Source organism: Buttiauxella sp. BIGb0471 (assembly GCF_024807715.1).
Taxonomy (GTDB): Bacteria; Pseudomonadota; Gammaproteobacteria; order Enterobacterales; family Enterobacteriaceae; genus Buttiauxella; species Buttiauxella agrestis.
In genome coordinates, this window is record NZ_JANUEU010000006.1 from 57,672 (window position 1) to 282,152 (window position 224,481).

The window sequence follows — 224,481 nt, forward strand, 5'->3', positions numbered from 1 at the left end:
AGTGCAACACAATCCGAAGGGCATAAATCCGGTGATGGTAAAGGGGAGAATATCTGGGATTATGCCTCGCACCATTTTAATCAGCGATTTCATAATGGTGTAACTGCCGATGACACCTCGACCTTTTACCAGAATTATCGGGAAGATATTCAGCTTGCCAAAAATATCGGTCTGAACTCGTTTCGTACCTCTATTTCCTGGTCACGATTAATCCCTGATGGTGATGGGGAAATTAACCCGCAGGCAGTCGATTTTTACAATTCAGTCATCAACGAACTGCATGACCAGGGTATTGAACCGTTTATCAACCTGTATCATTTTGATATGCCGATGGTGCTTCAGGAAAAAGGCGGATTTGAAAACCGTGAAGTCGTGGATGCGTTCGCCCGATATGCGGAAATTTGCTTCGACCTATTTGGCGATCGCGTCCGTTATTGGTTCACGTTTAATGAGCCGCTTATCCCGGCAGAAGCCGGATATTTGCATCCGCGTCATTATCCGTATGTGACCAATTTCCGTCGTGCAGCTCAGGTGCTCCATCATATTGTACTGGCGCACTGCAAAGCCGTTGCGGCCTGGCGTCGTATGAATTTGCCGGGAAAAATCGGCATTATTATGGATGTTATTCCGGTCTATCCGCGCAGTGATTCACCGGAGGATTTACACGCCGCAGAAATGGCAGACTTGTTTTATACCCGCAGTATTAATGAACCTATTTTGCTGGGGCGATATCCTGACGAACTGATAGCGCTGCTGAAAGAACACGATCAGCTGCCGCAGAGTTTACCGGGTGACTGCGAGCTTATTGCCGGCACCAAAATTGATTTACTGGGAATAAATTACTACCGCCCTCGCCGCGTCAAAGCACGTGAAACTCTACTCGAAGAACCGCATGGTTTTGTGCCGGAACGTTTTTTTGAAGAATACATCATGCCGGGTCGCAGGATGAATACATCCCGTGGCATTGAGATTTATCCCGCAGCGCTTTATGACATTGCGATGGTGGTGAAAGAGCGTTACGGCAATTTACCGTGGTTTGTTTCTGAAAACGGAATCGGTATTTCTGATGAAGAACAGTTCATGGTTAACGGCCAGGTTCAGGATGATTATCGTATTGAATTCCTTCAGGAACATCTGAGCTATTTACATAAAGCAATGGCTGATGGCAGCAACTGCCTGGGCTATCAAATGTGGACGTTTATCGACTGCTGGTCATGGCAAAATGCCTATAAAAACCGCTACGGCTTTTATCGCCTGGATTTAGAAACTCAGCAACGCTCATTGAAAAAGTCAGGGCTTTGGTTCCGTTCGGTAATTGAAAATAATGGCTTCGAGAGGGCATAAGATGTCTTACTTTGAAAGACTGGCTGAAAAGATGCTCCCGGTGGCGAATGCCATCGGAAATCAGCGTCATATGCAGGCAATCCGCAACGGGCTGATTTCTATTTTGCCACTGACGATTGTGGGTTCATTTTTCGTTATTTTGCTCAATATTCCGATCAAAGGTTATATGGACTTTATCGCGCCATGGCGCGATATGCTGGATGTTCCCTTTCGCTTCACCGTCGGGTTGATGTCGCTGTATGCCGCTTTTACCATCGGTTCGTTCCTCGGGAAAAGTTACAAGCTCAATGATATTACCAGCGGGCTATTAGCGATGCTGGCGACGCTGCTGATGATTGTACCCGTCAACATTAAACAAGGGGTTACTGTTGCTGGAGATGTGGTGTCGGGGCGTTATATTCCAATCACATCGTTAAGTTCCCAGGGGTTATTTGGCGCAATTATTTCATCGTTAATCGCCATCGAGATTTATCGCTTTATAAAAGTCAGAAATATCGAAATTAAAATGCCGGAAGGAGTGCCACCGGTGGTAGCCAGCTCGTTCTCAGCGTTGTTCCCGACGCTCGCCGTGGTGCTGGTTTTCTGGATCCCGCGTCACTTCTTTAATATCGATATTAACGCCATTATCAGCTTCATTATTATGCCGCTCAAAGGGTTTATGACCGGCACGAATCTGTTTGGCGGTATTGTGACTCAATTCTTTATCGACCTGTTCTGGGTGTTTGGTATCCACGGTCATGCAGTGATGGGGCCACTGATTCGTCCACTTTGGGATCAGGCGATTGTGCAGAATATGGAGATGTTCCAGGCCGGAACCAGTGCTTATGAGCTGCCAAATATCTTCACCGAGCAATTCTTCCAGTGGTATGCGCAGATGGGCGGGACGGGCTCCACACTGGCGTTAGTGGTGCTGTTTATTCGTTCTAAAGCGATATATCTGAAACAGTTGGGGAAACTATCGTTTATTCCAGGGTTATTTAATATCAATGAGCCAATGATATTTGGTGCTCCGATAGTAATGAACCCGATTCTGGCGGTGCCGTTTATTCTGGCACCGATGGTGAATACGGTAGTGGTGTATCTGTTTACCATCACCGGGCTTATTCCGCGCATGATGGTGAAACCGCCGTTTACCATTCCAGCCCCGCTCGGCGCGTTGATTACCACCAACTGGAACCTGATTGCCTGCGGGCTGGTGTTTATCTGCTTCTTTATTTCTCTGGCGATTTATTACCCGTTCTTCAAGGTATACGAGAAAAAAATGCTGGAAACTCAACAGCAGCAACAAGAAGAAGAGAAAGCAAAGCAACTGGCTGATGCATAAAACTGACTCAGTGTGTTCACGCCTACATGGGAAGGAATTTTCCCGTCTCATGTAGGCGTGAGACGGTTGTATTCAAAAATAACAATTAAGATTCTAACGTAATAATTGAAATCCCAATCCTACATATGTAGTCCAAATAGATCATTCAAATATGATCGAAATCATTTTTTCCCATTATTCCTACAGGGTGTAAATATTTAAGAACACTTTGCCAGTGATGTTAAAATTTAATCTACGCCAGAATCATCTCTAAAAGTAATAATATTACGCGCTTCGCTGTTTCCTTTTCATACCAGGATGTTTTAACGCAATGAACGCGATAATCGTTGACGATCACCCATTGGCGCGCATAGCCATTCGCAATTTGCTGGACACCAATGGCATCACTGTCACCACCGAGCTGGACAGCGGTGAGCAGGTGGTGCAAACCGTAGAAAGACTCAAACCTGAACTGCTGATTATTGACGTCGATATCCCCGGTATTAGCGGTATCGAAGTGCTGGAGCAATTACGAAAGCGGCACTATCTCGGCATTATTATTATCATCTCTGCCAAGAATGAACTGTTCTACGGTAAGCGTAGCGCCGAATTTGGTGCCAATGGATTTGTGAGCAAAAAAGAGGGGATGAACAATATCCTCGCGGCTATCGAGGCGGCAAAAAATGGCTACAGTTATTTTCCTTTCTCTCTCGAACGCTTTAGCGGTTCGACCCTCACCGAACAGGATAAGCTGGATACCTTATCTACCCAGGAGATGAAGGTATTACGCTATATCCTCAATGGCATTGATTACACCACCATTGCCAGCAAAATGAATATCAGTAATAAAACCGTGAGCACCTATAAAAGCCGCTTAATGGAAAAGTTAGACTGTTCTTCATTAATGGAACTTTACGATTACGCGCAAAGAAATAAAATAGGGTAATACGATGCGATCTGGTTTATCTATTTATCTGGTAGCACTGTTTTGCTTAAGTATATTTTCGGTTCCGGCGGCGACGCATTCCATTGAGCTGAAAAGTAATTATCATCCGGCGCAACTGGATGTCCGTTTAAACGCTGAAGAAACGCGTTGGCTGGCGCATAAAAACACCTTAACGATCGGTACCTGGTTGCCGGAAGTCTCGCCTATTGATTACGAAAGCGGTGGCGAACTTTACCAGGGCGTGAATGCGGATTACCTCGCGTTGCTGCAAAAAAATATCAACACTAAAATCGCTATCAAACAATATGATAACGAAAAAGAAGCGTTGGCTGCGCTATCGCGAAATGAAGTCGATACTTTGCTGACTCAACTCTCCGACCGTGAAGAGGTTGGTAGCCATTTGCTGCGCACCTCCGCGCTGATTAAGACCTGGCCGACGCTGGTCACTTCGCTCAAAAACACGCTGCTGCCGCTCAAGAGTGACAAACAAGTTACGGTGGCTTGTGTGCGCGGTTGTTCGTTTCTCGATGTGATTAAAGTGGCTTTCCCGAAAGCTAAAATTACCTTTTACGATAGTGATTATCAGGCGCTGTCATCGGTCATGTCCGGGGTTAACCAATATTTTATTGGCAACAATGTCACCACCGGGAATTGCATCTCGAAATATTTCTCACAATCGCTGGTTATTACTCACTACTTTAATAAACAGGAGCAATATAACTATTTTGTTACCAGCCAGAATCAACCGCTATTGCGAAATATCCTTGAGCGTTTCATTACTTCTATCAGCAACGAAACGCATATGCGGGTGATGCAGAACTGGTTGAATCGCGGCAATCTCTCCTATCTTAATTCGCCGATCCCTTTTAGCCGTGAAGAGGAAGAGTGGCTTAAAAAGCACCCTAAAGTCCGGGTGTTGATTAACCCGAACTACCCGCCGTTTACGCTGGTCGATAGTGACGGTGAATTGCGCGGGATTATGGCGGATTTACTCAATATTATTCAGTTGCAAACCGGCCTTGAGTTTCAACCAGTCATCGTCAATTCCAACCGTGAAATGACGGAGAAAATGAAGCCGGGTCAATGGGATATGATTCCTGCTGCCACGCTCAGCAGTGAGCCGCAGCGCTTTATCTCGTTTAGCGACCCGCTGATGAATGTCTCGTTTGTGCTGGTGACTGCACACCGCGAAAACGCCAGTCTGCTGCTTGCAAAACCGCAGCGCATTGCCGTGGCCGCAGGGCAAATTTTGACGCGTGATTTAAGGCAACGCTTCCCGCATGCGACCTGGGTTGAAACGGACAATGTCAGCGTGGCGATGAAAATGGTTGAGGAGGGCGAAGTTGACGCCGCGATTACTACCGAGCTTTCCGCGCGTTATATGATTGACCATTACTACCCGCAGAATATGCACTACATGCGGTTGCCGGGCATGCCGAGTGCGTCGCTGAGTTTTGCGATGGCGCGTGACGAACCAGAACTCAAGTCTATTTTGGGTAAGGCGCTACAGGCGATTCCTCCGCGCGACATTCTCCAAATGACGGAGAAGTGGTCGAAAATATCCAGCGTGCAAATCGATACCTGGAGCCTGTACAGCAAGCAGTTTTATCAACTGGTGATTTTCGCGTTGGTGTTGATTGCCATCAGCCTCGCCTGGGGGCTGTCGCTGTCGCGAGAAGTGCGTAAAAGAAAACAATCCCAACGTGAACTTGAAGAACAGCTTTACCTCAAAGAGGCACTTTCTCACGAGTTAGAAGCGGAAAAAGATAAAGCCATTCAGGCGACTAAAGCGAAAAGCCGGTTCCTGGCGAGCATGAGCCATGAACTGCGCACGCCGGTGAGTTCAATAGTCGGTTTTTTAGAGTTGCTGTCCGGGTCAGATCTCAGTGCCAGCCAGCGTAAAGAAGCGATAGCCCTGGCGGGAGCAACGGCGCAATCATTGCTGGGGCTGATTGGTAAGATTCTGGATGTCGATAAAATTGAGTCCGGTAAATATCAAATTGCTCCGCAATGGACGGATTTATCGCAACTGATCGACTTACAGTGCCATTCGTTCGATGCGCTTGCCCGGCAAAAAGGGATTGCGCTGCGTTGCATCAGCCATCTGGCTGCCGACCAGCGGGTGTTGGTTGATCCGCAGGCATTGCGGCAAATACTCACGAATCTGGTGGGAAATGCGCTGAAATTTACCGAAAAAGGGCATATCCAGGTTTCGGTTAGCCTGATTCCTGAAGATGAAAAACACGGCATGCTGGTTGTCACGGTGAGTGATACCGGCTGCGGCATTAGCCCGGAAGAACAGGAGATGCTGTTCCACCGTTATGCGCAGGCGCGCCAGGGGCGCGAACAAACTGGCTCGGGCTTAGGGCTGGTTATCTGCAAAGAGCTGGTGACGCTGATGGGCGGCACCCTTGAGCTGACTAGCCGCCAGTCGCAGGGCACCACTTTTACGATAACGCTGGACGTTGAAACCGGGCGCCAAACGCTGACGCCGACGCGTGATACTCCCGCAGCGCTATCGCCTCTGCCGCGTTTGTCGATTCTGATTGCGGACGATAATCCGACCAACCGTCTGTTGCTCAAGCGCCAGTTGAACGCCATTGGTTATAACGTGGATGAAGCCTGTGACGGTGAAGAAGCGGAGGCGAAAATCCTCAATAAGCCGTACGACTTGTTGATAACGGACGTCAATATGCCGAAGAAAGATGGCCTGGAATTGACGGCATCTTTACGCCGCCAGAATCAGCGCCTGCAAATTTGGGGGCTGACCGCCAGCGCGCTTTCGCAATCGCGCGAGCAATGCCTGCAAAGCGGGATGGATGAGTGCCTGTTTAAACCGGTGTCGGTTCAAACGCTGACGCATGAGTTGAGCAAACTCGATACTGGCCGTTCGTCGCCTGGCGTCACCCGCCATTTAAAACTCAGTATTCTGACCGAGAATACCGGTGGTGACAGGAAGTTAATGAATGAAATTCTGGAAACTTTCCGCGAAGCCTCTGCCAATGATTTGCAGGCGGTCGTGCGCTCCATCGAACTCGATGAGCCGCAGAAATTTTTGCACGCGTTACACCGTTTGCATGGCTCGGCGCAAATACTGGAAATCACTGCTTTGCAGAAAGTTTGCGAACCATTTGAGTCACGCCGCCATGATGCGCTGCCGCTTGAGGAGCGACGAGAGGCGTTAGAGGAAATTGCGACAGTTATGCGTGAAATCGAGGTCGAGATTGACAGTTTGATGAGCCATTAAAAATAGGTGGATGACGCTTGCGCTTATCTACCCTACGAAACCGGAATCGAAATCGTAGGTAGGGTAAGCGCAAGCGTCATCCGGCATCCAGCACGATAATTTTAGTTGCTGGCAGCAAACATTTCGCTATCCACCACGATGCCGTCTTCGGCACTTTTCAGCACCAGATTCGCTTCATAGTATTTGCCATCAGCCAGCATTTTTTGCGCTGTCGCCACCGCTTTGCGGGTTTGGTTCAGCGGCATTAAATACTGATCTTCCATCACGCCAATGCCGGCCAGTCGCAGTGTATCAATCGCGCCTTTCTGGTCGCCTTTAGCCAGTTTTGAGTTGGCAGATTTGATGGCGCTCTCTTTTTCTGGTGTCGCGATATAGTCTTCAGACAGCGCAACGGTGGCGTTAATAATCACGTACTGGTCGTCAATCATCTTCGCTTTAGCGTTGGTTTTAACGAATTTCTTCCAGTCGGTACTGTCGTCTTTCAGAAGCGTTGCGGCGTCATCTGTCAGCTTTTTGGCGCTGGCTGGAACGCCATGGAACAGCGCGAGACGTGCAAGCTGAATATCGCGCATCGCATTTGCACCCTGAACGGCAATCTGCATCACATCAGTGGCTTCTTTTTGTATCTGAGCGGTTGCCGCAGTTTGCGCCGCAGTATTTGCCGTCGCCGCCATAACCGGTGCGGAACACATCATTGTTGCCATCATGCCTGCCAGAATTAATTTTTTCATTTTCTTCTCCTTAATAAACCAGGTGGTTATCACCGAACGCCATCAGAATAAAAAATAAAGGTCACGATGAAAATCAGAGCGCCGAATGAATAATGCAGGTGCAGTCTTACAAATGTCGGAAAGCGAATACAGACGTCAGATTTAGCGTATAACAATGACCCGTCACTCTTATTTACCCGCCTGGTTGCAAGCACTACCATTTCAATCATTAACTATACGGCGGAGATGTTATGTTTATATTTAACCAATATAGAATGAAAGCGTTGAGTGAAGTTTCTCGCCTTCATTATAAAAAGCATGCTTTGGTCATGGCGATATTACTGCTTATTTGTGGTGCCTGCTGCTTACTCTTTCCCTTTATGGCTGGCATGTATCTCGCTTATATGACCGGCATGATGTTTATGATTTGCGGGTTTTATACTCTTTATTGCCTGCTGGTGTTTCGCACCCAGCACTGGAAATCGAAATTGGTTAGCGCTGTCTTCGCGATAGCGTGGCTATTGTTGGGCTACAGTTTCATCGTTAACCCGCTGGTTGGCATCAACTCTTTGTCGATTGTTTTCTGCTGTTTGTTCATTATCGGCGGGGTTTCTCGCATCGTATCCGGCTTTACTATGCGTGGCCGGGCAGGCGCAATCTGGAACGTACTCATCGGTGTCTTCGACCTGTTGATTGCCGCCATCTGGCTTGGCCTCAACCCGAGTCAATCTTATTTATTCACCACCGCCTTTATTGGCCTGGAGATGATCTTTAGCGCCGGAGGCTTTATTTCTCTGCGTAAGAAACTCTCTCTCGCTCAGCCCAAAAAATTGGCGATGAAAGATTCACAATAATCACTGTGATTATTTAATTTATATTAAGGAATAATGATGACTATGCTCAATCAGCCCGTCGAAAATGATAATGACGACGTATATGCTTCCGTAGAATTATCCACTTCATTGCCAAAAACCGCATTTCCGGTGCAGGAAAGTAACCCGCGTAATGTGTTTCACGCCATCCACGATGAATTGATGCTCGATGGTAACTCCCGTCAAAACCTGGCGACGTTTTGCCAGACCTGGGTGGATGACGAAATTCGTCAGTTGATGGATTTGTCCATCGACAAAAATATGATTGATAAAGACGAGTATCCGCAAACCGCTGAAATTGAACAGCGCTGCGTGAACATGCTGGCCGACTTGTGGCACTCACCTGCCGCCACCGACACTTTGGGTTGCTCCACAATTGGTTCTTCCGAAGCGGCGATGCTGGGCGGCCTGGCGCTGAAATGGCGCTGGCGTAAACGTCGTGAACTGGAAGGTAAATCAACCGACAAGCCAAATATGGTGTGTGGCCCGGTGCAGATTTGCTGGCACAAATTCGCCCGCTATTTTGACGTTGAGCTGCGCGAAGTGCCGCTGGACGGCGATCGCCTGATGATGACCGCAGAAGAAGCGCTGAAATACATTGATGAAAACACCATCGGCGTGGTGCCGACTCTGGGCATTACCTTCACCTGCCAGTACGAGCCGGTGAAAGAGATTCATGATGCGTTGGATGATTTGTTTGAGCGCACCGGGCTGGATATTCCAATGCACGTTGATGCGGCGAGCGGTGGTTTCCTTGCTCCATTCTGCGCACCAGAAATCGACTGGGATTTCCGTCTGCCACGCGTGAAATCTATCAATGCATCCGGCCACAAATTCGGCCTGGCCCCGCTGGGTGCGGGTTGGGTGGTATGGCGTGAAAAACAGGATCTGCCAGAGGAACTTATCTTTAACGTGAATTACCTCGGCGGCAATATGCCGACCTTTGCGCTGAATTTCTCGCGTCCGGGTGGGCAAATTGTCGCGCAGTATTACAACTTTCTGCGTCTTGGTCGTGAAGGCTACCGCAAAATTCATATGGCTTGTTACGACACCGCGCAGTACCTGGCCCGCGAAATTGCCGCCATTGGTCCGTTTGAAATCATTTTTGATGGCAGCCACAAAAACGGTATTCCGGCACTGACCTGGGCGCTGAAACCGGAACATCAGCATTGCGGTTATACCCTTTATGATCTCGCCGATCGCTTGCGCAGCCGTGGCTGGCAGGTGCCTGCTTATTCTATGCCGACCCATCGCGAAGACTTAGTGGTGCAGCGCATCCTGGTTCGCCACGGCATGAGCACTGACCTGGCTGAGTTGCTGATTGCTGACCTGAAACGCACCCTCGACGCGCTGGAAAAAAATCCCGTCACCCATTCGTTGACCGCTGAAGAAGCGGGTGGTTTTAACCACGCATGATTCATGTCGGATGACGCTAAAGCTTATCCGACCTACACAAATCATCATCCGCGGGCCGCGCTGCCTGCGGATGCGGAGAGACATATGTCCACCACAACGATAAATCCCCCAGCCCGGCAACTCACTTTGCTCGGCTTTTTTGCTATTACCGCTTCGATGGTGATGGCGGTTTATGAATATCCGACTTTTGCGACCTCAGGCTTTAGCCTGATTTTCTTCCTGCTGATGGGCGGCCTATTTTGGTTTATTCCCGTTGGCCTGTGCGCGGCTGAAATGGCAACGGTTGAAGGCTGGGAAGAGGGCGGTTTGTTCGCCTGGGTTTCCAATACGCTAGGGGAACGCTGGGGTTTTGCGGCAATTTCCTTTAGCTATTTGCAAATCGCTATCGGCTTTATTCCGATGCTTTATTTTGTGCTCGGCGCGCTTTCCTACATTCTCAACTGGCCTGCGCTGAATACCGACCCGCTGGTCAGAACCGTAGCGGCAGTGCTGATTTTGTGGGGGCTGGCGCTCACCCAATTTAAAGGCACGCGTTACACCGCCCGCATCGCAAAACTCGGTTTCTTCTTCGGGATTTTATTCCCGGCTGTCGTGCTGGTCGCGCTGGCTGTTGCCTGGTTGTATAACGGCCAGCCGCTGGCGATTGAGATGTCGGCGCACACGTTCTTCCCTGATTTTTCGCAGATTGGCACTTTAGTGGTGCTTGTGGCGTTCGTGCTCAGTTACATGGGCGTTGAAGCCTCGGCGACTCACGTCAATGAAATGACCAACCCGGCGCGCGATTACCCGCTGGCGATGATCTTACTGGTGATTGCCGCCATCGTGCTCAGTTCCGTGGGCGGGCTCTCAGTTGCGGCGGTGATCCCAGAACACGAAATTAATCTTTCTGCCGGTGTGATGCAGGCATTCAGCACGCTGATTGGTTATTACGGTCCAGGGTTTGAATGGGCGATTCGTGTGGTTGCCGCACTGTTAATGTTGGGCGTGCTGGCAGAAATCGCTTCGTGGATTGTCGGCCCATCGCGCGGCATGTTGGTGACGGCGCAAAAAGGGCTGCTGCCTGCGCGTTTTGCCAAAGTGAATAAAAATGGCGTGCCGGTCGCGCTGGTTATTTCCCAGTTAATCATTACGACTATTGCGTTGATTGTTCTCACTAATACTGGAGGGGGTAGCAATATGTCGTTCCTGATTGCCTTGTCACTCACCGTGGTGATTTATCTGTGCAGTTACCTGATGTTGTTCCTGGGATACATTCAACTGGTGCGTAAACAACGCGATAAAAAACGCGCTTTCCAGATCCCTGGTGGTCAAAAAGTCAAACTGGTGGTGGCGTGTTCCGGCCTGGTGGTTTCGGTGTTGGCGTTTGTCGTTTCGTTTATTCCACCGAGTTCTTTGCCGGGCGCACATGCTCACGATGTTTACGGCGGCTTGCTGGTTGTCTGCTTTGTGCTGGTGTTTATCCTGCCGTTTAATGTTTATCTGTTCCGCGATAAAGCCAATAAAAAACATGCGCCTGAGATGGTCCATGTGAAAGTCGATAACGCACCTGACGGGCACTTTGCGGTGCATCCGAAAGCGCGTCCTTCGCACCTGCCAAAACCTTAAAAAGGCTGTCGTGCCATCCACCGCGCAAAGTGTGGATGGCACTCTCGCTATTTTTCTTTATTGAAGGATAATGGTCGATTCTGAAACGACAGTTTAATTTTGGTTAAGGGAAGAGGCGTGAGCAATAACGTTTCACGGTTTACTAATAAGAAAATCGCATGGATGGGGGCCGCTTTTTGTTGCCTGTTATGGGGTAGCGCTTACCCGGCAATTAAAAACGGCTATGAAATATTTCAGATAGCGACGGATGACCTGGCGGGGAAAATTGTCTTTGCCGGTTATCGGTTTGTGATAGCAGGCCTGCTGTTGCTGGCGTTTGCGTCTCTACAAGGCAAGTCTGTTGCGCGTTTATCACGCCTGCAGTTTTCGCAACTCGCGCTATTAGGCGTGACGCAAACCGCGATTCAATACATCTTCTTTTATATTGGCCTCGCCTATACCACCGGTGTGAAAGGTTCAATTATGAACGCCACCGGCACCTTCTTTAGCGTGTTACTCGCGCACTTTATTTATCAGAACGACAAGCTCAGCATCAATAAAGTGGTGGGCTGCGTACTCGGTTTTGCCGGTGTGATGGTGGTGAACTTCAACAGCCAGCTGATGGATTTTAGCTTTAGCCTGATGGGTGATGGTTTCGTGGTGCTGGCGGCATTTATTCTTTCTGCCGCGTCGCTGTATGGTAAACGGATTTCGCAGACCATGGACGCCACCATTATGACCGGCTGGCAACTGGCGATAGGCGGCCTGGTGCTGACCATTGGCGGGTATGCCAGTGGCGGCACACTGACGTTCCACGGCTGGGAGTCGGTGGCAATTCTTGGTTATTTAGCGCTGTTATCTTCCGTGGCGTTCGCGCTGTGGAGCCTGCTTTTGAAACACAATCGCGTGGGCATGATTGCGCCATTTAACTTCCTGATCCCGGTGTCGGGCGCAGTATTGTCGGCTATTTTCCTGCAAGAAAGCATTCTTGAATGGCGCTATGCGCTGGCGTTAGTGCTGGTGTGCTTCGGCATCTGGCGCGTGAACGTGGTGAAGTCTCGCTTAAATTAGACCAGGCAAAATCAGTAAATACAGGCCATTATTTATGGGGCGTTGGTGGATGACGCTTCGCTTATCCACCCTACAACGGCTTGCGTAGGTCGGATAAGCGAAGCGTCATCCGACATCAAACTGACCAATATGACGGGCCTGCAAATGACACGACTTACTGCGAAAGACTTCCCTCCTGAATTACTCGAATACTTCGATTTTTACGTTCATGGCAAAATCAGCAAGCGTGAGTTTCTCGATATCGCGGGCAAGTTTGTTGTCGGCGGGCTTTCGGCGGTGGCGCTTGGCACCTTATTAACGCCGAATTACGCTTTCGCCACGCAGGTGGAATTTACCGATCCGGATATTGTGGCGGAATATATCGAATACCCCAGCCCACAGGGACATGGGCAGGTGCGGGCTTATCTGGTTCGCCCGGCAAAAGTGGCGGGCAAAGTGCCTGGCGTGGTGGTCGTGCATGAAAACCGTGGCCTGAATCCATACATTGAAGATGTGGCGCGACGCGTTGCCAAAGCCGGATTTATTGCGCTGGCACCGGACGGTTTAAGCTCGGTGGGCGGTTATCCGGGTAATGACGAAAAAGGCCGCGAGCTGCAATCGCAGGTCGATCCCACCAAATTGATGAATGATTTCTTCGCCGCTATCGAATTTTTGATGCACCACGACGCGGTGACAGGCAAGGTCGGCATCACCGGTTTTTGTTACGGTGGCGGCGTGGCCAATGCTGCGGCGGTCGCTTACCCGGAACTCGCCGCTGCCGTGCCGTTCTATGGCCGTCAGCCGAAAACCGAAGATGTGCCACGCATCAAAGCGCCATTATTGCTGCATTTTGGCGAGCTGGATTCGCGCATCAACGAGGGCTGGCCCGCGTATGAAGCGGCGCTCAAAGCGAACAATAAAGTCTACGAAGGTTATATCTACCCCGGCGTGAATCACGGTTTTCATAACGATTCGACACCGCGTTATGACAAAGCCGCAGCGGAGCTGGCGTGGAAGCGCACTATTGATTGGTTTAATAAATATCTGGCTTAGCTTTGAATGAGAATTCTGGCCCCCAGCGCCACGCCATTTTTACCGGTGCGTTTAATCAGATACATCGATTCGTCGGCACGGATCACCGCATCGCTGAAATTGTCGCTGGCCCAGGATTCATTGACGCCAATCGAAGCGCCGACTTTTGCCGCACCGTTACCCAGTTCAAACGGAGTAATCGCGGCATCCAGGCAGCGAAGGGCGATACGCATAATTTCCTGATTATCCAGCGTCCACGGTAACAGCAGGATAAATTCATCGCCTCCGATGCGGCCAATGGTCACCTCAGCCGGGCAGGCATCACGCAGACGCTGGCTGAGTTGCAGCAGGACTTCGTCGCCGCTGCGGTGTCCCAACGTATCATTCACGTTTTTGAAATCATCAAGATCGATAAACGCCACGGATAGCGAACCGAGATTTTTGAGCAAATCGAACTGCGCATGCAGCGCATACCGGTTGGCAAGCCCGGTAAGCGGATCGTGATTAGCCAGCGTGGCAAGTTGCTGTTCGTACTGCTTTTCTTTGGTCATATCGATGTGGGTGCCGGTCACTTTCAGCGGTTTACCATCATCACTCCACTCCGTCACACGACCCCGATCAAGCACCCAGGAAATGGTGCCATTTTTGGCCTGCATCCGGTGCAGCGCTTCGTAGAATGGCGTCTTGCCCTCGAGATGGTTATAAAACGCAGACAGCACCATTTCTTTATCTTCAGGATGAAGATGCTCCCGCCACACGTCAAAATGAGCGCTAAGTTCTTTGGGCTGATAACCCAGCATGGAACCCCATCGGCGGTTAAAAATAATTAACTTTCCGCTCGCGATATCGAGCTGCCATAAGCACAAACCCGTCCCGTCAAGAGCCGCACTCAGCTTGTTACGCGAGTCGTGTGCAATTCTCTTAAGACGGGCGTTGTGCCTCTTGAGGTTCTGGATCTGCTGCCTGAGGATTTCTTCTGACATTGACCGTAGTTATGTTCAAATAATATCCATTCTTAACAGCTATTAATGTCTTGTAAATATGGCTGAGAAAAAATCGTTCTAATTTAAGTTAAGTTGCGATTCAGAGACGCGCTTTTTGCGTTGCACGTAAAGACACGCAAACATGATGACCGCGACGACCACGGCCAGCGCGCCTTTCCAGCTATCGCTCGTCGCATCGCGGAACGTTTCTTGCAGGAAAAATAGCAGCGATATCAATGCCAGCGACGCGCCTGCAAGCTGTAACAGGCTGGTCGGGGCATTGAGTACCACAATGGATACCAGAAGAATAGCCACCGGCATCGCGGCAAAAATAATCGCGACGGTGCTGAGATTGATGAACTGGCCGCCATAAATCACCAGCGTAAGAGGCAGGCAAAACCAGAACAAAAACCCGCAAAACCGGAAAAGCCGATGCTCCGTCGGGAATAACACTTTCGCTTGATGCATGGGAAGCCTCCTTCTGGCGTTAACTCAATGATCGATATAGAGATAATGCATCCAGCTTGTCATGCGTAGCAGGATTTTGCGGATAATAGAAACGTGTTTGAAATAGTCTGAATAAATCGCCACCTGGCCCATCGTCCCGGCGGGTAAGTTCTTCATATCAGCCATATTATTCAACTCGATTTCTGCATAAATACCGTCGAGTTTCGGGTCGAGACTTAAGCCTTGTAGATGGCCTTGCGCCTGGTAGCTGCTGCTGGCGACCACTGGCAGAATTTGCTTCACTTTCCCTTTAACCACGCTGCCTGGCAGGCCGTTAAACACCACTTCCGCTTCATCACCGGCGGTTAAACGCAGGGCTGAGTTTTGGCGGAAGACGGCAAACACGCTGTTTTTCTGCTCCGGAACGAACACCATCACCGGGCGCAGCGGGAGCGGGCGCACGAACATGCCAGGCTTCAGAAGAAGCTGTGTGGCGTAACCATCGCTCGGCGCGTAAACGACGGTTCTTGCCAGGAAATATTCCGCTTCTTTGAGTTTAGATTTAATCCGGTACACTGCCGCGTTTTCGCCGTTGATCATGGCATTTAACTGGGCCGCGGTTTCATCCCGTTTCGAGAGAACCGAGCGCCACTGGGCCTGCGCGGCGAGGTAATTTTGTTGCGCGCGAACCACTTCCTGGTCGGTAAACGGGCTTTTCATTTTGTCTTTGCTACCGTTCTGGTAGCGATTGGCATCTTTCAATGCTAAATCGCGAACGGCTTTTGCCTGGGCGATATCCGCATTTTCGGAAGCCAGGCGTGCTTTGAGCATTTCCACGTTTTGCTGGGCGGTTTCTACTTCACCTTTCAGGGCTTCGACTTTTGCCTCATAGGCCGTCGGGTCGATACGGAACAGGAAATCGCCTTTTTTCAGTTTCTGATTTGCGTGTGGGGTGACTTCAACCACCACGCCTTCTACTTCAGGAATGATAGGCAGCGTCACCGTGACCATCTGTGCTCGCTCAGAATACGGATGGTTATAATTCATTAATAACAATAGCGAACCAATCAGAACAATACCGCCCAACACTGCGGTAGGAACCGTCCATTTATTTAACGGGATTTTGAAAAATTTAAATATACCGAAACAGATCGCGGTATAAGTCAGAATAAGTAATAAGTCCACAATAAATCCTGATCGGTTATTCGGCCGTTGATGGCTTTGTTTGCGTTTTTTGATGCTGGGCTTCCAGTTGCGCTATTCTTTCTCGCAAGGCATCCATTTCGTTATTTTTAACCGTGAATCCCCAGCCCCGGTCTTCGCGATATAACATTGCCCAGATCCACAAAAATGGCCACAAAACATGGAGAGTGAATAAACTTACCCAGCCCGCAGCATGAATAGCATCCTGATGAGGATGATTCCGATGCACTGCTATTTCATAGGGAATATCGTGTACCACAATCACGCCATAAAATAGCGTCAGCCCAACAAAGATAAGTGCCACTAAGGCAACATAATCGAGAAACATACCTGGAGTCCCATGAAGAAATTTCAGCAGACACTAATGAGAAGGCGTGAATGGCACCACTTTTATTTTGTTTAAAAATAAATAATGAGTCATTTTTCAATTGCACAAAGCGCCAATATTGTGCAATAGGAAGAACGGAAAATTACACTTCTTTTCACCGCTGAAACAGTTGTGGGAAAATTGCTACAACTTGTTTAGGTTTTATTATGGACAGTTGAATCTATAAGTGAAACACCGCATGGTATGGCTCCCTGCCATATCGTTGGCATGGTATATACTTCAAGGAAAGATTAGGCATCTTAGGATTAAAAATGATTATACCCCCTCCCACGCGGCCAGAAGCTGCCATTCAGAATCTCATTACAGCCCTCGAACCCTATGGAACCCCCATGGAGGTTATTCCGCGTAAAAGGATAAACTGGGAATATAAAGAGATCCCTCAGTTCTATGTCTTTAAAAGTGGTGAGCTTTCTGTTCTGCGAGCCACAGACGGCCTGGTCATCACCACGGTCTACGACCAGAATTTGTTCGGCATTGCCGAGAGCATTCAGCCAATGCGCAGCCATATTCTGCGTGCAGAAACAGAATGTACCATGCTGCGTCTGGATGCCAGCCTCGGGCATGAACTCATCACCGAGAAAGGGTTATGGAAAGATATTGCTGTCATCCTGGCCTATTACACCACTCATCTTTTCTATCGTGATTCAGTCGTTGTGCAGCAGCGGACCTATTCGATCATTCGCGGTCATCTTCTTGAAATGAACCGCCTTTCAACAGAATTACGTTCAAGAGTTTCTATTCTTGACTATATTCAGGAACGAACGCATTTATCCCGGAGCAGTATTTTGAATGTGATGTTTGCCTTAAAGAGCGGTGGTTACATTGAAATAAAACGGGGTGGATATTTAATCGAGGTGATTAATTTACCCGAGAGGTTCTGAGATGACTTTATTGTGAATATTTAAACGGAGGTCATTTTCACCTTCCGCTGCCTGCCAACACATCGCCCTTAAAATTAATTCCACAGGTAATAGCTATCCTGCTAATCAAAATTATGAACTCAGGATGGCTTTGCTTCATTTGAAAGCCTTATGCCGATCTTCTTATAATAATCAGATAATTTTGCTCGCCTTTTTTAATGCAAAATTAAATGAAAATGAAATTCCTTCCGTCGTGTTCTCTGCATACCATCCGTCGCTGAAATAGTCATGCTACTGAGTAATCTCTCCGAGACCACTTCAAGGATTAATATGAAAAAGACTCTTATTGCGTTAATCGTCATCAATGCCTGCGCAGTAACCAATGCCAATGCCGCAGCGGATGCTAATACCTGGTACAGTGGTGCGAAATTAGGTTGGTCACATTACTCAGATATCAGTGGCAATAATAATTTTAATGGCAATCAGAATAACGCTGCTGAATTTGATACCGACAGTGACAATGTGGGTGGCGGCGTATTCTGGGGCTACCAAATTCTTCCCTGGTTGGCGGTAGAGAGCGGTTACGATTATCTCGGTAATATGCAGATTCAGGGCAATAACGGCGCTGCGAATGGCAAAATGAAGGCCCAGGGTCTGCAATTTTCGATGAAAGCCAGCTACTCATTCAACGAGAATTGGGATATCTACGGCCGCGCGGGGGCCATGGGGTATCGTGCGGAAACTGACCAGGCTGAACACAGTAATTTTGAAACCGGTGTGCGCCCATTGGCCGCCATTGGTACCGAATACGAATTTAATGATAACTGGGCTGGCCGCCTGGAATATCAGTGGGTGAGCAACGTCGGCAATTCTAACCAGATTGGCATGTCCGCTGATATCAACACCGTCACTGCAGGCGTGGTCTATCGCTTCGGGCAAAATTCAGCAGCGCCGGTTGCTGAAACCGCACCAGTGGTAGAAGGCCCGCCAGAGCCACAGCGCTTTAACCTCAAATCTGACGTGATGTTTGAATTCAACTCTGCGGTGCTTTCTGCACAGGGGGAATCGGCGGTACGTGATCTCTACAATCGCCCTGAAATTCAGGCCGCTAAAGAGAAAACCACGATGGTGATTGGCTTTAGCGATCGCCTCGGTTCGGCTGAATACAACCTCAACCTTTCGACAAAACGTGCCCAGGCCGTGGCCGATGAACTGGTGCGTTTAGGGATGCCCGCTCAAAACGTGCAGGCCGAAGGCCGTGGTTTAAGCGAGCCGGTGACCGGAACAACATGCGATGCGGTGCAAGAACGCAGCGAACTGATTAATTGCCTGGCACCTGACCGCCGCGTGGTGGTCGAAATCGCCGGTGTCGGCGAATAACCTTAATAATCCCAGTAGTCATAAAAAAGTAGTGATGTTCGTTTTGCCCGATGCATTTGTGCCAGTCGGGCTTTTTTTTGTCTGCTAACCCCACGAGTAAAAATAAGGAACGCGATGAAATTATTAAAAATGGTTTTACTGATTGGTGCGGTATGCGCCGCAAATTCGGCTCATGCCGTGTCGATTCATGGTGAAGCGGGTTCCAAATGGACCAATTTCGGCGTGAGCTTTGGCGCGAACGAACCGGGTTTTACGTTCAGTGGAAATTGGGCGCATAACGATAACGACGGCGATGTCGCCAGCCTGGGAATGGGTTGGAATATTCCGTTGGGTTCGGTACTCGTGACGCTCGGCGGCAAGACGCTTTATCTCAACCCGGATGATAACGATGAAGGTTATGCGGTGGCTGTCGGCGGCGGCGCGCAGTTACCCCTTGGCGATCACTTTTCTTTATATGGCGATGCCTATTTCTCGCCTGACTCGCTTTCAAGCGGCGTAAAACAATACGGTGAAGCGAACGCGGGTGTGCGCTGGAAAGTGAACCCAACCTTCTCTGTTGATGCCGGATACCGCTATTTGGGAATGGAAGGGAAAGATGGGCATAGTGATAATATCTTAGCGGACGGCGCTTATGCCGGGGTTAACTTCAATTTCTGATCTATTTATTTTTATACATTTATAGAATTGCTGGTTAATAAGTATCTGGTTAAAATTATTATGTTGATGCACTGAGTCTCATTGCTATTATCAACCTCGAGCAATCGATCCTTTAATATTGTTAGCGCATATATTTATGCCAATGCAGTATACCCGCCTGTCCGGCGGGTTTTTTTTATACCTTTCATACTTCAAACTGCCTCTTTGTTGGCTGCGTTAATTCACCCGAATCACTTAGTTTACTAAGCTCATCGGGATTCTTTCTCTTGCCGCCGCGATGCAGCTTGAATTATTTTGGGTATAAAGCGGGGAGTTTATTTTTAAACGAAAAGGTAATTGAATGTCAGCCTCGCTAGCCTTATTCTTAATTTATCCCATAAGGAAGTGGGATATGTAAGCAATCATCAAATAGTAAGTCGCAAATAGTAAGCAGCAAACGCCACACTATGGCAACATAGTGTGGCGTTCTGCGTTGCAATAAAAATGATTAAATACAATGGTCTGTTTTATCTAAAAATAAACCAATAATAGTTATCAATGGCATTAACGCTACAGCGATAATAATTATGTTCTGCTGATGTTAACATTTAAATTGTAAGGGATAGAATGAATAAAATATTTAAGCTTGTCGTGATGGCAACTGCGCTGTCATTTTGCGGTGTGGCTTTGGCTTCTCATTCTACTGACACGCTACCGCAAGACTCGCTGGTTAAACAATTACAGCTGACACCTGAACAAATTCAGCAGGTAAAATCACTGCGTAAGAACACGGAACAAGAAATTGGTAAAATTAACACCGATGCTTTAAAGCAGGATGCGATTATTGATATGTTCAGTTCCGGAATGTGGAACGATGCTGAGGCTAAAAATCAGCTCGACGCCATTGGTGATATTCAGAATCAGGTGCGGTTCCAGAGAGCGAAATATCTTTTTCAGGTCAGCCAGATACTGAGTCGAGAGCAAAAACAACATTTACAGCAAATATTGATTGAGAAACAACTCTATTAAATGAATTCTCTTTGTCGGTCGGATAGGCGGTCGCGTCATCCGACAGAACAGGCAAAATGGTGGATGACGCTTGCGCTTATCCACCTTCCAAAATCCGTTCATTGACCTTTGTCAGCAAACTCCTTTTTATTTTCATCATGATGCGGTATCCGTTACCGGTTTTAATATATTACTAATCTGAATCAGCCCGCTCTTATTCTCGTCGTGTAGATAGATATCATTGAGTTCATTAATTTCTTCCAGTTTGGTTAACGCCTGGAACACATTATCAATGCCATAACGATTATCAAAAACATCCACGCTTCTGAGGTCATCAACCCGCGCTGATTTAATGCCTGCGGTCAGGTTGGCAATGGTGTTTTTATTCAGAGTGTGCAGGTTTTTTAACTCTTCCGGATTCTTGCTTTCACTTGGGGTTGATGTAACCGGCTGGAAATTAATCGTATTCAATGCTTCTACGGTTTCATCTGCTGGTTCAGCACATCCGACAATAACTAAGGCGAGTAGTAATACGCAGTTCTTTAACACGGTAGTTCCTTGCAGTTTGCGGGCGGAATAATTCAGACGGCAAGTTACCTGCAACGGTCAGGCTGAAACTATAAAAAGTTTGTTTAATTTTAAATTTTATATATCCGTGATATTGCAAGTTGCAGTATCACGAACATATATGTGGAGGAATTACTTCTCTAATTTATCCTGAGTGCGTAACTCAAAGTCTGACGCATCATGGCGCTCATGCAATTGCTGTGACGGTTCGCCAAAGGTGCGATTCACAATACGCCCACGCTTCACCGCCGGGCGGCTTGCCACTTCATCGGCCCAGCGGACAAAGTTTTTGTACGAGGCAACATCGAGGAATTCCGCCGCGTCGTACAGCCCACCTTTTGCCAGCGCGCCGTACCACGGCCAAATCGCGATATCTGCAATGGTGTATTCGTCGCCGGCAATAAAACGATGCGTAGCCAGTTGCCTGTCGAGCACGTCCAACTGGCGCTTGGATTCCATGGCGAAGCGGTTAATCGCGTACTCAATTTTCATCGGTGCGTAATTGTAGAAATGGCCAAAACCACCGCCCAGATACGGCGCGGAACCTTGTAGCCAGAACAGCCAGTTCAGCGTTTCAGTACGTGCCGCAATCTCTTTTGGCATGAAGTGACCAAACTTCTCTGCCAGGTAAAGCAGGATGGCACCGGACTCAAACACCCGAATCGGTGGTGTCGCCGAATGGTCCATCAATGCCGGGATTTTCGAGTTCGGGTTCACGTCCACAAAGCCGCTTGAGAACTGATCTCCTTCACCGATGCGAATCAAATGCGCGTCGTATTCCGCCTCACTTACGCCCAGCGCCAGCAACTCCTCAAGCAGAATAGTGACCTTCTGCCCGTTTGGTGTGCCGAGGGAATAAAGCTGCAACGGGTGCTTGCCAATCGGCAGCGTGCGTTCATGAGTCGGGCCTGCAATGGGGCGGTTGATATTAGAGAAGGTGCCGCCTTCGCCTTTTATCCACGTCCAGACTTTTGGTGGCTGATAGTTGTTATCTGACATGTTGTGTTTGCCTTTAAGTTGCCAGGGAGTGACTGGGAAGTGTAACCCCACTTTGTTTTGTTCGGTAATCGCCCGCTATTTTTTTTAACTTCCGGGCGTGTGATCTGGGGTAACAATTAATTAACTATAAATTTGCAATATGAACCAAATGATACAACATTAACCGACTTGTCCCGACAGACCAGGAGCCATCATGCAGCGTTCAATTGCAACCGTATCTATCTCTGGCACGTTGCCTGAAAAACTGGCCGCAATTTCGGCTGCTGGTTTTGACGGTGTCGAAATCTTCGAAAATGATCTGCTTTATTACCCAGGCTCGCCCGCCGACGTGCGCAAAATGGCGGCGGATTTGGGACTGACCATCACGCTCTTCCAGCCGTTTCGCGATTTTGAAGGAGCATCGCGCCCTCAGTTTGCCAACAATCTGGAACGGGCGCGCCGAAAATTTGATCTGATGCATGAGCTGGGCTGCGACACCATGCTGCTGTGCAGCAATGTGGCCCCTGATTGCTCTGCCAACATTGATTTGCAGGTCAGCGATCTCGCCCATCTTGCTGAACTTGCACACCTTAATGAAATCACCGTCGGTTATGAAGCGTTAGCGTGGGGCACGCACGTGAATCGTTATCGCCAGGCGTGGGAGCGGGTAAAGCAGGTTAATAGCCCGGCGTTGGGGCTGGTGCTCGACAGCTTCCACGTGCTTTCGCTCGGCGATCAATTGATTAATCTCGACGATATTCCTGTCGAGAAGATCACCTTCCTGCAACTGGCCGATGCGCCACTGATGAAAATGGACGTGCTGGAGTGGAGCCGCCATTTCCGCTGTTTCCCAGGGCAGGGTGAGTTGCCGGTGGTGGAGTTCACACGTTTGCTGACTGAGAAAGGTTTCCGTGGACCCTGGTCGCTGGAGATTTTCAATGACAGTTTCCGCGCCACGCCGAACGCGCCAACGGCCAAAGATGGCTATCGCTCGCTGTTGTGGCTGGAGGAGCAAACCTGGCAGACTCACCCGCAAATTGACGCGCCACTTTTTCACAGTGCGCCGCAGGCCAGCTATCAGGGAATTGAGTTTTTAGAGTTTGCCACCGATGATAAAGATGCCGTGGCATTGGGCGAAGCCTTGCAACCGCTGGGTTTCGACCATGCCGGAGAGCACCGTTCCAAAGATGTTTCGCTGTGGCGCAACGGCGGCGCGAATATCATTATCAACCACCAGTCGCACAGTTGGGCGGATGAATTTCATCGCCGCCACGGTGTTTCGCTCTGCGCGATGGCGTGGCGGGTGAAAGGGGCTGCGAACGTTTTGCAGCGCGCGCAAGATTATGGCTACCCCGTCTGGCATGAAAAACACGGCCCGGATGAGCGTGCACTGGCCGCGGTTTGTGCGCCAGATGGTAGCTTGATTTACTTGATTGAAGCGCCTGAACAGGGCGAAAGCGACATTTATCAAACCGATTTCACGCTCTCACAAACTGCCGCCAAAGGCACGCTGCGCGGCATTGATCACCTGGCGCTTGGTCTGGTGGAAGGCAGTCGAGATAACTGGATTATGTTCTTCCGGGCGGTATTTGGTTTCGAGCTGGATACCGAACTGAGTGTGCCGGACCCGTATGGTCTGGTCAGGAGCCAGGTGATGCATAGCCCGTGTCAGTCGATTCGCCTGCCGCTGAATATGTCGCACAGTCTCGATACGCAAATCGCCCGGTCGGTGGCGAGTTATCAGGGAACCGGCCTGCAACATGCAGCATTTGCCTGTGATGATTTACCTTCGACGGTAGAAAGCCTGCAATCTAAGGGGCTGAAGTTACTTCCTGTTCCGGCGAATTATTACGGCGATTTATTGGCGCGCTACGGAGTCAATAACGCGTTATTACAAGGGCTTGAGCGTCTGAATATTCTATATGAGCGGGACGCGCAGCAGCATGAGTTTTTGCATGCCTACACACCGCCATTCCGTCCTGACCGTTTCTTCTTTGAACTGGTCGAACGGCGGGGTGATTATCAACAGTACGGCGCGACTAATGCGGCGGTTCGTCTGGCCGCAATGCAGATGTGGTAACTCGATTTAAAACAATAAATGAACCTTAAGGTTCAAAAAGGCACCTGTAACCTACGACATAAGAAGGAATTACTGATGGCAAGTTATGAACAGGGCGATATCGCCGCCCCGAAAACTGCTGTTGAAAAACGTTCGCGCACGCGAATGGTCATCCTGACGCTGCTGGCTATCGGGACCATGATTAACTACCTCGACCGGACGGTATTAGGTATTGCCGCGCCGCAACTGAGTGCCGATCTTGGAATCGGTGCCGCAACTATGGGCATCGTATTCTCGGCATTTGCGTGGACGTACGCCGCAATGCAAATTCCCGGCGGCATCTTCCTTGACCGCTTCGGCAATAAAATCACCTACGCGCTGGCGCTGTTTTTCTGGTCGGCATTTACCTTATTCCACGGCTTGACGATGGGCCTGAAAACCTTACTGCTGTGCCGCCTGGGATTGGGTATTAGTGAAGCGCCGTGTTTCCCGGTCAATAGCCGTGTCGTGGGAAAATGGTTCCCGCAACATGAACGCGCTCGCGCCACGGCGGTGTACACGGTCGGAGAATATGTCGGTCTTGCCGCGTTTGCGCCGCTGTTGTTCTTTATTATGGAAACCTTCGGCTGGCGCGCGCTGTTTATCTCCGTGGGCGTGGTCGGCATTTTATTTGTGCTGGTGTGGTGGCGTTATTACCACGAGCCGCATGAGTCTAAAACGGCTAACCAGCTCGAGCTTGAATACATCGGCCACGACCAGCAATCGGCTGAACCTGAACCGAAAATGAACTTTAGCTGGGCGAACGTCGGCAAGCTGGTGAAATGCCGTCAAATTCTCGGCGCGGGTATCGGGCAGTTTGCCGGAAACACGACGCTGGTGTTCTTCCTCACCTGGTTCCCGACGTATCTTGCGACGGAACGCCATATGCCGTGGCTGAAAGTGGGCTTCTTTGCGATCCTGCCGTTCCTCGCGGCGGCGGTGGGCGTGATGTTTGGCGGTTGGGTTTCAGACCAAATCCTGAAACGCACCGGGTCGGTGAATATTGCCCGTAAGCTGCCGATTATTTCTGGCCTGCTGATGGCGAGCCTGATTATCTCGGCGAACTGGATGCCAACCGACGCGCTGGTGATTACGGTGATGTCCGTCGCTTTCTTCGGGCAGGGCATGGTCGGACTTGGCTGGACGCTGATTTCCGATATGGCGCCGAAGAACCTGGCGGGACTGACCGGTGGCTTATTCAACTTCTGCTCTAACCTGGCTTCCATTATCACGCCGCTGATCGTCGGTTTTATCGTCGCGGCAACCGGCAACTTCTTCTACGCGCTGGTGTACATCGGCGGTGCTGCGCTGCTGGGCGTCTTCGCTTACGTCTTTATTCTTGGCGATATCAAACGTATTGAGATGGAAGATTAATCATGGAAATCAGTGGCAATACCCGTTTAATCGCGCACCTGGGCTATCCAACGACCACGTTTAAAGCGCCGATGATTTACAACCCGTGGTTTGAAAGCCAGGGCATTGATATCAAAGTGGTGCCGATGGGGGTCAGGGCTGATGATTACGCGCAACTGATTCCTTCTTTATTCCGTATGACCAACATTATTGGCGCGCTGGTGACGATGCCGCATAAAGTCTCGACCTGCGACTTAGTGCAAAGCCTCAGCCCGACGGCGCAAATTGCCGGAGCCTGTAACGCCATTCGCCTTGAGCCGGACGGTCATCTTCGCGGTGATATGTTCGATGGCGACGGCTTTGTGCGTGGCATGTTGCGCAAAGGGATTCAGGCGCAAGGAGCGCGTGCGTTGGTGGTCGGTAGCGGCGGGGTGGGGTCGGCGATTGCGGCCTCACTGGCGGCGGCAGGGGTTGAATCTCTGGCGCTTTATGATAGCCGCCCGTCAAGCAGCGAAGAGCTGGCAATCCGGCTGCGCAGACATTACCCGGCGCTGACGGTGCAAACCGGTTTGCGCAACCCTCAGGGGTTTTCGATAGTGGTGAACGCAACGCCGCTGGGCATGAATGCAGGGGATGAATTGCCCGTGGATATTCACGCGCTCACACCCGGAAGTTTCGTTGGCGAGGTGGTGATGAAGAGCGAAATCACGCCATTTCTGCGCGCTGCAATGAAAAGAGACTGCCAGATACAACCTGGAACAGATATGTTATTTGAGATGATTCCTGCATATATGGAGTTTTTTGGCCTGCCAGAAGTGACGCCAGAAGCCCTGCGGAAAGTCGCAAAAATAGATTATTAACAACGGATTAGAATATAGCGAAGCGGGTGTAACTTCGTAGGATTTACACCCTGTAAGCGAAGCGCTAAATGAGACGCAATTTAGGTTCAGAGCTGTGGACGGCTAAAATAATCCTTGTCATTCATCGCCTAAGCATGAGTTAATACGCCCATCGGTTTGACGTACAGACCTTTAAAGCAACCTAGTAAAGCAGTCCTTCAAGAGTCATCCCTGGATACCCTTTGTCGTGTGCTCCTCTACCGCTTCATAAAATCTGTAAAGCATACCAAATCGCCGTAAGGCACACTCAATTCAAAAGGTAATACACATGTCTAACAAAATGACTGGTCTGGTAAAATGGTTCAACGCTGATAAAGGTTTCGGCTTCATCACTCCAGACGACGGTTCTAAAGACCTGTTCGTTCACTTCTCTGCAATCCAGAACGACGGTTACAAATCTCTTGATGAAGGCCAGAAAGTTTCCTTCACCATCGAGAACGGCGCTAAAGGCCCAGCAGCTGGTAACGTAACTAGCCTGTAAGGTTAGCGTTAACTAAGCTCTAAAGAATTTAAAAACCCGCTTCGGCGGGTTTTTTCGTTTCTGTCCGATACCGCTCTGTATCGAGATCTCTTGTCAAAACAGGCTTTTGTAGAGTGGATAAGCGCTAGCGTCATCCACCGTTTACGCCTGTCATTGCTGGTGAAAGTGTCGGATGACGCTGCGCTTTTCCGACCTACGAAGCTGGGGGTTTTACGGTTTCGCGATTTCCGGAACACAGGATTTCGGGTCAAACACCGTTCTCCAGTCCTGCTTCATATCCACCACCGTCCAGCCTTTTTCCTTCGCCATACTTAGCCCTTCGACCAGTTTACCGCTGGCAGGCGGATGGCTATCGTAAGCATATTCACGCTCGGCATCGGTATGGTGAACCAGCAAACCGAAGGTTTTATAGTCCGGGTTGGCTGCGGTGTACTGCATCATCGCTAAATCGCCATCGCTGTTACCAAACGCCGCAACAGGGCGTTGGCCCATAAACAGATGGATAGCAACGGGCTTGGCGGCTGCATCGTCGTAGAAAGCCCCTTTCATGGTTTTGCGTAACTGTGTGCCGTTGTCGGTCAGGGAAAAGTCGCTAAGCGAGAATGAGCCGATCACCTGCTCGGGCGGAATGCCGTACATTTTCTCCGCGATCACGCGCATAAAATCAATGCCACCGCCGGACACAATCCACGTTTTGAAGCCGTTTTCACGCAGGTAATCGAGCAACTGGCGCATCGGCTGGTAGCCCATTTGATCGTACCGGCAGCCAAAGCGATTATCCCGGTGGCTGCCGACCCAATTGGCTACGCGCTGGTCGAACTCGTCGGTGGTGATGTTGCTGTGCGTCAGCTCTAAAAGCTGCATCAGCCCTTTTTCACCCGCGGCAGCAACGGTTTTTAAATCATTATTCAGCACCGCGCTCACAATGGGATCGTTTTTCCATTCCGGGTGCTCTGGCGCGAGGCGTTTTACTTCATCAATAGCGAACTGGAGCTGGAATGTTAGCGGTGCTTCGGGCCACAACGTGCCGTCGTTATCAAACACCACGTAGCGCTTTTGGGGTGGAATATAGGTTGAGCGGTCTTGATTGGTGGCATTTTGCACCCATTGTTCAATGGATTGTTTCGCCGCCGTATCTTTCCACGCAGACAGCGGGTCGGCGGCGTGAGCCGTACCCATTGCCCCCAGAATTAGCGTTGTGAGTAAGAGTTTATGTTTCATCGTTCACCCCTTTTGGTGGGAGTCAGTTTGGGCAATGGGACAGGGTTCCAGAAGCGCTGCCAGACACGGTGCAGATATCTCAAACTGCGCCGCAGCAGGCGGCGCGTAAACCAGAGAAGCAGCGCCATTAGTACGACGGCGCTAATCATCGTCGCGATGCGCCATTTTCCTTCATCGGTGGTGCCGCGCAGTGCCGATTCACTTCCTGCGGCGCGCGCTTCGGCAACTTGCAGGGTGGAGCCGGGCAATTGCGCCACTTGCCATTGCTGATTTGCCGTATCCCACCAGCGTAATTTCAGCGGCGGGATGGTGATGGCACCCGCTTGTGAAGGTAAATAACGCAGGGTTTCATCACGCTGTGCGCCTTCGATTTCGCCTCGTCCCGTTTTCAGCATCGTGTTCACTGGCGTCAGGCGCTGGGTTTCGGTGCCAGGAATGGCGTACAGCAATTGCGGGATTTGTGTGGCGACAATCCCGTTGGCCTTAACCGTGACGGTGCGCTCGATTACGTCACCAGCGTGGAGTTTGTCGTCTTTGCTTGCGTGATACTGGGTGATTTTCTGGGTGAGCGTTAAGTTGCTGGCGGGCAGGAAGCGATCCGGCTGCTCCACACCTTTCGGCCAGACCACCTCTTTTTTCAGCTCGGGTAATTGCACCGTGACGGGCGGTTGGTTGGGCGAAGTGAGCGTGATTTCCACCGCAGGCATCAGCAGCACGCCCTGATCCCACGCGGTGATTTGTCGCTCAAGGCGCACGCCGCTCCAGCTAATGCCATTTTTCTGGCGACTCAGCAGTTGGTTTTGCAGTGGCGTGGTGAGTAACGAGCCGTTCTCAATTTTAAAATCAGGCCATTGCGGAGGGGGATTAAACCAGCTATCGGTCCAGAAGGTGATAGCCACCCGCACGGGCTGACCTGGCGCGACATGGTCTGGTGCTTCAAGCTCACGCGTAATGTCCATCGCCGCTCGGGCAGGTAACACCGCCAGCAAAAGCACAATCAGCAAGGTTCTCATGGCGTCTCCTCCGTGTTGGCGCGGTAGAGATTTTCCAGCAGGCCGGAAGGGGAAACTTCAAGGTTTTCAAACCACTGATTAACCTGTGGGCTGCTGCTGGCAACGGGTTGGATATCCTTTTGATTGACGCCCTGATCTTTCTTTAAATCGTGTTTAATTTCGTCTGGCTTATAATCCTGTTCTTTGCCCTGAGCCGCCTGGCGATCGCGTTCTTTCTGGCGCAATTCCATAATGATTTTGGCGATGGCGGCGCGGTTTTTCTGGGCCATTGCCCAGTCCGGGCGCAGGCTTAAGGCGCGGTCATAGCTGTTAATGGCCTGCTGCCACTGCTTTTGCTGGGCGTAGCTGTTGCCCGTCCATAACAGCGATTCAGCGGTTTGCGGCGCCAGGCGAAATGCGGAGGTAGCCGCGACAAAATCTTCGGCGCGGTAGTAGGCGATGCCTTGCCACAGCGGGTCCTGAAAACGCCCTGCCGCTTTTTTGTATTCGCCTTTATTGAAGGCGAGTTGCCCCTGCATATCCGGGCTAATCCACGCATCCTGCCATGCGGCCTGGCTTTGCGGCAGATACAGCAGCGGCACCAGCACAATCAGCCAGCAAATCAGCTGACGCCGCCCGAGCAGCAGTAGCAAAAACATCGGGATCACCAGCAGATAGCCGCTGTTTTTCCAGTGCAAATCGCCGCGAGCGTTGTTTTGCGCGCTCACCGATTGCTGGATGTGGCTGGCGAGCACCGATAAATCGCTGTCGTCGCTGGTGACGAGTGTGACCGGAATGCCGCCGTCGCGAATTTGGCTAAAGCGTTCGACGTTCAGACGTGTATCAATCCCTCGCTGGGCGTAGCTTTCGGGTAATTCACCCCCGCGTGCGGTCCCCGGAACCCAGATTTGAATGGGCGCTTTTTGTTGGGCAAGCCAGGTTGCGTCTTGCGCCGAAACGGTGTCGGCAATCAGTAAAATATTGCGCGGCATATTCGGCGTTTCTGGCATGTTTTTCATCGCCAGGGCGATAGCCTGTTTTAGCCCCGAGCCTTCACCTTCTGGCAATAAATTTGGGCTTTGGGCATGCAAGAACAGCGAGTAAAACGTCGGGTCGGAAGTGAGTGGTGTGGTCAGATATGCATGAGCGTTGTAAACCACCAGGCCGAAATGCGTGCCTGTTGAACGGTTCATCAGGTCCATGATTTTGCTCTGCATACGCTGGTGGCGACTGGGTGCAAGATCCTGCGCGTACATCGCCGGATCTTGCTGTAACACCACCATCATGTTGCTTTGCTGCGTCAGTGCGGCCGGGAGTTCACGCTGCCAGGTCGGGCCTGCCAGGGCGATGACACCGAGTGCGCACAACCACGGTAAAATCTGGGTCAGGCGTTTTTGTCGCCCAATAATCAGCGCTTTGGCAAAGGGCTTATCCATAATCTGGTGCCAGGCGCTACGTTGGCTGCTGGCGACAAACCACAGCAGCGCACAAATCAGCAGGCCGAGCAGCCGCCAGGGGTAAACAAAATGGAAGTCACTCATGCTGTTTTCTCCCGCACGAATCGCGTGACCGCGAGCAAAATCAGCAACACAAGCGCCAGTAGCAGCGGCCACTGGAACAGCGGGATGTGCCACGACCAGCCGATGGATTTCACCTGCACGGGGGTGATGGCGTCGATTTCCTGCCATACGCTGTCGAGAGCCGCACCGGAACCGGCGGCAGTCCAGGATTTTCCACCGGTAATACGCGCGATATCCTGCATCAGCGGCAAATCTACTTTGTCATCGCCAGTGCTGTTCAGATCGCCAAAGGCGATGGTGTGTACCTGAACGTGGTGCGTTGCCGCCAGTTGTGCGGCGAGTGGTGGCGCTAATTGCGATGCGGTGTCGTTGCCGTCGGTGAGCAAAATCGCCAGTTTGCTGGCGTCTTTGTTAACGGTGGTATCGAGCAGTTTCACACCGATTCCCAGCGCGTCGCCAATCGCGGTTTGTTGACCAATCATGCCGGGCGCGAGTTGGTTAATGCGGGTTTGCAGCGCCTGTTTGTCTTCGCTAACCGGGGCGAATGGCCACGCCTGGCTTGCAAAAATCACCAGCCCGATGCGGTCGGTTTTACGCGCCGCCACGAATTTTCGCACCGATTCCTGAACGGCCTGTAAGCGCGTGATCCCACCCTGAACGTCGTTTTTGCCCATCGAACCGGAGACATCCAGAATCAGCACCACATCGCGCATCGGTTTTTGAATATGCTGCGGCGGTGTCAGGTATTCCGGGCGCGAGAGGGCGGCAACCAGCAGAATCCACGTCAGCCAAAAAATCAGGCTTGAGAGTTTGCTGGTGCGCACCGGCTGGCTGTTGAGTTTCAGCTCATCAATTAATTCCGGCAAGAACGGCACGCGAACGTGTTCTTTGACTTCACGGTCCTGCGGTAAAAAATAGCGGCCAAGCAACGGCAGGAAAATCAGTAACCACGCCCACGGCCAGGCGAAATCGAGGCGGCTCAGAAACTCAGACATAAGGCAGTTTCTCCAGCCAGTGTTTCAGTTGAGTTTGCAGACGTGCGTTTTGATTCGCCTCGAGCTGGTTATCCGGCTGGCAATATTTGGCGCTCAATTGCTGGCGCAAATCGGCGTCGATTTCGACATGCTGCAAGAGTTGTTCTGGCGAAAGCGTGTGGCTAATTTGGCTGCGCGGCTGGTGCATCAGCAGAATGCGTTTTATCAGTTCCAGCCAGCTATCGGCGCTGTGCGGCTGCTGCAATGCCGCCAGCGCTTCACGACGCCACACGTTGCGCCGCCATCTCGCCAGGCGGAATAACCCGAAGATAATCAGCGCGATAAGTAACACGCCGCCGAGCACAAACCAGCCGGGCGGCAAGGGAAACCAGGAGATACTTCGTGGAAGCGCCGGATTTAACAGCTCCGGCACGCTAAATCCTTTCTCCAGCATTCAGACTCCCTTTTGTAGCTGCTTGAGAAGATCGTCTGTGACGACTATCTGATTTACGCGGATGCCAAGCCGTGTCAGTCGGTTTTGCAGCCCGGAAAGTCGCGCCGTCACGCTTTGTTGAATCTCATCTTTTAGCCGTGGCGAAAGCGAAAATACGGCTTCATGACCCTGATAGCTGGCGGCCAGGTTTCCTTGCGCCGGGAGGGTGAGATGCAGGTTGTCGAGCGTGACAAATGCGCTAATCTCGCAGCGCCGCCGCAGAGCGGCCAGCAAGGCTTCACCGGACGCATCGAGATCGTGGAAATCACTGATGACGGCCACCCAGGATCCGGCGGGGATCAGATGCATGGCATGTTGCAGCACGCTGCCGAGCGTCACGGTTGCGGGCGTTTCATCAGGGTAGCGTTCGGGTAATTGTTGGTTGTATTGCAGCAGGTCATCAAGCACTGCGGGCAAATTAGTGCGTGGGGCGCGGCATTTTTGCAGGCTGTAATTCGCGTCGCTGAACACCGCGCTGCCGATGCGGTCGCCATCGTGCCAGCTTCGCCATGCGAGCAGGCCCGCAATTTTGGCGGCTGCGACAGATTTGGTTTGCCCGCGGGTGGCAAAAAACATATCCAGCCGCTGATCGACGATTAAGAACACCGGGCGCTCGCGCTCTTCGTTATACATGCGGATCCACGGCGATCGCAGGCGGGCGGTGGCTTGCCAGTCGATCAACCGCACGTCATCACCGGGTTGGTAGCGACGGAGACTATCAAAATTAAGCCCGCGCCCCTGCTGGCGTGAAACACGCTCACCCGCCAGCGCTCCCGGTGGGATCTGCCCAGGCGGGTTCGACAGCAAACGTGCTTCGCCTGCCAGCGCCATCAGGGTTTGGCGATCCACCTGTAACGCGCTATTCATTACGCCACCACTGCGTCGAGCAACATCCGGATTACGTCATCCGGCGAGGTGTTATCGGCGTTGGCCTGGTAACTGAGCATCAGGCGATGGCGTAACACTGCCGGGGCGACGAGCTTGATATCTTCTGGCAATACCGCGTCGCGGCCTTCGAGCCAGGCCAGTGCGCGGCCACAACGATCGAGTGCTAAGGTGCCGCGCGGGCTGACGCCAAACGTGATGTAACTGGCGAGCGTGTCGCTGATACCCTGCGGATGGCGGGTCATATCCACCAGATTGACGATGTAGTTTTCAATGGTTGGTGCGACGTAAACCGCCGAGATTTCCTGCCAGCAGGTGGCAATATCTTGCTGCGATAACATCAGGGTTTCAGGCAATTTTTCCGGCTGTTCCGTGGAGCTTGCGAGGTATTTTTGCTGCTGCTCGGAGCGCACCAGTTGCATCACTTTTTGCTCGTTCTCTTTGGACGGATAATCCACAAGAACTTTCATCAAAAAGCGGTCAAGCTGCGCTTCTGGCAATGGCCAGGTGCCTTCTTGATCCACCGGGTTTTGCGTCGCCAGCACCATGAAAATGCCCGGTAGCGGCCAGGTTTTCCCGGCTACCGTGACGTGGCGTTCTTCCATGGCTTCGAGCAATGCCGATTGCACACGCGCCGAGGCGCGGTTTATCTCATCGGCCAGAATAATATTGCCGAAGACCGGGCCTGGACGGAAACGGAACTGGTCTTCTTCACGGGTGGCATTTTGCTGGTAAATCTCGCTGCCGGTGATGTCTGACGGCAGAAGATCTGGCGTGAACTGTATGCGCCGGAATTCACCTTCCACGTGTTTAGCGAGTTCACGCACCGCACGGGTTTTTGCCAGACCTGGCAAGCCTTCGAGCAGTACGTGTCCGTCGCAAAGCAGCGCGACAATTAACATGCGTACCAGCGATTCCTGACCCAAAACCTGTTGATTCATACGCTGCTCAAGTTCGAGCAGTTTCTCTCTGTTTGTCATTTGCGCAATCCTGCAAAGTCACGTTTCAAAAGCGTGGCGAGGCCGACAAGAATCGGCTCGGCGTAATTGAAGAAAGCTTTGATGCCGGGGCAAAGATAATTAAGGCCTGGCTCGCCATCCGGCGTGCGCACAAGTCGGTTTTTCGGGCATTCCCCCCAGCATAATTTCAGGTACGGGCACTGTTTACAGTATTCCGGTAGGGTGTCTTTTTTCCCCATGCCAAAGGCTTTCTGGCGTTCGGAAAATGCCATGTGGGCGAGTTTGGTGTCTTCGATATTGCCAATCTGATATTCGGGGTAAACGTAGTGGTCGCAGGAATAGATATCGCCATTTTTTTCGATGGCCAGGCCTTTGCCACAAAACTCAGACGCGGTACAAATCTGCGCGGGCATGCCCATGGTTTGGGCGACGGCAGTTTCAAACAGGTTGACCTGCACGCGGCCTAAATCGTTGTTCACCCACTCTTCAAATACGGTTTTCAGGAAGGTGCCCCAGTCGTCGGGATCCACTGACCAGTCGGTGACGATAGAATCCAGGTCGCCCGGTTTTGCGCGGCGCGTTCCGGTAATTGGGATGGTTTCATCGCGCCAGAATTGCGGGGCGGTGACTTTGAAATCGACCGCTTCTACGCACGGGTTAAATTGCACGTAGGTTGCGCCCAGTTCGCGGGTGACAAAGCGGTACACTTCCAGCGGGAAACGAGCGTTGGTGCGGTTGACGGTGACGAGCGCGTTGAAAGGGACTTTGTATTTTTTGAGCGCTTCGACGCCTTTCATCACTTTGTCGAAAGTCGGTTTGCCGCTGCGCGTGACGCGATAGCGGTCGTGCAATTCTCGTGGGCCGTCAATCGACAAGCCAACCAGAAAACGGTGTTCTTTGAGGAATTCAGCCCATTTGTCGTTAATCAACACGCCATTGGTTTGTAAGTCGTTTTCGATGCGCTGGCCGGGCTTTTGGTACTGTTTCTGGAATTTGACGACTTTTTCGAAAAACTCCAGCCCCATCAATGTGGGTTCGCCGCCTTGCCAGGAGAAAACCACTTGCTCGCCATCCTGGCCGTCAATGTACTGACGAATGAAGTTTTCCAGCACTTCGTCGCTCATGCCGGTGTGGCGGTCTTGATGCAGCAGATCTTCTTTACTCAGGTAAAAACAGTAGGTGCAATCGAGATTACAGGTGGAGCCGGTAGGCTTCGCCATAACGTGAAAACGACGCTTATATTCAGGGCCTTTGCCATCATATTTCTCTGCTGACGGTAATGCTTTAACCGGCAATGTTGTGCTGTACTTCATAGCGAACCCCTGAGAGCACGACGAATTAACCGGGTGGTTGCCCACCCGGTTACAGGTCGTTAATTATTGATATTGGAGCCTTGTTCGATCATTGCTGCTGCATCGGAAACCGTGAATGAACCTGGTTTCTGACGTGGCGGGAACTCTTTGAAGGTTGCCAGCATTTCTTGAACGTATTTCTGCGCGCCGCCCATCAGGAACAGACGGTCGTAGAACCAGCTCTGGTAACCCATACCGTCGGAACCTTTCTCCAGCGGATCCACTTCCAGATCGAAGATCATCGGTGCACGCAGTTTGGTGAACGGATAACGCCACAGATCAAGGCCGGTGTGTTCCTGGATCATGAAGTGCGCTTTCCAGCGGCCGTAACGCATCGCCAGCAGGTCGCCGTCATCGCTCCAGTAGAAGAACTCTTTACGCGGGTCTTCACCTTTGCCCTGGATGAAATCGAGCTGGTTGTAACCGTCAAGATGCACTTTGTAGGTGATGGACGGGGTTTTGTAGCCCTTCAGCAACTGCTCTTTGATATCCGGAACACCTGCGGCGGCAACCAGGGTAGGGAACCAGTCGTTACTGCCGAAGATGTCGTTAATCAGCGTGCCCGGTTTGATATGGCCCGGCCATTTGATCATTGCAGGTACGCGGAATCCACCTTCCCAGCCGGTGTTTTTCTCACCGCGGAACGGCGTTATACCGCCATCAGGCCAGGTTGCCGTCATTGGGCCGTTATCGGTGGTGTAGAGAACGATGGTGTTGTCTTCGATACCGAGGTCTTTAATCTTTTGCAGCACTTCGCCGACCATTTTGTCGTGCTCAACCATGCCGTCTGCATAAGTCCCAAGCCCCGTCGCACCAATGCTGGCGTCTTTGAGGTGAGTTTTGTTGTGCATACGCGTGGTGTTAAACCAGGTGAAGAATGGCTTCCCGGCTTTGGACTGGCGTTCCATAAAGTCGTTGTTGGCGGCGAGGGTTTCTTCGTCAACCGTCCCCATACGTTTAATGGTAAGTGGGCCGGTATCTTCAATTTTGCCGTCGGCGGTGCTCTTAATCACGCCGCGTGGGCCAAACTGTTTACGGAATTCAGGATCTTTCGGGTAATCCGGGTTTTCAGGTTCTTCTTCGGCATTCAGATGGTACAGGTTGCCGAGGAATTCATCGAAACCGTGCGCGGTTGGCAGGAATTCGTCGCGGTCGCCGAGGTGGTTTTTACCAAACTGCCCGGTCGCGTAACCCAGCTGTTTGAGGATGTTGGCAATGGTTGGGTCTTCTTTTTGCAGGCCTTGCGGAGCACCTGGCATCCCCACTTTACTCATCCCGGTACGGAATGGCATTTGCCCGGTAATGAACGAAGAACGCCCTGCGGTCGAGCTTTGTTCAGCGTAATAGGATGTGAACTTCGCGCCTTCATTGGCAATGCTGTCAATGTTAGGCGTTTTGTAACCCATCATTCCCTGGTTATAGGTACTGAGGTTCCAGTAGCCAATATCATCACCAAAAATAACCACGATGTTAGGCTTTGAGGCGTCTTGTTTCGGTGCATTTTCGGGCGAGGCTGTTGCGGGAGCGGCATGAACAGCGGACACGGCGCCAGACATTAATGTCAGCATGCTGGCTATCATTGTCCTTTTGAAAGGGACGTTGTTAAGCATCTTTGGGACTCCGTTCATTTAAGGGACTCAGTGAGTATAGTAAAGGGCTGATATTTGCTATTACGTTTTGAAATCTCATGAAAATGAGCTAAATAAACGAACTGAGAATGTTCTTGAGTGTATAAATAGAGGGCGGTTATCTAACTCATTGAATAAAAAGAAATAGCGGCATATACAGTAACATTTTCACTAAAGAGGATTTTAAGTAACTCATTTAAAAATAAACGGAAAGAATCAAAATCAGATGCGAGTGCAAGATAATAGACAGGAATAACCGAGCAAAATAATTGTTTTGCCCGGCAATTTTATTCGTGAAATGGGATGGGAAGAGAAAAAATAAATGTAATTACTTCCTGGAATTATTTAAATTATCTTAATTAAATATTTTAGTAATTTACCCGATTTCTACCTTGTTCCTTGGCTTTATAAAGTTGCTGATCTGCCTTTTCAACCAGTGCTTCGAGCGTCATTCCTTCTTGCCATTGCGCTATGCCCTGGCTGATGGTGAGCACCGAGGAGATACGCGAACCTTTGTGGGCAATATGCGCATGAGCAATATTGTGCTGAATCCTGTGGCTGATAGCTTTTACCTGTGAGATGTCATCGCAGACGGTCAGCACCACGAACTCTTCACCGCCAAATCGAAACGCGCTGTCGCTGTCTTTACGCAAAGATTTTTCAATGCATTGCGAGACTTTAATCAGGCATTTGTCTCCGGCAACGTGACCATACATATCGTTGTATTGTTTGAAGAAATCGATATCCATTACAATCATGAACAGCTTCTTTTTGTTGCCAGCAAGCGCGCTGACACACTCTTCAAAGAAACTCGTCATGCTGAGTCGGTTAAACAATCCGGTCAACGCATCGTAATGCGCCTGCTGCACCAGCTTCTTAATCAGAATATTTTTCTCGTATTCGCTACGCTGAACGCGCTGGTACCACTCGAGCAGAATGTAGCGGGCAGAATAAATCACCATCAGCATGATCACGGCCCCGACCACCTGCGCCACGCTGAATTTATCCTGTAAGAAGAATTCGACATACAGCAAGCAGACAACCAGTGGCGCGGAGAATAGCAGCAGCAAACGCCCTGAAATGTAAAAGGTGATGGTCGCCGGTAATAATACCGAGACGGTCAACATCAGTGTGATAAGCGGGTTTTGATAATAAAGAGTGAAGTTCAAAAATAACACCGACCACAATAGCCCAAACGCCAGAACCACAAAGGGCAGCAGTTTGTGGTAGAAACCATCGTTAATGTTCTTCTTTATTTTTACCGTGATCAGCAGATTGATTAATGAAAGAGCAATGATGCACCCGCACAGTATTTGCAACATCAGCGGCAGGTCTTCAACGTCGCTCCGGTGCGTGCCACGTAATAATAACCAGGCGCAGAAGATAATATTCAAAGACAAAAACCACATATAGCCTTTGGTGCTGGTAATGACGCTTTCGCCCGTGCTGTGATTAATGTCCACTCATCCCGCTCCTTTATAAATTTAACAAATGATAACCTGCGTGCCCTTGAGATGCCACCAGGTGAAATGCGCGTCAGGCAACTCCTTAACATCTCTCAAGTTATCTTGAATATGCCTCACGCTGGTCTATGCTCAACGTAGTATAGAGACGGGTGCGATTAATCTCGTGTGATTGAATAATAAAACAAAATTCTGTCTTTTCCGGGTGATAAATATGATTAGGGCGCTGCTGATTTTTTTGGCATGGACCACTCTGTATACCTCTTGTGCATTGCATGCGGCTGAACCACGGCAACTTCCTTCTGAACAGGATAAAGCACGCACGGTTTATATTTTTCACCATCCGATTGTTATGTTGCAGGCCAAATTCGGCCTGACGACACCGGAAGAACGTGTGCTGCGCATCCGTCAGATGCTACGTTCGCTCAGTGAAGATGATATCCGCCATCCTGTGCAAATTACCCCGGTTCAGCGCTACAACCAGCAAGGACGGCTCTTCACCATTAACGGTAAAGTCGTGATGCTACTGGCGGAAGGTGACCTGGATGAAGGCGATGATTTAACCCTCGACCAGGCCGCACAGCGGGTATTAACGCGCATGGATGAACAGCGTGCTTCGTTAAAGGATCAGTATTCTTCGTCTTATCTCGCCATCGCGACGGTAAAAACGCTGGTCGGAACGGCCGCTTTAGGGTTGCTGTTCTATGGCGCGTTCAGATCCTGGCGCAGAGTGAAGCGCTACTTTGAGGCAAGAGTCAGCCAGAAAAAGGGGCTTATTCCGGCGAAATGGCGTGAATTGGTTGGTGCAATTGAAGGCTATCTTTACGGTTTACTGATGATTTTGCTGGGGATCGCCGCGTTTTATGTCTGGCTGAGTTGGATCTTCCGGCTTTTTCCGTGGACGCGAGTCTGGGGAGAATCACTCGGAGACTGGTCGATTAATGTGTTTCAGAAAATCGCGTTATCTATTGTTTCCGCGTTCCCCGGTTTGCTGATTGTTTTGATTATCTTTTTAATCACCGCCTTCATTCTGAAGTTGCTGAAAATCCTGCTGACACGTGTTGAGGGCGGCAAGATGATGGTGCCGGGCCTGCATCCTGAAACGGTCGGTGCCACGCGCAAACTCATTTCCGTCATGGTCTGGCTGTTTGCTCTTTCGGCGGCTTATCCGTTCCTGCCCGGTGCTAATTCGCTGGCCTTTAAGGGGATCAGCGTGTTCTTTGGTTTGATGTTAACGCTTGGCTCCGCGGGGGTGATGAACCACGCCATGAGCGGCCTGGTGCTGACTTATTCCCGCGCGCTGCGCAAAGGCGATGTGATTCGTATTGGCGATAACGAAGGGTTGGTCAATGAAGTCGGTATGCTGGCGACCAAAATTCTGACCCGCGAAAACTACATTGTTACGGTGCCAAATGCCGTGGTGGTCAGCGGCAAAATCACCAATCTCAGTGCGCAAAATCCGGGCGGTGGCGTCAATCTGACGACCAGCGTCACCATCGGCTACGACACGCCGTGGCGGCAGGTTCACGCGATGCTTGAACTGGCCGCTAAACGTACCAACGGCATTGAACAAAATACGCCGCCGCTGGTGCGCCAGCTTAATTTGATGGACTGGTATATCGCCTATGAATTGCAGGTCAAACTGCGCCCGGGTGAATCGTTGGCAGGGGTGAAGAGCGAATTGCACAGCCATATTCAGGATGTGTTTAACGAATTTAACGTGCAGATTATGTCGCCGAATTTCGTCAATCAGCCGGAAAATGCGGTGATGGTGACGCCAGAAAACTGGTTTGCACCCCCGGCCATACAGCCTGAAAAACCGTCATGAATAATTTCACGCGCGCCTTTGCAGCACTTCTTTGCGTCGGACTGTGGTTACCCGCAGATGCGCGTGCCAGCGGATTTATCGACGACTCCGACGGTATGCTGGACATGAGCCAGTATCTGAGTGAAAACCGCTACGGCTTTTTGCCGATTCCGGTGGTGATCACCGAACCGGCGATAGGCTACGGCGGCGGCTTGTTTGGTCTTTTCTTGCATGACACGGCTGATAGCGAAGCGTCAAAATCCCGCACTGACGGGCGAAAAATACCGCCAGCGATGTCGGCGTTTGGTGGCGGGGCGACGCAAAACGGCACCTGGTTTGTCGGCGGCGGGCATCGCCACACGTGGAACAATGACGGAATTCGCTATCTGGTGGCGCTCGGTTATGCCGATATTAATCTGGATATCTATTCTGGTGATATTGCAGGCTTTGACCGGGGAAAGGGCGTTAGCACTCAAACGAAAGGCTACGGCGGAATACAAAAACTGCTGTTTCGCGTGGCCGATTCGCCATTTTTTGTCGGTGCGTCGCAGTTTTATGCGAATATGGAAATCTCTGCTGATAACACCTTTATTAACCGTGGGTTACAACGTGTCCTGGGTGAGGAAAGCTCTACCTCTGGTGTCGGGTTACTGGCAGAATATGACACCACGGACAACTTTTTCTACCCGCGTAATGGGTTGTCCGTCACCGGGGAATACCAGTTCTATACCAACTTCCTCGGTGGCGATTATCGCTACGACACGCTGACGCTCGACGGGAAATATTTCCAACCGTTGAGCACTGATTTCACCCTGGCGCTGGCGGCAAATTATCAATCGCTGTCACGTCACGATAAACATTTGCCCCCGATGGCGCGGCCCTACATTAATTTGCGCGGGATCTCGCGCTATCGTTATCAAGGGGATTACGTCAGCACCGTGCAAGCGCAGCTCGAATGGCAGATGACACCGCGCTGGGTATTGCAGGGGTTTGTTGGCGCGGGGAGTGCCAGCAAAGAAGCGGATGAACTTTATGAGCAAACCGAAGTGGCCTATGGCGGCGGGTTCCGTTACCTGATTGCCCGCCAGTTTGGTTTACATACCGGAATTGATGTTGCGTTTAGCGACAATGAACAAGCGGTCTATTTCAACGTAGGGGCGGGGCTGTAAAAGGAATTTGCCGCCTGACTGACAACGCAGACATTAAAAGAGAACGTAATGAAAACAATGCTAAGGGGCGTGCAACAGTGTCAATTGATTGCACTGCCGTTACTGTTTTTATCCGGAGCGGCGTTTGGCGCGGCAACGGATACAGCGACAGAGAGCAGCACGTTTCCTATCTGGGGAGATGAAGCTCGTGCGCGGGGATACTCCATCCCACTGCCGTTTGGCGTGAATCTCAGCTACATGAATATGCGCCAGAATGTTGATGTCGATAGCATTACTTTCTCCGGGCTGAAACTGGGGGCGCACCCGATTCCCAGCGATATGTTTAATATTGACGTCGGCCATACACGCGAGCGCAGCAAATCGGAAAACTTGCGCCTCGATATGTGGGTGTTCCCGTTTTTGAATATCTATGGGATTGTGGGCTACACCAAAGGCTCGTCGGTTTCGAACGTTTCGGTTGATGCTGACCCGTCGTTATACACCGGTATTGACCGGATTATTGCCTCGTCGGTGCATCGCCTGAACCAAAGCGGTGATTTGCAGGATATTGATTTCACACTCGATTTCGAAGGCCGAACCTACGGCACCGGTTTTACGCTGGCGGGTGGCTATAAAAATTGGTTTACCCTGGTGGACACCAACTACACGCGCACGGATTTCGACATTCTCGACGGTAAAATTTCGGCGGTAACGATATCGCCACGCGTGGGTTATCGTTTTGATATGCCATCGATTTCCGGCCCGTCGCATTTAAGCGTCTGGGTGGGGGCGATGTATCAGGACGTTCAGCAGGAGTTCAAAGGCAGCCTTGCTGACCTGAAGATGCCTCCCCAACTTCAGCCGCTGATTAGCGCGGTGAATAAAGATAACGAAGGGCGCTTTGACGTTAAGCAGCACCTCACCTCACCGTGGAACACGCTTATCGGTGCGCAATACGAGCTCACACAAAACTTTAATGTGCTGACTGAGATTGGTTTTAACGAGCGTAATAGCTTCTTCATCGCAGGCGAATACCGATTCTAATGAACAACAGTGGCGCGCTATTTTTGAGTTTGTTAAGCCTCATGATGATACCGGCCACCACGGACGCAATGACGCGCGAAGAGATCGACGGTTTTCTGGGAAAGCTCGGTGCCGATAACCAGTATGATGCCAGCAAAGGTATTAACTGGAGCGTGCTGCCTGGGCCATTTTATACCCCGGAGCTGAAACTCGGTTTAGGAACGGCGATCGCCGGGATTTATCGTGTTGATCCGAACGATCGTGTGACCCAGAACTCTTCGGTATCGTTTACCGGGTTCGTCAGCAGCAGCGGCGCGTTGGGAATGGGTATGAAGAACTACACCTTCTTTAGCGGTGACGAATGGCGACTTTTTGTTGATGCTTCTCTGGCAAAAATCCCAACCGGGTTTTGGGGGATTGGCTACAACGCCGCACAAGGTAACGAACAAAAATATACTCAGCAGTCATTCAGTCTCCATCCGCAGATTATGCGTCAGGTGGTTGATAATCTTTATGCAGGCTTAGGCTGGGATTATTCAACTTACGACGCTGAAGATATTGATGAACCGCATCCTGACGATAACTTTTCCCGCTACGATGCGGGCGGTAACTCGAACAGTTCCGGTGTTACCGCTGCCATTAACTACGATTCGCGGGATGTGATCACCCGGCCCCAGCACGGGCAATTTTTCAGTGCTGAATACAGCCTTTTTGATCCTGCGGTTGGCTCAGATACCCACTTCACCATATTGCAACTGCAATATAATTATTACTATCCGCTCAACGATCAGGACGTTCTGGCGTTTGATCTTTGGGGACGTTTTGCACGGGGTGATGTGCCCTGGGATCGTTTGTCTGAGGCTGGCGATGACAACCGAATGCGCGGTTATTATCAGGGGCGCTATCGCGATAAAGACGTGGTGAGCACGCAACTGGAATACCGTAAAAAGCTCAACTGGCGACACGGCTACGTTTTATGGATTGGCGCAGGGGCGCTGGGCGACAGCCCGCAACATTTGTCAGATAACCCGCTGCTACCGACCGTGGGGGCAGGCTATCGTTTCGAGGTGAAGCCAGACATGAACATCCGCCTCGACTTAGGATTTGGAAAAGAAAGCGCTGGATTTTACTTTCAAGTGGCGGAGGCATTTTAATGCGGGTTTGGTTTTTGGCAGCGCTATTGGGCGTGGCATTTCAGAGTATTGGCGCATCACCGAAGCCCGCAGATATCTTGCCTTTCGAACAGGCGAGACGCGTGTGGCCGGTGGCGCAAGATCTTACCGCGCCCGAGTCGCTGCGCCCTTGTTGCGCGTTTGGCTACGATTTACAAGTCCGCGCGGTGGGCGTGCCGATTCCGGTCTATCAGATTGGTAATATTCTGACGCTCTCGACGCTCGGTCAGCATCGTTATAACGACAGCGCGCTGGGGGCGGTTAAAAATATCGTTGGTCTGAGCGAAGAGAAAAGCGGCCTGATTTACACCCACCGTGGGGGCTTTATTGATATCGCCCACGTCCGCGATACTGCCGATAACACCTTCTACCTTTTTACGCAGATTTATTCCCGACTCGGCCAGGACTGGCGTCTGTTTTATAGCGAAGAACTGGGCGTGCGACGTGTCCAGCTTCATGCCTTCACGCCGCCAGCCTCTATGGTTGAACGCTACACGATTGCGGCCTGGCTTGCGGGGCATCTCGCGTTTCAACTGGCACAATGGCATGAAATTGCCCAGTGGTATGGATTCCAGTCTGTCCCCGGCTTTTCTGAGGAAATATCCGCTTTCTCGCCAGAAGATCTGTACTCGAATTTGTTGGGTGCCAGGCTTGCGATAAACGTGATTCTGCATGGCCATGGCCGCTCGGTTGAGGCCTACAATGCCGCGATGGATAAAGCGTTGCACAAAGCGCTGGTGCAACTTGGTGCGGTGCGGAAAACAGAAACGGAGAGGAAATTTCGCGAAGTTGACGGTGACTGGTGGAACAGCAAACGCCGGGTGCCGGATAAATTTCTGGTGCTCAATCGTAACTACGATTTAAGCGAAAACCGCTTCCCGACGCCCGTGCCGTTTGAAAGGGCAAAACCTTACCGTCTGCTGATGCCGGCAACCGTCGCGGGTGTAACAATAAGCCAGCTTGGCGAGTTGCAAATCCATACCGGCAGTGACATGCGCGGCCTTAAAGTACCGGATAGTTTCTACCTTCCGGCACAGTTCCCGGCGCTGGCTGAACAAGCCAAATACGCCGACCAGATACAGCTCCAGCAAATGAAGAAGTGAGTCTATTTGTGCAAAATAAGAAATGACTGCTGGGTAGGGCTACTGTCTACCGGGCATCTGTAGGGTAATATATTCGTTGGACTCAATGTGAGGTATTAATTGTGAAAAATAAAAACACGTTTTTTAATATTTGTGCGTTAGCCGTGGCGGCGACTCTATTAACAGCTTGCGCGGGTTCATCAAAACAAGAAAGCACTGGTGGTTACATTGACGACAGCGTGATCACTACAAAAGTGAAATCTGCGTTACTTGCTGAAAAATCTATTAAATCCACAGCTATTGGCGTTGAAACCTTCAAAGGCCGCGTACAGCTCAGCGGTTTCGTCTCTTCTGCGGCAGAAGCCAATAAAACCGTTTCAGTCACCAAATCGGTTAAAGGCGTGAAGGCCGTTGAGAACGATCTGATCGTGAAGTAATAACAATATTGAACTTCAAATAAGCAGGAAAAGGGCGTTGTCATTTTCCTGCTTATGCTCATTTCAAAAAATGAGTTGTGATCGTATTTAAAAATCAGCGTCATAAGTAATCGTTATTGGACTGGCATGCGGTTGTTCGATTTGATGTTACAAGTATGTAACTAACAACCAGGAAGCCGAACATGTTCACCATCAAAACCGACGATCTTTCGCACCCGGCGGTGCAGGCATTAGTGGCCTATCATATTTCCGGCATGCTGGAGCAATCTCCGCCAGAAAGCAGCCATGCTTTAGATGTGCAAAAACTCCGTGACCCGACCGTGACATTTTGGTCGGCGTGGGAAGGGGAGCAATTAGCCGGAATTGGTGCGCTGAAAATGCTCGATGATGAGCACTGCGAGCTGAAATCCATGCGCACCGCGACGGAGTTTTTACGCCGTGGCGTGGCGAATCAGTTCTTGCTGCATATCCTGGACGTGGCGCGTGAACGGGGTTTTCAGCGCATCAGCCTTGAAACAGGTACTCAGCCAGGGTTTGCGGCCTGTCATCATCTGTATCTCAAGCATGGCTTTGTGGATTGCGAACCGTTCGCGGATTATCAACTCGACCCGAACAGCCGCTTTATGACGCTGGTGTTGTGAGTATTTCGTAGGTCGGGTAAGCGTAGCGTCACCCGACGCTTTCTGGGCAAGTTGGTGGATGACGCTGGCGCTTATCCACCCTACAAATTGAGATTTATTTAACGCAGAAAGCAAAAAACCCGCCATAGGCGGGTTCTTCTAAATGTGGTGCCCGGACTCGGAATCGAACCAAGGACACGGGGATTTTCAATCCCCTGCTCTACCGACTGAGCTATCCGGGCAACGGGGCGCATTAAACCGTAAAGGCCGTTGGGCGTCAACGGCTTTGTCATAAAAAACGGATTAAATGCGTTTAACTGCCTGCTTTTCATTCATATTGGCGAGAAAATCACTCATCAGGTTAATGCGCCACCTTGTCGGCATTGCGCAAAGCGCAGAATGTCTTCGGCAAGTTGACGAGCAGTCTCAATGTCTGCCTGACTGCGTTTGACCAACAAACGGCTCAGGCAACCTTCCAGCACCAGTTCCATTTGGTGAGCCACCATCGTTGGGTCGTCCACTTCCAGTTGCGTTAGCATTTCATGAGTGAATTCCCATGCGGCCTTTTTCTGCTGATCGGCCAACTGGTGAATCGGGTGCGACGCGTCCGGGTAAAACGTGCAGGCAGCGATAAACAGACAGCCCGGATAACGATGGTTGTTGACGCATTCGGTCAAGGCTTCGTAGCGTTTTAATAGCTTCTGCTCAAGCGATAGCTCTTCGTTAAGCACGAGCTGGCGACGCCAGATATCCACTTGCTGGCTCAAATAACGCAGGGCGTCGTACAGCAGAGCTTCGCCATTAGGCCAGAAGTTTCGAATCTCATTGACTGGATAGTCAGCCTCGGTTGCGACCATCTCAAGGGTGGTGCTGGCAATGCCTTCACGTTCAAGGACGTGTAGGGCGTGCTCAAGTACGTCTTCGCGTTGCACGGTTTTCTCCTCCGTCGTTCAACGGTTTATCCCACATTAGTGTTGTTTACTGCGCGTGTTTCTGCAAATGCGTACGGAAATCGTTGGCATCCATAAAACCGGTAACGCGTGCATCGGGCTGTTCCTGTCCAGTTGTATCAAAGAACAGGATGGTTGGCAGCCCTAAAACCTGTAAATGCTTTAACAGCGCGTTGTCTTGCGCATTGTTAGCGGTGACATCTGCCTGAAGTAAAACGGTATTGGCCAGTTGCTGCTGAACTTGCGGATTGCTAAAGGTGTATTTCTCGAACTCTTTACAAGCCACGCACCAGTCAGCGTACAAATCGAGCATTACCGGCTTACCTTTTGCCTCAGCAAGCGCTTTATCCAACTGTTCAATGTTGGCAATTTTAGTGAAATTAAGATGCGCCTGGCTGGTGGCGACGGGGGTACCAAACGCCCAGTCTTGCAGCGGTTTTGCCGACACTAACGCGGCACCCAGCAGGATTATCTGCACCACTCGCATCCAGGATTTGGTTGCCTGCAGGCTGGTGATAAATGCCCAACCGAAGAACGCCACGCCAAGCAAGCCCCATAACCGAACGCCCCACGGTTCTCCCAGTATGCGTTCCAACAGGAAAACAGGCAGTGCAAGGATCACAAAACCGAACGCGATTTTGACGGTTTCCATCCACGGGCCACTTTTTGGCAGCAGACGGTTGCCGAAAACGGTGATCAGCATCAGCGGTAAACCCATGCCTAACGCGTACAGATATAACGTGCCACCGCCGAGCCACATGTTTCCGCTCTGGGCGATATATAGCAGGATTGCACTCAGCGGCGCGGTGGTGCAGGGCGAGCAAATCAACCCGGCCAGTGCGCCCATGGCAAATACGCCGCCTGCGGAACCCCCTTGCTGACGGTTACTCATCAACGTAAGTCGAGTTTGCAGCGACGACGGCAACTGGAGTGTAAACAGGCCAAACATGGACGCGGCGAGCAGCACAAACAGCGCTGATAAACCAATCAGCACGTAAGGGTGTTGCAGCGCGGCCTGGAATTGCAGGCCAGCGGCAGCGACGACAAGGCCAAGCGCGGTGTAAGTCAGCGCCATGCCTTGCACATAGATGAAGGTCAGCAGCAGAGCGCGAGCGGTGGATAAACGCTGTTTGCCCCCCAGCACGATGCCGGAAATCAGCGGGTACATCGGCAGCACGCAGGGCGTGAAGGCGATGCCGATGCCAATTAAGAATGCCCAGAGTGCGGAGAACGGCAGTTGGGTGGGTTCAGTGTTGTCTGAATCCCTCACCCCGACCCTCTCCCCTGGAGAGAGGGAGGAAGGCGAGTCAGCCGATGCCACCACTTCACTCAGTGGCACCACGCGGGTCTCAGGCGGGTAACAGAATCCCGCTTCGGCGCAGCCCTGATACGTCACACTGACCGTCGCCCCTTTGGCCGCCGATTTCACTGTGACCGGCAAATTCAGCCGTTGGGTGTAAATCTCAGTTTTGCCGTAGAACTCGTCTTCATGCCAGGTGCCTTTCGGCAGGTCCAGCGGTGCGAGTTCGGCCTGGGCTGGGTTGAGTTTGATTTGCTGGCGATAAAGGTAGTAGCCCGGTTTTATCTGCCAGTTCAGGTTGAGCTGGTTTTCAGACTGCTGAAAATCAAAGGCAAAAGCCTGGTCGACGGGAACAAACTGAGATTTGCTCTGGTTGTCGAACAGACCGGCGAATGCATGTGAACTGAAGAGCGCAAAGATTAGCGCAAAGATGCGTAGAGCCATGAGAGGTATTCACTATCTCCGTGGGTAACTGGCAAAACCAGCAATTCAGGGGTTTGGTATGGGTGATGCGATTTCAGGCAAGCCAGCAGGGCTTCCTGATGCTCAATGTCACTTTTGAGCAGCATTTGCACCTCATACTCCTGTTCCATTTTCCCTTCCCAGTAATACAACGAGGTGGCACCGGGTAATAAGGTGACGCAAGCCGCCAGTTTTTCAGCCAGCACCAGCGCGGCAAGTTCCTGCGCGGTGGCTTCGTCCGGGGCAGTACAAAGGATGACAATAGCCTGGGTAGTCGGCATAGCTAACCTCGTATCTGGTGGGTCAGCGGTGACTATAGCATGGGGGAGCGAGGGGAGGTGTTAAACGGGCCGCAGGGCGACCCGTGTTTTAAAAGATTTACAGAATCAGCCCGCCGACGATGAAGCCGAGGATCACGCACAGCGAAATCGCAATCACGCCAGGGATCAGGAACGCGTGGTTAAACACGTACTTACCAATGCGGGTGGAACCGGTGTCGTCCATTTCTACCGCCGCCAACAAAGTTGGGTAGGTTGGCAATACGAACAACGCAGAAACCGCAGCAAAAGAGGCGATAGCGGTGAGCGGGCTAACACCGAGCATCAAAGCCGCTGGCATCAATGCTTTGGTGGTCGCTGCCTGGGAGTAGAGCAGAGTGGCCGCGAAGAACAGCACTACCGCCAACATCCACGGATAGCTTTGCAGTAAATCGCCCGCCACAGCCTGGATATCCTGAATATGGTTTTTGACGAAGGTATCGCCTAACCACGCCACACCCAGCACGCAAATACAGGCGCTCATGCCTGATTTGAAGGTGCTGGCATTGAGAATTTCACCGGTGTCGATTTTGCAGGTGATGCAAATCAGCGTGGCGATGGTCAGCATGAACACCACAATTGCTTCGTTACGCGGCAGAATTGGGTTTTGAATCAGGCCCACGGTGTCGCTGATGGCAGTGGCGTAGAACATCACCGCGACGATACCGATAAGGAACAGCAAAACGGAGCGTTTAGCGTGTGGTTTCAGCTCAAAGACGCTGCTGCCACGCAGTTTCACTTCACCTTTTGCGACGCGTTCCTGATAAACCGGGTCGTCTTTCAGCTCGCAGCCGAGGAAGTTACAGACGATAGCCGTCAGCATAACGGCAACCAGCGTGACGGGAATGCAGATAGACAGCAGGGTCAAATAGCTGACGCCTAACGGCTCCAGAATACCGGCGAAGAACACCACTGCCGCAGAAATCGGTGATGCAGTAATCGCGATTTGCGAGGCGACAACGGCAATAGACAGTGGACGAGATGGGCGAATGCCTTGCTCTTTTGCCACTTCGGTAATGACCGGCAGCGTGGAAAACGCCGTGTGGCCTGTTCCGGCCAGAATCGTCATAAACCAGGTCACCAACGGTGCCAGGAATGTGATGTATTTTGGATGACGACGCAGTAATTTTTCGGCGAGGCTGACGAGGTAGTCCATTCCCCCCGCCACCTGCATGGCAGCAATGGCGGCAATAACGGCCATGATGATTTCGATTACATCGAACGGGATAGCCCCGGGTTTAATCTGGAAAAACAGCGTTAAAACCAGCACACCAAAACCGCCAGCAAAGCCAATGCCTATGCCGCCGAGTCTGGCTCCCAGGTATATCGCTAGCAGCACGATAACAAGTTCAGCTCCAAACATGATTTCCTTCCTTGTGTTTGATTATTTGATAATTATATGTTGTGTTTTTGTTTAACGTAGAAATGAAAAAGGCACGTCCAATGGACGTGCCTTTTTTTAACTACCGGTTGGTCTACTGTTCATTTTCATCGGTATAACGCTTCGCTTTATAAACTGGATGCATCAGGTTGTTGATGGAGAAAATATCATCCAGCTCGGCTTCGGTAAGCAGGCCGCGTTCCAGCACAACTTCACGCACGCTCTTGCCGGTTTCAGCACAAATCTTGCCCACGATATCACCGTTGTGGTGACCAATGAACGGGTTCAGATAGGTGACGATACCAATCGAGTTGTAGACATAGCTTTCACATACTTCTTTATTCGCGGTGATGCCGTTAATGCATTTTTCCAGCAGGTTGTAGCACGCGTTGGTCAGGATGTGGATGGACTCAAACATCGCCTGGCCAATTACAGGTTCCATTACGTTCAGCTGCAGCTGGCCCGCTTCAGAAGCCATGGTGACGGTGATGTCATTCCCAATCACTTTGAAGCAAACCTGGTTAACCACTTCTGGAATTACCGGGTTTACTTTGGCTGGCATAATAGAAGAACCGGCTTGCAGTTCTGGGAGGTTGATTTCGTTCAGGCCGGAACGTGGGCCGGAAGAAAGCAGGCGAAGGTCATTACAGATCTTCGACATTTTCACCGCCAGGCGTTTGAGCGAGCTGTGAACCATGACGTATGCGCCACAGTCGGAGGTCGCTTCAATCAGGTCTTCGGCGGGTACGCATGGCAGGTTGCTGACTTCAGCCAGTTTCTGCACTGCCAGTTGTTGATAACCTTCTGGCGTGTTCAGGCGAGTACCGATTGCGGTCGCACCGAGGTTCACTTCCAGCAGCAGCTCTGCGGTGCGCAGCAGGTTGCGGGTTTCTTCATTCAACAAGACGTTGAAGGCATGGAATTCCTGGCCCAGCGTCATTGGCACGGCGTCTTGCAACTGAGTACGGCCCATTTTCAGAACGTTTTCAAACTCAACTGCTTTGCGTTGGAAGCCGTCGCCTAACTGATTAATGGCATCAATCAGTTTCACAATAGAAGCGTACACCGCGATACGGAAACCGGTTGGGTAGGCATCGTTGGTGGACTGGCATTTGTTGACGTGGTCGTTCGGATTCAGGTACTGGTACTCACCTTTCTGGTGGCCCATCAGCTCAAGCCCAATGTTGGCGAGCACTTCGTTGGTATTCATGTTGACGGAAGTACCGGCACCGCCCTGGTAAACGTCCACCGGGAATTGGTCCATGCACTTGCCGTTATTCAGCACTTCATCGCAGGCCTGGATAATGGTGTTTGCAATGCTTTTCGGAATGGTTTGCAACTCCTTGTTCGCCATTGCCGCTGCTTTCTTAACCATAACCATGCCGCGTACAAATTCAGGGATGTCACTGATTTTGCTGTTGCTTATGTAGAAGTTTTCAATCGCTCTCAGAGTATGAACACCATAATAGGCATCCGCTGGCACTTCCCTGGTACCCAACAAATCTTCTTCGATACGAATGTTATTTAACATGTGAACCTTCTTAATTAAAGCTGCCATTGATTGATCATTGCACACACAGGATCTCTGGTTGTGCGATGAATAGACCGACGATTATGTCCATATTCGGTCTGCGTGCCGTGATGATATGCTGATGATAGCGAAAAGCAGTAATCTGGATCACTTATTAAAGGTCATCTCACATAACAATTATTAATATGTGATGCCGATCAATTGTTGAAAATTTCCAAAAAAATAATGCGGCACGAAGATTGATTTTTGGCTAAGGCGTCGCCATCTCTTTGGCTATGCATAATCGCTAACCTATTTTCGCAAATGCCTGAAGGCGCTTGCCCAACTACAGGAGTGTACGGTGCGCTGGATACCGTTAATTGCCGTCTTTCTCTATGTATACATAGAGATTTCATTGTTTATTCAAGTCGCTCATGTGATGGGTGTCTTCCTGACACTGGTGCTGGTGATATTCACCTCAGTTATTGGTATGTCTCTGGTTCGCAATCAGGGCTTTAAAAATTTCATGCTGATGCAGCAAAAAATGGCAGCGGGTGAAAGCCCGGCCGCTGAAATGATTAAAAGCGTTTCGCTGATCATTTCTGGCCTGCTGTTGCTGTTACCGGGTTTCTTTACCGACTTCCTCGGTTTGTTGCTGCTACTGCCACCAGTGCAAAAGCATCTGACGCTGAAACTGATGCCGCATTTACGTTTCTCGCGCACGCCGGGCGGCGGTTTTAGCGCGGGTACTGGCGGTGGTTCAACGTTCGACGGTGAGTATCAACGTAAAGATGATGCGCCAAAGCAGCTAGACGGTCGCGATAACGACGATCGTCACAATCGTTAAAAATCGAAAATTTTTTTGCTTTCCCCCTTGAAGGGGGGAAGGCTCATCCCCATCTCTCAGGTCACCAGCCGATAACCCATTTTGGGCCGGCGTTACCTAAACAATTGATACTGACTTTCTCAAAGGAGAGCTATCACATGAGCATTCGTCCATTACATGACCGCGTTATCGTCAAGCGTAAAGAAGTTGAATCCAAATCTGCGGGCGGCATTGTTCTGACTGGCAGCGCAGCAGGCAAATCAACTCGTGGCGAAATCATCGCTGTCGGTAAAGGCCGCATCCTGGAAAACGGTAACGTGCAACCGCTGGACGTTAAAGTCGGCGATATCGTGATTTTCAACGATGGTTACGGTGTTAAGTCTGAGAAGATCGACAATGAAGAAGTGTTGATCATGGCAGAAAGCGACATCCTGGCAATTGTTGAAGCGTAATACGCGCACTAACTGAACGAACATAAACGAATTTAAGGAAAGTTAAGAATGGCAGCTAAAGACGTAAAATTCGGTAATGACGCTCGTGTGAAAATGCTGCGTGGCGTTAACGTACTGGCAGATGCAGTGAAAGTTACCCTCGGTCCTAAAGGCCGTAACGTTGTTCTGGATAAATCTTTCGGTGCACCGACTATCACTAAAGATGGTGTTTCTGTAGCGCGTGAAATCGAACTGGAAGACAAGTTCGAAAACATGGGTGCGCAGATGGTTAAAGAAGTTGCCTCTAAAGCGAACGACGCGGCAGGCGACGGTACTACCACTGCAACCGTGCTGGCTCAGTCCATCATCACTGAAGGCCTGAAAGCTGTTGCTGCAGGCATGAACCCAATGGACCTGAAGCGCGGTATCGATAAAGCTGTTATCGCCGCTGTTGAAGAGCTGAAAGCCCTGTCTGTTCCTTGCTCTGACTCTAAAGCAATTGCTCAGGTTGGTACTATCTCTGCTAACTCCGACGAGACCGTTGGCCAACTTATCGCTGAAGCGATGGAAAAAGTGGGCAAAGAAGGCGTTATTACCGTTGAAGAAGGCACTGGCCTGCAAGACGAGCTGGACGTTGTAGAAGGTATGCAGTTTGACCGTGGCTACCTGTCTCCGTACTTCATCAACAAACCAGAAACCGGTTCTATCGAACTGGACAGCCCGTTCATCCTGCTGGCTGACAAAAAAATCTCCAACATCCGCGAAATGCTGCCAGTTCTGGAAGCCGTTGCGAAAGCAGGTAAACCACTGCTGATCATCGCTGAAGATGTTGAAGGCGAAGCGCTGGCAACTCTGGTTGTTAACACCATGCGCGGTATCGTGAAAGTCGCTGCTGTTAAAGCACCAGGCTTTGGCGACCGTCGTAAAGCTATGCTGCAAGACATCGCTATCCTGACTGGCGGTACTGTTATCTCTGAAGAGATCGGTATGGAGCTGGAAAAAACGACTCTGGAAGATCTGGGTACGGCAAAACGTATCGTGATCAACAAAGACACCACCACCATCATCGATGGTAACGGTGAAGAACCTGCAATTGCAGGCCGTGTGTCTCAGATTCGTCAGCAAATCGAAGAAGCAACTTCTGATTACGACCGTGAAAAACTGCAAGAGCGCGTAGCTAAACTGGCTGGCGGCGTTGCAGTAATCAAAGTCGGTGCAGCTACCGAAGTTGAAATGAAAGAGAAGAAAGCACGCGTTGAAGATGCCCTGCACGCTACCCGTGCTGCGGTTGAAGAAGGCGTGGTTGCCGGTGGTGGTGTTGCGCTGATTCGCGTGGCTTCTAAACTGTCTGAACTGCGTGGCCAGAACGAAGACCAGAACGTGGGTATCAAAGTTGCGCTGCGCGCGATGGAAGCTCCACTGCGTCAAATCGTTCTGAACTGCGGCGAAGAGCCATCTGTTGTTGCTAACACCGTGAAAGCGGGCGACGGTAACTACGGTTACAACGCAGCAACTGAAGAATACGGCAACATGATCGACATGGGTATCCTGGATCCAACCAAAGTGACTCGTTCTGCTCTGCAGTACGCAGCATCCGTGGCTGGCCTGATGATCACCACCGAGTGCATGATTACCGATATGCCAAAATCTGACGGCCCTGACTTAGGCGGCGCAGGTATGGGCGGTATGGGTGGCATGGGCGGCATGATGTAATTTGCCCCAACACCTGGTGTGAAGTTACACCGTGTTAAGAAAACCCTCAGGCAGAAATGTCTGAGGGTTTTTTCTTTTTGGTCGCAGTCTGGTATAAGATCTCACCGGGCGAAGACGGCCCGCTACTTTTCAAGACAGCATTGATAACGGGGAACAACATGCGCATTAAAGTTTCAGCAGGAATGGCTGTAGCAGCGCTGCTGCTGGCAGGCTGTAGCACCAGCAATGATCTTTCTGCTGGTGGGCAGGGCGTCCGTTTTGTTGAGGATAAGCCAGGCACTGAATGCCAGCTATTAGGAAATGCAACCGGTGAGCAAAGTAACTGGTTTTCCGGGCAGCAGGGCAGTGAAGGCGGTTCTATGCGTGGCGCGGCAAATGCTCTGCGTAATAACGCTGCGGCAATGGGCGGTAACGTGCTGTACGGCGTGAGCAGCCCGAGTCAAAACTTGCTGTCGAGCTTCGCTCCGACTGCCAGCACCATGACTGGCCAGGTTTATAAGTGCCCGAATTGATTTTTGGGTGAAACCACCCTCACCCCGACCCTCTCCCTAAAAGGGCGAGGGAGAAAACCGTACATTTCCCTCTCCTGGGGGAGAGGGTTAGGGTGAGGGCGAAATTCTCGAAAACGTTCAGCTCTGCCGTAACTGCAAGTCTATCGGGGTCTTGCTCGGCTCACCGCCAATCTCACGGGCAAGTTTAGGCACCATATAGCCTGATACCATCGTCAGCAATTCACGCATAATCTTGCGTGCTTCATCGTCACTCACCATGAAATGCGCCGCGCCCTGCACTTTATCCAACACATGCAGGTAATACGGCATTACCCCTGCATCGAATAAAGCATTACTCAGTTGCGCGAGTGTTTGTGCATTGTCATTCACATCGCGCAGCAAAACGCTTTGGTTGAGTAACGTCACGCCAGCCAGGCGCAAATTCGTCATCGCTGCTCTGAACTCGTCACCAATCTCTTGCGCGTGATTAATATGATTAACCAGAATCACCTGCAAGCGTGAACGCGCAATGCGAGCCACCAGTGTTTCGGTGATACGAGCCGGGATGACAATAGGCAAGCGGCTGTGAATGCGTAACCGTTTAATATGCCCGATGGCTTCCAGTTCGCTAATCAACCAGTCCAGTTCACTATCTTTCGCCATCAGCGGATCACCGCCGGAGAAAATAATTTCGTCCAGTTCCGGATGTTCACTGATGTATGAGATAGCGGCCTGCCAGTTGCGCTTGTTTCCCTGGTTATCGGAATACGGGAAATGGCGGCGGAAGCAATAGCGGCAGTTAACCGCGCATCCGCCTTTAACCAGCAATAACGCGCGGTTGCGGTATTTGTGCAGCAGACCGGGCACCACGCTGTGCTGCTCTTCGAGAGGATCGGTACTAAAACCGGGCGCGGCGATAAACTCTTCTTTTGAGGTTAGGACCTGGCGTAAGAGTGGGTCGTTCGGATTGCCTTTTTCCATGCGCGCAACAAAAGCTCGCGGTACGCGCAAAGCAAAAAGTCGACGCGCATCACGTCCCGCCAACAGCACTTCGTCAGCGTTTAGCTCTAAAATATGCAGCAGTTCATCAGGATCGGTTATAACATCGGCAAGTTGCGTCAACCAATCTTCTCTGCGGGGGGGATTTAGGGTTACAATGTGTGCCATTTTTTGGCTAAGCTACCAATTAACAATTTCAGAGGGCCTTATGGCGACTTATTCTAGCAACGATTTCCGTGCCGGTCTTAAAATCATGTTCGAAGGCGAACCTTACGCGGTTGAATCCAGTGAGTTCGTGAAACCAGGTAAAGGCCAGGCCTTTGCTCGCGTTAAAATGCGCCGCCTGCTGACAGGCACCCGCGTAGAAAAAACCTTCAAATCTACTGACTCCGCTGAAGGCGCAGACGTTATCGATATGAACCTGACTTACCTGTACAACGACGGTGAGTTCTACCACTTCATGAATAACGAAACCTTCGAGCAGCTGGCAGCTGACGAGAAAGCCATTGGCGATAGCGCTAAATGGATGCTGGATCAGGCCGAATGTATCGTGACCCTGTGGAACGGCCGTCCAATCGCTGTTCAGCCACCAAACTTCGTAGAGCTGGAAATCGTGGAAACCGATCCAGGTCTGAAAGGTGATACTGCTGGTACTGGCGGTAAGCCTGCAACACTGTCTACTGGTGCTGTGGTTAAAGTACCTTTGTTCGTTCAGACTGGCGAAATCATCAAAGTTGATACTCGTTCTGGCGAATACGTTTCTCGCGTTAAGTAATACGTGAAGGTTGGCGGTGAAACTTGAGTGTTTCACCGCCGCTTGCATAAGGCAGGGAAGATGAGCCGTTTGATTAAACATTTACTTTTCATCACGTTGTTAACCACTGTTCTCACTGGCTGTAACGCCACCCGTGGCTTTGGCGAAGACCTGCAACACCTCGGCGGTGCCATCGAGCGCGCTGCAAACAAGTAATTACCAACACTCCTAAAAATCTGCTTTTTCCTTCAGCCTGCCAATTTTTGTCTATGCTTTAACTGCTATACACAAACAATATGGTCAAAAAAGGAAACGGTCATGATTAAGAAAACTATTGCAGCGTTCTTTTCTCTCATAGTGCTTTCGTCGTTACTTACTGCGTGTAATACCACCAAAGGTATGGGTGAAGATATTCAGGATGGTGGTCAGGCGATTTCCGGGGCCGCAACAAAAGCGCAGAATTAATGTATTAGCGGACGGTACGGTATCTTCGCCGTACCGTTGTTTATTTCATGATGACTGATACTGTTCGATAAATAATGAAAAGCGATTGCTAATGCCGAGCTTCATACGAATATTACGCTTATAGGTGTATACCGTCTTCGTGCTAATCCCCATCATGCTGGCAATAAAATCATTATTGGCTCTGTCGGTCCATAACTTTAATATGCGCTCCTCACGTAAGGTGAGTAATGGTGATGTGAATTGCCTGTCAGAATTAAAGGGTGGGCGCGCGCTCAGTTGTTTGTGAATGACTGCGTACAACTCAGGCAGTGGCACGGTTTTGTTATATATCGAGCGTGAGCCTTGTGCCAGGCAATACTCTTCAATCATTTCATGACGCATGCTGTTAAGTAGCATCAAACGAATCGATGTGCCGCAGGCGGAATAAATCGACGAAAGTTGTTGGATATTATGTAGCGAACTGGCAAAGCTTGTAAAATCGGCAATAACCAGATTAGGTCGCCACTGTATTATTTTTTCACGGGCTAAAAGTAAGTTATCAGTTTCAGAAATAGTAAATGCAGTATTTTGACTGAGCCAGTTCTTAAAACCCTGCCGGGTATAATGGCAGCGGTCAATTAACAATATCTTATGCATACTTACCGTTCGCGTAACTCACTGATACAGCCTTTTCTGAATTCTGAAGAGTGCACATAATATGAAAAAATACCAAAAGTGAATTGTGGATATACGGGTCGTTTTGCAGCCAATTCCTGGCTTAACAACTCACCATCTGATTGCTAGAATAGCGCCTTCACCCGCCTTATGGGACGACCCATAAGCGCGTCTTTATTCCGGGGACGGCCCCATTGACTGGAGCTGTATATGGCCTGGTTTGTTCTTGTTATCGCCGGTTTGCTAGAAGTCGTTTGGGCCGTTGGCCTGAAATATACCCACGGTTTTACCCGCTTGTGGCCAAGTGTCATCACGGTTGTGGCGATGATCGTCAGTGTCGCGCTGTTGTCATGGTCGATGAAAACGCTGCCGACGGGCACGGCTTACGCCGTCTGGACCGGGATTGGGGCCGTTGGCGCTGCAACCACTGGCATTATACTGTTAGGCGAATCAGCAAGCCTGGCCCGCATCGCGAGCCTGGCGTTGATTGTCATCGGTATTATTGGTCTGAAGCTCAGCACCCACTAACTGGCGGGCTGTTTAATCCACATAAGTTTATCGACTGAGAAGCCCTGCTGCGTAGCGATGTTCAGCATTTGCTGTTTCACGTCATTGCTGATGGTCGGCGTGCGGGACAAGATCCACAGATAATCTTTATCCGGCCCGCACACCAGTGCGTGCCGGTAATCTTTATCGATGGCTATTACGTTATATCCGCCATAAAACGGCCCAAAGAATGAAACCTTCAGGGCAGCCCGGCTTGGGTCGCCGGTGAAATAGGCCTTGCCAATACTTTGCTGCCACATTTGCCTGTCGGGGTTAAAACCTCGGTTGATGACCTGAATGCCACCGTCATCCCTGGTGCTGTAAGTTGCCGTGACTTGCTCCAGCCCACGTTCAAATTTATGGTCCATGCGGGCAATTTCGTACCATTTTCCCAGGTACCGTTTAGCCTCAAAATTATTCACTACTTTGGTGCCAGGTGGAGGAGTGGGTGAACTACAGGACACAACGAGAAACGCAACTGCAAGGGCGGTGATAATCGGCCAGATGCGCATAGCAAATTCCTTCTCGGTTTTTTGCTAAGTGTAGATTGTGGCAGGAATTAAGGTGGCTTTGAGAAGAAATAAAAAGGCGGGTAATCGATAACGTCACCCGCCACAAAATATGCTACTGCAATGCGTTTAAAATCGTATAGGCCGCTTTTACGCGCTCAGGGTTGGGATAGCTTTTATTCGCCAGCATCACGATGCCAAGTTGCTGCTCAGGAATAAACGCCACGTAGTTGCCAAAGCCACCCGTTGAACCCGTTTTATGTACCCACGAGGCTTTCACTGCGGCCACTGGTGGGTTTATTGCTGTGACGGGGGTCAGGGCAAGTGCGACCTTATTATCGCTCCCGTCAATCACCGTATTGGCTTGCAATGGCCAGTTCAGCATCTCCCAGCCTAAGCCTTGATACATGCTGCCAGCACGCCAGTAGCGCGATTGTGCAAGCTCGATTCCCTGGCGTAAGGTCTTATCGGCCACGAGTTCAGGAGAGATGTTGTATTGCACCCAGCTCGCCATATCTTCAATGCTTGATTTCACCCCATAGGCTTCGGCATCCAGCATTCCGGGCGACACGCGCACGGGCTTACCGTTGCGATAACCATGGGCGTATTGTTTTTCCTCAGACGCAGGGACTTTTATCCAGGTATGAGCCAGTTTCAGTGGCTGGAACACTCGCTGCTTCATCGCCTCTTCAAACGTTTCCCCTGACGGTTTAACCGCCAGCGCGCCGAACAGGCCAATACTGGCGTTGGAGTAAAGGCGCTTTTCCCCAGGTGCTGCCTGCGGCTGCCAGGTCTGGTAGAAATTCAGCAGCGCGGCCTGGTGGGTGACTTCATCCGGGACTTGCAGCGGCAGCCCACCCGCCGTGTAGGTCGCCAGATGCAGAAGAGTGATATCTTTCCATTGGCTGCCCGTAAGCGCAGGCCAGTATTTCGTTGCAGGTTCGCTTAATTTGATTTCGCCGCGCGCAATAGCATCGCCACCCAGAACGCCGGTAAAGGTTTTGCTGACAGAGCCAAGTTCAAACAGCGTCTGTTTTGTCACCGGGATATTTTGCTCAATATCCGCTTTACCGTAAGTGAAGTAGTACGGCTTGCCCTGATAAATCACCGCCACGGCCATGCCGGGAATGTCCTGCGCTTTGAGCAAGGGGGAAATCGTCTGCGCAACGGTTTTACCGATTTGTTGTTCGGTGAGAGCTTTCGGGGCAGCAAAAGTGGCACATGAAACGCTGAGTACCAGCGCACTGCAAAGGGTTCTTTTGATCATTGGCAATCCTCCATGAAAGTGACACTTTAGCCGTGAGCGCTACAAATAAAAAGGCCTGCGCAATTAATGGCAGGCCTTGTTTAAATCATCGGAGTGATTAAAGCGTGATGACGCCAATCAGTGTCACGACGCTCAGAATCGCAGCCAGACCATAGAACACCCACTTGCCAGATGGCAAGTGAATCTTCAGGTCATGCATCGCGTGGTGAATACGGTGCAGCCCGCACCACAGCGGCAGCACAATCATCAGGAAGATGAACAGGCGGCCAATCAAGCTCTGTGAAAATGCCAGCACACGGTCATAGCCCAATGCATCGCCTGGGAAAAGACCCAGCGGCAGCATGATGCCAACCAGCAGCACGATAACTGGCGCGATGATGGCGCCCCACATGCCGCCTGCGCCAAACAGACCCCAGAATACCGGCTCGTCGGAGCGTTTTGGATTTGGATTAATCATGACGTCCCCCTTACCAGAACAGTGCAATAAACAGAATGACGACCGTGGCGACAATCGTCACCGCCCACAAACCTTTAATCACCGGCTCCGGTCCCATTTTTTCATCTTTAATGATGATATTGGCGGCCTTTGGTGCCAGTTCAAACCAGGTTTTGGTATGCAGTAATGCGGCTGCCAGAGTGATGAGATTGAGGATAATCACAATCGGGTTTTGCAGGAATGCAACAAATCCCGCCCAGCTTTCCGGCCCACTTTTTAGCGAAAACAGACCACAGATCAGCAAAATGCTGAACCAGACCGTTGGCACTGAAGTGCCTTCGCGAATCATATAAAAACGGTAGAAACCGAGTTTTTGCCACCAGGTTGGCGTCATCGCCCGTACATAAGGCTTACGTTTCGTAGTCATTTTGCACTCCTTAGCGTGGTTTCAGGGTGGCAATCAAAAAGTCTTTCGAACTTTCGACTTTACCCTGCTGGATGGCAGCGGCGGGATCGACGTGTTTCGGGCACACTTCGGAGCAGAAGCCCACGAAAGTACAGCTCCAGACGCCATTCTTGCCGTTTAACTGCGCCATACGCTCTTTCTTGCCATGGTCGCGGTTATCCAGGTTGTAACGGTGAGCCAGCGTAATGGCCGCCGGGCCAATAAACTCAGGGTTCAGACCAAACTGTGGGCACGCTGAATAGCACAAGCCGCAGTTGATGCAGCCGGAGAACTGATGGTATTTCGCCATCTGTGCCGGAGTCTGGTTATTTGGCCCCTGATCTGGTGTGCGCGGGTTGCCAATGATGTATGGCTTTATCGCTTCCAGGCTTTCGATAAAGTGGGTCATATCGACCACCAAATCGCGCTCAATAGGGAAGTTCGCCAACGCTTCAACCTTCATGCCCTGTGTGTATTCGCGTAGGAAGGTTTTACACGCCAGTTTAGGTATGCGGTTGACCATCATGCCGCAAGAGCCGCAGATAGCCATACGGCATGACCAGCGGTAGGTCAGGTCTGGTGCCAGATTGTCCTTGATGTAACCCAGCGCATCCAGCAGCGAGGTTTGTTCATCGTAAGGCACTTCGTAGATTGCGCTGTGCGGCTCGTTGTCCGTTTCCGGGTTGTAGCGCACGATTTCAATCTTCAGGGTCTTCATCACATCAGCCATTCGACGTCTCCTTCTTCTTGTCGGCCGCTTCTGATTCCGCACCGTAGACGCGTTTAGCCGGTGGCAAAGTCGTGATTTTCACATCGCTGTATTCCAGACGCGTGGTTCCATTGGCGTCACGGAAAGCGAGAGTATGTTTCAGGAAGTTCACGTCATCACGCTCGGTGCAACCTTCGTCCAGGCGCTGGTGTGCGCCGCGTGATTCTTTACGTGCCATCGCTGAGTGCGCCATACATTCCGCAACGTTCAAGCCGTGGCCCAGTTCGATGGTGTACAGCAAATCCGTATTAAACACGCTGGAAGTGTCAGTAATGCGAATGCGTTTGAAGCGTTCTTGCAGCTCGGACAACTTATCGATGGTTTTTTGCATCAGTTCTGGCGTGCGATAAATCCCGCAACCTTCTTCCATCGACAGACCCATTTCATCGCGAATCTTCGACCAGTTCTCAGAGCCTTCCTGATTAACCAGTTTCTTGAGGCGAGTTTCTACGTCTGCGGCTTGTGCATTCAATGCAGCGTCATTGGCGGGCGATGCTTCGTTGGCACGACGCATCGCGCCTTCACCCGCCAGGCGACCAAACACCACTAGTTCAGCAAGAGAGTTCGAACCTAATCGGTTTGCGCCATGCAGACCAACAGACGAACATTCGCCGACTGCGAACAGACCTTTAATGCGGGATTCGCACTGGCTGTCGGTTTCGATACCGCCCATGGTGTAGTGCGCGGTAGGGCGAACGGGGATCGGCTCTTTTACAGGGTCGACGCCAACATACGCTTTTGCCAGTTCGCAGATAAACGGCAGACGCTCGAGAAGTTTTTTCTCGCCCAGATGACGCAGGTCGAGATAAACCACATCGCCACGTGGAGTCGGAACGGTGCGACCTGCACGCCATTCGTGCCAGAAGGCCTGAGAAACTTTGTCGCGTGGGCCGAGTTCCATATATTTGTTGCGCGGCTCGCCCAGCGGAGTTTCTGGACCCATGCCGTAATCTTGCAGGTAACGATAGCCGTCTTTGTTGACCAGAATACCGCCTTCACCACGGCAGCCTTCCGTCATCAGAATGCCGGAACCCGGCAGGCCGGTTGGGTGATATTGCACAAATTCCATATCACGCAGCGGTACGCCGTGGCTGAGTGCCATGCCCATACCATCACCGGTCACAATACCGCCGTTGGTGTTGTAGCGATAAACGCGACCCGCACCACCGGTTGCCATCACGACCGCATTAGCGCGGATTTGTACCAGTGAGCCTTCCATCATATTCATGGCAACTACGCCACGCGCAGCGCCGTCATCAACCAGAATGTCGAGCACGAAATGCTCGTCAAAACGCTGGATTTGCGGGAACTGTAATGAAGTCTGGAACAGGGTGTGAAGCATATGGAAGCCGGTTTTATCCGCGGCAAACCAGGTGCGTTCAATCTTCATGCCACCAAAGCGGCGCACGTTGACGGAACCGTCCGGGCGACGACTCCATGGGCAACCCCATTGCTCAAGCTGCGTCATTTCGGTCGGGCAGTTATGGACGAAATAGTCGACCACATCCTGCTCGCACAGCCAGTCGCCACCGGAAACTGTGTCGTTAAAATGATATTCGAAGCTGTCGTGATCCTGCGTAACGGCAGCAGAACCCCCTTCGGCGGCTACAGTGTGGCTACGCATTGGGTAGACTTTGGAGATCAGAGCGATTTTGGCTTGTGGATTGGCCTGGGCCGCCGCGATGGCTGCTCGTAAGCCCGCTCCGCCAGCGCCAATTATGGCAAGATCGGCTTGAAAGGTTTGCACGACATTCCTCCAGATTTTTAGTTATTTCGCATAGCTAATTTAACCAAAGGTAGTTCACCAATACGGCGGCAGCTATAGCGAAAGGGTTTTCCCTGCTCCTTTGTAGGTAGCGGATTATAGCCGCAGGCTTTTTAAGGAAATTTGACGTGTTCGATTTTTTTGCTGTTCAGTTCAGCAATTAATTAATACTCATGATGATTTATGTCACGAAATCAGGATTCGTCACGGCATACTGGCCCCAGCAACGTTGAAAATTTACTGCGCAAAATTTGTCTCGCCTATGCGTTGCGGGTAGACTTCTCGGCCTTGTATGAATACGGAGACTCCACCATGAGCGAAACGGCCACCTGGCAGCCGAGCGCATCCATCCCCAACCTGTTGAAACGCGCTGCGATCATGGCTGTTATTCGGCGCTTTTTTGCCGATCGCGGTGTACTGGAGGTGGAAACACCCTGCATGAGCCAGGCTACGGTAACGGATATCAATCTGTTCCCGTTTGAAACCCGTTTTGTTGGCCCAGGCCACGCTCAGGGCGTCAATCTGTACCTGATGACCAGCCCGGAATACCACATGAAACGCCTGTTGGCGGCGGGCATTGGCCCGGTATTCCAGCTGTGCCGCAGTTTCCGTAATGAAGAGATGGGCCGTCACCATAATCCAGAGTTCACTATGCTGGAGTGGTATCGCCCATGCTACGACATGTATCGTTTGATGAATGAAGTTGATGATTTGCTGCAACAGGTTCTGGAAACTGATGCGGCGGAAACGCTCTCTTATCAGCAGGCTTTCCAACGCCACCTGGAAATTGACCCGCTTTCTGCGGATAAAACTCAGTTACGTGAAGTTGCGAGAAAACTCGATTTAAGCAACATTGCCGATCAGGAAGAAGACCGCGATACCTTGCTGCAATTGCTTTTCAGCATGGGTGTCGAGCCGCATATCGGTAAAGAAAAGCCGACGTTTGTGTACCACTTCCCGGCAAGCCAGGCCGCCCTGGCGCAGATCAGCACCGAAGACCATCGGGTTGCCGAGCGCTTCGAGGTCTATTTCCGAGGTATTGAGCTGGCAAATGGTTTCCACGAATTAACCGATGCACGTGAGCAGCAGCAGCGTTTCGAGCAGGATAACCGTAAACGTGCCGCCCGCGGTTTGCCGCAGCAGCCGATTGACGTGAATTTGCTCGAAGCACTCAAAGCAGGGCTGCCTGATTGCTCTGGTGTCGCGCTAGGCGTGGATCGCTTGATTATGTTGGCGCTGAAGGCTGAAAGCCTGGCCGACGTGCTGGCGTTCCCGGTGGACCGGGCTTAGAGCCACCCTCAGCCTGGCAATTTTGTCCGGGTGAGATCTTTAAGCCTCGCTGATTTTCCGTTCACCCGTGCGTTCAGTTCTCTCTTTAATGCCAGCAAACGGTGAACGTGCCAGTGGGATAACGACATCCCCCTGGCGACCCCGTCGCCCGGTGATTAAATTGCCGCTGCGCGGTAAACCCCAGCTTATCCCCAACATCAGGGTCGTTCGCGACTCGTTCCCGACGATCGCTCTCTTTCGCTGCTCCCGGCAGCTCAACCCTGATTTATGGGGAACACTGGGGCAATTTATACCGGGAACAAGGTCAAAACCGGGGCTCGGTGTGGTCTTTCGGTTGTGACGTTGACCTCTGGTTCCGGCTTCAATCGCCTCCATTTTGACTCCAGGTGGCGACGGTGGCCACCCTAAGTCGTTCACTGGTTCAGTGGCTATATAAAACACTGAACACCGGGTGAACGGAACTGTCTCCCGACTCACAGAAATGTGACTAAGAGACAGCCCACCGGAGAGGGGGTTGTCCGGTTTTCTCCTTCTCCTGGGGGAGAAGGCCGGGATGAGGGCGACCAGGCTTACAAACTTCCCGGCGTTCTGCCCGCTTTCCCTGAAGATGTCAGCGTCTTGCTGCTACGTTGCCCGCCCAGACTATCCAGACGCATCTGGAATGGTGGGAACGGCAGTTCGATACCGTGTTCGCGGAAGCCCTGCAGAATCAGCTGGTGGATCTCATGGCGCAGCGGCATACGGTGGTTCATCTCTGCGGCATAAATTCGCAGCTCAAATATTTGAATGCCCGCCTGCAAGTCCACAAGGAACGCTTCTGGCGGTGGGTTATCAATTACCAACGAACAGCGCTCGGCTGCCTGCAACAACACCTTCGTGACTTCCTCGCTGTTTGCATCAGACGGGGCTGGAACAGTTAGTACCACACGCGTTACCGAATCCGACAGCGACCAGTTGATAAACTGCTCGGTGATAAACGCTTTATTCGGCACGATGATCTCTTTGCGGTCCCAGTCACTAATGGTGGTAGCTCGCGTATTAATTTTAGTGACGCTGCCGGTCAGATCGCGAATCGTCACGGTGTCGCCAATACGGATCGGTTTCTCGAACAGAATGATCAGGCCCGAGATAAAGTTGGCGAAAATCTCCTGCAAACCAAAACCTAAACCAACACCAAGGGCTGCGACCAGCCACTGCAATTTCGACCACTCAATGCCAATCATCGAGAAGCCGACCAATGTCCCCACCAGTAAAAGCAGATATTTGGTGACAGTCGTGATGGCGTAACCGGTACCAGGTGCTAAATCCAGGTGCTGGAGGAGTGCGAGTTCAAGTAGAGCAGGGAGATTACGCACCAGTTGCATGGTGATAATCAGCACCAGAATGGCAATTAACACTGAGCCCAGGGTTATCGGCTCGATGCTTTCCACGCCTTGTACCGTTGAGGTGACATCCCACAACGTGATGTTCTCAAGGAAGCCAAATGCAGAATGGATTTCCGACCACAACACGATGACCGATAGCAGCGCAATCAGCATCAGAATCGAACGCACCAGGCGCAGAGACTGCACGCTGATAGTATCCAGATCGATTTCTGGCTCTTCGATAGTTTCTGCCGAACCTTCAGTGCTGTGGCTGTGAGCGGGTTCTTCTTCGCCACGAGCACGTTGGGCGAGTATTTCCGCACGACGATGTTTGGCGCGATCGAATGCCAGGCGGCGGCGCTGAATGAGCATCCAGCGACGGAAGATATGATAAACCACCAGTAACAAGAACCAGATGGCGACCGAGGTTTCAAGCCTTGCCAGCAGAGCTTGCGCGGTTGCCAGATAACCTACCACGGCGGCCAAAATAGCCAGCAATGGAGCCGCCAGCAGCAGGTTCCATAATATCGTGTTGGCAATGTTTTCACTGTTACCCTGTTTATCCAGATACAGTGGAATTCCTGCCCGTTTCAGGCTTAACGTGACCAGTGCCATCGCACCGCAAATCAAAATAAAGCACAGCCGCCCAAGTGAACCGGAGAACTCCCGGTCACTGAGATTATCAAACATTATCAATGCCATAATTAGCGGCACGATAAGCCCGATACTCATCAGGTAATAACGCATAGCGCGGGCGACGCGTTGCTGGGGCCAGCCGAAATGCACAATGAACAAACCGTTAGGACGGGCGAATGTGGCACAAATCATCACCGCCCAAAGCAGAGGAACGGTGGCGGTCACGCCATCGCCAATCGCCACTGCGAGGGGATACGGCCAGGCCGCTTGTAACCCGAAACCAAGCGTTGCCCAAAGCACGGGCAACGGCAATGCCACCAGAATCGACCAGAACACGGTGCGCAGCGTTAAGCTGAAATGATCCTGCGTCACTTTCCCCACTTTGGCGCTGGAGCGCTCCAGGAAAGCCGTAAAGTGGCGGCGTGAACTGATACTGAAGCCTACCAGGATCAACGCGGCAAACAGCGGCAGCAGCGTCTCTTTGCTGGTCAGCATCATGACGGTGGCACTGCCAAGCTGGCTGAACGTGTCCATCGATACCAGTCGACGTAAATCTTGCACGATCTCAACCGGCCAACTGAAGCCTATCGGGCTGACGTCTGAGGTCCAGAACAGATAACGGTGCGTCGCTTCGTTCACCTCTTTGAGCGCATCTTCCAGTTGGCTGTTGGCCACTTTCAGTTTGGTTAGCTCGAGAATGAGGTTATCGCCCCCTTGCAGCAGGGAGTTGAGCAGCTCGCGTTGGGTACGTAACTGCGCTTCCAGAATGCGATTTTGCTCGGTGGTGAGCGGCTGACCATCGAGTTGACGAATCTGGCGCAGTTGCTGGTGTTTGCTTAGCAGATCTTCGTAATGCAACCGCTGGACACGCAACTGGCCCAGCTCGGTATCCACTTGCTGCGGCTTTGGCATCTCCGGCAAACGAGCCACCTGGGCACGTAATGCTTCTCCCAGCACGTTAGAGACCCCAAGCCATTGTGATTGTTCACGCAGCGTGTTGAGCGCCTGACGCACCTGTAACGTCTGGCTGCTCGCCTGGCGTTGCTGAGAGGCGACTAAATCCATGCGCTGAGCCTGTTGATTCAACGCCTGAGATAATTCACGGTTATTTTTAAACTGGTCAACGATACCAGATGGCAGGTTGGCGCTGCTTTCAGCCAGTAACTCTGTGCTTTCCAGGGCCTTTTCAGCTTCTCGCTGGCGCTGGTTATTCAACTGATTACGCAATGCCTGGAGATAAGCATCCAGCTGTTCGCTCTGTTTCTGGGCAAGTTCTGCGCGCAGGCGAGCAAGTTCCTGGCGGTTACTGGCCGACAATTGTGCCAGTTCCAGTTCATCGACCAGCGCTTTCAGGCGTGAAGATTCAGCCTGCAAAGAGAAGTTTTGTGCCTGTGTTAGCGGTGTGCTGGTGGCCGGAAGGGTACCCATCCGACGTTCAACCTCGTTTAACTGACGGCGGGCATCGGTTTGCTGCTGCGGCAGTTGGCTGAGTGAGTCGGTGATTTCCCGGGTGCGTTCCTGTTCTTGCTGCGCAAGGCGGCTTTTATCCAGCAACTGGCTACTGACTTGCAGGATTTCCTGGTTTAACGCATCGGTGCTCATGGTTTCTGGCACTTTTTGCGGTTCATCGCGCAGATTATTGATCTGCCGACGCAAGGTGTCAGAGAGATTGGGGAAGTTATCTATAACTTGCTGATATTGCGTCGCTCTTTCGAGAGATACTTTTCGTTCATCAAGTGCGTTGAGCGCTGCCTGAAGCGCTTCCACGGTTTCAGCACTGCCAGGTTTGTCTTTTGCAGACTTAGCTTGTTCGAGTTCCTGGGAGATTTGTTTGGCGTCGGGGGCGGTGGCGGCATAGGCCGGAAGACTTAGGCACCAGGCCATCAGAAAAGTGAGTATCAGGCGCACGTAAATACCTATCTTAGTTAACCCCTTCATCCTTCAAGCCGCAGCTGCGTTGGCTGCCTTTACTCACCCCAGTCACTTATTTATATAAGCTCCTGGGGGGGCGCTCAGTTGCCGTCTTGCTGCAACTTGAATGATTTTGGGTTGAGCTTTAAGCGTTAAACGTCGGGTTTGGTTTCCTGATCGGCAGCAACTTCTGCTTCAGTAATCTCACTGACAGGCACTTCCGGTTCGCCCATAGGTTCGGTAGATACAGCCAGTGGTTCACCAATCTTAGTCACAGACAGGCTTTGCAGCTGCTCGGCCAGGTTCACTTTGCCCGGTGCGAACAAGTTAATCACCGTTGAGCCCAGTTTAAAGCGACCCATTTCCTGGCCTTTTAACAGTGCAACAGAACCTTCGCTTTCACCGGCAGGCCACGTCCAGCGTTTGATCACGCCTTCACGCGGTGGCGTGATAGTGCCTGCCCAGACGGTTTCGATGCTGCCAACAATGGTCGCGCCAACCAGAATTTGCGCCATTGGGCCAAATTCAGTATCGAACAGGCAGATAACACGTTCGTTACGGGCAAACAGGTTCGGGACGTTTTGCGCCGTTAAATGGTTCACGGAGAACAAATCGCCCGGCACGTAAATCATTTCGCGCAAAATACCGTTACACGGCATGTGAACACGGTGGTAATCACGCGGCGACAGGTAAGTGGTTACGAAGCTGCCGTTACGGAACAGATCGGCCATTAAGTAGTTTCCGGCAAGCAGGGCTTCCAGGCTGTAGTTATGGCCTTTTGCTTGCAGGATTTTGTCTTCTTCGATTGGGCCTAACTGGCTCACTACGCCGTCGGCTGGCATAACCAGTACACTTGGGTCGGTGTTAACCGGGCGCACGTCGTCACGCAGTGGACGGACGAAGAATTCGTTGAAGGTGCGATAGCTGGCGGTGTCCGGCTTTTGTGCTTCCTTCATGTCGACTTTGTAGTATTTGACGAATAGGTCGATAACCAGTTTGGTCAACCAGCCAGCTCGTTTGCTTGCACCCCAGCCTGCCAGGCGGGTCAGCCATAGTTTAGGCAGGATGTACTGGAGCGAAAGTTTAAAGTTGTCTAACAAGATAGCCTCCTGGCTAAGTACCCATTTTAGCGGGCATACACAAAAAGGAGCGCGATTTTAGCGATGCCCAGCTTAATTGTCAGCGGTCAGTATCGGAAAAGGTTTTACGCGATTTTACCTCGGACATACTTTCCAGTATGCGATGGTAGTTGTCGAAACGCGTTTCAGCGATCTCCCCACGCTCAACGGCTTCACGCAGCGCGCAGCCTGGATCGTTGGTGTGGCTGCAGTCACGGTATTTGCAACGACCTAAATAGTCGTGGAATTCAGTAAACCCATTCGTGACTTGATCCGGCTCTAAGTGCCACAGACCAAATTCGCGCACGCCTGGGGAGTCGATAACATCGCCGCCGCCTGGGAAGTGGTAAAGACGCGAAGCGGTCGTCGTGTGCTGACCTAAACCTGAGTTATCAGAAACGTCATTAACCAGAATCTGGACTTCTTTAAAGCCGAGAAGGTTGTTCAGCAGGCTTGATTTGCCCACGCCTGATTGCCCGGCAAAAATACTGACGCGGCCAATCAATGCTTCTTCAAGCTCTTTCAGACCTTCAACTTTGTGGCTGGAAACAAACAGAACGCGATAACCAATCTTGCGGTAGATATCCATTTGTTCGTTGACGAACGCCAGGCCTGCTTCGTCCAGCAGGTCGGTTTTGTTCAATACCAGCAGTGGTTCGACGTCGAGGGTTTCGCACGCCACCAGATAACGGTCGATAATGTTAAGCGACAGCTCAGGCAAAATGGCGGAAACCACAATTATCTGGTCAATGTTAGCGGCAATGGGTTTTACGCCGTCATAGAAATCAGGGCGTGTCAGAACGGTGGTGCGCTCGTGTACTGCATCCACAATGCCTTTAATCGTGACACCTGCCGCCGCTTCTTTAGCCGGGCGCCAGACCACGTTGTCGCCTGTTACCAGCGAACGAATGGTACGACGGATATTGCAGCGGTGAATTTCACCACCGGGTGATTCGACATCGGCATGTTGGCCGAAACGGCTAATGACGCGACCATCGCGTGGTTCACCAAACTGAGAGTCGTCAGGATCGGCTTTCTCCACAGTCTGTTTAAGCCGACGCTGGTGATTTGCTGAAACCCGGCGCTGCTGTCCTTTGGAGAGTTTATTTTTGCTCAATCTTACTGGCTCCTAGTCGCCCGTGATGGGCAAAACCTCTATGATACACACTATTTTATACGAATTAACCCATCGACAACGGTGGGCTACGCACAAGAAGGGTGGAAAATAGCATGAGTGGAAATGAAAACAATCTGATTTGGATTGATTTAGAAATGACCGGCCTGGACCCCGAGCGGGATCGCATAATTGAAATTGCCACGCTGGTAACTGATGCCAATTTGAATATCCTTGCCGAAGGGCCAACGATTGCGGTTCATCAGTCTGATGAACAGTTGGCGCTGATGGATGACTGGAATGTGCGTACTCATACCGGTAGCGGCCTGGTTGAGCGTGTTAAAGCAAGTCAGCTGGACGATCGCGCGGCTGAACTGGCAACGCTTGAGTTTCTGAAACAATGGGTGCCAGCGAATAGCTCGCCAATCTGCGGTAATAGTATCGGCCAGGATCGCCGTTTCTTGTTTAAGTACATGCCAGAGCTGGAAGAGTACTTCCACTATCGTTATCTGGATGTCAGCACGCTGAAAGAGCTGGCGCGTCGTTGGAAACCTGAAATTCTCGCTGACTTCAAAAAGCAGGGCACGCACCAGGCAATGGATGATATTCGTGAGTCTGTGGCAGAGCTTGCGTTCTATCGTGAGAATTTTATTAAGCTTTGACAGGCGTTCGGGAGGAGCTAAACTCCTCCTTCGCTGGGAAATTAATCATTTTGACGTTTAAATCACCATTCAAACTAATTTTGTGAAAAAAACCTTTTGAAGGGCTTGCGACTAAAACGATTTCTCGTATAATGCGCCTCCCGTACCGATGCAGAATTTGCAGCGTTACACAGAGCGGGAATAGCTCAGTTGGTAGAGCACGACCTTGCCAAGGTCGGGGTCGCGAGTTCGAGTCTCGTTTCCCGCTCCAAATTTGATTACAGCAGTACCACCAAATTCGATGGCTTTTAAGCATCAGCTTGAAAGACGAAGAATATGCGGGAATAGCTCAGTTGGTAGAGCACGACCTTGCCAAGGTCGGGGTCGCGAGTTCGAGTCTCGTTTCCCGCTCCAAAATTTGATTTGGCTTTTAAAGCCAGCACCACCCAAGCGGGAATAGCTCAGTTGGTAGAGCACGACCTTGCCAAGGTCGGGGTCGCGAGTTCGAGTCTCGTTTCCCGCTCCAAATTCTAATCTTCAGTACAAATTATCCACAACGCTAAGTCGCGTCGGTGGTGGTTTTTACGTTCCTCAAAAACTCTTGTAAACAGACTTATCCACAGCTTACGTTTTTTCCCTTCGATCGCTAATTATTTATTAACTTTTACACCTTTAGTTTAACTATTTGATTTAATTGATTTTTATAATATTTAAAAATGTTAACTCGATCGCTTGCAGATTTTACATCGCTTGTGGGGCAAGGCTTTCAAATTTTTATTCACATCCTGTGGACATTTCACGCATCACGTTTCAACCCCTTTTCTATGACCCGAACCAGACGCTGCTTTTGCGGTAACTGAACCTCAGTTGCGTTAGCGCTTCGTTTGGTTAATTGTTGCGCAATCGCCCATTCAATATGCTCATCAAGAAGTGGGTGCTCACCTTTTCGTTGTTGCAATGCTTTCAGAATCACTTCTTCCCAGGGGGCGTTTCCTAATGCGACTGCAATATTTCGCAGCCAGCGTAAATGACCGATGCGGCGAATCGCTGAACCTTCAGTCACGCGCAGGAAATATTCTTCACTCCAGGCAAACAGTTCAACCAGCGGCGGAGCATGCAATGCGCGACGCGGGCTAAAGTCATCTTCCACGGTCAATTGTGAAAAGCGATTCCACGGGCAAATCAGCTGGCAGTCGTCGCAGCCGTAAATTCGGTTTCCGATTAGCGGTCTGAATTCTTCGGGGATTGCGCCTTCAAGCTCAATAGTGAGATAGGAAATGCAACGCCGCGCGTCGACCGTGTACGGTTCAACTATCGCGCCGGTCGGGCAAATCGTCATGCAGGCCACGCAGCGCCCGCATTTTTCCTCGACTGGTTTATCTATGGGTAATGGAATATCGACTAATAGCTCACCGAGGAAAAAGAACGATCCTGCTTCCTGATTCAGGATAAGTGAGTGCTTACCTGTCCATCCCAGGCCTGCTTTATCCGCTAATGGGCGCTCAAGAATCGGCGCTGAATCCACAAAAGGTCTAAAATTCAGCGTGGAACAATGGGATTGGATCATCTCACCCAGTTTTTTGAGTCGATTGCGCAGCAGTTTGTGGTAATCACGTCCGAGGGCGTAACGGCTGATGTAACCGATTTTGGGGTTCTTGAGCGTCGAGGCAAAGGCCGCGTTTGCCGGGAGATAGTTCATCCGTACGCTAATTACGCGCAACGTCCCCTGCAGCAATTCGTGTGGGCGGGCGCGCATCATGCCGTGACGGGCCATCCAATCCATCTCGCCGTGGTATTGTTTATCCAGCCACAACTGAAGCGCGGGTTCACTGGCGGAGAGATCGGTATCGGTAATCCCCACTTGCTGGAAGCCGAGTTCGATTCCCCACTGTTTGATATTTTGCGCTAACTGATTGAGATCGAGGGGCTGTGACATGACGGACCTGAGCCTAAAAATAACCGCCAAAAGTATACCACATTCAGTTTGGTCAGCAGACTGGTTGCGCACCGCTGAACAGCAGGCGGCGGATGAATTAGGGTTAACGCTCTATGAATTGATGCAGCGAGCGGGCGCTGCGGCATTTAACCTTGCCCGCGAACTTTATCCGCAAAGCCAGCACTGGCTGGTCGCATGTGGACATGGCAATAACGGCGGCGATGGTTATGTATTAGCACGCCTTGCTCAGGCTGCGGGTGTGCGCGTTACGCTTGTGGCGCTGGAAAGTGATAAGCCATTGCCACAGGAGTCTGCATACGCGCGTGATGCCTGGCTGGATGCGGCGGGTCTTATTCATGCGCCAGAGCATCCATGGCCTGATGATATCGACCTGGTGGTCGATGGTATTCTGGGAACCGGGCTTGCGCACGCGCCACGAGATAATGCCGCGCAGCTTATTGAAAAATGTAATCACCATTCTGCTCCTGTGATTGCCTTGGATATTCCTTCGGGCTTGCTCGCAGAAACGGGCGCCATTCCTGGTGCGGCAATCAACGCTTCACACACCATTACGTTTATTGCCCTTAAGCCTGGTCTTCTGACCGGAAAAGCGCGCGATGTGGTGGGTGAACTGCACTTTGATGCGCTTGGCCTTGAAACCTGGTTGAAGGGGCAGACTGCGCCGATAACTCGCGTGGATAGCGCACAGTTAGCGGGCTGGTTAACGCCACGCAAGCCCACCTCGCACAAAGGCGATAACGGGCGACTGGTGATAATAGGCGGCGACCACGGCACGGCGGGGGCGATTCGTATGACGGGCGAAGCGGCTTTGCGGGCTGGAGCGGGGTTGGTCAGGGTTTTGACTCGCTCAGAAAATATCGCACCGTTGCTGACCGCGCGGCCCGAGTTAATGGTTCAGGAACTGACTTCACAAACGCTTGATGAAAGTCTTGAGTGGGCCGATGTGATAGTGATTGGCCCAGGATTAGGGCAGCAAGAGTGGGGCAAAAAAGCCTTACAAAAAGTAGAGAACAGCCGTAAACCGATGCTGTGGGATGCAGATGCGCTGAACCTTCTGGCAATCAATCCCGATAAACGTCAGAATCGCGTGATTACACCACATCCTGGCGAGGCTGCGCGGTTGCTAAATTGCGCCGTGTCACAAATTGAGAGTGACCGCTTACTTGCCGCAGACCGCCTGGTAAAACGTTATGGCGGAATTGTGGTCTTAAAAGGTGCCGGTACGGTTGTTGCCAGCCAACGTGGCGAATGCGCCATTGTTGATGTTGGTAATGCAGGTATGGGCAGCGGCGGCATGGGGGATGTGCTATCCGGAATCATCGGAGCATTGCTGGCACAGAAGTTAACCCCGTATGATGCAGCCTGTGCCGGATGTGTGGCCCATGGCGCGGCCGCCGATGTGTTGGCTTACCGCTTTGGTACACGTGGCATGTTAGCGACCGATTTATTATCGACGTTGTACCCTTTTGTTAACCCGGATTTGAATAGCCAAAAAAATGATTAATCGAGTTATCGCATTACCTGATGAAGCCGCGACCTTAGAACTGGGCGCACGCCTGGCTGAAGCCTGCATCGGTGCCACCGTGATTCATCTGTATGGTGATCTTGGCGCGGGGAAAACGACTTTTAGCCGTGGTTTTGTGCAAGCGCTGGGTCATAAAGGGAACGTGAAAAGCCCAACTTATACGTTGGTAGAACCGTATGAACTCGGTGATTTGATGGTGTATCACTTTGATCTCTATCGTCTTGCCGATCCAGAAGAACTCGAGTTTATGGGAATTCGTGACTATTTCACCAATGACGCAATCAGTCTGGTGGAATGGCCGCAAAAAGGTCAGGGTGTGCTTCCAGAACCGGATGTCGAAATCCACCTAAGTTACCAGGCCGAAGGGCGCGAAGCGTGCCTGAAAGCAGTTTCCTCATCTGGTGAGTCGTTACTGGCGCGGTTGGCCAAATAACAAGGATGACGGGATGATCTATCGCGTGAAAAGTGTGTGGATGGCGTTGTGTTTATTGGTGCTGGCGGCACAAGCAAGCGCGGCCAGTTTAGCGGATATTCAGGTATCGAACGGCGATTCTCAGGCGCGGATCACGTTTAGTTTTATTGGCGATCCTGAATATGCTTTTTCTCAGGATGATAAGAAAAGCGTTGCTCTGGATATCAAACAAACGGGTGTGATCAGAGGTTTACCGCTGTTGTTCAGTGGCAATAACCTGGTGAAAAGCATTCGGTCAGGGCAACCAAAAGACAGCGATTCCTTACGCCTGGTGGTGGATCTCACTGAGCCTGGCAAAACTCGCGCTGTAAAACAGCAAAATGGTTCTAATTACACGGTAGTGTTTACGATCAACGCCGATGCTCCGCCTCCGCCACCACCTCCTCCGGTTGTGGCTAAACGTGTTGAAGCGCCACCCGTCACCCGTTCAACCGAACCTGCAAAAAATCCCTTTAATCCGCAGACCGTGACGGGAGCCATCAGCTCTAATACGGCGATGCATCCTGCACGAACTCAGCGCACCACGACTCAATCCGATACCGTTGTTGTGGCTATTGATGCGGGGCATGGCGGGCAGGATCCGGGGGCAATTGGCCCTGGTGGCACGAAAGAGAAAAACGTCACTATTTCGATTGCCCGTAAACTTCGTTCATTGCTGAATGACGACCCGATGTTTAAAGGCGTGCTGACCCGCGATGGTGATTATTTTATTTCGGTGATGGGGCGTTCAGACGTCGCACGTAAACAGAATGCCAATATTCTGGTGTCTATTCATGCTGATGCCGCGCCTAATCGCGATGCGACGGGAGCCTCCGTTTGGGTGCTGTCGAATCGTCGCGCGAACAGTGAAATGGCGGGCTGGCTCGAACAGCACGAGAAACAATCGGAGTTGTTGGGCGGGGCGGGTGATGTACTGGCCAATAGCCAGGCTGACCCTTATTTAAGCCAGGCGGTTCTGGATTTGCAGTTCGGCCATTCCCAGCGCGTCGGGTATGATGTGGCAACAAAAGTGCTGGCGCAAATGCAGCGCGTAGGCTCGTTGCACAAACGTCGCCCGGAACACGCAAGCCTTGGCGTATTGCGTTCGCCGGATATTCCTTCGGTGTTAGTGGAAACCGGGTTTATCAGCAACAACTCGGAAGAGCGCCTGCTCGATAGCGATGATTACCAGCAAAAAATTGCACAAGCTATTTATCAAGGGCTTAGGGATTATTTCCTGACGCATCCGTTGCAATCCGCGCCACCAACTGGTCAAACTGCACGCTCGCAAGGTGCGGGTATTGATCCCGTCGCGATGACTCAATAAGGAGATTTCATGCCGATTCAGGTTCTGCCGCCGCAACTTGCCAACCAGATTGCTGCTGGCGAAGTGGTAGAGCGCCCCGCATCGGTGGTGAAAGAACTGGTTGAGAACAGTCTTGATGCAGGCGCTACGCGTATTGATATTGATATTGAACGCGGTGGCGCCAAGCTCATTCGTATTCGTGATAACGGCTGCGGTATCAAAAAAGATGAGCTGGCATTAGCACTGGCTCGTCATGCGACCAGTAAAATCGCCACACTTGATGACCTTGAGGCCATTATTAGCCTCGGGTTTCGTGGTGAAGCGTTAGCGAGTATTAGCTCGGTTGCACGACTGACGTTAACCTCGCGCACCGCCGAGCAAAACGAAGCGTGGCAGGCCTATGCCGAAGGGCGTGAACAGGATGTGACGGTAAAACCGGCGGCACATCCAGTCGGAACCACGCTTGAGGTGTTGGATTTGTTCTACAACACCCCCGCACGTCGCAAATTCATGCGCACCGAAAAAACCGAATTCAATCATATTGATGAGATAGTCAGACGTATTGCGCTGGCGCGTTTTGATGTGTCGATAAATCTCACCCACAACGGCAAAGTGATTCGTCAGTACCGTGCGGTTGCAGAGGGTGCACCTCGCGAACGCCGCCTTGGCTCGATTTGCGGTACGGCTTTCCTCGAACAAGCGCTGGCCATTGAATGGCAGCATGGTGACCTGGCATTGCGCGGCTGGGTGGCTGAACCTACGGCGACGACTTCCGCTCTGGCAGAGATTCAATATTGCTATGTGAACGGTCGCATGATGCGCGACCGCCTGATCAATCACGCTATCCGCCAGGCCTGTGAAGACAAACTCGGTGCCGACCAGCAACCGGCGTTTGTGCTGTACCTGGAAATCGACCCGCATCAAGTGGATGTGAATGTGCATCCTGCCAAACATGAAGTGCGTTTTCATCAGTCGCGCCTGGTGCATGATTTTATCTACCAGGGCGTGTTGAGCGTGCTGCAACAGCAAAGTGAAAATCGCCTGCCGCTGGAAGAAACGGCGGAAGAACCACAACCGCGCTGGCAGCCGGAAAACCGCGTGGCATCCGGGCGTAACCAGTTTGCCACGCCTGCTGCTCCCACAGCTTCTCGCGAATCACCACCTCGTAATACGACCCCGGTTTCTGGTAGCTATAGTGAAGGAAGTGCGAGTAAAGGCAGTGCGCCTTTATGGCCGCATGCGGCACCAGGTTTTCAGAAGAAAGAAGGGGCGGTGTATCGTGAATTGTTGAATACACCGACACCCGCAGCCTCAAAAAATCGAGTTGCTGAACCTGAGTCTGAGCCTTACGAGGCTTTAGACGGTCACGCACAAAGTTTTGGGCGCGTGCTGACCGTCATCAATCCGGATATCGCGTTACTCGAGCGTGACGGCAAAATCATGCTGCTTTCCTTAAGCGTGGCTGAACGTTGGTTGAAAATGGCGCAGTTAGTGCCAGGCTCCGAAGGGGCACGTGCTCAACCGCTGCTGATCCCCATTCGTTTGAAAGTCACCAAAGAAGAACAGGACGTTCTGATTAAAAATCAGCCGCTTTTACTGGAAATGGGCATTGAATTCGCCATTGAGTCGCGTCAGATAACAATTCGCTCTGTACCTTTACCTTTGCGTAAACAAAATTTACAAATCTTGATTCACGAACTGCCAGGATACCTGGCGCGACAGACAGAGGTGAATGCAACACAGATTGCTCAATGGTTTGCTCGTCAAATGGACGGTAATCATGAACAATGGAATCAGGCGCAGGCGATTGCCCTGCTGGCTGATGTGGAGCGCCTTTGTCCGCAGCTGGTGAAATCACCACCTGGCGGTTTGTTACAACCTGTTGATTTACATATGGCGATGAACGCCCTGAAACATGACTGAAGTTAAGCAAAGCCTGCCACAGGCAATTTTTTTGATGGGGCCGACGGCCTCAGGTAAGACAGCGTTAGCCATTAATTTGCGTAAAACGTTGCCAGTAGAGTTGATAAGCGTCGATTCGGCCCTTATCTATCAAGGGATGGACATTGGTACCGCGAAGCCAACGGCTGAAGAATTAGCCCAGGCTCCGCACCGGTTGCTTGATATTCTCGACCCGGCACAAGCCTATTCCGCCGCTGATTTCCGGCGTGATGCGTTGGCTGAAATGGCTGAAATTACCGCGGCAGGGCGTATTCCCTTGTTAGTCGGGGGAACAATGCTCTACTTCAAGGCATTGTTAGAGGGTTTATCACCTTTACCATCCGCTGACCCGCAAGTACGGGAACGGATTGAAAAACAGGCTGCAGAGCAAGGATGGGAAGCGTTGCATCGTGAGTTAGCACAGGTTGATCCTGTCGCCGCTGCACGTATTCATCCAAATGATCCACAAAGGCTTTCCCGTGCACTGGAAGTTTTTTTCATTTCGGGTAAAACTTTAACGGAACTGACGGAAACGTCAGGAGAAGCTCTGCCTTACCAGGTGCATCAGTTCGCCATCGCCCCGGCGAGCCGTGAACTGCTCCATCAAAGAATTGAGCAGCGTTTTCATCAGATGTTAGCTTCTGGATTTGAAGCTGAAGTGCGGGCTCTTTTTGCCCGTGGTGATTTGCATACGGACATGCCTTCCATTCGTTGTGTGGGATACCGGCAGATGTGGTCTTATCTGGCAGGGGAAATTTCACATGATGAAATGGTTTATCGTGGTATTTGCGCGACGAGACAATTGGCTAAGCGCCAGATGACCTGGTTGCGAGGTTGGGAGGGTGTTCACTGGTTAGACAGTGAGAATCCGTCTCAATCTTACAACGATGTACTACAGGTTGTTAGTGCGAAGCACCAATGAATGTGTACAATTGAATCGTTATGGTGCGCAATATTTTACGCAGTTTTTCAGAGCCTCAGGGTTCTTGAGTTACAAACAACAAGCATATAAGGAAAAGATAGAATGGCTAAGGGGCAATCATTACAAGATCCGTTCTTGAACGCACTGCGTCGCGAACGTGTTCCAGTTTCTATTTATTTGGTGAATGGTATTAAGCTGCAAGGTCAGATTGAGTCTTTTGATCAGTTTGTAATCCTGTTGAAAAACACGGTTAGCCAGATGGTCTATAAGCACGCGATTTCTACTGTTGTTCCGTCTCGTCCGGTATCTCATCACAGCAATAACACCGGTACTAGCGGTTCTGGCAGCTACCACCATGGTGGAAGTGCGCAAGGTTCTGCGCCACAACAAGACAGCGAAGACGCTGAATAAGGCGTAACGTTGTTTTTCCAAGCCGGGGAACCAGGGATGCTGGGTTCCCCGCTGGTCTTTTTGAGAGGTTATACGCTTGTTTGACCGTTATGATGCCGGTGAGCAGGCGGTGCTGGTACACATCTATTTTACGCAAGACAAAGACAAGGAAGATCTAGAGGAGTTTGAATCTCTGGTCTCTTCAGCCGGTGTCGAAGCATTGCAGGTGGTTACTGGTAGCCGTAAAGCTCCTCACCCGAAGTATTTTGTTGGTGAAGGTAAGGCAATTGAAATTGCCGATGCAGTGAAAGCCACTGGGGCATCGGTCATTTTATTTGATCATGCGTTGTCTCCAGCCCAGGAGCGTAACCTCGAAGCGCTGTGTGAATGTCGCGTCGTCGACAGAACCGGCCTGATTTTAGATATTTTTGCTCAACGTGCGCGTACCCATGAAGGTAAGTTGCAGGTTGAACTGGCTCAGTTACGTCACATGGCAACTCGCCTTGTGCGCGGCTGGACCCACCTTGAGCGTCAGGGAGGGGGGATAGGTTCACGAGGCCCTGGGGAAACTCAGCTCGAAACCGACCGCCGTTTACTGCGCAACCGGATTATGCTGATCCTTAATCGCTTAGAACGAGTTGAAAAACAACGTGAGCAAGGTCGGCGATCGCGTGCCAAGGCTGATATCCCAACCGTTTCTCTGGTGGGCTACACCAACGCCGGTAAATCCACCCTGTTTAACCAAATAACAACGGCTGATGTTTATGCCGCAGATCAGTTGTTTGCCACACTGGATCCCACATTGCGCCGTATTAACGTCGCGGATGTCGGTGAAACAATATTGGCCGACACAGTAGGTTTTATTCGTCACTTGCCACACGATTTGGTGGCAGCGTTTAAAGCGACCTTGCAGGAAACACGTCAGGCAACACTGTTATTACATGTGATTGACGCAAGTGACCTGAGGATCGAGGAAAACATTGCCGCGGTTGATACCGTTCTCGAAGAGATTGAGGCTAATGAAATTCCTACGCTGATGGTAATGAATAAGATAGATATGTTGGATGACTTTGTTCCGCGTATCGACAGAGATGATGAAAATATGCCGATTCGGGTCTGGCTTTCTGCCCAGACCGGTGACGGTATTCCACTGCTTTTCCAGGCTTTGACAGAGCGTTTATCTGGTGAAATTGCACAGCATACGTTGTGCTTGCCCCCCCAGGCTGGGCGACTTCGGAGCCGGTTTTATCAGCTTCAGGCAATAGAAAAAGAGTGGATGGAGGAAGACGGCAGTGTTGGCTTACAAATTCGTATGCCTATTGTTGACTGGCGTCGCCTCTGTAAACAAGAACCGGCACTCGCTGACTATATTGTCTAGCCAGTCAAGGGAATGTCCTGAAGACTTTTTCCCCTTCGGGGGATATCACCGCACAACAAATATGGAGCATAAACATGGCGTGGAATCAGCCCGGTAATAACGGACAGGACCGCGACCCGTGGGGAAGCAGCAAACCTGGCGGCGACTCTGGGGGTAACAAAGGAGGGCGGGATCAGGGTCCACCTGATCTGGATGATATCTTCCGTAAATTAAGCAAAAAACTGGGTGGCCTGGGCGGCGGTAAAAGTGGTGGCAGTGGTTCCGGTGGCGGTTCTTCACAGCTTCCGCGTCCGCACATCGGTGGTCGTATGGTCGGTATCGTTGCCGCCGTCGCCGTCGTTATTTGGGCTGCAACCGGGTTCTATACCATCAAAGAAGCTGAACGTGGTGTGGTAACGCGTTTTGGTCAATTCAGCCATTTGGTTGAGCCGGGCCTGAACTGGAAACCGACATTCATTGATAGCGTCCGAGCGGTAAACGTTGAAGCGGTACGTGAACTGGCAGCTTCCGGTGTGATGCTGACTTCCGACGAGAACGTGGTTCGCGTTGAAATGAACGTGCAGTACCGTGTAACCGATCCGCGTCGTTATCTGTTTAGCGTAACCAGCGCAGACGATAGCCTGCGTCAGGCAACCGACAGCGCACTGCGTGGTGTTATTGGTAAATACACCATGGATAAAATCCTCACCGAGGGTCGTACCATTATTCGTAATGATACGCAGCGCGAACTGGAAGAAACCATTCGTCCGTACAACATGGGTATCACCTTGCTGGACGTCAACTTCCAGGCTGCTCGTCCGCCGGAAGAGGTGAAAGCTGCGTTTGATGACGCGATTTCCGCGCGTGAAAACGAACAGCAATACATCCGTGAAGCAGAAGCTTACACCAACGAAGTTCAGCCGCGTGCTAACGGTCAGGCGCAGCGTATTCTTGAAGAAGCTCGCGCTTATAAAACACAGACCGTGTTAGAAGCGCAGGGTGAAGTGGCTCGCTTCGCCAAAATGTTGCCGGAATACAAAGCTGCACCGGAAATTACCCGTGAGCGTCTGTATATCGAAACCATGGAAAAAGTGCTTAGCCATACCCGTAAAGTTCTGGTTAACGACAAAGGTGGCAACCTGATGGTTCTGCCTCTGGATCAGATGCTCAAAGGTGGCTCACAGCCAGCGGCAAAGACTGATAACACAGGGGCGAACAACTTGTTGCGTCTGCCACCTGCGTCAAGTTCAAGCAGCGGTAGCGCCAGCACACAGTCCTCGTCAAGCCGGGGCGATATCATGGATCAGCGCCGCGTGAACGCGCAGCGCACTGATAACCAGCGCGTAGGGAGTGAATAACGATGCGTAAGTCAGTCATTGCTTTAATTATCATCGTGCTGGTTGTGCTGTTTACCTCGGTCTTCGTGGTACAGGAAGGCGAGCGCGGGATTACCTTACGCTTCGGTAAAGTGTTGCGTGATGATGAAAACAAGCCGGTGGTCTACGAACCAGGTCTGCATTTCAAAGTACCGTTTATCGAGTCTGTTAAAACTCTTGATGCGCGTATTCAGACCATGGATAACCAGGCCGATCGCTTTGTGACCAAAGAGAAGAAAGACCTGATCGTTGATTCCTATATCAAATGGCGTATCAGTGATTTCAGCCGCTACTACCTGGCAACAGGCGGTGGTGACGTTTCTCAGGCAGAAGTGCTGTTAAAACGTAAATTCAGTGACCGTCTGCGTTCTGAAATTGGTCGTCTTGATGTGAAAGACATCGTGACCGATTCTCGTGGCCGTCTGACTCTGGATGTGCGTGATGCGCTGAACTCAGGTACCGCTGGTACTGACGATGAAGTGGCTACACCTGCTGCGGATGATGCAATTGCCTCTGCTGCTGCGCGTGTCACTGCGGAAACCAAAGGTAAAGTACCGGTGGTTAACCCGAACAGTATGGCGGCACTGGGTATCGAAGTGGTCGATGTGCGTATCAAGCAGATCAATCTGCCTGCTGAGGTTTCTGAAGCTATCTACAACCGTATGCGTGCCGAGCGTGAAGCTGTTGCTCGTCGTCACCGTTCACAAGGTCAGGAAGAAGCTGAGAAGCTGCGTGCTACCGCCGACTACGAAGTCACTCGTACTCTGGCAGAAGCCGAGCGTCAGGGCCGTATCAGCCGTGGTGAAGGTGATGCAGAAGCTGCCAAACTGTTTGCTGATGCATTCAGCCAGGATCCAGACTTCTACGCATTCATTCGTAGCCTGCGTGCTTATGAAGCAAGCTTCAGCAATGGTCAGGACGTGATGGTGTTAAGCCCGGATAGCGATTTCTTCCGCTACATGAAAACACCTGCGAATAGCGCACGTTAATACTCGCAATAAACTTATCAAGAGCCGGTCTGACCGGCTCTTTTTTTATTGGTGTTAGAGGGAATTATGAATTCGACTATCTGGATGGCATTAGCGCTGGTTTTGGTGCTCGAAGGACTCGGACCGATGCTTTATCCACGCATGTGGCGCCGAATGATCGCCGCGTTAACGCAACTTCCCGACAATACGCTTCGCCGTTTTGGTGGCGGACTAGTGGTTGCAGGTATCGTTATCTACTACATGTTGAGTCGAGCTGCTGGCTGAACCGCATTGAGGTGGACGATTACCATTTTGTATACTAAAAGGGCTGATCATCTAGGAAACCGATGGTAGAATCCTTTTTTAAGCAAACGGTGATTTTGAAAAATGGGTAACAACGTCGTCGTACTGGGCACCCAATGGGGTGACGAAGGTAAAGGAAAGATCGTAGATCTTCTGACTGAACGGGCTAAATATGTTGTGCGCTACCAGGGCGGTCACAACGCAGGCCATACTCTCGTAATCAACGGTGAAAAGACCGTTCTTCATCTTATTCCATCAGGTATTCTGCGTGATAACGTTACCAGCATCATCGGTAATGGCGTTGTGCTGTCTCCTGCTGCACTGATGAAAGAGATGAAAGAGCTGGAAGACCGTGGGATTCCGGTACGTGAGCGCTTGCTGTTATCTGAAGCTTGCCCGCTGATTCTTGATTATCACGTAGCGCTGGATGTCGCTCGTGAGAAAGCGCGCGGTGCGAAAGCTATCGGTACTACCGGTCGCGGCATCGGTCCAGCGTATGAAGACAAAGTGGCCCGTCGTGGCCTGCGCGTTGGCGATCTGTTCGACAAAGCCACCTTTGCCGACAAACTGAAAGAAGTTCTGGAATACCATAACTTCCAACTGGTTAACTTCTACAAAGTTGAAGCGGTTGATTACCAGAAAGTTCTGGACGATGTCATGGCAGTTGCTGACATTCTGACCAGCATGGTAGTTGATGTGTCCGATCTGCTGGATCAGGCACGTAAGCGCGGCGACTTCATCATGTTCGAAGGTGCTCAAGGCACGCTGCTGGACATCGATCACGGTACCTATCCGTACGTGACCTCTTCCAACACCACCGCGGGTGGCGTGGCAACAGGTTCCGGCATTGGTCCACGTTATGTTGATTACGTTCTGGGTATTATCAAAGCGTACTCTACTCGCGTTGGCGCAGGTCCGTTCCCAACTGAACTGTTTGATGATATCGGCGAGTTTCTGTGCAAACAAGGTAACGAGTTCGGTGCAACTACCGGTCGTCGTCGTCGTACAGGTTGGTTGGATATCGTTGCTGTGCGTCGTGCAGTGCAGATCAACTCCCTGTCAGGTTTCTGCCTGACCAAGCTGGACGTACTGGACGGTTTGAAAGAAGTTAAACTGTGCGTAGGCTACCGTCTGCCAGATGGCCGTGAAGTGACTACCACTCCAATGGCTGCTGACGATTGGGAAGGTATCGAGCCAATCTACGAAACCATGCCAGGCTGGTCAGAAACGACCTTCGGCGTGAAAGAGCGTAGTGGTTTGCCGCAAGCAGCGCTGGACTACATCAAGCGCATTGAAGAACTGACTGAAGTACCAGTAGACATTATTTCTACCGGTCCGGACCGTTCTGAAACCATGATTCTGCGCGATCCGTTCGACGCATAATGATGTGATGGGGTGTGCTTAGCACGCCCCAACTGCTTTATCCTGCCGTTTTATCTACCTTCCCCGTTAAATAAATTAGCTGGCAACCTTATGGCTGGTTTATCATCAATATATCGCCCTGATGGCGAAAAGCGTTTCCCCTCCCACCCAAGAGGTTGATGTGCAGTTAACGAGTTTTACTGATTACGGTTTACGTGCTTTGATTTACATGGCGTCTTTGCCAGAAGGCAAGATGACGAGCATTTCTGAAGTAACAGAAGTGTATGGCGTATCACGTAATCATATGGTGAAAATCATCAATCAACTCAGCCGTGCAGGCTATGTGACGGCAGTGCGCGGCAAAAACGGTGGCATTCGCCTCGGCAAACCGGCGGTATCTATCCGTGTCGGTGATGTGGTGCGCGAGCTGGAACCGCTTTCTTTGGTGAACTGTAGCAGTGAGTTTTGTCATATCACCCCCGCATGTCGCCTGAAACAGGCACTGGCCCAGGCGGTGCAAAGCTTTCTTACAGAGCTGGATAAGCACACCCTGGCCGATTTGGTGGACCAAAACCAACCGCTCTACAAATTATTGCTGGTGGAATAAATCACGATTTCCTCAGCAAATGACAACGGAGGAACCGCAATGTCAAAAGATCCTTTTCAGGAACGAGAAGCCGAAAAATACGAAAACCCGATCCCAAGCCGGGAATTTATACTCGCTCATCTCTCCAAACGTGAAAAACCAGCCAATCGTGACGAACTGGCTGAAGAACTGAATATTACTGGTGAAGAACAACTTGAAGCGCTGCGTCGCCGTTTGCGAGCCATGGAACGCGATGGACAGTTGGTCTTTACCCGCCGCCAGTGTTATGCCCTGCCAGAACGTCTCGATTTGCTAAAAGGCAAAGTCATTGGCCACCGCGATGGCTTCGGTTTCCTGCGTGTAGAAGGCCGTAAAGACGATCTCTACCTTTCATCTGAACAGATGAAAATGTGTATGCATGGCGATATCGTGCTGGCACAGCCACTGGGTGCCGACCGTAAAGGCCGTCGCGAAGCGCGTATTGTGCGCGTGCTGGAGCCAAGAACCGGGCAAATTGTTGGCCGCTACTTTACCGATGCTGGTATCAGTTTCGTGGTGCCAGACGACAGCCGTCTGAGCTTCGATATTCTTATCCCACCAGAAGGTGTGATGGGCGCTCGCATGGGCTTTGTGGTGGTGGTTGAGCTCACCCAACGCCCAACTCGCCGCACCAAAGCGGTGGGTAAAATCGTTGAAGTGCTGGGCGACAACATGGGTACAGGCATGGCCGTCGATATGGCGCTGCGCACCCATGAAATCCCGTATGTCTGGCCGCCAGAAGTGGAAGCTCAGGTTGCTTCGTTGAAGGAACAAGTGCCGGAAGAAGCCAAAATTGGCCGCGTGGATTTGCGTGATCTGCCGCTTGTCACCATCGATGGTGAAGATGCGCGTGACTTCGATGATGCCGTGTTCTGTGAGAAGAAACGTGGCGGCGGCTGGCGTTTATATGTCGCTATCGCCGACGTAAGCTATTACGTTCGCCCGCCAACCGCGCTGGATAAAGAAGCTCGCAACCGTGGCACGTCAGTTTACTTCCCATCGCAGGTTATCCCGATGCTGCCGGAAGTGCTGTCCAACGGTTTGTGCTCGCTGAACCCGCAGGTTGACCGTCTGTGTATGGTCTGTGAAATGACCATCTCTTCGACTGGCCGCCTGACCGGCTCTAAATTCTACGAAGCGGTAATGAGTTCCCATGCGCGTCTGACCTACACCAAAGTGTGGCATATGTTGCAGGGTGACCAGGAACTGCGCGAGCAATATGCGCCGCTGGTTAAGCACATCGAAGAGCTGCATAACCTCTACAAAGTGCTGGATGTTTCTCGTGCGCAGCGCGGGGGTATCTCGTTTGAAAGCGAAGAAGCGAAGTTTATCTTCAACGCCGAGCGCCGTATTGAACGCGTTGAGCAAACCGTTCGTAACGACGCGCATAAACTTATCGAAGAGTGCATGATCCTCGCGAATATCGCGGCGGCACGCTTCGTTGAGAAGAACAACGAGCCATCTTTGTTCCGCGATCACGATCGTCCAAGCAACGACGCCATTACCGCGTTCCGTTCTGTGCTGGCCGAGCTGGGTCTGGAATTGCCTGGCGGGCAGAAGCCTGAGCCGCGTGATTACGCAGAATTACTGAACTCGATTGCCGATCGTCCGGATCATGAAATGCTGCAAACGATGCTGCTGCGTTCCATGAAACAGGCAGTGTACGATCCAGAAAACCGTGGTCACTTTGGCCTGGCGCTGCAATCCTATGCACACTTTACCTCGCCGATTCGTCGTTACCCCGATTTGCTGTTACACCGTGCAATTAAATATTTGCTGGCGAAAGAGCAGGGCCATAAAGGCAACAGCACCGAGTCTGGCGGCTGGCACTACGACATGGAAGAGATGCTGCAATTGGGCCAGCATTGTTCTATGGCTGAACGCCGCGCAGATGAAGCAACACGCGATGTTGCCGACTGGCTGAAATGCGACTTTATGCAGGATCAGGTCGGTAATACCTTTACTGGGATTATCGCCAGCGTTACCGGTTTCGGCTTCTTTGTTCGCCTCACCGATCTGTTTATCGACGGCCTGGTGCACGTTTCTACTCTTGATAACGATTACTACCGTTTCGACCAAATCGGGCAGCGCCTGATTGGTGAGTCCGGTGGCCAGACTTATCGTTTGGGTGACCGTGTCGAAGTGCGCGTTGAAGCCGTCCATATGGACGAGCGCAAAATTGATTTTGCTCTGATCTCCAGCACTCGTGTTCCTCGCGGCGCGGGTAAAACTGAGAAAGACCGAGCGAAAAAAGGCGCAAACGGCAACGGGCCAAAACGTCGTCAGGGCGGTAAACGCACCAACTTCGAGCCAGACAGCACTTTCCGTAAAGAGAAAGGGCCAGCCAAGCCGAAGAAAGCGAAAGCCGAGAAAAGTGTCGACAAAAAAGCCGAGCCGAAGGCGAAGAAACCAAAAGCGCAGTCGGACAAAACTCGTAAAATAGCCGCCGCTACAAAAGCCAAACGCGCAGCGAAAAAGCAGCCGAGCTAAGTCTCCAATTGCTTTTCGTAGGTCGGATTAGCGTAAGCGACATCCGACCTTTACGAGCAAATTAACACTGGTGCATCAGCACCTGAAATGAGTAACAGTAATGAGTGAAATGATTTACGGCATCCACGCCGTCCAGGCACTGCTTGATAACGCCCCTCAGCGTTTTCGGGAAGTCTTTATTCTTAAAGGCCGTGAAGACAAACGTCTGATGCCTTTAATTCATGCGCTGGAAGCTCAGGGTGTGCCGGTTCAAATGGCAAACCGCCAATGGCTGGATGAAAAATCTGAAGGCGCGGTGCACCAGGGCATTATTGCTCGCGTGAAACCGGGTCGTCAGTATCAGGAAAATGATATTCCAGACCTGCTTGCTAGTATCGATACCCCGTTCCTGCTCATTCTGGATGGCGTTACCGATCCCCACAACCTCGGTGCCTGCCTGCGTAGCGCAGATGCTGCTGGCGTGCATGCGGTAATCGTACCAAAAGACAGATCTGCGCAACTGAACGCGACGGCCAAGAAAGTGGCCTGCGGCGCTGCAGAGCACGTTCCGCTGATCAGTGTGACTAACCTGGCTCGAACCATGCGTTTATTGCAGGAATCGAACGTCTGGATCGTCGGTACGGCGGGTGAAGCTGACCACACTTTATTCCAGAGCAAAATGACCGGCCCAATGGCGCTGGTGATGGGCGCTGAAGGTGAAGGTATGCGCCGCCTGACGCGTGAACATTGCGATGAGCTGATTAGCATCCCAATGGCGGGAACCGTTTCTTCCCTGAACGTTTCCGTTGCTACCGGTATTTGCCTGTTCGAAGCTGTGCGTCAACGCAGTTAATCTCCTGTGGGGTGCGCTCGCACCCCGCTTTGTGATCCTCCTCCATGCATAACTGCTGTCACCGTCCATACTAATGGCATTGCCATAAATGGAGGGAACACGATGCGCTGGCAAACTCATACCGTTTTTAACCAACCAATACCCCTCAATAACAGTAACCTTTTCCTTTCCGATATCTCATTAACTGAGGCCGTAGCCCGTGAAGGTGCTGGCTGGGATGCGGAACTTCTGGCGAGTATCGGCCAACAACTCGGCTCGGCTGAATCCCTGGAGCTCGGGCGACTGGCAAATGCAAATCCTCCTGAATTACTTCGTTATGATTCTAGTGGCGAGCGGCTTGATGATGTCCGCTTTTATCCCGCCTGGCATTTGTTGATGCAGGGATTGTGCGCCAACCGGGTGCATAACTTACCGTGGCAGGAAGATGCTCGTCATGGCTCATTTGTTGCTCGTGCCGCGCGATTTGTTCAGCACGCGCAGGTGGAAGCCGGCACGTTATGCCCGATAACCATGACATTCGGCGCAATTCCCCTCTTGCAAAAGCACTTGCCGAAAGAGTTTCAGTCATGGCTAAAACCATTACTGAGCGACCGTTATGATGCCCATCTCTCACCCGGTTCGCAAAAACGTGGCCTGCTGATTGGAATGGGAATGACCGAAAAGCAAGGTGGTTCCGATGTGTTAAGTAATACCACTCGCGCTGAACCGATTGAGAGACGTGGTCCTGGTGAAATGTATCGCTTAGTGGGCCACAAATGGTTTTTCTCGGTTCCGCAAAGTGATGCTCATTTGGTGCTGGCTCAGGCAAAAGGCGGGCTTTCTTGCTTCTTCTTGCCACGATTCTTAACCGACGGCCAACGTAACCAGGTTCGCTTTGAGCGTTTGAAAGACAAACTTGGCAACCGTTCCAACGCCAGCAGTGAAGTTGAATTTTGCGATGCCATCGCCTGGCTGATAGGTGAAGAGGGCGAGGGTGTGCGCTCGATATTAAAAATGGGCGGTTACACCCGTTTTGACTGTGCGCTGGGTAGCCATGGTTTGATGCGCCGTGCGCTGTCCGTTGCGTTGTATCATGCACATCAACGGCAGGCATTCGGCAAAAACCTCATTGATTTACCCCTTATGCGCCAGGTGCTTGGGCGTATGGCTTTGCAGCTTGAAGGGCAAACGGCATTTTTGTTCCGCCTGGCTCGGGCCTGGGAATCACCAGGCAATCCACATGAATTAGCCTACAGCCGCCTGTTTACACCGGCTGCCAAATTTAGCATTTGCAAAGCAGGCATCCCATTTGTAGCAGAAGCGATGGAAGTCCTTGGCGGAGTCGGTTACTGCGAAGACAGCGAACTGCCGCGTATCTATCGTGAAATGCCGGTGAACAGTATCTGGGAAGGCTCAGGCAATATTATGAGTCTGGATGTATTGCGAGTGCTGGCAAAACAGCCCGGTACAATGGAAATGCTGCATGCAGAATTTGATGAAGTGAAAGGGCAAAACCGACATTTCGATCGCAGCTGGCGGCAACTGCAACAGCGGCTGCATAAGCCACAAGAGGAATGGGGAAGGGATCTCACCCGATTGTTGGCTCTTCTGGCAACGGGTGCACAAGTTTTGCAGCATCTGTCTCCACCGTTAGGAGAAGCCTGGTGCCGCATGATGTTGGACTCGCGAGGAGAAAGTGTATTACCGAATCAGGTATTAATTGATGTATTGCTGCGGGCGACAGGACGCACGGGATAGGAAAATATAAACCAGCGCCATAGAGTTGAATGACATGGTCGCTGGTTTATTTATGCATAAATAATGGCTTGTACACGCCAGCCTTCAGCAAGCTGGTTTTCCTGCATTTTTACGATGCGATAATAAGATGCACCGTGTTCATCAGCCTTTAAGGCAATCACTTTTTCCACATCTTGCACGCTACCGGCAATACCGTTTACTGAAATCATGCCGATTTCATTCAAACCCGTCACACAATCTGCGGCAACATCTTCTGCCGATTGCGCCGATGTTGTGATGAGTCCCACGGACAGCAGTAGTGAGGTTAAGGCAAGCGATCGTTTCATAATTAACTCCTTTTTACTTACCCTAAATCAGCAGGGCATTCCTTCGCGTTGTCGAACCCCAGACCTGTCCGTTGGCTGAAGTTCATTGTGCATAACAAACGATCAATTGGTGCAAGGCTTTGTAAATCTGCATAAATAAGTCAGCGCTAATTACTTACGGTATAAAATCGCCTGGGCATACCACTGGCCTGGCACTACCGTCTCATCGTTTAACAAGATGACGTAGTAATCTGCTTTTGCAGCAACTGCCTTCTCTTTTAGCGCCGTCTCAGTATCCATGGGTGAGCCGTGCTCAAGTGCTGTTACCGTTCCTATCTTGGTTAAACCCTGCGTTTGATAACGCTGAATTTCCTGAGGCGTTCCGGTTGCTGGCGGTGCAGGCTGTGGCGTACCTTGTAACACGCTACAGGCACTGAGCGTCATCGCAATGAGCAAAGCTGATAACAGTCGCATGATCGTTTCTCGTCTCTTAATAGTCATAGTGTAGCTCCGGTTTTTTTCGAAGAAGAGGGAATGTTCCCATTCTGTTAGCTCCCCCGCGCTTTTTAATCACTTTCGAATGAAAATCGCTAAGCAGATCTCATAGTTAAGAATTCTCCCCTGGTGCCATGAGCTTGCCATCCCGTGGTTGCTGGCTTACAAAGGAAGTCTCACCCTGATACGGAACGAATCCCATGATAGAAATGTACACCGAACAGTTGGCTGGTATTGAAGTTCTGCATGCTGTACCTGCCGGGAAAAAAGAAAGCCAACTTCCTGTTGTGTTTTTCTATCATGGTTTTACATCATCGAAACTGGTCTACAGCTACTTTGCCGTGGCATTGGCTCAGTCTGGAATGCGGGTGATTATGCCCGATGCCCAGCAACACGGGGCGCGTTTTGATGGTGATGAAAGCGCCCGTCTGTACCAATTCTGGTCGATTCTTAAAAGCAACATTGAAGAATTTTCACCGCTTCAGCAGGCTTTATCTGCACGCTATCCAGTCGATGAGCAACGAGTTGCCGTGGGTGGTGCTTCAATGGGAGGAATGACTGCTCTGGGGATTATGGCGCGTTACCCGCAAGTGCGCTGCGTGGCATGCCTGATGGGGTCGGGATATTTCATGTCGCTTGGGAAGAATTTGTTCCCTCCGCAGGCGCTGGATCTCGAGTCCCTTAACAAACTTGCTGACTACGACATTAGCCATCAACTCGAAAAAGTTGGCAACCGCCCACTATTGCTGTGGCATGGTGAACAGGATGATGTCGTTCCGGCGACAGAAACATGGCGTCTGGAAAAAGCGCTGATTGAAAAAGGGTTGGATAAACACATGCTCTGTTTACGGGAGGCAGGCGTAAAGCATCGTATTACGCCTATGGCGCTTGAGGCGACCAGCCGATTTTTTAGCGAGCACCTGTAATGGGATGCATAAAAAAGCCCCCGCAAGCGGGGGCAACGTTGGCTTTCTATGTCGTTGTGGTATTCCTGGTGTTAACGCATTACTTCACTACTTCATTGCATTCAGTTAGCGGTAGATGTCGGCACTGACATGCATATTGCCGTTGCTACCGGGTTCTCTCATCAATATCGAGTGGTAGTACTTTGCTCCGTGTTGATCCGCGTCGTTTTCGATCGCGACTTCAGCCTCTTGCTCAGTAGCAAAATTATGGTTGATGTAAATCACGCCCAAACTCATTACATCATCCATATTTTTGGCCTGATGGTTGTCGATTTTGATAGCGGCTGTCGCATTCGAGCAAAGCAAGAGAACAGCGACAAAAGCTAAAGTAATCATTTTCATGGTCCGCTCCACTACAACTTAATGTGTCTACTGCGGTCGTCGTTCCTGTTAATAAAAAGTGGCGGCCTATGACAACAAGTGTAACCCCTCATGATTGAATAAATAGCGACCATTTCTGATGGTCTTGGTCAAAAATTTTAAGCGATTCAGCTCAAAGTTATAGATTTCACTGAGTTAGCCTGTTGTTGAAACTTTATCCTTCATGCAAAAGAATTAATTTCCATATCACCTTGAGTTAATTGGGCTGCGCTTGTATGATTACGCGTCAATTTTTCAGCCGCCTTTATAAACACGTTCCTTGCTTCCATGGGCCGCGGCTGACCCTGACAGGAGGCTGAATAATCCGTAAGGAGCAATTCGATGCGTCATTACGAAATCGTTTTTATGGTCCATCCTGACCAGAGCGAACAGGTTCCGGGTATGATCGAACGTTACACTGGTGCAATTACTGCAGCAGAAGGTACGATCCACCGTCTGGAAGACTGGGGCCGCCGTCAGCTGGCTTACCCGATCAACAAACTGCACAAAGCACACTACGTTCTGCTGAACGTTGAAGCTCCGCAGGAAGTGATCGATGAGCTGGAAACTAACTTCCGCTTCAACGACGCCGTTATCCGTAGCATGGTTATGCGTACTAAGCACGCTGTAACCGAAGCTTCACCAATGGTTAAAGCTAAAGACGAACGTCGTGATCGTCGCGATGACTTCGCTAGCGAAACTGCTGATGATGCGGATGCTGGGGATTCTGAAGAGTAATTTCCAATGACGGTCAACCGCCTGGTGTTGTCTGGCACAGTGTGCAAGACGCCCCTTCGCAAGGTTAGCCCGTCAGGAATTCCTCATTGCCAGTTCGTGCTTGAGCACCGTTCTGTGCAAAAGGAAGCCGGTTTAGATCGGCAGGCGTGGTGCCGTATGCCAGTTATTATTAGCGGGCACGCACACTCAGCCATTACTCAAAGTATAACGGTCGGCACGGTACTCACAGTTTCTGGTTTCATTAGTTGCCATCAGGCAAAAAATGGGCTGAACAAAGTGGTATTGCATGCCGAGCAGATTGAATTGATAGATTCTGGAGACTAGCCTAATGGCACGTTATTTCCGTCGTCGCAAGTTCTGCCGTTTCACAGCGGAAGGCGTTGTAGAGATTGATTATAAAGATATCGCTACACTGAAAAACTACATCACTGAAAGTGGTAAAATTGTCCCGAGCCGTATTACCGGTACTCGTGCAAAATACCAGCGTCAGTTGGCTCGCTGCATCAAGCGCGCTCGTTACCTTTCTTTGTTGCCATATACTGATCGTCATCAGTAATCGGCCACTGTCCATTAATGACTTTGAGAGGATAAGGTAATGCAAGTTATTCTGCTTGATAAAGTAGCAAACCTGGGTAGCCTGGGTGATCAGGTTAACGTTAAAGCGGGTTATGCTCGTAACTTCCTGGTACCACAGGGCAAAGCTGTTCCTGCTACCAAGAAAAACGTTGAATTCTTCGAAGCACGCCGTGCAGAACTGGAAGCTAAATTAGCTGACGTTCTGGCCGCTGCTGAAGCTCGCGCTGCGAAGATCAACGCACTCGAAACTGTTACTATCGCGTCTAAAGCTGGCGACGAAGGTAAACTGTTCGGTTCCATTGGTACTCGCGACATCGCTGACGCTGTAACTGCAGCTGGCGTTGAAGTGGCTAAGAGCGAAGTTCGTTTACCGAACGGCGTTCTGCGTACTACTGGTGAGCACGAAGTGGACTTCCAGGTTCACAGCGATGTATTCGCTAAACTGACTGTAAACGTGGTTGCTGAAGCGTAATTTACGCGGACGTATATACGTTAAGACGCCGGCCTTGTGCCGGCGTTTTGCATTTCTGAATCCAATAATAAATCTCTAAAAATTAGCGAGCGCGTATAAAGCTGCCATCTGGCTGGCGTGTAAACAGCACCTGCTGATCGTTACCAATATCAATCGTTAGCCCCGTCACTACGCCATTCGCATTCTGGCGAATCTGCACCATCTGCCCGGTTTGCAAAGTACTCAGCGGCTTATTGCTGCCTTCTACCTGCGCCATCGAATAGACATCTGCAGGCGGTAAATTATGATCGCGGAACAGCTGCGCCATCGTCTGCCCGGATTCCACACGATACGAACGCCATTGCTGCTCAATGTCATTATTAGCGTGTGGAACAGGTGCCTGGGTTTCTGCTTGCGGCTGTTCTTCAATGCGAGAAGGTTCGACAGGAGTCGCAGGCTCAGTATTGGCTGGCGGGTTGACTAAATGGGCACGAATTGGGGATTGCGATTCAATGGATAGCTGCGCGTCGCGTGCGACCGGGCGAGTGGTTTCATCTGGCGTAGGCCACAGGAAACCGAGTACCACCACGATCGCTGCAATAATAATTCCGCGTCGATGCATGACCGGAAGTGGGTCCATCAGGCGAAAATTATCGGGTGCATGCCAAATCCGCGCAAGCCAGGGTTTAATAGCGAATCGCATCGACATCACTCCTCATTTCCACACAATGTGCTCGGTTCATTTATCCACTCCATTATAGAACGCTAACTGTTTGATGCATTGAACAATCCGGCTTTACGTGACGCTCAACAGTAATTTAACGCTCAGTTAAACCATTGTTCCTGTTTCCTCTGCATTTGTCACCTTTGCCGCTTTTGCATTTTACCCGTCCGGATGACGCTGTTATGCTGCGGGCTTGCTTTTAAATACATTAAAGGAAATCCCATGACGACCCCTTCTTTTGACAGCGTCGAAGCGCAAGCAAGTTACGGTATTGGTTTACAGGTAGGTCAACAACTGAGCGAGTCTGGTCTGCAAGGTTTGCTGCCAGAAGCACTGGTAGCTGGTCTGCGTGATGCGCTGGAAGGGAATGCTCCGGCAGTTCCGGTTGACGTGGTTCATCGCGCACTGCGTGAAGTTCACGAGCGTGCCGATGCTGTTCGCCAGGAACGCCAGAAAGAACTGGCTGTTGAAGGCGTGAAATTCCTCGAAGAAAACCTTAAGAAAGACGGCGTGAACAGCACCGAAACGGGTCTGCAATTCCGCGTTCTGACTCAGGGTACTGGCCCAATCCCGGCACGCAAAGATCACGTCCGCGTCCACTACACCGGTAAACTGGTTGATGGCACCGTGTTCGACAGCTCAGTACAACGTGGCGAGCCAGCTGAATTCCCGGTAAGCGGTGTTATCGCAGGCTGGATTGAAGCACTGACTCTGATGCCGGTTGGCTCTAAGTGGGAACTGACTATCCCTCATAACCTGGCATACGGCGAGCGTGGCGCAGGCGCGTCCATTCCTCCGTACAGCACGCTGGTATTTGAAGTTGAACTGCTGGAAATTCTGTAAGCGTTCAAACGCCCCGCTGCGGCGGGGTTTTTATTTGGCTATTAACAAAACCAACGCGATTTTATCTGGTAAACACTTCCTTCATGAGTGTTTGTGTGAGGCTTGTCACTCTTTAGCCGTGATTTTGCACTCAAAACAAACACCAAATTAACAAATAATTTCATTCTTAGTATTCAATCCGCCAATTCTTCCCTACTATCATTGCGTTCCCTGGAACAACAACATCACATCCTCAAAATTTTAATAAAGGCCAGCAGAGCCTGAACACAACAGACAGGTACAGGATAAACACAACATGGTAGATCAGATAAAAGTTGCAGACGAAGCTGAGGCTCCGGCTGAGCAGTCGCTACGGCGTAATTTAACCAACCGTCACATTCAACTTATCGCGATTGGCGGAGCCATCGGAACAGGCCTGTTCATGGGCTCCGGTAAAACAATTAGCCTCGCAGGGCCATCCATCATTTTCGTCTACATGATCATCGGCTTTATGCTGTTCTTCGTGATGCGTGCGATGGGGGAACTGCTGCTTTCAAACCTCGAATACAAATCCTTCAGCGATTTCGCAGCCGACTTACTCGGCCCGTGGGCGGGGTATTTTACCGGCTGGACTTATTGGTTCTGCTGGGTCGTTACCGGCATGGCCGACGTGGTGGCGATAACGGCCTACGCGCAGTTCTGGTTCCCGGGGCTTTCAGATTGGGTCGCATCGCTTTCTGTTGTCGTCCTGCTGCTGACCTTAAACCTCGCCACCGTGAAAATGTTCGGCGAAATGGAATTCTGGTTTGCGATGATTAAAATCGTCGCCATTGTCGCGCTGATTGTGATTGGCCTGGTGATGATTCTGACCCATTTCCATTCACCGTCGGGTGTCGAAGCCTCTATCAATAACTTGTGGAATGACGGCGGCTGGTTCCCGAAAGGTATCAGTGGTTTCTTCGCGGGCTTCCAGATAGCGGTGTTTGCGTTTGTCGGCATTGAGCTGGTGGGCACGACTGCGGCTGAAACCAAAGACCCGGAAAAATCCCTGCCACGCGCCATCAACTCCATTCCGATTCGTATCATCATGTTCTACGTGTTCGCGCTGATTGTGATTATGTCAGTCACACCATGGCGTTCAGTCGTGCCGGATAAAAGCCCGTTTGTTGAACTGTTTGTGTTGGTGGGTCTGCCTGCCGCCGCGAGCATCATCAACTTCGTGGTGCTGACTTCTGCGGCCTCTTCGGCAAACAGCGGCGTGTTCTCGACCAGCCGTATGCTATTTGGCCTCGCACAAGACGGTATGGCACCGAAAGCGTTCGCCAAACTCTCTAAGCGCGCGGTTCCTGCGAAGGGTTTAACCTTCTCTTGTATCTGCCTGTTGGGTGGCGTGGTGATGCTGTACGTTAACCCGAACGTGATTGCTGCATTCACCATGATCACCACCGTATCGGCGATTTTGTTCATGTTCGTCTGGACGATTATCTTGTGTTCGTATCTGGTGTACCGCAAACAACGTCCACACCTGCATGAAAAATCCATCTATAAAATGCCGCTCGGCAAGTTTATGTGCTGGATGTGTATGGCATTCTTCGTGTTTGTGATTGTGCTGCTGACACTGGAAGCAGATACCCGCCAGGCGCTGATCGTGACGCCATTGTGGTTTGTGTTGTTGGGTGTGTGCTGGATGTTTATCGGCAAGAAACGCATCGCGACAATGCGTAAGTAATTTTTGCCCTCACCCTAACCCTCTCCCACAGGAGAGGGGACTGACCGATTTGCTTTCCCCCTCTCCCTCAGGGAGAGGGCCGGGGTGAGGGTGAACTATTCCCCAGCCAAAGCTCGCGGAAACAGCACGTTATTCTCAAGACTGATGTGATTCATCAGGTCGTCAATCAGCTCATTAATTCCGTTATACATCGCTTTCCATGTTGTGCAGGCTTCCGGCGGCGGCGTCACGTTATTGGTGGTGTGCTTAATCACTTCCAGCAATTCGCCTGCGTCGTCATGCTCACTTTCCATCACGCTAATCGGGCCGTTGGCCTGAGTTCCCATTCCCTGTTTAATCATCGGGAACAGAATTTGCTCTTCTTTCATCATGTGGCTGCTCAGTTCCTGATGCAGCATGGTGAGGTATTTCGCCAGCCCTTTCGGCACGTTCGGTTTATCGGCGTGTACGCGTTCAACTTTGGTCGCCTGAAGAATCAACTCCGGTATTTGTTCGCGGTGGCGATCGTGATAACGCACGATAATATGGTCGATGATTTCGGCCAGTGGCGCGCTTTGCCAGTCTTTTTCGACAGGTTCTTGAGCAAGCTTTGCAAGCTCGGTTTCGATGGCTTCCAGGTCCAACTCTTTACGCGTTGCGGCACGCTCAAGCGTCTGCTTCCCGCCGCAGCAAAAATCGAGATCCAATTTACGGAACAACGCAGAAGCGCGTGGAATAGTTAAAGCCAGTTCACCTAAAGCTTGATCGCGAAAAGCCATGAGCAGTTACCTCGTTGTCGATAATATAAGGTGCATATTAAATGCATCTTTAAGTCGGCGCTATGACTATTTCGAGGTAACGCGCTATTTATCCGTCGTGATGACCACTTCCGCGAGCGTGTTTTTCTGCGGTTTTGTCAGCACCGCCATCACCACGCCAACCACCAGGCAAATAATCCCGAGTAACGTCAGCAGCGGCGGCCAACTGTGGCGCAGCATAAAGGTGTAAGCCAGTCCCGCCAGCGTTTCAAAGACAATCAGTGGGCCGACGATCACCGTCGGCAATCGTTGGCTGGCAATGTTCCAGCACAATGCGCCAAGCCATGAACAAAACAGCGCAATCGCTAACATCAGCGTTAAAAACACTTCCGGACGTGGGCCAAAGGGCAGGGTGAAGTTGGTGTTAGTGCGAGACATCCACAGGCAAACGGCAATATAACCGAGCAGTGAAAATGGCAGGATCGCCAGGCCTTGCGCTGTCGCCCACATTAAGGGGTTTTTGTCCGGATTTTCGCGCAGCCAGCAAGCGTTACGCAGCGCATACCACGCCCAGCAGGCCACCGAGATAAACGCCAGGCCAATCCCGCTCACGTAGCGCCACCAGCTGAAATCGAGTTGCCCGCTGCGTAATTCGGCGGTATTCACCATCGCCAGCCCTAGCGCGATAATCACCAGCGCAGGCGCCAGCCGATGCCACGGCAATTTACCATCACGTTTGCTGTAAAGCAGATTGGCGAACACCGGGATCACCACCGGAAGCGTGCCGATAATCATGGTCGAAATCGGCGCACCGGTGCGCTGAATAGCGCTTGCGAGGCAGACGTAATAAATGAGATTGCCCACGGTCGAGAGTTTAAGCGCAGTAAACCAGTCTTCGCGTTTGAGCTGCCGTAAACGTTGGCGTCCAAACCAGGCCAAAGGCAGTGCAATAAATCCCAGAGCCAGATAGCGGCCGGTTGACTGCATGGCGGCGGGGTAATCAGGAACAATCAGCGGGCCGACAAAAATCAGTCCCCACATCAGCCCTGCCAGCAGGGCGTACAACACACCAGTTAACATTTTCTTTATCCATTTATTACTTTGGAATGAGTTTAGGTGGCGTGGGCAGGAAAATATTGTACCAGCTTGCGGTTTAGCGGCTTTAACTAGCGGGCGACCTGCTTCTGATAACGCACAGGCGTGATGCCATAGCGCTGCGAGAAGGCACGAGTCAAATGCGCCTGGTCGGTTAAACCGCAGGCTGCCGCCACGTGTACGGCGGGCATGCCGCTCGTCAGAAGCCGTTTAGCGTGCCACAGGCGAATCGCCATCAGCATCTGATGCGGAGTGACGTGATAGTGCGCTTTAAACATGCGCTGGAAATGATACGGACTCAGTGACACCACGGCCGCCAGTTCATCAAGCATTACCGGGTGCATATAATTATCGTGCAGATAATCGCGAATATGCTCGAAACGGTGCGCCGGGTCTTGCGCTCCCCCAGATTGATGTTGCGCGTAGGGCCGGAAAGTTTCGATGAGATTGAGTAATAAACCTTGCTGCGCCAGCAAATCATTCTCGCTCCACAACCGGTTGATCAGTTGGGAAATATCTCCTGCCCGTTGCGGATCGTGCTTCACGACCTCGCTAAACGACCAGTTTCGCGAGCCGGTCACTCTCTCAACAAGATCCGGTTCGAGATAAATCATGCGGTACTGCCAGCCGTCTTCGGTTGCTGCTTCGCCGGTATGAAGCTCGTCCGGGTTCATCAACACTAATGAATCCCGCGCAGCAACATGCTGAACACCACGATACCGGAAACGCTCAGCGCCTCGCGTCACAGTTCCAATGCCAAAGGCTTCGTGGGTGTGCGGTTCAAAGGCGTAGCGTGAAATATGGGCGTGATAAAGCTCAACGCCGGGCAATTGCGGTAAATGCCGGAATTGAGCGTTGTCTTTTTTATCGCTGAACTGTTCAGGTACGCCTTGCACACTAATCTCCGTATGGACACCCCATCAGTATAGGGATGTCCTGGTTTAACGGAAAGTTAACAATTACAGCGCGGCGCGAATGCTTTCGGCAAGCGGGATGGTCGGGCGGCCAATCAGGGCGCTTAGCTGGTGGCTATCATCAAACAGGCCACCTTTGGATGCGCCAATGTCAGAGTTTGCCAACATTGCTGCTAGCCCTTCTGGCAAGCCAGCACCGAGCAATGCTGCTTTAAAATCACCTTCCGGCAGGTTCTGATACACCACGGTCTTGCCGCTTTGTTTGGTCAGCTCCGCAGTCAATTCAGCCAGAGTCCAGCCGTGGTCGCCCGCCAGCTCGTAAACTTTGCCCGCCTGGTTGTTGAGGGTCATCACTTTTGCAGCTGCAGCCGCATAATCGGCACGCGTTGCGGAGGCGATTTTGCCTTCGCCAGTGCTACCAATAAATACGCCGTGTTGCAGAGCAGGCGGCACGCTGGCGAGATAGTTTTCGGTATACCAGCCGTTGCGCAGCAGTACGAATGGAATGCCGGATTGTTTTAGCATTGCTTCGGTGGCGATATGTTCATTGGCAAGGCCCAGTGGGGATGAATCAGCATGCAACAGGCTGGTGTAGGCAACCAGTTTCACGCCTGCTTCTTTGGCTGCATCAATCACATTGCGATGCTGAACTGCACGTTGTCCTACTTCACTTGAAGAAATCAGCAGTAGTTTTTCAACCCCCGTCAGTGCTTGCACGAGCGCCGCTTTATCTTCATAGCTGGCGGCACGTACCTGAACACCACGATCAGCAAGTGATTGAATTTTTGCCGGGTTACGCACGATGGCAACCAATTGGTTAGCCGCAACGGTATTCAGTAATTCTTCAACAACGAGTTGGCCCAGTTGGCCGGAAGCTCCGGTAATCGCGATCATGGTAAATCTCCTGTGGGTGTTCTGGTTAAGTTGTGCCACACTAGCACCGGCACTAACTTAAAGTAAGTACGCACAAAAAGGTAAGTATGAAATGAGTGAGATTGAAACCCGTCCGCTGTCGTTAACCGAGCAAATGCGTGATGGTAATTTATTTGCTGAGCAGTGCCCGTCGCGTGATGTGTTAAAACACGTCACCAGCCGCTGGGGTGTGTTGATTCTTGTGGCCTTGCAGGGTGGGACACATCGCTTTAGCGACCTGCGTCGTAAAATGGGTGGCGTGAGTGAAAAAATGCTCGCACAAACGCTGCAATGGCTGGAGGCCGACGGTTTTGTTAATCGAAAATCCTACCCGGTTGTGCCACCGCATGTGGAATACAGTTTGACGCCGTTGGGCTGTGAAGTTGCCGAGAAAGTGTCGGGGCTGGCTGACTGGATTGAATTGAATTTGCCGCGAGTGTTAGCGTCCCGCGAAGAAATCTAACACTCGCCGGTGGATGACGCTTGCGCTTATCCACCCTACAAAATCATGCACTTGTAGGTCGGATAAGCGCAGCGTCATCCGACGCGTGGTTAAACCTACTTACTCAAATCCAACTGATACAACGCAAAGCCGATTTCATCCGTTCCCACATTCTTCATCGGATACTGGCCTTTCTCTTTGATGAAGGCCGCCGCTTTGTCGCCCGGTGAGGTTTCAAAGCGAATATCTAATTTCTGATTGCTGTGAATCGGTGCCAGGCGCCAGTTGTTATCCGCCGCCGGGTGAATCTCTTTGCTTGCGGTAATCCAGTTTGCCAGCACCGAGCGGTTTTCATCAGGCGATGCGAAAGCTATATGGCTGTCGCCGGTTCCGGCAAACTTGCCGCCGTAAGCGCGATAGTTATTGGTCGCCACCAGGAATGTCGCGTTCGGGTCAATTGGCTTGCCCTTGAACGTCAGCCCTTTAATGCGCTCGGCTTTCGGGTTCACCATCTGGCATTCGCCGTCATAACGCGCCGGTTGCGACACGTCAATCTGGTAATCCACGCCGTCGATAACATCAAAGTTATAGGTGCGGAAACCGTCCCAATTAATCAGTGACTGCGGTTTCGTGCTGTTCACATCAATCTGATTAAACTGCCCGGCAGAACATTCCAGCCACTCTTTGACCTCTTTCCCGGACGCTTTCACCACAACAAGCGTGTTCGGGTAGAGATACAAATCGGCGGCGTTACGGAAGGTTAGCTGGCCTTTTTCTACTTCGACAAAACTGGCCGGATCGTTTTTACGCCCGCCGACTTTAAACGGTGCAGCAGCCGACAACACCGGCAGATGCGCCAGATCCGGGTCACCCTGAATGTATTTTTCAACGTAGGCAGTTTGCGCGTTATTCACCACCTGCACGGTAGGATCGTCCTGCACCAGCGCCAGATAGCTATACATATTGTCGGAAGATTTGCCGATAGGTTTGCTGACGAACTCGCGCGTTGCGTCATGGTCATGCTTGAGCACATCAACCAATTTGGCATCTTCTGCCGCCAGCGATTTCTTTGCCACGCTGTCATAAATCGGGCGTGCTTCCGCTTTGCTGCTGACCACTTTCCATGCGCCGCTATCGTTGTTCAACACTAAATCAACCACGCCCAGATGATCGCCCCACATGCCCGGCATCACCGCTGGAATGCCGTTCAGCGTACCTTTTTCGAGATCAACACCTTTGATATTGGCGAAGTCTTTGCCTGGGAAGACTGCGTGAGCGTGACCGAACAGGATGGTATCCACGCCCGGAACTTTGCTGAGGTAATAAACCGAGTTTTCAGCCATCGCATGATACGGGTCGCTGGACAGGCCGGAGTGGGCGATAACCACCACTAAATCAGCACCTTGCTTACGCATCTCAGGCACATACTGGCGAGCGGTTTCGGTGATATCTTTCACCGTCACTTTGCCTTCCAGATTCGTTTTATCCCACGTCATAATTTGTGGCGGCACAAAACCGATATAACCGATACGCAGCGTCTGCTCTTTGCCGTCTTTATCCTTAACCACGGTTTCTTTAATCACATACGGCGTGAACAGCGGTTTATTGGTTTTGGCATCGATAATATTGGCATTCACATAGGGGAATTTTGCCCCAGACAGCGCCATATGCAGGTAGTCGAGTCCGTAGTTAAACTCGTGATTACCTAGGTTCCCCACGGCGTAATCCAGCGTATTCAGTGCCTTATAAACTGGATGAATATCGCCTTTCTTCAGCCCTTTTGCCGCCATGTAATCACCCAGCGGGCTGCCCTGAATCAGGTCACCGTTATCAACCAGAACGCTGTTGACGGTCTCACCACGGGCGGCATTGATTAAACTCGCTGTACGCACCAACCCGAATTTCTCCGTCGGCGTGTCTTTGTAGTAATCGAAATCCATCATGTTGCTGTGAAGATCGCTGGTTTCCAGGATACGCAGGTCAACGGTCGCCGCGTTAACGCTGGTTGCAATCAGCGTGGCAAGGATCGTTGCGCTAAACTTGATCATGATTAAGGTCCTTTTTCGAGGTAGTCCACACAAGGCTATGTATATAAACGTTGTTGCTTACATTTTTGTGAAGTGTGCCAGAAATAAGAATCATTAAACCGGAATCGCTTCACATATAGCGCAACCTGATGCGATGAGATATAAGTAAAACAATAGGTTATTTGCATGACACAACATGAGGTGGAGAATGTTAGATAAAATTTGCCAACTGGCTCGGGAGGCTGGAGCTGCCATCATGCAGGTGTATGAAGGGCAAAAGCCGCTGGAGGCGACCCAAAAATCCGATGATTCACCTGTGACGGCAGCGGACATCGCAGCTCACACCATTATCCTGAAAGGATTGCAAACATTGACGCCGGAAATACCGGTGCTTTCAGAAGAAGATCCTCAGAGTTGGGAAACTCGCCAAAGTTGGGATCGCTACTGGCTGGTGGACCCGCTCGACGGCACCAAAGAGTTCCTGAAACGTAACGGCGAATTTACCGTCAATATCGCGCTTATCGAAAAGGGCAAAGCGGTGTTAGGCGTGGTGTATGCGCCAGTGCTGAACGTGATGTACAGCGCGGCAGAAGGTAAAGCCTGGAAAGAAGAAAACGGCACGCGCAATCAGATTCAGGTGCGCGATGCTCGCCCGCCGTTGGTGGTCATCAGCCGTTCTCACAGTGATGACGAACTGAAAGAATATCTTCATCAATTGGGTGAACACCAGACAACATCTATCGGTTCGTCGCTTAAATTTTGCCTGGTGGCAGAGGGGCAAGCGCAGCTTTACCCACGCTTTGGGCCAACCAATATCTGGGATACCGCAGCAGGCCATGCGGTTGCTGCCGCTGCTGGCGCACATGTTCATGACTGGCAGGGTAAGCCACTCGACTACACCCCGCGTGAGTCATTCTTAAACCCTGGCTTCCGGGTTTCTATTTACTAAGCAATCCGCGCAGCAGGCTAATCACCTGCTGCACTTCTTCCTGTGTAAGTGAGCCATCTTTGGCAAACTGCACACGGCCTTCCTTATCCAGCACCACAATCGCTGAACTGCCGGTTTCGAGTTGCCAGGATTTCTGCGCAACGCCATTACTATCGACAATAAACTGCGACCATGGATACTGCGTTTTATTGCTCTCAAGACTGCTACGCACAAACATTCCGGTGCCTACAATCGCATCATCGGTATTGACGATAGTGGTGGTTTGATAGCGATCATGAGGGAATTTCGCGGCTTTAATCGCTTCGATTAAACCAGCATTCTTCTCTTTGGCACTGGTGCGACCGGCAATATGCTGCACCACTCGCACTTTTCCCACGAGCTGCGCACTATTCCAGTTTTTATAGCTAAACTTATCATTGTCGAGCATCAACTCGCCTTTATCCGTAATGCCAATAGGCGAGACTCGCTGATTTTTCTCAAAGTTATGTGCCGATGCCGCAAGAGGCAGTAGCAGCAGGGCAAGCGCAAGGGTTTTGCGTAGAGACATGAGGACTCCTTATCTTATTATTTGTGAAAAGTTTGCAGGTGCTCCGACCACTTCGTCGTGACGTTTTAAGCATATGTGCTGAATAGGTTTCTGTCCCGCAACAACAATGCCAGTTTGCGGGTGACCGCACATATCCCTGTTTTTTGAAGGCTTAAACTAAGTTTTGTTTACAATTGAAAAGAATATTCTGAGAAATTGTAATCATACGGTAAATAAGATTGTGCAAACTAGGTGTCGGTTTGTATATGGACTATAGTTTCCAGGCACCAAATTTTTCGCCTCGTTTTGTCGGACCAAATGTGGAACCGCAGGGGCGTTAACACTGCAGGAGAGAAGAAGAATGAAAATTTTCCAACGGTACAACCCGCTTCAGGTGGCGAAGTACGTGAAAATCCTGTTCCGTGGACGGTTGTACATCAAGGACGTTGGCGCTTTTGAATTTGATAAGGGCAAGATTCTTATCCCAAAAGTGAAAGATAAGCAGCATCTATCTGTTATGTCTGAAGTAAACCGCCAGGTTATACGCATGCAGGCGGAAATGGCATAAAGCCATAAGTCATACCAAAAACGGCACCCGAGGGTGCCGTTAGTGTTTCTAAGTATTGATAATTACGCCGCGTTCTGCTCTTCGCCATCTGGCAGTTTTGGCGTCAACGGCGTCGGCTTATTGTCGATTCGCGTCACCAGCAGCTGGTCAATTCGATAGTTATCAATATCCACGACTTCGAACTTATACCCGGAGAACTTCACCGAATCGGTGCGTTTCGGGATTTTTCGCAGCATAAACATCATAAATCCGCCGATGGTTTCGTAGTTCCCGGACTGCGGGAACTCGTCGATATCCAGCACGCGCATGACGTCGTCAATTGGCGTACCGCCCTCAACCAGCCACGAGTTTTCATCGCGAGCCACGATTTGCTCTTCCATGCCCTGGCCGACCAGGTCACCCATCAGCGTGGTCATCACATCATTGAGAGTGATGATTCCCACCACCAATGCGTATTCGTTCATGATAACCGCGAAGTCTTCACCGGCAGTTTTGAAGCTTTCCAGCGCTTCGGAAAGCGTCAGGGTATCCGGCACAATCAGCGTATTACGCAGATGCACGCCGCTGTTGAGCGCCATGCTCTGGTTGCCCAGCACGCGGTTAAGCAGCTCTTTGGAATCCACATAACCAACGATATGGTCGATATCGCCATTACACACCAGGAACTTCGAGTGTGGATGTTCGGCGATTTTGTTCTTCAGGCTTTGCTCATCTTCATGCAAATCAAACCAGATGACGTTTTCGCGCGAGGTCATCGACGACGGTACGGTACGCGATTCCAGTTCAAACACGTTTTCAATCAGCTCATGTTCTTGCTTACGCAACACGCCAGCCAACGCGCCAGCTTCAAACACGGCGTAAACATCATCAGAAGTGATGTCGTCATTACGCACCATCGGCAGTTTGAAAATGCGGAAAATGACGTTCGCCAGGCCGTTAAAGAACCACACCAGTGGGCGGAAGATAAACAGACAGAAGCGCATCGGGTTGATGATTCGCAAAGCAACCGATTCAGGCGAAATCATACCGATGCGTTTCGGAGTGAGGTCTGCAAACAGAATGAACAGGCTAGTGACGAGCGTAAAGGAGATGATAAAGCTCAGTTGGTCAGCCATTTCTGGGGAGAAGAAACGCTCCAGAAGCACTTTAAAGGCCGGAGAAAACGCTGCATCGCCGACAATACCACCGAGAATTGCGACCGCGTTCAGGCCAATCTGCACCACGGTAAAGAACATGCCAGGGCTTTCCTGCATTTTCAGCACACGCTGCGCGTTCAGGTTGCCCTCATCAGCCAACAGCTTGAGTTTTATCTTGCGGGAAGCCGCCAGCGAGATCTCGGAAATTGAGAAAAACGCACTGACAGAGATAAGAAGAAGTATTAATAAAATACTGTTTAACATAGTTTATCCGGCTTAGAGCCAGAGCCTCGGAAGGAAAGTTGAAAATCTAAGGGTTGATACGTTTTGACTGCCAGTCCGTGGAGGTTGGGCCAGCAATTTCAACGGGTAGTATAGCGTAAGGGTGTGTGGGGCTGCCAGAGGGTATAATTTGGCCGCAGACGGCCTTTCGTAGGGCGGGTAAGCGCAGCGCCCCCGCCAGCATGGGTGAAAACGGCGGATGACGCTTCGCTTATCCGTCCTACAACTGCTATTTCCATCACCCGCTCAACTTTTCTTCAAACCGTAATATACGCCCGGCATTCCCCAGCACCAGCAGCGTGCTCAGGTTATGCAAAATGGCGGCAATCACCGCGCCAGATGCGCCGAGCCAGCCAAATGCAGCGGCGGCGACAATCACCAGCGTCCAGCCGAGGCCAATCATCACGTTGACTTGCAGCGTGCGGCGGCAGCGGCGGCTTAAGCGCACGCAGGTGCCGAGGCGGCGTAAATCCCCGCCAATCAACACGATATCGGCGGATGCCATAGCGATATCCGAGCCGCCTGCGCCCATCGCGACGCCGACCACACCTGCTTTGATGGCCAGGGAATCGTTGATGCCATCGCCGACCACCATCGGTCGGAAGCCGTTGTCGATTTGCACGCTGACCTGGTGCAGTTTATCGGCGGGCAGTGCGCCTGCGATAACGTTGTTTATGCCGACTTTTTTGGCGATGCGTTGCGCCACAGCTTCACGGTCGCCGGTCAGTAATAATTGCTGATTCAGCCCGAGATCGCGCAGTTCGGTCATTGCCTCTGCCGCTTCGTCGCGCAGGCTGTCGGCCAGTAAAATCCAGCCACGGAAACGACCCGCCAGCACCAGGCCGACAATTGGCCCATCGTGTGGCGGTTCTTCTGGTAAATCAGCAACCTGAGTTTTTAACAATTCATGTCGGCCAAGATACGCCTCGCCTGTCGCTGTGGTGGCAGAAATACCCAAACCTTGATGTTCATGCACATTTTCAAGCGCTGGCCACCCACTTTGCGGGGCGATATTGACCAGCGCCCGGCTGACCGGGTGGTTACTGGTCGCGCCGAGACTCGCCGCCAGAGCGGCCAGCGCTTGCGGTGATTCACCGGGTTCAGCAAGCAATTCATGCAATTGCAGTTTGCCGTGTGTGAGCGTACCGGTTTTGTCGATAATCACCGCATTGAGTTCGGCAAGTTCTTCGAGGAAAGCCGCACCGCGAATCAAAATCCCGTGACGCGCGGCGACGGTTAGCCCGGCAATAGACGTTGCTGGTGCGGAAAGCACCAGCGCACACGGGCAGGCGGCAACCAGCACGGCTAACATCGCCTGGTTATTCTGCGTCAAAAACCACGTGCTGGCGGCAATCAGTAAAACCAGCAGCAAGTAGCGTGCGGCGTGGCGTTCCAGCAAGCGGGTAATCGGCGGGCTGGCCTGTTCGGCACTTTGCATCAGCGCGATAACGCGGCCAAGCGTTGAGGTTTCACCGGTGCGCGTGACTTCAATACGCAGCCGTCCGTCGAGATTAATCGCGCCACCATAAACGTTCATGCCGGGTTTCACTTCCAGCGGAACGGACTCTCCGGTAATTGGCGCGGTGTCGAGGCTCGCCTGGCCCTCCAGCACGCGTCCGTCAGCGGGTAAACGGTCGCCCGCCCGCACTTCCACGATGTCGCCTGCCACCAGTTCGTGGTTGTCGATATCGTGCAGATTGCCGTCGGCATCAAAACGTCGCGCCCGGCTGCGGGTGAGCTTGCCGAGCGCTTCAATCGCCTCTTGCGAGCCAATCACGCTGCGTTCTTCAAGAATGTGGCCAACGGTCATGATCAACGGAAGCAACGCGGCGGTGAGCAAATCGCCCGTCGCCCAGGAGCCAATCAGCGCCAGCGCTACCAGTTGATCGGTAATGCCGTGCAGGCTTGGGTAGCGCAGGCTGTAAAAGGCGTGGCGCAGCACCGGAATGCCGACCATCAGCGAGGCCGCACCCAGCAGAATATCCGCCACGGCGACTTGTTCCGGTGCCAGGCCGCGCCACAGCAGACCGAGAATTAACGTGCCGCTGGCGACCAGCGCCAGAATCAGTTGGCGGGTAATCTGGCGCTGTTCCTGATGGCTTAACGCGCCGCCAGGATTGATAGAATCGGTACTCATTTTTGAGAAGGTTCCTTTTGCCCGGCGGCTTGCAGAATCAGATTCGCATCATCCTGCGGTGAAACGGTAATCACCGATTCGGCCTGCGCCAGAATCGCCGCAATGCGTTCGCGGTAAACGCGTGGCAGCAGGTCTGGATCGTGTGGAGTGTTGGCTAATCGAGCGACCATCGCGGTATCGGACTGGGCTTTTGCAACTTTTTCTTGGGCTTGTGCCTGGGCTGTCTGGCGCGTCCGGTCGGCAAGCTGGGTCGATTTTTGCCGGATTAAAGAAGCATCGGTATTCGCGGTGGCGATGGCCTGTGAAGCCTTCTGGCTGGCGGTGAGCACGGCGTTAAAAGCGGTGACGGTCGAGGCCGGCAGAGTCGACTGGACGGTGACACGCTCAAGGGTAATGCCCAGCGAGCTGCCCGATTGCGCCAGGCGTTGCAGATTCTGCTCGACGTTATGCTGCACATCCGCACGCAGGCGTTCGCGCAGCTTAGCGACGTTCATATCATTGCCGATCATTTCCGGGCGGGCGACCAGAATCGTGTCGAGATCGCGTGCGGCACACACCGCAACGGCGGCACGTTCAACCAGGCGATCGAGCGCGGGAATAACGTGTTCACCCTGCAACACATAATCCATCGGGCTGTTGACGCGATAAAACACGCTGATATCCAGCTGCACCACGCCCGCATCACCGGTCAGCAAGTAGCCGGACCCCGCCAGCGCGTCGCTGCTGTTATCGTCGCGCATGTCCGCATTCAGCGCGTTGGGCGAGCGTAAAAGTGCGCTCACGCGATGTTCGATAACGCGGTCTGGTGCAGGCACCATCACCACGTCATCAATCGGCTTTGGCCAGCTCAGTAATAAACCGGGTTCGGCAATGCGTTGCTGGGCGCCAAAATGAAGCACCACGGCGCGGCTGTCAGCGGGGATCTGGCGGATGTTGGAGAACAGCCAGCTTGCGGCGGCCAGCAGCGTCAGCCCGAGCAGCGCGTAAAAGGCGAGGCGTATGGATTGCGTCCACGGGCCTGCGGATGATTTCGGCTGATGCTCACTCATGAGTTTTATCCAGCTTCGGCCCTTCTACCAACAGGCGGAATGGTGCGGCATCGGTGCGCAACACCAGGCGAGTGCTGGAATTCACCACGCCGCTAAGGGCATCAAGCTGGCGTAACAGGCTATAAAGCTGTGGCGAACTGGCGTAAGCCTTGCCATAAATTTCCGCCGCCTGCACCTGGGATTGCGCTTCGATATCGGCGGCCTGAACCTGCGCCTGCGCTTCGACAATACGAGCGTCGCGCTCAGCCGCCGAGCGGATTTCTGCGGCAGCACGTTTGCCTTCGGCGGTGCGTTCTGTGGCAATGGTTTCACGTTCGGCCCGCATCCTGTCGACCGTGGCGTTGAGCGTGACCGCAGGGAGCGTCAGACGTTCGGTTCCCACCTGCACCAGACGAATGCCGTAACTTTCCAACAGCGGCTGGCTGATTTGCGCCTGTAAATGCGATTCAAACTGACCGAGCTGTACCTGTTTGCTGTCGGTATTCACCAGCTGCGAGAGGGTAAAACCACTGGTGGTGGTTTCCAGCGCTGAACCCAAATAAGCCCGGATCTGCCGTGCGGCTTCGTCAGGCTGATTTTGTACCGCACGCATAAAACGCTGCACATGTTCCGGTGTGTTATCGACCTGCCACACCGCATAAGACTGGACGATGATGCGCAGCCCATCGCGCGTGCCAACATCCTGTAAGCCGCTTGATGTGGTGCGCATCCGCAAATCCACAGTGGTAGCCGTTTCAAAAGGTGCAGGCAGCCGCCACGCAAGCCCTGGATTGAGCAGCACGCGCACCGGGTTGCCAAAGCGGGTAATGATCAGCGATTCGCCGGAGCGAACCTGAACCAGACTGGCGGCAGCGACGAGGATCAGCACGAGTAAACCTGCGCCTGCAATACGCTTCCAGACTCCGGATTTAGGCGCTTCAGAGTGATGGTTGTGGTGGCAACCGTGACTGCAACCATGTTGATGTGAATGGCTCAACGGGAAGACTCCTGTGTCGGTTTAGAAGGCGCGTCACGCCGTGCTGCTTCGTTCAAAGAGGGAAATTCACGCAGATCGATGGTGGGTGGCGAGCCTGCGCCAATACTACTGTCGATAATCATCAATGGGCTATGGCCTAAGGTTTGATGCAACTGGCTGAACCACAACTCATCAACAAAAACCTGGCCGGATTGCGCGACCGCCTGTTTTTGCGCGGCAAAACGCACGGCAGTTGCCTGTGCTTTGCTGGTGACATCGGTGGCGTTCATTTGTGCCTGGTTCTGGCGGGTTGTCGCCGTGGTTTGCGCGCTGGCAGCGAGTTCCGCCGCGTGCCCACGCTCGCGCGATACCAGTGCCTGAGCTGAAATTTGCGCGGCCTGCACGCCATGAAATGCATCGGCGGCCCCGGCTGGTGGGTGAATGGCTTCGACCACCGTTGAAAGCAACTCCACGCCGCTGTGTAACTCGTCGAGCCTTTGTTGCACTGCCCGGTTAATCTGGCTGGCTAAGGCATTGCGCTGCTCGCCGAGTAACTGTTCAAGCGTGAGCGAGGAAAACTGATGCACCAGCACTTGATTGGCGGTGCTGCGGATAAGCTCTGGCAGATTATTGCTGCGGTAAGTCGCCGCCAGCGCGGCGTTATCGGTTAAGCCAATGCGCCACATAAAACGCACATCGCTGTTAATGATTTGCAGGCTTTGCTGGTCGCCACTTTGGCTGGCGATAATCTGTGCTTTATCAAAGCTATGAACGGCATCCCACAGGCGGTCCGCACTTTGCGGCGCGTTACCTTCCGCACTTGCCAACGGTTCGGATGCGGCATCCGGCTCTTCTCCGGCAGCCAGTTCATGCACCTGGCCGTTCTCAGTCAACATCACTTGGCCAAAAGGCCACGGCAGCCCGTAATGCAGACCGGCAGGTAAGACCGCAACAGGTTTACCAAAACGTTCGTAAATGCCGCGCTGGGTGGTGGAAACTTGCTGGATACCCGTCAGCAACCAGCCGCAAAGTATCATCACCGCAACAACCGGCACAAAAGCACGCTTCAGGACGGTAAACGCCCAAAGCTGGCGCAAATCAATGCCAAAGTGCTGATGGATTTCATGCTGGAGAAATAGCAGCGGGCGCGGCGGCCAGACGAGCTGTGCCGCCAGTTGGCTTTTCGCCAGATATTCCGGTTCTGCGTCTTCCGCTTTAGGCGGCATAAACAGCGAAAAAAGACCGCGCAGCAGGAACTCAATCGCCACCAGTAACACCAGAATCGCGGGCAGGTTAACCAGCAGTGATAGCGTGACAGACGGGAAAACCAAAGGCGGTAAAGAGAGGAATTGCACCGCAAGCGTTAAGCGCAATATCGGCGCAATGAATTTCGCTTCCGGCCAGGCTTCGCTGGCAGTCGCCGCCAGATGACGTTCGGCAACCAGAGTGGCAAACATCGCCGCCGCAATTACGCCGACTGCCGCCCAGCGCAGTGTGCCTTCGTCCAGCCCGACGTAATTAGCGTCCCAACCCGAAAGCGTGACAAACAGCACGAGTGCCGCCATCAAGGCAAGGCTAATCCCATCGCTTTTGAGCGCCGCGTTGATGCGTTTGACGTTAACGGGAATGAGTGCGCCAAGCCGCTGATAAATGGTCGGCGAGGTTTCAGCTTCCGTGAGAGCTTCTTCACTTTTCAACGGTGGAGCGAAGATATCAGCTCGCCACTGGCAAATTCGTTGTGCGTTATAAAACGCGACGGCTAACAACATCAGCACGGCGGCATTGCTGGTTAACAGCGCTGCCCAGCGGGAAGATGACTCGAAAATATGAGTGATCAGCGCCACAACCAGCATAAGGAAAATCGTCGCACCTAGCCCGAAAACGACTCTTGCGGCCAGCATGGTCTGCGAAGACGCCAAAGAATATCGAGCCTGAGCGACTAACGGCGAATGCTCCGTCGGTTCAGATAATGGGGAGGGCTGCATGGAATGATTACTTTCAGGCGCAAGGTGTCTGCGACATTGAGGTTAATTGTTATCATATAACATATCACGGAGATGAATTATCCGTAAATGGAGTACGGGTAACGGTTTGTACAAATGGAGGGGAACGTGGTTTTGTAGGGTGGATAAGCGCAAGCGTCATCCACCGTTTATGCGAATTTTGTCGGATGTCACTGCCGCTAATCCGACCTGTGATTTAGCCTTGTGGCGGCAAACAAACACCAATGCCACCGATGCCGCAGTAACCATACGGGTTTTTATGCAGATACTGCTGGTGGTCATCTTCGGCGTAATAGAACGGCCCGGCGTTAGCGATTTCGGTGGTGATTTTTCGATCATCCCCGGATTGCGTCATTGCCTGCTGGAAGCGCTCAAAACTGGCGCGAGCCGCCGCATCTTGTTCTGGTGTGAGCGGGTAGATTGCGGAACGATATTGCGTGCCTGTGTCGCCGCCCTGACGCATGCCCTGAGCGGGATCGTGGTTTTCCCAGAACACGTGCAGCAGTTGTTCGTAACTCACCACGTTGGGATCGTAAACCACGCGCACGGCTTCGGTGTGCCCGGTCATACCGCTACAAACTTCATGGTAAGTGGGATTCGGGGTAAAACCTCCGGCATACCCGGCGGCGGTACTGTAAACCCCCGGTAATCTCCAGAATAAACGCTCAACGCCCCAGAAACAGCCCATCGCAAAATAAGCGATTTCCATGCCATCTGGTACATTTGTCATGGAATGCTCGTTAACCGCATGCAAAGTGGCGATAGGCATCGGGGTATTGCGACCAGGCAGCGCTTCCGACTGGGTGACGCGATGGGTTTTCTCAAATAATTTCATCAGTCGTGATCTCCCGATATTGACTAAATTTAACAACAACCTGCGTGCGGTTGTAACGAAGTGCGTAATTGCGGACAATAACCACGCTTTATGAGACTACAGTACATATAAGAATTATTTGGGTTATTGTGCGATTTTCAACCCCAATTGTTGGGGTTTTGTTAAGCCAAAGACTGGCGATGACGTTTCCTTCCAGGGGTGGGAACAAGGATATTCAGGAGAAAACGTGCCAAAGATCCATATTATTTGCTCGGCCTGTTTGTGCCTGGTAAGCACGTGGGCCGGAGCTGCTAACGTGCGTTTGCAGGTTGATGGGTTAAGCGGCGAACTACAAAAAAACGTTCGCGCACAGCTTTCTACCATCCAGAGTGATGAAGTGACGCCGGACCGGCGTTTCCGTGCCCGTGTGGACGATGCTATTCGTAATGGCCTGAAAGCGCTCGGCTATTACGAACCGACTATTGATTTCGACCTGCGCCCACCGCCAGCCAAAGGACGCCAGGTTTTGATTGCCAAAGTCGATCCCGGCCCGCCGGTATTAATTGGCGGCACCGATGTGATCCTGCGTGGTGGCGCGCGCGACGATAAAGATTATATTGCGCTGCTGGGCGAACGCCCAAAGATTGGCACCGTTCTGAATCATCATGATTACGACAGTTTTAAAAAAGATCTCTCGAATATTGCGGTGCGCAAAGGTTATTTCGACAGCGAGTTCACCAAAAGCCAGCTCGGTGTGTCGCTCGAGCGCCGTCAGGCGTTCTGGGATATCGATTACAACAGCGGCGAGCGTTACCGTTTTGGTGCCGTCACCTTTGAAGGTTCACAGATTCGCGAAGAATATCTGCAAAACCTGGTGCCCTTTAAACAGGGTGATTATTACCAGTCGAAAGACCTGGCTGAACTGAACCGCCGTTTGTCTGCCACGGGTTGGTTTAATTCCGTGGTGGTTGCGCCAGAATTTGACGAAGCGCGCAAAACCAAAATATTGCCGCTGCACGGTGTGGTTTCGCCGCGTACTGAAAACACCATCGAAACCGGTGTGGGTTATTCCACCGACGTTGGGCCGCGCGTTAAAGCCTCGTGGAAAAAGCCGTGGATGAACTCTTACGGCCACAGCCTGACCAGCAGCATCAGCCTCTCAGCGCCCGAGCAGATTTTCGATTTCAGCTACAAAATGCCGCTGCTGAAAAACCCGCTCGAGCAATATTATCTGGTGCAGGGCGGCTTTAAAGCCACCGACCTGAACGATACCAAGTCAGATTCCACCACGCTTGCCGTCTCGCGATACTGGGATTTATCCAGTGGCTGGCAACATGCTATCAACCTGCGCTGGAGTCTCGACCACTTTACACAGGCAGACGTCACCAATACCACGATGCTGCTTTATCCGGGCGTGAGCCTTAACCGCACCCGTTCTCGCGGCGGTTTAATGCCGACCTGGGGCGACTCACAGCGCTATTCGATAGACGTTTCTGACACCATGTGGGGTTCCGATGTGGACTTCGCCGTCGCGCAGGCGCAGCAGGTCTGGATCCGTACTTTGCAGGAAAAGCACCGCTTTGTGGTGCGCGGCAACGTGGGCTGGATTGAAACCAATAACTTCGACAAAGTGCCGCCAGACTTGCGCTTCTTTGCCGGTGGCGACCGCAGTATTCGCGGCTATTCCTACAAATCTATCTCACCTGAAAACGAGAAAGGCGAACTGACCGGGGCATCCAAACTGCTCACCGGCTCGCTGGAATATCAATACAACGTGACCGGGAAATGGTGGGGCGCGGTGTTCGTCGATTCAGGCGAAGCGGTGAACGATATTAAACAGAGCAACTTTAAAACTGGCGCAGGCGTTGGCGTGCGCTGGCAGTCACCCGTTGGGCCAATCAAGCTCGATTTCGCCGTTCCGGTGGCGGATAAAGATGAGCATGGCGTACAGTTTTACATCGGTCTGGGGCCTGAACTATGAGTCGCTGGAAGAAGATAAGCCTCGCGGTGTTGGTGTTTGTGGTGCTGCTGATTGGCACCGTGGGTTTCCTGGTGGGGACAACCACCGGGCTACACGTATTATTTAATGCCGCTAACCGCTGGGTGCCGGGTTTAGATATCGCCAGTGTTACAGGTGGCTGGCGTAATCTGACCATCAAAGGGCTGCGCTACCAACAGCCAGGCGTGGATGTGACGGCGGGTGAGGTTAACCTCGCGGTTAAACTCGGCTGTCTGCGTGACAGCAGCCTGTGCGTGAATAATCTCTCGCTCAAAGATATCGACGTGGTTGTCGATACCAAAAAAATGCCGCCGTCGGCCCCGGTTCAGGAAGAAGACACCGGCCCGCTCAATCTCACCACGCCGTATCCCATTACGTTAAGCCGTGTGGCGCTAAATAACGTCAATATCAAAATTGATAATACTACCGTTTCGGTGATGGAATTTACCTCGGGCCTTAACTGGCAGGAGCGTAATCTGACGGTTACGCCGACCAACCTCGAAGGCTTATTGATTGCCTTGCCAAAGGTCGCCAAAGTCGCTCAGGAACAGGTGGTCGAACCGAAAATTCAGAACCCGCAACCGGAAGAGTTGCCGCTGGGCGAAACACTCAAGCAACTGTTTGAAAAGCCTGTTTTGCCAGAAATGACCGATGTGCATTTGCCGCTGAACCTGAATATTCAGGAGTTCCGTGGCTCGCAACTGCGCCTGACGGGCGACACCGATTTGCTGGTCAGCAGCCTGTTGCTGAAAGTCAGCAGCATCGACGGTTCCCTGAAGCTTGATGCGCTGGATGTCGACTCCTCACAAGGTATCGTCAATGCCACCGGCAGCGCGGAACTGCGCGACAAATGGCCGGTCGATTTGACACTTAATACCACGCTGAATATCGACCCGATTAAAGGCGAAAAGGTGAAGATGAAAATTGGCGGGGAGCTGCGGGATGTGCTGAAAGTCGGCATGAATCTCTCAGGCCCGGTCGATATGGAACTCACCGCGCATACGCAACTTGCCGAAGCCGGTTTGCCGCTTAATCTCGAAGTGGTGAGCAAGCAGCTTTACTGGCCGTTTACCGGCAAAAAGGAGTATCAGGCCGATAACCTTAAGCTGAAATTCAGCGGCAAAATGACTGACTATGCGCTGTCATTCCGCACCGATGTGAAAGGCGAGCAAATCCCGCCAGCCACCATCACGCTTGACGGCAAAGGCAACGAACAGCAGCTTAATCTCGACAAACTGCGCGTGGCGGCTTTGCAGGGCAACACCGACCTGAAAGCGGTGCTCGACTGGAGCAAAGCCATTAGCTGGCGCGGCGAGCTGAAACTCGACGGCATCAACACGGCGAAGCAATTCCCCGACTGGCCTGCCAAACTCGATGGCCTGGTGAAAACCAGCGGCAGTTTGTACGGCGGGAGTTGGCAGGTGGATGTGTCTGACCTGAAACTCGCCGGTAACGTCAAAAATAACAAAGTGAATGTCGCCGGGAAGCTCAACGGCAACAGCTACATGCAGTGGAAGATCCCTGGCCTGCACATTGAACTGGGGCGCAATAGCGCGGATGTCAAAGGTGAACTGGGCCAGAAAGATTTGGCACTGGATGCCACCATTGATGCGCCTAATCTCGACAACGCGCTGCCAGGTCTGGGCGGCACGGCGAAAGGCACGATTAAAGTGCGCGGCGATGTGAAAGCACCGCAGTTGCTGGCGGATGTCACGGCGAATAATTTGCGCTGGCAGGAGCTTTCGATTGCACGTGTTCTGCTGAAAGGGGACGTGAAGTCCACCGATCAAATTGCGGGCACTCTGGATTTACGCGTTGAGCGAATTTCCCAGCCGGGCGTTGATCTTAGCCTTGTGACGCTTACCGCAAAAGGTTCTGAAAAACAGCACCAGCTGCAAGTGCGAATTCAGGGGGAGCCGGTTTCCGGTCAACTGGATTTGAGTGGCAGCTTCTCTCGCGAAGAAGAACGCTGGCGCGGCAATCTCAGCAACACGCGTTTTGAAACGCCGGTTGGCCCGTGGTCTTTGAACCGTTCTCTGGCGCTCGATTACCGCAACAAAGAGCAGAAAATCAATATTGGCGCGCATTGCTGGACGAACCCGAATGCTGAACTTTGCGTGCCGCAGCCAATTGATGCCGGTGCGAAAGGGCGGGCGTTGGTCAATCTGAACCGCTTTGATTTGGCGATGCTCAAACCGTTTATGCCAGCCGATACGCAGGCGGTAGGCACGTTCAGTGGCCGGGCGGATGTCAGTTGGGATGCGGAATCTGAAGGCTTGCCGCAGGGTTCTGTCACGCTCGCGGGCAACGGCGTGAAAGTCACACAGATGGTGAACGACAGCCCGCTGCTGGTGGCGTTCGACACGCTTAATTTGAATGCGGAACTCAAAAACAACCAGGCGAAGCTGGGCTGGTTGATTCGTGTTGCTCAAAACGGCCAGTTCGACGGCCAGGTTCAAATTAGCGATCCGCAGAACCGCCGTAATCTCGCCGGTAATGTGAATATGCGCAACTTTGATTTGGCCATCGCCAACGCGGTGTTCGCGCGCGGGGAAAAAGCCGCCGGGAAGCTAAACGCCAATTTACGCCTCGCGGGCAATGCCGAGCGACCACAAATCTTCGGCCAGTTGCAGCTGAATGGTGTGGACGTCGATGGCAACTTTATGCCGTTCGATATGCAGCCAAGCCAGCTTGCCATGAACTTTAATGGCATGAACTCGACGCTTGCCGGAACGGTGCGCACCAAACAGGGCGATATTGCTCTGAGCGGCGATGCGGACTGGACGCAAATCGACAACTGGCGAGCGCGGGTGGCGGCGAAAGGCAATAAGGTGCGCATTACGGTGCCGCCAATGGTACGACTCGATGTTTCACCGGATGTTGAGTTTGTCGCTACGCCAAGTCTGTTTACGCTTGATGGCAGCGTCGATATTCCATGGGCGCGAATTGTGGTGCATGACGTTCCGGAAAGCTCGGTGGGGGTTTCCAGCGATGAAGTGATGCTGGATAAAGATCTGAAGCCGGTTAAACCGCAAACGGCGGGGATCCCGATCAACAGCAATCTGGTGATCCACGTCGGCAACAATGTGCGTCTGGATGCATTTGGCCTGAAAGCGCGCTTAAGCGGCGATTTGAAAATGGTGCAGGATCGCCAGGGCTTAGGTTTGAACGGGCAGATCAATATTCCAGAAGGCCGCTTCCACGCTTACGGGCAGGATCTGATTGTGCGCAAAGGCGAGCTGTTATTCTCAGGCCCGCCGGACCAACCTTTGCTAAATATCGAAGCAATTCGTAACCCGGAATCCACGGAAAACGACGTTATTGCTGGTGTTCGTGTCACAGGATCGGCTGATGAGCCAAAAGCTGAAATATTTTCTGATCCTGCCATGTCACAGCAAGAAGCCTTGTCCTACCTGCTTCGCGGGCAAGGTTTAGACAGTTCTGGCGACGATGGCAACGCCATGACGTCAATGCTTGTGGGTCTGGGGGTTGCACAAAGTGGGCAGGTTGTGGGTAAAATCGGCGAGACGTTTGGCGTAAGCAATCTGGCGCTTGATACCGCAGGGGTGGGGGATTCCTCACAAGTGGTGGTCAGTGGCTATGTACTGCCAGGTCTCCAGGTGAAATATGGAGTGGGTATTTTTGACTCATTGGCGACACTAACACTGCGTTATCGCCTGATGCCTAAGCTGTATCTGGAAGCGGTGTCTGGTATCGATCAGGCACTTGATCTGCTTTATCAGTTTGAGTTTTAGCAATGCGAATATTTGTTTACGGCAGTTTAAGACGCAAGCAAGGTAACAGCCACTGGATGACAAACGCCCAGTGGCTTGGGGAGCATCATGTCGAAAACTACGCTTTGTACAGCCTCGGGCATTATCCGGGCGTCGTCCCGGGTGAAGGTTCCGTGATGGGGGAAGTGTATCGAATTGATGCGTCCACGCTCTCTGAGCTGGATGCTCTGCGCACCAAAGGCGGAGAGTACAAACGCCAGCTCATTCAGACCCCATACGGCAGTGCATGGATGTACGTTTACCAAAGGCCGGTGGATGGCCTTACCCGCATCGAAAGCGGTGACTGGCTGGATAAAGATAAGTATTAGTGACTTCTTAGGTCGGATTAGCGAAAGCGACATTCGACATAAGCTGCATAAAAAAACACCGCCATTTGGCGGTGTTTTCACAAGCATTCAGCGAGGCGCGAATTACTTCTTAGCGCGCTCGAAGGAAGCAACGATTTCAGCTTTAGCCGCTTCTGCATTGTCCCAACCTTCAACTTTAACCCATTTGCCTTTTTCGAGAGCTTTGTACTGCTCGAAGAAGTGGGAGATCTGCGCTTTCAGCAGTTCTGGCAGGTCGTTCACATCTTTAATGTGATCGTATTCTTTGCTCAGTTTGGTGTGCGGAACGGCAACCAGCTTGGCATCTTCGCCCGCTTCGTCAGTCATTTTCAGCACGCCAACTGGACGGCAACGAATCACAGAACCTGGTTGCAGTGGGTATGGCGTTGGAACCAGAACGTCAACCGGGTCACCGTCTAAAGACAGTGTATGGTTGATGTAGCCGTAGTTGCACGGATAGAACATCGCGGTGGACATGAAACGGTCAACAAACAGCGCGCCGGTGTCTTTATCAATTTCATATTTGATAGGATCAGCGTTCGCTGGGATTTCGATAACAACGTAGATGTCTTCCGGCATATCTTTGCCCGCAGGGACGTTGAGTAAGCTCATGTCTTTTTCCTTTAAACTGATGTCATTCAAGTGCCGCGTATTATAGCTAACTCGATTTAAATGTCTTCGCCTCTTTTTGCCTTCACTTCTTAGCCGCAACCGTTTCCAGAACCTTCCGACAACGGGAAAATCCATAAACATAGCCATATTCTTTATAAAATTGTGTAAGCGGTTACAGCCATGCGCATGACTTGTTTGAAGTGTGATGTAACTCATTCTGTTAGCCACTATGTCGTCTATAGTTTTCTCGAAGGTCAGGTATTAACCAACAATAACCCTACGAGGATGTACCTATGTGGAAGCGCTTACTTTTGGTCTCTGCTGTCTCCGCAGCTATGTCGTCTATGGCGATAGCTGCTCCGTTAACGGTCGGATTTTCACAGGTAGGTTCTGAATCCGGTTGGCGCGCGGCAGAAACGTCGGTTGCAAAGAGCGAAGCTCAGAAACGTGGCATCACGCTGAAAATCGCTGATGGACAACAAAAACAAGAAAACCAGATTAAAGCAGTGCGTTCATTCATTGCCCAGGGCGTTGACGCTATCTTCATCGCGCCAATCGTCGCCACGGGCTGGGAGCCAGTACTACAAGAAGCAAAAGAGGCAAAAATCCCGGTATTCCTGCTCGACCGTAATATCGATGTAAAAGACAAATCGCTGTATATGACGGTAGTGACCGCCAACAACGTGCTGGAAGGCCAGTTGATCGGCGAGTGGCTGCTCAAAGAGCTTAATGGCAAACAATGTAACGTAGTAGAACTGCAAGGCACCGTGGGCGCGAGCGTGGCAATCGACCGTAAGAAAGGTTTTGCCGACGCCATTTCTAAAGCGTCTAACGTGAAAATCATTCGTTCCCAGTCTGGCGACTTTACCCGCAGCAAAGGTAAAGAAGTCATGGAAAGCTTCATCAAAGCCGAGAACAACGGCAAAAACATCTGCATGGTTTACGCGCATAACGATGACATGGTGATCGGTGCGATCCAGGCCATTAAAGAAGCGGGCCTGAAACCAGGCAAAGACATTCTGACTGGTTCAATCGATGGCGTGCCGGATATCTACAAAGCGATGATCGATGGCGAAGCTAACGCCAGCGTAGAGCTGACGCCAAACATGGCAGGCCCGGCGTTTGACGCGCTCGAGAAGTTCAAAAAAGACGGCACCATGCCGGAAAAAGTGACCATCACCAAGTCTACTTTGTATCTCCCGGATACCGCGAAAGAAGAGCTTGAGAAGAAAAAATCGATGGGCTACTAAGCTGCTTTACCCCTCACCCTAACCCTCTCCTTGGGGAGAGGGGCGGGGTGAGGGCGTCCGGACTTGTAGCGTGCAGAGGACAATAATGAACACCAACAACAATCAGGAAATTCTGCGCACGGAAGGCTTATCGAAACATTTCCCAGGGGTTAAGGCACTAGACAAAGTGGACTTCAGCCTCAATCGCGGCGAAATCATGGCGTTGCTGGGCGAAAACGGAGCAGGGAAATCAACGCTAATCAAAGCGTTAACCGGTGTTTATCAGCGCGATAGCGGCAATATCTACCTCGAAGGTGAGCTTATCTCACCAAAGAATACTGCCCATGCCCAACAGCTTGGCATCGGCACGGTGTATCAGGAAGTGAACCTGCTGCCGAATATGTCGGTGGCGGATAACCTGTTTATTGGCCGCGAGCCGCGTCGCTTTGGGTTTATACAACGCAAAGAGATGGAAAAGCGCGCCACCCGGCTGATGGAATCCTACGGGTTTTCGCTTGATGTCGCTGAGCCACTGAACCGCTATTCCGTGGCGATGCAGCAAATCGTCGCGATTTGCCGGGCCATCGATCTGTCTGCCAAAGTGCTGATCCTCGATGAACCTACCGCCAGTCTCGACACCAAAGAAGTCGAAATGCTGTTCACCCTGATGCGCCAGCTGCGCGATCAGGGCGTCAGCCTGATCTTCGTCACCCACTTCCTCGATCAAGTTTATGAAGTCACCGATCGCATCACCGTGCTGCGTAACGGATCATTTGTTGGCACGCGTAATACCCGGGATCTGCCGCAGATCGAACTGGTGAAAATGATGCTGGGGCGTGAACTGGAAACTAACGCACTGAACCGTGCGGGCCGTACATTACTGAGCGATAAACCGGTCGCCGCGTTTAAAGATTTCGGCAAGAAAGGGGTGATCAACCCATTCGATCTGGAAGTCCGTCCAGGGGAGATTGTCGGCCTGGCGGGATTATTAGGATCCGGCCGCACCGAAACCGCTGAAGTGATATTTGGGATCAAGCCTGCAGACAGCGGTAACGCGTGGATCAAAGGCAAGCAACAATCGCTGCGATCGCCGCATAAAGCCTCGTCGCTCGGCATTGGTTTTTGCCCGGAAGACAGGAAAACCGACGGTATTATTGCCGCCGCCTCGGTACGTGAAAACATCATTCTGGCATTGCAGGCCCAGCGCGGCTGGCTGCGCCCAATCCCTAAACGTGAGCAGTATCAGATAGCCGAACGGTTTATCCGCCAGCTGGGAATCCGCACGCCAGGCCCGGATCAACCGATTGAATTTCTCTCTGGCGGCAATCAGCAAAAAGTCCTGCTGTCGCGGTGGCTGCTAACCAAACCGCAATTCCTGATCCTCGATGAACCGACGCGTGGGATCGACGTTGGAGCACACGCCGAAATTATCCGTCTGATCGAAACCTTATGTGCCGATGGTCTGGCGCTGCTGGTTATTTCTTCCGAACTCGAAGAGCTGGTGGGTTACGCGGATCGCGTGATCATCATGCGTGACAGGCAGCAAGTGGCTGAGATCCCGCTCGCTGAGCTTTCCGTATCGGCAATTATGAATGCCATTGCGGCATAAGGAGTAACACGTGATGCCTCGTTCATTGCCGCAAACGGATGCTGAAAAGCCAAAGCGAAATTTCCGCTGGCCGCCGGGTATTCCGCAGTTAGTCGCGCTGGTGCTGGTGCTATTGGTTGATAGCCTGGTCGCCAACCATTTCTTTGATATCGTGGTGCAAAACGGACGCCTGTTCGGCAGCCCGATAGACATTCTCAACCGTGCGGCACCGGTCGCATTATTGGCGATTGGCATGACGCTGGTGATCGCCACCGGCGGTATTGATCTTTCCGTTGGTGCGGTGATGGCGATTGCGGGTGCGACTGCCGCGACGTTATCCGTCGACGGACACAGCCTGGCGGTGGTGATCCTGGCGTCACTGGGCGTCGGCATTCTGGCCGGATTGTGGAACGGTATTCTGGTCGCCATCCTCAAGATCCAGCCGTTTGTCGCCACCCTGATTCTGATGGTCGCCGGGCGCGGTGTGGCGCAACTTATCACCGCCGGGCAAATCGTCACGTTCAACTCGCCCAACCTTTCATACCTTGGCAGCGGTGCGCTGTTCTTCTTCCCGACGCCGGTGATTATCGTGCTGGCAACGTTGCTTGTGTTCTGGCTGTTTACCCGTAAAACGGCGCTGGGCCTGTTTATTGAATCTGTCGGGATTAACATTCGTGCGGCGAAGAACGCCGGGGTGAATACGCGCCTCGTCGTGATGCTGACTTACGTGCTGAGTGGCCTGTGCGCCGCTATCGCCGGGATTATCGTGACCGCCGATATTCGTGGTGCCGATGCCAACAACGCCGGATTGTGGCTGGAACTGGACGCCATTCTGGCGGTGGTTATCGGTGGCGGTTCGCTGATGGGCGGGCGCTTTAACATCGCGCTCTCGGTGATTGGGGCGCTGATTATTCAGGGGATGAACACCGGCATTCTGCTTTCTGGTTTCCCGCCTGAGCTTAACCAGGTGGTGAAAGCGGTGGTGGTGATGTGCGTGCTGATTGTTCAGTCACCACGTTTTATTGCTTTGCTCAAAGGACTCCGTCGCCATGATCAAACGTAACTTGCCGTTGATGATTACCCTGGCGGTGTTTGTGCTGGGGTATCTGTACTGCCTGACGCAATTCCCCGGTTTTGCCTCAACGCGGGTAATTTGCAACATTCTGACTGATAACGCTTTTCTGGGGATTATTGCCGTTGGCATGACGTTTGTGATCCTCTCCGGCGGCATCGATCTGTCCGTCGGTTCGGTGATCGCCTTTACTGGCGTATTCCTCGCCAAAGCGATTGGCTTCTGGGGATTATCGCCGCTGGTCGCTTTCCCGCTGGTGCTGCTGATGGGCTGCGCATTCGGCGCGTTTATGGGGCTGCTCATTGATGCGCTGAAAATCCCGGCGTTTATTATTACGCTTGCCGGGATGTTCTTCCTGCGCGGGGTCAGTTACCTGGTGTCCGAAGAGTCGATTCCGATTGATCACCCGATTTACGACACGCTGTCAAACCTTGCCTGGCGCATTCCCGGCGGTGGGCGTTTGAGTGCCATGGGCCTGCTGATGCTGGCCGTGGTAGTGATTGGTATTTTCCTTGCGCACCGCACCCGTTTTGGCAACCAGGTTTATGCGATTGGCGGCAACGCCACGTCGGCCAACCTGATGGGGATTTCCACCCGCAGCACCACGATTCGCATTTATATGCTTTCAACCGGGCTTGCCACGCTCGCTGGAATTGTGTTTTCGCTCTATACCTCAGCGGGTTATGCGCTGGCGGGAATGGGCGTGGAGCTGGACGCGATTGCCTCGGTGGTTATCGGCGGCACGTTGTTAAGCGGCGGCGTGGGAACCGTGCTCGGCACGCTGTTTGGCGTGGCGATTCAGGGGCTGATTCAGACCTATATTAACTTCGATGGCACGCTCAGTTCCTGGTGGACGAAAATCGCCATCGGCATTTTGCTGTTTATTTTCATTGCCCTACAGCGCGGCCTGACGGTGCTGTGGGAAAGCCGCCAAAGCTCGCCAGTGAAGCGCATTAACGTGACGCCTGGTCAAAGTTAAATCGCTTTGCCTAAGGTTTCCCCGGTGATGGTCGATAACACTTCAATCGTTTCTATCGTTCTGTCACCGGGAAAAGAGCATGTTGAAAAATTTGTCTATTCGCACGGGGCTGCTGACGTTGTTAGCAGTTATGACCTTCCTGTTGTTATTTGTCAGCGGCATGGGCATTTACGCTCTGCAACAAAGCTCCACTTCACTACAGAAAATCAACAGCTTACAAGGCGAGCAGATGGTGCGCTTGTCTGATGGCTATGTCTCTTTGCTGCGCGCGCGTAATGGTGCCGGGCAGGCGGTTCGACAGATGGAAATCGGGTTGCTGGATGATGCGACAAAATCTACCGATTACGTCGCAAGTGACGTCACTGCGGCGCAGCAGAAGCTGAAAGAGTTTATCGATAGCGGTGTTGGAGACGAAGAGGGCAATCGCCTGATTCAAAACTTATCGCAAAGTTATGCGGACTATCTCGCAAAAGGCATTAATCCGATGCTGGCTGCACTCACCAAACAAAGCCCCGATGATTACTACGACCTGCTGGAAAAAACGCTGATCCCGCTGTCGCAAAAATTTGATACCGACGTGGAGATTTTCCAGCAGTGGGGCGAACAGCGCGGCAATAGCGAAGTGGAAGCCGTACAACTGCACAAAACCATCGTCCTGACGCTTATCATCATTGCGGCCTTACTCACCGCCGGGATTATCGTGCTGGTGTGGCTGGCACTGCGTCATTTGCTGCTCAAACCGCTTAATCAGTCAATTGAGCAACTGGAGTTTGTTGCCAAAGGTGATTTAACTCAGCAACTGCCCACGGCGGGGAATAATGAATTTGGTCGCCTCGCGACGGCGATTACGGTAATGCGTGATTCGCTGATGGAATCGGTCAGCCGCGTGCGCGATGCCAGTTCGCAAATTGACACCGGCAGCCGCGAACTGGCGGCAGGTAATCAGAACCTGGCTCAACGGACTGAATCCACCGCGACGTCACTTGAGCAAACCGCCGCCAGCATGGAGCAGATCACCGCGACCGTGAAACAGAACGCTGATAACGCGGAGCAGGCACACAAACTGGCGAAAGACGTCTCTGATACCGCCGATCGTGGCAGCGAAATGGTGTGCTATGTGATTGAGAAAATGCGTGATATCTCCAGCAGTTCCGATCGTATTGCCGACATCCTCAGCGTTATCGACGGTATCGCCTTCCAGACCAATATTCTGGCGCTTAACGCCTCGGTAGAAGCAGCGCGTGCAGGTGAACAAGGGCGCGGGTTTGCGGTGGTGGCGGGCGAAGTACGTACCCTGGCAAGCCGAAGTGCTGATGCAGCAAAAGAGATCCGCACCTTGATTTCTGACTCGCAAAACCACGTTGGCGAAGGTCGTGAACTGGCGCAACAAGCCGGGGAAACCATGGATGAAATCGCCGAAGAAGTGATGCGTATGACCCGGCTGGTCAGTGAAATCGCCAATGCATCGAACGAACAAAGTTATGGTATCGAGCAGGTGAATATCGCGGTCAGCCAGATGGATGAAGCAGCGCAGCAAAATGCGGCGCTGGTTCAGGAATCAACAGCGGCTACGCGTTCGCTTGAAGAGCAGTCACAGCATTTGGTGGCGGCAATGGCGACGTTTAGGTGTTGATTCACGCGCCCTCACCCTAACCCTCTCCCCCGGGAGAGGGGATTGCTCGGTATTCTCCCTCTCCTGGGGGAGAGGGCCGGGGTGAGGGGGTAAATTAAAACGAATTAAGCATCCGGATACTCACGAATAAAACGTTCTACATCATCAACCATGTGTTCGTTGCCCACGAAGAACGGGCGGCGCTGATGCAGGGTTTCCGGGATGATATCCAGAATACGTTCTTTACCGTCGCTGGCTTTGCCGCCGGCTTGTTCCGCAAGGAATGCCATTGGGTTGCCTTCATACAGCAAACGCAGTTTCCCTTGCGGGTGACTGGCGGTGCTTGGGTAGAGATAAATTCCGCCTTTCAGCAGGTTACGGTGGAAATCTGCTACCAGTGAACCGATGTAGCGTGAGGTGTACGGGCGCTGAGTATTTGAATCTTCTTCCTGGCAGAACTTAATGTACTTTTTCACACCCTGTGGGAAACGGATGTAGTTCCCTTCGTTGATGGAATAGGTGCTGCCAATTTCCGGGAAGCGCATGCGCTCCTGGCACAGGCAGAAAACGCCAAGGGAAGGATCGTAGGTGAAGGCGTGAACGCCACAACCGGTGGTGTAAACCAGCATGGTTGAGGAACCGTAAACCACATAACCGGCGGCGACCTGGCGGTTGCCTGGCTGAAGGAAATCAGCTTCAGTGACTGGTGTGCCGACCGGCGTAATACGGCGATAGATAGAGAATATTGTTCCTACTGACACGTTCACATCGATGTTTGATGAGCCGTCGAGCGGGTCCATCAATACAACATACTTGGCATGTTCCGCGCCTTCGAAAACAACGATGTCATCTTCTTCTTCGGAAGCCACACCCGCCACAATCCCTCGGGCTTTAAGTGCGGCTTTCAGTTTTTCGTTCGCGAACAGGTCGAGTTTTTGCTGCACTTCGCCCTGAACGTTTTCAGCTCCGCTGGCACCCAGAATATCAACCAGACCCGCTTTGTTGATGTCGCGGTGGATGATCTTTGCGCCGAGCTTTATCGCCGACAGCAAGGCAGTCAGTTCACCGGTTGCGTGGGAGAACTCGTGCTGCTTTTCGACAATAAATTCACCTAACGTTTTCATAACACTTTCCCTGCATCAGTCAGTTAAATAAAACGATTGCAACAATCCTAACAAAGATTCAAATAGTAGCGTACAGGTGAATCGCGCCAGCAAAATACGGAATTAACTTAAATGCGATTTGCCACCACCTCACATACGGTTAGAATGTGCGCCAAATAATGAAAGGATGGTTTTTATGCGCATTCATATTTTGGGTATTTGCGGCACGTTTATGGGCGGCCTGGCTATGCTGGCACGCTCACTCGGCCATGAGGTGACTGGCTCGGACGCCAACGTCTACCCACCAATGAGCACTTTGCTTGAAGAGCAAGGTATTGAATTAATTCAGGGTTATGATCCGAGCCAGCTCGAACCACAACCGGACCTGGTTATTATCGGTAACGCAATGACGCGTGGAAATCCATGTGTTGAAGCCGTTCTCGAGAAAAGCATTCCTTATATGTCTGGCCCGCAATGGCTACACGATTTCGTACTACGTGACCGTTGGGTGATTGCCGTTGCGGGAACGCACGGTAAAACCACTACTGCGGGTATGGCGACATGGATTCTGGAAGCCTGTGGCTACAAACCTGGTTTTGTGATTGGCGGCGTACCGGGCAACTTCGATGTTTCTGCACGTCTGGGTGATAGCCCGTTCTTCGTGATTGAAGCCGATGAATACGATTGTGCGTTCTTCGACAAGCGTTCCAAATTCGTGCATTACTGCCCGCGCACATTGATCCTCAATAACCTTGAGTTTGACCATGCGGACATTTTTGACGACCTGAAAGCGATTCAGAAACAGTTCCACCATCTGGTGCGTATCGTGCCGGGTCAGGGGAAAATCATCTGGCCAGAAAGCGATACTAACATTAAGCAAACGCTGGCGATGGGTTGCTGGAGCGAGCAAGAGCTGGTGGGCGAACAAGGTCACTGGCAGGCGAAGAAACTGAATCCGGACGCGTCTAACTGGGAAGTGTATCTGGATGGCGAACGTGTCGGTGAAGTGCACTGGCAGTTGGTGGGCGAACATAACATGCATAATGGTTTGATGGCGATTGCCGCCGCGCGCCATGTGGGTGTGACGCCAGCTGACGCGGCTAAAGCACTGGATAGTTTTGTGAATGCGCGTCGTCGCCTTGAATTGCGTGGCGAAGAAAATGGCGTGACGGTGTATGACGATTTTGCGCATCACCCAACGGCGATTCTGGCAACGCTTGCGGCATTACGCGGCAAAGTGGGCGGCACGGCGCGTATTCTGGCGGTGCTTGAGCCACGTTCCAACACCATGAAAATGGGTCTGAGTAAAGATGACCTTGCGCCATCGCTGGGCCGTGCAGACGAAGTGTTCTTGCTCCAGCCGCCACATATTCCGTGGCAAGTGGTGGAAGTCGCAGAAGCCTGTATTCAGCCTGCGCACTGGAGTGCAGATGTCGATACGCTGGTGGATATGGTGGTGAAAACTGCCCAGCCAGGCGACCACATTCTGGTGATGAGCAACGGCGGTTTCGGCGGGATTCATCAGAAATTGCTGGATGCGCTGGCGAAGAAAGCTGAAAAACAGTAATAAAAAAACCCGCAAATGCGGGTTTTTTTTATGGGTGGCAAAATTCATTCAGCCACTTTAGTTTCTTAGCCCTGGCTTTCGGCCAGTTCGCGCAGATAAGAGAAAATCTGGCGGTAAGATTTTGGCGGCTTATTGGCTGCCTTTTCTTTTTGAGCGTTACGGATCAGTACGCGCAGTTGCTGACGGTCAGCTTCCGGGTAAAGTCTTAACACTTCGGTCATCGCATCATCACCTTCTTCAACCAGGCGGTCACGCAATGCTTCCAGTTTATGGAACAGCGCAACTTGCTGGTTGTGACGGTTTTTCAGCTTGTCCAGCGCCACACGGATCGGGTCCATATCGCGCGAACGCATCATTTTGCCAATCAACTGAACCTGGCGGCGACGGCCTTCTTTTTTGATTTTCTGAGCAAGATCAATCGCGGCACGCAAATCTTCATCCAGAGGGATTTTGTCGAGCGCGTTCTTGCCCAACTCCATCAGCTCCATACCTAAGCGTTTTAATTCCTCGGCATCACGCTTAATTTCGCTTTTACTGACCCAGATAATCTCATCATCTTCGTCTTCATTTTCGTCATCTGGGACGTCGTCGAGCCAGTCATCGGGCTGCTTAGTCATATTAGGCTCCTTAAAAAAAGTGGCTAATTCTACCAGTAAAGCCTGTTCACTGCGAAATTGTTCTGTTCTGGGTTAGACTTAATTCACTCACCTTACATTATGGCAGTAGCGATGAAAGTAAACACGCAAGTAGCACAACAACGTCAGGTTCTGGAACAAGCGGTATCTCAGGCGCTGGAATTGGCTTCCGCTCAGTCCGACGGCGCAGAAGTCGCCGTCAGTAAAACCACTGGTATCAGCGTAAGCACCCGATACGGTGAGGTGGAAAACGTCGAATTCAACAGCGATGGTGCGCTTGGCATCACCGTTTATCATCAAAACCGTAAAGGCAGCGCGTCCACAACCGATCTTAGCCCGGATGCCGTAGCGCGTACCGTGCAGGCAGCACTGGATATCGCCCGTTATACTTCCCCGGACGAATTCGCCGGTGTGGCAGAAAAAGAGTTACTGGCTTTCGAAGCGCCAGATCTGGACTTGTTCCACCCGACCGAAATGGACGCCGACCGCGCCATTGAACTGGCAGCGCGTGCGGAAAACGCATCGCTGAACGTCGATAAGCGCATCAACAACACCGAAGGCGGCAGCTTTAACAGCCACTACGGCATCAAAGTTTTCGGCAATAGCCACGGCATGCTGCAAAGCTATTGTTCAACGCGCCATTCGCTTTCTAGCTGTGTTATCGCAGAAGTTAACGGTGAGATGGAGCGTGATTACGCCTATACCATTGGTCGTGCGATGGAAGACCTCGACAGCCCGGAATCTGTGGGTGCTGAGTGCGCACGCCGCACGCTGGCGCGTCTTTCTCCGCGTAAGCTTTCCACCATGAAAGCACCGGTTATCTTTGCCGCCGAAGCCGCAACTGGCCTGTTCGGGCATTTAGTGGGAGCGATTGCCGGTGGCTCGGTTTACCGTAAATCCACCTTCTTGCTGGACTCGCTGGGCAAACAAATTTTGCCGGAATGGCTGACCATTGAAGAACATCCGCATTTGCTTAAAGGGCTGGCTTCCACGCCGTTCGATAGCGAAGGTGTACGCACAGAACGCCGTGACATCATCAAAGACGGCATCCTGCAACAGTGGCTGCTGACCAACTATTCTGCACGCAAACTCGGCCTGAAAAGCACCGGCCACGCGGGCGGCATCCATAACTGGCGCATCGAAGGGCGCGGCCTGGATTTCGACGGTATGCTGAAAGAAATGGGCACAGGGCTGGTCGTGACTGAGCTGATGGGTCAGGGCGTGAGTGGCATTACTGGCGACTATTCTCGTGGTGCGTCTGGTTTCTGGGTCGAGAACGGCGAGATTCAATATCCGGTGAGCGAAATCACTATTGCCGGAAATCTTAAAGATATGTGGCGAGAAATTGTTACAGTAGGTAGCGATATTGAGAAGCGCAGTAATATTCAATGTGGTTCAGTGCTGTTGCCGGAGATGAAAATCGCCGGCCAATAGAAACCGTAAGAGGCGCGTCCTGCCGCGCCTTTCTAATAAAAAAGGGTGAGTCAATGCGTAAGCAATTAATTGCAATGTTGGCAGTATCGTCCGTGTTATTTACTGGCGCTGTAATGGCGAAAGATGTTGGCGATGATATGGATACCATCGCTGAAAACTACAAAACCGTGTTGAAGACCGATAATGCGGCGGAGTTAAAAACCTCGCTTAACAATATGCGCGCGGCAGCATTAGACGCGCAAAAAGGCACCCCACCTAAACTTGAAAACAAAGCCCCAGACAGCGCGGAGATGAAAGATTATCGCCACGGTCTGGATCTGCTGGTCGGCCAAATTGACGGCGCGCTGAAACTGGCAAACGAAGGCAAAGTTAAGGAAGCGCAGGCGGCTGCCGAAGAATTTAAAACCACTCGCAATGCCTACCACAAGAAATACCGCTAAGCTCATACTGGCCTTGCCTATCGGGCCAAAAATAATCGCTTATTTTATAAGGACATCTGATTTATGAAACCGATTCAAACCTTTATCAAAGGTGCTGCTACTGTTTCGCTGCTGGCTTTCAGCGTTTTTTCCGCTAATGCTACAGTCCTGCCGGTTGCGGGCGATTTCCAGGCCGATCATTTCTCCGCGAAAATTGTATCAGTCGATCAAAAAAATCATGTTGTGGTGCTTGAGGGTGAGCAAGGGAACAAGGTTTCCCTTAATGTTCCTGAAGAAGCCGGTACGCTGGCCAATTTGAAAGCGGGCGACACCGTCGATACCACCGTGACGCGTTCTGTTGCTATCGCTTTTGATACCAATGTTGATAAAGCCGCACCTACGGCTTCAACCACCAAAGGCATGGAAAAAGCGACTAGCGGTTCACCTGAGCACGAAGCCTTCCGCCAGGTTAACGTTCAGCTGAAAATTAAACACATCGATCTGAAAAAGAATGAAATCACCTTCGTAGGACCAAAAGGTCAGGAAAAAACAGTAACCGTTGAAGACCCTAAAGTTCAGGCGAAATTGAAAGATCTGAAAGTGAACCAAAGCGTGCGCGTGACTTATACCGATTCAATTAAAATCACCGCTCGTCCAGCTAAATCCTAATAGCTGTGCGCTAAACCCCTCTTTCTGTTTGTGGGAAGAGGGGGAACAATAATAACCATTCATTCAAACAGCTCGGCATGAGTGCCTAAATCTGAAAAGACAATAGTTCTGGTGGTTTCATCTACGTAATACACCAGTAAATAATCCACCCCCAATATGTAGTTCTCTGTACCCGCCATATTCCCCCGTTAACGCGTGGTCGAGGTAATAAGCCGGTAAAGGATTACGTGAGGCGATAAGCCACATTGCGACGGAAACCGTGTTCATGTCATGGCGACCAGCTTTGTTGTAACGCTCCCAGGCTTTACTAAATGATTTTGTGTGTTTTGTCTGAAACGGCAGCTTTGCTCGATTGTTGTTCGCCATTATTGAGGACATCCATTTGCTCGTTTATATCGGAAAATCCACTTTTTCCGCTTTGAAGGATCTCTTGCGTTTCACGCATTGCCTGGATCAAACGAGGGCTGGGTTTGCGATTAATATCGAATGGTAGACCTTCATTAATCACCACTTGCTCGACAAAAAGCCTCAGCGCGGTGCTCATTGTCAGTCCACAGCTTTCGAGGATTTCAGTCGCTTTTTGTTTTGTCTGGCTGTCGATACGAGTACGAATTACAGAGTCCATAGTTTACTCCTTTGTCTGTGAAGCTCCATTGTAGCTACAGTTGTGTTTTTTTCAACCACAGCAAAGCCAGCGCGACAGACAACACATCTCGTCCCTCTCACGGATTCTACGAGTTTCTGGCCGCTTACAAAGCGGCAAAGTAGTGAATTGCGGCATGTCTCGTAATTATGATTTTTGGTGGTCAGCTAGCCTAGATTCCCTATCCCCGCCTTCCACCTTCGTCACAAAACAGAATATCCATTATTACTCTAAGGCTAATGATTGACCCCTGAGCTTAATTGATGGTCGAACCAGTGAGGCGCACAATTTAACCAGACTAAAGCAAATCAAAATGATTGGCTGAATCAGGAGGTTAAATATGTTGTCCGGGCAAACCCCAGCACGAGTCTGGAACACACGCCGCACTGAGAAGCAGCGTCGTATGGCTACCACCAACGTGCAGGGCAAGGTGCTTCCAACCGAAGGCCTTGTCGATATGCTGGAAAAACTGATCGCTCCAGGCGATCGTGTGGTGCTTGAAGGGAACAACCAAAAACAGGCGGATTTCCTTTCCCGCATGTTGGCCGAAGTAAACCCATCAAAAGTTCACAACCTGCATATGATTATGCCGAGCGTCGGGCGCAGCGAACACCTTGATATTTTTGAAAAAGGTATTGCTCGCAAGCTCGATTTCTCCTTCTCTGGCACCCAGAGCCTGCGTATTTCGCAATTGCTTGAAGACGGTCAGCTAGAGATTGGCGCAATTCATACTTATATCGAACTCTATTCCCGCTTATATGTCGATCTTGCGCCGAACGTCGCGCTGATTGCTGGCTTTAAAGCTGACCGCAAAGGCAACTTGTATACCGGTGCCAGCACTGAAGACACGCCAGCACTGGTCGAAGCGGCAGCCTTCCACGATGGCATTGTTATCGCCCAGGTTAACGAACTGGTGGACGACGAATGCGATCTGCCGCGTGTGGATATTCCGGGTTCGTGGATTGACTACGTAGTAGTGGCGGACAAACCGTTCTTTATCGAACCGCTGTTTACCCGCGACCCACGCCTGATTAAGCAAGAACACATCCTGATGGCGATGATGGCGATTAAAGGCATCTACGCCGAGCACAACGTGCAATCGCTTAACCACGGCATCGGCTTTAACACTGCTGCCATCGAACTGCTGCTGCCAACTTACGGCGAACAGCTCGGCCTGAAAGGCAAAATCTGTAAACACTGGACGCTGAACCCGCACCCAACGCTTATCCCTGCTATTGAAAGCGGCTGGGTTGAAACCGTGCACTGTTTCGGCGGTGAGTTGGGAATGGAAGAGTACGTGCGTGCTCGCCCGGATGTGTTCTTTACCGGTGCCGACGGTTCCATGCGTTCCAACCGTGCTTTCTGCCAGTTAGCAGGCCAGTACGCGGTAGATATGTTCATCGGTTCTACTTTGCAGGTTGATGGCTATGCCAACTCCTCAACCGTGACGCGCGGTCGCTTGTCCGGTTTCGGCGGTGCGCCAAACATGGGCCATGATCCACACGGTCGTCGCCATGCAACTGACGCCTGGCTTGCGATGCAGGCCCAGCCAGACCTGATGCAGCGCGGCCGTAAGCTCGTCGTGCAGATGGTTGAAACCTTCCAGGCTGGCGTTAAGCCGACATTCGTGGAAAAACTCGACGCGGTTGAAGTCGCAAAATCCTCCGGTATGCCACTGGCTCCGGTCATGATTTATGGCGACGACGTCACTCACGTTTTGACCGAAGAAGGTATCGCGTATCTGTATCGCGCTGAAAGCCTTGAAGAACGCCGTGCGATGGTCGCCTCCGTTGCGGGTATCACCGACATTGGCCTGGGCGTGGACGCTAAACGCGTTGCTGCACTGCGCCAGAGCGGCAAAGTGGTCTTCCCGGAAGATATGGGCATTCGACGCACCGACGCAACTCGTTCTCTGCTGGCAGCCAGCAGCGTGGCGGATTTAGTCGAGTGGTCCGGCGGCCTGTATAACCCACCTGCGAAATTCCGGAGCTGGTAATGAAACTACAGCCACAAATCGGGGCAGAAGGCAGCGCGCAATGGCTTGCACGGGTTGCCACCCAAAGCCTGATCGATGAAGTGCGTTTAAGCCCGAAACCCGGACTTGTGGATAGCCGGGGAAATGGCGCTCATCACGATCTGAATCTGGATTTGATGGAGCGCTCGGCGCACAGCCTTTCTCCGACGTTTCATGCTCTGGCATTACAAAGCTGGCAGCGTCCGGCCGATATCGCTCTGCGCCAACTCGTCGGCCGTTTAGGTCGTGAAGGCGAGGCGCAGATGATGGCGGCTACAGGCGGAGTGAATACTCACCGGGGCGCTATCTGGGCACTCGGTTTGCTGGTCGCCGCGGCGGCAATGCACGGCTGCGAAGGCAGCAGTTCTGAGATTTCGGCAAGTGCCGCAAAACTTGCCAGCCTGCCCGACAGCTGCGCACCAAAAGTCTTTAGTAAGGGGTTACTCGCCACGCGGCGTTATCGCGTTCCCGGTGCTCGCGAAGAAGCACAGCTTGGCTTCCCGCACATCATGCGTCTGGCGTTGCCGCAACTGCGCCGCAGCCGTTCGAACGGTGCAACGGAGCAGCAGGCACGGCTTGATGCGCTGATGGCCATCATGACGACGCTTAGCGATACCTGCGTACTTTCTCGCGCCGGGCTTGAAGGGCTTGAAGCCATGCAAAACGGTGCGCGTAGCGTGCTGGTGGCAGGTGGGACGGCGACGGTTGAAGGGCGAACGGCTCTGGCCTGGCTTGATAAAGAGATGCTCACACTGAATGCGTCTCCGGGCGGAGCCGCAGATTTGCTGGCCGCTACCTTGCTGATTGACCGCATCACCTGCGATGACGCGACGATTACCCCATTACCGCAACATTCACACTTTTAAGAGGGTGTTATGGAACACATTACGTTGTCATTTCCGGCAACTCGCACCGTTAGCGGCAAAGCGCTGGCGGGTGTAGTTGGCTCCGGTGATATGGAAGTTCTGTTTACCGCGACTCAGGGCGATACCCTGACAATCGCCATCACCACGTCTGTTGATAACAGCGAGCAGCGCTGGCAGGCACTGTTTGAGCGCCTTGGCGCATTGACCAGCATTCCTGCGGGGCAGATGCAAATCCACGATTTTGGCGCAACGCCAGGCGTGGCGCGCATTCGTATCGAACAAGTTTTTGAAGAGGTGAGCCATGCGTAACGACAGCAGCTTTATCGAACTCAAAGCGCGTGAACGTGCTCGCCTGCTGCTGGATGACGGCAGCTTCCGCGAATTACTCGACCCGTTCGAAGGCATTGTTTCACCCTGGCTGGAAGCGCAGGGCATCGTGGTGCAGTCTGACGACGGCATGGTCGTTGCCAAAGGCACCATTAATGGCGGCCCGGCAGTAGTGATTGCGATTGAAGGCGCTTTCCAGGGCGGCAGCATGGGCGAAGTATCCGGCGCGAAAATGGCCGCAGCCCTTGAACTGGCTGCAGAAGATAACCGTAACGGCATCCCAACTCAGGCGGTTTTATGCCTCGAAACCGGCGGCGTGCGCTTACAGGAAGCAAACCTCGGCCTGGCGGCGATTGCTGATATTCACGCCGCCATCGTGGATCTGCGCCGTTATACGCCGGTCATCGGCGTGGTGGCAGGCACTGTAGGTTGTTTCGGTGGGATGTCTATCGCGGCAGCATTATGCAGCCACTTAATTGTGACTCGCGAAGCACGTCTTGGCCTGAACGGTCCGCAGGTTATCGAGCAGGAAGCGGGGATCGACGAATACGACTCCCGTAACCGTCCGTTTATCTGGAGCATGACCGGCGGCGAAGTTCGCTATGAGAGCGGCCTGGTAGAAACGCTGGTGGGTGATGGTGTCAACGCGGTTAAGCAAGCGGTGAACGACGCTCTCGCAAAAGGGGTTCCGGCACAACATCGCACTGATAATTATGCGTGGTATCTCGAACGCCTGAGCAATTTCGACACCACGAAACAGGCTGATTCCGAACAGATTAAACAGCTTTTTGGGGAGAAACGCGCATGAGCCAGAAACTGAATCGCGCCGCCATTTGGTTGGACAAACTTACCGCTAACGCACCGCGTATGGCTGGCCTGTGTGCATCAGTACAAGTGGCTGACGGCACCGTTGACGGCAAAGCCGCCCGCTTCATCGCGGTTGTGCCAGATGAAAATAACCATTACCCGCGTGCTAAAGGCGGCGAAGTGGGCCTGCTCGAAGGCTGGACGCTGGCAAAAGTGGTTAGCGAAACTATCGCTGAAGATGCAGATAGTGCAGAAAAACGCGCCATTGTGGCGGTTATCGACGTGCCGAGTCAGGCTTATGGCCGTCGCGAAGAAGCGTTTGGTATCCACCAGGCGTTGGCTGGCGCAGCAGCAGCTTATGCCAATGCGCGTCTGTCCGGGCACCCGGTTGTTGGCCTGATTGTGGGCAAAGCGATGTCCGGTGCGTTTTTGGCACATGGCTACCAGGCGAACCGCCTGATTGCTTTCAACGACTCCGGTGTGATGATCCACGCGATGGGTAAAGAGTCCGCAGCACGTATCACGCTGCGTACCGTGGAAGCGCTGGAAAAACTGGCGGCATCCATTCCGCCAATGGCTTATGACATCAGCAACTACGAAACTCTCGGCCTGTTATCTGCGCTGTTAGATATTGCGAGTCCAGAAGCACCAGAAAGTGCCGATATGGACAAAGTGAATGCCGCGCTGGTCACGGCTGTTCGTGAAGCTCGCACCGACAACACCCTGAAAAACAGACTGAATGCGCACAATCGCCGCAGTTCAGCGCTGGTTCGCGAGCGTATGCGCGCAGCCTGGTAACTTTCTAAGCACCATAGACAAACCTGCCAGACGGTAATAATGGGCACCGTTAGAGTGCCCAATAACCATTAACCGTCTGAAAAATAATAATCATCGCACCGGTGCTGGAATTCTTTTTTTAACTACAGGTGAAGTTATGACTTACGTAATTGTTCATGCGCTTGCGCCCATTTTTGTCATCATGCTGCTCGGCTTTTTCGCTGGCAAAGCAAAGATGGTCGATAACAAAAATGTTTCCCTGCTCAATATCTTTGTAATGGATTTCGCCCTGCCAGCCGCGCTGTTTAGCGCAACGGTTCAAACTCCGTGGGCAGGTATCGTTAAGCAGTCACCGATGAGTGTGGTGCTGGTTCTGGCGATGTGGATTACCTACGCTGCGATTTATTTCCTGGCGACCAAAGTATTCAAAAAATCTCCGCAGGATGCGGCTGTACTGACATTGACTGTTGCGTTACCAAACTATGCGGCTCTTGGCCTGCCGATTCTGGGCAGCGTTCTGGGCGAAGGTTCTGCGACTTCACTTTCGGTTGCGGTATCAATCGCCTGTGGTTCTGTGTTGATGACACCGTTCTGCCTGATGATTCTGGAACGTGAAAAAGCGCGTGCGGCGGGCGAATCTGTCGGTTCTACCCTCGCAATGTTGCCTGTTCTGATGTGGCGTTCGCTGAAAAAACCTATCGTCTGGGGCCCGCTGCTGGGGGTGATTTTGTCAGCGATCGGCATTCGTATGCCAGACCTGCTGCTGTCGTCAATCAAGCCGCTGGGCATGTCTGCGACCGCTGCGGCTCTGTTCCTGACCGGCGTTATCCTGTCGGCTCGTAAGCTGAAAATTAACACCGTAGTGTGCGTGGCGACTGTGACCAAACTGCTGATTCAGCCATTCATCGCCTGGGGTATCGTGCTGGCGCTGGGTCTGACTGGGCCGGTTGCGATTACTGCAATCCTGATGATTGCGCTGTCTGCGGGCTTCTTCGGCGTGGTATTCGGTAACCGTTTCGGCGTACAGTCGCCGGATGCAGAAGCCGTCTTGCTGCTTAGCTCCGTGCTCTCTATCCTGTCGTTACCGCTGTTTATCTCTCTGACTTCAGGAATGTAAATCATGAACACACCACGCCCACACGACTTACTCTGGCTAACCGATAGCGACGCGCTTGAAGATGTGAGTGAAGAGTGGGTAGCAAGCCAATGGCGGCCAGCTCTGCCAGTGGTGGTGCGGCGTGATGTGAGTCGTAATGCGCGCATTCCGGTAGGTGTTCGTGGAATGCGCCGCGACCAGCGGGCGGGCGGCTGGGTAAATGCGGCAAAAGTTAAACGCATCGTTTCCCCGGAAGAACTGGCCTCCCGCGATTTATTAGTAAAATCCCCGTTTGTTTCAATGCCGCCTGTTCAGGGCGCAATTCAACTCGCCCTGCGTGAATGGCCATGGAGTTGGGGTATTACCGGAAGCTGCGGCTACGCACTGGCGACGGAAGTCCCGGTGCTACATGCCGACAGCGATCTCGATTTGCTGATTCGCTGCCCGCAGCGCGTTGAGCGCGAATCTCTGCTCGAATGGCAGGAGGTTATCGGCCAGTTGTTATGCCGTGCCGATACGCAAATTGAAACGCCGCAGGGGGCTTTTGCCCTGGCAGAATGGCTACGTGACGGGCGTGTGTTGCTGAAAACCAACAGCGGGCCAGAAATCGTCACTGACCCATGGGCATTAAAGGGATAAGCATGAAAATTCTCTTCACTTTTCCCGGACAGGGAACGCAACGCGTCGGTATGTTGCAGAAATTACCGCAAGATAGCGACATTATGGCGCGAGTTCGTGCAGTTTTAGGTGATGAAGCCGACGCGCTCGATACGATTGATGCGCTGAAACATACCCGTGCTGTTCAACTTTGCCTGTTAATTGCAGGCGTGGCCTGTGCGCAGGAACTTGAGCGCAATGGTGTGGTGCCCGATATGGTGTGTGGTTTGTCCATCGGCGCGTTTCCGGCTGCCGTGGTGGCGGGCGCGTTAAGCTTTGAAGATGCGTTACGTTTAGTGGCTCTGCGCGGTGATTTAATGGAGCAGGCGTATCCGCAAGGTTATGGTTTGACGGCGATTACCGGCTTGCAACTCAGTCAGGTCGAAACACTGGTGGAAGGCAGCGGAACGTACATCGCTAATATCAACGCCGAGCAGCAAATTGTGATTGCCGGGCGTGAAGAAGACATGGCGAAAGTGGCCCAGCGTGCGCTGAAATTTGGGGCGCAGAAAGCTAAACAACTGGCAGTCAGTGTGCCATCGCACTGCGAATTACTGGCTGAACCCGCGTTAAAACTACAACAGGCGTTTGCCGATGTGACGCTAACCCGTCCACGCTGTACCTATCTCAGCGGCAGTACCGCTCGCGTGGCCTGGCAGCCGGAGAAAATTGCCGAAGATTTAGCGCTGAATATGTCGCGTACCGTGCGCTGGCGTGATGCGATGATTGCCGCTAACGAACGCGATGTGCGCCTGGCCATCGAAATGCCGCCAGGTAGCGTGCTGACCGGACTCACGCGCCAGGCGTTCCGTGAAGGTGAAATGGTTTGCGCGGAAAATAACAGCGTCGCGCTGATAAAACGCCTCGCCGAGCGCGTTAAAGAGGCGCGTTAGGCGTATCAATAAACGAACGGGCGTACATGCGCCCTTCGGCAGCCAGAGCCAGCAGATTAGGATCGTGTTCACGGTTGCGGGCAAAGACAATCGCGATGGATTGCTGCATCTGATAAGGGTCGGCAAGTTTCAGCAGTTGTACCGAATTTTCATACACTTTCTTCATGCGCCCCGGCATTAAAGCCAATCCCACACCCGCCTGCACCAGACTTATCATCGAGAAAATATCGTTCACACGCGTGACAATTTCTGGTTCAAATCCAGCGATATGAAACGCTTCCTGGAAGCCGTTGTAGGTCGCAAAGCCTTCGGCTAACGAAACAAACTTCTCGTTATGGTAATCACGAAGATCGGCTAGCTTGCTGGTATCGAGCGGAAACGTGCTGGATGCGGCGAGGAAAATGTCATCCTGGAACAAAGGCAACACTTCGAGTCTATTTCTGTCGATTTCGCTTTCTGAAATCGAAATCAGGATCGCATCCAGGACGCCGTCTTCGAGCATATTGAGCAGCATTTGGTTGGAACCCATGGTGAGATCCATTTCCAATTCCGGGCGGCGTAATTTCATGCCCATAATCAGGCGTGGCACGGTTTCGAGCGTGAGAGAATACAGCGTGCCGATGCGTAAACGTCCTTGCCCGACACCTGCGGTCTGGCGAGTTTCTGCTATACCGCGCACCATCAGTGCCACCGCTTCTTTGCTGTGTTCAAGCAGCGTGTTTGCCGCAGGCAACGGTACCAGGTTGCGGCCTTTATGAATAAACAGCGGGCAGCGAACGCCTTCTTCAAGGGTGTGCAGGGCGCGATGAACGCTCACGCCACTGATGCCCAGAGCCTCTGCGGTTCGGGCAATATTCCCCTTTTCCATAAACACCATGAATATCTCGAGTTTTCGGAAAGTGATTTCTGCGTCTATTTTCATGGATTTTCTGGATCTGTCGCCCCGGTAAGTTCGCCATAAAGTACCTTAAAACCGCTTGAGCTTCACGGGCTGAAATCTTTTCAGACCCGTCAACTGCGCCTGAACCGTAAAGAAAAGTCAGTTTTAAGCCCTTTTTTGAGTGTGGCTTTGAGATCTAAATTACAAAATGAATCAAAACTCAGATTTATGTGAAATATCGTTTCATTTTTAATTCATTCAATGCGTAAATGCTTTCGAAACGGAATAGTTCCACAAAGAAATCATGGATAAGGGAATCTCAGGATGCTGCATTTGAAACATGTTTTGCCAAAAATTTCGCTGGTTGCTACCGCTGTTGCGGCAACGATTTTGGTGAGCGGATGTGGCGATGACGCTGCTCCAACAGGCACCGTTACTCTAAAAACCGCGTTTAACCAATCTGAAAATAACCCACAATACAAAGCGTTAGTTTCCTTCAGCGATAAGCTGGAAGCGGCGACCAATGGTCGTTATAAATTAGAAATCCACCCAAATGAACTATTGGGTGACCAGCGGGCTTCGCTTGAACTGGTTCAGTCTGGTGCGATTCAGATGGCGGTTGTGGCTAACCCGCTGGTGGAAAACTTCAATAAAAACTTCTCGGTTCTGGCTATGCCGTACGTGTACGACAACCCGGAACACCAGCGCAAAGTGTTTACGTCTGGCGTGCTCGATAATTTGTTTGCTTCCACCAAAGGCACCGGTTTTGAAGTTATTACCGCGTATACAGCAGGCGCTCGCAGTGTTTACACCAAAGGTGCCGCCGTCATCACCCCGGCTGATATGCAGGGTAAAAAGATCCGCGTAATGCAGTCCGATACCATGATCAAAATGTTGTCTTGCATGGGCGGAACCGGCGTGCCGATGGGCCAGGGTGAAGTGTATTCAGCAATTCAGCAGGGCGTGCTGGATGGTGCTGAAAACAATGAAATCACTTATGCCGACCTCAAACAGTACGAAGTGGCTCCGTATTTCTCAGCAACGCGCCACGTGATGGTGGCCGACCTGCTCGTCGCTAACGAAAGTTTCCTCGCCAAAATGGATGAAGGCGATCGCGATCTGTTCCGCAAATTAGCCAAAGAGAGCACCCAGACTCAGTTTGAACTGTGGGATAAAGCGCTCGATGGCGCACGTCAAATCGCGAAAGACAACGGCGCGACCTTCACTGAAGTGGATATCAAGCCATTCCAGGAACGTTGCAAACCGCTGCAATCTGCCATGTTGACTACGCCGGAACAAAAAGCGTTGTACGAAAAAATTCGTGAGTTGGCCGAGTAATACGGCTTAGTAACCAGGGGGCTTTCTGGCCCCCTGTGGAGAATATGATGAAAGTGACGCAAACCGCCCCCTCCGCCGCCGTATCTAAATCTGATTTTTATTCGCATATCACCCGAGTGAAACAGGCCGTTGATAAAGTGGCGTCATATGTATGTATTTTAATTGTGGGATTAATGACACTGCTGGTGACCTGGCAGGTTGCTTCCCGTTATTTATTGAATAGTCCAAGTGCGGTCAGCGAAGTGCTGGCACGTTATTTATTTATCTGGCTGGTACTGATTGGTGGGGCCTATGTTTTCGGTCTGCGCGAGCATATGGCTATCACTTTTATGCGCGATAAAATGCCGCGTAAATTGCGTCTTTCACTGGAAATTATTGGTGAATTAGCCACCTCAGTATTTGCATTACTGGTGCTGACTATCGGGGGCTATATCGGGATGAGCCGCCAGATGGCACAGCTTGATTCCGCATTACAAATTCCTATCGGCATCATCTACATTGCGATTCCACTGAGTGGTGCAATGACGCTGTTCTATTGTCTGTATAACCAATATGGGTTGTTCAGAAAGTTTTCTTCGAAACAAGATTGATTGGGTGTCGATATGGATATTGCAATTATTGTTGCTCTGGTAATGTTTAGCGGTGTGTTTATTTTACTGCTGGCGGGCACGCCAATTAGTATCAGCATCGGGATTTCTTCTTTTGCCGCAATGTTACTTATCTTACCTTTCGATGGGGCGATATTAACGTCGGCACAGCGCGTCTTTGTTGGCCTCGACTCCTTTGCCTTATTAGCCATTCCCTTCTTTATACTGGCGGGGAATTTAATGAATAATGGCGGGATCGCCATTCGTTTAATTAACTGCGCCAAAATGGTCAGTAATTTCTTGCCCGGCCCACTGGCGCAAACCAACGTTGTCGCCAATATGCTGTTTGGATCGATCAGCGGTTCTGGGGTGGCGTCGGCCGCCGCTGTCGGTGGCATCATGTCGCCGATTCAGAAAAAAGAGCAGTACGATCCGGCGTTCAGTGCCGCGGTGAACATTGCTTCTGCACCAACGGGTATGCTGATTCCGCCAAGCAACTCTTTGATTGTTTACGCAACGGTGGCGGGTAGCGTGTCTATTTCCGCGCTGTTTATGGCTGGTTATGTGCCGGGTATTCTGTGGGGTTTAGGTGTGATGCTGGTTGCGGGTTTCATTGCGAAACGCCGTGGCTATGTGGCCGACCGTTCGGCAAATAAAGGCCAGACGCTGCGTATTTTATTTGATGCTATTCCAAGCCTGATGATGATTGTCGTTGTTATCGGAGGCATTCTTGGCGGCGTATTTACGGCGACGGAAGCATCGGCGATTGCGGTCGTTTATTCGCTGGTTCTCGGCATAATCTATCGCAACATTAAAATTGACGACTTGCCGAAGATATTCCTCGCCACGGCGAAAATGACCGCGATTGTTATCTTCATGCTGGCGGCATCATCGATTATGTCGTGGGTCATGGCCTTCACCAAAATACCGGCACTGATTGCCTCCGGTTTACTTTCTGCTACCGATAGCTTTATTGTTATTTTGCTGATTATGAACCTGGTATTGCTGGTGGTCGGCACCTTTATGGACCCAACGCCTGCGGTATTAATCTTCACCCCAATCTTCCTGCCAATCTGCATGCAGTTTGGAATGGACCCGGTGCATTTCGGTATCATGATGGTGTTTAACTTATCGCTCGGCACGATTACGCCACCAGTAGGGCCAATCTTATTTACCGGCTGTAAAGTCGGGGATATTAAGATTGAGCGCGTGATTAAGCCATTGCTGCCATTCTTTGCGGTGATAGCAATAGTTTTGATGATGGTGACGTATTTACCGGCAATCACCATGGCGCTGCCACAGAGTATGGGACTGGTAAAATAAAAGTAGACTTTACACATTCTGGCGGGGGTTCCTCCGCCACTTTACTCTTCCCCTTCAAATTCATAATCCATTGCCGCTATGACTTAAATTATTCCATAAGCCTATGATTATGTGATTATTTTAATCCGTGGTTATATAAGTGACATTCACCATCAGTAATGTGTTTTCAATAAAATAAAAACGCCCATAAATATGACAATAATATTTTGGCTCAAGGTTTAACTCAATAAACTTGTAGATCCAAATTTGGATCTGCCTTGTGTGAGATTTAAAATATTTTATCGTATGTATCATACGATTGTATGGCTGAGGGTGCTTTATCCATCTGAAATAGCGGTGCTCGACCACTGCATGTTGCTGGAGCTTATTGGGCAGAATGGTCTATGGGAGATCTTTGCTATGCATCTCCAGGCAGTGAGCAATGCCCTCTTTACGCATACCTTGCAGTTATCGACATCCAACTCGTTTGAGATAATTCGCAATCAGTTAATTGAACCCATGAATGAGCCTAAGCTTTTGCGCGATAGTTTACATGCTGAAAAGTATATACGTAGCAAAACTGGAAAATCACGCAGCGGAACTATGCACATTCTCTCTGAAATGAAAATGAGAGGATTTATCACTATGGAAAATGAGATGCTTAAATCTATTAATTGCACTTATGGCATTAAATGAAAATTTATTTTAATTAGGCTCTGGCATTATTTTTCCCCTTCTTGACTAAGTCTCTGGGCCTTGTTGTTGGGAAGTACTTTGTTAACTATAACGAAAATAATTTACTAGTCACTGCCTGTCCAAATTCGGATCATTTCACGAGTGTAAAATATTAGCTTGTGTTGTAGAGTAATTACGAAAATAAAATCACGAAGCGCAATAGTCATAAGCCCCTTAGTTAATACCTCTAAGCTATATAAAGTTTCATTAAAATGGATAGGTAAATCTCAAACTCTATTAGCATGATGCTGATAAGGTTTGATATTTATTTTATAAAAAAAAGGGACATGAAATGAATCATACATTTTTCAAAAAAGTGACGCTTGCATCTTTAGTTGCAGCAAGCGCTCTTGTTGGCTCTATGGCACATGCAGCAGATGACTCAAGCCTCCTGAACCTTGCAGTTTCAGGCTCTATTAGTGCTCCTGCTTGTAAAGTAGCTCTGAGCAATAGTGCACTGGAACTGGGTTCACCTTTAATGGCTGACCTGAAAACTTCAGATCAAGAACCAACTCAGACTTCCGTACGTACTTTGCAAGTTGCTATCACTGACTGTGAAAGTATTAACGCGGAAGTCTCTGTTCTTGGTAACGCTGATGCCACAGACAGCACAATTCTTGCCAATGGCGCTGCTACAGATGCAGCGACTAATGTGGGTATTGCTATGTGGAATCACGATGACTCCACCCAATACAAACTCGGCGGCGATCCAATTAAAACAACCGTCGCAATGGTTGGCCTGGATTTCGGATTAGTAAAATCTGACGCAACTAGCACCGTTACTCCGGGCGACGTATCTACTTCAGCTCAAATTAAAGTGACTTTCCTCTAATTGCTATTTGCTAATCGGTTTAAAAATAAGGGATTTATTATGAACAAGAAGATTTTAGTTCTTTCTTTGGCTATGGCATTTTCTAGCCTGTCAGGTGTAAGCCACGCAACGCAGGAAGCAATTGTTAGCGACATTACGCTGACTGGCCATGTTACCGATTACTCTGCTTGTGAAGTGAGTGCTCCTGACTCAGTAACCTTTGATGACATCAGCATTTACGATATCGGTACCGTAGAATCAGGCAAGCCTTATAAAAATAACCCAGGTGCGGTATACGATATTACCCTGACCAAATGCCCTGCAGGACAAACTGTTTCTGTCAGCATTCTGGGTACCGCAGATACCGAAAACAGCAGCTTGATCGCACTGGATGATGTACCTGGTAGCGCGCAGCACGTAGCGGTTAGCTTCTGGGACGAGGTTCTGCTTACCCAGGAACATGTATTGATTAAAGCTAATAGTGGTAGCTCACTGGTTCATAACACCGAATCCTCCGGTGGTGCGCATATCCCTCTGTACGTTGCTCCAACTCAAACAGTATCTACCCAAACAGTTATTTCTGGCACCATCAGCGCTACGACTAACGTTAAAGTTAACTTCCTTTAATTAGCTATTAGTCATCTCATGGCTGGCATTTTTGCCAGCCATTTTTATCTATGGAATACATCATGAAATTACGTCCATTCGTCGCAGCAGCAATTTTTGCGCTGACAAGCCTGAGTTTCTCTTCCTCTGCAACTGTTCAACTTTCGGCAAACCGTGTTTATTATCATGCCAAAGATCCTGATATCAATATCTCGGTTAAAAATTCGGAAGATCGTGAATATTTAGTCCAGTCGTGGATTGATGCGCAGGGAAATCCTGGGCTTGAAAAGAATGCCAAACTACCTTTCTTTGTTTCGCCACCTTTATTCCATATGGCAAATAAAAGTGAAGCGATTGTTCAGGTAATGTATTCCGGTGAGGGTTTACCAACCGATCGTGAAAGCCTGGTTTGGTTAGATGTTAAAGCTATTCCGGCAATGACAGATGGCGAGAAGTTGGTTAAAACCAAAGTCATGGTTGCGGTACTGACTCGGATTAAAGTTTTCTATCGCCCTGAAAATCTCCCCGGTAACCTGGAAGACGCAATCGCGGCTCTTTCGTGGAAAAGGTTGAGTAATGATACGGTTACCGTGACAAATAACTCACCTTATTATGTTGTTATGAATAAAGTTTTAATTAATAACGAAGCGTTAAAAATCTCCATTGAAGATAACAACACAGTAGTCGCCCCTCATGGTGAACAGACCTATAAAGTGAAATCTGCACCTGCTGGGGCAAAAGTTGTCTGGACCGCAATGAATGAATTTTCTGTCACTTCGCCTGAGAAAACAGCGACGCTCTAATTCAAGATAAAACTGAAGCTTGCCATGTCATTAATCATTCGTCGTGCCCTCGTGAAACCTGTTGTCATTCGCAGTTCATTGTTTTTAACTATTTTGTCGTCTATATCTTTGGCGCAAGGGCAGGCTTATTTTGACCCAGGCATGATGCAGTCTGTGGGCGGCGCCCCCGCTATTACCGATCTCAATTCGGTATTAGCAAACCAGGTTAAAGAGGGGACTTATCACGTTTATATTGAAGTGAATGGTAAAAAATTTGCGAAGGAAGATATTCAATTCTCAATGCAGAAAGAAGCACTTATCCCGTGTATTCCGGTTGAAATGTACGCAAAAATCGGCGTTGATTCATCTTCACACGATGTGAATATCAATCTGGACAAAGAAGATCGTAGTTGTGTATTACTAAACGAAGCTGTGCCGGTTGCCACGTCTTCGTTTGATTATCTCACTAAAAAACTGTCGCTCTCTTTCCCGCAAACTACGCTACGTACCTTGCTTAAAGATGAAATTCCCCCAGAGCTTTGGGATGACGGCATTCCCGCATTGCTCATCGGTTACCAGGCGTCTGGTTCACAAACCATTGAAAATAAGCAAGATAGTTCTGCTGGTGCTGAAAACTATGTCAATTTCAAAAATGGGCTGAATCTTGGCCCATGGCGTTTACGTAATTTATCGACCCTCTCGCAAAGCAGCGGTTCCGGTACGGAAGTGGAAAGCCTCAGCACTTTCGTTGAGCGCGCAATTCCTTCGTTAAAAAGTGAACTGGTGATGGGCGATGCCTACACTACTGGCGATCTGTTCGACAGTATTCGCATTAAAGGCCTGCAACTCACTTCTGATACCGAAATGATCCCGGATAGCATTAATGGTTTTTCTCCGGTTATCCGTGGTGTTGCGAATAGCAATGCAAAAGTCATAGTTCGGCAAAACAATAATATAATTTATCAGACCAATGTTGCGCCCGGCCCGTTTGCTATTTCTGATATGGCTCCCGTTTCGTCCGGTGGAATATTAGATATCACCATTCAAGAGGCTGATGGCAGCGAAAAACATCTTAGCCAGTCATTTTCTTCAATGTCTATTTTGCAGCGCCAGGGCTCGTTGAAATATGGGCTATCTGTCGGGAAGTATTCAGAGGCAACAATAAAGTCTGAGGAACCTGATGTATTCCAGGCTACAGCGGCTTACGGTTTACCCTATGATGTGACTTTATTAAGCGGTATACAGAATACCAACGATTACCGAAGCTACGACCTTGGTGTGGGGCTAGACTTAGGGTTTCTTGGTGCATTCTCCATTGATGTGGCAAAAGAAAACTCCACGCTTGCGGAAAGTCATGAGAACCGCAGTGGAACTGCGATGCATCTTGCTTACGCTAACCATATGGAAACAACCCGTAGCGATATTAACTTTAATTACACCCAATACAGCGACCATTATGTTTCATTTGCCGATAACTATGGTACGGCAGACGAAAGTAAAGCGCGCGAAAAGCAGTTCACGTTATCAATTAACCAGGCTGTGAGTGACACTCAAACTATATTTGTTTCTATGAACCAAACTGATTATAGAGACAGCACCAGCTCGAAAATGTACCAGCTTGGGTTTAATTCCCCGATCGGGCCAGTAAGTACGTCACTCACCCTAAGCCTTAACCAGGATTTTGATGAAGAAGGGAACGTCACTAATGACAAACAGGTGATGGTCAACTTCACGCTGCCATTATCCGTATTCGACAAAGAAGCAAAAAATTCGGCCTCGTTAATGATGACCAATGACACCGAAGGGAATAGTAATCAAACGTTGGGCTTGCATGGCAATATCATGGATTCCGAAGTGTTCACCTATAACACGCAATTGGGTTACAACGTCAATAAGGGTGAAGAAGATGGCAGAAATGCCAGTATAACTACCGACTATAAAGGGAGTTATGGTGAGATTCAGATGGGTTATAACCAGGATGAAAACCAAAAGCAGTTTACCTATGGGCTAAACGGGCAACTTATTATCCATCGCCATGGAGCGACAATTGGTCAGTATTCCGATGGCGCGTTAGCGTTGGTGAGTGCACCGGGCGCGAGCCATGTTGGTGTGAAAAATAACCTCGGCGTTTATACCGACTGGCGCGGTTACACCATCGTGCCTGAATTATCTGCATACGATAATAACTCGATTCAAATTGATGCTGACAGCGTGGGCGCTAATATTTCCTTTGAAAATATCTCAACCAACGTTATTCCCACTAAAGATGCGGTCGTCCTTGCTAATTTCCCAGCGAATATTGGCCGTAAGGTGCTCTTTACCGTGAGCCAGAGAGGCAAAGTTATTCCCTTTGGTTCGCAAGCAAGCCTGATAGATAGCGACAGAATGTTCTTTGTAGGTGACGGTGGGCAACTCTTTATTACTGGTGCACCGGATGAAGGGGATCTCAGTATTAGTTTAGACGATAACCAGGCTTGCAAAGCACACTATAAATTGCCTGTCGCGAGCGGGAAATTACCGATAACAATGATGAAACTAACCTGTGGGAATAGCTAAGATGCGTGGTTCCTTAAAAATATTACTGCTGTCTGGATTGATTTCGCTATTCCCCACGCTCGCTTCAGCCTGCAATGTGCAAAGCCAATCCCGGCTTTCAATTGTGCTTAACGGATCGCTTCAAAAAGATCCTCTGCAAGCCAATGTGGGTGACACGCTGTATGTGAAACGCGCTTCGCTTTCTAGTCTTGCACATCAACGCAAGGATATTAGCTGCGCCTCTTCGCAGTCGCAGGATCAGTTATCGATCACCGGGATCATGAATGGAAGCATGACGGGTGATAATGTTTATCCGACTTCGGTCGCAGGTATTGGTATTCGCCTTTCTTTGCTTATTCGTCAGAAAGGAAACCACACGCCGCTTAGCACACTGCCGGTTAACGAACAGTTTACGCTGGATGATAAAAGCGATTTAACCAGTGACGATGTTTTTATTAAAACCGAACTGGTCAAGACCGGCTCAATTGAGTCATTAGGGCACATCAGCTATCAAAGTCCTTCCATATTGACTCTGACTCGTTCGGCACTACAGCAGTCAGTCAGCGTGGATTATTCTTTTAGTGCCACACCACCTGCGGGGTATTGCCACTTCTTAGCGGCGAATGCAGCATTCAGCCTGGTTCCTGTTGATGTTGCGACACTACAAGCGCAGAAGACTGCCGCATCCACTCAGTTTGATATCACTTATGTGTGTACCGGCTCCCCGGAACACATCGAAATGACGTTGTATGGTGTGGCAGCAGACCCGGAAAAGGGGATTTTGAAAAATACTCTGACTGCGGATAACGCGACGGGTGTGGGTGTGCAGCTCCTCTATCGCAATTTGCCTTTGGCTTTTGGCTCGCCCGTGTCGCTCGATGATTTACCGATGGTGCATAACCAGAGTTCGATACCGCTGGCGGCACGTTATATCGCAATCTCGCCAGAAGTGAAGGCCGGGAAAATTGATACCATTGCGACCATTAAACTTAACTTCCTCTAATTTAAAGCAATTCCCACTATTTAAAAAAACGGTTGGGTAAAACTCAACCGTTCTGGCACCGCAGGAAGTTTTCTTTACCGGAAAATGTGCCATAAGCCTTTCCAATATTTCCCCCAAAACCCCCCCCTGGCTCACAAATTTACTCAAAAACTCTCACTGAGAACTCTCACTTAAGCATTGTTAATGCGTGACTGTAATCACACTAAACCAGCCAATCATCACGATTCAGCCCTTTTATGTGGCGCAAATCACTATTGAAGCCGCGATTTCCACTTCGAAGTGGAAAACAACTCGCTACAAACCTTTAACCCTGCCCGATACCTTAAAAGCCTGACAGCGAAGAGGTACGTAGTGTGAATGACGGAGCGGTAATGGTTAATGAAGCCGGGTGTACCGAGGAAACGCTTCTCACGGAACGAGTGTTGGCGTTTATCAATACGCTGCTTATGAACAGAAACATCACGCCGAACGCGGTGCAGGAACAGATGCTGACATCCCACGTTCGTGCCATGGCTCATCGGTCATTGACTGGCGAACCGCTGCCAGAAGTTGAAGAGAGTCTGTTTGAGGAAATCTCTGATGACTCGCTGGTGATGGCGAAAGAAGTGGTGGAACAGTTTGGCAATCTCCCCGTTGAAGAGGCGTGGTTGTTGTCGGTGCATTTTGAAGTCGCGAAAGACAATCTTTGAATAATCAGGAGAAACACATGGAACAAATTACCGTAGTGATTGGCGATCGTCTGGGCAAAGGCCAGAAAGTGGCGGCAGGGATTGAGAAAGCGGGCGGTCGTGCCGTGGTGATTCCTGGTGTTGCCGCTGATATGAAACTGGGCGATGTAATGAAAGCAGAAAATGCCACGTTTGGTATCTCTTTCTGCGGTAGCGGCGGCGCAGGTGCTATCACCGCGCAAACCAAACACGGTTACAAAGCCAAATACGGCATGCGTTCAGTGGATGAAGGCGTGACCGCAATTAACGAAGGCAATAATGTTCTGGGCTTTGGTTTTATGGATAAAGAAGAGCTGGGCGAGCGTCTGGTGCAGGCCTGGGCCAAGAAGTACGGTCAGTGAGTATGAAAGAACACTTCTCAGAAACGGTGAGAGTGAAAGGGCGCGGCGATACCAAAGCCAAAGCCTTTGCTGACGCCCTGAATCATGTTCAGGGCTCGGTGATGAAATCTTCTCCCCACATTTTACTGCGCATTGAGCCACAGGATGTGCAAGTTATTCAGGCGCGAGTCCAGGTTAAGAAGGAAGCGTTTTTGTTCTTCTTCCTGAAGCGTGAAAAACAAATGTTCAGCGTCGAGCTGGATGTTTCAGTCAATGTTACTGCAATCAACATGGACAGAGTCGATTTCATTCCCCAATAAAATCACACAGAAAGGACAGACAGATGTTCTTAATTATATTAATAAAATCGCTAATCATCGGCGGTCTGGTGGGTGTTGGAGTTGGCGCCGGGGCTGCACGTATGTTTCACGCGCCTACCACTCAAGGGATGGGCGCTTTTCGTACTCTCGGTGAGCTAAATTCCTGCGAAGGCGATCCGGCTTCACACTTCTCATTTGGACTGGGCTTCTTCTTTAACGCATGGGCGTCCTCGGTTGCAGCAGGAGCGTTCACACAAGATGTTGACCACCGCATTATCCCAAACTGGGGTGCTGCCGCGTTGATGGTGAAAAACCGTAACGTCGCGCAAACCCTGCATGACCCGAAAAAGATGGCTATCGCCTGCGGTGTCATCGGCATGATTGTCGTCGCTTTCCTTAACACCACGGCTTCTGCGGTTCCGGCTGCATTGCAGGTCACGGCGGTAAAAGTTCTGGTGCCTGCCGCTAACCTGCTGGTGAACACCGTGATGCCGGTTATTTTCTGGCTGGCAGCGATTGACGCCGGTAAGAAATCGGGCTTCTGGGCGACGATTTTCGGCGGCTGCGCACAGCTGATTATGGGTAACGCCGTACCGGGTCTGGTGCTGGGCATCCTGATTGGTAAAGGTGTGGAAGAGAGCGGTTGGAACCACGTCACCAAAGTGATGATGGTCGCGATTATCGCGCTGTTTGTCCTGAGTGGTTTCTTCCGTGGTTTCGACATGAAGATGATCGAATCCTTCCATCTGACCGTGCCGAACTGGCTGGATCTGATTCATAACTCGCTGAGCGGAAAATAAGGGAGCCAATGATGGAAGAGAATAAAGGTTTTTGGTACGCCGACTGGTCTTTCCCGATTTTTGTTGGCCTGCTTTCATCCGGCGTGTTCGCCGGGACACACATGTACTACCTCTACGGAATCGGCGCATTTAACGAAGTAGCGTTTGTTTCCATGCTGCGTGCCGGAATCGACACCGGCGTGTATGGCGCAGTCGCAGCATTTGGTGCCAGCTTCCTGTTTGCCCGCATCATTGAAGGTTCGCTGGTCGGGATTCTGGACATCGGCGGGGCGATTCAAACCGGTGTCGGGCTTGGCGTTCCTGCGCTGTTGTTGGGTGCCGGGATTATCTTCCCGGTCGCTAACTTCGCCGCTTCTTTAGCAACCGGTTTGGTGATTGGCCTGGCGATTGGTTATCTGATCATTCTTGCGCGTAAATTCACCATCAACCAAAGCAACTCTACTTACGGTGCTGACGTGATGATGGGCGCGGGTAACGCATCCGGCCGCTTCCTTGGCCCGTTAATTATCCTCAGCGCAATGGCAGCCTCGATTCCAATTGGTATCGGATCCTTGATTGGTTCGCTGCTGTTTTACCTGTGGAACAAACCGATTACCGGCGGCGCAATTCTTGGCGCGATGCTTTTTGGCGCTTTCTTCCCGATTGCTTTGTAGAACTTTTTTGGCGGATGGCGCGTCCCATCCGCCAATAAGGAAAAAACCATGTACGACTTAATCCTGCGCAACGCCCGCCTGGTGGACGATACGGTTATCGACATCGCGATTAAAGATGGAAAAATTGCGGCACTGGGCGGAGTCACGGGCGAAACACGCGAAGAACGCCAGCTTAACGGCGAGTATTACGTCAGCGCTGGTTGGATTGATTCCCACGTTCACTGCTACCAAAAATCCCCGATTTATCACGATGACCCCGACAGTATCGGTATTCGGACGGGCGTGACGACGGTGGTGGATGCCGGAAGCACCGGTGCGGATGACATCGACGAGTTTTACGAGCTGACTCGCAGTGCGCGGACCGACGTTTACGCTCTGCTAAATATCTCGAAGGTCGGGCTGATTGCGCAAAACGAACTCTCTGATATGGCGAATATCGACAAAGTGGCGGTGCGCGATGCCGTCATGCGCCACCCGGGTTTTATCGTCGGCATCAAAGCGCGTATGAGCAGCAGCGTGGTGGGTGCTAACGGCATTAAACCGCTTGAAATCGCCAAACAAATCCAGCGTGAAAACGGCGAGCTGCCGCTGATGGTGCACATTGGTAACAATCCGCCGGACCTCGATGAAATCACCGATTTATTGACCAGCGGCGACATCATCACCCACTGCTACAACGGCAAACCGAACCGCATTCTGACGCCTGCGGGTGAATTACGTGCCTCGGTTTCCAGCGCGATACAGCGCGGCGTGCGCCTTGATGTCGGTCACGGCACGGCCAGTTTGAGCTTTGAAGTGGCGAAAATCGCCATCAGCAAAGGGATTTTGCCGCACACCATCAGCTCCGATATTTACTGCCGCAACCGCATTAACGGCCCGGTGCATAGCCTCGGCGTGGTGATGTCCAAATTCCTCTCCATCGGCATGTCGCTGCCACAAGTCATTGATTGTGTGACGGCACATGCAGCCGACGGCCTGCGCCTGGTGAATAAAGGCCGTTTGTCGATTGGCCTTGACGGCGACCTGACTATTTTTGCCAAACGCCGCCAGCCGACGGTATTTACCGACTCAGAAAATCAGACACTCCAGGGGGAACAACTGCTGGTGGCACTTGCCGCAGTTCGCGCTGGAAAATGGTTTACGACCGAACCAGGGAAGCAAGAACATGTCTTCAATTTATGAAAAATACAATTTAAAACAAGTCATTAACGCATCGGGCCGCATGACGGCACTCGGTGTTTCTACTCCGCGCCCGGAAGTGGTGGACGCCGTGACGAACGGCATGAATCACTACTTTGAAATGAAAGACCTGGTGAACAAAACTGGGGAATACATCGCAAAACTGCTGGATGTGGAAGCGGCGACGGTGGTGTCCTGTGCTTCCGCCGGTATCGCGCAATCGGTGGCGGCAGTGCTGGTGAAAGACAACGCGTGGCTGATTGAAAACCTGCATGGCACCCCGCTTGAGAATAACGAAATCGTGTTACCAAAAGGCCACAACGTGAACTTCGGCGCGCCGGTAGGCACCATGGTTTATCTCGGTGGCGGCAAAGTGGTTGAAGCCGGTTACGCCAACGAATGTTCGGCCGATCAACTGGCTGCGGCGATTTCCCCGCGCACGGCGGCCATTCTGTATATCAAATCTCACCACTCGGTGCAGAAAAGCATGCTTAGCGTTGAGCAGGCGGCGGTCGTGGCCCGCAAGCATAACCTGCCATTAATTGTTGATGCTGCGGCTGAAGAAGATTTGCAGTGTTACTACCGCGCCGGTGCTGATCTGGTGATTTACAGCGGCGCAAAAGCGATTGAAGGGCCAACCAGTGGTCTGGTGATCGGCAAAGCGCAGTACATCGAGTGGGTGAAACTGCAAACCGGCGGCATTGGACGCGCCATGAAAGTCGGTAAAGAAGGCATTCTTGGCCTGACCTGCGCTATCGAACATTATCTGAGTGCGGAAAAAGAGAGCGGTGCGCAGATGGTGGAAAAAATGACGCCGTTTATCGCTAATCTCAATACGATTGAGGGTATCAGCGCCCGCGTCGTGTGGGATGCCGCCAGCCGTGATATTGCGCGTACTGAAATTAAATTCGATGAAGCGGTGATTGGCACCAGCACCGTAGAGTTAGTCAGCGCGCTGAAACAAGGCGAATATGCGATTTTCTTCCGTGGCTACAAAGCTAACGAAGGGATTATCGAAGCCGACGTGCGCAGCGTAAACCCGCAGCAGCTAGAGATTATTTATCACAGCATTAAGGCTTTGGTCAGCAAGGAGAAACAGGCATGAAATTGACCCCGAACTTTTACCGCGATCGTGTTTGCCTGAACGTGCTGGCTGGCTCCAAAGAGAATGCTAAAGCCATTTACGACGCTGCCGAAGGGCATGTGCTGGTGGGCGTGCTTTCCAAAAATTACCCGGATGTCGCCTGTGCTGTTGCAGATATGCGCGAATATGCGGCGTTGATCGAAAATGCGCTCTCTGTTGGCCTTGGTGCAGGCGACCCGAATCAATCGGCAATGGTGAGTGAGATCTCCCGCCAGGTGCAACCGCAGCATGTAAACCAGGTATTTACCGGCGTGGGAACCAGCCGTGCGCTGCTTGGGCAAAATGAAAGCGTGGTCAACGGCCTGATTTCCCCAACCGGCACGGTCGGCATGGTGAAAATTTCCACCGGCCCGTTGAGTTCTGGCGCGCCAGACGGCATCGTACCTGTCGAAACCGCAATTAAGCTGCTCAAAGACATGGGCGGAAGCTCAGTCAAATATTTCCCAATGGGCGGCCTGCAATGCCGTGATGAATATGAAGCGGTAGCGAAAGCTTGCGCAAAATATGATTTCTGGCTGGAGCCCACCGGTGGTATTGACCTTGAGAACTACGAAGAAATTCTGAAAATCGCACTGGATGCGGGCGTAAGCAAAGTGATTCCGCATATTTACAGTTCAATTATTGATAAAGCGAGCGGCAATACGCGTCCGCAAGATGTGCGCACTTTGCTGGAAATGACCAAGAAGTTGGTCGGCTAAACCCACCCTCACCCCGGCCCTCTCCCTGAGGGAGAGGGGGAAACTGGGCAGTTCCCTCTCCTGGGGGAGAGGGTTAGGGTGAGGGCGACCAATCTCATACATAACAAGGATCTCTGATGCCTGCAACACAGCCGCAGTATGCCTGGATCGGCACTTACCATCCCAACGGAGAAGGCGTGTACCGCTTCCTGGTAGATGCCGAAACCGGTGCACTGACCCACAAAACGTTAGTTTGCGAATTGCCCAATGCGGCGCAGCTAACCGCCGCTAAAAATGGCAAAACGTTGTATGTGGCAAGCGAAGCAGAACAAGGCATTGTTGCAGCGTTGCGCGTGGGGGATGACGGTAATCTTACCGAGCTGAATCAGGTTTCATCGGGCGGTGCGGGGGCGGTGTTTCTCGCACTCACGCCGGATGGGCGCTATCTGTTGGTGGCAAATTACGGCAGCGGTTCCGTTGCCGTATTGCCCGTGAGAGCCGACGGCAGCCTCGGTGATGCCACTGATGTTCAACAAGATTCAGGGCCAGCGGGAGCCAAAAAGCCGGAAGCCGCCGCAGAAGGTAGTTTTGCTGCCAGCGGTCACAGCAGTGCGCACGCTCATATGATCGCCGCCGATCCCACGGGCAAATACGTCTTTACTACCGATCTGGGTCTGGATCGAATCTATCAATATCGTTTCGACGAAGCCCGCGGCAAGCTCGTGCCTAACGATCCTCCTTATATTGATGCTTCTTCAAAAGGTGCCGGGCCTCGTCATTTTGTGTTTATGCCTGGCGGTGAGGGTTTGTGGCTGATCAACGAAGAGGCTTCCACGCTGACGTATTACCAGGTTGATGAAAACCTGGGAACACTGACCGAAGGCGAAAGTCTGTCTTCGCTGCCCGAAGGTTTCAAAGGCACCAGTTATGCTTCGGGTTTACTGCTGAGTAAAGACGGAAAACAGCTGTATATCGCTAACCGTTTACACAACAGCATCGGTCATTTTACCGTCACCGCGAACGGCAAACTGGTGCTTCAGGAACATGTCTGGACGCGGGGAGATTACCCACGCACGCTCACCCTCGACCATAATGAAAAGTATCTGTACGTCATGAATCAGCGCAGTGACAACATCACTCGTTTTAGTGTGGCGCACGGCAATGGAAAACTGACTTTTGTTGAGGATTACATTGCGGTGGGAAGCCCATCACAGATGGTGATGACAGGCATCACGCCCGATTAAAGAAAGGAAACGGCAGTGAGATTCCCAAACCAACGTCTGGCCCAGTTGTTTGAAATGCTGCAAAACGAAACGCTGCCCCAGGATGAACTGGCGCGGCGCTTATCGGTTTCTACCCGCACGGTGCGCGCGGATATTACTGCTCTAAACGCATTGATGGCCGGGCATGGTGCGCAGTTTGTGCTCAGTCGTGGTGCGGGGTATCAGCTCAATATTGCCGACAGCTCGCTTTATCAGGAGCTGGTGCAGCAGCCTTCGCGCCAGTTGCGGATCCCGCGTAATTCCCCGGAGCGCGTCCATTATTTAGTGGTACGTTTTCTGACATCTGCCTTCTCATTAAAACTCGAAGATCTGGCGGAAGAGTGGTTTGTCAGCCGCGCTACCTTGCAAAGTGATATGGCAGAAGTGCGTGAATGGCTGGCGCGTTACAACCTGACGATTGAAACCCGCCCGCGTCACGGCATGAAATTGTTTGGCAGCGAAATGTCGGTGCGTGCCTGTCTGACGGAATTACTTTGGCAACTGACTCAGGAAGATAGCGATAACCCGCTGCTGACTGAAGAAGCGCTGAACGCTGGCGTGCCAGAGCAACTGGCGGCGGAATTACATAACTGTTTTACGCGCTGCCGAATTCGTTTGACGGACGAGGGCGAGCAGTTTATCCGTTTGTATTGCGCCGTGGCTGTGCGCCGTATCAGCGAAGGTTATCCGCTGCCGGAGTTTAGTGCCGACAATGTGGACGAAGCCGTACGGGAAGCCGCCCGTGAAATTACGGTGTTGATTCAGAAACTTGCCGATAAGCCGCTTTCGGAAGCGGAAGAACAATGGCTGCAAGTGCATATCGCCTCGCGCCAGATTCAGGATGTGGCCCCGAGCGTCATCAGTGCTGACGACGACGAAGCGCTGGTGAATTACATTCTGAGCTTTATCAACAGCAACTATAACTACAACTTATTGGCCGATAAGCAGTTGCACGCTGATTTGCTTACCCATATCAAAACCATGATCACCCGGGTGCGGTATCAGATAAACATTCCGAACCCGCTGCTCGACAACATTAAACAGCACTATCCGATGGCCTATGACATGACGCTGGCGGCGGTGTCGAGCTGGGGGAAATACACTCCTTATGTCATCAGCGAAAACGAAATTGGTTTTCTGGTGCTGCATATTGGCGTGGGGCTGGAGCGGCATTACAACATTGGTTATCAGCGCCATCCGCGCGTGCTACTGGTATGTGACACCGGCAATTCCACGGTGCGTATGATTCAGGCGATGTTGCTGCGTAAATACCCGCAAATTGAAGTGACGCGGATTATCTCGTTGCGAGATTACGAACAGCTCGCCTGCGTGGAAGAAGATTTTGTGATTTCCACGGCGCGCGTAACGGATAAACAAAAACCGACGGTGGTCGTTGCCCCGTTCCCAACGGAGTATCAGCTCGAACAGCTTGGCAAGCTGGTGCTGGTGGACAGAACCCGCCCGTACATGCTGGAAAAATTCTTTGATGCCAGCCACTTCCGAGTAATTGATGAGCCTGTCACACAGCAGGAGTTGTTCAGTTCGTTGTGCCAGCAACTTGAGCAGGAAGGGTTTGTCGGTGCAGACTTTTATCCGTCAGTCGTTGAGCGCGAGGCGATTGTCAGTACGGTGTTGGGCGAGGGGATTGCGCTTCCGCACTCATTGGGACTAATGGCCAACAAAACCGTGGTTTATACCGTTCTTGCCCCGCAGGGAATTGGCTGGGGTGACGAAACGGCGCACGTCATCTTCCTGCTCGCTATCAGCAAAAGTGAGTACGAAGAGGCGATGGCAATTTACGATTTGTTTGTGACTTTTCTGCGTGAACGGGCGATGCCGCGCTTGCGGGACAGCCGGAGTTTTGACGAGTTTAAAGCGGTGGCAATGGATTGTTTGAGTCGGTTTTAAGGGGAAGCCACCCTCATCCCAACCTTCTCCCTGAGGGAGAGGGTTAGGGTGAGGGGAAAAGTTACTTCAGAAGAGTAAACGCGGTGGTCACATGCTTCACGCCACTGACCCGGCTGGCAATATCAGCCGCGGCTTTGGCTTCTCTGTCAGTCAGCAAACCTAACAGGAACACTTCGCCATTTTCGGTCGTGACTTTCACATTCGTCGATTTCACCTGATCGCTTGTCAGCAACTGCGAACGCACTTTGGTCGTGATCCAGGTGTCATTTGACGCCGTACCCAGGCCAATTGGTGCCATGTTACGGATTTCGTTATACACCTCAGTGGTGCCATCAACGCCCAACGCAATTTGTTTGGCACGCGATGAGAGTTCTGAGTTCGGCGACTGCCCAACCAGCAGCACTTTGCCCTGGTATGCACTGACGTTGATACGTGTTTCTTTCTTAATTTGTTCGTCTTTAGCCAATGCGCTGTTTACGCGCAATTCCAGCGTACCATCGTCAACCTGAGTACCGACTGAGCGCGGATCTGTCGCCGTTTTCGTGGCAACTGCGGCGGTACCCACTACTGCGGCAGCAACACAACCTTGTAGCAGTAACGCAGTAATAAGGACTGCAAGTGGCTTATATGCCTTCATCTGTACTCCTTAATCGTCCTGGTGAGGGAATAACGTATTATCAATCAGATCGCATAAGCAGTTTACCGTCAGCATATGCATTTCCTGAATGCGTGCGCTGCGGTGAGAAGGGATGCGAATTTCAACATCCTGCGGACCTAACAGTCCTGCCAGTTCCCCGCCATCGTAGCCTGTGAGCGCAACGATAGTCATGTCACGTGTCACTGCGGCTTCTACCGCTTTGACAATATCACGGCTGTTGCCGCGGGTCGAAATGGCGAGCAAAACATCACCGGCATGGCCTAGCGCACGTACTTGTTTGGCATACACTTCTTCGTGTAAACGATCGTTTGCGATCGCGGTTAAGACCACATTATCAGCATTAAGTGCAATGGCAGGTAAACTCGGGCGCTCAGTTTCAAAGCGGTTGATCATGCTGGCGGCAAAATGCTGCGCATTCGCCGCAGATGTGCCGTTACCACAGCACAAGATTTTATTGCCGTTGAGCAGTGACTGAACCAGCGTCATGGCTGCACGGGAGATAGCATCTGGCAGAGCTTCCGCTGCGGCAATCTGGGTTTGAATACTTTCCGTGAAGCAGACTTTGATTCTTTCGAGCACGTTTATTTACCTGGTTTCTTTAAACATCTGCGGTGAACGCGTTGGTTAACCACTCTATTTCATTGCCGGTGAAGGCTAACACATCGAAACGGCAATCCACAGTATCAAAACTTCCTGATGTGCGGGCTAGCCAGTACGAAGCGGCATGTAACAATTTTTGTTGCTTGCGGTGTGTGACGCTGGCGGCGGCATCACCAAAGTGATTTGAGCGGCGGTATCGCACTTCAACAAACACGATAACGCTGCCATGTCGCATAATAAGGTCGATTTCGCCACCGCGGGAATGCACGTTGGCGGCGATAAAACGCAGTCCTTTGCGTTCAAGAAAACGGCGCGCGGCTAACTCGTAGTGCGCGCCAGTTTGTTGACGGGTCAGGATGCCGGAACGATTTGCCCCTGACGGAATTGCAGCCAATTTAACTTCCTGTTAATGACGCAGTCCTGATTTGCAGACAGCGTGCCGGTATTGCCATTCACCTGATAACCCGGTACCTGGCGCATTTGAGAGAAGTGGTTTGCCAGTGACCAGGCATCAACGCCCATCGCGTACAGTCGCGCTAACGAGTAATCGTTATGCACATTGCTGAGTGCTTGCTGCATCAGTGACGGATTGTTGCCCGCGAGCATTGGGATCTCACTAAATTGCAAACCTTCCATTTCCAGGCGGAAATCCGGACCGTTCACACCCTGAGAACTGCGTGAGCTGGCATACAGTTGCGCCGGGCTGCGGCTGCCGGTACGCATGGCAATCATCGGTTTGATCAGTGCGACTTCATCGGGAGTCGCCACAATGTAGGCTGCATCTACGCCGCCGGAAGTGGCACCTGTAATTTGCGCATCCGTTGGCGGTGGTGGAATTGTCAGCCCGCCAATGGTCACGCCTGCGGGTTGAGCGCTGGCTGGTGTGACAGGCGTGCCGCTTAACGCGATGCCTGAACCACTGTTAATGCCTTGCTTGAGTTCAGCCGTTGAACCGAACTTCTGCTGTAGGACTGTACCGCCGCCAAGCTTCACCCATTCTTCGGCAAAGGCTTTGGTCACTCGGTCGCCCAAGGCGTTACGCGGCACCAGTAGCAGTGGCGCACGGTGGCCTTGCTGCCAGATATGATCTGCAGCATCACGGGCTTCATCTTCTGGCGACAGCGCGAAATAGCAGATATTGGCGCGATTCTGAACGGATTCCGGTTGGTTGAGTGCCAGGATATTCAGTGGCGAGGTGCTGGTGGCCAGTTCATCCACGTTGTTTTTAAGCAGCGGGCCGACGACCAGCGTTGCGCCATCTTGCTGTGCCTGCGCCAGCAACTGAGCGAGCGGTTGCGAGGTGGTATCGTAGACTTTCACTTCCGCTGAAGGATTCGCCGGAGCGGCTGGCGCTGGCGCCGTTTGTGTTGCCGTTTGTGGAGCCTGAACCGGAGCCGCCGTTGTTTCTGCTGGCTGCTGCGTTAAATCATCAACGGATGCCGCCGAAGGTGCTGCCACCATATTAGGATCGGTTGGCTGCGGTAATGCAGCCTGGGTGGTATCAACAGGCTGCGCGTTAGCATCTGGCATTTGCGCAGGTGCAGTCGTTTGTGCAACCGGGGCAGAACCCATATTTTTTGCAGCTTCAAAACCTTGCTGGATGGTGCGACCAAATACTGCCGCCTGGCCACTCAACGGCAGCAGAAGGGCGATTTTCTCGGTCGATGCCGCTTTGTAATTCTGCATATTGCTTAGCTGAGTTGGCAGCGTTTTAGCACCCGGATTTTGCGGGTAACGCGTTTGCCAGTCTTTGATCCCGGCTTTCAACATTTCTGGATCGTTGCGGTTATCGTTCCATACTCGTTGCAGATCCAGCCAGCCTTGCAGCGCGTTTTCGTCGGCATTAATGACCAGCGCATTCATCTGTTCTGGCGTCATCTGAGATAATGCCTGCCAGGTACCGTCGATATTTTTCTGATGCGCAGGGCCGGTCAACATAGGCTCCTGGGCAATATAAGCACGCAGCAGCTCCAGCGACGGGCGATTCTGGCTGGCGTCGATAAAGGACTGGTAATAGCGGGCCTGCTGGTTTTTGTTCAACTCGGCCAGATTGATTTTTGCCAGCGCGGCATTCGCGGCGGCGTAATCTTTCTGCGCGACTTTGATTTCAGGCACCAACAGCTGTTGTTCACGGCGTTGTTCGTCATTCATCTCTTTTGGCAGCTGATTGTAGAGATCAACGGCTTGCTGAGTTTTGCCTTCTTTCACCAGCGCATGAATGGCGAGTAATTGCCAGGTGGTCTTGCTATCATCACCGCTTTGCTGCATCTGTTGCAGATAATAGGCGGAATCCGCTGTGGCTTCGCCCTGCATATGCGCGGTTGCCTGGTCTGGTGCTTTTGTCGTGGTACAGCCAGCGAATATTAGCGCGGCCAGTACAACCGGCAGACAGCGCCCGGCTTTAGAACGAATAATTTTAGACGGTACCATTCTGTATCCAGTGTAATTTTTATCTCAGTGTTCAATATTAAATCGGCAATACGGATGAAACAATGAAACAACTCGAAACGGCGGCTATTTCTGCCAGCACGCTCTACATCGTTCCGACACCCATCGGTAACCTCGGCGATATCACACAGCGGGCGTTATCCGTGTTGCAAAGCGTTGACCTGATTGCTGCCGAAGATACTCGCCATACCGGTTTGCTGCTGCAACATTTTGCGATAAATGCGCGGATGTTCGCATTGCACGATCATAACGAGCAGCAAAAATCCGAAACTTTGCTGGCTAAACTGCAAGAAGGGCAGAGCATCGCGTTAGTTTCTGATGCAGGAACGCCGTTAATTAACGATCCTGGCTACCATTTAGTGCGTACTTGCCGTGAAGCGGGTATCCGCGTGGTGCCGTTGCCGGGTCCATGCGCCGCGATTGCTGCATTAAGCGCAGCCGGTTTGCCTTCAGACCGTTTCTGCTACGAAGGCTTTTTGCCTGCAAAATCCAAAGGCCGCCGCGACGCGCTTAAAGCGATTGAGCAAGAACCCCGCACGCTCATCTTCTACGAGTCTACGCATCGCCTGCTCGATAGTTTAGACGATATATGCGCTGTGCTGGGGGAATCGCGTTATGTGGTGCTGGCGCGCGAGCTGACGAAAACCTGGGAATCAATCCATGGTGCGCCGATTGGCGAATTGGCGGCGTGGGTGAAAGAAGACGAAAACCGCCGTAAAGGTGAGATGGTGCTGATTGTTGAAGGCTTCAAAGCACCCGCCGATGACGCGCTTCCGGCCGATGCACTGCGTACTCTTGCACTGCTGCAAACAGAACTGCCCCTCAAAAAAGCGGCTGCGCTGGCTGCTGAAATCCACGGCGTTAAGAAAAATGCGCTGTACAAATATGCTTTAGAAAACAGCGAGAAATAGCGATTTTCGAGAAGCCTCGCACTCTGTCGTTACAGGTATCACTATTGTTAGTATGGTTTTAATAAGCGATGGTAGTTTGCTCATACTTTAGTCTGTTCAGGATGAGCAAATTATGCCGGTGTTGTATCAGGGAGATTCAAATATGATTCTTTACCCTATCAGCTATAGCCCTTCAGCTCTGGAACGTGCATTTGATGTGACAGGGACTACCGATATTCTCGGCGTGCCAGCATGGATTGTATTGCGAAAGGATAAAACAGCTGCGGCTATTGTTTATGCAGAACCTTCGTTGGATGAGAGAGGCGAGCTTCGTCATCTCGTTGCAGCAAAACTGGATTTGATTCCACGCAAAAGCGCTGAGCAGAGAGAGTCCATCCTGGTCGTTAAACGCTACTGGGAGTCTGCTGCTGTTTCACAAGTTGAGGGTGTTGTGGTTGACAAGCCACTACGGGATACAAGAGTCGCAACGACGCTTTATGAGCATTTGATCGTTGAGCACGGCCTGATCTTGATGAGCGATCATGAGCAATATGCTGGTGGTCAGAACATCTGGAAGCGTATCGCAAGAGTGTCTAACAAAATCAATGTATTCATTCTGGATACAGAAAGTGGGCACTTCTATCCTTATGACGGCGATCGCATTCGCTACGAATGTGACAGCATTCCTGAGTCAGAAATTTGGAGCCTCTCACCTGATGAGACCCGAAAAGGTATTGTGCTGGTAGCAGAAAGAGCCGCTGATTAAGACCCAAATTAGAAAACCCGCTTTCGCGGGTTTTTTGTGTTAAGCACAATCACTACAGGCTATTTCTTCCCTGCCACTGGCATGGCTTCTATCACCAGTGTTTCCAGCGGTTTCAGCGTCACAATAACCGGTTTGCTGTAATTACTCGGCAGAGTGGTATTTGCCCCATAGACGGGTTTGAGTGCGAATTGTGTCGCTTCGCCATCAGGAATTTCAAAGCTCTTCGTCAAATCGAGATAGTAGCTTTGTTCTTTATCAGACGGATTACGCAAACCAAGGATAGCTTTATCTTTGCTCCACGATGCCCAGCCATATACTTCCAGCGCCGTCGGGTCGCCACCAATCCAGTGGGTATCAACTAACACTGCACTATTTGCTCGCGACCATTTCGCAGCGTCGGCCAGGGTGTCCCATTTTGCGCTGTTGAGCATGGATGGGGTGATATACAACTCTTGTAGCTGAGTTCCGGTAGCAAAGTAGCTCCAGACCTGGTCGGCAAAATCACTGTCAGTTTGTACTTTTTCAAGCCCGAAGTAGGCATTTTCAGCACTCACAATTCCGTGATACATCAGCGAGTTGATTGGGAACAGCGGGCCTTTACGCACAATAGAACGGTAAGTTTCAGCATCGCGGTAGGTCATCCATTGTTGAACCGGCGATCCTTTGCCATATACGTTGATATCATCGCCCTGGCGCCAGATAGAGTCGGCATAAAATAGCCACGAAGGGCTGGCGTCTGTACCGGTGGTCAGGTTAATAAACAGGTCTTTATTCGCTGCCCGCATGTTTTTAATCAGCTCAATTGAGGCATCAAAATCTGAAGCGAACTGGCTACCTTGAATCCAGTTATTGGCATTACCCATGCCATCTAATTTGAACGAGGTAATATGTTCGTTCTTAATGAGCTTAATAATCTGTTCGTTAAAGTTGCGGAAGTAATTGGGTCCGGAAAGGGCAAATTTACCGTCTACGGTTTCAAATCCATTTTCTTTGGCGTGAGAAACGCGGATATCACGCGGTTTGTTATAACCTCCCCATGGCGATAACCATAAACCGACGGAGGTATTTAAGCTGTCAGCCTTTTCTTTTACAACGCCAAATCCATTGCTGAACGCCGGGCCAAATAGCCATTTTCCCGTGCGGTCATCCCAGCCGTCATCGAGTAAAAATCCGTCCAGTTTCACGCCACGTTTTTTTATTAATTCATTGGCGTAGGCATCCATCCGGTTAAGGACATCTTGTTCGGTATACGTCGTAAAGAAGCCGATATCCATCCAGCTGTTGTAGTGCAAATACGGCTGATACGGGCGCGGGCGCATCGCGTTAATGAATTCATTAAAGTTGCGGCGTAGCTGATTTGTCGCCTCGAAGGTGCCGAAATAGGTGGTGTAGGTCACTGGTGCATCGGTTTTAATGGGGGTTTTCAGGCCGACATTCAGATTGGTTGTGGTTTCGTACGCGTAGGTATTAACGATAGGTTTTTCCGGCAGAATAAAGAAGCTGTCGGCAATAATCGGTGAGCTATTAATCGCGCCATCAACATAAGGTGCTTGCGATTGCCCTTTGGTCGGGAAGAAGGTGATTTTCGCGACATCCTGCGCTTTGCCTTTTGCTTTAATCGTGTAGTCGATGCTGGCGTATTTTCCTTTCAGAATATTCAAAACGACAGTAACTGCAAAATCTTTGTGGTCGTAATCAATATGAATAGCGTCATCTTTTTGGCTAACGTTTTTGATTTTAAAATCGGCAGCGTGGATAACATCTTCGTTCGGGAGCGTTAAAAAGAACAACTCTTTAGGCGCGAGTTTGCTCTGGGAAAGTTTGTCCTTAATTAAGACCGCAGAATTGGTATCGTCAAATGAGATGGAGATATTGTTGTTATTGAGCAGATATTCGGACGCCAATGCGCCATTGCTGACCAGTAAAAGTAATAACGAGCTTTTAATCATTCTATTCATCTGAGTTTCCTGTCAGGGTATTTTCAAACGTAGGGTATTACCCGCATTCGCAGGCAATACCCTGAAGGGAAAGGATTTAAAGCGTTGTTTCTGTTTCGAGAATTAATTTATTGGCAGAACCACAAACGGTGACTTTACTGCGTACCACTTCTTTCATTGCGTCCATTCCAACGCGCATGTAGTAGCGTGGATCGTTGCCTTCCGGGTTATCGGTGAACCACTTTTTCACCGCCGCGGCAAAGGCGATTTTTAATTCGGTTGCCACGTTCACTTTGCACACGCCAAGTTCAATGGCGCGTCTGACGTATTCATCTGGCACATCGCTCGCACCGTGCAGAACCAGCGGAATATCCACCACTTCGCGAATTTCGCCCAGGCGCTGGAAGTCAATTTTCGGGCGTTTAGTATAAAGCCCATGAGCGGTGCCGATGGCTACCGCCAGGCTGTCGATACCGGTGAGCTCGACAAAGCGGCGTGCTTCTTGCGGATCGGTGAGGAAAGCGCTTTCTTCATCTACATCCATATCGTCTTCCACCCCGCCGAGACGGCCTAATTCGGCTTCGACACTGCAATCATTACGGTGGCAAAAATCGACCACTGATTTCACCAGGCGCACGTTTTCTGCCAGCGGGAAGTGGCTGCCGTCAATCATCGCGCTGCGCACGCCTGCATTCACCTTGCGGCTGATATCGGCCAGCGATTCATGATGGTCCAGATGCAGCGCCAGTGGCATGTCATAGCTTTCGGAGTAGGCTTCGCACAACGCGTAGATCTCTTCAAACGCGATATGTTTAAAGGTACCGGGCGTGCCCGCAAGAATGACCGGAGACTGCATCTCTTTGCAGACTTCCAGAATCGCCTGGATAGTTTCTGCGTTGTGAATATTAAACGCAGGTACGGCGTAGCCTCGGGCCTGCGCATCTTGCAGAAGATATTTAGTGGAAATAATACTCATGTTGTAATCCTCTCAGCCTTTCCACGGATGAATAATCACACCTTTCACAACACGGTTAACCGTGCCGGTGGCAGATGGCGTGTCAGGGGTAATGCCTGCTTTGATTGATTCGGTCAGTGCGAAAATCTGGGCATACATCAGGAAGCAGAAAGCCTGCTCGACGTCGATGAACTCTCGAGAAGGGGGCAGCCAGATATGTGGCCCTGTTTCTACTTCCGGGCAAGGTGACGAGCAGATAGCGACTACGCGCAAGGCCTGATGGTCACGGCGTAGCTCAGCCAGCAAATCCAGGTCGTACTGGCGTGTGTAAGGGTGGCTTGAGATAAAGACCACGACTAACGTTTCGTTATTGACCAGCGATTTTGGACCGTGGCGGAAACCCGTAGGGGAGTCATAAAACGCGGCTAATTTTCCTGCTGTTAGCTCCAGAACTTTCAGCGCGGATTCACGCGCAACACCCTGTAAACCGCCACTGCCGAGGTAGACGACACGTTTGAAAGGAAGGTCGCCAAACACGCTTTCGCTGAGGTCACATTGCGAGGCAATAATTTCTTCGCAGCGTTCGGCGACATCCTGGAAAGTAGCGCTATTGATGACGTCGGGCGCAAACACCGCAAGGCAGCTCGCCATCATGGTGGTAATACTGCTGGTCATCGCGAAACCGCGATCGTGGGTTTCTGGCGGCATTAACAATGCCAGCGAATTGCCACTGGTCGCGGCGTTTTGATACAGGCTACCGGCTTCGTTACAGGTAATTATCAGGTGGTAGCAGTCCTTCACGACCTGGTTGACTAAATCGACCGCCGCCACACTTTCCGGGCTGTTGCCTGAGCGTGCAAACGAAACCAGTAGCGTCGGCTCTTGCTCGGTTAAATAGTCCATTGGATTGGTCACGAGGTCCGTGGTCGGCACGGCAGCAAAGTTTTTCCCGGTGTGGCGCGAAAGCCATGGCGTAATAATGTCGCCAATAAATGCGGAGGTTCCTGCACCCGTCAGGATGATTTTTAATGAGGTGTTTTGTAGCAAAGGCGCCAGGAACGCGTCGATGTTGCTACGTTGATGGCCAATATTTTTTAGTGACTGGATCCAGCTTGCCGGTTGTTGGCGGATCTCTTTTTCAGTCCAGGTTGATGTGCCGGAAAGACAGGCAGATTGGGTTTCGCTCATAACTCAGTCCTTAGCAGTGCAAGATCATCGGAAGTAGCACAAAGCAGTACAGGACAATCTTTCGTTTTGTTTCATTTACTCAACTTCATGCTTAAATAAAATCTATAGAAAAGAAAACGAAAGGTCAATGTAAGAAAAACAATAAAACGAAAAATGTGATCTCTAAATCGATCGAATTTAATTAATTATTTGATTTAAATAGTAATGTATAAAAAAATAATAGTGCTCGCGGATTTAATCGAAAGGAAAAGAAAGGTCTGCCACGGGGTGGTTAGCAGACCAAAACGGAGCACAATGAAAGAGCTACAGGAGGACAGCCTGGCCGTTAATCCAGATGTTTTGCAGTAAAAGCTGCGGGTTAAGCGCATTCAGATTGGCGCGTTTTCCCACCGCCAGGGAGCCAAGAGAGTTATCCAGGCCGAGCATTTTTGCAGGGTGCAGCGAAGCCATGTGAATGGCATCCTCAACGGCTACGCCAGCGCTGTTGACCAGATTACGCACCGCTGCATCAAGCGAGAGCGTGCTTCCGGCAAGCCCGCCGCTTTCAGTTTTCACAATGCTATTTTGCATGGTCACCGGATGCCCGCAAATCGAATAGTCGCCATCTGGCATTCCGGCGGCACTCATGGCATCGGTGATAAGCACGATTTGCGATTTCGCGCAGTGGCAACAAATATTCATTACAGCAGGGTGAACATGGTGCCCATCGGCAATGAGTTCCAGCCACGCACGTTTATCGCTTAAACCCGCGCCCACCATGCCTGGACTACGATGGTGCAGGCCCGTCATGCCGTTAAAGCAATGCACCAGCCCGTCGGCTCCGGCATCAAACGCCATTATGGTTTCTTCATAACTGGCGGCACTGTGGCCAAGCATCACGCGCACATCACGACTTTTCAGATGCTTGATGGTTTCCAGCGCTGCGGGTTTTTCCGGTGCCAGCGCAACTACGCGCAAGGTGTTTTGCGACACCTCTATCAACCTGTCCAGCTCGGCAGTATCTAACTCGCGGAACAATTCTGGCGGATGAGCGCCTTTGTTCTGCGGTGTAAAATACGGCCCTTCAAGATAGCTGCCCAGTACACTGGCTCCCGGCCCGCCGCGATAATAGCGCTGTGCAATTCGCTGCAATGCCCGCTCGATATCCGCAAGCGGGGCGGTAACGGTAGTGGGCAGCCAGCCACCCACACCTTCACGCGCTTTGTGTATTGCCAGCCGCTCGAGGACGCCGGGGTCGTCATCCATCACATCAACCCCATCACCACCGTGAACATGAATGTCGATGTAAGCCGGGCAAAGCAGCTCAGCCTCACGCACCAGGGTGCCCGCAGTAATCGGCTCTATGGCGACAATCGTTTCGTTTTCAATGCGTAACTGATGATCGTCCAGCCAGCCTTGTTCGGTCAGAACACGCCTGGCGCGCAGCAGCGTGGTCATATTCCTTCCTCAACCGCCTGTTCTTCACGGTAACGCCCCATTTCATCGACCAGGCTGGTTAACCCACGATGGCCGCATTCCAGCGCCTGAAGACGGAACTCTTTGCTGCTCAGGCCATCACGCTCCAGCACCATTTCCAGCAGCAGTTGCAGGTTGATGCCGGTAATGACTTCACGCCCTGGCTTCTCTAGCGCCATGGTTGAAGCCACGCGGAACGGTGTGCCGCCGAGTAAATCGGTTAAAAATACCAGGCCTTCGCTTTCATCTAATGCGCCGATCGCTTCTTCAAACTGTGCCGTCAGGAGTGCTGTTGAAGAGGTTTCAGGGAAATCAATGGCGATAAATTGTTCCTGTTCACCGAGGATCTGCTTCATCGCTTTTTCCAGCCCGGTGGCAAAGCCACCGTGACCGCTGAGAATAATACTTAACATATTGTTTTATCTCGCTTACAGGGACTCATTTACAGGAAGTGGGCAAACTTCCCGACAACACCCAGAACGACAGTGATACCGATAAGGCGCAGTGGACTCCAGCCGCGGCGCACCAGCGCATACATGCACAGGGTGTAAACCAGTGGCAAAAATGCCGGCATCAGTTTGTCGATAACATCAGTTTGCAGTTTTACCACCGCATCGCCGGCGGTGATTTCAAGGGTGGTAGAGAGGCGAACGTAAGTGGCTACCAGTGCGCCAATCACCGTCATCCCCACAATAGATGCAGCATGGCCGACTTTGCGAGTGTTGGCTTTGATCAATGGGATGGCGGCCACACCCATGCGGTAGGCGTAATGTGCCAGGCCAAAACGCAGGCCGAGATGCACGACGTTAAACAGTACGATGAAGATAACTGCGCCAAGTATCGAACCTTGTAATGCCAGGCTTGCCCCGATACCGCCGCAAATAGGCAGCAGGGTCAGCCAGAACATGGCGTCGCCAATCCCGCCCAGCGGTGCACCGACGGCAATTTTCGTGCTCTGGATGCTATTCACATCCTGCTTTGAGCGCTCCATCGCCAGGATAATGCCGATAACAAAGGTCACGAGGAATGGGTGAGTATTGAAGAATCCCATGTGACCTTTCATAGCGCGAGCCAGGTCGTTTTTGTTGGTATGGATTTTTTTCAGCGCGGGCAACAAACCGTAAAGCCAGCCGGATGCCTGCATACGTTCATAGTTAAACGACGCCTGTAACAGCATGGAACGCCATGCCACACGGTTAATATCCTGTTTAGTCAGTTCCGCACCAATACGCTGATCTTCATAGACATTATCATTTTTATCGACCTCGGCGGTGTCAGCGACGTTAACGCCTGGCAGAGTCTGTTCGTTAGATCCCATCTTCAAATTCCTCTTGCTTCACGTGTGTAGGTTGCTGCGGTGCCGGGTCTTTGCGTAAGAAATCAATCAGCGCCATGGCTAATGCGGCGGCGGCAATGGCCAGCACTGGCAGTTTCAGCCAGGCGGCAGCCACAAAGCCGAGAATGAAATAAGGAATGTAGACATTCTTCATCATGATTTTCAGCAACACGGCAAAACCGATGGCTGGCATGATGCCGCCCGCCACACCGAGGCCGTCAATCAGGCGAGCAGGCAGCAAGTCGATAGCGGTTTTGGCGTGTTCCGCGCCGAAATAAATGGGCAGGAAGGCGCACAAGAAATAGAAGATACCGAGTGCGAGTAATGCCAGGTAATTCACGCGTTCAATGCCGTCGGTGTCGGCGTTGGCTGCCATGCGATCGCAGCGGGCCATCACGCCGGACATAATTGAGAACAGGAAGGTAATCCCCATTTGCACGGCCACGGCGAACGGCACCGCAACACCCACTGCGACTTCAGGTTTGACACCCGTTGTGATGGCAAATGTGGTGCCAACAATGGTGCCGATAATCACGTTAGGTGGCTGTGCGCCTGCCAATGGTGCAAGGCCCATCCACACCAGTTCCAGCGTACCGCCACATAAAATACCGGTATGAAGATCGCCAAGAATCAAGCCAACCAGCGGCCCCAGGACGACAGGGCGGTGCATGTGCGTCAGGCCGTTGAACATATCCAGACCCGCAATAAAGGCCAGAATACCCAACGCTAACGCCTGTAATAAGCTAATTTCCATAGAAAATCCCTCAGAGGAGTTTGTAGAGATCCTGCGCGGATTCCGTCGGCACACCCTGAACAAAACATTCCACTCCAGCCTTTTGTAGGCCATCAAAAGCGGCAATATCCTGGTCATCTATAGAGACGGTTTTCGCGATTTGTTTTTTGCCTTCTGCGTAGTGCATGTTGCCGACGTTGATCCGCGAAACAGGCACATCACCTTTTACTAACGTCAGAAAATCATTAGGGTTTTTGCATACCAAAAGGATCTTCTGGCGGTCGGCTGCGCGGTGAATATTGTCGATAACTTTTTGCAGCGACCAGAAACGCACGGCAATTCCTTCCGCCAGAACCATCTCCATCAAATTTTGCTGTACCGTATCTTCGGCAACTTCGTCGTTAGCCACGAGGACGAGGTTTGCTCCGGAAAATCCGACCCATTGAACGCCTACCTGGCCGTGAATCAGTCGCTCATCAATGCGGCTTAATACAATGTTTGGCATGTTTTTTTCCTCTTATTATCATTGTGTTAATCGAGATTTTTGTGTGCCCAGACAGGCACAATGGTACTGGTGCAACACGTCCTGGATATGGTCGATAATCAGCTCATGCGGCGTGGCCGCGATTTTTCCTTCACGGACCTTAGCGTATTGAAGTGGCAGATACTGACTGATGAGCGGCAAAGGAATAGATTCACCGGCCAGATTAGTAACAAGGTTTGAATATGCTTCGTCAATCTCACGATCCGGCCAGTAATAGCGGACGCGGTCAGAGAAGCTGTAGCCACGTGCCAGACGGCAGTCGCTGGTATTCCCGTGATAATGGTGTTTCCAGTATTCAGGTTGCTCGAGCATGACGTTTTCCAGCACTTCCCGCAGCCCTGAGCATTTGTGTGCCGGGCGTAGTTCATGCTCGATAGCGGCCAGTGAAAATAGTGCTTCACGGAGTGCAAAGGTCAGTGCCGGGCCGACTTTCAGAATCGCAAAGTGGTTCTGAACGAGCTGCTGCAATGCCTGCGGGGTCTGGTAATCGGTGGAATGCGCTTCAAACACAAGGGTGTCGAACGCTTCAATCATCTGGCTCAGGAAAAGTGATTTTTCCGGCTGATAATCGATAACTTGCGTGTGGTCGAATTCAACGCCTGGCTGAACGACCAGGCCAATAATCCGCGGCCAGATCTCGCTTAAACCTTGTAATTCAAAAGCGTGGCGGTGAGCTTCCAGTGTGGCTTTTGCGGCCTGCGGTGTCGTCACCGCGAGTTCCGCCAGCGTTTCGTGCGCGCCGCCGGGAACCGGAACTTCAGTGCCGATAACGTAAACTAAATCGGACTCGCCGAATTTCTCAGCACAGGTTTGTTCGGCAATTTTCGCCAGTCTTGCGGCACGCATCGCAACAATAGTATCCGTCAACGGCACCGGGTCATCAGCGCAGGACATACTGCAATCGAGATGGATCTTTTTAAAACCTGCGGCGACATAGCAACGAATCAACTCATCTGCATTGCGCATGGCTTCTTCTGCGTTCAGTCCCTGCCAGCGGTTTGGGCCAAGGTGATCGCCGCCCAGAATCAGGTTTTCGCGTGGGAAGTGATATTGGTCTGCCATTGACTCAACAAACTCGCGGAAGTGTTGCGGCGTCATTCCGGTGTAACCGCCATGCTGATCGACCTGGTTGGACGTCGCTTCAATCAATAAGAGAGATTTTGCTTCTCTTGCATGGCGCATTGCCGCTTCTAGAACCATTGGGTGAGCGGAACAGACGGCAAAAATGCCACATCGTGAGTCCTGTTTATGGTCGGCCACAAACGCGGTTAAATGTTTCACTTTCCTCTCCGTATGAGTTGGGGAACTATTTGTCTTTCGATTTGTTTCATTTAATAGTGATGTATCGTGCGATAAAAACAAAACGAAAGATAATAGAATTGCGATCTGTTTCGCAAAAGAAACATAATGAAAGCCTATTTGACATGATGACAGTGAATGCAGCAGGCGATGTAAGGCTTGCTTTCCGCGAAAAGAAAGGTGTTAATAGGCGAAGTGAAATGAAACGAAAGGTTTTATGAAAGGATCTATTATGAGCAATACCGACGCAGCAACGGACAAGCGTGTAACAGGTACAAGTGAAAGGCGCGAACAAATCATCCAGCGTCTTCGCCAGCAGGGAAGTGTGCAGGTTAATGATCTCTCTTCATTTTTTGGTGTTTCGACGGTGACGATCCGTAACGATCTGGCTTTCCTTGAAAAGCAGGGCGTGGCGGTGCGTGCTTACGGCGGGGCGCTGGTCTGCGATTCAGGGACGGCGGCGGTTGAACCGACGGTTGAAGATAAAAGCTCTCTGAATACCTCGCTGAAACGCAGCATCGCGCGCGCGGCGGCGGATCTTATTAAACCGGGCCACCGCGTTATTCTTGACTCCGGCACCACGACTTATGAAATTGCTCGCCACCTGCGCAACCATAAAGAAGTCATCGCCATGACTAACGGTTTAAACGTGGCAAATGCATTGCTTGAAGCAGAAGGCGTGGAATTGCTGATGACCGGTGGGCATTTGCGCCGCCAGTCGCTGTCATTCTATGGGGATCAGGCCGATCAATCGCTGCAAAACTATCACTTCGACATGCTATTCCTCGGCGTTGATGCCATCGATCTTGAACGCGGTGTCAGCACGCATAACGAAGATGAAGCGCGCCTTAACCGCCGTATGTGCGAAGTGGCTGAACGCGTAATTGTAGTCACGGACTCTACGAAATTTAACCGCTCCAGCCTGCATAAGATCATTGATACCCAACGGATCCATATGGTGATCACCGACGCGGGTATTCCTGAAGAGAGCCTGAAGGGGCTGCGTAAAGGCGGCATTGAAGTAGTTTTGGTGGGCGAAGAGAAATTGTAATGTCCTTTTCATGCAGGAGGCCGCCTTATGGCTGTTTACCAACCACCTTTTAGTATCACTCCATCGATTATTAATCGAGTGGTCGAGATTGGTGAATTGTTAGGTCGCTGGGCCGCCCATGCTGAACAAGCATCACCAATGCTACGGAAAGAAAATCGTATTCGTACCATCCAGGCGTCGCTTGCAATTGAACATAACAGCCTCTCAACTGAGCAGGTTTCTGCTCTTATGGATGGCAAACGGGTGCTGGCTCCGGCGAAAGATATTCAGGAAGTCCGCAACGCCATTCTTGCTTATGAGACGATGTTTTTCTGGAAAAGTGGGAGCGTGCAGGACTTGCTCGCGGCGCAACAGGTTTTAATGGCTGGCCTGGTCGATGCTCCTGGACAATTCAGAACCGGAAATGTAGGGGTCTACAGGAACAAACAGTTAATCCATATGGCCCCTCCAGCCAATCAGGTTTCACGCTTAATGGCTGATTTGCTTGGCTGGTTGCACCAGACAGACGTTCATCCACTGATCGCCAGTTCAATTTTTCATTATGAATTTGAATTTATTCATCCTTTCGCTGACGGAAATGGGCGAATGGGGCGGCTATGGCAAACGCTTATTCTGAGTGAGTGGCGTGAAGAGCTGGCATGGCTGCCCGTGGAAACCATCATTCATAATAAACAGAAAAGCTATTACCAGGTATTAGGTGAATGTGATCGGGCGAGTGATTGCACTCTCTTTATCGATTTCATGCTTGAGAAATTAATCGAGGGTTTGAGTGAAGGCATTGCCACGCAGCAGAGCAGAACCGCCAAAGTGGCGGGAGAAGTGGCGGGAGAAGTGGCGGGAGAAATAAATGCTGGCGAATACCAACTTCTTAAGGTGTTAGCCAATAAACCTCATGCAACCGTTGCCGAACTGGTCGAAGTGCTTGGCAGAAGTCGCAGGACGATTGAAAGGAATATCAAATCACTTCAGGAGAAAGGAAAACTCCAGCGAAAGGGAGCGACAAAAAAAGGCTCATGGCTGGTGATGTAAAGAGGTGTGGCACAAACCACACCAGCCTGGACTCATCTCACCCCGCCGCTAATTTATATCCCCGCAAACGACTCACGCTTAGCGCAATGGCTAACACCGTCGCGATAACCGCCAGCCAAAGGCTGATATGTATGGCGCTGCTTTGCGCATAAATCGACATAAACACGCCAACAAAGGCAGCACCCAGGCACTGGCCGAAGGTGCGCATAATCGCCAGCACGCCTGAAGCGTAACCGCTGTTTTCGCGTGAGGCATTGGACAGCATTTCTCTGTTGTTCGGGCTTTGGAAACAGCCAAAACCGATTCCGCATAACAGGCTACGCAGGCAGATATCCCACGCCTGAGCGTGTTCCGGGAGCATCGCCAGCAATGCCAGGCCAACCGCAAAAATACTCAAGCCAATGGTGGAAATGATCGCCGCTGAATAGCGGTCGGCAAGACGCCCGGCATGGGGTGCGGCCAGAATGATACCGATGGGCCACGGTGTGAAAAGCAGTGCTGAAACCAGCGCGCTGTAACCGTAAACGCTCTGAAACAGGAAGGGTAGCGCGATAAAGGTTATCCCCTGGCTGACAAAAGATGCCAAAGAAGTGAGCGCGGCCAGCGAAAATCGTGAAGAGGCAAAAATGTTGAGCGGGAGCAGCGGCTTTGTTGCGCGGCGTTGAACCCAGACGAACGCCATTCCAGTGAATATTGCGATGCCACCATAAATCAATGCGGTTATCAGGTCGCTATTTCCCTGATGTGTAAAAGCATCGGCGGCCATCACCAGGGCGCCTAACGCAACGGCGGAAAGCACGGCCCCTGCGTAATCAAACGGTTCACGCTTTAACGCCGGATTATGCGGCACCACACGCAAGGCGAGTAGCATCGCGATAATGCCCAGCGGAATGTTAATCGCAAACAGCCATTGCCAGCTCAATGTCGAGAGTATGGTTCCCCCGAGAATGGGCGCGATAGCGGTGCTGGTGCCTATCAGTAAGGCATTGAGACCAAGGACGCGCCCTAACAGGCGGTTAGGGAAAACCGAGCGCAGAATTGCCGGGCCAATACTTAACGTGGCAGCCCCGCCAATCCCTTGTAAGACGCGCATGGCGATTAGCATATCCAGTGATGTCGATAACGCGCAACCCACAGAGGCTAGCGTGAAAACGCTCAGGCCAAAAGTGAAAACGGAGCGGAACCCGAGGCGGCTGGAAAGTGCGGCGAAGATCGCAAGCGTCATTGCCGCCGATAGCAGGTAGCCGTTCGCCACCCAGACGGTAGCGCCAACGGAGGCGTTAAGTGACCGGGCGATTTGCGGCAGCGCGATGTTAATCATCGAGCCGTCGAACACCACCATTGCCGCCATTGTCATGACGGCAGCCATCGCTAAACCACGCTCGAAGCCGGGTAAACCTTCATCGCCGGGTAGACTGGAAAATAACGCCATTTGTGGGAACTCTATTTTACGGGTTGATAGCGGAAATATAGCGGTGTATTAGATATGGCGGAAGGCGCAGCATTTGCACTTTAAAGATGCATGAAACGCCATCTCTCATTTTCAACGACGAGTGACCATCCTGAATATGAATGAACCCGATTTGAACTTACTCATTGCGCTTGATGTGCTTCTTGCTGAAGGAAGTGTGGCGGGTGCTGCGCGTCGTTTGGGACTCAGCGCGTCGGCTATGAGTCGCACGTTGAGCCGCCTGCGCGATACCACGGGCGATCCTTTGCTGGTGCGCGCCGGGCGCAATATGGTGCTCACACCTTACGCAGAAGAGATTCGGCCGCGTACGCAAAACGCAGTGTTTGCGGCCCGTGCGATTCTGCGTCCGGCAAATGCCGCGCTCAATCTTGCTACGCTTGAGCGCCGTTTCACCCTGCGCACCAATGCGGGATTCATCGAGATTTTTGGTGCCGCGCTGATTGCGGCGGTCGCCACTGTCGCACCTTTCGTGCAACTGCGTTTTATGCCTAAACCGGAGAAAACGGCGAAGTATTTACGCGAGGGGCAGATTGATTTTGAAGTCGGCGTACTCGGGGAAATGGGGCCAGAGATACGTATTACGGCGTTATATCGTGACAAGTTTGTCGGCGTGGTCAGAAAGGATCATCCGCTTGAGCAAGAAAGTGAAATTACCCCTGCGAGGTATGCTGCGTTGGGACATGTGGTGGTGTCGCGCCACGATCGCGGAATCGGCCCGGTTGATACGCTGCTTGCAGAGCTGAATTTAGAACGCAAGATTGCCGCGTTGGTGCCGGGTTTTCCTGCTGCGTTAGCAGTGGCTCAGGCGTCTGATTTAGTGGCTTTAGTGCCAGCGACTTTCTTGCTCAATCAGCCGGGGTTATATGGCAATTCCGGGGAAGCGCGGCTTCATGTTTTTGAGCTGCCGGTGAAAACCAATGAGATTACGGTATCGTTGATGTGGCACCCGCGTTCAGAAGCAGACCCGGCGCATCGCTGGCTGCGGCAGTTGGTGTTGAAGGTTTGCCGCGAGAAAGTACCGGGGTAAGGCTGATGGCGGATGACGCTTCGTCATCCGCCGTTTTTAAATGAATCAGGTCACAGGTGCCGGGTTGAAAACGGCTAATGCGTTGTGAAGCCCCCACTGATCCGAGAAGGTTTTCTTACGTCCGCTCGCCACATCCAGAATAAATTCAAACAACTCCCAGCCCACATCCTCAATGGTTGCTTCACCGGTGGCGATGGTGCCTGCGTTGATATCCATTAAATCGTACCAACGGTTTGCCAGTGCGGTGCGGGTGGCCATTTTAATCACCGGGACTGCCAGCAAGCCGTATGGCGTTCCACGACCGGTAGTGAACACTTGCACTGTAATGCCGGAAGCCACCTGCTGTGTGCCACAAACGAAATCACTGGCTGGTGTGGCGGCGTAAATTAGGCCGCGTTTGGTTGGGCGTTGACCCGGCGAAAGCACTTCGACAATCGCGCTCTGGCCAGATTTAGCAATGGAGCCGAGGGCTTTTTCCACCACATTTGCCAGGCCGCCTTTTTTGTTACCTGGAGAGGGGTTGGCGCTACGGTCGGTTTTGCCCATGTCCAGATAGTTGTCATACCATTCCATCTCTTCGAGCAGACGCTTGCCGACTTCTTCGTTGATGGCGCGTGGCGTTAACAGGTGGATGGCATCGCGCACTTCGGTGACTTCCGAGAACATCACCGTTGCGCCGCAGCGTACTAATAAATCGGATGCGTAACCGACAGCCGGGTTAGCGGTCACGCCGGAAAACGCATCGCTGCCGCCACATTGCATACCAACTACCAGTTCAGAAGCCGGGCAGGTTTCGCGCTGGCGTTTGTTCAGATTAGCGAGATGGCGCTCGGCGACGTTAAGAATATCTTCGACCATCGATTTAAAGCCGACGTGGTGTTCGTCTTGCAGGCGCACGATGCTGGCGTCGCCAACATTAATCGACTGCACGTCATCGGTGCCTTCCAGCAGGCGCTCCGGCTGCAACTTCTCGCAGCCGAGGCCAATGACCATAATTTCGCCGCCAAAGTTTGGATTCAGGGCGATATTATGAATGGTGCGAATGGGAATGACTGCCGCAGGTGCGTTGATCGCCACGCCACAGCCGTACAGGTGATTCAGGCCGACCACGCCGTCCACATTGGGGTATTTCGGCAGTAAATCACGTTCAATAATTTTGATGACATAATCCACCACGCCTGCGACGCAATGCACGCTGGTGGTGATGCCAAGCAGGTTTTTCGTGCCGACGCTGCCATCCGCGTTGCGATAGCCTTCAAAGGTGTAGCCTTCCAGGGGGGGCAATGGCTCAGGCACTTTGGTCGCTAATGGCAGGGTGTGAAGCGGTGGGGCTTTTGGCAATTCCACCAATGATTCGTCAATCCAGCTACCGCGTGGAATATCCCTTACTGCGTAGCCGATCACTTCCCCATAACGAATGATTTCACCGTGGGCAGGAATATCGACCAGAGCGGCTTTGTGACCTTGCGGGATATGTTCGATGAGTTCCAAACCATCCGGGAAACGCGTACCCGCTTTCAGGCCATTGTCATTAACAATAATAGCGACATTGTCTGTCTCATGAACTTTTATATAAAACGACCCAGGGGGTTGTTGTTTAATTTCTATATTTGACATTGTCGCTATTCTCCAGAATCAACCTGAATGTTAATTAAATAATTTTCTAATCGTGATTGTCTCACAAGCTAAATAAAGAATGTCAGGACACAGGAAATAAAAATGTGACGGTGATCACTTAATATCATGACGCCATATTGCATAGGGGGAGCAATCTATAAAATTGTGCAATACACCCCACAAACATGTGCATAGGTTTAACTATTAGATGTTTTTAATGTTATCTATTGTGCATATGCCTAATGTCCATTTGTTCTGTGCTGGCTATACTGTGTTGCGAATGACAAACACCAGGTAAATTTCCAGAGCGGTATTATCCGAACAAATATTCGTGAGATAACGCTTTATATAAATAAAAAATCCTTGAATTAAGTACCCGCAACAGAGGATGTAGAAAATGATTTTAGATACAGCTGTGGAAGCAAAAAAAGGGAAGCACACCCGCTACTTAATATTATTAATTATATTTATTGTGACGACGATTAACTATGCCGATCGCGCCACTCTTTCTATTGCGGGTACTGAAGTTGCTAAAGAATTACAGCTCAGTGCAATCTCAATGGGCTATATTTTCTCAGCTTTCGGCTGGGCTTACCTGCTGATGCAAATCCCTGGCGGATGGTTACTTGACCGCTACGGTTCGAAGAAAGTGTATACCTACAGTCTGTTCTTCTGGTCGCTGTTTACGTTCATGCAAGGTTTTGTGGATATGGTGCCGCTGGCGTATGCGGGCATTTCCATGTTCATCATGCGCTTTATGCTTGGTTTCTCTGAAGCGCCATCATTCCCGGCTAACGCGCGTATTGTGGCGGCCTGGTTCCCGACCAAAGAACGCGGTACCGCTTCTGCGATTTTTAACTCCGCACAGTATTTCTCCCTGGCATTGTTCTCTCCATTACTCGGCTGGCTGACCTTCGCATGGGGCTGGGAGCATGTCTTTACCGTGATGGGCGGAATCGGTTTTGTGCTGACTTTCCTGTGGGTGAAGTTTATTCACAACCCAACTGACCACCCTCGTATGTCTAAAGAAGAACTGGACTACATCACGAAAGGTGGCGCAGTGGTTGATATGGACCACAAAAAACCAGGTGCAGTGGTTGAAGGGCCAAAACTTCATTACATCAAGCAGTTGCTGACTAACCGCATGATGCTGGGCGTGTTCTTCGGTCAGTACTTTATCAATACCATCACCTGGTTCTTCCTGACATGGTTCCCGATTTACCTGGTGCAAGATAAAGGTATGTCGATTCTGAAAGTAGGCATGGTTGCTTCCATCCCGGCGCTGTGTGGTTTCGCCGGTGGCGTGTTGGGCGGCGTGTTCTCTGATTCGTTAATCAAACGCGGTTACTCACTGACCGTAGCTCGTAAGATACCGATTGTGCTCGGGATGCTACTCGCTTCCACCATTATTCTGTGTAACTACACCGATAGCACGGCACTGGTTGTCACGCTGATGGCATTCGCTTTCTTCGGTAAAGGTTTCGGTGCGCTGGGTTGGCCGGTTATCGCGGATACGGCACCAAAAGAGATGGTTGGCCTGTGCGGTGCAGTATTCAACGTGTTTGGTAACGTAGCCTCTATCGTGACTCCACTGGTGATTGGTTACCTGGTTTCTGAACTTCACTCCTTCAATGCGGCGCTGATCTTTGTTGGCTGTTCGGCGCTGATGGCAATGGTTTGTTATCTGTTCGTAGTGGGTGACATTAAACGTATGGAATTGCAGAAGTAATTCACTCAACGGATAACTGAATAAATAAGGGCAACAGATGAATACCAACGTTTTCCCCAATAAATTCAAAGCAGCACTGGCAGCACACCAGACGCAAATTGGTTGCTGGTCAGCGCTCGCAAACCCTATCAGCACCGAAGTGCTGGGCCTGGCCGGGTTCGACTGGATTGTGCTGGATGGCGAACATGCGCCAAACGATATCACCACTTTTATTCCACAACTGATGGCGTTAAAAGGCAGCGAAAGTGCGGCAGTGGTTCGTGCGCCAACCAACGACCCGGTGGTCATCAAGCGCCTGCTGGATATCGGTTTCTACAACTTCCTGATTCCTTTTGTTGAAACTCAGGAAGAGGCAGCGCTGGCAGTGTCTTCAACCCGCTATCCGCCAGAAGGCATTCGCGGCGTATCCGTTTCTCACCGCGCCAATATGTTTGGCACCGTGCCGGATTATTTTGTGCAGTCGAATAAGAACATCACGATTCTGGTGCAAATCGAGAGCCAGCAGGGCGTGGATAACGTTGATGCTATCGCGACCACTGACGGCGTGGACGGGATTTTCGTTGGCCCAAGCGACCTGGCGGCGGCATTAGGACATTTAGGAAATGCCTCGCATCCGGAAGTGCAGCAATGCATCAAACACATCTTTGCCCGTGCTAAAGCTCACGGTAAACCGGCTGGCATTCTGGCTCCGGTTGAAGCCGACGCGCGTCGTTATATGGAATGGGGCGCCACCTTTGTGGCTGTAGGCAGTGATTTAGGCTGCTTCCGTTCAGCAACCCAGAAATTGGCTGATTCCTTTAAAAAATAACCACCACCTGAAAAGAGAGACTGAATTATGACACTGAAAGTTGGGTTTATTGGCCTGGGCATCATGGGCAAACCAATGAGTAAAAACCTCATCAAAGCCGGTTATTCACTGGTGGTTGCCGACCGTAACCCCGAGGTGATTGCTGAAATCATTGCCGCAGGTGCAGAAACTGCTGCAACACCTAAAGATATCGCCGAGCAGTGTGATGTGATTATCACCATGCTGCCAAACTCCCCGCACGTGAAAGAAGTGGCGCTGGGCGAAAACGGCATTATCGAAGGGGCAAAACCGGGCACCGTGGTTATCGACATGAGTTCGATCGCACCGCTGGCGAGCCGCGAAATTAGCGAAGCGCTGAAAGCCAAAGGCATCGACATGCTGGATGCGCCCGTGAGCGGCGGCGAGCCAAAAGCGATTGAAGGCACGCTATCTGTAATGGTTGGCGGTGACAAAGCGATTTTCGACAAGTATTACGACCTGCTGAAATCCATGGCCGGTTCCGTGGTACACACCGGTGATATCGGCGCAGGCAACGTCACCAAACTGGCAAACCAGGTGATTGTGGCGCTGAACATTGCGGCGATGTCTGAAGCACTGGTACTGGCAACCAAAGCGGGTGTAAACCCAGAATTAGTCTTCCAGGCGATTCGTGGCGGCCTTGCGGGCAGCACCGTTCTGGAAGCGAAAGCGCCGATGGTTCTGGATCGTAACTTTAAGCCAGGTTTCCGCATCGACCTGCACATTAAAGATTTGGCAAACGCACTGGATACTTCCCACGGTGTGGGCGCGCAACTGCCACTGACGGCGGCAGTCATGGAAATGATGCAGGCGCTGCGTGCAGACGGCCACGGTAACGATGACCACAGCGCAATCGCGTGCTACTACGAAAAACTGGCGAAAGTAGAAGTCAGCAAATAAAGAGATGGGCACCTCTGGTGCCCGATTTTCTCGGCACTTTTTTGGCATGGACACACTATGAAAATCGTAATCGCACCCGACTCTTATAAAGAAAGCCTCTGCGCGGTTGATGTGGCTAAAGCCATTGAAAAAGGTTTCCGCGAAATATTTCCTGATGCGGAATATATATCGGTCCCGGTTGCAGATGGCGGGGAAGGTACGGTCGATGCCATGATCAGTGCCACGCAGGGCAGGAAAATCACCACGACAGTGACGGGCCCATTGGGTGAGCCGGTGAGTGCTTATTGGGGAATGTCCGGTGACGGTAAAACCGCGTTTATCGAAATGGCAGAAGCCAGTGGTTTAGCGCTGGTGCCGATTGAGGAACGCAACCCTCTGATTACCACGTCGCATGGAACCGGAGAGCTGATTTTACGTGCTCTGGATAACGGTGCACGCAACATTATTATCGGCATCGGCGGCAGTGCGACCAATGATGGTGGTGCGGGCATGGTGCAGGCGCTGGGGGCGAAACTGTGCGACGCGACAGGCAAAGAGATTAGCCACGGCGGCGGCAGTTTAATGAGTTTAAACAGCATTGATGTGTCAGGTCTCGACGGTCGGCTGGCGGATTGCGTGATCAACGTGGCCTGTGATGTCACCAATCCACTCATTGGCGACAATGGTGCTTCGCGCGTTTTCGGGCCGCAAAAAGGGGCCAGTGAAGCGATGATTGTTGAGCTGGACGCCAATCTTGCTCACTTTGCTGATGTGATTAAAAAAGACTTACATGTAGATGTGAAAAATGCAGAAGGTGCCGGAGCCGCAGGCGGCATGGGCGCTGCATTAATGGCATTCCTCGGCGCAGATTTACGCAGCGGCGTAGAGATCGTGACCGAAGCACTACATCTTGAAGAGCATATTCACGACTGTTCGCTGGTGGTGACGGGCGAAGGGCGCATGGACAGCCAAAGCATTCGTGGCAAAGTCCCGGTAGGCGTGGCTGCGGTCGCCAAAAAGTACCACAAACCGGTGATTGGGATTGCCGGTTCGCTGACCAGTGATGTCGCTATTGTTCATCAGTACGGCATTGATGCCGTGTTTAGCGTGCTCAATAGTATCGGCACATTGGAAGACGCGCTGAAAAATGCGTTCGATAATATTTACCGTGCCTCGCGTGATATTGCAGCAACCGTTGAGATTGGGATGAACATCACTCGTTAAGCATGCGTGACATGGGGGGGCAAACCCTCTATAATCCGCGCCGAAGCTGACCAGACAGTCGCCGCTTCGTCGTCGTCCTCCTTCGGGGGGAGACGGGCGGAGGGGAGGAAAGTCCGGGCTCCATAGGGCAGGGTGCCAGGTAACGCCTGGGGGGGAAACCCACGACCAGTGCAACAGAGAGCAAACCGCCGATGGCCCGCGCAAGTGGGATCAGGTAAGGGTGAAAGGGTGCGGTAAGAGCGCACCGCGCGACTGGTAACAGTTCGTGGCACGGTAAACTCCACCCGGAGCAAGGCCAAATAGGGGTTCACAAGGTACGGCCCGTACTGAACCCGGGTAGGCTGCTTGAGCCAGTGAGCGATTGCTGGCCTAGATGAATGACTGTCCACGACAGAACCCGGCTTATCGGTCAGCTTCAACCATTCAACAAAAACCCCGCTTCGGCGGGGTTTTTGTTTATACCCGTCATACTTCGCGCTGCCTCTTTGTTGGCTACGCTCACTCGCCCAAATCGCTTACTGGAGTAAGCTCATCGGGACTTGTTCTCTTGCCGCCGCGATGCACCTCGAATTATTTAGGGTATATATAGAACAATTGCCATAATACGACTCCCGCCATCACCGGATTCCACACCGCCATGATCAAGTCCCTGTACATCGACAACTACCGCTCAGTGCGCAAACTCTCCATCGTTCTCGGTCGCCTGAACGTCGTTTTCGGCCCGAATGGCTGCGGAAAATCCAACATTTATAAGGCGATTCACCTGATTCACGGTGCTGCAACCGGGCAGCTTTCACACTGGTTGTCAGATGAGGGTGGGATCCAGAAGGTTATGTGGGCAGGCGATCGCGCCAAAGGCTATGCCAGCGCGCCTCGGCGGATGACGCTTGCGGTAGATACCGACGATTTCGAGTACGAATTGCAGGTCGGATTCCCAGATAAACTGCCGTACCCGACCATGTTCGATCTCGATCCTATCGTGAAAGAGGAGCAAATCTGGCTGAGTGGTTTTCGTCGCCGCCCTTCGTCATCCATTATGCATCGCCGTAACCAGGCGGTTTTTCTCAACGATGTCAACGGCGAGAAAGTGACGCATGCAGCGACGCTTTACGAAAATGAATCGTTATTTGGTCAATTGGGCGAACCGCATCTTTATCCGGAAGTCTCCAGCGCTCGAGAAACGTTACGCAACTGGCGCTTTTATCATGAATTCGACATTACTAAAGGGGCTGGGCTGCGTTTGCCGCAGGTGGGTTATCGCTCGCCCGTTTTGTCAGGAGACGGTTTGAATCTGGCCGCGGCCTTCCAGACCATCGTTGAGATTGGCGATAGCGAATTGCTGTTCGAGGTGTTGGCTGAGGCGTTTCCAGAATGTCTGTTTTTCTGCGATAACAGCAATGGGCGTTTCCAGATGATGATGCACCGGCAGGGTATTAATCGCCCTCTGGAGTCAGATGAGTTTTCTGACGGCACGCTGCGCTTTCTCTGCCTGACCGTGGCATTGCTCAGTCCGCGTCCACCACGTTTTATTGCCCTGAATGAGCCGGAAAACAGCCTGCATCCGCAGATGCTGCCTGCGCTGGCTCGCCTGATTGCCGAGGCGAGCCGTTACACGCAAATCTGGCTCACCAGCCATTCGCCTGAACTGGCGACACTTATCGAAAAACACACACCGTTTACGCTCTACCAACTGGGGATTGAGAACGGGGAAACTTGCGTTAACCGTCTCTCGTGATCGTTAACTGTATGGAAATGTCTTAATAGCAGTGAAAAAATCTCAACCTTAACCTTATTGAAACAATAATCAGAGGTTCGTGCTAAAGCTCTGCCAGAGTGTGAAGTGCATCAAAATACATTTGGTCTAATGTCACAGGCTATTAACCTCGCTTGTTGCGTCAGCTCACATTGCCTTGTTGAGACTCAATTCCGCTTTAGGGAAACAATTGAAAGAAAGCACTTTAAAAACAATGGATTAAGATCTTCCTTAAGTTGCATTGATAATTATTTCCTACTCAAAATACAAAATGTGAATCAAAACTGAAGATATTTCTCTGAATGGAGAATTATTTACTCTTTTACCCCGAATGCGCAGAGTGAGTAGCAAATTTTTTCTCCTCCGCTCGCGCTATTCTTTTTACATTCGAATAAGACCAGAAAACACATCTCAGGTTTTTAATGGTCTGGAAAATCACTCTGTAATTAACACTCACAATTAAAACCTACACATTAAAGCGAGCATTTTTATGGAAACAGGAAGCATTACTGCCGTTAATATTCCGGCATCGAATCGCGCAGGAATGACGGAAAGTGAATGGCAAGCCGCCACCAAATTTGACAGCACTGATGTCGGCTGGATCATTATGAGTATCGGCATGGCAATCGGGGCGGGAATAGTTTTCTTACCCGTTCAGGTTGGATTAATGGGATTATGGGTTTTCCTTCTTTCCTCGATAGTCGGCTATCCAGCCATGTATCTGTTTCAGCGTTTATTTATTAATACGCTGGCGGAATCCCCGGAGTGTAAAGATTACCCGAGTGTAATAAGCGGTTATTTGGGTAAAAACTGGGGGATATTATTGGGTTTACTCTACTTCATTATGCTGGTTATCTGGATGTTTGTTTACTCCACGGCCATCACTAATGACAGTGCCTCTTATTTACATACCTTTGGCGTCACGGAAGGGTTGTTATCGGATAACCCTTTCTATGGCCTGGCGCTGATTTGTATTCTGGTCGCTATCTCATCGCGCGGTGAAAAACTTTTATTTAAAGTCTCAAGATACATGGTGCTAACCAAGCTTTTAGTGGTCGCCGCGCTGGGTGTCTCAATGGTCGGCATGTGGCATTTGTATAACGCAGGCACACTGCCGCCAATGGGCTTGCTGCTGAAGAATGCGATTATTACGCTGCCCTTTACGCTGACGTCTATTCTGTTTATCCAGACGCTTAGCCCGATGGTTATCTCGTACCGTTCTAAAGAAAAATCACGCGAAGTGGCTCGTTTTAAAGCGCTGCGCGCGATGAATATCGCATTCGGTATTCTGTTTGTGACCGTGTTCTTTTATGCCGTCTCATTCACTCTGGCGATGGGGCATGACGAAGCGGTAAAAGCGTATGAACAAAATATTTCAGCGTTGGCTATTGCCGCCCAGTTTATTAACGGAAATGCCGGCGCATGGGTCACAGTGGTCAGCGTGATATTAAATATCTTCGCTGTTATGACCGCCTTCTTTGGGGTTTATCTCGGGTTCCGTGAAGCAACGCAAGGTATCGTGATTAATATTCTGCGTCGCAAAATGCCTGCGGAAAGAATTAATGAGAAGTGGGTGCAGCGCGGAATTATGGTATTCGCCATCTTACTGGCGTGGAGTGCGATTGTTCTGAATGCTCCGGTATTAAGTTTTACCTCAATCTGTAGCCCAATATTTGGCATGGTAGGGTGCTTAATTCCAGCGTGGCTGGTCTATAAAGTCCCGGCATTGCATAAATATAAAGGTGTCTCACTGGTCATTATTGTTATCACTGGCCTCTTATTGTGTATTTCTCCATTCCTTGCATTCTCCTGATTGCAGGCGTGTGTTTTCTGGATATAAGCGTTAAGGCTAAAAAATGGCAAATTCTGCAATTAACCCGGCATGGGCTGAACTCATCCTTGCTGTGAAACAAAATGTGAAGCCCGCAGTCGGCTGCACAGAACCTATTTCGCTGGCGCTGGCAAGCGCATTGGCCGCCTCGCATCTCGCGGGGCCAGTGACACGCATCGAGGCTCGCGTTTCACCGAATCTAATGAAAAATGGTATGGGCGTTACCGTTCCGGGAACCGGGATGGTCGGCCTGCCTATCGCTGCCGCGGTGGGTGCGCTCGGGGGCGACCCACTTGCGGGACTGGAAGTGCTCAAAGGCGCGCCGGTTGAGGCGATTGCCGCCGCGAAGTTACTGCTGGCGCGTGGCGATGTGAAGGTCAGCATTCAACAACCGTGCGATGAGATTTTATATACCTGTGTGACGGTATTTACCGCCCATGAGTCGGCAACGGTAGTCATCGCGGGCGAACACACGCGAGTCATCAGAATCGAGAAAGACGGTGATGTGCTGTTTGATGCCGCTGAAAATTGCCAGGTGGAAGGGAAGGCGCAAACCTGCTCTATGGAAAAGGTAAGCCTTGAGCAGATTGTTGAGTTTGCGCAGTGCGTCCCCTTTGATGATATTGGTTTTATTCTCGACGCGGCCTTGTTGAATAACGAGCTTTCCCGTGAAGGTTTGCGGGCGCAGTACGGTTTGCATATCGGTTCGACGTTACAGCGTCAGCTGGATCGTGGCCTGATGGCAAAGGATCTGTTGAGCGATATTATGATTCGCACTGCCGCCGCTTCTGATGCCCGTATGGGAGGCGCGTGTCTTCCGGCAATGAGCAACTCAGGTTCAGGTAATCAGGGCATCGCGGCGACAATGCCGGTGGTTGTCGTGGCTGAACATCTCGCCTGTGACAGTGAAAAACTGGCGCGGGCGCTGATACTGTCGCATCTGACGGCGATTTATATTCACCATCAGTTGCCGTCACTCTCTGCGTTATGCGCGGCAACCACCGCAGCAATGGGGGCGGCGGCAGGGATCACCTGGTTAATCGACGGCAGCTACAAGAGTATCTCAATGGCTATCAGCAATATGATTGGTGATGTTAGCGGGATGATTTGTGATGGGGCTTCAAACAGTTGTGCGATGAAAGTGTCTACCAGCGCCGCTTCGGCATGGAAAGCGGTGCTGATGGCGCTCGATAATACGTCGGTCAGCGGAAATGAAGGGATCGTTGCTCACGATGTGGAGCAGTCGATCCGTAATCTTTGTGCCCTGGCAAGCCAGGCGATGCAGCATACCGATCGTCAGATCATTGCGATAATGGCGAATAAGGTCGCGTAATTCAGAGGCTGGCTTCTTCTTCCGCCAGCCGTACATCTGCTTCGACAACAATCGCTTCCAGTTCGTTGAGCATCTCGTCGTAACTCAGCTCGATATCAGCGGTTGTTGTCGCAACCACAACCGCTGACACTGCTTTTTTGGCCGTTTTCTTCGTCGATGATTTCTTGCTCACGGATAACTCCTGTTGGTCCATTCCTGATACTGGTCAGACCGGTAAATCTATCAGTAATGCTCGCAATGGGGTATCCGCAACTAGCGTAATGTTAGCCTCGTCACGGATAAAAGCGCCATCGCCACAGGTCAGCCCTTCTTTTTCCTCGGTGGCGGTGACCGCGTGAACGGTTCCGTGAATCGACTGTAAATAAGCGCGTGGCCCATGTAACTGGAAGCTTAACTGCTGGCCTTTTTCCAGTTCAATCTGGTGAATCCACACTTGCTGGCGCAGTTGCAGGCTCTCATTGCGTCCATCTGGTGAGGCCAGTAATTGCTGCGGCCCATCTGAAAGTGTGAGTTTTTGCACCAGCGGATTCTCGCGCTCCGGGCAGGCATCTAACCACAGCTGCATGCGCGTGAGAGAGTGCTCTTTGCTGAGGTTATGCTCGCTGTAACTCAGCCCCGGTTGAGTCGAAAGCAGTAAGGCTTCACCCGCTTTGGCCTGAGCGTGGTTGCCTTCGCTGTCGCGATATTCCGCTTCACCTTCGAGTATCAGATTAAGAATATCGACCTTTGGATAGGTACGCGGCTGGAACGATGCGCCGGGCGCTAACACTTCCTGGTTGAGAACGCGCAATGAAGCATAGCCCAGCAATTTCGGGTCGAAATAGTGACCGAAGGAAAACGTATAGCGGGCTTGCAGCCATCCATAGTCCGCTTTCCCACATTGTTTGGCAGTTCTTGGCGTAATCATAATTTTTTGACCTCTTTTTACACTATGACCATGGTAAAACTCTGGACGCTTCATTGTTAGCCAGTTAATCTGCTTGGTATGTTCAAATTTCCTGAATGAGAACGAGATGGCTAAAGAGAGAGCATTGACGCTGGAAGCATTGCGGGTCATGGATGCCATTGACCGACGCGGAAGTTTTGCCGCAGCCGCTGATGAGCTGGGGCGCGTGCCGTCGGCACTGAGTTACACCATGCAGAAACTGGAAGAAGAGCTGGATGTCGTACTGTTTGACCGTTCAGGCCATCGCACCAAATTTACTAATGTCGGGCGCATGCTGCTCGAACGCGGGCGAGTTTTGCTCGAAGCTGCTGAAAAACTCACAACCGATGCGGAAGCGTTGGCAAGAGGCTGGGAAACGCATCTCACCATTGTGACCGAGGCGCTGGTGCCTACGGCGAAACTTTATCCGTTAGTAGAAAAGCTAGCCGACAAAGCCGACACGCAGCTTTCGATTATTACAGAAGTGCTGGCAGGTTCGTGGGAGCGTTTAGAGCAAGGACGTGCGGATATCGTGATTGCGCCGGATATGCATTTTCGTTCGTCGTCAGAAATTAACTCGCGCAAGTTGTACAAAATATTGAGCGTGTATATCGCGGCACCTGATCACCCGATCCATAACGAGCCGGAGCCACTTTCGGAAGTCACTCGTGTGAAATATCGCGGTATTGCGGTCGCGGATACCGCGCGTGAACGCCCGGTAATCACGGTGCAGTTGCTGGATAAACAGCCGCGCCTGACGGTGAGCAGCATGGAAGATAAACGCCAGGCGCTGCTGGCAGGTTTGGGTGTGGCGACGATGCCTTATCCCCTGGTGGAGCAGGATATAGCCGAGGGACGTTTGCGCGTGGTGAGTCCTGAATATACCAATGAAATTGACATTATTATGGCGTGGCGACGCGATAGTATGGGTGAGGCGAAAGCCTGGTGCTTGCGTGAAATTCCAAAATTATTGAAGTAGTTGTTATGCCCTAACCCTCTCCTGAGGGAGAGGGTTAGGGCGAGGGGGCAAAGCATTATTCGCTGACTAATCTAGCATCCATCGCTTTTGGATCTGAACCGAATTTATTCTCACCCGGCGTGCCGTTCTGGCAGTTAAACGCCAGAATAATCAGCCAGCCGACAATCGGGATTAACAGCAACAACAGCCACCACGCTGAACGATCGGTATCGTGCAGGCGGCGGAACTGCACGGCCCAGTAAGGCAGGAATATCAGCACACCATAAATGGTCGTGAGCAGACCTTCATCTTTCGCAATCCGTAGCCCTAACATTTTGTCCAGAATGCTCAATACGCCAGTCAGCACAAGGTTGACGAGGATGAACATCCAGAACTCTTTACGGCGCGCACGTCCACTGAAGCCAACATAATTTCTTAATACTTTGAAATACCAATCCATTTTTAGCCTGCCTTAAAAGTAATCAATTACTTGATCTGTAAGCGATCTAATTCAAGAATAGCCGTGAATGGATTTTACGTAAATCATAGCTTGGGTGAATTTTATCAACCCTGGTTAAACCGCTCGTCGCGCCCGTGTGGCTCATTTAAATCCTGAGCTGGCCCGACAGAAATAATGCCGGTTGGGTTAATGGTTTTGTGGCTGCGATAATAATGGTTACGGATATGTGCGAAATCGACGGTCTCCGCAATGCCCGGCATCTGATAAATATCGCGCAGGAACCCGTAGATATTCAGGTAATCGCTGATGCGGTGTTTGTCGCATTTAAAATGTGTGACATAGACCGGGTCGAAACGCACCAGTGTTGTCCACAGGCGAATATCGGCCTCTGTGAGCTGGTTGCCCGTTAAATAACGATGCTGACCGAGGATTTGCTCGACGCGCGCCAGGGATTCAAACACTTTGGTCACGGCTTCATCGTAGGCTTCTTGCGAGGTGGCAAAGCCTGCTTTATACACGCCGTTATTGATGGTGTCGTAAATCCAGCCATTCAGCTCGTCAATCTTGCCGCGTAATGCCGTTGGGTAGTAATCCCCGGCGCGAGCGCCTTTGGCATCAAATGCAGTATTTAGCATACGGATGATTTCAGCCGATTCGTTGCTGACAATCGTCTGCGTTTTCTTATCCCATAAAACGGGAACGGTTACGCGCCCGGTGTAATCGGGGTCGGCTTGCAGATAAAGCTGATAAAGATATTCGTGCTGATACAAGCCATCGCCGGTGGCATTCGGGAAATCGTCGTCAAACGTCCAGCCATCTTGCAACATCAGCGGGTTAACCACGGATACAGAAATGAAAGACTCGAGGCCTTTAAGGGCGCGCATGATTAACGTGCGGTGCGCCCAGGGGCAGGCGAGGGAAACATACAGATGGTAGCGGTCTTTCTCAGCGGCGAAACCACCTTTACCGCTCGGGCCCGGCTCACCATCTGCGGTCAGCCAGTTACGAAATGCTGACTCCGAACGTTTGAAGCTGCCACCGGTCGATTTGGTGTCATACCAGACATCGTGCCAGACGCCGTCAATTAGCTGTCCCATGTTTTCATTCCTCTTCGTAGACTTTAAAAACAAAAAAGCGAAGGGATTAACCTTCGCTTTTAGTGAAACTAAGTATAGAGCCTTACCAGTTTTTCTTCAGCAGGCGGTCGATGCTGTATGCGCCCGGTCCGAAGATAGCCAGCAACAGATAACCACCGGCGATGGTGAAGTTCTTCATAAACATGGTTGAGTTCATGCCCTGGCTGAAATCACCGTGGAACAAGAATGCAGTCAGAATCGTGAACACCGCGGTAATAATCGCTGTGGTACGAGTAAAGAAACCGAACAGAATCGCCAGGCCGCCGCCGAACTCAAGCAAAATGGTCAGTGGCAGCAAGAACCCTGGGACGCCCATCGCTTCCATATATTGTTGGGTGCCGGCATAACCGTTGATTTTGCCCCAGCCTGCCACGATGAACAGAATTGGCATCAAAATACGAGCTAACAGTACACCAGCATCATCTAATTTTTTCATTTTACTCTCCAGCGAATCTCTTGTGGGTGCTATCAGCCCAGGGATGTTTGTTTTTGCAATTTCCGGTAGTTACCGGTGACTGCGGTTGATGTGGGGAATAATAAGCGGGGCGTTAAGGGATTGTTAGCAAGGAATTCTGTCGATGTTCTTCAATATTACTGATTAATAAAAACGCCGCCTGAATAAGGCGGCGTTGCGAGTTAATGAGTTTGCTGTTGGATGGTGTTGCGAATCAGGCGCCAGGCGCTCCACGCGCCAAAACCTCGTCTGGCCCAGCGCATCAGGAAACTGGGATGCCTCACCGTCCAGACAGCCATTACGCTGCTGGCGATTAATGCATAACTGCGTAAGCTCAGTAACGTGTTCCAGCCGCGATCGTACGCGACAGTCGCCTCTAGCCAGTCGCGTTTACCCGCACTTAAATCCAGCCGTTGTTGTTGAATTTGGCTGAGTAAAAATGCTTTGCGCCTTTCAAGCTTACGGTCACTCATGGCTTGTCATCTTCCAGTAGCGCACGGTCGTTTTCTAGCTCGCGTCGGGTATGGCGTAGGAGGGTGGACTGGCGCGATTTATGGAGCGTCCAGATCCCGCCAATAAAGGCTAATGCCAGCAATACGACGGTTGTCGCAATCATGGCATTCAGACGATATTGCGGTTCGACCGCCCAGAAAACCAACACCACCAGACTCATTAAGCCAAATGCGGCAAATAGCATGGTTAACCCAAGCATTAGCAGCAACTGGACGAGATGCGCTTTCTCCTCTTCCAGTTCGACAACGGCAAGTCGCACGCGCGTCTCCACCATCCCAACGATGATGGTGACGAGGCGCTGACCGATTCCGAGGACACCTTTTCCCGGCCCTTGAGGTTGATGGGATTCAGGCATAATTAACGGCGAGTCAGTAGGACACCGAGCACGACGCCAATCGCCGCCCCAATACCAACGCCAGTCCATGGATTTTCACGAACGTAATCGTCAGCTTTTGCCGCCGCTTCTCGGGTTTGTTTGGCAATCACATCACCAGTATCACCCAGGCGCACACGGCTTTCTTTCAGGGCTTTTTCCGCTTTGCCACGCAATTTTTCGAGTTCGGACTTCGACTTATCCGTTGAGGCACTCAGCACCTCTTCAAGGGTATCTGCCAGGGATTTCAGCTCAGCGCGCAAATGTTCTGAAGTAGTATCTTTAGACATAGTTCTCTCCTGGGTTTTTATTAGGTTTTCTCAGTGGGAATGCTTAATAATCACGGGACTGCAATGTCTTCAGCTCATGTTCAGCTTCGGCCAGTTTTTGCTCCCGCTTAGCAATTTTATCCGCGTCGCCTTTGGCGCGCGCTTCTTCCAGGTCGGCCTTACGCTCGGTGATTTCGGCTTTTTGTTCGTTGATTTTCTTCTGATGTGCTGCGCGTAAGCTGCTGTCGGTGCAATTAGCGCGAACTTCTTTCAACGCTTTATTAAGCCCATCGACACGACTCTGGTTCTGGTGTTTCTCCGCATAGCCAATTTCTCGCTGGATATCTTGTTCTTTTTCACTGCACAGCGAGCTAGCTTGTGCGGCAGATGTCAGAGATAACAAGGCGATAGCCAATACGGTACGAGTGTTCATGATAAAAAACCTTCCATTGTGAATGTACGTTTAGCCGCAAGGTAAAGCACACAAAGATCCAGAAATCAGACGAAAATGATGATTTGTAGCGATTTAAGTCAAAACAAGCATAGTCAGAAACTGAGTAAAAACCCAATCCCTGTTAACAAATTAGGATTTCAGGAAAGGGCTAACCAATGCGGATATTTTCATTAAGGACGCGAGTAAGCCAGGTGCTGGCACTGTCAGCTTCTTCTTGTTGAGCAATGACATAGCCATGCGGCAGTGTTTTGTACAACACGGCTTTGGCGGCTTCACTTTGCGCGCTTGAATCAAATTTGATCAATAAAGAATTGTTTTCAGGGGTAATGCTTTTAAAGCGAATACCGTTGGCATCCAGGTGATGCCAGACAAAAAAGCCATCAGGCATGCTGATACCTTGCTGGCTTGAGCGTATTTCAAGTGTAGATTCAGAGCGTTGCATGCCAGACCAGATAAGCAAGGCCCCCAGCGCAATGGCACTGACTAACATCGTGGCCCGAAAGCCACGAAAAAAGCGTGTATTCATCGTCATCCCTCTCTAACTGCGGTTACCGTATTTTTTACGCCAGAGCACAATCAACGAACCGAACAGGCCAATGACCAGTAACACCACTGGCAACAGCATCAGGCAGGACATCAATGCATCTTCATATTTCAGGAATACCGGCGTCTTTCCGAGCAGATATCCCAGCGTGGTGAGGATCAGTACCCATAACAGGCCACTCATCCAGTTAAAGAACTGGAAGCGCGCATTATTCAGACCCGATAAACCCGCAATAGTCGGTAACAGGGTGCGAACAAATGCAATGAAACGACCAATCAGTAATGCAGACAGGCCATGTTTATGGAACAGGTTGTGTGCACGCTGGTGATAGTGAGCGGGGAGGTGCGAAAGCCAGTTTTGTACGATTCGCGTATTCCCAAGCCAGCGCCCTTGAATATAACTGAGCCAGCAACCGAGACTCGCTGCGGTTGTTAACAGTAAAACAGTTTCCGGAAAACCCATTGCTCCTTTGGCAATCAGCACGCCAACCAGGACCAGTAAGCTATCACCAGGCAGGAAAGCTGCCGGTAACAGGCCGTTTTCAAGGAATAAAATCATGAATAAAACGAAGTAAAGCATGCCAATCATTCCTGGATTGGCGAGCGTTTCAAAATCCTGGCTCCACAGAGCGTTCAATAGTTGCGTCAAAAGTTCCATTCAGTGTTCCTGGCACATCGGTTGAGACCGCTGATCAAAGTCAGCCTGGCTGAACTCGGCTTTTTTGTTGTGTTTCTTGTGTAGTTGCCGATATGCATTCCATTTTTAATCGCCTGCTCGTGGCACCACTCCGTGTGAATACGACCAGACTGGTGAAAGGCAAAGCTTACACCGACAATGAAATTGCATCTAATTGTAACAAAGCTCTGGCTCATGCGTCACAGTATTTGTGCTTTGTTGAGGATTGATTTTGATGACTCGCAGAGGGGCTGGCGAGGGTATTTACAAACGCTGACACTATTGGTTGGTTTGCTTACCCTCGCGCGGGAAAATGACTATTTTTGACCGTTTGCTGCCGTATCGAGATGAATGACAGGATTATCTGCAAATAAATAGCGGTCCGCATTGAATTCGAAATCGTCGCTGGTTGCGTCAAACAGCATCTGTTTGGTGTTTTCAAGGTGCTGCCACATCGCCAGTTTAGCGGCATGAGGGTCTTTACGAATCAGCGCTTTAAGAATTTGGTCATGATCGTCACACCAGTTATCTGCGGTGCGCTTATCAATGTGCTCGTGAAGTTTTTTCCAGTACGGGTTATGAATTCGCTGGCTCCACATTTTCTCAACGATAGCTGCCAGGGCGCTATTTTGCGACGCTAAAGCGACTTGTGTGTGGAAATGAAGGTCCCACTCTGAATCCTGGAAATTGTGCTCATTACGAGCCATTTCCTGAATTTCCATGAGCTTCACGATATCTTGTTTCGTGACCTGGGTGGCGGCAAATTCTGCGATATTGCTTTCGATTAACTGACGCGCTTGCAGCAGCTCAAAAGGCCCAAAGCTTGCGAATTCAAACTGTTCATCAGGAAGGTTGGTGTATTTAGCCTGGTTTGACATCACGTGAATGCCAGAGCCTTTGCGGACTTCGACGTAACCTTCTACTTCCAGCATGATAATCGCTTCACGAACCACAGTGCGGCTCACGTTCTTCTCTTCAGCAATAAAACGCTCTGCCGGGAGTTTTTCCCCAACGAGATAAACACCGTTTTCGATGCGTTGTTTAAGTTCAGCGGCCAATTGCTGATAAAGACGACGTGGTTCCATAACTTCCATCTGTAGCTCCGGGAAAAGTCCTGCGGGTAACCCTATTTGTTATACCACTTTTCAAAGTTAGGCTCTACATTGCGCAGACAGAAAAGCCGCCAGAGCGGCGGCTTTTGTATATAAATTGCGAGTCCGATTACGCTAACGCTTGTTTCGGCTTCTGCGAGTCGTTCAACTCGCTGATTGGTTTGTTTTGCAGAACGGTCCAGATAACGATAGCACCGAGGATATCGAACACGGCCAGCGCGGCAAACAGTGGGCTGAAGCCAAGGGTATCAGCCAGTGCGCCAACAACCAGTGCAAACAGGGTGCTCGCAGTCCAGGCCGCCATGCCGGTCAGACCGTTTGCGGTTGCCACTTCGTTACGACCAAACACGTCAGAAGACAGAGTGATCAGTGCGCCAGACAGTGACTGGTGAGCAAAGCCACCCACACACAGCAGGGCAATTGCAACGTACGGGCTGGTGAACAGGCCGATAGTCCCTGGAGCAATCATCAGAATCGCGCCCATGGTCACAACCAGTTTACGGGACACAATCAGGTTTACGCCGAACACACGCTGGAACAGCGGTGGCAGATAGCCGCCTACGATACAACCCAGGTCAGCAAACAGCATTGGCATCCAGGCAAACATCGCAATGTGTTTCAGGTCGAAGCCGTAAGCTTTAAACATGAACAATGGGATCCAGGCGTTGAAAGTCCCCCACGCTGGTTCTGCCAGGAAACGTGGCAGGGCGATACCCCAGAACTGACGGTTCTGCAGGATTTTCCATGCGCTCATTTTTTTGCTGTTGTTGGTCTGGTGATGAGCTTCCTGACCGCCAATGATGTATTCACGTTCTTCTTCGGAAAGACGTTTCTGGTCGCGTGGGTGTTTATAGAAAATCAACCAGCACATTGCCCATGCAAAGCTCAGGACACCAGAGATGATGAATGCCATCTGCCAGCTGTGCATCACAATCGCCCAGACCACTAATGGTGGAGCAATCATACCGCCGATAGACGAACCGACGTTAAAATAACCTACGGCGATAGAACGCTCTTTAGCCGGGAACCATTCGCTACTGGCTTTCAGGCCTGCAGGGATCATGGCTGCTTCAGCAGCACCGACGGCACCACGAGCGATGGCCAAGCCACCCCAGCTCCCTGCCAGCGCAGTTGCACCGCAGAAAATTGCCCAGGCGACAGCGAAGAAGGCGTAACCGACTTTTGTACCCAACACATCAAGCGCATAACCCGCAACAGGCTGCATGATGGTGTAGCAAGCTGAATAGGCGGCGATAATGTAGGAATATTGCTGTGTGGAAATATGCAACTCTTGCATCAGCGTAGGTGCTGCCGCTGCAATTGTGTTACGAGTCAGATAACCCAGTATGGTACCCATGGTTACCAGAGCTATCATGTACCAACGCAAGCCTTTAATCTTTCCCATTTGGAATCTCATCCCGTCTTTGTAATCAACCACATAACATGTGGTAAACGTCCAGCATTGCTGCCAGGTCGTCTGTTCTTTAGAAGGGGTTCATTACCGGGGGTATTACCCAGTACGACCCGTACCTTGCCATATAAAAAACTATCCAGTGGCAAATTCGGTTTCCGTACCGTGATGCGCTGTTATTGATATCAGCGTCTGAAGTAAATCCATTACGTCTGTTTTGCGACGGCAGGAAAGATAACTTGTCATACAGCTTCAAAAGTTGAGTGATATCACAAAAGTGTCGATCTGCTCACTCTAAGGGGGTAGGGGCTTTCAGGCCAGAACTGGCGCGGGATAAGGGTTCTTTTTAAACACTATATTAACAATAAAAGTATGGTTTTTGTGACGCAGACCTCAAAAATCCGCTCGGTCTCAAGAAATTGGTGTGATAACTTTATTTGCATTATGCGCAAGCATCGAACTGCTATGAACAGAGGAACCTACAATGGCCCAGTTTATGACTGAAGATTTTCTTCTTGATACCGAATTCGCCCGCCGTTTGTACCATGAGTTTGCAGCCGATCAGCCAATCTTTGACTATCACTGCCACTTGCCACCACAGCAGGTTGCTGAAGATTATCGTTTTAAAAACCTGTATGACATCTGGTTAAAAGGCGATCACTACAAGTGGCGCGGCATGCGTGCAAACGGCGTGGAAGAGCGTCTGTGTACTGGCGATGCGTCTGACCGTGAGAAATTCGATGCCTGGGCTGCGACTGTTCCGCACACTATCGGTAACCCGCTCTACCATTGGACTCACCTCGAACTGCGTCGTCCTTTCGGCATCACGGGCAAACTGCTTTCCCCAACTACTGCTGACGAAATCTGGAACGAATGTAACGAGTTGCTGACTCAGGACAGCTTCTCTGCGCGTGGCATCATGAAGCAGATGAACGTGAAGATGGTCGGCACAACGGATGACCCAATCGACGATCTGCGTTTCCATCGCCAAATCGCGCTCGACGCGTTTGAAACCAAAGTGCTGCCAAGCTGGCGCCCGGACAAAGCGTTCAACATCGAGCAAGGCACTTTCGTTGAATACATGGGCAAACTGGCTGAAGTTTCTGATACCGACATCCGTCGTTTCAGCGACCTGCAAACTGCACTGAGCAAGCGTCTGGACCACTTTGCAGCACACGGCTGTAAAGTATCCGACCACGCATTAGACGTTGTTTTGTTTGCAGAAGCAGACGAAGCGACTCTGGATGGTATCCTGGCGCGTCGTCTTTCCGGTGCGACTCCAACTGACCACGAAACTGCACAGTTCAAAACTGCGGTTCTGGTTTGGCTGGCGGCTGAATACACCCGTCGCGGCTGGGTTCAGCAGTACCACATCGGTGCGCTGCGTAACAACAACCTGCGTCAGTTCAAACTGCTGGGGCCTGATGTGGGCTTTGACTCCATCAACGACCGTCCAATGGCTGAAGAACTTTCTCGCCTGCTCAGCAAGCAAAATGAAAACAACGAACTGCCAAAAACAATTCTGTATTGCCTGAACCCACGCGATAACGAAGTGTTGGGCACCATGATCGGCAACTTCCAGGGCGAAGGTATGCCAGGAAAAATGCAGTTTGGTTCCGGTTGGTGGTTCAACGACCAGAAAGACGGCATGGAGCGTCAAATGACGCAGCTCGCGCAATTGGGTCTGTTAAGCCGCTTTGTGGGCATGCTGACTGACAGCCGTAGCTTCCTGTCATACACCCGTCACGAATACTTCCGTCGCATTCTGTGCCAGATGATTGGCCGTTGGGTGGAAGCCGGCGAAGCGCCAGCAGACATCAAACTGCTGGGCAGCATGGTAGAAAACATCTGCTTTAACAACGCCCGAGACTACTTTGGCATTGAACTGAACTAATCAGGCTTTGAGGTTGATATGCAATACATCAAGATCCATACGCAAGATAACGTCGCTGTTGCGTTAGTGGACCTGGCCGAAAGTGAAGTCGTTACCGTAGAAGGTGCAGAGGTAACTCTGCGCCAGCCGGTGCTTCGCGGCCATAAATTTGCGCTGGTTACCATTGCGCAAGGTGAGAACGTTGTTAAATACGGTTTACCGATTGGCCATGCTTTGGCGAAGATCGAAGCCGGGGAGCACATTCACTCACACAACGCGCGTACTAATCTGAACGATTTGGATGAGTATAGCTATCAACCTGATTTCCAGTCTCTTGCAAGCCAGGCGGCAGACCGCGAAGTGAGCGTTTACCGTCGTGAAAACGGCAATGTGGGTGTGCGTAACGAGTTGTGGATCCTGCCGACCGTAGGCTGTGTTAACGGTATCGCGCGTCAGATCCAGAACCGTTTCCTGAAACAGAACAATGATGCCGAAGATATCGACGGTGTGTTCCTGTTCAGTCATCCGTTTGGTTGTTCACAGCTGGGTGAAGATCACATTAACACCCGCACCATGCTGCAAAACATGGTGCATCACCCGAATGCGGGTGCGGTGCTGGTGATTGGCCTGGGTTGTGAAAACAACCAGGTGAGCGCCTTCCGTGAAACGCTGGGTGAATTTGATGAGTCCCGCGTGAAGTTTATGGTTTGCCAGCAGCAGGATGACGAAGTTGAAGCCGGGCTTGAGCAACTGCAAGCCCTGTACGAAGTCATGCGTCACGACAAGCGTGAACCAGGCAAAATCAGCGAGCTGAAGTTCGGCCTGGAATGCGGCGGTTCAGACGGTTTGTCCGGCATTACGGCGAACCCAATGCTTGGCCGTTTCTCCGACTACATGGTGGCGAATGGCGGCACGACTGTGCTGACAGAAGTCCCGGAAATGTTTGGCGCAGAACGCATTCTGATGAGCCATTGCCGCGATGAAGCGACGTTTGAAAAAACCGTCACCATGGTGAACGACTTCAAACAATACTTCATCGAACACAACCAGCCGATCTACGAGAACCCATCACCAGGGAACAAAGCTGGCGGTATCACGACGCTCGAAGAAAAATCCCTCGGCTGTACGCAAAAAGCCGGTGAGAGCGAAGTGGTTGATGTCCTGCGTTATGGCGAGCGCCTGAAAACGCCTGGTCTGAACTTGTTAAGTGCACCTGGTAACGATGCGGTTGCCACCAGTGCGCTGGCTGGCGCAGGTTGCCACATGGTGCTGTTCAGTACCGGGCGCGGTACACCGTACGGCGGTTTTGTGCCAACGGTTAAAATCGCAACCAACAGTGAACTGGCCACTAAAAAGCCACACTGGATCGATTTTGACGCAGGCAAACTGTTGCACGGCAGCGACATGAACACACTGCTGACAGAGTTTATCGACACCATTGTTGATATCGCTAACGGTAAGAAAACCTGTAACGAACGTAATGATTTCCGCGAGTTGGCTATCTTTAAGAGCGGCGTCACGTTGTAAAGCGTTGAGCAGGTGCTAACATGAAACGGCATTTTGATATTCGGAATGCCGTTTTTTTTCGCCTCATGTTTACTCACAAGGATTTGTCATGACCGCGTATTGGGTTGCCCAGGGCGTCGGGGTTCTCGCCTTTGTGGTTGGTATTACCACGTTCGTTAACCGTGATGAACGGCGCTTCAAGTTACAGCTGGCGGGTTACAGCGCCATTATCGGTGTTCACTTCTTCTTGATGGGCGCAAGCCCGGCGGGCATGAGCGCGGAACTTAACGCAATCCGAACCGTCATTTCCCTGCGCACTCGCAGTCTGTGGGTGATGGGGATTTTTATCGCACTGACGCTTGGGTTGGGACTATCTAAATTTAACCACGCCATGGAATTGCTGCCGATATTCGGCACCGTCGCCAGTACCTGGGCATTATTCCGTTGCAAAGGGCTGACCACACGCTGCGTGATGTGGTGCTCTACCGCTTGCTGGGTAACACATAACTTCTGGCTTGGCTCGATTGGCGGAACGCTCATTGAAGGGAGTTTTCTGGTGATGAACGGCCTGAATATCATTCGTTTCTGGCGTATGCAGAGGCGAGGAATTGATCCGTTTAAAGTCGAAAAAGAAGTGCAGCAACAAGAAGGATAACTCCCTGCCTCGCAAGACAGGGAGCTTTGAGCATTAACCGCGTAACGGATTGTTGTCCGCCAGGCGTGCATCTTCAGCCTGGCAAGCCGCTGCGGTAAACAGCACGTCGGTGGAGGAGTTCAGCGCGGTTTCGCAAGAGTCCTGCAACACGCCGATGATAAAGCCGACGGCAACCACCTGCATGGCAATCTCATTCGGAATACCGAACATACCGCACGCCAGTGGGATCAGCAGTAAAGAACCACCCGCCACACCAGACGCTCCGCAAGCACACAATGAAGCCACAACGCTCAGCAGAAGTGCGGTTGGTAAATCAACCGGCACGCCCAGAGTATTCACCGCAGCCAGAGTCAGAACGGTAATGGTGATTGCTGCGCCCGCCATGTTGATGGTTGCGCCTAACGGGATGGATACAGAATAGGTATCACGGTCCAGATTCAGCTTCTCGCACAGCGCCATGTTCACGGGAATGTTGGCCGCAGAACTACGTGTGAAGAAGGCGGTTACGCCACTCTCACGCAGGCAAGCGAACACCAGTGGGTACGGGTTGCGGCGAATTTTGATGAACACCAGCAGTGGGTTGATGATCAGCGCCACGCCGAACATACAGCCAACCAGCACCAGCAGCAGTTGCGCATAACTCCACAGCGTTTCGAAGCCTGTCGTTGCCAGTGTTGATGCCACCAGGCCGAAGATACCGATTGGGGCAAAGCGAATCACCACTCTCACGATGAACGTCACCGCGTCGGAAACATCGTTAATCAGGTTTTTGGTGCTTTCATTGCCGTGGCGCAGAGCAAAGCCCAGGCCCACAGCCCAAACCAGAATCCCAATATAGTTTGCATTCAGCAGTGCATGAATTGGGTTAGCAACCATGCTCAACAGCAAGTCGCGCAGAACTTCCACAATGCCTGACGGTGGCGTGATATCTGTCGCGCCAGTCACCAGATGCAGCGATGACGGGAACAGGAAGCTGACCACTACAGCGGTTAGCGCGGCGGTGAATGTTCCCAGAAGATAGAGCACCAGAATCGGACGGATGCTGGTTTTCTGGCCGTGTTTATGGTTGGCGATTGACGCCATCACCAGCATCAGAACCAGCACCGGTGCGACAGCCTTCAATGCGCCAACGAACAGGGTTCCGAGTAACCCGACGGCAATGGCCGCAGGTTTTGAAATTGCCGCCAGTGCGATACCCAGCACCAGACCGACGAGAATCTGCTTTACCAGACTGCCTTGTGCCAGGCGTTTAAGAATACCCGGAGATTGTGTAGCCATGAATAACCTTCCTGTGTTGTATGTCGTCCCATCCTGTGTCGGTACTCTGAGGTACTTTTTTGACCGGATGTAAAGAAATGTGTTTGCCTGGTCGAGTATAAGGAAATGTCGCGGGGTAGTAAGTAGTAATCACTGATTATTTCGACGCAGGCTAGGTTTTATAACTAATAATTAACAAATTCGTGACATTAGCAACATTTCTCACCGCGGATGCTATAAAAAGAAAAACCCCGCCACCAGGGCAGGGTCATGAAGCTTTTCGTAGGTCGGATAAGCGATAGTGTCATCCGACAAAAAAATATTACTTTGCGAGTCTCTTCTGATCGTTACGGTAGTTCACGATAGCGTTAATAATTAACGTCAACGCCAGAATACCGCCCACCACGCCAAGCGAAATCGCGATTGGGATGTGGTAGAAATCGACAATCATCATCTTCACGCCGATGAACACCAGGATAATCGACAGGCCGTACTTGAGCATGGAGAAGCGTTCAGCCACGCCAGCCAACAAGAAGTACATCGCGCGCAAGCCGAGGATGGCAAACAGGTTCGACGTCAGCACGATGAACGGATCAGTCGTTACCGCGAAGATTGCCGGGATACTGTCGACCGCGAAAATCACGTCGCTCAGTTCAACCAGAATCAGCACCAGCAGCAATGGTGTTGCGAACAAAATACCGTTCTTACGAATAAAGAAGTGCTCGCCTTCAATTTTATCCGTCATGCGCAGGTGGCTACGAATCCAGCGCACCAGCGGTTTATCGCCAATGCCGCCTTCATCTTCTTTCGCCAGCGCCATTTTGATACCGGTGAACAGCAAGAATGCGCCGAACACGTACAGCAGCCATTCGAACTGGGAAATCAACCAGCTGCCCGCGAATATCATAATGGTACGCAGCACAATCGCACCCAGCACGCCGTAAACCAGCACGCGGCGCTGCAATGCAGCAGGAACAGCAAAGTAGCTGAACAGCATCAGCCAGACGAAGACGTTATCCACCGCCAGCGCTTTTTCAATCAGATAACCGGTGAGGAAGGCGAGGGCTTGTGTATCCGCCACTTCACGGCCAGATGTCCCGGTGAGATACCACCAGAATGCTGCGTTAAACAGCAGCGAAAGCGAAACCCAGACCAGGGACCAGACGGCCGCCTGCTTCATGGACATGGTGTGCGAGCCTTTACGTCCCTGAAGAAGGAGGTCGATAGCCAGCATGATGACGACCACGACGGCAAAACCGCCCCACAGTAATGGAGTGCCGACACTATTCATAAAATTATTCCTATAAAAACAAAAACGGCCAACGTCGGAAGACGCCAGCCGCTAATGCTTGCAACAGGGATCTCGCCTTCCGGCAAGGTCTCACTTACAACGTTTTGAACGTTGCTCGGTAACCGGGTGCTTTCACACCGTAATGACGATTAACCGACAATGAAGTTACTCCCCTTTGCGGGTAACAAAATATTACGAATGCTACAATTCGTCAACATGCTGCTACCCCGCTTTTACACACCTTTACGCCGGTAGCTGTACAGAGACATCATCCGCCGGGAATTTCACGCCGGTTTGTGCGCGGATCTCGGTACTCAAGGCCGCAGTAGAACGCGATGTCACCAGACCTGGATGATTCACTTCGTTGTCATTGACCAGACGAGCAAAGACTTCGGCTTCATAAAGCATAGTATTAATATGCTGTGGCAGCGTCAGATCCTGCGGTTTGCCGCCGCGTGGAATAAAGGTGATGCGTTGGCATTCAGAGATTTTCTCAATCACCAGCGAACCGCCTTCGCCTTGAATTTCGCTTGGGATAGTTGAGTCGCTCACTTTTGAGTGCAGCAGATTCACATCGAAATCGCCGTAATTCATCTGCACCGAACCGTGCGCATCGACACCGCTTTCCAGCAGGCTGGCGGTCGCGTGAACCGAATACGGCTCGCCCCACAGCGCAACCGCCGAGGCCAGCGTATAAAAACCGATATCCATAATCGAGCCGTTGGAAAACGCTGGATTAAAAGTATTAGGGTTTTCGCCATCAAGATAACGCTGATAGCGCGAAGAATACTGGCAATAGTTGAGCAGCACTTTGCGGATTTTGCCCACTTTCGGCAACGCCTGTTGCAGGGCGATAAAGTTCGGCAGGCTGGCCGTTTTAAACGCTTCGAACAAAACCACCTGGTTTTCACGCGCGCAGGCAATAGCCGCTTCCACTTCACGCAAATTAGACGCCAGTGGCTTCTCGCAAATCACATGCTTTTTGTGGCTGAGAAACAACAACGTTTGCGGGGAGTGCAGAGAATTTGGGCTGGCGATGTATACCGCATCAATGGCGTCGCTCTTCGCCATCGCATTCAGATCGGTAAATAGGTGTTCTACCGGATAGTCGCTGGCAAAACTTTGCGCCTGTTCCAGCGAGCGGGAGTAGACCGCGGTAAGTTTATATTTGCCACTTTCGTGGGCAGCATCGACGAACTGACGGGTGATCCAGTTAGTTCCAATAACAGCGAGGCGTATCATAAACGGGTGCTATCTCCGAAGGCGGGGTGTGTTTGAAAGACTATCACGATGTATGGGGAAAACCAGTGGTGGGCACCGCAGATTTTGTTGGCTTTTGGTGCCGTGATTTGGCTTCCGCACAGGCTTAAGAGTACAACCAACTGATGATGCGCTGGTTTTTTCAGCACTTAGCACGTAATCGGTAGAATGGGGCTTGCAAGGTTAAGCACGACAGGTATAATCCCCAACGTTTTCCGCATACCTCTTCGTGCCGAAGTGGCGAAATCGGTAGACGCAGTTGATTCAAAATCAACCGTTGAAAGACGTGCCGGTTCGAGTCCGGCCTTCGGCACCAAAAAGTACAAAATCGACGTCTACTGACGTCTTTTTTTGTCTCTAAAATCCAGCAGTTACGCTGTTTATCCCCTTATCTTTGTCTCCTGACGTCTACTCATATCTATCAACATCTACCCACTATTGATGGTATAACCGTTGGTATTCTCGATTCGATAACATTTGATACCAACAGTTGGGGGTTAGCCAATGGCACTCACTGATATCAAGGTAAGAACGGTAAAGCCGTTAGATAAACCCTTCAAACTCACTGATGGTGAGGGGATGCACCTTCTCATAAATCCAAATGGGTCAAAATACTGGCGTCTGCAATATCGCTTTGGTGGTAAGCAAAAGATGTTGGCTTTAGGAGTCTACCCAACCGTCACTCTTGCTGATGCTCGTAAGCGACGTGAAATAGCGAAAAAGTTGATATCTGATGGTATCGATCCAGCTGAAAAGAAAAAAGAGGACAAGATTGAACAAAACGGTTCGACTACCTTCGAATCGGTAGCCAGAGATTGGCATGCCTCTTGTAGTAAAAAATGGTCTTCTTCTCATAGTGAACGTGTATTGAAGAGTTTGGCTGATAATCTTTTCCCCTCCATTGGCAAAAGCAAAATTTCTGATCTCAAAACAAGAGATTTGCTCACCCCTATCAAAGTTGTTGAAGCATCCAAGCGTTATGAAGTTGCTGCTCGTCTACAGCAGCGAACGACAGCAATAATGCGTTATGCCGTCCAAAGTGGGTTAATTGAATACAATCCTGCACAAGAAATGGCGGGAGCAATAGCTGTCGCGAAGCGTGAGCATCGGCCTGCTTTAGATTTTGAACGCATACCTGAGCTTTTAGACCGTATCGAAAGCTTTAAAGGTAGAAAGTTAACCAAACTAGCCGTCAAGTTGACCTTGATGGTATTTATACGATCAAGTGAGCTTCGTTTTGCTCGATGGTCAGAAATTGATTTCGAACGTGCTATGTGGACCATTCCTGCAGAACGTGAACTGCTGGAAGGAGTAAAACACTCTCATCGTGGTTCAAAAATGCGCACACCTCATCTTGTTCCGTTAAGCCGACAGGCACTGGTAGTTTTGAAAGAGATTCAAGCTATCAGCGGAGATCATAATCTGATTTTCATTGGTGATCACAATCCTGAAAAACCAATGAGTGAAAACACTGTGAATACAGCTCTCCGGGGGATGGGGTATGACACTAAAATCGAGGTATGCGGTCATGGTTTTAGAGCAATGGCTTGCAGTGCTTTGATAGAGTGCGGATTGTGGTCAAAGGATGCTGTGGAGCGCCAGATGAGCCATCAAGAACGTAATTCTGTGCGTGCCGCTTACATTCATAAAGCTGAACATCTGGATGAACGTCGTTTGATGGTTCAGTGGTGGGCTGATTATCTTCAAGAGAATAGATTGAAGTCTGTTCAACCATTTAGATTCAAAAAATAAATGAAAATAAGCCTCGATAAAATATAGTATATTGTGTCGAGGTCAATGGTGAATGTATTTCGAGCATTTAGCTCTATAATGTTGTTAAGGATTTTTTTGTGGAAGTTAATAAAATCAAAGTATTAGATACTTTTGCGGGTGCAGGTGGTTTCAGTTTGGGGTTTCACTTGGCTGGAGCTGAGATCATTGGCGCAATTGAAATTGATAGTTGGGCTACAGAGACTTTCTCATATAACCACCCAGAATCTTTAGTGATTAAACGAGATATATCATTATTTTCTGATGAAGAAATATTATCAACTTTTGAAAAAAATAAGCCAGATATCATTTTAGGTGGTCCTCCATGTCAAGGATTCTCTATTGCTAATAAGAAAAATGGTGATTTGAAAGATCCTAGAAACTCTTTATTTGAAGAGTTTTTAAGATTGGGTCGTCTCCTTTCGCCTGCTGTCATGATAATGGAAAATGTTCCTAATATATCTAAAGCTAAAACGGCAGAAGGAAATTTAGTAGTAGATATAATTAAAGATGAACTTTCTTCGCTTGGATACTATGTTTACCATGATATTTTAGAAGCAACAGATTATGGCGTTCCACAAATTCGTAAGCGCCTGTTCATCATTGCGTCAAAAAAAGAGTTAGTTTGCCCGTTCCCTAAGCCTACACATAATAAAGATGGTAATTATGGGCTTTTGAGAACCCCAACCCTTTGGGAGGCGATATCTGATCTTCCTAAGATTAACGCCCGCGAAGGTGCAGAAGAAATGAAATATAGTCTTCCCGCCGCAACAGAATATCAGAGATTACTAAGGGATAAAACCGATAAAGTTTTCAACCACAAAGCAATGAATCATTCTAAAAGGCTTGTTGAAAGGTTTTCAACAATGACTTGGGGACAATCAACCTCTGATGTTCCCGAGCACCTGAAACCATATAAAAGAAACAGTAAAGAAATTTCTGAAAAAGTATATGATCAAAATAACCGTCGTATGCATCCGCATAAACCTTGCCACACTATAGCTGCATCATTTTATGCAAATTTTGTTCATCCATACGTTAATAGAAATTTTACAGCTCGTGAAGGAGCAAGAATACAGTCCTTTCCAGATTGGTATGTATTTAAAGGGAAGCCAACAGTGGTGAGCCATAAGCTATTACAAAGGGAAGGGCGCATGGATGAAAAGTACTTATGCCAGTATAACCAGATCGGGAATGCCGTTCCTCCTTTGATGGCTAAAGCACTTGCAGAAAATATCTTGACAGAGGCTTTTGAGAAAGATGATAAAAAATAATGTTTTCGTTCATGGGAATAACATCAGTCAAAAACTGAATGGAAAAGTTAAGTATATTGATGCTCAATCAATTGAGTTTTTGAATGAAATAAATGAAAAATATCAGGACTGGAAAAATGAAAATTTAGCTTTGATTGGACCTGAATGTAAAATAGATCTTGAAAAAGATATTGAGACAATAAAGAAACGAGTCTGTATCCTTAATGAATATAAGGATTTCCTTGATCAACAAAAATATGCTGAACACTTTGATTCAAGGTCAAATTTACATTCCTCCGTTCTTGAAGAGTTCATGTTCTATTTATTTAAGGATGTAGTGGCTGAAATTAATCCTAATGCATTGATAGGGAAATCTCATTCGTTTAAGGATATATTTTTCCGATCTAGTTCATATGGGAAGATGGTTGAGCGACCATATGCGATAATCGAAAAAAAAGATCATGATTTTTCGATTGGGATAAGTGTATCTGCTAATATGAAATGCAATGGTTCAATTGTTGATGAAAATCATATCTGGGATATTCCTGCAGTAGCCATTGAATGTAAAACGTATCTTGACAAAACCATGCTGCAAGATGTTTCCACTGCAGCGGAAGAAATCAAGCTAAAAAATCCTAATGCAATGTATATTGTGGTTGCTGAATGGTTAAAACTTACAGAAAGTATTAACTTAAAAAAATATAAAGTTGATCAAATATATGTTTTAAGAAAACAAAAGAATACTGATAGAGAATTTCGTTATTTAGATGACTATATAAAAAATCCAATTTATGATGATGTTGTTTTTCATCTTTTTAATACAGTTAGAGAGTTTTTAATAAGTGATTGGGAAAGTGGTGTTAATTATGGCTTACATAACGGGTATTTGCTTTAAATATAGTTATGATTTCCGTGTTGACCTAATTAAATAACTATATTACATTATGCAATACCAGATATAATCTTAACTGAGGGTCATAAGATCCTTGGTTAATATCCTATGTAAAATATCTGTTAGTTATGATAACAACACTCCTAGCTCGATATTTTTCAGCATGAAAATTATTCATTTTTAAAGTATCTGGATTTCTTGTAAAGACAATATAAAGCACGTGGTTATTGGTGAGGTCTTTTAATGAGGAATTTCATATGAGTGTGTTGATCAGCACCAGCATCTTCTGAGGCTTGTTCAACAGCTCACCGACCTAAAAGCAAGTTTTAGGTCGATTCACCGTTTGGATGTGAAAAAGAAATTTACTGCGTTGGCCTGTTTATAACAGTATCGATATAGGCTTGACCCTGTGCTCGACATAATTGAATATCACTTTCATCAAGCTTAGGTAGCTCCAGCAAAATCCCATAGATTAGAGCCTTATCTACTACACTAATATCACAACCTAAGGCTTTGGCAACCTCTGCCCCAAAAATAATTTTTTGTCGGGTGTTTTCTTTTTTAGTTTGTTGTTTCTTTTTAGCTTCCAAGAAATATAAACGTTCCTGAGCTGAAGCAATTTGTTGCTTGATGTTTTTTACTGTCATAACTTTTCTCCCTAGTATTTATTTCTTTTAGAATAAGGGATGTCAGTATAATCATAATCACTGCTCAGTTTTTTCTTTATCGACTTAACACGAAATTTAAACTGTTGCATAATCTGGGATTGCTTTGCTTGTTCCCTAATTTGGCTTACTATTTTTTTTGCTGCTAAATAGGCTTGTTCTGTATCAGTGTAGATTCCATCATCGAGAAGTCTTTTCACTTCCCAGTCGATAGCTTCATCATTATTTTTATACATAGCACCTCCTTTTTATTATAAACAATTATTAATTAACATATTTTTGGATATTATCAATAGATATTAGTTTATATTTTCTAATTCACAAACTCATTAACCAAAGATTCATACCCCATATTATACCCCCATAAAGGCAGACGCTAAAAACAAAATATAACAACACCTCATAATATCAACCACAAGCCATTATATCTAACACTCTCCGTGTTACTTATTTTTGTATATTTGTTATTTTAATTTCACCCATTTACTTTGTTCTGAAAAAATTCAAATCTGTGAATTGTGCAACTGAGAACACTATCGAAAAATACACGTGATTATTATTTTATTGTCATCCCGTCTAATGGCGACATAAATTAACGCTTTTATTTCCCTTCGGACTCCACTAAAAAAGTATATGTATCATATTTCGTTAATAATTCGCCCCTTCATCCAGATAGCGCCTCTTAATTAGGCGTTTTGTTCTTTCATCGTTTTACAGTCATTAATATATTTTGTATTAATTAAGTAAGCGGTATTTACATTGTTATAAAAAACAATGCCCACCTATACACTCACTTCGTGAGCGTGTGGGGTCTACCGACGGTTGCATGCCGCAGGCTAAAAGAAAGGTCAACGTCAACATCAGAGTTTTTCTTACGAAAAACTAACAGCAGCATAGTTATATTTGAGGTTTGTATTTTATGGCGATTTTTCATCTGGATTTTAAAATTGTAAAACGTTCCGAGGGCATGTCTTCCTGTAGTAAGGCTGCTTATCATAACAGATCAAGAATCACAGATGATCGCACGGGAAATACATACGATTTTAGCCACAGAACAGATTTATCCCACCATCAGATATTAGCCCCTGCTTCTGCGCCATCTCATATTATTGAAAGCTCAACAACCTTATGGAATGAAGTTGAAAGAGTTGAGCGCCAAAAGGATGGGCAAACAGCCCGTTATTTTGATGTTGCTATTCCCTGTGAGCTTAACAATGCTGACAAGATAAAATTAGTTGTCGAATACTGCCAGAAAAATTTCGTTGATAAGGGAATGATTGCTGATATCGCTTTCCACGACCTCGACAGTAAAAATCCACACGCTCACGTTATGTTGACTTTAAAACCAATCACGGCTGAGGGCTTTACTAAAAAAGAAAGAAACTGGAACCAAAAGAAAAATGTATTACTCTGGCGTGAAGCATGGTCTGCACTCACTAACAGCTACCTTGAATCTTCAGGAGCGTCAGAACGTATTGATCACCGTTCCATCGATGCTCAACACACTGAAGCAATCGAAAGCGCAGCAATTACCTTGGATATTGAAGAAAAAGCGTTATGGCTGGCCAAGGCGACGTTAACCAGCCGTCCACCCATGCAGCGTATTCATCGTGCTAAGTGGAACAGTGCGGAGGCTCAGGAACAACGAGCTGCTGAACAGGCTGCTCGTGATGAGATAAAACAGGAAGCACTGACCACATACTATGCTTTCAAAGATTTGGATCTTCAGATCGTTGTTGACCTCAGGAGCTTCACAGTATCGGAGCTTCCTGAACCTATTGAAATAATATTGCCTAATACGGATTCTCAGTCAGGTTCATCGGAATACCAAACGCCTGTTCTGGTTGTCCCTGCACCTCATACACGCACTCAATTGAAAACCCCATCCTCTGTAAAAGCCGGAGCGATTAAACGCGCTCCACTCAAAAGTAAGAGGAAGCAAGTTAAACCCCGCCATGATGGTATCTTTAGACGTTTTACAGCATTAGTCATAGATTTTTTCAAAGAAAAATTTATCTGGGTCAAGAAGAAACCGGTTGTGGTTCGTAATGATACTGAACACGATAAACGCATTGCTGAAAACTACGTGTTTGATGAAGTGCAGAGTATCTATGTGCCACGTGCTGAGTTTGAGAGACGTGCCAGATTTAACGCTGATGACTACAAACCAACAAAAGAGGATATCACTCGTTTTCCAAGCCGTCCTAAACCGGAGCCACATGATGCTAATAAAAGTATAGTTATTGACCCATCCATATACCCAAGATATAAAAATACGAACAGGTTTCCGAAAATGAGGCCGCCAAGATTAGACGATGACGGTTGATTAATTTTGATGTGGCGAATATATGTCCATTAATAATCATGGAACTAAAACGAGGATATTCAAATATGAACAATGATGATATGTATGAAAAAAAATACCAAATATTGCGCCAGCAAAATCTTGATGCATGGACAGGTGAAGGATACGCAAGAGCGTGGGAGCAACTGAATCATATTTTTGATATGCTCAACAAAGAAAATCTTTTGCCGGCACCACCTGCAAAATTTCTTGAACTTGGTTGTGGCAATGCAGCGATGTCTTCGCAATTGATGGCGCAACAAGGCTACGATGTTTATGGCGTTGATATATCACCAACAGCAATAAAATGGGCTAATGAACGTTTTTTGTCATTAAACCTGAAAGGTCATTTTCATGTCGATAATATTTCCAACATTTCTCATTTTACCTCTGAAAGCTTCGATATTGTTTTTGACGGAAGTTGCTTGCATTGTATCAATGGCGAAGGCAGATTAAATTGCTTCGCAGAAATAAAACGTCTGATTAAACCAGATGGGAGTTTAATAATATCCACTATGTGTGGTCTGCCTAAGCAGCAAGAAGATATTAACAACTATAACTATGAGAACTATCAACTGTATCAAAACAATCAGCCATGGCGTACGCTAAAGCCATTAGATTTTCTCAAAGAAGAAATAATCACCTCAGGGTTTTCAATTCTGTATACTCATGTAAATGAAAACCCTTGGTGGGATCATGCTACTATTGTTTGTGTAAAACAAATAATAACTTAAAAATCAATAATAATTTTACTCTATGATATTTCTTATAATATAAAATAAACCACGAGTGTAGTTTAAATACAATAACGTGGTTTATTTATTACTTATAGCTACATTCTTCGCCTAAAAACAACATTATCAGAGAAAATTGCCTTACCAGCTGCAAACCCTACAGCAGCTATTATTGGTAAACTAATAGTTGCCCCTGCCATTCCCGATCCCATACCAATCATAGCTGACAGGCCGAAGGACAGGAATATAACTATAAAAGCATACCAGCCCGGAAATGTGCCATACAGCACTGAAGCTTGGCATCCCGTGCAAACGTGAACGCCACTCTGGCTTTCCTTAAAGCAGTATGGGCATTTAATCGTATTGTTTTCCATTTCTTAATCCTTAATTAATGGCTGATGGTGCCGTCTTTGAGGACAACGAGACGAACTGGCATATCGGCATTGTTTACTGTAGTGAAACCACGAACTTCGAAATTGTTGATAGTCCCGGTAATGCTTACCTTCTGGCTTTTCTTGTAGGTAAGCACAGCATCATCAAGGCCTGAGTAATACTTGATCCACACCATACCGCCGCAGTAGCTGGTATCTGATGTTTTGAAGAGCAGGTAATAATTTGCATGAGCTGCTTTTTCCATACCTGTCATCATATCGCTGGCACTCCTGCCTTTAGTGACTTCAAGAACAGTGGCATTAGCAATTGAGATCCGTTTACCCGTCCAGCTCTTCTCTGCTGCCATTGCATTTTCTTCATAGTCTTTGCAGACAGGACCAAGACCCGCAACTGAGGATGCCGGGCCAGAGCTTTGAGTTGAACCTGAAACACCCAGTGTTTTATCGACTGCACTGTTCAATGACGACAATGAAGAGTTAATCGCACCGTTAACACTATTCACGCCATCGTTAAGCTGTTGGCATCCAGACAGAACAGCAGCAGATAAAAGCAGCGGTATCATCTTCCTTACTTTCATACCTATCCCCATAAAGTAAAAGTTGCGTCAAAGACAGCCCTACCCGCGAGTGACCTTCACAGGGCTGTATAAGCTGTTTAATCAATTGATAGCATTCAATTATTTTTGCTGTTCGTCATATCGTTTGTAACGCTCAAAAACAAATCAATGATAGTTTTTACCTATCACAAGCACAAAATCGATCGATTAAATCAATTATAAAACCGATCAATAATTCATTTTCAATCGTTAAAAGCTATCAATATCAATTTATCGATCTGTTAAATCGATCAATTTAGCAGGTGAAATACAAGGGATAATGGGCATATAACGTTGAAGTAAATGGGTAGGTAGGGGCTAAACATTGTCGCTGCTATTACTAGCAAAATCAGGCATCATCGAAGGCTTTCGGAGCTGGCGTGATAAATCTTTGCGGATGCTTTTGTTTTGTCAGAGACCAATAATGGTCGTGTCGGCTTATCGGTGTAGGAAATATTTCGCTCATACAATTTAGCTCATAACATCAATGTTCTTATCGTTTCCTCATCCATTTGACTTATTTCTGTAATTAACTTTCTGTAAATATTAACTATTCGCTCTTCATCGCAAGCACTTACTGACTCAGACAAGAAATAAAAACCATAATCTTTAACCATGATATTACTGTCATTATCAAAGATGAGATTTATTCCAGTTTCATTTTCTTCTATATCTTTTATCAGGCAGGTCATAAATGAAGTTTTTTCATTAGTATGAAAAAGCGTAATAACCTTAATGTTGTTCATTTTATTTTCCCTTTTTTCTCTTTCTTTTTAATAAACTATTTCCACCCTGAAAATAAAATTTAACTTGTGCGTAAAAAATAACACTCCTGATGTTTTTATATTATTTTGAAAGGATATTTATCCTATGAGCTAAAGCTCATTGTGCTGGCGCACGGCTCCGCCCTTTTTCTGATCATCAACTTATTTACGCAATGGAAAAGTTCACTTCTTTATCAGGATGAAGATAAATCCAACCAAAAAAACAAATAATCCTGTTTGTATGTAATATTTATGTATTAATCTTTGCATTGATAATGTGTTTACACCGGGTTAGAAAACCGAACTGCAGGCAGCACATCGTGATTGTTGGCGACAATCACTCTGCTGAACAGGACTTGTTCCTGTTAATGATGGATTTATCCATAAAAATAGCGGCGAAGCCGCCAATAACGTAAGAGGAAAACAGGTAAGTATTCCATGCAGCACTTCGTGATTGTATAAAACAATCACCTGCTGTAATACACAGACAGGTAAATGATCCAGATAGTGTAGGAAGGTGCCATTGTGATAAGGCACTAATAACACATTCAGGAAAATTCTTCTCACCTGAGAAATTAAAATCGATCATGCATGTTAAATTATCGCTCGATTTCAAGACCAGAAATCTCAAACCACAATCAAAAAAATAGGTGCCTTTCAATCGGCACACTCTCCCTTTTACTATATTATACTTATTACTATATTACGGATGTTATTTTACATATAAAACAATGCATTACAGAAAAAAGGTTATGGTTTCCTATAACTATGGTTATCGATATCTATAACTCAGGTTATCGAAAAATATAACCAGCGTTATCAAAAACTATAACCTTTATTTCATGCTGAAACTATCATTTAAAACTGGCGGGTATTCCAGCCTGATTAAACTTATTTCAGTGTTTTAATATTTATCCATGTTCACTTACTCTGTGCTATGGACAGCGTTCCACTATATCAAAACTTTATCCATTTATTTTTGACTTTGTTATTGACGATAGTGTTTAATCTGTTATGTATATTAATAACAACAATAATAAAAGGAAAATACAATGACAACAATAGATTATACAGCCATTAATGATTTATCCCCTTTCGAGTTAAAGTTATATATCGATGACCACGATTTCAACAACGAGCAAAAAGTGCAGGTTTTTGAGTATTATTACAGCACACATAGAGACACAACGAATATCTATACTCGAAAGGAAAATATTAAATCTATAAAAAAAGATATCGACTACGTTCATATGTTTACCAGAAACTTTCAACAACTTGCTGACTTAGATATTTCAAAAAACGAACTAAAGGTTATTGCCAGAATCCTGAACATCATGGAGTTCGGAAACTGCTTTCATATCTCTCAGGCAAAACTCTGTCGTGAGTTAGATATCAAAAAATCCAATATGTCTCTTGTTTTTAAAAAACTCAAATCTAAAGGTATTATTATTGACAGAGGCGGCGATCTTTTTATGAACTCAAACATATTCCTGAAGGGACAAGCACATTCTATCAACGCAAAACAACGCCCTAATGTCAGGAAAGCACAGAAGTTTAATGTGAACGAAAATGTGGTATTTGAAAATGTCTATACTTTCCACACTGAAACCAGCATCAATGATGGTAAGAATAACAATCCCTCTGTTTTGACACCTCCTGAAATATTATTTTTCGAAGAGAATTAAACAGAATGAACGTGGATCGCAAATCAATATATCGCTTCCTTCGTTTGACACATTCCGTATAACTCTTAATATATAAATACCCACTATTAATTAACGAGGTATTTATGAAGCACTGGCCCGAACGCTTATCCGTGAGAAAAGTGATAATGAGATTGTCTCACTGGTGATTAAGCTACGTACAGAGGCTGCGCTGGAGCTTCAATGTGCTGTTGAACTCAGTCTTGAACAACGGTCAGAGTTTGCTTCTACTACTTATGAGCGTCAACAAGCGCCACGCCGTAAAATATCATCTTAAGATAATGGTTATCAGCCCCGTATCAGGGGCTAATACTGTTGACGCCATTATAACGACTCAGCTAAAACTTCATAATGTGTTTTGAACAGTGCTTGTTTGACTTCTCTGAAATCGACTTCTGCCAGTTTTTCTTCTGCATTTTCTTTCCAGACGGAATCACGAAAACATTTTTCAGCCATGATGATTGCCAGCCCGATAAAACTGTTGACAAATTCAGGGTCCATTACCTTAGTATAAATCACACGTTGCGTATCTTCATCTGCTAAGTTAAACATATCTGAATAGACTTGCAATGACATACCAAAGAACATACCTGTTGTTTCATTTTTAAAACTGATCATATTTTATCTCTCTTTTATTAAAGTTTATTGTTAACGTCATCTTTTATTAATGGCATTATAAATCTAAGGCATGCATCACCCTCATTGATAAATGATGGTTGATACTTGTTGTATTTACTTATTCGTCAGAACTTATGGTTTTTATTGGGAAAACATTTTTACAGATATACCTGTACGTAAAAGCCAAATGTTTTAAATGCTTTTTAGCCCTATCCGCATTAATATTTTTAAACAGGCCATATGCAGTATGTTCATTATGCCCCTCATAAAATAAGGCTTTCGTCATATCGATAATGATATTACAGAATCTGTTCATTTCATTTTTGTCTTTCATTAGTATATTATAATACACAGGCATTTCCTTCCTTAGCCTATGAATATTCTCGTTGAATAGCCTCTCTGCTACTTCATTAAACTGTGCTGTCGTTTTTATTTCTAATATCATAAATCACCTCATTATCGGGAGAAGTTGTTTTCTGTATAACCATTACGTGTGTTCTGGATTATATTTTCAATCCATACGTCGATTTCACTTTCAATAAATGCCACAGATCTTGCACCTGTTTTTACCTGAGAAGGGAAGTTTCCTTCTTTGATAAGATGATAGATCCAAGCCTTACAGAAGCCCGTTCGGGTTAACACTTCAGGTAGTCGAATGAGCCTTGCCTTTACTGAGTTTTGTTTGTTCATCGTTATCTCCGTTGTTGTTTCGATGGAGACAATTATCGCGATATTGCCTGTGATGTTCGAGGGATGTTCAGAACATTGATCTTTGGAGGAAACTGGGAGGTATTGAGTTCAGATGACGTTCACCCAGAGTGAACATCACCTGTTTTGAGAATCAGTCTTCAAATACGAGGTGATCTCTTATCTTTGCATCCTTCAGGTAGTCATTTTTAATGATGTAATCCTGAAAAGACTTAATGTAGGTAGGGGTTGTCAGGAAGTCTAAAGCTAACGGATAGTCAGTTGCTTTAATCAACTCTGCTGCACGGTAATCATCACTTTCACCGTAAAGCAATTCTTCGAGTTTTGAAAACGGGATTTTTGTGTCTTTGAGTTCTTCCCAGAAAATGAGATCCATCAGGGGGATCAATCTATAGTTGAGAACCTTTTTAAGGGTGCTGATACCAAAGCGATAATCCCTGACTTCCGGTTCTGGCGTTTTCAGTTGCTTCTTCCATTTGGGAATAAGCCCTTTGAGGTGTTCAATGAGTTCATCGCTCGATGCTTCCATAAGATTTATCGTGACAACAATACTGCCTTTGCTGTTTACGCCCATTTCGCTGAAGTATTGAGAAACATACTCAGAACCTTCACCATGTCCCTTGGTTTCACTGGCCATCTCCGCCAACTTCAGGGAAGCCACACAGTATGGGATTTCCCTGCGTTGAAGAGGGACAATCGCATAGCTGGATGCCAGTATGTTTTCTGGTGTATTTGTCTCACCACCAAACAGAACATCGCCACAAATGATTTTATCGCAATGGATAAATAATTGAGTTCTGCCAATGTCATCCAGCTCCGTGCATCGTTTCAACATGTTATAGCCAATAATGCGGCGATCAATCTCTACCCAGAACTCCTCCAGAGTGAGATCCCAAATGACGTCATAGTTATCGTATTTGAACCACGATAACGCATTCTTAAGTTCGCTTCTTTTCATCCTCTATCCTTTTTACTTGTAAAAAAACATAGTAACAATGGAAAAACAGCACGTTAAAAACGCTAACGCATTGAGGAAAGGAAGGAAAGTTTTATTGAGGCTATGTTGTTAAAGCTTTGTTCGAGCGCAACCTTTACTAAAAACTTCTCGGTGGGACAATTATCTGGAGTGCAATTTTTAGGCTTGCTAACCAGTGGGGACACGTTTTAAGCTGAGGGAATATTAATGAGTTATCACGCCGTTCGATTATCACCAAACGGGACAGTTGGTATCTTTGTTGGTATTTATTATTAATGTTTAAGTTTTATTGTTAACTAACAAAAGGTTAAATGCGATGTTCGAGTCCGGCCTTCGCACCAAATGAATGTTCTAGAACGTCTGTAACATTCAGTAACTTACTAAAAATAAAGCCGAAAGGATTTTTTGGTCCCAGTTCGTTCGAACAGATCCATTGCAATCCGGACATTGGTGGGGACGTAATTGGGAGCATCTTCACTTCGATTGAAAATAAGCCCCCAAAATGAAGCTCAACGCCCGCCAAGTCGAAACAGCCAAACTAAAAGAGAAAACCTACAAAATGGCCGAAGGTGGCGATTTGTATCTTGAGGTGACGAGTAAAGGATCTTAATACTGGCGCATGAAGTACCTGTGGCCAGTGGATAAGAAAGAAGACCTATTAGCTTTCGGTGTATGGCCGGTTGATCTTACCCAACATTCATGGACACGTTGCTAAGTGAGTTCCCCCCCCTTCAGCTATGATCTCGCCTTTCTAATTAAACTCGCTCGATCAAACGGTTTCCCATCCTCCCCAAAATACCTTTCCGGCCAAATCTCTGACGAATGCATCCCAAGTACCTTAGCAATCAAGAATTCACCTTTTGGCCAAGGTCGCGTTAAAGCTTTGGCCAGCGTAGATGAACTCAAACCAGCTGCTCGTGAAAGTGCTGCCAGCGATGTACCTTTCTTACGTTAACCCGCGATGACATCTGCCTGATGCCAATCGTTTGTCATGATTCCCTCCATTTATGCCTGTAACGGTGTTTATTAGATCGAGGGTTAATTTAGAAGGAACGAAAAGGTCTGGATACTACGAAGATCGTAGCCGCTCAAAGATGGAGTAAAAGAATTATGAAAAGCTAAATCACACGCAACAACCGAGCCGGGTTCCCCGCGTAAATCCCCAGCTTAACGATTTCCCTCTTTATTACGCTCCCGGCACCAATCACTGCGCTCCTACAGATTAGCGTACTCCGCACCCATAATCAGGTGGTGCCAATAATGCAGAGTCTTTTAATCTTCACGAACGGGCCGCCAAACTTCTTACGCCCTGCATATATAAAAGGAATAATAGGAGATGGCATGTTTAAGGTAGATCTCGCGGTTAAGAACGCCAACCTCGGCTTCGTGGAGGATATAAATGAGCGGTGAGCTAGAAAAATGTGTCTTCATGGGGCGCTTCTGGTGTTGCTGATATCAGTTATTACTGACTTTGAGGTGAGTTTATTAAGGGGAGGCGATCAGTTTTGTGGATAACATTGTGCACAACTGCGTATAAGGCGGGGTTTTGCTGTGGAATGCAGCAGTCAGTCAAATTACTGCATATTTAGGGTTGCAGCCTCAGAAGAACTCCCTATAATGCGCCTCCATCGACACGGAACATGTGAACAACATCACAGAGTCACGGCGGCGATGAGAGTCAAATATCCTGAAATTAAGGGTTGACTCTGAAAGAGGAAAGCGTAATATACGCCACCTCGAGTTAGCAAGCGAAAGCGCCTAACTCACTGCTCTTTAACAATTTATCAGACAATCT

At 50.5% G+C, this 224,481-nt stretch carries 219 protein-coding genes, 5 tRNA genes, 1 other RNA gene and 3 pseudogenes (1 of these 228 cut by a window edge); 127 read left to right on the forward strand and 101 right to left on the reverse strand.

The window, feature by feature from the left end; translation table 11 throughout:
• The 4 genes from M2371_RS17575 to M2371_RS17590 all read left to right on the forward strand — a co-directional run.
• A protein-coding gene (locus tag M2371_RS17575) for a glycoside hydrolase family 1 protein (RefSeq protein ID WP_259268323.1) crosses the window boundary here: on the forward strand, positions 1-1,344 show its 3' portion. It extends 45 nt beyond the left edge of the window; the window shows 1,344 of its 1,389 coding nt (coding positions 46-1,389); the start codon falls outside the window, past its left edge; the stop codon is at positions 1,342-1,344.
• A 1-nt stretch (position 1,345) separates the two neighbouring features.
• On the forward strand, positions 1,346-2,668 hold the full coding sequence (locus M2371_RS17580) for a PTS sugar transporter subunit IIC (RefSeq protein WP_034492597.1): 1,323 nt from the start codon (positions 1,346-1,348) through the stop codon (positions 2,666-2,668).
• A 310-nt stretch (positions 2,669-2,978) separates the two neighbouring features.
• Positions 2,979-3,593, forward strand: a complete 615-nt coding sequence (evgA, locus tag M2371_RS17585; RefSeq protein WP_259268324.1) for an acid-sensing system DNA-binding response regulator EvgA — start codon at positions 2,979-2,981, stop codon at positions 3,591-3,593.
• 4 nt (positions 3,594-3,597) lie between these two features.
• Positions 3,598-6,840: an ATP-binding protein gene (locus M2371_RS17590; protein ID WP_259268325.1), complete on the forward strand. Its 3,243-nt coding sequence runs from the start codon at positions 3,598-3,600 to the stop codon at positions 6,838-6,840.
• 101 nt (positions 6,841-6,941) lie between these two features.
• Here M2371_RS17590 and M2371_RS17595 read toward each other — a convergent pair whose 3' ends face one another.
• On the reverse strand, positions 6,942-7,571 hold the full coding sequence (locus tag M2371_RS17595) for a YfdX family protein (protein ID WP_172895733.1): 630 nt from the start codon (positions 7,569-7,571) through the stop codon (positions 6,942-6,944).
• A 230-nt stretch (positions 7,572-7,801) separates the two neighbouring features.
• On the opposite strand from M2371_RS17595, the gene M2371_RS17600 reads away from it, so the two are divergent.
• From M2371_RS17600 to yghX, 5 genes are all read left to right on the forward strand, one after another.
• Positions 7,802-8,404: a DUF308 domain-containing protein gene (locus M2371_RS17600; protein WP_259268326.1), complete on the forward strand. Its 603-nt coding sequence runs from the start codon at positions 7,802-7,804 to the stop codon at positions 8,402-8,404.
• Between the two features lie 42 nt (positions 8,405-8,446).
• Positions 8,447-9,838 (forward strand): glutamate decarboxylase, encoded by a 1,392-nt coding sequence (locus tag M2371_RS17605; protein WP_259268424.1) that lies wholly within the window; start codon positions 8,447-8,449, stop codon positions 9,836-9,838.
• 84 nt (positions 9,839-9,922) lie between these two features.
• Positions 9,923-11,443, forward strand: coding sequence for a glutamate:gamma-aminobutyrate antiporter (gadC, locus tag M2371_RS17610; protein WP_172895731.1), 1,521 nt, complete (start codon positions 9,923-9,925; stop codon positions 11,441-11,443).
• 162 nt (positions 11,444-11,605) lie between these two features.
• A complete protein-coding gene (locus M2371_RS17615; protein WP_172896190.1) occupies positions 11,606-12,493 on the forward strand; it encodes a DMT family transporter in 888 nt (295 codons plus the stop codon).
• Positions 12,494-12,637: 144 nt separating this feature from the next.
• Positions 12,638-13,525, forward strand: coding sequence for a YghX family hydrolase (gene yghX / locus M2371_RS17620; RefSeq protein WP_172896189.1), 888 nt, complete (start codon positions 12,638-12,640; stop codon positions 13,523-13,525).
• Here the strand turns inward: yghX and M2371_RS17625 are convergent.
• The 4 genes from M2371_RS17625 to M2371_RS17640 form a co-directional block, all read right to left on the reverse strand.
• Positions 13,522-14,487, reverse strand: coding sequence for a sensor domain-containing diguanylate cyclase (locus M2371_RS17625; RefSeq protein WP_115631430.1), 966 nt, complete (start codon positions 14,485-14,487; stop codon positions 13,522-13,524). The genes yghX and M2371_RS17625 overlap by 4 nt on opposite strands.
• Positions 14,488-14,565: 78 nt before the next feature.
• Positions 14,566-14,955, reverse strand: a complete 390-nt coding sequence (locus tag M2371_RS17630; RefSeq protein WP_259268327.1) for an EamA family transporter — start codon at positions 14,953-14,955, stop codon at positions 14,566-14,568.
• Between the two features lie 24 nt (positions 14,956-14,979).
• The gene (locus M2371_RS17635) at positions 14,980-16,119 is read right to left on the reverse strand and encodes an HlyD family secretion protein (protein ID WP_259268328.1); all 1,140 of its coding nucleotides are present in this window, start codon (positions 16,117-16,119) and stop codon (positions 14,980-14,982) included.
• 16 nt (positions 16,120-16,135) lie between these two features.
• On the reverse strand, positions 16,136-16,465 hold the full coding sequence (locus tag M2371_RS17640; RefSeq protein ID WP_034492619.1) for a DUF3302 domain-containing protein: 330 nt from the start codon (positions 16,463-16,465) through the stop codon (positions 16,136-16,138).
• 311 nt (positions 16,466-16,776) lie between these two features.
• Between M2371_RS17640 and M2371_RS17645 the strand changes: the two genes are divergently transcribed.
• The 4 genes from M2371_RS17645 (at position 16,777) to M2371_RS17660 (ending at position 20,430) form a co-directional block, all read left to right on the forward strand.
• Positions 16,777-17,406, forward strand: coding sequence for a helix-turn-helix domain-containing protein (locus M2371_RS17645; protein WP_259268329.1), 630 nt, complete (start codon positions 16,777-16,779; stop codon positions 17,404-17,406).
• 309 nt (positions 17,407-17,715) lie between these two features.
• A complete protein-coding gene (ompA, locus tag M2371_RS17650; protein WP_259268330.1) occupies positions 17,716-18,765 on the forward strand; it encodes a porin OmpA in 1,050 nt (349 codons plus the stop codon).
• Between the two features lie 114 nt (positions 18,766-18,879).
• On the forward strand, positions 18,880-19,422 hold the full coding sequence (locus M2371_RS17655; protein WP_232062509.1) for a YfaZ family outer membrane protein: 543 nt from the start codon (positions 18,880-18,882) through the stop codon (positions 19,420-19,422).
• A gap of 606 nt (positions 19,423-20,028) precedes the next feature.
• The gene (locus tag M2371_RS17660; protein WP_172895727.1) at positions 20,029-20,430 is read left to right on the forward strand and encodes a Spy/CpxP family protein refolding chaperone; all 402 of its coding nucleotides are present in this window, start codon (positions 20,029-20,031) and stop codon (positions 20,428-20,430) included.
• A gap of 135 nt (positions 20,431-20,565) precedes the next feature.
• Here M2371_RS17660 and M2371_RS17665 read toward each other — a convergent pair whose 3' ends face one another.
• Positions 20,566-20,958 (reverse strand): hypothetical protein, encoded by a 393-nt coding sequence (locus tag M2371_RS17665; RefSeq protein WP_259268331.1) that lies wholly within the window; start codon positions 20,956-20,958, stop codon positions 20,566-20,568.
• Between the two features lie 150 nt (positions 20,959-21,108).
• Positions 21,109-21,975, reverse strand: coding sequence for a glutathione-dependent disulfide-bond oxidoreductase (gene yghU / locus M2371_RS17670; RefSeq protein WP_259268332.1), 867 nt, complete (start codon positions 21,973-21,975; stop codon positions 21,109-21,111).
• Positions 21,976-22,168: 193 nt separating this feature from the next.
• Between yghU and M2371_RS17675 the strand changes: the two genes are divergently transcribed.
• The 4 genes from M2371_RS17675 (at position 22,169) to cspA (ending at position 26,785) form a co-directional block, all read left to right on the forward strand.
• Positions 22,169-24,034 carry a bifunctional sugar phosphate isomerase/epimerase/4-hydroxyphenylpyruvate dioxygenase family protein gene (locus tag M2371_RS17675; RefSeq protein ID WP_259268333.1) on the forward strand — a complete coding sequence of 622 codons (1,866 nt, stop codon included), beginning with the start codon at positions 22,169-22,171 and terminating at the stop codon, positions 24,032-24,034.
• Between the two features lie 75 nt (positions 24,035-24,109).
• A complete protein-coding gene (locus tag M2371_RS17680; RefSeq protein ID WP_172895724.1) occupies positions 24,110-25,426 on the forward strand; it encodes an MFS transporter in 1,317 nt (438 codons plus the stop codon).
• Between the two features lie 2 nt (positions 25,427-25,428).
• Positions 25,429-26,265, forward strand: a complete 837-nt coding sequence (locus M2371_RS17685; protein ID WP_259268334.1) for a shikimate dehydrogenase — start codon at positions 25,429-25,431, stop codon at positions 26,263-26,265.
• Positions 26,266-26,572: 307 nt separating this feature from the next.
• Positions 26,573-26,785 (forward strand): RNA chaperone/antiterminator CspA, encoded by a 213-nt coding sequence (gene cspA / locus M2371_RS17690; protein WP_034461105.1) that lies wholly within the window; start codon positions 26,573-26,575, stop codon positions 26,783-26,785.
• 210 nt (positions 26,786-26,995) lie between these two features.
• Here the strand turns inward: cspA and M2371_RS17695 are convergent, their stop codons facing one another.
• From M2371_RS17695 to M2371_RS17740, 10 genes are all read right to left on the reverse strand, one after another.
• On the reverse strand, positions 26,996-28,006 hold the full coding sequence (locus tag M2371_RS17695; protein WP_259268335.1) for an HAD family phosphatase: 1,011 nt from the start codon (positions 28,004-28,006) through the stop codon (positions 26,996-26,998).
• Positions 28,003-29,019, reverse strand: a complete 1,017-nt coding sequence (locus tag M2371_RS17700) for an oxygen tolerance domain protein (RefSeq protein WP_259268336.1) — start codon at positions 29,017-29,019, stop codon at positions 28,003-28,005. The genes M2371_RS17695 and M2371_RS17700 overlap by 4 nt, the downstream gene beginning before the upstream one ends.
• A complete protein-coding gene (locus M2371_RS17705; RefSeq protein ID WP_259268425.1) occupies positions 29,016-30,539 on the reverse strand; it encodes a tetratricopeptide repeat protein in 1,524 nt (507 codons plus the stop codon). The genes M2371_RS17700 and M2371_RS17705 overlap by 4 nt, the downstream gene beginning before the upstream one ends.
• Positions 30,536-31,513: a VWA domain-containing protein gene (locus M2371_RS17710; RefSeq protein ID WP_259268337.1), complete on the reverse strand. Its 978-nt coding sequence runs from the start codon at positions 31,511-31,513 to the stop codon at positions 30,536-30,538. The genes M2371_RS17705 and M2371_RS17710 overlap by 4 nt, the downstream gene beginning before the upstream one ends.
• Entirely contained in the window at positions 31,506-31,946 is a 441-nt protein-coding gene (locus M2371_RS17715; protein WP_172895718.1) for a DUF4381 domain-containing protein, read from the reverse strand. Before M2371_RS17715 ends, M2371_RS17710 begins: the two co-directional genes overlap by 8 nt.
• Positions 31,947-32,852 (reverse strand): DUF58 domain-containing protein, encoded by a 906-nt coding sequence (locus M2371_RS17720; protein WP_259268338.1) that lies wholly within the window; start codon positions 32,850-32,852, stop codon positions 31,947-31,949.
• A complete protein-coding gene (locus tag M2371_RS17725) occupies positions 32,852-33,850 on the reverse strand; it encodes a MoxR family ATPase (protein WP_259268339.1) in 999 nt (332 codons plus the stop codon). The genes M2371_RS17720 and M2371_RS17725 overlap by 1 nt, the downstream gene beginning before the upstream one ends.
• Positions 33,847-35,142 (reverse strand): anaerobic sulfatase maturase, encoded by a 1,296-nt coding sequence (locus tag M2371_RS17730; protein WP_259268340.1) that lies wholly within the window; start codon positions 35,140-35,142, stop codon positions 33,847-33,849. The genes M2371_RS17725 and M2371_RS17730 overlap by 4 nt, the downstream gene beginning before the upstream one ends.
• Before the next feature lie 59 nt (positions 35,143-35,201).
• Positions 35,202-36,791, reverse strand: a complete 1,590-nt coding sequence (locus M2371_RS17735) for an arylsulfatase (RefSeq protein WP_259268341.1) — start codon at positions 36,789-36,791, stop codon at positions 35,202-35,204.
• A gap of 386 nt (positions 36,792-37,177) precedes the next feature.
• Positions 37,178-38,272: a GGDEF domain-containing protein gene (locus M2371_RS17740; protein WP_051873614.1), complete on the reverse strand. Its 1,095-nt coding sequence runs from the start codon at positions 38,270-38,272 to the stop codon at positions 37,178-37,180.
• A 214-nt stretch (positions 38,273-38,486) separates the two neighbouring features.
• Between M2371_RS17740 and M2371_RS17745 the strand changes: the two genes are divergently transcribed.
• The 7 genes from M2371_RS17745 (at position 38,487) to M2371_RS17775 (ending at position 45,582) form a co-directional block, all read left to right on the forward strand.
• The gene (locus M2371_RS17745; protein ID WP_172895715.1) at positions 38,487-40,100 is read left to right on the forward strand and encodes a mechanosensitive ion channel family protein; all 1,614 of its coding nucleotides are present in this window, start codon (positions 38,487-38,489) and stop codon (positions 40,098-40,100) included.
• The gene (locus M2371_RS17750) at positions 40,097-41,248 is read left to right on the forward strand and encodes a BamA/TamA family outer membrane protein (protein ID WP_232062505.1); all 1,152 of its coding nucleotides are present in this window, start codon (positions 40,097-40,099) and stop codon (positions 41,246-41,248) included. Before M2371_RS17745 ends, M2371_RS17750 begins: the two co-directional genes overlap by 4 nt.
• 48 nt (positions 41,249-41,296) lie before the next feature.
• Positions 41,297-42,271 carry a porin family protein gene (locus tag M2371_RS17755; protein WP_259268342.1) on the forward strand — a complete coding sequence of 325 codons (975 nt, stop codon included), beginning with the start codon at positions 41,297-41,299 and terminating at the stop codon, positions 42,269-42,271.
• A complete protein-coding gene (locus M2371_RS17760) occupies positions 42,271-43,404 on the forward strand; it encodes an outer membrane protein assembly factor (RefSeq protein WP_259268343.1) in 1,134 nt (377 codons plus the stop codon). The genes M2371_RS17755 and M2371_RS17760 overlap by 1 nt, the downstream gene beginning before the upstream one ends.
• The gene (locus M2371_RS17765) at positions 43,404-44,525 is read left to right on the forward strand and encodes a DUF4056 domain-containing protein (protein WP_172895713.1); all 1,122 of its coding nucleotides are present in this window, start codon (positions 43,404-43,406) and stop codon (positions 44,523-44,525) included. The genes M2371_RS17760 and M2371_RS17765 overlap by 1 nt, the downstream gene beginning before the upstream one ends.
• Before the next feature lie 101 nt (positions 44,526-44,626).
• Positions 44,627-44,941 (forward strand): BON domain-containing protein, encoded by a 315-nt coding sequence (locus M2371_RS17770; RefSeq protein WP_034492695.1) that lies wholly within the window; start codon positions 44,627-44,629, stop codon positions 44,939-44,941.
• Between the two features lie 182 nt (positions 44,942-45,123).
• Positions 45,124-45,582 carry a GNAT family N-acetyltransferase gene (locus M2371_RS17775; protein WP_172895712.1) on the forward strand — a complete coding sequence of 153 codons (459 nt, stop codon included), beginning with the start codon at positions 45,124-45,126 and terminating at the stop codon, positions 45,580-45,582.
• Between the two features lie 145 nt (positions 45,583-45,727).
• Here M2371_RS17775 and M2371_RS17780 read toward each other — a convergent pair.
• The 6 genes from M2371_RS17780 to aspA all read right to left on the reverse strand — a co-directional run bounded on the left by M2371_RS17780 (position 45,728) and on the right by aspA (position 51,502).
• Positions 45,728-45,803, reverse strand: a tRNA-Phe gene (locus M2371_RS17780).
• A gap of 114 nt (positions 45,804-45,917) precedes the next feature.
• Positions 45,918-46,493, reverse strand: coding sequence for a transcriptional regulator (locus M2371_RS17785; RefSeq protein ID WP_034492700.1), 576 nt, complete (start codon positions 46,491-46,493; stop codon positions 45,918-45,920).
• Between the two features lie 46 nt (positions 46,494-46,539).
• On the reverse strand, positions 46,540-48,255 hold the full coding sequence (locus tag M2371_RS17790; protein WP_259268344.1) for a protein-disulfide reductase DsbD: 1,716 nt from the start codon (positions 48,253-48,255) through the stop codon (positions 46,540-46,542).
• Positions 48,231-48,554: a divalent cation tolerance protein CutA gene (gene cutA, locus M2371_RS17795; protein WP_259268345.1), complete on the reverse strand. Its 324-nt coding sequence runs from the start codon at positions 48,552-48,554 to the stop codon at positions 48,231-48,233. Before cutA ends, M2371_RS17790 begins: the two co-directional genes overlap by 25 nt.
• 97 nt (positions 48,555-48,651) lie before the next feature.
• Entirely contained in the window at positions 48,652-49,953 is a 1,302-nt protein-coding gene (locus M2371_RS17800) for an anaerobic C4-dicarboxylate transporter (protein WP_172895709.1), read from the reverse strand.
• A gap of 112 nt (positions 49,954-50,065) precedes the next feature.
• Complete coding sequence (gene aspA / locus M2371_RS17805) at positions 50,066-51,502, reverse strand: aspartate ammonia-lyase (RefSeq protein WP_034492708.1); 1,437 nt, start codon at positions 51,500-51,502, stop codon at positions 50,066-50,068.
• 340 nt (positions 51,503-51,842) lie between these two features.
• Here aspA and M2371_RS17810 point away from each other — a divergent pair, with 340 nt between their 5' ends.
• From M2371_RS17810 to M2371_RS17825, 4 genes are all read left to right on the forward strand, one after another.
• A complete protein-coding gene (locus M2371_RS17810; protein ID WP_259268346.1) occupies positions 51,843-52,328 on the forward strand; it encodes an FxsA family protein in 486 nt (161 codons plus the stop codon).
• Between the two features lie 137 nt (positions 52,329-52,465).
• Positions 52,466-52,759, forward strand: a complete 294-nt coding sequence (locus M2371_RS17815; protein ID WP_034461121.1) for a co-chaperone GroES — start codon at positions 52,466-52,468, stop codon at positions 52,757-52,759.
• Between the two features lie 48 nt (positions 52,760-52,807).
• Complete coding sequence (gene groL / locus M2371_RS17820) at positions 52,808-54,451, forward strand: chaperonin GroEL (RefSeq protein WP_034492712.1); 1,644 nt, start codon at positions 52,808-52,810, stop codon at positions 54,449-54,451.
• 140 nt (positions 54,452-54,591) lie between these two features.
• Positions 54,592-54,963 (forward strand): DUF4156 domain-containing protein, encoded by a 372-nt coding sequence (locus M2371_RS17825; protein WP_269474353.1) that lies wholly within the window; start codon positions 54,592-54,594, stop codon positions 54,961-54,963.
• Between the two features lie 117 nt (positions 54,964-55,080).
• On the opposite strand, the gene epmB is transcribed toward M2371_RS17825, so the two are convergent.
• Complete coding sequence (epmB, locus tag M2371_RS17830; RefSeq protein ID WP_259268347.1) at positions 55,081-56,109, reverse strand: EF-P beta-lysylation protein EpmB; 1,029 nt, start codon at positions 56,107-56,109, stop codon at positions 55,081-55,083.
• Positions 56,110-56,149: 40 nt separating this feature from the next.
• Between epmB and efp the strand changes: the two genes are divergently transcribed.
• From efp to ecnB, 3 genes are all read left to right on the forward strand, one after another.
• Positions 56,150-56,716, forward strand: coding sequence for an elongation factor P (gene efp / locus M2371_RS17835; protein WP_034492727.1), 567 nt, complete (start codon positions 56,150-56,152; stop codon positions 56,714-56,716).
• Between the two features lie 60 nt (positions 56,717-56,776).
• A complete protein-coding gene (locus M2371_RS17840) occupies positions 56,777-56,911 on the forward strand; it encodes an entericidin A/B family lipoprotein (protein ID WP_115631353.1) in 135 nt (44 codons plus the stop codon).
• Between the two features lie 102 nt (positions 56,912-57,013).
• The gene (gene ecnB, locus M2371_RS17845; RefSeq protein WP_034492730.1) at positions 57,014-57,160 is read left to right on the forward strand and encodes a lipoprotein toxin entericidin B; all 147 of its coding nucleotides are present in this window, start codon (positions 57,014-57,016) and stop codon (positions 57,158-57,160) included.
• A gap of 45 nt (positions 57,161-57,205) precedes the next feature.
• Here ecnB and M2371_RS17850 read toward each other — a convergent pair whose 3' ends face one another.
• Positions 57,206-57,796: a response regulator transcription factor gene (locus tag M2371_RS17850; protein WP_259268348.1), complete on the reverse strand. Its 591-nt coding sequence runs from the start codon at positions 57,794-57,796 to the stop codon at positions 57,206-57,208.
• Between the two features lie 228 nt (positions 57,797-58,024).
• Between M2371_RS17850 and sugE the strand changes: the two genes are divergently transcribed.
• Positions 58,025-58,342, forward strand: coding sequence for a quaternary ammonium compound efflux SMR transporter SugE (gene sugE / locus M2371_RS17855; RefSeq protein ID WP_034492734.1), 318 nt, complete (start codon positions 58,025-58,027; stop codon positions 58,340-58,342).
• Here the strand turns inward: sugE and M2371_RS17860 are convergent.
• The 6 genes from M2371_RS17860 to frdA all read right to left on the reverse strand — a co-directional run bounded on the left by M2371_RS17860 (position 58,339) and on the right by frdA (position 63,533).
• Positions 58,339-58,872 carry a lipocalin family protein gene (locus tag M2371_RS17860; protein ID WP_172895706.1) on the reverse strand — a complete coding sequence of 178 codons (534 nt, stop codon included), beginning with the start codon at positions 58,870-58,872 and terminating at the stop codon, positions 58,339-58,341. The two genes, sugE and M2371_RS17860, sit on opposite strands and share 4 nt — an antisense overlap.
• 112 nt (positions 58,873-58,984) lie before the next feature.
• Positions 58,985-60,136 (reverse strand): CMY2/MIR/ACT/EC family class C beta-lactamase, encoded by a 1,152-nt coding sequence (gene ampC, locus M2371_RS17865; RefSeq protein WP_259268349.1) that lies wholly within the window; start codon positions 60,134-60,136, stop codon positions 58,985-58,987.
• 97 nt (positions 60,137-60,233) lie between these two features.
• The gene (gene frdD / locus M2371_RS17870; RefSeq protein WP_259268350.1) at positions 60,234-60,593 is read right to left on the reverse strand and encodes a fumarate reductase subunit FrdD; all 360 of its coding nucleotides are present in this window, start codon (positions 60,591-60,593) and stop codon (positions 60,234-60,236) included.
• 10 nt (positions 60,594-60,603) lie between these two features.
• Positions 60,604-60,999, reverse strand: coding sequence for a fumarate reductase subunit FrdC (gene frdC / locus M2371_RS17875; RefSeq protein WP_115631343.1), 396 nt, complete (start codon positions 60,997-60,999; stop codon positions 60,604-60,606).
• Positions 61,000-61,009: 10 nt separating this feature from the next.
• Positions 61,010-61,747, reverse strand: coding sequence for a succinate dehydrogenase/fumarate reductase iron-sulfur subunit (locus M2371_RS17880; RefSeq protein ID WP_115631341.1), 738 nt, complete (start codon positions 61,745-61,747; stop codon positions 61,010-61,012).
• Positions 61,740-63,533 (reverse strand): fumarate reductase (quinol) flavoprotein subunit, encoded by a 1,794-nt coding sequence (gene frdA / locus M2371_RS17885; protein WP_259268351.1) that lies wholly within the window; start codon positions 63,531-63,533, stop codon positions 61,740-61,742. Before frdA ends, M2371_RS17880 begins: the two co-directional genes overlap by 8 nt.
• A gap of 330 nt (positions 63,534-63,863) precedes the next feature.
• Here frdA and epmA point away from each other — a divergent pair, with 330 nt between their 5' ends.
• Positions 63,864-64,841 (forward strand): elongation factor P--(R)-beta-lysine ligase, encoded by a 978-nt coding sequence (gene epmA / locus M2371_RS17890; protein ID WP_172895703.1) that lies wholly within the window; start codon positions 63,864-63,866, stop codon positions 64,839-64,841.
• Between the two features lie 39 nt (positions 64,842-64,880).
• On the opposite strand, the gene M2371_RS17895 is transcribed toward epmA, so the two are convergent.
• The 4 genes from M2371_RS17895 to rsgA all read right to left on the reverse strand — a co-directional run bounded on the left by M2371_RS17895 (position 64,881) and on the right by rsgA (position 70,987).
• A complete protein-coding gene (locus M2371_RS17895) occupies positions 64,881-65,039 on the reverse strand; it encodes a hypothetical protein (protein WP_172895702.1) in 159 nt (52 codons plus the stop codon).
• Positions 65,040-65,410: 371 nt separating this feature from the next.
• Complete coding sequence (gene mscM, locus M2371_RS17900; RefSeq protein ID WP_259268426.1) at positions 65,411-68,749, reverse strand: miniconductance mechanosensitive channel MscM; 3,339 nt, start codon at positions 68,747-68,749, stop codon at positions 65,411-65,413.
• A 155-nt stretch (positions 68,750-68,904) separates the two neighbouring features.
• Positions 68,905-69,852, reverse strand: coding sequence for an archaetidylserine decarboxylase (gene asd / locus M2371_RS17905; protein WP_034492763.1), 948 nt, complete (start codon positions 69,850-69,852; stop codon positions 68,905-68,907).
• A gap of 79 nt (positions 69,853-69,931) precedes the next feature.
• Positions 69,932-70,987, reverse strand: a complete 1,056-nt coding sequence (gene rsgA, locus M2371_RS17910) for a small ribosomal subunit biogenesis GTPase RsgA (protein WP_259268352.1) — start codon at positions 70,985-70,987, stop codon at positions 69,932-69,934.
• 113 nt (positions 70,988-71,100) lie between these two features.
• Here rsgA and orn point away from each other — a divergent pair, with 113 nt between their 5' ends.
• The 4 genes from orn (at position 71,101) to M2371_RS17930 (ending at position 72,151) form a co-directional block, all read left to right on the forward strand.
• Positions 71,101-71,646: an oligoribonuclease gene (gene orn / locus M2371_RS17915; RefSeq protein WP_034492766.1), complete on the forward strand. Its 546-nt coding sequence runs from the start codon at positions 71,101-71,103 to the stop codon at positions 71,644-71,646.
• Between the two features lie 174 nt (positions 71,647-71,820).
• Positions 71,821-71,896, forward strand: a tRNA-Gly gene (locus M2371_RS17920).
• Positions 71,897-71,963: 67 nt separating this feature from the next.
• Positions 71,964-72,039: transfer RNA gene (locus tag M2371_RS17925), tRNA-Gly, on the forward strand.
• A 36-nt stretch (positions 72,040-72,075) separates the two neighbouring features.
• Positions 72,076-72,151, forward strand: a tRNA-Gly gene (locus M2371_RS17930).
• 270 nt (positions 72,152-72,421) lie between these two features.
• On the opposite strand, the gene queG is transcribed toward M2371_RS17930, so the two are convergent.
• Entirely contained in the window at positions 72,422-73,561 is a 1,140-nt protein-coding gene (queG, locus tag M2371_RS17935; protein ID WP_259268353.1) for a tRNA epoxyqueuosine(34) reductase QueG, read from the reverse strand.
• Between queG and nnr the strand changes: the two genes are divergently transcribed.
• The 15 genes from nnr to M2371_RS18010 all read left to right on the forward strand — a co-directional run bounded on the left by nnr (position 73,560) and on the right by M2371_RS18010 (position 91,167).
• Positions 73,560-75,086 carry a bifunctional ADP-dependent NAD(P)H-hydrate dehydratase/NAD(P)H-hydrate epimerase gene (gene nnr / locus M2371_RS17940; RefSeq protein ID WP_259268354.1) on the forward strand — a complete coding sequence of 509 codons (1,527 nt, stop codon included), beginning with the start codon at positions 73,560-73,562 and terminating at the stop codon, positions 75,084-75,086. The two genes, queG and nnr, sit on opposite strands and share 2 nt — an antisense overlap.
• On the forward strand, positions 75,079-75,540 hold the full coding sequence (tsaE, locus tag M2371_RS17945) for a tRNA (adenosine(37)-N6)-threonylcarbamoyltransferase complex ATPase subunit type 1 TsaE (RefSeq protein WP_034492778.1): 462 nt from the start codon (positions 75,079-75,081) through the stop codon (positions 75,538-75,540). Before nnr ends, tsaE begins: the two co-directional genes overlap by 8 nt.
• A 13-nt stretch (positions 75,541-75,553) precedes the next feature.
• A complete protein-coding gene (gene amiB / locus M2371_RS17950) occupies positions 75,554-76,885 on the forward strand; it encodes an N-acetylmuramoyl-L-alanine amidase AmiB (protein WP_259268355.1) in 1,332 nt (443 codons plus the stop codon).
• A 9-nt stretch (positions 76,886-76,894) separates the two neighbouring features.
• Complete coding sequence (mutL, locus tag M2371_RS17955; protein ID WP_259268356.1) at positions 76,895-78,787, forward strand: DNA mismatch repair endonuclease MutL; 1,893 nt, start codon at positions 76,895-76,897, stop codon at positions 78,785-78,787.
• Complete coding sequence (gene miaA / locus M2371_RS17960; protein ID WP_034492785.1) at positions 78,780-79,727, forward strand: tRNA (adenosine(37)-N6)-dimethylallyltransferase MiaA; 948 nt, start codon at positions 78,780-78,782, stop codon at positions 79,725-79,727. The genes mutL and miaA overlap by 8 nt, the downstream gene beginning before the upstream one ends.
• 102 nt (positions 79,728-79,829) lie before the next feature.
• Entirely contained in the window at positions 79,830-80,138 is a 309-nt protein-coding gene (gene hfq / locus M2371_RS17965) for an RNA chaperone Hfq (RefSeq protein ID WP_121266855.1), read from the forward strand.
• Between the two features lie 76 nt (positions 80,139-80,214).
• On the forward strand, positions 80,215-81,495 hold the full coding sequence (hflX, locus tag M2371_RS17970) for a ribosome rescue GTPase HflX (protein WP_172895692.1): 1,281 nt from the start codon (positions 80,215-80,217) through the stop codon (positions 81,493-81,495).
• A 74-nt stretch (positions 81,496-81,569) separates the two neighbouring features.
• Positions 81,570-82,832 (forward strand): FtsH protease activity modulator HflK, encoded by a 1,263-nt coding sequence (gene hflK / locus M2371_RS17975; protein WP_034492789.1) that lies wholly within the window; start codon positions 81,570-81,572, stop codon positions 82,830-82,832.
• Positions 82,833-82,834: 2 nt separating this feature from the next.
• Entirely contained in the window at positions 82,835-83,839 is a 1,005-nt protein-coding gene (hflC, locus tag M2371_RS17980) for a protease modulator HflC (protein ID WP_172895691.1), read from the forward strand.
• Positions 83,840-83,905: 66 nt separating this feature from the next.
• On the forward strand, positions 83,906-84,103 hold the full coding sequence (locus M2371_RS17985; protein WP_034492791.1) for a DUF2065 domain-containing protein: 198 nt from the start codon (positions 83,906-83,908) through the stop codon (positions 84,101-84,103).
• Between the two features lie 102 nt (positions 84,104-84,205).
• Positions 84,206-85,504: an adenylosuccinate synthase gene (locus M2371_RS17990; protein WP_034492792.1), complete on the forward strand. Its 1,299-nt coding sequence runs from the start codon at positions 84,206-84,208 to the stop codon at positions 85,502-85,504.
• A 160-nt stretch (positions 85,505-85,664) separates the two neighbouring features.
• Positions 85,665-86,090: a nitric oxide-sensing transcriptional repressor NsrR gene (gene nsrR / locus M2371_RS17995; RefSeq protein ID WP_034492795.1), complete on the forward strand. Its 426-nt coding sequence runs from the start codon at positions 85,665-85,667 to the stop codon at positions 86,088-86,090.
• Positions 86,091-86,129: 39 nt separating this feature from the next.
• Positions 86,130-88,598: a ribonuclease R gene (gene rnr, locus M2371_RS18000; protein WP_259268357.1), complete on the forward strand. Its 2,469-nt coding sequence runs from the start codon at positions 86,130-86,132 to the stop codon at positions 88,596-88,598.
• A 100-nt stretch (positions 88,599-88,698) separates the two neighbouring features.
• A complete protein-coding gene (gene rlmB / locus M2371_RS18005; protein ID WP_034492799.1) occupies positions 88,699-89,430 on the forward strand; it encodes a 23S rRNA (guanosine(2251)-2'-O)-methyltransferase RlmB in 732 nt (243 codons plus the stop codon).
• A 102-nt stretch (positions 89,431-89,532) separates the two neighbouring features.
• On the forward strand, positions 89,533-91,167 hold the full coding sequence (locus tag M2371_RS18010; RefSeq protein ID WP_259268358.1) for an isovaleryl-CoA dehydrogenase: 1,635 nt from the start codon (positions 89,533-89,535) through the stop codon (positions 91,165-91,167).
• A gap of 50 nt (positions 91,168-91,217) precedes the next feature.
• On the opposite strand, the gene M2371_RS18015 is transcribed toward M2371_RS18010, so the two are convergent.
• Both M2371_RS18015 and bsmA read right to left on the reverse strand, forming a co-directional pair.
• Positions 91,218-91,493 carry a DUF1471 domain-containing protein gene (locus tag M2371_RS18015; RefSeq protein ID WP_034461185.1) on the reverse strand — a complete coding sequence of 92 codons (276 nt, stop codon included), beginning with the start codon at positions 91,491-91,493 and terminating at the stop codon, positions 91,218-91,220.
• Between the two features lie 150 nt (positions 91,494-91,643).
• Entirely contained in the window at positions 91,644-91,973 is a 330-nt protein-coding gene (gene bsmA, locus M2371_RS18020; RefSeq protein WP_172895688.1) for a biofilm peroxide resistance protein BsmA, read from the reverse strand.
• Positions 91,974-92,167: 194 nt separating this feature from the next.
• Between bsmA and yjfP the strand changes: the two genes are divergently transcribed.
• A complete protein-coding gene (gene yjfP / locus M2371_RS18025) occupies positions 92,168-92,893 on the forward strand; it encodes an esterase (protein WP_259268359.1) in 726 nt (241 codons plus the stop codon).
• A 105-nt stretch (positions 92,894-92,998) separates the two neighbouring features.
• Here yjfP and yjfY read toward each other — a convergent pair whose 3' ends face one another.
• Positions 92,999-93,274 carry a DUF1471 family protein YjfY gene (gene yjfY, locus M2371_RS18030; protein ID WP_034492825.1) on the reverse strand — a complete coding sequence of 92 codons (276 nt, stop codon included), beginning with the start codon at positions 93,272-93,274 and terminating at the stop codon, positions 92,999-93,001.
• Positions 93,275-93,634: 360 nt separating this feature from the next.
• Here yjfY and rpsF point away from each other — a divergent pair, with 360 nt between their 5' ends.
• Genes rpsF through rplI form a run of 4 tightly spaced genes read left to right on the forward strand, consistent with a single transcriptional unit; the run spans position 93,635 to position 95,078 of the window.
• Entirely contained in the window at positions 93,635-94,030 is a 396-nt protein-coding gene (gene rpsF, locus M2371_RS18035) for a 30S ribosomal protein S6 (RefSeq protein ID WP_034492828.1), read from the forward strand.
• Positions 94,031-94,036: 6 nt separating this feature from the next.
• Entirely contained in the window at positions 94,037-94,354 is a 318-nt protein-coding gene (priB, locus tag M2371_RS18040; RefSeq protein ID WP_034492830.1) for a primosomal replication protein N, read from the forward strand.
• 4 nt (positions 94,355-94,358) lie between these two features.
• Positions 94,359-94,586 (forward strand): 30S ribosomal protein S18, encoded by a 228-nt coding sequence (gene rpsR / locus M2371_RS18045; protein ID WP_002210155.1) that lies wholly within the window; start codon positions 94,359-94,361, stop codon positions 94,584-94,586.
• Positions 94,587-94,625: 39 nt separating this feature from the next.
• Entirely contained in the window at positions 94,626-95,078 is a 453-nt protein-coding gene (gene rplI, locus M2371_RS18050) for a 50S ribosomal protein L9 (protein WP_034461193.1), read from the forward strand.
• An 82-nt stretch (positions 95,079-95,160) separates the two neighbouring features.
• On the opposite strand, the gene M2371_RS18055 is transcribed toward rplI, so the two are convergent.
• Complete coding sequence (locus tag M2371_RS18055; protein ID WP_034492831.1) at positions 95,161-95,766, reverse strand: OapA family protein; 606 nt, start codon at positions 95,764-95,766, stop codon at positions 95,161-95,163.
• Between the two features lie 237 nt (positions 95,767-96,003).
• Here M2371_RS18055 and fklB point away from each other — a divergent pair, with 237 nt between their 5' ends.
• Complete coding sequence (fklB, locus tag M2371_RS18060) at positions 96,004-96,624, forward strand: FKBP-type peptidyl-prolyl cis-trans isomerase (RefSeq protein ID WP_064515716.1); 621 nt, start codon at positions 96,004-96,006, stop codon at positions 96,622-96,624.
• Positions 96,625-96,919: 295 nt separating this feature from the next.
• Positions 96,920-98,332, forward strand: coding sequence for a D-serine/D-alanine/glycine transporter (gene cycA, locus M2371_RS18065; RefSeq protein ID WP_115631287.1), 1,413 nt, complete (start codon positions 96,920-96,922; stop codon positions 98,330-98,332).
• A 95-nt stretch (positions 98,333-98,427) separates the two neighbouring features.
• Here the strand turns inward: cycA and ytfE are convergent, their stop codons facing one another.
• The 4 genes from ytfE to M2371_RS18085 all read right to left on the reverse strand — a co-directional run bounded on the left by ytfE (position 98,428) and on the right by M2371_RS18085 (position 101,972).
• Positions 98,428-99,090 (reverse strand): iron-sulfur cluster repair protein YtfE, encoded by a 663-nt coding sequence (gene ytfE / locus M2371_RS18070; protein WP_259268360.1) that lies wholly within the window; start codon positions 99,088-99,090, stop codon positions 98,428-98,430.
• A gap of 84 nt (positions 99,091-99,174) precedes the next feature.
• A complete protein-coding gene (locus tag M2371_RS18075) occupies positions 99,175-100,149 on the reverse strand; it encodes a DMT family transporter (protein ID WP_259268361.1) in 975 nt (324 codons plus the stop codon).
• A gap of 86 nt (positions 100,150-100,235) precedes the next feature.
• Positions 100,236-101,060: an AraC family transcriptional regulator gene (locus M2371_RS18080; protein ID WP_259268362.1), complete on the reverse strand. Its 825-nt coding sequence runs from the start codon at positions 101,058-101,060 to the stop codon at positions 100,236-100,238.
• A 63-nt stretch (positions 101,061-101,123) separates the two neighbouring features.
• Positions 101,124-101,972 (reverse strand): SDR family oxidoreductase, encoded by an 849-nt coding sequence (locus tag M2371_RS18085; protein ID WP_259268363.1) that lies wholly within the window; start codon positions 101,970-101,972, stop codon positions 101,124-101,126.
• A 91-nt stretch (positions 101,973-102,063) separates the two neighbouring features.
• Here M2371_RS18085 and M2371_RS18090 point away from each other — a divergent pair, with 91 nt between their 5' ends.
• A complete protein-coding gene (locus M2371_RS18090; RefSeq protein ID WP_259268364.1) occupies positions 102,064-102,453 on the forward strand; it encodes a helix-turn-helix domain-containing protein in 390 nt (129 codons plus the stop codon).
• Positions 102,454-102,548: 95 nt separating this feature from the next.
• On the opposite strand, the gene M2371_RS18095 is transcribed toward M2371_RS18090, so the two are convergent.
• Positions 102,549-104,480, reverse strand: a complete 1,932-nt coding sequence (locus tag M2371_RS18095) for a bifunctional 2',3'-cyclic-nucleotide 2'-phosphodiesterase/3'-nucleotidase (RefSeq protein WP_259268365.1) — start codon at positions 104,478-104,480, stop codon at positions 102,549-102,551.
• A gap of 187 nt (positions 104,481-104,667) precedes the next feature.
• Here M2371_RS18095 and cysQ point away from each other — a divergent pair, with 187 nt between their 5' ends.
• Positions 104,668-105,408: a 3'(2'),5'-bisphosphate nucleotidase CysQ gene (gene cysQ / locus M2371_RS18100; RefSeq protein ID WP_034492859.1), complete on the forward strand. Its 741-nt coding sequence runs from the start codon at positions 104,668-104,670 to the stop codon at positions 105,406-105,408.
• Here cysQ and M2371_RS18105 read toward each other — a convergent pair.
• The gene (locus M2371_RS18105; RefSeq protein WP_034492862.1) at positions 105,398-105,955 is read right to left on the reverse strand and encodes a YtfJ family protein; all 558 of its coding nucleotides are present in this window, start codon (positions 105,953-105,955) and stop codon (positions 105,398-105,400) included. The two genes, cysQ and M2371_RS18105, sit on opposite strands and share 11 nt — an antisense overlap.
• Positions 105,956-106,295: 340 nt before the next feature.
• Here M2371_RS18105 and M2371_RS18110 point away from each other — a divergent pair, with 340 nt between their 5' ends.
• On the forward strand, positions 106,296-106,502 hold the full coding sequence (locus M2371_RS18110) for a DUF1107 domain-containing protein (protein WP_034461209.1): 207 nt from the start codon (positions 106,296-106,298) through the stop codon (positions 106,500-106,502).
• A 62-nt stretch (positions 106,503-106,564) separates the two neighbouring features.
• Here the strand turns inward: M2371_RS18110 and M2371_RS18115 are convergent, their stop codons facing one another.
• From M2371_RS18115 to msrA, 6 genes are all read right to left on the reverse strand, one after another.
• Complete coding sequence (locus M2371_RS18115) at positions 106,565-107,902, reverse strand: hemolysin family protein (RefSeq protein WP_034492865.1); 1,338 nt, start codon at positions 107,900-107,902, stop codon at positions 106,565-106,567.
• Between the two features lie 256 nt (positions 107,903-108,158).
• Positions 108,159-110,057: a cation-translocating P-type ATPase gene (locus M2371_RS18120; RefSeq protein WP_259268366.1), complete on the reverse strand. Its 1,899-nt coding sequence runs from the start codon at positions 110,055-110,057 to the stop codon at positions 108,159-108,161.
• Entirely contained in the window at positions 110,054-111,106 is a 1,053-nt protein-coding gene (locus tag M2371_RS18125; protein ID WP_259268367.1) for an SPFH domain-containing protein, read from the reverse strand. Before M2371_RS18125 ends, M2371_RS18120 begins: the two co-directional genes overlap by 4 nt.
• A complete protein-coding gene (hflC, locus tag M2371_RS18130; protein WP_259268368.1) occupies positions 111,099-112,082 on the reverse strand; it encodes a protease modulator HflC in 984 nt (327 codons plus the stop codon). Before hflC (M2371_RS18130) ends, M2371_RS18125 begins: the two co-directional genes overlap by 8 nt.
• Positions 112,079-114,046 (reverse strand): protease modulator HflK, encoded by a 1,968-nt coding sequence (hflK, locus tag M2371_RS18135; protein WP_259268369.1) that lies wholly within the window; start codon positions 114,044-114,046, stop codon positions 112,079-112,081. Before hflK (M2371_RS18135) ends, hflC (M2371_RS18130) begins: the two co-directional genes overlap by 4 nt.
• A 214-nt stretch (positions 114,047-114,260) precedes the next feature.
• Positions 114,261-114,899: a peptide-methionine (S)-S-oxide reductase MsrA gene (gene msrA / locus M2371_RS18140; RefSeq protein WP_115631261.1), complete on the reverse strand. Its 639-nt coding sequence runs from the start codon at positions 114,897-114,899 to the stop codon at positions 114,261-114,263.
• A gap of 226 nt (positions 114,900-115,125) precedes the next feature.
• Here msrA and tamA point away from each other — a divergent pair, with 226 nt between their 5' ends.
• Genes tamA through M2371_RS18155 form a run of 3 tightly spaced genes read left to right on the forward strand, consistent with a single transcriptional unit; the run spans position 115,126 to position 120,979 of the window.
• Positions 115,126-116,859: an autotransporter assembly complex protein TamA gene (gene tamA, locus M2371_RS18145; protein ID WP_172895674.1), complete on the forward strand. Its 1,734-nt coding sequence runs from the start codon at positions 115,126-115,128 to the stop codon at positions 116,857-116,859.
• A complete protein-coding gene (locus M2371_RS18150) occupies positions 116,856-120,632 on the forward strand; it encodes a translocation/assembly module TamB domain-containing protein (protein WP_259268370.1) in 3,777 nt (1,258 codons plus the stop codon). The genes tamA and M2371_RS18150 overlap by 4 nt, the downstream gene beginning before the upstream one ends.
• Positions 120,633-120,634: 2 nt before the next feature.
• Positions 120,635-120,979 (forward strand): gamma-glutamylcyclotransferase, encoded by a 345-nt coding sequence (locus M2371_RS18155; RefSeq protein ID WP_115631258.1) that lies wholly within the window; start codon positions 120,635-120,637, stop codon positions 120,977-120,979.
• A gap of 102 nt (positions 120,980-121,081) precedes the next feature.
• Here the strand turns inward: M2371_RS18155 and ppa are convergent, their stop codons facing one another.
• Complete coding sequence (gene ppa / locus M2371_RS18160; RefSeq protein WP_034492882.1) at positions 121,082-121,609, reverse strand: inorganic diphosphatase; 528 nt, start codon at positions 121,607-121,609, stop codon at positions 121,082-121,084.
• Between the two features lie 293 nt (positions 121,610-121,902).
• On the opposite strand from ppa, the gene ytfQ reads away from it, so the two are divergent.
• The 5 genes from ytfQ (at position 121,903) to M2371_RS18185 (ending at position 128,110) form a co-directional block, all read left to right on the forward strand.
• Positions 121,903-122,859, forward strand: coding sequence for a galactofuranose ABC transporter, galactofuranose-binding protein YtfQ (gene ytfQ, locus M2371_RS18165; protein ID WP_034461239.1), 957 nt, complete (start codon positions 121,903-121,905; stop codon positions 122,857-122,859).
• 85 nt (positions 122,860-122,944) lie between these two features.
• Positions 122,945-124,447, forward strand: coding sequence for a galactofuranose ABC transporter, ATP-binding protein YtfR (ytfR, locus tag M2371_RS18170; RefSeq protein ID WP_034492884.1), 1,503 nt, complete (start codon positions 122,945-122,947; stop codon positions 124,445-124,447).
• Positions 124,448-124,457: 10 nt separating this feature from the next.
• Complete coding sequence (gene ytfT / locus M2371_RS18175; RefSeq protein WP_259268371.1) at positions 124,458-125,489, forward strand: galactofuranose ABC transporter, ATP-binding protein YtfT; 1,032 nt, start codon at positions 124,458-124,460, stop codon at positions 125,487-125,489.
• Positions 125,476-126,477 (forward strand): galactofuranose ABC transporter, permease protein YjfF, encoded by a 1,002-nt coding sequence (yjfF, locus tag M2371_RS18180; protein WP_259268372.1) that lies wholly within the window; start codon positions 125,476-125,478, stop codon positions 126,475-126,477. The genes ytfT and yjfF overlap by 14 nt, the downstream gene beginning before the upstream one ends.
• 79 nt (positions 126,478-126,556) lie before the next feature.
• Complete coding sequence (locus tag M2371_RS18185) at positions 126,557-128,110, forward strand: methyl-accepting chemotaxis protein (RefSeq protein ID WP_259268373.1); 1,554 nt, start codon at positions 126,557-126,559, stop codon at positions 128,108-128,110.
• A gap of 104 nt (positions 128,111-128,214) precedes the next feature.
• On the opposite strand, the gene fbp is transcribed toward M2371_RS18185, so the two are convergent.
• A complete protein-coding gene (fbp, locus tag M2371_RS18190; protein ID WP_034492895.1) occupies positions 128,215-129,213 on the reverse strand; it encodes a class 1 fructose-bisphosphatase in 999 nt (332 codons plus the stop codon).
• Between the two features lie 175 nt (positions 129,214-129,388).
• Between fbp and mpl the strand changes: the two genes are divergently transcribed.
• Positions 129,389-130,759 (forward strand): UDP-N-acetylmuramate:L-alanyl-gamma-D-glutamyl-meso-diaminopimelate ligase, encoded by a 1,371-nt coding sequence (gene mpl / locus M2371_RS18195; protein WP_172895671.1) that lies wholly within the window; start codon positions 129,389-129,391, stop codon positions 130,757-130,759.
• A 65-nt stretch (positions 130,760-130,824) separates the two neighbouring features.
• On the opposite strand, the gene yjgA is transcribed toward mpl, so the two are convergent.
• The gene (gene yjgA / locus M2371_RS18200; protein ID WP_034492900.1) at positions 130,825-131,376 is read right to left on the reverse strand and encodes a ribosome biogenesis factor YjgA; all 552 of its coding nucleotides are present in this window, start codon (positions 131,374-131,376) and stop codon (positions 130,825-130,827) included.
• Between the two features lie 99 nt (positions 131,377-131,475).
• On the opposite strand from yjgA, the gene pmbA reads away from it, so the two are divergent.
• The 3 genes from pmbA (at position 131,476) to M2371_RS18215 (ending at position 133,916) form a co-directional block, all read left to right on the forward strand.
• A complete protein-coding gene (pmbA, locus tag M2371_RS18205) occupies positions 131,476-132,828 on the forward strand; it encodes a metalloprotease PmbA (RefSeq protein WP_172895670.1) in 1,353 nt (450 codons plus the stop codon).
• Between the two features lie 53 nt (positions 132,829-132,881).
• Positions 132,882-133,268 carry a cytochrome b562 gene (gene cybC / locus M2371_RS18210; RefSeq protein WP_115631248.1) on the forward strand — a complete coding sequence of 129 codons (387 nt, stop codon included), beginning with the start codon at positions 132,882-132,884 and terminating at the stop codon, positions 133,266-133,268.
• Between the two features lie 63 nt (positions 133,269-133,331).
• The gene (locus tag M2371_RS18215) at positions 133,332-133,916 is read left to right on the forward strand and encodes a hypothetical protein (RefSeq protein WP_034492909.1); all 585 of its coding nucleotides are present in this window, start codon (positions 133,332-133,334) and stop codon (positions 133,914-133,916) included.
• A gap of 59 nt (positions 133,917-133,975) precedes the next feature.
• Here M2371_RS18215 and M2371_RS18220 read toward each other — a convergent pair whose 3' ends face one another.
• From M2371_RS18220 to M2371_RS18230, 3 genes are read right to left on the reverse strand one after another with little or no spacing between them, the layout of a single operon-like run.
• Positions 133,976-134,065 carry a hypothetical protein gene (locus M2371_RS18220; protein ID WP_259268374.1) on the reverse strand — a complete coding sequence of 30 codons (90 nt, stop codon included), beginning with the start codon at positions 134,063-134,065 and terminating at the stop codon, positions 133,976-133,978.
• Entirely contained in the window at positions 134,034-134,294 is a 261-nt protein-coding gene (locus M2371_RS18225; protein WP_310473326.1) for a type II toxin-antitoxin system mRNA interferase toxin, RelE/StbE family, read from the reverse strand. The genes M2371_RS18220 and M2371_RS18225 overlap by 32 nt, the downstream gene beginning before the upstream one ends.
• Complete coding sequence (locus tag M2371_RS18230) at positions 134,224-134,541, reverse strand: type II toxin-antitoxin system RelB/DinJ family antitoxin (RefSeq protein WP_051873616.1); 318 nt, start codon at positions 134,539-134,541, stop codon at positions 134,224-134,226. Before M2371_RS18230 ends, M2371_RS18225 begins: the two co-directional genes overlap by 71 nt.
• A gap of 358 nt (positions 134,542-134,899) precedes the next feature.
• On the opposite strand from M2371_RS18230, the gene mdcA reads away from it, so the two are divergent.
• The 8 genes from mdcA (at position 134,900) to mdcH (ending at position 141,996) form a co-directional block, all read left to right on the forward strand.
• Positions 134,900-136,555: a malonate decarboxylase subunit alpha gene (gene mdcA, locus M2371_RS18235; protein ID WP_034492912.1), complete on the forward strand. Its 1,656-nt coding sequence runs from the start codon at positions 134,900-134,902 to the stop codon at positions 136,553-136,555.
• Positions 136,555-137,439: a triphosphoribosyl-dephospho-CoA synthase gene (locus M2371_RS18240; protein ID WP_259268376.1), complete on the forward strand. Its 885-nt coding sequence runs from the start codon at positions 136,555-136,557 to the stop codon at positions 137,437-137,439. Before mdcA ends, M2371_RS18240 begins: the two co-directional genes overlap by 1 nt.
• Before the next feature lie 9 nt (positions 137,440-137,448).
• The gene (gene mdcC, locus M2371_RS18245) at positions 137,449-137,748 is read left to right on the forward strand and encodes a malonate decarboxylase acyl carrier protein (RefSeq protein ID WP_034492917.1); all 300 of its coding nucleotides are present in this window, start codon (positions 137,449-137,451) and stop codon (positions 137,746-137,748) included.
• Positions 137,741-138,574: a biotin-independent malonate decarboxylase subunit beta gene (locus tag M2371_RS18250; RefSeq protein ID WP_115631236.1), complete on the forward strand. Its 834-nt coding sequence runs from the start codon at positions 137,741-137,743 to the stop codon at positions 138,572-138,574. The genes mdcC and M2371_RS18250 overlap by 8 nt, the downstream gene beginning before the upstream one ends.
• Positions 138,571-139,371 carry a biotin-independent malonate decarboxylase subunit gamma gene (gene mdcE / locus M2371_RS18255; protein WP_259268377.1) on the forward strand — a complete coding sequence of 267 codons (801 nt, stop codon included), beginning with the start codon at positions 138,571-138,573 and terminating at the stop codon, positions 139,369-139,371. Before M2371_RS18250 ends, mdcE begins: the two co-directional genes overlap by 4 nt.
• 136 nt (positions 139,372-139,507) lie before the next feature.
• Positions 139,508-140,467 carry an AEC family transporter gene (locus M2371_RS18260; RefSeq protein WP_115631232.1) on the forward strand — a complete coding sequence of 320 codons (960 nt, stop codon included), beginning with the start codon at positions 139,508-139,510 and terminating at the stop codon, positions 140,465-140,467.
• The gene (locus tag M2371_RS18265; RefSeq protein ID WP_259268427.1) at positions 140,468-141,085 is read left to right on the forward strand and encodes a malonate decarboxylase holo-ACP synthase; all 618 of its coding nucleotides are present in this window, start codon (positions 140,468-140,470) and stop codon (positions 141,083-141,085) included.
• 2 nt (positions 141,086-141,087) lie between these two features.
• Positions 141,088-141,996, forward strand: a complete 909-nt coding sequence (gene mdcH, locus M2371_RS18270; RefSeq protein ID WP_259268378.1) for a malonate decarboxylase subunit epsilon — start codon at positions 141,088-141,090, stop codon at positions 141,994-141,996.
• On the opposite strand, the gene M2371_RS18275 is transcribed toward mdcH, so the two are convergent.
• Positions 141,980-142,918, reverse strand: coding sequence for a LysR family transcriptional regulator (locus M2371_RS18275; protein ID WP_259268379.1), 939 nt, complete (start codon positions 142,916-142,918; stop codon positions 141,980-141,982). The two genes, mdcH and M2371_RS18275, sit on opposite strands and share 17 nt — an antisense overlap.
• Positions 142,919-143,200: 282 nt before the next feature.
• Here M2371_RS18275 and M2371_RS18280 point away from each other — a divergent pair, with 282 nt between their 5' ends.
• From M2371_RS18280 to M2371_RS18370, 19 genes are all read left to right on the forward strand, one after another.
• Positions 143,201-144,214, forward strand: coding sequence for a TRAP transporter substrate-binding protein (locus M2371_RS18280; RefSeq protein WP_259268380.1), 1,014 nt, complete (start codon positions 143,201-143,203; stop codon positions 144,212-144,214).
• Between the two features lie 47 nt (positions 144,215-144,261).
• Positions 144,262-144,804 (forward strand): TRAP transporter small permease, encoded by a 543-nt coding sequence (locus M2371_RS18285; RefSeq protein ID WP_259268381.1) that lies wholly within the window; start codon positions 144,262-144,264, stop codon positions 144,802-144,804.
• A gap of 12 nt (positions 144,805-144,816) precedes the next feature.
• Positions 144,817-146,124: a TRAP transporter large permease gene (locus M2371_RS18290; RefSeq protein ID WP_034492934.1), complete on the forward strand. Its 1,308-nt coding sequence runs from the start codon at positions 144,817-144,819 to the stop codon at positions 146,122-146,124.
• Positions 146,125-146,385: 261 nt separating this feature from the next.
• Complete coding sequence (locus M2371_RS18295) at positions 146,386-146,799, forward strand: helix-turn-helix domain-containing protein (protein ID WP_259268382.1); 414 nt, start codon at positions 146,386-146,388, stop codon at positions 146,797-146,799.
• Between the two features lie 331 nt (positions 146,800-147,130).
• Entirely contained in the window at positions 147,131-147,670 is a 540-nt protein-coding gene (locus M2371_RS18300) for a fimbrial protein (RefSeq protein ID WP_259268383.1), read from the forward strand.
• A 39-nt stretch (positions 147,671-147,709) separates the two neighbouring features.
• The gene (locus M2371_RS18305) at positions 147,710-148,276 is read left to right on the forward strand and encodes a fimbrial protein (RefSeq protein ID WP_172895661.1); all 567 of its coding nucleotides are present in this window, start codon (positions 147,710-147,712) and stop codon (positions 148,274-148,276) included.
• A gap of 62 nt (positions 148,277-148,338) precedes the next feature.
• Positions 148,339-149,058 carry a molecular chaperone gene (locus M2371_RS18310; protein ID WP_259268384.1) on the forward strand — a complete coding sequence of 240 codons (720 nt, stop codon included), beginning with the start codon at positions 148,339-148,341 and terminating at the stop codon, positions 149,056-149,058.
• Between the two features lie 24 nt (positions 149,059-149,082).
• Entirely contained in the window at positions 149,083-151,593 is a 2,511-nt protein-coding gene (locus M2371_RS18315) for a fimbria/pilus outer membrane usher protein (protein WP_259268385.1), read from the forward strand.
• A 1-nt stretch (position 151,594) separates the two neighbouring features.
• Positions 151,595-152,575, forward strand: coding sequence for a fimbrial protein (locus tag M2371_RS18320; RefSeq protein WP_259268386.1), 981 nt, complete (start codon positions 151,595-151,597; stop codon positions 152,573-152,575).
• Positions 152,576-152,946: 371 nt separating this feature from the next.
• Positions 152,947-153,264: a glycine dehydrogenase gene (locus M2371_RS18325; RefSeq protein WP_034492948.1), complete on the forward strand. Its 318-nt coding sequence runs from the start codon at positions 152,947-152,949 to the stop codon at positions 153,262-153,264.
• Between the two features lie 17 nt (positions 153,265-153,281).
• A complete protein-coding gene (locus M2371_RS18330) occupies positions 153,282-153,644 on the forward strand; it encodes an SFCGS family glycine-rich protein (RefSeq protein ID WP_034492950.1) in 363 nt (120 codons plus the stop codon).
• 2 nt (positions 153,645-153,646) lie between these two features.
• Entirely contained in the window at positions 153,647-153,943 is a 297-nt protein-coding gene (locus M2371_RS18335; RefSeq protein ID WP_259268428.1) for a DUF4312 family protein, read from the forward strand.
• Positions 153,944-153,966: 23 nt separating this feature from the next.
• On the forward strand, positions 153,967-154,743 hold the full coding sequence (locus M2371_RS18340; protein WP_259268387.1) for a DUF4311 domain-containing protein: 777 nt from the start codon (positions 153,967-153,969) through the stop codon (positions 154,741-154,743).
• Positions 154,744-154,754: 11 nt separating this feature from the next.
• The gene (locus tag M2371_RS18345) at positions 154,755-155,396 is read left to right on the forward strand and encodes a DUF4310 family protein (RefSeq protein WP_115631212.1); all 642 of its coding nucleotides are present in this window, start codon (positions 154,755-154,757) and stop codon (positions 155,394-155,396) included.
• A gap of 48 nt (positions 155,397-155,444) precedes the next feature.
• Entirely contained in the window at positions 155,445-156,578 is a 1,134-nt protein-coding gene (locus M2371_RS18350; RefSeq protein ID WP_259268388.1) for an amidohydrolase/deacetylase family metallohydrolase, read from the forward strand.
• The gene (locus tag M2371_RS18355; protein ID WP_259268389.1) at positions 156,562-157,680 is read left to right on the forward strand and encodes a DgaE family pyridoxal phosphate-dependent ammonia lyase; all 1,119 of its coding nucleotides are present in this window, start codon (positions 156,562-156,564) and stop codon (positions 157,678-157,680) included. The genes M2371_RS18350 and M2371_RS18355 overlap by 17 nt, the downstream gene beginning before the upstream one ends.
• Positions 157,677-158,417 (forward strand): 2-dehydro-3-deoxy-phosphogluconate aldolase, encoded by a 741-nt coding sequence (locus M2371_RS18360; RefSeq protein WP_259268390.1) that lies wholly within the window; start codon positions 157,677-157,679, stop codon positions 158,415-158,417. The genes M2371_RS18355 and M2371_RS18360 overlap by 4 nt, the downstream gene beginning before the upstream one ends.
• 116 nt (positions 158,418-158,533) lie before the next feature.
• Entirely contained in the window at positions 158,534-159,640 is a 1,107-nt protein-coding gene (locus M2371_RS18365) for a lactonase family protein (protein WP_172895652.1), read from the forward strand.
• A gap of 15 nt (positions 159,641-159,655) precedes the next feature.
• Positions 159,656-161,566, forward strand: coding sequence for a transcription antiterminator (locus tag M2371_RS18370; protein ID WP_259268391.1), 1,911 nt, complete (start codon positions 159,656-159,658; stop codon positions 161,564-161,566).
• 61 nt (positions 161,567-161,627) lie between these two features.
• On the opposite strand, the gene dolP is transcribed toward M2371_RS18370, so the two are convergent.
• The 4 genes from dolP to M2371_RS18390 are packed head-to-tail and all read right to left on the reverse strand — an operon-like array spanning position 161,628 to position 165,254.
• Positions 161,628-162,203, reverse strand: a complete 576-nt coding sequence (dolP, locus tag M2371_RS18375; protein WP_172895650.1) for a division/outer membrane stress-associated lipid-binding lipoprotein — start codon at positions 162,201-162,203, stop codon at positions 161,628-161,630.
• Positions 162,204-162,212: 9 nt separating this feature from the next.
• A complete protein-coding gene (gene diaA, locus M2371_RS18380; RefSeq protein WP_034492968.1) occupies positions 162,213-162,803 on the reverse strand; it encodes a DnaA initiator-associating protein DiaA in 591 nt (196 codons plus the stop codon).
• A gap of 19 nt (positions 162,804-162,822) precedes the next feature.
• Positions 162,823-163,218: a YraN family protein gene (locus tag M2371_RS18385; protein WP_172895649.1), complete on the reverse strand. Its 396-nt coding sequence runs from the start codon at positions 163,216-163,218 to the stop codon at positions 162,823-162,825.
• Entirely contained in the window at positions 163,176-165,254 is a 2,079-nt protein-coding gene (locus M2371_RS18390) for a penicillin-binding protein activator (RefSeq protein ID WP_259268392.1), read from the reverse strand. Before M2371_RS18390 ends, M2371_RS18385 begins: the two co-directional genes overlap by 43 nt.
• A 62-nt stretch (positions 165,255-165,316) precedes the next feature.
• Here M2371_RS18390 and rsmI point away from each other — a divergent pair, with 62 nt between their 5' ends.
• Both rsmI and M2371_RS18400 read left to right on the forward strand, forming a co-directional pair.
• Positions 165,317-166,183: a 16S rRNA (cytidine(1402)-2'-O)-methyltransferase gene (gene rsmI, locus M2371_RS18395; RefSeq protein ID WP_034492975.1), complete on the forward strand. Its 867-nt coding sequence runs from the start codon at positions 165,317-165,319 to the stop codon at positions 166,181-166,183.
• A gap of 112 nt (positions 166,184-166,295) precedes the next feature.
• Positions 166,296-166,928 carry a hypothetical protein gene (locus M2371_RS18400; protein WP_259268393.1) on the forward strand — a complete coding sequence of 211 codons (633 nt, stop codon included), beginning with the start codon at positions 166,296-166,298 and terminating at the stop codon, positions 166,926-166,928.
• A 59-nt stretch (positions 166,929-166,987) separates the two neighbouring features.
• Here the strand turns inward: M2371_RS18400 and M2371_RS18405 are convergent, their stop codons facing one another.
• The 9 genes from M2371_RS18405 to kbaZ form a co-directional block, all read right to left on the reverse strand.
• Positions 166,988-168,886 (reverse strand): enterotoxin, encoded by a 1,899-nt coding sequence (locus tag M2371_RS18405; protein ID WP_259268394.1) that lies wholly within the window; start codon positions 168,884-168,886, stop codon positions 166,988-166,990.
• 76 nt (positions 168,887-168,962) lie between these two features.
• Positions 168,963-169,841 carry a tagatose-bisphosphate aldolase subunit KbaY gene (kbaY, locus tag M2371_RS18410; protein ID WP_259268395.1) on the reverse strand — a complete coding sequence of 293 codons (879 nt, stop codon included), beginning with the start codon at positions 169,839-169,841 and terminating at the stop codon, positions 168,963-168,965.
• Positions 169,842-169,853: 12 nt separating this feature from the next.
• Positions 169,854-171,008: an SIS domain-containing protein gene (locus M2371_RS18415; RefSeq protein WP_259268396.1), complete on the reverse strand. Its 1,155-nt coding sequence runs from the start codon at positions 171,006-171,008 to the stop codon at positions 169,854-169,856.
• A 303-nt stretch (positions 171,009-171,311) separates the two neighbouring features.
• Positions 171,312-172,445 (reverse strand): N-acetylglucosamine-6-phosphate deacetylase, encoded by a 1,134-nt coding sequence (gene nagA / locus M2371_RS18420; RefSeq protein ID WP_259268397.1) that lies wholly within the window; start codon positions 172,443-172,445, stop codon positions 171,312-171,314.
• Positions 172,442-172,876, reverse strand: a complete 435-nt coding sequence (gene agaF / locus M2371_RS18425; protein ID WP_172895642.1) for a PTS galactosamine/N-acetylgalactosamine transporter subunit IIA — start codon at positions 172,874-172,876, stop codon at positions 172,442-172,444. Before agaF ends, nagA begins: the two co-directional genes overlap by 4 nt.
• A 29-nt stretch (positions 172,877-172,905) precedes the next feature.
• Complete coding sequence (gene agaE / locus M2371_RS18430) at positions 172,906-173,781, reverse strand: PTS N-acetylgalactosamine transporter subunit IID (RefSeq protein WP_064540468.1); 876 nt, start codon at positions 173,779-173,781, stop codon at positions 172,906-172,908.
• The gene (gene agaW, locus M2371_RS18435; protein WP_034492995.1) at positions 173,771-174,553 is read right to left on the reverse strand and encodes a PTS N-acetylgalactosamine transporter subunit IIC; all 783 of its coding nucleotides are present in this window, start codon (positions 174,551-174,553) and stop codon (positions 173,771-173,773) included. Before agaW ends, agaE begins: the two co-directional genes overlap by 11 nt.
• 10 nt (positions 174,554-174,563) lie before the next feature.
• On the reverse strand, positions 174,564-175,037 hold the full coding sequence (gene agaV / locus M2371_RS18440) for a PTS N-acetylgalactosamine transporter subunit IIB (protein WP_034492996.1): 474 nt from the start codon (positions 175,035-175,037) through the stop codon (positions 174,564-174,566).
• An 18-nt stretch (positions 175,038-175,055) separates the two neighbouring features.
• Positions 175,056-176,357: a tagatose-bisphosphate aldolase subunit KbaZ gene (gene kbaZ / locus M2371_RS18445; RefSeq protein WP_259268398.1), complete on the reverse strand. Its 1,302-nt coding sequence runs from the start codon at positions 176,355-176,357 to the stop codon at positions 175,056-175,058.
• A 250-nt stretch (positions 176,358-176,607) separates the two neighbouring features.
• Between kbaZ and M2371_RS18450 the strand changes: the two genes are divergently transcribed.
• Positions 176,608-177,426, forward strand: coding sequence for a DeoR family transcriptional regulator (locus M2371_RS18450; protein WP_259268399.1), 819 nt, complete (start codon positions 176,608-176,610; stop codon positions 177,424-177,426).
• A 27-nt stretch (positions 177,427-177,453) separates the two neighbouring features.
• Positions 177,454-178,455, forward strand: a complete 1,002-nt coding sequence (locus M2371_RS18455) for a Fic family protein (RefSeq protein ID WP_259268400.1) — start codon at positions 177,454-177,456, stop codon at positions 178,453-178,455.
• 37 nt (positions 178,456-178,492) lie between these two features.
• Here the strand turns inward: M2371_RS18455 and M2371_RS18460 are convergent, their stop codons facing one another.
• The gene (locus M2371_RS18460) at positions 178,493-179,887 is read right to left on the reverse strand and encodes an MFS transporter (protein WP_259268401.1); all 1,395 of its coding nucleotides are present in this window, start codon (positions 179,885-179,887) and stop codon (positions 178,493-178,495) included.
• 136 nt (positions 179,888-180,023) lie between these two features.
• Between M2371_RS18460 and M2371_RS18465 the strand changes: the two genes are divergently transcribed.
• On the forward strand, positions 180,024-180,953 hold the full coding sequence (locus M2371_RS18465; RefSeq protein WP_259268402.1) for a LysR family transcriptional regulator: 930 nt from the start codon (positions 180,024-180,026) through the stop codon (positions 180,951-180,953).
• Between the two features lie 45 nt (positions 180,954-180,998).
• On the opposite strand, the gene garD is transcribed toward M2371_RS18465, so the two are convergent.
• Positions 180,999-182,570, reverse strand: a complete 1,572-nt coding sequence (gene garD, locus M2371_RS18470; RefSeq protein ID WP_259268403.1) for a galactarate dehydratase — start codon at positions 182,568-182,570, stop codon at positions 180,999-181,001.
• A gap of 397 nt (positions 182,571-182,967) precedes the next feature.
• Between garD and M2371_RS18475 the strand changes: the two genes are divergently transcribed.
• From M2371_RS18475 to M2371_RS18510, 8 genes are all read left to right on the forward strand, one after another.
• Positions 182,968-184,299, forward strand: a complete 1,332-nt coding sequence (locus tag M2371_RS18475) for an MFS transporter (RefSeq protein ID WP_034493010.1) — start codon at positions 182,968-182,970, stop codon at positions 184,297-184,299.
• Between the two features lie 37 nt (positions 184,300-184,336).
• Entirely contained in the window at positions 184,337-185,107 is a 771-nt protein-coding gene (gene garL / locus M2371_RS18480) for a 2-dehydro-3-deoxyglucarate aldolase (RefSeq protein ID WP_259268404.1), read from the forward strand.
• A 27-nt stretch (positions 185,108-185,134) separates the two neighbouring features.
• Complete coding sequence (gene garR / locus M2371_RS18485; protein ID WP_172895635.1) at positions 185,135-186,025, forward strand: 2-hydroxy-3-oxopropionate reductase; 891 nt, start codon at positions 185,135-185,137, stop codon at positions 186,023-186,025.
• 57 nt (positions 186,026-186,082) lie between these two features.
• Complete coding sequence (garK, locus tag M2371_RS18490; protein ID WP_034493016.1) at positions 186,083-187,228, forward strand: glycerate 2-kinase; 1,146 nt, start codon at positions 186,083-186,085, stop codon at positions 187,226-187,228.
• Positions 187,229-187,270: 42 nt separating this feature from the next.
• An RNA gene (rnpB, locus tag M2371_RS18495) (RNase P RNA component class A) lies at positions 187,271-187,649 on the forward strand.
• Between the two features lie 216 nt (positions 187,650-187,865).
• Complete coding sequence (locus M2371_RS18500) at positions 187,866-188,963, forward strand: AAA family ATPase (RefSeq protein ID WP_259268405.1); 1,098 nt, start codon at positions 187,866-187,868, stop codon at positions 188,961-188,963.
• A gap of 508 nt (positions 188,964-189,471) precedes the next feature.
• Complete coding sequence (locus M2371_RS18505; protein ID WP_172895633.1) at positions 189,472-190,794, forward strand: amino acid permease; 1,323 nt, start codon at positions 189,472-189,474, stop codon at positions 190,792-190,794.
• A gap of 43 nt (positions 190,795-190,837) precedes the next feature.
• Complete coding sequence (locus M2371_RS18510; RefSeq protein ID WP_259268406.1) at positions 190,838-192,145, forward strand: serine dehydratase subunit alpha family protein; 1,308 nt, start codon at positions 190,838-190,840, stop codon at positions 192,143-192,145.
• Position 192,146: 1 nt separating this feature from the next.
• Here the strand turns inward: M2371_RS18510 and M2371_RS18515 are convergent, their stop codons facing one another.
• Together M2371_RS18515 and M2371_RS18520 are read right to left on the reverse strand one after the other, a co-directional pair.
• Positions 192,147-192,317, reverse strand: coding sequence for a hypothetical protein (locus M2371_RS18515; RefSeq protein WP_232062499.1), 171 nt, complete (start codon positions 192,315-192,317; stop codon positions 192,147-192,149).
• Between the two features lie 33 nt (positions 192,318-192,350).
• Positions 192,351-193,052: a pirin family protein gene (locus tag M2371_RS18520; RefSeq protein ID WP_259268407.1), complete on the reverse strand. Its 702-nt coding sequence runs from the start codon at positions 193,050-193,052 to the stop codon at positions 192,351-192,353.
• 106 nt (positions 193,053-193,158) lie between these two features.
• Between M2371_RS18520 and M2371_RS18525 the strand changes: the two genes are divergently transcribed.
• Positions 193,159-194,049, forward strand: a complete 891-nt coding sequence (locus tag M2371_RS18525) for a LysR family transcriptional regulator (RefSeq protein WP_259268408.1) — start codon at positions 193,159-193,161, stop codon at positions 194,047-194,049.
• Between the two features lie 55 nt (positions 194,050-194,104).
• Here the strand turns inward: M2371_RS18525 and M2371_RS18530 are convergent, their stop codons facing one another.
• The 11 genes from M2371_RS18530 to M2371_RS18580 all read right to left on the reverse strand — a co-directional run bounded on the left by M2371_RS18530 (position 194,105) and on the right by M2371_RS18580 (position 201,423).
• Positions 194,105-194,488, reverse strand: coding sequence for a DUF805 domain-containing protein (locus tag M2371_RS18530; protein ID WP_115631162.1), 384 nt, complete (start codon positions 194,486-194,488; stop codon positions 194,105-194,107).
• Positions 194,489-194,592: 104 nt separating this feature from the next.
• Complete coding sequence (locus tag M2371_RS18535) at positions 194,593-195,585, reverse strand: glutathione S-transferase family protein (RefSeq protein WP_259268409.1); 993 nt, start codon at positions 195,583-195,585, stop codon at positions 194,593-194,595.
• 82 nt (positions 195,586-195,667) lie between these two features.
• A complete protein-coding gene (locus tag M2371_RS18540) occupies positions 195,668-196,060 on the reverse strand; it encodes a DoxX family protein (protein ID WP_172895628.1) in 393 nt (130 codons plus the stop codon).
• Positions 196,061-196,260: 200 nt separating this feature from the next.
• Positions 196,261-196,551 (reverse strand): YqjK-like family protein, encoded by a 291-nt coding sequence (locus M2371_RS18545; protein WP_172895627.1) that lies wholly within the window; start codon positions 196,549-196,551, stop codon positions 196,261-196,263.
• On the reverse strand, positions 196,548-196,946 hold the full coding sequence (locus M2371_RS18550) for a phage holin family protein (RefSeq protein WP_034493038.1): 399 nt from the start codon (positions 196,944-196,946) through the stop codon (positions 196,548-196,550). The genes M2371_RS18545 and M2371_RS18550 overlap by 4 nt, the downstream gene beginning before the upstream one ends.
• Before the next feature lie 2 nt (positions 196,947-196,948).
• Positions 196,949-197,254 carry a YqjD family protein gene (locus tag M2371_RS18555; RefSeq protein WP_034461328.1) on the reverse strand — a complete coding sequence of 102 codons (306 nt, stop codon included), beginning with the start codon at positions 197,252-197,254 and terminating at the stop codon, positions 196,949-196,951.
• 43 nt (positions 197,255-197,297) lie between these two features.
• On the reverse strand, positions 197,298-197,666 hold the full coding sequence (locus M2371_RS18560) for a DUF1090 domain-containing protein (protein ID WP_259268410.1): 369 nt from the start codon (positions 197,664-197,666) through the stop codon (positions 197,298-197,300).
• A gap of 169 nt (positions 197,667-197,835) precedes the next feature.
• The gene (mzrA, locus tag M2371_RS18565; RefSeq protein WP_172895626.1) at positions 197,836-198,213 is read right to left on the reverse strand and encodes an EnvZ/OmpR regulon moderator MzrA; all 378 of its coding nucleotides are present in this window, start codon (positions 198,211-198,213) and stop codon (positions 197,836-197,838) included.
• Between the two features lie 12 nt (positions 198,214-198,225).
• Complete coding sequence (yqjA, locus tag M2371_RS18570) at positions 198,226-198,888, reverse strand: DedA family general envelope maintenance protein YqjA (RefSeq protein WP_034493047.1); 663 nt, start codon at positions 198,886-198,888, stop codon at positions 198,226-198,228.
• Between the two features lie 335 nt (positions 198,889-199,223).
• Entirely contained in the window at positions 199,224-200,000 is a 777-nt protein-coding gene (gene exuR, locus M2371_RS18575) for a transcriptional regulator ExuR (RefSeq protein WP_034493050.1), read from the reverse strand.
• Positions 200,001-200,127: 127 nt separating this feature from the next.
• Entirely contained in the window at positions 200,128-201,423 is a 1,296-nt protein-coding gene (locus M2371_RS18580) for an MFS transporter (RefSeq protein ID WP_034493053.1), read from the reverse strand.
• 490 nt (positions 201,424-201,913) lie between these two features.
• Here M2371_RS18580 and uxaC point away from each other — a divergent pair, with 490 nt between their 5' ends.
• From uxaC to M2371_RS18595, 3 genes are all read left to right on the forward strand, one after another.
• A complete protein-coding gene (uxaC, locus tag M2371_RS18585; protein WP_034493055.1) occupies positions 201,914-203,323 on the forward strand; it encodes a glucuronate isomerase in 1,410 nt (469 codons plus the stop codon).
• Positions 203,324-203,341: 18 nt separating this feature from the next.
• Positions 203,342-204,829: a UxaA family hydrolase gene (locus M2371_RS18590; protein WP_172895625.1), complete on the forward strand. Its 1,488-nt coding sequence runs from the start codon at positions 203,342-203,344 to the stop codon at positions 204,827-204,829.
• Between the two features lie 88 nt (positions 204,830-204,917).
• A complete protein-coding gene (locus M2371_RS18595) occupies positions 204,918-205,463 on the forward strand; it encodes a YgjV family protein (RefSeq protein ID WP_259268411.1) in 546 nt (181 codons plus the stop codon).
• A gap of 33 nt (positions 205,464-205,496) precedes the next feature.
• Here M2371_RS18595 and sstT read toward each other — a convergent pair whose 3' ends face one another.
• The 3 genes from sstT to M2371_RS18610 form a co-directional block, all read right to left on the reverse strand.
• Entirely contained in the window at positions 205,497-206,741 is a 1,245-nt protein-coding gene (gene sstT / locus M2371_RS18600; RefSeq protein WP_172895623.1) for a serine/threonine transporter SstT, read from the reverse strand.
• Between the two features lie 301 nt (positions 206,742-207,042).
• A complete protein-coding gene (locus M2371_RS18605) occupies positions 207,043-208,011 on the reverse strand; it encodes a TerC family protein (RefSeq protein ID WP_034493062.1) in 969 nt (322 codons plus the stop codon).
• A 243-nt stretch (positions 208,012-208,254) separates the two neighbouring features.
• The gene (locus tag M2371_RS18610; protein WP_172895622.1) at positions 208,255-209,253 is read right to left on the reverse strand and encodes a Gfo/Idh/MocA family protein; all 999 of its coding nucleotides are present in this window, start codon (positions 209,251-209,253) and stop codon (positions 208,255-208,257) included.
• A gap of 249 nt (positions 209,254-209,502) precedes the next feature.
• Here M2371_RS18610 and M2371_RS18615 point away from each other — a divergent pair.
• From M2371_RS18615 to M2371_RS18630, 4 genes are all read left to right on the forward strand, one after another.
• Positions 209,503-209,587: transfer RNA gene (locus tag M2371_RS18615), tRNA-Leu, on the forward strand.
• 188 nt (positions 209,588-209,775) lie between these two features.
• The gene (locus M2371_RS18620) at positions 209,776-211,023 is read left to right on the forward strand and encodes a phage integrase central domain-containing protein (RefSeq protein ID WP_259268412.1); all 1,248 of its coding nucleotides are present in this window, start codon (positions 209,776-209,778) and stop codon (positions 211,021-211,023) included.
• 98 nt (positions 211,024-211,121) lie between these two features.
• On the forward strand, positions 211,122-212,315 hold the full coding sequence (locus tag M2371_RS18625; RefSeq protein ID WP_259268413.1) for a DNA cytosine methyltransferase: 1,194 nt from the start codon (positions 211,122-211,124) through the stop codon (positions 212,313-212,315).
• Entirely contained in the window at positions 212,302-213,189 is an 888-nt protein-coding gene (locus tag M2371_RS18630) for a Bpu10I family restriction endonuclease (protein WP_259268414.1), read from the forward strand. The genes M2371_RS18625 and M2371_RS18630 overlap by 14 nt, the downstream gene beginning before the upstream one ends.
• Positions 213,190-213,548: 359 nt before the next feature.
• Here the strand turns inward: M2371_RS18630 and M2371_RS18635 are convergent, their stop codons facing one another.
• Positions 213,549-213,833, reverse strand: a complete 285-nt coding sequence (locus M2371_RS18635; RefSeq protein WP_259268415.1) for a conjugal transfer protein TraD — start codon at positions 213,831-213,833, stop codon at positions 213,549-213,551.
• An 11-nt stretch (positions 213,834-213,844) separates the two neighbouring features.
• On the reverse strand, positions 213,845-214,087 hold the full coding sequence (locus M2371_RS18640) for a hypothetical protein (RefSeq protein ID WP_259268416.1): 243 nt from the start codon (positions 214,085-214,087) through the stop codon (positions 213,845-213,847).
• A 683-nt stretch (positions 214,088-214,770) separates the two neighbouring features.
• Between M2371_RS18640 and mobQ the strand changes: the two genes are divergently transcribed.
• Positions 214,771-216,177 (forward strand): MobQ family relaxase, encoded by a 1,407-nt coding sequence (gene mobQ / locus M2371_RS18645; RefSeq protein ID WP_259268417.1) that lies wholly within the window; start codon positions 214,771-214,773, stop codon positions 216,175-216,177.
• Positions 216,178-216,242: 65 nt separating this feature from the next.
• Positions 216,243-216,929, forward strand: a complete 687-nt coding sequence (locus M2371_RS18650) for a class I SAM-dependent methyltransferase (RefSeq protein ID WP_259268418.1) — start codon at positions 216,243-216,245, stop codon at positions 216,927-216,929.
• A gap of 98 nt (positions 216,930-217,027) precedes the next feature.
• Here M2371_RS18650 and M2371_RS18655 read toward each other — a convergent pair whose 3' ends face one another.
• From M2371_RS18655 to M2371_RS18665, 3 genes are all read right to left on the reverse strand, one after another.
• Positions 217,028-217,303 (reverse strand): hypothetical protein, encoded by a 276-nt coding sequence (locus tag M2371_RS18655; protein WP_072307984.1) that lies wholly within the window; start codon positions 217,301-217,303, stop codon positions 217,028-217,030.
• A 14-nt stretch (positions 217,304-217,317) separates the two neighbouring features.
• A complete protein-coding gene (locus tag M2371_RS18660) occupies positions 217,318-217,899 on the reverse strand; it encodes a hypothetical protein (RefSeq protein ID WP_072307985.1) in 582 nt (193 codons plus the stop codon).
• 494 nt (positions 217,900-218,393) lie between these two features.
• On the reverse strand, positions 218,394-218,663 hold the full coding sequence (locus tag M2371_RS18665; protein ID WP_259268419.1) for a hypothetical protein: 270 nt from the start codon (positions 218,661-218,663) through the stop codon (positions 218,394-218,396).
• 1,070 nt (positions 218,664-219,733) lie between these two features.
• Between M2371_RS18665 and M2371_RS18670 the strand changes: the two genes are divergently transcribed.
• Together M2371_RS18670 and M2371_RS18675 are read left to right on the forward strand one after the other, a co-directional pair.
• Entirely contained in the window at positions 219,734-220,366 is a 633-nt protein-coding gene (locus M2371_RS18670) for a DNA-binding protein (RefSeq protein ID WP_259268420.1), read from the forward strand.
• Positions 220,367-220,493: 127 nt separating this feature from the next.
• Entirely contained in the window at positions 220,494-220,661 is a 168-nt protein-coding gene (locus M2371_RS18675; RefSeq protein WP_404979410.1) for a DUF4756 family protein, read from the forward strand.
• A gap of 47 nt (positions 220,662-220,708) precedes the next feature.
• On the opposite strand, the gene M2371_RS18680 is transcribed toward M2371_RS18675, so the two are convergent.
• The 4 genes from M2371_RS18680 to M2371_RS18695 all read right to left on the reverse strand — a co-directional run bounded on the left by M2371_RS18680 (position 220,709) and on the right by M2371_RS18695 (position 222,668).
• Positions 220,709-221,002, reverse strand: a complete 294-nt coding sequence (locus M2371_RS18680; protein ID WP_049646450.1) for a hypothetical protein — start codon at positions 221,000-221,002, stop codon at positions 220,709-220,711.
• A 118-nt stretch (positions 221,003-221,120) separates the two neighbouring features.
• Positions 221,121-221,447 (reverse strand): hypothetical protein, encoded by a 327-nt coding sequence (locus M2371_RS18685; RefSeq protein WP_259268421.1) that lies wholly within the window; start codon positions 221,445-221,447, stop codon positions 221,121-221,123.
• An 11-nt stretch (positions 221,448-221,458) separates the two neighbouring features.
• Positions 221,459-221,692, reverse strand: coding sequence for an AlpA family transcriptional regulator (locus tag M2371_RS18690; protein ID WP_049646448.1), 234 nt, complete (start codon positions 221,690-221,692; stop codon positions 221,459-221,461).
• 151 nt (positions 221,693-221,843) lie between these two features.
• On the reverse strand, positions 221,844-222,668 hold the full coding sequence (locus M2371_RS18695) for a DUF6387 family protein (protein ID WP_259268422.1): 825 nt from the start codon (positions 222,666-222,668) through the stop codon (positions 221,844-221,846).
• 520 nt (positions 222,669-223,188) lie between these two features.
• Between M2371_RS18695 and M2371_RS18700 the strand changes: the two are divergent.
• Positions 223,189-223,365 (forward strand): annotated as a pseudogene (locus tag M2371_RS18700) (Arm DNA-binding domain-containing protein); the annotation flags it as partial.
• 56 nt (positions 223,366-223,421) lie between these two features.
• Here the strand turns inward: M2371_RS18700 and M2371_RS18705 are convergent.
• Both M2371_RS18705 and M2371_RS18710 read right to left on the reverse strand, forming a co-directional pair.
• A pseudogene (locus M2371_RS18705) lies at positions 223,422-223,679 on the reverse strand (helix-turn-helix domain-containing protein).
• A gap of 125 nt (positions 223,680-223,804) precedes the next feature.
• Positions 223,805-223,909: pseudogene (locus tag M2371_RS18710) on the reverse strand (N-acetyltransferase); the annotation flags it as partial.
• Positions 223,910-224,481 lie beyond the last annotated feature (572 nt).

Bases quoted from the DNA above. Each gene is read 5' to 3' on its own strand.
- M2371_RS18635 (WP_259268415.1), bottom strand. From the start codon at position 213,833: ATGACAGTAAAAAACATCAAGCAACAAATTGCTTCAGCTCAGGAACGT.
- M2371_RS18695 (WP_259268422.1), bottom strand. From the start codon at position 222,668: ATGAAAAGAAGCGAACTTAAGAATGCGTTATCGTGGTTCAAATACGAT.
- M2371_RS18655 (WP_072307984.1), bottom strand. From the start codon at position 217,303: ATGGAAAACAATACGATTAAATGCCCATACTGCTTTAAGGAAAGCCAG.
- groL (WP_034492712.1), top strand. From the start codon at position 52,808: ATGGCAGCTAAAGACGTAAAATTCGGTAATGACGCTCGTGTGAAAATG.
- M2371_RS17715 (WP_172895718.1), bottom strand. From the start codon at position 31,946: ATGCTGGAGAAAGGATTTAGCGTGCCGGAGCTGTTAAATCCGGCGCTT.
- mpl (WP_172895671.1), top strand. From the start codon at position 129,389: ATGCGCATTCATATTTTGGGTATTTGCGGCACGTTTATGGGCGGCCTG.
- M2371_RS18405 (WP_259268394.1), bottom strand. From the start codon at position 168,886: ATGAATAGAATGATTAAAAGCTCGTTATTACTTTTACTGGTCAGCAAT.
- rnr (WP_259268357.1), top strand. From the start codon at position 86,130: ATGTCAAAAGATCCTTTTCAGGAACGAGAAGCCGAAAAATACGAAAAC.
- bsmA (WP_172895688.1), bottom strand. From the start codon at position 91,973: ATGACTATTAAGAGACGAGAAACGATCATGCGACTGTTATCAGCTTTG.
- M2371_RS18095 (WP_259268365.1), bottom strand. From the start codon at position 104,480: ATGATCAAGTTTAGCGCAACGATCCTTGCCACGCTGATTGCAACCAGC.
- ppa (WP_034492882.1), bottom strand. From the start codon at position 121,609: ATGAGCTTACTCAACGTCCCTGCGGGCAAAGATATGCCGGAAGACATC.
- garD (WP_259268403.1), bottom strand. From the start codon at position 182,570: ATGTCAAATATAGAAATTAAACAACAACCCCCTGGGTCGTTTTATATA.
- M2371_RS17815 (WP_034461121.1), top strand. From the start codon at position 52,466: ATGAGCATTCGTCCATTACATGACCGCGTTATCGTCAAGCGTAAAGAA.
- cycA (WP_115631287.1), top strand. From the start codon at position 96,920: ATGGTAGATCAGATAAAAGTTGCAGACGAAGCTGAGGCTCCGGCTGAG.
- orn (WP_034492766.1), top strand. From the start codon at position 71,101: ATGAGTGGAAATGAAAACAATCTGATTTGGATTGATTTAGAAATGACC.
- exuR (WP_034493050.1), bottom strand. From the start codon at position 200,000: ATGGAAGTTATGGAACCACGTCGTCTTTATCAGCAATTGGCCGCTGAA.
- M2371_RS18240 (WP_259268376.1), top strand. From the start codon at position 136,555: ATGAAACTACAGCCACAAATCGGGGCAGAAGGCAGCGCGCAATGGCTT.
- garR (WP_172895635.1), top strand. From the start codon at position 185,135: ATGACACTGAAAGTTGGGTTTATTGGCCTGGGCATCATGGGCAAACCA.
- rpsF (WP_034492828.1), top strand. From the start codon at position 93,635: ATGCGTCATTACGAAATCGTTTTTATGGTCCATCCTGACCAGAGCGAA.
- M2371_RS18290 (WP_034492934.1), top strand. From the start codon at position 144,817: ATGGATATTGCAATTATTGTTGCTCTGGTAATGTTTAGCGGTGTGTTT.
- ytfR (WP_034492884.1), top strand. From the start codon at position 122,945: ATGAACACCAACAACAATCAGGAAATTCTGCGCACGGAAGGCTTATCG.
- ytfE (WP_259268360.1), bottom strand. From the start codon at position 99,090: ATGGCTTTTCGCGATCAAGCTTTAGGTGAACTGGCTTTAACTATTCCA.
- M2371_RS18390 (WP_259268392.1), bottom strand. From the start codon at position 165,254: ATGGTACCGTCTAAAATTATTCGTTCTAAAGCCGGGCGCTGTCTGCCG.
- hfq (WP_121266855.1), top strand. From the start codon at position 79,830: ATGGCTAAGGGGCAATCATTACAAGATCCGTTCTTGAACGCACTGCGT.
- M2371_RS18330 (WP_034492950.1), top strand. From the start codon at position 153,282: ATGGAACAAATTACCGTAGTGATTGGCGATCGTCTGGGCAAAGGCCAG.
- yjfF (WP_259268372.1), top strand. From the start codon at position 125,476: ATGATCAAACGTAACTTGCCGTTGATGATTACCCTGGCGGTGTTTGTG.
- ampC (WP_259268349.1), bottom strand. From the start codon at position 60,136: ATGATCAAAAGAACCCTTTGCAGTGCGCTGGTACTCAGCGTTTCATGT.
- M2371_RS17710 (WP_259268337.1), bottom strand. From the start codon at position 31,513: ATGTCTGAGTTTCTGAGCCGCCTCGATTTCGCCTGGCCGTGGGCGTGG.
- M2371_RS18355 (WP_259268389.1), top strand. From the start codon at position 156,562: ATGTCTTCAATTTATGAAAAATACAATTTAAAACAAGTCATTAACGCA.
- M2371_RS18500 (WP_259268405.1), top strand. From the start codon at position 187,866: ATGATCAAGTCCCTGTACATCGACAACTACCGCTCAGTGCGCAAACTC.
- frdC (WP_115631343.1), bottom strand. From the start codon at position 60,999: ATGACTACGAAACGTAAGCCTTATGTACGGGCGATGACGCCAACCTGG.
- yjgA (WP_034492900.1), bottom strand. From the start codon at position 131,376: ATGACTAAGCAGCCCGATGACTGGCTCGACGACGTCCCAGATGACGAA.
- M2371_RS18455 (WP_259268400.1), top strand. From the start codon at position 177,454: ATGGCTGTTTACCAACCACCTTTTAGTATCACTCCATCGATTATTAAT.
- yghU (WP_259268332.1), bottom strand. From the start codon at position 21,975: ATGTCAGATAACAACTATCAGCCACCAAAAGTCTGGACGTGGATAAAA.
- dolP (WP_172895650.1), bottom strand. From the start codon at position 162,203: ATGAAGGCATATAAGCCACTTGCAGTCCTTATTACTGCGTTACTGCTA.
- M2371_RS17625 (WP_115631430.1), bottom strand. From the start codon at position 14,487: ATGTCAGAAGAAATCCTCAGGCAGCAGATCCAGAACCTCAAGAGGCAC.
- nagA (WP_259268397.1), bottom strand. From the start codon at position 172,445: ATGACCACGCTGCTGCGCGCCAGGCGTGTTCTGACCGAACAAGGCTGG.
- M2371_RS18640 (WP_259268416.1), bottom strand. From the start codon at position 214,087: ATGTATAAAAATAATGATGAAGCTATCGACTGGGAAGTGAAAAGACTT.
- epmB (WP_259268347.1), bottom strand. From the start codon at position 56,109: ATGGCACACATTGTAACCCTAAATCCCCCCCGCAGAGAAGATTGGTTG.
- M2371_RS18545 (WP_172895627.1), bottom strand. From the start codon at position 196,551: ATGAGTGACCGTAAGCTTGAAAGGCGCAAAGCATTTTTACTCAGCCAA.
- M2371_RS18630 (WP_259268414.1), top strand. From the start codon at position 212,302: ATGATAAAAAATAATGTTTTCGTTCATGGGAATAACATCAGTCAAAAA.
- M2371_RS18610 (WP_172895622.1), bottom strand. From the start codon at position 209,253: ATGATACGCCTCGCTGTTATTGGAACTAACTGGATCACCCGTCAGTTC.
- M2371_RS17695 (WP_259268335.1), bottom strand. From the start codon at position 28,006: ATGAAACATAAACTCTTACTCACAACGCTAATTCTGGGGGCAATGGGT.
- cysQ (WP_034492859.1), top strand. From the start codon at position 104,668: ATGTTAGATAAAATTTGCCAACTGGCTCGGGAGGCTGGAGCTGCCATC.
- M2371_RS18510 (WP_259268406.1), top strand. From the start codon at position 190,838: ATGGCAAATTCTGCAATTAACCCGGCATGGGCTGAACTCATCCTTGCT.
- M2371_RS18090 (WP_259268364.1), top strand. From the start codon at position 102,064: ATGAGTGAGATTGAAACCCGTCCGCTGTCGTTAACCGAGCAAATGCGT.
- M2371_RS18450 (WP_259268399.1), top strand. From the start codon at position 176,608: ATGAGCAATACCGACGCAGCAACGGACAAGCGTGTAACAGGTACAAGT.
- M2371_RS18660 (WP_072307985.1), bottom strand. From the start codon at position 217,899: ATGAAAGTAAGGAAGATGATACCGCTGCTTTTATCTGCTGCTGTTCTG.
- M2371_RS18305 (WP_172895661.1), top strand. From the start codon at position 147,710: ATGAACAAGAAGATTTTAGTTCTTTCTTTGGCTATGGCATTTTCTAGC.
- M2371_RS18280 (WP_259268380.1), top strand. From the start codon at position 143,201: ATGCTGCATTTGAAACATGTTTTGCCAAAAATTTCGCTGGTTGCTACC.
- M2371_RS18115 (WP_034492865.1), bottom strand. From the start codon at position 107,902: ATGTTAAACAGTATTTTATTAATACTTCTTCTTATCTCTGTCAGTGCG.
- queG (WP_259268353.1), bottom strand. From the start codon at position 73,561: ATGTCACAGCCCCTCGATCTCAATCAGTTAGCGCAAAATATCAAACAG.
- amiB (WP_259268355.1), top strand. From the start codon at position 75,554: ATGATCTATCGCGTGAAAAGTGTGTGGATGGCGTTGTGTTTATTGGTG.
- M2371_RS18665 (WP_259268419.1), bottom strand. From the start codon at position 218,663: ATGAACAACATTAAGGTTATTACGCTTTTTCATACTAATGAAAAAACT.
- M2371_RS18340 (WP_259268387.1), top strand. From the start codon at position 153,967: ATGTTCTTAATTATATTAATAAAATCGCTAATCATCGGCGGTCTGGTG.
- M2371_RS18260 (WP_115631232.1), top strand. From the start codon at position 139,508: ATGACTTACGTAATTGTTCATGCGCTTGCGCCCATTTTTGTCATCATG.
- yqjA (WP_034493047.1), bottom strand. From the start codon at position 198,888: ATGGAACTTTTGACGCAACTATTGAACGCTCTGTGGAGCCAGGATTTT.
- mdcC (WP_034492917.1), top strand. From the start codon at position 137,449: ATGGAACACATTACGTTGTCATTTCCGGCAACTCGCACCGTTAGCGGC.
- M2371_RS17725 (WP_259268339.1), bottom strand. From the start codon at position 33,850: ATGACAAACAGAGAGAAACTGCTCGAACTTGAGCAGCGTATGAATCAA.
- M2371_RS17840 (WP_115631353.1), top strand. From the start codon at position 56,777: ATGAGCCGTTTGATTAAACATTTACTTTTCATCACGTTGTTAACCACT.
- hflC (WP_172895691.1), top strand. From the start codon at position 82,835: ATGCGTAAGTCAGTCATTGCTTTAATTATCATCGTGCTGGTTGTGCTG.
- fklB (WP_064515716.1), top strand. From the start codon at position 96,004: ATGACGACCCCTTCTTTTGACAGCGTCGAAGCGCAAGCAAGTTACGGT.
- M2371_RS17765 (WP_172895713.1), top strand. From the start codon at position 43,404: ATGCGGGTTTGGTTTTTGGCAGCGCTATTGGGCGTGGCATTTCAGAGT.
- epmA (WP_172895703.1), top strand. From the start codon at position 63,864: ATGAGCGAAACGGCCACCTGGCAGCCGAGCGCATCCATCCCCAACCTG.
- M2371_RS17800 (WP_172895709.1), bottom strand. From the start codon at position 49,953: ATGTTTGGAGCTGAACTTGTTATCGTGCTGCTAGCGATATACCTGGGA.
- garK (WP_034493016.1), top strand. From the start codon at position 186,083: ATGAAAATCGTAATCGCACCCGACTCTTATAAAGAAAGCCTCTGCGCG.
- M2371_RS18010 (WP_259268358.1), top strand. From the start codon at position 89,533: ATGCGCTGGCAAACTCATACCGTTTTTAACCAACCAATACCCCTCAAT.
- M2371_RS18555 (WP_034461328.1), bottom strand. From the start codon at position 197,254: ATGTCTAAAGATACTACTTCAGAACATTTGCGCGCTGAGCTGAAATCC.
- mutL (WP_259268356.1), top strand. From the start codon at position 76,895: ATGCCGATTCAGGTTCTGCCGCCGCAACTTGCCAACCAGATTGCTGCT.
- M2371_RS18310 (WP_259268384.1), top strand. From the start codon at position 148,339: ATGAAATTACGTCCATTCGTCGCAGCAGCAATTTTTGCGCTGACAAGC.
- M2371_RS18230 (WP_051873616.1), bottom strand. From the start codon at position 134,541: ATGGACTCTGTAATTCGTACTCGTATCGACAGCCAGACAAAACAAAAA.
- M2371_RS17630 (WP_259268327.1), bottom strand. From the start codon at position 14,955: ATGCATCAAGCGAAAGTGTTATTCCCGACGGAGCATCGGCTTTTCCGG.
- M2371_RS18350 (WP_259268388.1), top strand. From the start codon at position 155,445: ATGTACGACTTAATCCTGCGCAACGCCCGCCTGGTGGACGATACGGTT.
- rsmI (WP_034492975.1), top strand. From the start codon at position 165,317: ATGAAACAACTCGAAACGGCGGCTATTTCTGCCAGCACGCTCTACATC.
- yjfP (WP_259268359.1), top strand. From the start codon at position 92,168: ATGATAGAAATGTACACCGAACAGTTGGCTGGTATTGAAGTTCTGCAT.
- M2371_RS17705 (WP_259268425.1), bottom strand. From the start codon at position 30,539: ATGAGTGACTTCCATTTTGTTTACCCCTGGCGGCTGCTCGGCCTGCTG.
- kbaY (WP_259268395.1), bottom strand. From the start codon at position 169,841: ATGAGTATTATTTCCACTAAATATCTTCTGCAAGATGCGCAGGCCCGA.
- hflK (WP_034492789.1), top strand. From the start codon at position 81,570: ATGGCGTGGAATCAGCCCGGTAATAACGGACAGGACCGCGACCCGTGG.
- rpsR (WP_002210155.1), top strand. From the start codon at position 94,359: ATGGCACGTTATTTCCGTCGTCGCAAGTTCTGCCGTTTCACAGCGGAA.
- nnr (WP_259268354.1), top strand. From the start codon at position 73,560: ATGACGGACCTGAGCCTAAAAATAACCGCCAAAAGTATACCACATTCA.
- M2371_RS18275 (WP_259268379.1), bottom strand. From the start codon at position 142,918: ATGAAAATAGACGCAGAAATCACTTTCCGAAAACTCGAGATATTCATG.
- frdD (WP_259268350.1), bottom strand. From the start codon at position 60,593: ATGATTAATCCAAATCCAAAACGCTCCGACGAGCCGGTATTCTGGGGT.
- mdcH (WP_259268378.1), top strand. From the start codon at position 141,088: ATGAAAATTCTCTTCACTTTTCCCGGACAGGGAACGCAACGCGTCGGT.
- M2371_RS17590 (WP_259268325.1), top strand. From the start codon at position 3,598: ATGCGATCTGGTTTATCTATTTATCTGGTAGCACTGTTTTGCTTAAGT.
- M2371_RS18590 (WP_172895625.1), top strand. From the start codon at position 203,342: ATGCAATACATCAAGATCCATACGCAAGATAACGTCGCTGTTGCGTTA.
- mobQ (WP_259268417.1), top strand. From the start codon at position 214,771: ATGGCGATTTTTCATCTGGATTTTAAAATTGTAAAACGTTCCGAGGGC.
- agaE (WP_064540468.1), bottom strand. From the start codon at position 173,781: ATGGGATCTAACGAACAGACTCTGCCAGGCGTTAACGTCGCTGACACC.
- M2371_RS18605 (WP_034493062.1), bottom strand. From the start codon at position 208,011: ATGAATAGTGTCGGCACTCCATTACTGTGGGGCGGTTTTGCCGTCGTG.
- M2371_RS18085 (WP_259268363.1), bottom strand. From the start codon at position 101,972: ATGATCGCGATTACCGGAGCTTCCGGCCAACTGGGCCAACTCGTTGTT.
- mdcA (WP_034492912.1), top strand. From the start codon at position 134,900: ATGTTGTCCGGGCAAACCCCAGCACGAGTCTGGAACACACGCCGCACT.
- hflK (WP_259268369.1), bottom strand. From the start codon at position 114,046: ATGCAGCCCTCCCCATTATCTGAACCGACGGAGCATTCGCCGTTAGTC.
- M2371_RS18335 (WP_259268428.1), top strand. From the start codon at position 153,647: ATGAAAGAACACTTCTCAGAAACGGTGAGAGTGAAAGGGCGCGGCGAT.
- M2371_RS18690 (WP_049646448.1), bottom strand. From the start codon at position 221,692: ATGAACAAACAAAACTCAGTAAAGGCAAGGCTCATTCGACTACCTGAA.
- agaV (WP_034492996.1), bottom strand. From the start codon at position 175,037: ATGCCAAACATTGTATTAAGCCGCATTGATGAGCGACTGATTCACGGC.
- M2371_RS18400 (WP_259268393.1), top strand. From the start codon at position 166,296: ATGCCGGTGTTGTATCAGGGAGATTCAAATATGATTCTTTACCCTATC.
- M2371_RS18015 (WP_034461185.1), bottom strand. From the start codon at position 91,493: ATGAAACGATCGCTTGCCTTAACCTCACTACTGCTGTCCGTGGGACTC.
- gadC (WP_172895731.1), top strand. From the start codon at position 9,923: ATGTCCACCACAACGATAAATCCCCCAGCCCGGCAACTCACTTTGCTC.
- tsaE (WP_034492778.1), top strand. From the start codon at position 75,079: ATGATTAATCGAGTTATCGCATTACCTGATGAAGCCGCGACCTTAGAA.
- cybC (WP_115631248.1), top strand. From the start codon at position 132,882: ATGCGTAAGCAATTAATTGCAATGTTGGCAGTATCGTCCGTGTTATTT.
- M2371_RS18465 (WP_259268402.1), top strand. From the start codon at position 180,024: ATGAATGAACCCGATTTGAACTTACTCATTGCGCTTGATGTGCTTCTT.
- mzrA (WP_172895626.1), bottom strand. From the start codon at position 198,213: ATGAATACACGCTTTTTTCGTGGCTTTCGGGCCACGATGTTAGTCAGT.
- M2371_RS18315 (WP_259268385.1), top strand. From the start codon at position 149,083: ATGTCATTAATCATTCGTCGTGCCCTCGTGAAACCTGTTGTCATTCGC.
- ompA (WP_259268330.1), top strand. From the start codon at position 17,716: ATGAAAAAGACTCTTATTGCGTTAATCGTCATCAATGCCTGCGCAGTA.
- yjfY (WP_034492825.1), bottom strand. From the start codon at position 93,274: ATGAAAATGATTACTTTAGCTTTTGTCGCTGTTCTCTTGCTTTGCTCG.
- garL (WP_259268404.1), top strand. From the start codon at position 184,337: ATGAATACCAACGTTTTCCCCAATAAATTCAAAGCAGCACTGGCAGCA.
- fbp (WP_034492895.1), bottom strand. From the start codon at position 129,213: ATGAAAACGTTAGGTGAATTTATTGTCGAAAAGCAGCACGAGTTCTCC.
- M2371_RS17580 (WP_034492597.1), top strand. From the start codon at position 1,346: ATGTCTTACTTTGAAAGACTGGCTGAAAAGATGCTCCCGGTGGCGAAT.
- M2371_RS18110 (WP_034461209.1), top strand. From the start codon at position 106,296: ATGAAAATTTTCCAACGGTACAACCCGCTTCAGGTGGCGAAGTACGTG.
- M2371_RS18595 (WP_259268411.1), top strand. From the start codon at position 204,918: ATGACCGCGTATTGGGTTGCCCAGGGCGTCGGGGTTCTCGCCTTTGTG.
- M2371_RS17850 (WP_259268348.1), bottom strand. From the start codon at position 57,796: ATGCATAAGATATTGTTAATTGACCGCTGCCATTATACCCGGCAGGGT.
- yghX (WP_172896189.1), top strand. From the start codon at position 12,638: ATGACACGACTTACTGCGAAAGACTTCCCTCCTGAATTACTCGAATAC.
- M2371_RS17685 (WP_259268334.1), top strand. From the start codon at position 25,429: ATGGAAATCAGTGGCAATACCCGTTTAATCGCGCACCTGGGCTATCCA.
- M2371_RS17605 (WP_259268424.1), top strand. From the start codon at position 8,447: ATGCTCAATCAGCCCGTCGAAAATGATAATGACGACGTATATGCTTCC.
- M2371_RS17645 (WP_259268329.1), top strand. From the start codon at position 16,777: ATGATTATACCCCCTCCCACGCGGCCAGAAGCTGCCATTCAGAATCTC.
- priB (WP_034492830.1), top strand. From the start codon at position 94,037: ATGACGGTCAACCGCCTGGTGTTGTCTGGCACAGTGTGCAAGACGCCC.
- M2371_RS18360 (WP_259268390.1), top strand. From the start codon at position 157,677: ATGAAATTGACCCCGAACTTTTACCGCGATCGTGTTTGCCTGAACGTG.
- M2371_RS17595 (WP_172895733.1), bottom strand. From the start codon at position 7,571: ATGAAAAAATTAATTCTGGCAGGCATGATGGCAACAATGATGTGTTCC.
- sugE (WP_034492734.1), top strand. From the start codon at position 58,025: ATGGCCTGGTTTGTTCTTGTTATCGCCGGTTTGCTAGAAGTCGTTTGG.
- M2371_RS18155 (WP_115631258.1), top strand. From the start codon at position 120,635: ATGCGAATATTTGTTTACGGCAGTTTAAGACGCAAGCAAGGTAACAGC.
- M2371_RS17600 (WP_259268326.1), top strand. From the start codon at position 7,802: ATGTTTATATTTAACCAATATAGAATGAAAGCGTTGAGTGAAGTTTCT.
- M2371_RS18215 (WP_034492909.1), top strand. From the start codon at position 133,332: ATGAAACCGATTCAAACCTTTATCAAAGGTGCTGCTACTGTTTCGCTG.
- M2371_RS18560 (WP_259268410.1), bottom strand. From the start codon at position 197,666: ATGAACACTCGTACCGTATTGGCTATCGCCTTGTTATCTCTGACATCT.
- rplI (WP_034461193.1), top strand. From the start codon at position 94,626: ATGCAAGTTATTCTGCTTGATAAAGTAGCAAACCTGGGTAGCCTGGGT.
- M2371_RS18685 (WP_259268421.1), bottom strand. From the start codon at position 221,447: ATGATATTAGAAATAAAAACGACAGCACAGTTTAATGAAGTAGCAGAG.
- M2371_RS17790 (WP_259268344.1), bottom strand. From the start codon at position 48,255: ATGGCTCTACGCATCTTTGCGCTAATCTTTGCGCTCTTCAGTTCACAT.
- aspA (WP_034492708.1), bottom strand. From the start codon at position 51,502: ATGTTAAATAACATTCGTATCGAAGAAGATTTGTTGGGTACCAGGGAA.
- sstT (WP_172895623.1), bottom strand. From the start codon at position 206,741: ATGGCTACACAATCTCCGGGTATTCTTAAACGCCTGGCACAAGGCAGT.
- M2371_RS17745 (WP_172895715.1), top strand. From the start codon at position 38,487: ATGATTAGGGCGCTGCTGATTTTTTTGGCATGGACCACTCTGTATACC.
- M2371_RS18075 (WP_259268361.1), bottom strand. From the start codon at position 100,149: ATGTTAACTGGTGTGTTGTACGCCCTGCTGGCAGGGCTGATGTGGGGA.
- M2371_RS18125 (WP_259268367.1), bottom strand. From the start codon at position 111,106: ATGAGTGAGCATCAGCCGAAATCATCCGCAGGCCCGTGGACGCAATCC.
- M2371_RS18550 (WP_034493038.1), bottom strand. From the start codon at position 196,946: ATGCCTGAATCCCATCAACCTCAAGGGCCGGGAAAAGGTGTCCTCGGA.
- M2371_RS18120 (WP_259268366.1), bottom strand. From the start codon at position 110,057: ATGAGTACCGATTCTATCAATCCTGGCGGCGCGTTAAGCCATCAGGAA.
- M2371_RS17655 (WP_232062509.1), top strand. From the start codon at position 18,880: ATGAAATTATTAAAAATGGTTTTACTGATTGGTGCGGTATGCGCCGCA.
- M2371_RS17895 (WP_172895702.1), bottom strand. From the start codon at position 65,039: ATGTTGGGGATAAGCTGGGGTTTACCGCGCAGCGGCAATTTAATCACC.
- M2371_RS18535 (WP_259268409.1), bottom strand. From the start codon at position 195,585: ATGGGACAGCTAATTGACGGCGTCTGGCACGATGTCTGGTATGACACC.
- ytfQ (WP_034461239.1), top strand. From the start codon at position 121,903: ATGTGGAAGCGCTTACTTTTGGTCTCTGCTGTCTCCGCAGCTATGTCG.
- M2371_RS18680 (WP_049646450.1), bottom strand. From the start codon at position 221,002: ATGATCAGTTTTAAAAATGAAACAACAGGTATGTTCTTTGGTATGTCA.
- M2371_RS18055 (WP_034492831.1), bottom strand. From the start codon at position 95,766: ATGTCGATGCGATTCGCTATTAAACCCTGGCTTGCGCGGATTTGGCAT.
- M2371_RS18650 (WP_259268418.1), top strand. From the start codon at position 216,243: ATGAACAATGATGATATGTATGAAAAAAAATACCAAATATTGCGCCAG.
- ecnB (WP_034492730.1), top strand. From the start codon at position 57,014: ATGATTAAGAAAACTATTGCAGCGTTCTTTTCTCTCATAGTGCTTTCG.
- rlmB (WP_034492799.1), top strand. From the start codon at position 88,699: ATGAGTGAAATGATTTACGGCATCCACGCCGTCCAGGCACTGCTTGAT.
- miaA (WP_034492785.1), top strand. From the start codon at position 78,780: ATGACTGAAGTTAAGCAAAGCCTGCCACAGGCAATTTTTTTGATGGGG.
- M2371_RS18150 (WP_259268370.1), top strand. From the start codon at position 116,856: ATGAGTCGCTGGAAGAAGATAAGCCTCGCGGTGTTGGTGTTTGTGGTG.
- M2371_RS18475 (WP_034493010.1), top strand. From the start codon at position 182,968: ATGATTTTAGATACAGCTGTGGAAGCAAAAAAAGGGAAGCACACCCGC.
- M2371_RS17985 (WP_034492791.1), top strand. From the start codon at position 83,906: ATGAATTCGACTATCTGGATGGCATTAGCGCTGGTTTTGGTGCTCGAA.
- efp (WP_034492727.1), top strand. From the start codon at position 56,150: ATGGCGACTTATTCTAGCAACGATTTCCGTGCCGGTCTTAAAATCATG.
- agaW (WP_034492995.1), bottom strand. From the start codon at position 174,553: ATGGAAATTAGCTTATTACAGGCGTTAGCGTTGGGTATTCTGGCCTTT.
- M2371_RS18300 (WP_259268383.1), top strand. From the start codon at position 147,131: ATGAATCATACATTTTTCAAAAAAGTGACGCTTGCATCTTTAGTTGCA.
- M2371_RS17615 (WP_172896190.1), top strand. From the start codon at position 11,606: ATGGGGGCCGCTTTTTGTTGCCTGTTATGGGGTAGCGCTTACCCGGCA.
- mdcE (WP_259268377.1), top strand. From the start codon at position 138,571: ATGAGCCAGAAACTGAATCGCGCCGCCATTTGGTTGGACAAACTTACC.
- M2371_RS17775 (WP_172895712.1), top strand. From the start codon at position 45,124: ATGTTCACCATCAAAACCGACGATCTTTCGCACCCGGCGGTGCAGGCA.
- M2371_RS17700 (WP_259268336.1), bottom strand. From the start codon at position 29,019: ATGAGAACCTTGCTGATTGTGCTTTTGCTGGCGGTGTTACCTGCCCGA.
- M2371_RS18540 (WP_172895628.1), bottom strand. From the start codon at position 196,060: ATGAAAAAATTAGATGATGCTGGTGTACTGTTAGCTCGTATTTTGATG.
- M2371_RS18105 (WP_034492862.1), bottom strand. From the start codon at position 105,955: ATGTCTCTACGCAAAACCCTTGCGCTTGCCCTGCTGCTACTGCCTCTT.
- M2371_RS18365 (WP_172895652.1), top strand. From the start codon at position 158,534: ATGCCTGCAACACAGCCGCAGTATGCCTGGATCGGCACTTACCATCCC.
- M2371_RS17675 (WP_259268333.1), top strand. From the start codon at position 22,169: ATGCAGCGTTCAATTGCAACCGTATCTATCTCTGGCACGTTGCCTGAA.
- M2371_RS17755 (WP_259268342.1), top strand. From the start codon at position 41,297: ATGAAAACAATGCTAAGGGGCGTGCAACAGTGTCAATTGATTGCACTG.
- cspA (WP_034461105.1), top strand. From the start codon at position 26,573: ATGTCTAACAAAATGACTGGTCTGGTAAAATGGTTCAACGCTGATAAA.
- M2371_RS18525 (WP_259268408.1), top strand. From the start codon at position 193,159: ATGGCTAAAGAGAGAGCATTGACGCTGGAAGCATTGCGGGTCATGGAT.
- M2371_RS17860 (WP_172895706.1), bottom strand. From the start codon at position 58,872: ATGCGCATCTGGCCGATTATCACCGCCCTTGCAGTTGCGTTTCTCGTT.
- msrA (WP_115631261.1), bottom strand. From the start codon at position 114,899: ATGAAATTATTTGAGAAAACCCATCGCGTCACCCAGTCGGAAGCGCTG.
- M2371_RS18670 (WP_259268420.1), top strand. From the start codon at position 219,734: ATGACAACAATAGATTATACAGCCATTAATGATTTATCCCCTTTCGAG.
- M2371_RS17735 (WP_259268341.1), bottom strand. From the start codon at position 36,791: ATGCTTAACAACGTCCCTTTCAAAAGGACAATGATAGCCAGCATGCTG.
- M2371_RS17760 (WP_259268343.1), top strand. From the start codon at position 42,271: ATGAACAACAGTGGCGCGCTATTTTTGAGTTTGTTAAGCCTCATGATG.
- M2371_RS17730 (WP_259268340.1), bottom strand. From the start codon at position 35,142: ATGAAGTACAGCACAACATTGCCGGTTAAAGCATTACCGTCAGCAGAG.
- M2371_RS17640 (WP_034492619.1), bottom strand. From the start codon at position 16,465: ATGTTTCTCGATTATGTTGCCTTAGTGGCACTTATCTTTGTTGGGCTG.
- pmbA (WP_172895670.1), top strand. From the start codon at position 131,476: ATGGCAGTAGCGATGAAAGTAAACACGCAAGTAGCACAACAACGTCAG.
- uxaC (WP_034493055.1), top strand. From the start codon at position 201,914: ATGGCCCAGTTTATGACTGAAGATTTTCTTCTTGATACCGAATTCGCC.
- M2371_RS18285 (WP_259268381.1), top strand. From the start codon at position 144,262: ATGAAAGTGACGCAAACCGCCCCCTCCGCCGCCGTATCTAAATCTGAT.
- M2371_RS18620 (WP_259268412.1), top strand. From the start codon at position 209,776: ATGGCACTCACTGATATCAAGGTAAGAACGGTAAAGCCGTTAGATAAA.
- M2371_RS18345 (WP_115631212.1), top strand. From the start codon at position 154,755: ATGGAAGAGAATAAAGGTTTTTGGTACGCCGACTGGTCTTTCCCGATT.
- M2371_RS18530 (WP_115631162.1), bottom strand. From the start codon at position 194,488: ATGGATTGGTATTTCAAAGTATTAAGAAATTATGTTGGCTTCAGTGGA.
- M2371_RS17750 (WP_232062505.1), top strand. From the start codon at position 40,097: ATGAATAATTTCACGCGCGCCTTTGCAGCACTTCTTTGCGTCGGACTG.
- M2371_RS18415 (WP_259268396.1), bottom strand. From the start codon at position 171,008: ATGAGCGAAACCCAATCTGCCTGTCTTTCCGGCACATCAACCTGGACT.
- M2371_RS18225 (WP_310473326.1), bottom strand. From the start codon at position 134,294: ATGTCCTCAATAATGGCGAACAACAATCGAGCAAAGCTGCCGTTTCAG.
- M2371_RS18505 (WP_172895633.1), top strand. From the start codon at position 189,472: ATGGAAACAGGAAGCATTACTGCCGTTAATATTCCGGCATCGAATCGC.
- M2371_RS18250 (WP_115631236.1), top strand. From the start codon at position 137,741: ATGCGTAACGACAGCAGCTTTATCGAACTCAAAGCGCGTGAACGTGCT.
- M2371_RS18320 (WP_259268386.1), top strand. From the start codon at position 151,595: ATGCGTGGTTCCTTAAAAATATTACTGCTGTCTGGATTGATTTCGCTA.
- M2371_RS17990 (WP_034492792.1), top strand. From the start codon at position 84,206: ATGGGTAACAACGTCGTCGTACTGGGCACCCAATGGGGTGACGAAGGT.
- M2371_RS18520 (WP_259268407.1), bottom strand. From the start codon at position 193,052: ATGATTACGCCAAGAACTGCCAAACAATGTGGGAAAGCGGACTATGGA.
- M2371_RS17680 (WP_172895724.1), top strand. From the start codon at position 24,110: ATGGCAAGTTATGAACAGGGCGATATCGCCGCCCCGAAAACTGCTGTT.
- M2371_RS18185 (WP_259268373.1), top strand. From the start codon at position 126,557: ATGTTGAAAAATTTGTCTATTCGCACGGGGCTGCTGACGTTGTTAGCA.
- cutA (WP_259268345.1), bottom strand. From the start codon at position 48,554: ATGCCGACTACCCAGGCTATTGTCATCCTTTGTACTGCCCCGGACGAA.
- M2371_RS18580 (WP_034493053.1), bottom strand. From the start codon at position 201,423: ATGGGAAAGATTAAAGGCTTGCGTTGGTACATGATAGCTCTGGTAACC.
- M2371_RS17660 (WP_172895727.1), top strand. From the start codon at position 20,029: ATGAATAAAATATTTAAGCTTGTCGTGATGGCAACTGCGCTGTCATTT.
- agaF (WP_172895642.1), bottom strand. From the start codon at position 172,876: ATGTTAAGTATTATTCTCAGCGGTCACGGTGGCTTTGCCACCGGGCTG.
- M2371_RS18325 (WP_034492948.1), top strand. From the start codon at position 152,947: ATGGTTAATGAAGCCGGGTGTACCGAGGAAACGCTTCTCACGGAACGA.
- M2371_RS18460 (WP_259268401.1), bottom strand. From the start codon at position 179,887: ATGGCGTTATTTTCCAGTCTACCCGGCGATGAAGGTTTACCCGGCTTC.
- M2371_RS17880 (WP_115631341.1), bottom strand. From the start codon at position 61,747: ATGGCTGATGTGATGAAGACCCTGAAGATTGAAATCGTGCGCTACAAC.
- M2371_RS17720 (WP_259268338.1), bottom strand. From the start codon at position 32,852: ATGAATAGCGCGTTACAGGTGGATCGCCAAACCCTGATGGCGCTGGCA.
- evgA (WP_259268324.1), top strand. From the start codon at position 2,979: ATGAACGCGATAATCGTTGACGATCACCCATTGGCGCGCATAGCCATT.